This is a genomic window from Natrarchaeobius versutus (assembly GCF_041205745.1).
Lineage (GTDB): Archaea > Halobacteriota > Halobacteria > Halobacteriales > Natrialbaceae > Natrarchaeobius > Natrarchaeobius versutus.
The window spans coordinates 1-230,686 of the sequence record NZ_JBGFCC010000008.1 but is presented as its reverse complement, the minus strand read 5'-3'; the positions used below and the strand labels follow the sequence as shown (position 1 = coordinate 230,686).

The window sequence follows — 230,686 nt, the reverse complement described above, 5'->3', positions numbered from 1 at the left end:
CGTCGCCGTCGACGCCATCCACCCGAACGTTCGTCACGAAGTGGCGGGTTCGCGTCGGCGGATCCTCCGACCAGGCAAACTCCGACTGAAACCGATCGACTCGTGCTTCGAGCGTGCTCCGATCCTCACGGTAGTTGTACCCCTCTACGCTGAATTCCGAGCGGTCCGAGCCACGGTCGCGCGTGACCCGTAGTGGCATGTCGTATCTGACGTCCTCGGTCAGCAAGTCGAGCCACTCCTCGAGTTCTTTCGCATCGAGCAGTTCGGCCTCGAGGTTGTAAAACGACACGCACTCGTAGTGTCGCTCGAGTTCCGATCGCTGTGTCATTTGATCGCTCATGGGTCTCGATTAGATGTGATCTCGTGGGTAGCGCATCCCGACTTCTTCGCCGTTCATTGCTTTCTGCCAGTTGCCGTGGAACGTCCGACACGTTCCCTCTTCGAGGTTGTCGTCCCAGGCGGTGCCGGGACCCTCCCAGTCGTCGTCGATCTCGGCTTTGCCGATGCCGGGCATCCCCATCTGGTAGTTCATCCGGACGTCCTGCTTGTCGGCGAACACCGTCCCGGCGGCCTCGGCGATACCGTCCCAGACGGCGAAGTCGTCCTGCTCGAAGTTACCCGACGGGCTGAACGTCCCGAGAGCGACGTCGTAAGCTCGCTTCTTGTACTCCTCGGAGGCTTCGGCCGGGACCAACACCCAGCTCCAGGCCTCCATTTCGCCGGGGCCGACCGGTTGCCACTGCCGAAGGCTGAAGAAGCCGTCGAGGGGCTTGTCCGGATCGTTCGTCGCAGCGAGGTGGATAAACGAGAGGTTCGGGAAGATGGTTCCCGTCGCCGCTCCGCATGCGGCGGCGACCTCGTACTGTTCGTCGCTCAGGTTCTCGTCGGTGACGTACTCATCGGGGTAGCCGAAGAAGATCTCCTCTTCGGGCTCGAGCAACCGCAGGCTCGTCGAGCCGGAGTCGGCGTGGGTCACGTGGCGCTGGGTTTCCTGGCCGGCGGTCCCCGAGATGTCTTCGTCGCCAAAGCCGACTTCGAACACCGAGCGGTGAGCGACGCCGGTGTGGTAGCTGTCGGCCGAGAAGTTGTCGGCTCCCGACTTCCAGTCGCTGTCGGCACGCCAGCGGTGTGGTTCGCCGATGACTTCCATCCCGCCTTTCGCGATGTCGAGGTGGACGTCGAGATACCACTTGAAATCGCCGAGATACTCCTCGATGGAGGGACCCTCGGCGGCGATCGAAGCGAAGACGAGCCCCTTGTAGTTTTCGACGCGGGGGGCTTCGTGGAGTCCCCACTCGTCGGGATCGAGACCCTCGAAAGCCTGATCGCGGAGGGGAATACCGGCGAGATCGCCGGTGTTTTTGAACGTCCAGCCGTGATACGGACACCGGAAGTGGGAGCTGTTCCCTTGTTCGGCCTTGCAGAGTTGACTACCGTGGTGGGTGCAGCTGTCGAACAGGACCCGAATCTGATCGTCTTCACCCCGAATGAAGATGAAAGGGTCCTTGCCGATGTAGCGTTTGGCGTAGTCGCCCGGCTCGGGGACTTCGGTTTCGTGACCGATGAAGACCCAACACTGCCCGAAGATGCGGTGTAGTTCCGTCTCGAAAATCTCGTCGTCGTTGTACACGGTCATCGGCAGTCGCCCGTCTTCGAGTGCCTCGCGATGATTTTCGAGAATGTGCTCAACCCGGGATGAGGGGGCGGCCCCACCCGTCATGGCTGTCGACCTCTCCACGTCACCGTGTGGACAGGAGTCTTCCTCTGTTGCCATAGGTTCACGTATGCGACTCAATGCTCTTAGTTATTTACCTTCGCTCGATCGTTCGCGTTCTCGTGGCCGTCATATGGCGGGTATCGGCTGAATCGAATCGTACGTAAACAGCGTCGGACCGATCTCGAGCGGGCGCTGGATCCGACCAAACATTCAATTGATCCCTCGGAGAACACGCAGGGGATGACAAACGACGTCGACGACGCTCGAGAACACATCCAATCGGATCCCCTCTGTGGAACGCTCGATATCGACTTCACCACCATCGAACCGGGCTACGCCGAGACGACGCTTACCGTCACCGAAGACGTGGTGAATCTCAACGGAAAGCTCCACGGGGCGGTTATTTTCGCGCTCGCAGACGCTGCTGCAGGTGCCGCAACACAGGCGGATGGACAGACGACCGTCGGAATCGAGACGAACACGTCCTTTCTGTCCGCCGCCGAACCCGGCGATACGTTGATTGCGACCGCAGAGATCACCCACCAGAGTTCGCAACTGAACGGAACGCGAGCAGTCGTCGAGAAAGCGGACGGAACACAGATCGCGATGTTCCGGGCGCGAGGCTATCGGATCGAGTGAGGGAGATTGCCGTCCAGCGGGTTCCGGGATGGTGTCGCACTCGAGGTTACTCGAGTGATCGAAGTTCACTCTTCAAAACGCTTCCACCGCTGGAGTTCCGTGGAATCTCCGGGACGACCGCAATTTCCCGTGGGCGCTTGTAATCCGCGAGCGAACTATTCCGACAGTAGTCGACGATCGTCTCTCGATCGACCGAATCGCCGTTTGCGGGAACGATGTACGCCTTGGGCGTCTGACCCCACTCGTCGCTTTCGACCCCGAGAACCGCGACGTCGTCGACCGCCTCGTGTTCGAGCACGATGTTTTCGATTTCAGATGGGTAGATATTCTCGCCACCGCTGATGATCATGCCGTCTTTTCTCCCCTTGACCCAGATGTAGCCGTTTTCGTCTCTCGCCGCGAGATCGCCGGTGAAGTACCAGCCGTCGATGAGCGATTGTTCCGTCTTCGCCGGCAGATTCAGGTACTTGTTCATCACCGAGACGCCTTTGCAGATGAGTTCCCCCGTCGACCCCGGGGGCATCGTCGCGTCTGGATCCGGTTTCCCATCCGGCTCGACGATTCGAATACGTTGATAGCTCATGCCGGTCCCACAGGAGTTCGGATACTCGTCGCTTTTTTCGGGAGGGAGGATCGAAACCGGCGGACCGATCTCCGTCGCGCCGTAAATGACCGAGTGACGATCACAGAGGTGCGATCGACAGCGCTCGAGTACCCCTTCGGTCATCGGCGCGCCGGAGTACCACCAAAATCGGAGCGATGAGAGGTCGTACTCTTCGATATTATCGACTTTCGTCAGACGATCGTACTGGGCGGGAACCCCGCCAAGCACCGTCGCATCCCACTCGTCGACCGCCTCGAGCGTCGCCTCCGGATCGAACTGATCGAAGATGATCGTCGGAATACCGAACTGGAGGTACGGAACGAATCCGGAGTACAGCGGACCGCTGTGATACAGCGGGAGGGGTAAGACGTTGACGTCGGAGTGTCGAAGACCCAACTCGCTGATCACGTTCATATTGATCATCACTCGATCCGAGTGCGTGTGGATCACGCCCTTCGGGTTTCCAGTGCTTCCCGACGTGTAGAAGTAGCCGTCGATCGTTTCGCCGTCGACCGGGAGCCCGGGCTTCTGCGTGGACCCGTGTACCAGTTCCTCGTGGGAGACGTATTCCGATTCGCCGAACGTATAGAGTGGAGCGTCGTAGGATGCGAGTACCTCCTCTGCCCGTTTGCGCTTTTCGAGGAGTGACGAGTCCGCGAGAAGACACGAAGGGGAGGCGTCCTCGAGGACGTACTCCACGTCGGATGCGTCCAACCTGATGTTGATCGGCATGGCGATCGCACCGAGTTTCTGTGCTGCGAAGAACGTCTCGACGAACTCGATCGAGTTCTGCGCGTAGATACTGACCACGTCGCCCGTCCCGATGCCGATATCGAGTAACCCGTTTGCAATCTGATTACTCTCGGCGTTCAGTTCCTCGAAGGTCCGTGTTTGGGTCTCGTCGTCCGACCGATAGGCAACTGCGAGACGATCACCGAAACGGTCGGCCGCTTGGCCGACCATGCTTCCAATATCCATACGAGCCATATACTATACCGAGAGAATAAATATATTGGTCACTAGGTTATACTATTCAAACCCATTTGATACTGCCGAACGGCCCTATTTTGGACACCCAGACTCGAGAGCGGGCAGGGCTACTGCTGGCAGTCGAAAGGAAAACAGGAGACGATGACTCCGGGAGCGGTAGCTCTAACACGGTGTAGACGAGTGAGAAGGGCATGCAACTCGATGAGTGTACCGTCATCGACCTCACACAGCTGTTGCCCGGCGCTTACGCGACGCAGTTGTTCGCCGACCTCGGAGCGACGGTCCTGAAAGTCGAACCGCCGGCTGGCGATCCGCTCCGTTCGGTTCCGCTCGTCCAGCCCGAAGACGGCGTCTTCGATGGGCTCTCTCGAGGAAAGCGAAGTGTCGTCCTGGATCTGAAAAGCGAGGAAGGAAAGCGGGCGTTATACGATCTCGTCGCCGATGCCGACGTCGTGATCGAGGGGTTCCGTCCCGGCGTCGCGTCGCGTCTCGGTGCCGACGAGGAGACGCTTCGGTCGATCGCTCCGGATCTCGTCTACTGTTCGCTCTCCGGGTTCGGACAGTCCGGACCGTACAGGGATCGGCCGGGCCACGACCTCACGTTCGCCGGACTGAGCGGACTGGTCGACCTCTCACGCCGGTCGACCGATGAGCGGCCGACGCCGCCACCGTTCAGCGTCTCGGATATTGGCGGTGGGCTGTTCGCCGCGTTTTCGATCGTTACCGCGTTGCTCTCTCGGGAACGAACCGGCGACGGATCGTACATCGACGTCAGCATGCTCGACGTCCTCATCTCCTTTAGCCAGTCGTACGCACCGTCCGCACTCGCGGGTAACGATCCGCGCCCACCCGAACCGTTTACCGGGATGTATCCCTGTTACGACGTTTACGAAACTGCAGACGGCCAGTACGTGACGCTTGCGGCGGTCGAACCGCAGTTCTGGGACCGGTTTTGTGAACTCGTCGATCGGCCCGATCTTCGCGAGAAACACTGTTCGCCCGATCCGGCGGTTCGAGATGCACTCCGGGAGACACTCGCCGACATCTTCGCCACGCGGAGCCAGTCGGCGTGGCTCGACGCCGCCGACGAAGAGACGACCATCGCTCCCGTCAACAGCCTCGAGGAAGCCCTCGAAAGCCCCCACGCTCGCGAACGAGAGCTGGTCGTCGACGGCCGGATCGGATTTCCCGCACGGACGGATCCCCCGGTCGAACCCGCGACCGATGGCCCGCCAGCACTCGGCGAACACACTCGAGAGGTGCTCGTGGCGGCAGGATACAGCGAGGCCGAAATCGACGCGCTCGTCGACGCCCGCTGAGTTCGGTCGTGTGATCTTCCCTCGGTGTGATCTGCCCTCGATTTGCGTAACGCTCGGCACATATCTCGGGGGCGACCCACGACGGCGCCCCGACGCTTCTCGAGAGGCCCCGTCGCGGAAAAACATGGCGACCGGATCGTCGTCTCCGCGCGTTTCTTAGAACGCGGGTATTACTTCGTCGACGAACTTCTCCATCTGCTCGAACTGGTCCTCGCCACCGAATCGAATAATGAACTCGTCACAGCCGCTCTCGTGAAACTCTTCGATCCACTCGATGAGGTCGTTGGCGTCACCGCTTGGTCCCCACTCGGCTGGATCTTTGCCCTTGTAGAGCTGTGGATAGTACGTCTGGATGTACTCGTCCATCTTCTCGTCGGCGGCGTCGGTATCGTCGTCGATCGTCATCGTCACCTGGAACGTCGTGTGGACGTCGTCAGGATCGTGACCGTTGGCTTCCGCGTAGTCGACGATACTCTGCCACTGTCGTTCGTACTCTTCCGGTGCGTCGGAGAGACCGGCCGCCATCCAGCCGTCACCGAGTTCGACGATTCGTCTGGCCGCGCGGTTGATGACGTCGTCGGATCCCGAATCGTGGTGTGCCGGATTGCTCACGACGAGGATCGGTGGCTGTTCCTGGACGGGTTCCAGATCACGGATCTCCGGGCCGCGTCGGAAGTCGACATCGTCGAACTGGTAGATGTCTCCCTCGTAGTTGAGTTCTCCCTCACGCCAGAACTGCTTGAAGATCTCGAGTTGTTCCTCGAGCATCTTCGCACGCTTGCGGTAGTCGAGGCCGAGGACGTCGTACTGTTCTTTACAGCCCGGCGTCGGCGGACCCATACAGGCGCCGAGTTCCATCCGTCCGTCGGAGATCATCTCGAGACTGTTCCAGGCTTGCAGGAACTGAACCGGATGCCGGAGCGGGGTGATCATACACCCCGTTCCGAGTTTGACGTCGTCCGTGCGAGCCGCGAGATTGCCGAGAAGACTGATCGGCTCGAGGCGCGGTCTGTCGAGGAGGCTGTCGCCGACCCAGACCGAGTCGAAGCCGTGTTCACCTGCCGCTTCGCCGAGGTCGAGCATACGTTCGACCGTATAGCTCTCGACCAGAAGTGGTTCGCGATTGTTGATGTTGATACCAAACTCTACCATCGTCGACTGAAACTTTGGAGAACAGCGGATTAATAGTTTCCATTATTTATTGATAGTTCCGTCGGCTGGAGAACGGCTCCGACATCGAGAGTACTGGCCCGTGTCTGGCGGTCACACACGTCAGCTGGCCCGTCGAAGTCGAACGAGTTTAGTCCGTGGGTGCGAACGAATGGACAATGACGCTCTACGAATCCGTCCGCCCGCTCCTGTTCGCGTTGCCGGCCGAGACGGCGCACAATCTCGGCAAGCGAGCGATGGCGTCGGCACAGACGTCGGCGGCACTCAGACGAGCGATCCGCTACCAGTACCGCTATCGCCACCCCATGCTCGAGGTCGAGCGGTTCGGGCTGACCTTTCAGTCGCCGGTCGGCGTGGCTGCCGGCTTCGACAAGAACGGCGAGGTGATGCACTGCCTGTCCGATCTCGGCTTCGGATTCGCCGAGGTGGGGACCGTCACGCCGTATCCACAACCGGGAAACGAACGGCCCAGGCTGTTCCGGCTTCCCGACGACGAGGCCATGATCAATCGGCTGGCGTTCAACAGCCAGGGCGCGGGTCGGGTCGCAGACCGGCTCGCAACGAGCGGAACCCCGAGGGTTCCGGTCGCGATCAACATCGGCAAGATGAACAGCTCGGACGAGCGCGAGGCCATCGAGGACTACCGCCGCGTACTCGGTCGCTTCTCCCAGCACGCTGACTACTTCGTCCTCAACGTCTCCTGTCCGAACACGCCAGAAGAGTACGACGAGCAAAGCCCCGAACACCTCCGTGAGGTGTTTTCGACGCTCGAGGCCGAAAACGAAGCGGAGAAGCCGCTGTTGGTGAAAGTCGGGCCCGATTCGACTCGAGACGGTCTCGTCGACCTCGTCGACATCGTCGAGGAGTTCGCGATCGACGGCATCGTCGCGACGAACACGACGACCGACCACGACGCCTTGACCGACACCCACCGCAACGAGTGGGGCGGCGTCAGCGGCGAGCCACTCGAGTCCGCGGCGACGGAAACCGTCGCGACGATCGCGGAGTTGACGGATCTCCCGATCGTCGGCGTCGGGGGCGTCGACGACGCCGAGGGCGCCTACCGAAAGATTCGGGCCGGCGCGTCGCTCGTGCAGGTATATACCGGATTCGTCTACCGCGGTCCGTCCCTCGCCCGCGAGATCAATCGCGGGCTCGTGGAGTTGCTCCGCCGGGACGGCTTCGACTCGCTCGAGGACGCGATCGGCACAGACCTCGAGTAGACTACGGGTTCACCGAATCTCGAGTAAACCGCGGATTCACCTGGCCCCGTCCAATTACGGGGTCGCTATCGCCGGGCGCGTACGAGCAGTTTGAGATTCGAAAACGAGACCAGTTCTCCGTCCTCGTAAGTGATGTCGAACAGATCCGCCGCTCCCGCCGGCGGATCGGCAAACGCCTCACGCAACTTCGCTCGGTTCTCAGCCGGCGTCTCGAGTTGGCGAACCCAGTCTGGGTAATCGATCTCTTTCGAGAGCAACAAGCGCTCTTCGACGTCGAATCCGGCCTCGGTCAGCCACCGTCGCCACTCGGATTCGGTGTGAGAGCGGACGTGCGTCGGGTCCCGAAGCCGTTCGACTCTGTTGAGAAACGAATCCAGCTCCGACTCCGCGGGAGCGACGTTGTCTTCCAGCGCGAAGATGCCGCCCTCGGCAGTCACGCGGGCGACTTCGTCGACGAACGCTTCCGGATCGGGAAAGTGGTGGGCGGCGATTCGACAGGCGACGGCGTCGAAACGCTCGTCAGCAAACGGAAGCCGTTCGGCGTCGGCGACGACGCCCGTGAGGGAAAATTCGGTCGTCGCCGTCTCGATCATTCTCGGCGCCGCGTCGGTGGCGATGACCTCCTCGACACCGTGGTCAGCGATGGCGCTGGCGGTGTGGCCGGCACCGGTTGCGACGTCGAGTGCACGGTTTGCCTCGCTACACCACGAGGCGAGTTGGGCCAGGTCGTCGCCGGCCCGGTGGACGTTGCTTTCCAGATATTCGGACGCGCTCTCGTCGAACGCCGCTGCGGCCTCGCGTTTTTGGGACGTCTCGTCGGTCATGGGCCAGTATTACTCTCCGCCGACATAGGTGTTATCCCGTCGCACACGGGCGGAGCGAAGCGGGGCGGTGGATCGAAACCGGTCGATGGAACGAAAACGGACGGTGAATCGAAACGGGTCGACAGATCGAAACCGATCGGTGGATCGAAACCTGACGGACGATCCGCCGGAAGCGTGGTGAGTCCGTCGATATTATTATCTCTGCGAAACAATAGCGGGACGATGGGACAACAGCACGTCCCCGCGAGTCTGTTTCGCGGTGGAACGAGCAAGGGCGTATACATTCGACGGAGTGAGTTGCCGGCCGACAGGGATCGGTGGGAAGACCTCCTGTTACAGACGTTCGGCAGCCCCGATCCGAAACAGATCGACGGCGTCGGCGGCTCGCACTCGACTGCGAGCAAGGCGATGATCATTGCGCCGGGTGACGACGATATCGACGCCGAGTACCTCTTCGGACAGGTGGGCATCGAGAAGCCGGTCGTCGACTGGGGTGGGAACTGTGGCAACCTCTCCTTTGCGATCGGCCCGTTCGCCATAGAGCACGGTATCGCCACCGCGGAACCCGCCCCGGACGGTCGAGCGACACTCCGCCTCCGTAACGAGAACACCGGAACGGTCGTCGAACAGACGCTTCCGGTCGACGAGGACGGCAAGCCCCGCTACGACGGTGAGTTTTCCGTCAACGGCGTTCCCGGGACCGGCGGACGAATCCGCTCGCGGTTTCTCGAGCCCGGTGGCTCCGTTACCGACGCCGTCTTCCCGACGGGAAGCCGGATCGACACCCTCGACGTCACCGGCGTCGGCGAGCTCGAGGTCTCGCTCGTCGACGTCTCGAACCCGTGCGTGTTCGCCCGCGCGTCTGACCTGTCGCTGACTGCGGCCGAAGCGCCCGGGACGATCGACGGCGACGAGGCCGTCCTCGAACGCCTCGAGCGAGTTCGAAGCGCGGCCTGCGAGCGCCTCGGATTCGTCGACGACGCCGCCGATGCGACCGCGGAGAGTCCCGGAATTCCGAAGATGGCGATCGTCGGCGAGCCCCGATCGTACGAGACGGTCGGCGGGGAGACGGTCGAGACGGACGAGTACGACCTGCTCGCCCGAATCATGTCGATGCAAAAGGCCCACCACGCCTACGCCGTTACCGGAGCGATGTGTACCGCGGCGGCCGGCGTCTTCGAGGGGACGATTCCCAACGAGTTCTGTCAGGGGTCGGCCGACGGAGAGGTTACGATTGCCCATCCGAAGGGAACGATGTGGGTCGGCGTCGAGCGTGATGGAACGGCCGTCGAGGCCGTCTCCGTCGATCGAACCGCCAGGGAGTTGATGCACGGGGACCTCTACTACCTCGAACGATGAGCGTCGACCCATCGCAGTTCGAAGGGCGGACGTTCGACGGCGGTTCCACGACGCTCGAGCCCTGGCTCGCGTATCTCTGGACAGATGCGACCGCGGACTCGACTGCGGTGTCGGCCGCCGAGACCGGCTGGAACGCCCCGCCCAGTATCGCCGTCGCGATCGCCCGCGAAGCGGCGGTGTCCTCGACGATCGAGGAGACGCTTCGGGGAGACGATTGGAGCGACCTCTCGGTCTTTCTCGGCGGACATCGGTTCTCGTTCGCTCGCCCGATACGCGTCGGCGAGACGTACGAAGCACAGGCGACGGTAACCGACGTCACGCACGTCTCCCGCGATCGGGGCTCGTTTCACGTCGTCACCGTCACGTACGACGTGACGACCGACGACGGAGAGCCGGCATACGACCTCGAGACGGACCTCATCGTCCGCGGGGATGACGGCGGCGAGGACCAATCGGGCGGCGATGGAGGGGACCAATCGAGTGGCGAGGGAGAGAACCAATCGAGTGGCGAGGGAGAGAACCAATCGAGTGGCGAGGGAGAGAACCAATCGAGTGGCGAGGGAGAGAACCAATCGGGCGACGAAAACTCGAGGCGCCCAGCCGACGACGACGCTGAATCCCGACCCACACAGACGGTACCGACGGATCGAGACGGGCTCTCGGTCGGCGACACGATCGCACGTCGAGAGATCGACGTCGATCCATCGGGCATGCAACTGCTCTCGGCGGTTCTTCGCGATCCAAATCCGATTCACTTCGACCCAGCCTACGCGGAGACGCGTGGCCATTCGGGTCGCGTAAACCAGGGGCCGATCAACGCGGAGTACCTGGCACAGACCGCCCTCGAGATCGGCGAGTCGCCGGCGGACCTCCGAACGCTCGACGTTCGGTACGAGTCGTTCGTCCACGAGACTGACACCGTCACCACGACGGCGACGCTTGCGGGCATCGACCACGAGGCGTCGACGGTGGAACTCGAGCTGACGGCGTGGACCGCCGACGGGACGATCGCAGTAACGGGAGCGGCCGTCGTCGCCCCCCGCTTGGACCGACTCGACTCCGTCGCCGATCGATCCGGTTCCGGAGACGATCTCGGACGCTGAGAACGATTGGCGACCGGTTCCGATCGATGCCACCGACGGCCCGGGCTCTCGGGCGGACCCAAATTATTATAGCCTTCGTTTCTCCACTAGGAGTGTATGGGAAGTCAGCGATTGGAGTACGAAGACGTAGAGGGTATTTTCTCGATCATGCCGACGCCGGCGACCGACGACGCCAGTGATCCAGCGGCCGAGTATACGCTCGATCGCGAGGAAGCAGAGCGCGGCGCCCGGCAACTCGCCGACGACGGCGTAGACGCCATCATGATCAACGGAACGTTCGGTGAAGCCGCAACGCTCACCGAAGAGGAGTGGAAGGATTTCACCCGCATCGCCGTCGAGGCCGTCGACGGGGACGTACCGGTGATCGCCGGTCCGACCACGCTGAACACCCGATCGACGATCCGGCGGATGAAGTACGCACGCGACGTCGGCGCGGACGGCGTCTTGCTCGGGCGTCCGATGTGGCTCGAGCTCTCGCCGGAGGCGACCGTCGAGTTTCATCGCCACGTCGCGGAGGCGGTGCCGGAACTCGGGATCATCGTCTATCACAACCCACCAGCGTTCAAGAATCGGTTGACGCCGAAACTCTGGGAGGAGCTCGCAGAGATTCCACAGGTCGTCGGTGCGAAATACGGCGCGGTCGACGCAGGGTGGCGCGACGCCGTCAGCTCCATCGGGGACTCGGTTCAGCTGATGCCGATCGAGCGAAAGTGGTATCTCGCGAACGAGCTCGCACCCGAGCGTGCGAACGCCGCCTGGTCGGGGAGCGCCTCGTGTGATCCCTTGCCGGCGCTCAGACTTCGAGACGCGATCGACGAGGGAGACGACGAGACCGCGCGGGAACTGAACTACCGTATCAACAAAACGAACGAGAAGTTCTACCCGCAGGTCGGTCCGGAAGCAGTCTACCCGGAAACGATGAACGTCCGTCACGACGACCTCTATGGGTTGTACACGATCCCGCTTCAGAAGGCTCGGATCGGGGGTGCGGGATACATCGACCCCGGGCCCGTTCGACCACCGTATCACGTTGCACCCGACGAACTCGTCGAAATGGCCCGCGAATCCGGCCGCGAGTGGCGCCAACTCGCGTCTGATCTCCGCGACGGCGACAACTGAACTCATCCAGCGAATCGAACAGCGACTGTAGAGGGGCGGCCGGTTTCGAGCACCGATCTGGTGTCTAACGTACCCCGTTGTCGTTTGTGACCGCTCACTATCGACCCACCACATCGAGTTGGTCGCCACTCGTACTCGAGTGGACAGCGGAACCGACTTCCGACGACGATACTTGGAGGTACTACCCTCGACGGTGATCTCGCTACGACAGCTGTCAACAAACGTTAGAAAAGACTACTTTCATCTCGTCCGAACCGCTATATCGTCGATGAACGCATCTAGTCGTCCTCGTATTCGACTGTCCGTCGATCACGTTACTCCCTACGGACCGACCTCCGTGTCCAATCATCGACGGACCCGACCGAGCGGGATAGGTGACGACAGATTCCACCGAGATAACTCGCGACGCAAGGCGCTCGACGATGTCTGATGGAACGACCGTCAGTGACGTGGTCGACGATCTCTCGACGGGGCCGTTTCACCGACGATTGCTACTCATCACCGGGTGTGCGTTGTGTTTTACGGCCGTCGAAATCCTCTCGATTTCGTTCGTCCTGCCGGTCCTGATAGACAGTTGGTCGCTCTCGGGTCTCGCGGCCGGATTACTCGGAAGTAGTGCATTAGTCGGCATCATGTTTGGCAGCTGGTTCGGTGGCTGGTACGCCGATCGAGTCGGGCGCGTCTCCGGCCTCCAGTGGGCCGTCCTCTGTTACTCGCTGTTTGCGGGGTTGACTGCGCTTTCACTCGGGTTCTACTCGCTGTTCGTGTTTCGGCTCTTGACCGGGTTTGGCGTCGGGTGGGCGACGACCATCACCGTCTCCTATCTCAGTGAACACCTTCCGACGCGCAACCGGGGTCGATACATCGTCTATTTCGAAGTGTTCTGGCCGATCGGAACGATCCTGGCGGTCGTTCTCGCGTGGCTCTGTCTCGACGTTCTCGCCACCGACGGGACGATTCTCGGCGTCGCTTCCTGGCGATTCGTCTTCGTCGGCGCCTCGCTCCCGGCGTTTCTCGTTCTGGTTATTCGGCGACTCGAGGAGACGCCGTACTATCTCGCCTCGAGCGATCGCCTCGACGATGCGAACGAACGAATCCGGGACATCGCGGGCGAAAACGGCGGCTCTCCGTCTGCGATTACTGCGACGCGATCCGACCGTGGTGACAGCGCGAGTTTTGCCCGACTGTTCTCACCTGGATTGCGTCGACGCACGATTCTCGCGTCGCTCTCGTGGTTCGGCATCAACTTCGGATTCTACGGCATCTTCATCTGGCTTCCGGATACACTCGAGGCGGCAAACGTCGGCGGTGATCTGTACGGCCAACTGTTTCTGGTCGCTATTGCACAACTGCCCGGAATACTCAGCGCCGCGTATCTGATCGACAGGATCGGCCGCACGTACACGATCGGTGGCTACCTACTGTTGGCGGGTGTGTTTACGTTCACCTTCGCCGCCGAACTGGCCGGCTGGTCGATCGTGGGACTCGATGCCGTTCATCCGCTGTTGAGCCTCTTTTTCGCCAGTTTCTTCCTGATCGGTGCGTGGGGACCGATGCTCGCGTACACCGCAGAACTGTTTCCGACCGAGGTTCGCGCGACGGGATTCGGATTCGCAAGCGGTATCGGCAAGATCGCGTCGATCAGCGGTCCGATCGTGGCTGGTCTGCTCGTCACGTGGGGGTATTTCGTCGCGTTGGCCCCCTTCGCCATCGGCATGGCCGCCGGTGCGATCCTCATCCTCGCGATGGGAACGGAGACGAAAGACGTTTCACTGCGATAATTCGCTTCTCACGCTGTCGTCGACAGTACCAGGTCGGCCGAATCCGGGGACGATGGGGGCCATCGCAAGTCACGACACACCTGATCGCAGTATCGGAGTCACGGCTCTCACACACGCTGTTCGTTTCGAGCCACGTTCTGCTCGTGCGATCGGTGTGTGTGACTGCTTGATGCGATCGGTGTGTAACTGCTCGAGTTGCTCCGATAGCGAAAGACGAACGAACAGCCTCTGAGCGATTGTACGTCACCAGTTAGTTCAAGATCTTCGACGAATAATGTGTGGGTATGTATCGTGTTCTCATTCCAGTCGATCCCGACGTGGACCGAGCGAACGTGGCGGCGGACGCGGTCCGTTCACTCCCCCGTACCGCCGACGACGTCGAAGCAATCGTCTTGAGCGTCTTTGCAGAACGTAACGTACAGGATTTAGACGGCGGTCGTCTCGAGTCCGAGGAGCTGTTCGAAAAGACGGAGCCACCGGAGAGTCTCGAAGCGACGGCATCGTATCTCAGCGAGAACGGTGTGACCGTTTCGACGCGCCGTGAACACGGTGATCCAGCAGCGACTATTTTGGCGGTTGCAGACGACGCCGACGCCGACGCAGTCGTTATGAGCGGCAGAAAGCGGTCGCCGGTCGGAAAGGCTCTCTTCGGAAGCGTAACACAAAACGTGGCGTTGAACAGCCCGGTTCCAGTCGTTATCGCCGGCTCGGAGTAACCCGACTCACACAGTTCGCCGTATCGTCTCATACGAATTCCTGTCCCGATGTCCCGGCGGTGAGTCGAACCGTGTGAGACGAGTCTCGGTGGAGGAGTGCAGCGAGTCCACCGTTGCAACCGCCGCCAGGGTCGCGGGTGCGCCGAAACTGACTAACAGTAAACCGTCTCACTGCACGAAGAAGGGAGTGTTGAGTTTGTCTTTGGAAATGAACAAAGTGTTGAATTCATCACGTCTAGGCGGTCAACGTACCGAACGGCGACTTCCGAACACGCGAGATACCGTACCACGAATTCGTCTTCGAACGGCTCTTTGCGACATCGTTTGCCAACCGTGGTCGGGTTTCGTGACCGTGCGATATCCGAGCCGATCCCTCGATCGGTGGTTGGCGACCGGTTCAGTCGCCTTCGCTCGGTTGTGGCGTCAGTCGTCTTTCGGACGCCATGTTTCGGAACTGACGGAATCCGCCGATCACGAGCAGACCGAAACCGACGGCGTTCACCGTCGGACTCGGGGCGATCAACAGGACGGACGCACCGACGAGCACGATTCGTTCAGTTCGCGAGAGATCCGTGTAGACGTGGCCAACGATTGCCCCAGCGAGGGCAGTGAGGGCGACGATCGTCGTCAGGACGGACAACGCGATCGCATCGCTCGAGCCAATCAGTAGCAGATTTTCGTCGAAGACGAACGCGAATGGAAGCAAGAACGCGGCGAGCGAGAGCCGCCACGCCCAGAAGCCGCTTTTGAGTGGATCGCTCTCGGCGATCGTCGAGGCCGCATACGCGGCAATACAAACCGGCGGGGTAACCATCGCCATCAGTCCGAAGTAGAAGATGAACAGGTGGGCGGTTAGTTCGGGGACCCCAATATCGACGAGTCCGGGCGCCACGAGGACTGCGAGGAGGATGTACACGGTGACCGTGTCAGTTGCCATCCCGAACATGATGCTCAGAAGCATTACGACGACGAGGGCGACCATCAGGTGGATCGATGCGAGATCCATGACGACCGAGGAGATCGCGAGTCCGACACCGGTCATCCCAATGACGCCCAGAATGATCCCGATACAGGTTGCGGCGACGACGATCGGTGCGGCACGTTTCGCGGTCAGTTCGATCGCGTCGACGAACGGGTTCGATGCGAGATCGTGTGATTCTTGCCGAGGATCGTACAGTCGTGCCTCGCGGACGAGTGCCGTCACGACGAGGAGGATCGCGATACCGTAGATTACTGATCGGCGGACGCTGATGCCATCGTACAGCAAGTACACGAGGGCGACGACCGGGATGAAATAGTACAGTCGCCGGAGTACCGACCGTCGGTTTGGAATCGCGTCGTCGGGCAGACCGACCTGTCCGGATTTGACGCTCTGAAAGTGGACCACGAGGTAGATACAGAGGAACATCAACACGCCCGGAATGAGCGCTCTCGTGATGATGGTCACGTAATCGATACCCGTGATGTCCATCATGATGAACACGGCCGCGCCCATGACCGGTGGAAGCAACTGTCCGCCGGTACTCGCAGCACTTTCGACGCCGGCCGCGAAATCGCGGTCGTATCCCTGGTCTTTCATCGTCGGGATCGTAAATGCGCCCGTCGTCAGCGCGTTTGCAACTGCGCTACCGGAGATCATCCCCATCGAACCACTCGCGAATACCGAGAGCTTCGCCGGGCCGCCAGTCACCTTTCCAAACAGGACCTTCGCGAGATCCAAAAACATCTTTCCACCGCCCGAAACCTCCAGTAACGCGCCGAACAGAACGAACAGGAACACGTAGTCGAACATCACGGCAAGCGGGAACGAGAACAAACCCCTCGTGCTGACGTACATCTGTACGATTAGCTGATTGGTCGAGTATCCTGGATGGCTGAATATTCCCGGAAACATCGGGCCGAGATAGACGTAGGTGAGGAATCCGGCCGCGAACAACGGAATCGTCCAACCGATCGTCCGTCGCGTCGCTTCCATGACGACGAACATCGCGAGGAAGCCGAGTGGTATTTCGAACGTCTGTACCCTCCCCGCTTGTTCGATAATCTGGTGTGAGTTGAGTATCAGGTAGCCGTACACGACCACCGACCCGACAATCATCGCGACGTCGAACCAGTTACAGAGTCGCACCTGTCGCTCACTTAGCTCCCGTTCGATCGTCTCCCGAAGCGGGAATCGAAGGAACAGGTAGACGAGCGTCAGCAGGAGAAACGTCCCCAGCCGTTGGAACGTGCTGAACTGAAGCGTCAAAGCGACGTAGACGGTGAACGCCGCAATCAAAACTGCCAACAGCTTCTGCGTTCGCGTCGTGTCGTCGTCGATTGGAATCGTCGCTTCCTCCTCGGCTGCTGTACTCATAACGATTAGAGTACGCCCTCGTCTTCGAAGAACTCGATTGCGGCGTCGTGATACGGGACACCAAAGTCGTAATGGGCGAACTCGAGCCCGAACTCCTCGGAGTTGACGTTACTATCCTGAATCGGCCCCGGATTGCTCGTAACCACGCGACACAGCTCGTAGACCACCTCGTCGTCCATATCCGGGGTCGTCATCCAGTACCCGTGGGTTCCCATCGCAGTCGTGGTGTCCTCGTAATTCTCGAGCATATCCGGGGTGACATCCGCCGCAACAGTCCACGGGAACACCTCCTGCAACCCAGTCATCGCCTCCTCGTCGAACTCGAGGAGTTCGAGTTCGTCACCATCGGTTGCAAACGCGTTGATCGCGTCCGAACCGTGGAAGACGAACCACGCATCGACGTCACCGTCGCGGAGCGCACGTCCACCCTCTCCGTAGCTCAGATAGACGTCGTCGGTCTCGAGACCGTACTCTTCCATCAGCGACTCGTGTTGTCCGGTCGTTCCACCACCTTCCGGACCGGGGGTGACGGACCGACCGTCGAGGTCCCAGATGGATTCGATGTCCGAATCGGCCTGGACTACGTAGTACTGTGGGACGAGTTCGGCGCGCATGATGCAACGAACGTCGATTTCGTTCCCGTCGAACGGCCCGAGTCCGTTGTAGGCTAAGTGCCCGATCTGGTCGACGGACGTTCCGATATCGATTTCGTCGTCGTCGAGCGCTCGCATGTTCGCGACCGATCCGTCCGACGAACTAACCGTGGCGTTGAGCGCTGGATCCTCAGAGTGCTCGGGGAGTAGTTCGACCAATGGGGCGGACATGTTGTAGTGAGATGCACCCTCCGCGGCCGTATCGACCTGAAGGTGGACGGTATCGTCGTCGCCGCCGAGACAACCGGCGATAAGACCGGCTCCGATGACACTCCCACTCGAGAGAATATTGCGTCTGCTGACTGGTGGCATACGTCCCACAGTAATCCTCATCCAACTTAAATCTGGCGGAAAATTTAATATCGTAGGAAGGTTCCCACAATAATATTTTGTGTAATACGCGGTAGATAACTGGCCGAATCGGTTCGGTGCGACGATAACGAGATGGCGGTCAACGGCCTTCGCTACGACCACCGACTGCTGTCGACTCTACCGATGGTGTACAAACGAAAAAACGAGAACGAAAACTCAGTCGAGCGCCGGAGGTTCGGCCTCGCCTTCGTAGGGTTCTTCCGTGTAATGCTCGAGCCACGCATCGCCCGAGAGGAATCGATCCGGGACGTCGTCCTCGGAGGCGCCCGCTGTGAGAGAGAGCCAGCCGTCACCCTCCTCAGTTCGCCAGGCGTAACTCGGCTTACCCAGCGCGATGTAGATCGTGCTGTTTTCCGGCTCGTCGCCGTCGAGTTCGAAGATCGCCGCCGAAAGCGACGTTTCGTCCGTGTAGTCGTTCTCCTGATAGCGACAGATGGACTCGAGGCCTGGTCCGTTTGCGTGGTCCATCGACAGATCACGCATCGTCTCGGCAGTCACGTCGCCGTTTTCGGCCTCGAGGACCTCCATCACTCGCTCGTGACGCGAGTAACTCGAGGGGATCTCCTCACGCGAACGCGCCAGGTCGGAGAGCACTTCGAACTTGTTCGCGCGACCGATGACGTCGTCTTCGACCCACTCGCTCGCGAGATGGGTAAACTCGCCTTCGAGGATTATCGCCTTCTCGGCGTCGGCGATCGGGACATTACCCGGCGAGGACATCGGATCCGAGAACAGCATCGGCGTGATGTGCTTTGCAACTTCCTCCGCCGTGTCGCCATGGAGCAGTCCTTCGCGCATGTACGCGCCACGGGAAGCGGCTGCCCAGTCTTTCGAATCTTTGCCCTCCTCGTCGAAGGTGACCGTCCGGGAGATGTTCGACCCGATGGCGACGCCCTGATCGTTCATCCCCATCTTGACCGCCGTCGAACCCGCGGCCGTGACGCCGATAACTTTGTTCTTGTCGTCGGGGTCTTCGACGCTGACGACGTTGATCTGGTTGTGCTGGTGGTAATCTTCGCCCTCGAACTCGTCGGCACCCTTCTTGTCGCTTTGCTTGAAGAAGATCGTCTCGCCGGTTGCCGATGCGGTACCGGCGGCGATGGCCGTCGTACAACCATCGGTGACGAGCGTCTCCTCGAAGAGGTTGAACGCGAGCAGGTCGCGCTGAGAAACACCCGCCGCGTCGGCCATCCCACGAATCGTCGATCGCGTCGACTCCGTAAGACGCTCTCGGTTAGCGCGTGCTTCCTCGTGTACCGTCTCGCGGGCGAGTCCACGGTCGGCGACTGCCTTCCAGAAGCCCTCGAGATTGTGCTCGATAGCCTCTCGGAGACGTGCCCCCGTCTCTCGGCCGCGTTCGTATGCGTCTTCGCTCATTAGTTTCCGTAATCGTTGTCGATTTCGTCGACGTCGACCTGGGTACCGTAGCCGGATTCGCCGACGACTTCGCCGTCCTCGTAGACGACGTTGCCTCTGACGATCGTCGTCTCGACGCTCGCACTGAACGTTTCACCCTCGAACGGCGTCACCGTGTTCTTCGAGTGAAGCGAGTGACGATCCTCCAGTGTCCACTCGTTTTCGAGGTCGAAGATGGTGAAGTCGGCGTCGGTACCGACCTGGAGCGATCCCTTCTCGGGATACATGCCCCAGATCTTCGCTGGCTGGGTCGAGTGCATGTCGATCCACTGCTCGAGACTCATGCGGTCTTCGTTGACGAACGAGAGCATAGCCGGGACTTCGGTCTCGAGACCGACGAAGCCGGAGATGACCTCCCAGGTGTTCTTGAACGGGTCGTCCATCCCCTTCTCTTCGTCCGTGTGAGGTGAGTGGTCCGTCGCGATACAGTCGATGCCGTCGCCGTGAACCTGCTCCCAGAGGCGATCTTGCTCTTCCTGATCGCGGATGGGTGGCTGGATGCGAGCGACGTTTCCTTTCTCTCGCATAACGTCCTCGGTGAACCACAGGTAGTGGGGCATCGTCTCGGCGGTTACGTCGACGCCGCGGTCTTTCCCATCGGCGACGAGTTCCGCACCCGAGCCACACGAGAGGTGGAACATGTGGATCTTCGCGCCGGTTTCCTCCGCAAAGAGGATCGTTCGGCTGATCGCCTCTCGTTCCGTAATCGGGGGGCGCGACCACGTGTGGTAGATCGGGTCGTCTTTCCCTTCCTCCTGGAACTTCTCGGCTAAGTGCGAGAGGATCTCGTCGTTTTCTTCGTGGAAACCGAGTCGGCGGTTGGTCTCCGCGACCTGCTCCATCGCCTCGAGGAGTTCGCCGTCGTTCGGTGGGGGGATCGCACCGATCGTGGTGCCGAGGAACACCTTGTAGCCGACGACGCCCGTTTCGGCGAGGTCGTGGACCTGATCGTAGTTGTCGGATGTGATGACCGCGTAGAACTGGAAATCGACGAGCGCGTTCTCGTCACCGAGGTCCGCTTTCGTTCGAATGTGTTCGGGCTGGTCGATAACCGGATCCGTATTGGGCATGCCCATGACGGTGGTCACACCGCCAGCCGCGGCGGCTCGAGTAGCCGTCTTCCAGTCTTCTTTGTACTCGAGACCGGGCGTGCGGTTGTGAATGTGGCAGTCGATAACGCCGGGTGCGAGGTAGTTCCCGTCTGCCTCGACCACCTCATCGGCGTCTGGTAGGTTTTCGCTCGATCCGACCGCAACGATCTTCCCGTCGTCAACCGCGACCCCAGCGTTCGGGCCTACTTGCCCTTCAGGGGTTACGATTGTACAGTCTCTGACCACGAGGTCTACTGACATACATCCGAATACAATACCCGCTTCAATAATATACCTTGTGACTTCTGGAGTCGGGAACGACGGCTGGGACCGTACTCCTTGGCCACCGCGGCGGACGGTATAGGTAAGTAATTTGATTGTTATCCAAATAACGCCCTGAGTCCATTATTTCTATTGAAATTGTAGTAATATAAAAAACCACCAATTGTCTCCCCTTCACTCAACTCGGGATTTGCCTTGCATGTGCGACAACCGTTCACGTGATTATCGAGAGAAATAACACGATTAATTGCTAAAGAGCGGTTTGGACGCCGAATCGGAAACCCTCGAGATCGGGTTACGTCTGTCGGTTTTCGTCCCTCAGGGGCGACGAATACGGCTCGTCGTCTCTCACAAAAGAGAGCCGTCATCGGTTTTGAAACGACAGATTGACGTTGGGATTCGCGTCGGTCGACGGATCACTTCACACAAAATCGGTCGTGACCGGTCAGCAGATTTTTGCTGGTCGACAATAATGAATCGGTGATGACGGAGACGCTCTCGTTCAGCACGACGCCGTTTTACAACACAAGGCAGTTTTACTACGCCCTAGAGACCGGGGAAGTGACGCCGACGCTCGGTACCGTCCGGGTCGAGCACAATCACTCCCCGATGAAAGACCAACTCTTGCTTGCGGGCGAACTCGACGCGACGACGATGTCGATGGGAAAATACGTCACGTCGAAGCTCGTCAGCCACACTGACGTCGTCCCCACCGACCCCCTCGCGGTCGCCGCGGGATTGACGTATCGGCGTGGAAACGGCATGTTCGTCCGCACCGAATCCGGGATCGAAGACCCACAGGACCTGATCGGCACGCGCGTCGGAATCCACGATCGCTCGCTGGCGATGACGTACCACAAGGGGATTCTCGAGGACCGATTCGAGGTCGGTCCCGACGACGTCGAGTGGGTCGTCGATACACACCAGGGGCTGGCAGAACGCATGGAAACGGGCGACCTCGATGCCGTCGAGCGAATAAACGACTGGTACTGGGGTCTCGAAGCGGATCCACACTACGATCTGCTGTACGATATGGGCGCCGAGTGGGCCGAACTCACCGGCTACCGACCGTTGGTCCACCTCGTTTGTGTCGACCGGTCGGTGTACGACGCCCACACTGACCGGATCGAGGCGTTCGTCGACGCGCTCGGACGCTCGCGTGCGTACCGAAACGAAAACTACGAAACCGTCCTCGACGCGTTTCTCGAGGAGGCCGACACCGGCGAGTGGGATGGCGAGCAGACGGTGGACGCGCTCCGACAGGTCACCGACGGCGTCGACTGTCCGTTCGTTCTCGAGGCCGACCAGCGAGAGAACGTCCGCGACTGGATGACGTACGCCGACCGCTACGGCGTGTTCGAACGGCCACCGATCGACGACGAGCGATTGTTTCCGTAACTCGCTGGGCCACCGACTCGGCGGAGTGTTCGTCAGTCACAACGGCTATATAAGAGGCGCCAGACATATACTCGTATAGCATGTTCGAGTACGATCTAGAGACGTTGTCTGGAAAACACGTCTCCCTCGAGATAGAGGACCGAATGTACATCGACGGCGAGTTCGTCTCCAGCGAAGAGACCTTCGAGAACGAGTGCCCATCCACAGGAGACGTTCTCGCCGACGTTCCGATCGCGACCGAAGATCAGGTCGACGAGGCCGTCAAGGCGGCCGACCGAGCCAGCCAGGAGTGGCGGGAACTCGACGTGTTCGAACGCCGCGAACGCGTCGAAGCCTTCGCGGATTTCCTGCTCGAACATCAGGACGAACTGACGAAGATCGACGTCGCAGACAACGGGAGCAGTATCTCCCGGATGAAATTCGATACGGAAAAGGGCGCCCAAAACCTCACGTACAACGCCGGACTGGCGACCGAACTCAAGGGAGAGACGATTCCGACCGGGCCGAACAACCACAACTTCACCCAGCGTGAACCCTACGGCGTCGTCGCCGGCATTATTCCGTTCAACCACCCGACGATGTTCGTGGCCGAAAAGATCGCGCCCGCGATCGTCGCCGGCAACGGCATCGTCGTCAAACCGTCCGAGTTTACGCCGCTTTCGGCGCTGTACATCGGAAAGATCGTCGACGAGTGTGACCTGTTCCCGGACGGGCTGATCAACGTCATCACCGGGTTCGGCGAAACGGGCGCGAATCTCGTCGAACACGAAGACGTCAGGCTCGTTTCGATGGTCGGTAGCCCCGCAACCGGAAAGAAGATCATGCAAGGTGCCTCGAAGAACCTCTCGCCCGTCTTACTCGAGTTGGGCGGGAAGAATCCGTTCATCGTCTATCCCGACGCCGACATGAACCGCGTGCTCGACGGACTCCAGGGTGCGATGGCGTTGCCCTGGCAAGGCCAGTCCTGTGGTAGCGGGACCCGACTGCTCGTCCACGAAGATGCCTACGACGACGTCGTCCCGCCGCTTCTCGATCGACTCGAATCGGTGACGATCGGCGACCCCTTCGACGAGTCGAATACGATGGGATCGGTCGTCTCCCAGCCGCAGTTCGAGAAAGTTTGCAAGTATATCGACATCGCCAAAGAGGAAGGTGCGGACGTGCTGTTCGGCGGCGAGACCGTCGACGAGTACGATCGTGGATACTTCCTCGAGCCGACCGTCTTCGAAGTCGAGCCGGATATGACGATCGCTCACGAGGAGACGTTCGGTCCGGTGCTCTCGGTGATGACCTGGAGCGAGTACGACGAGATGATCGAAATCGCCAACAGCACCGAGTACGGCCTGACCGCGAGCGTCTGGACGAACGACCTCAACACGGCCCACCAAGCCGCAGACGACATCGAATCGGGGTACATCTGGATCAACCAGCACGGCCGCCACTACATCGGCGCGCCGTTTGGCGGGTACAAACAGAGCGGTATCGGGAACAAGGAGGATATCTCGGAACTGCTCGATCACACCCGCGTGAAAAACATCAATATCGAGTTCAGCGACGACCTGACTCTCGCCGGCGGCAACTGAGCCGGTTTACTGTCAGTCAGTTCCGGCGCACCCGCAACCAGGGGTGGTTGCAACGGTGGACTCGCTGCACTCCTCCACCGAGACTCGTCTCACACGGTTCGACTCACCGCCGGGACATCGGGACAGGAATCCGTATGAACCGAACCGCAGTAACAGTTTTTCGCTTCGACCACAGACGGGTCGTGAGTTTGCAGACGTCGACATCACACTATTGTCGATTGCCATTCTCCGTCGTCGGACACCCGATCGTCAGACTGATCGACGATCAGTGTCGAAATCGGTGCCGTCGATGTTTTACTGGAGAGAACGACAGGCAGATCGTTTGTTGGAGAAAACGACAGACAGATCGTGATCGACTCGCGTTCACGAGTCGATTCGACGCTCCTCGAGACAGTTCGTTCCTACGGCGTGAGCTGTTTCGGGTTGACGGAATCGTACTCGAGATCCGACTGGGCGAGTACGGCCTCGTTGTCGGGGAGCAAAGCGGTGATCAAAAGCGGGGACTCGTCGGTAAAGTACTCGAGCAGTCCCGTCGCTCGTTCCGCGTCGAACGCGCCGAGCGTGTCGATGACGAGGATGGGGACGGCGTCGGCGACGTCGTAGGCGATGTAACCGGCAAGCGCAAGCACGAGCCCGACCATCTCACGCTCGCTCTCCGAGAGGTTGTGGATGGTATCCTGGCGGGTGACGCCGTCTTCTTCCCGAGCGACGATCAGATCGAAATTGCCGTCCAACCAGACGCGTTCGATCGCTTCGTACTCGAGCAACTCGATCAACTCGTCCATCGCCTCGTTGAACTGGGTCTGGAGACGTTGCTCGAGGTTTTCGATACGCTCGGTGAGCGTGTGGATCTCGTCTCGGAGCGACTCGATGCGTTCACGATTCCGTTCTCGTTCCTCACGATCGGCTTCGAGGTCGTCTATCGTCGACTCGAGGCGTTCGATATCCGTCTGGACCGAGTGTAACTCGACGCGGGTCGACTCGATCTCGTCGGTCAAATCGCTCGTTTCGTTCTCTTGTTCTGCTTCCTTTCTGGTGAGTTGCTCCTCGGTGGATTCGATCTCCGCTTCGAGCGCTTCGATCTGTTCGCGATTGGTCTCGAGGGAATCTCGCCTGTCTTCGAGCTGTTCTTCGAGGGATCGTTTCTTCGACTCGAGGGTTTCGACCCGGCGTCGAGCCTCGTCGACGGCGTCGATCTGCTCGTTGATTTCCCGGAGGCGGGGCTCGTACTCGGCGCGGCGTTCTTTGTCCGCCTCGATGAGTTCGGTGAGATCCGCGACCGTCTCGTCGAACTCCTCGGCCGTCGCCTCGTTGCCACACGCCCAGCACGTAATCGTATCACCGGTTAGCCCGTGTTGTTGGCCGAGAACACCGGTGTACGCCGAAGACTGCATCTCCCGGTTTGCGGTCAACACCGATTGGAGGATGTCGAGGCGATTGGTGATCTCGTCGAGGTCGTCTCTGATCGAGGCCTTCTCAGACTCGAGTGACTCGGCGTCGTACTCCGAGACGGTCTCTCGGGCCTCCTCGAGTTCGGCTTCGATGTCGGCGATCTGGTCGGCGAGCCGATCGATCGCGTCCTCGTAGTTTTCGATTTGCGTTCGGTAGTCCTCCCGTCTGGTGACGAGCTGAGATCGGGTTTCCTGAAGCTCTTCGAACTCCTCGTCGTCGGTGATCTCCCGCTGTTTGTCCCGCAGGTCGTCGAGCGCCGCCTCGAGTTCGACGGCGGTCTCGCGTTTTGTCTCGAGCTCCCGTTTTCGGGCGGCGATTTGCTCCTCGACGTTTGCCTGGGATTCGATCTCCGTTGCCAGTTCGTTTTTCTCGACGATCTTCCGTTCGCGTTCGGCCTCGAGTGCGTCGATATCCATCGGGCCTTTGAGGACGTCTTCGAAGTTCTCGTCGTTTCTCACCGCCGAGCGGACGGTGCTGAACTCGAACAGGCAGGCGAACTGTTCGAACAACTCGATGTCCTCTGGGTCGTCGATCCAGCCTTCGCCGTCGATTTCGAGGCCGTGGCCCGTCTGTGTCGCCGTTCGAACGACCGTTTCCCCGTCCAAAGAGAGTTCGACTCGCGCCGTCTCCGCGTCGTTTTTGATCGGGACCGTCGATCGACCGAGGCCGAACGCGACCGCCTCGAGAAACGACGTCTTGTTCGAGGAGTTCGGTCCGGTGACGACGTTGAGTTCGTCGGTGAGTGTACAGTCGACCGAGTCGATTCCGCCGACGTTCTCGATAGAGAGCGTGAGTTCACTCATTGGTGTACCTCCATGGACGCACAGTCACAGAGTTCGCCGCGCGAGATCGCCCGCCGGAGGGGAACGCGTGTCTGACAGGATTCACATTCGAGTTCGACGTCGACGTGGACGGTCGTCTCCTCGCCGCCACGGATCTTTCCCTTTCGCTCGAGTGAATTGACGGCCGAGACGATCTTCTCTCTGGCGTGATTGCGAGCGATCTCGATTGCCTCGCGCTCCCACTCGCTCTCGTCCTGTTTTTCGTACTCCGCTCCGAGGCACTCGAGGAGATGGGTCCGAAGGACGCCGTAGGAGACGAAATCGTTCTGTAACCGCTCGACGTCGATCCCCTCTCGCTCGAGCATCGACGCGACCTCGCTGCTCGTCGTTCCCCCCTCCTGGAGCCGATCGTACTTCGATTCGGCCTCGTCACCGAGCGTCGACAGTCCGACCTTGTCCATCTCTCGGCGGAGGAGAGTGACGTTCAACCACCGGGCGAGCTGTCTGTATCCCTTTCGTTGGGAACCGTCGCCGCGCCATTCCTCGAGCAACCGTTCGTCGTAGTGGTCGAGATCGTGATCTGCAAGAACTCGACAAACTTTACAGCCGTATTCAGTATCCATATCCGACCCTATAACCCCGCGAAACAAAAGTGTAACCGTTTGTATTTGCTAAAACAAAGAACGTATCGGTGTTGGGAAAGCGACCGATGACCACGGTTTGTCCAGTTCCCGCTGTCGTTACGTCGAGATCGAATCCGGTCAGTTGTACTCACTCGTCGAGACAGTACAGACCGATCGCGGTTTCTCCGTGAGACTGTTGCGTAAACGGTGCGATGGGACCGTGAGGACAGCTCGCCGATACTCGCGTGAAATACGACCGACCGCGATCGAAACGAAGAGAACGCATCCGACGGTGCCCGACTCGAAAGGGAAACTGTGCGGTTACTGTGCGAGGTAGTTTTCGATCGTCGTCATCCGGTCCGTCTCGATCATGTACTCCACGTTCGAGACAGTCTCGAGGGTTCGGACAGTATCGATCAGGGCGTCAGCGTCCCGGTTCGAGGAAACGGTTGCGACGGCGTACAGGTCGAACGAACCGATACCACGACAGTTCATCCAGAATCCCATATCCGCCAACGCCTCGAACGTCTCTCCCTTTGCACCCTCGCTATCTTCGGCCGAAATGAACAACCGGATGACTTCCCACCCGTGCTGTTTCGGGGCCGTCAACAGGAGGATCGACGTCGTTTCGAACAGTTTGGAGACGCGGTATCGAATCCCTTCGCCGCTCATTTCGAACCCCTCTTCCTCGAGTTGCTCGGCGATATCCGAGTACGGGGTCCGTGGGTTCTGAACCAGAATGCGCAGAATAGTGCGGTCGATTTCGTCCAACCCGTCGAGTTCCTGTGGCATGATCATATGTACATATGCACACGAAATAAATCCTCGCGTTTTGAATATCCACATCGGACCGGTTATCACAGAAACGGGCCCGGCAAAATCGGTACCAGCGAAACACGATCCTGCTTTGGGTGCACCGGAAAATCGGGACGGCAATTCCGACGACCGGACGGCTCCCCACAGGAAGCGAGACGTGTTGGAGAGACCGTCGGAGACGAAACGTGTTGGAGAGACCACCGGAGGAGTTCGAACTTACAACGAAAACCGAAGAGATATCGCCGACGCCTACGCCTCGGAATCTCCGGCTGATTACGTCACTCCTGAAACGTGTCTCCGACGGCTGAAATCGAAAAACCGTGGGAATTTATTACACATGCCAGGACATATACCACCAATGCCAAAGCGAATAGGCTTCGATGTCGGTGGAACATTCACCGATTTCGTATTGAAAGACGACCAAACCGGCGAACTCGACGTGTACAAGTATCCGACGACCGTCGACGACCCGTCCGAGGGGGTACTAACGGGCCTCGAGGAATTTCTCGCGAAAGCGGACTCGGAGATCGACGACGTCGAACAGCTCATCCACGCCACGACGCTCGCGACGAATACCGTTCTCGAGCGTGACGGTGCGGATACGGCGTTGTTGACGACGGAAGGATTTCGGGACGTCCCGATTCTGGGCCGACAGAAACGCTACGATCTGTACGATCTCTTTATCGAGAAGCCCGACCCGATCGTCGATCGGGAGAACATCTACGAAGTCGAGGAGCGACTTCACCCCCGAGAGGGCGTGGTGACGCCACTCGACGAGGCCGAACTCGCGTCGCTGGCCGAGGATCTCGAAGAGGAGTACGAGTCGGTCGCGGTCAGCTTTCTTCACTCCTACGAGGACGACAGACACGAGCGTGCGGCGGCGGAAGTCATCGAGGACGCCGCGCCGGAGCTGTACACCACGCGGGCGTCGGGAATTTCGAAGCAATACCGCGAGTACGAACGGACGAACACCGCGGTGGTCGACGCCTACGTCAAACCCACCGTCCAGCAGTACCTGAGCAAGATCGAAGACGATCTCGACGGGCAGGGGTACGACGGCTCGTTCTTCATGATGAAATCGAGCGGCGGGGTCGCGACGCCGAAGATGATCCAGCAGTCGCCGGTTCAGATCATCGAGTCGGGACCGGTCGCCGGTGCGCTCAACGCGGCCCACATCGGCGAACACGTCGGCCACGAGAACGTCTTTTCGTTCGACATGGGTGGGACGACGGCGAAGATCTGCTTTATTATCGACGGCCAACCCAAGCGAACGGACGTCTTCGAGGTCGACGAAGCCGAGATGAAAGAGGGCAGTGGCCTTCCGATCAACCTGACCGTCATCGACATGATCGAGATCAGCGCCGGTGGCGGCTCGATCGCCGCGGCAAGTGACACCGGCCGGATCACCGTCGGCCCGGAAAGCTCCGGTGCGGAGCCGGGACCGATCTGTTACGGTCGTGGCGGCACCCAGCCGACCGTCACCGATGCCGACCTCGCGCTTGGCTACCTCAACCCGGAGTACTTCCTCGGCGGGCGGATGGAGATCGACGTCGACGACGCGCTCGCCGGGATCGATCGGGACATCGCGGAACCGCTCGGAATGGATACGTACGACGCGGCGTGGGGTGTCAAGGAGATCGTCGACAACGCGATGACGCGAGCGAGCCAGATTCACGCCTCCGAACGTGGGATCGACCCCCGCGAGTTCGGCATGATCGCCTTCGGCGGCGCCGGTCCGTCCCACGCGGCGTTCATCGCACACGAACTCAACGTTCCGAAAGTGATCGTGCCGCCGGGTGCAGGCGTCGCGAGCGCGGGCGGCCTGCTCGTCGCCGACATCGAGTTCCACCTCGATCAGACGTACATCACCGAACTCACGCCCGACGGCCTCGAGCACGTCAACGAAATCTACGACGACCTCGAGGCCCGCGGCCGTGAACTCGTCAAGGAAGCGGGTGGCGACGATACCCGGATCGAAGTCGAGCGCGAAGCCGACATGAAGTACGTCGGCCAGGCACACGAACTCGGCGTCGAACTTCCGTCCGGGGCGCTTGGCTCCGGTGATATCGAGACGATCGAACAGCGGTTCCACGACACCTACGAGCGGACGTACGGCTACAGCGACGAAGGCGAGGATATCGAGGGGATCACGTGGAAAATTACGGTTCGGAGCCCGACCGAGTCGATGTCCCTCGAGACGGCCGAGAGCGGGTCGGCTCGTGCGAGCGACGCCAGGAAGGGAACGCGAGAGGCGTACTTCAAGAGCGCTGGCGGCTTCACCGAAGCCGCGATTTACGACCGGGAGAAACTCTCCCCCGGCGCCGAACTCACCGGCCCCGCAGTCATCGAAGAGGTCAACTCGACGACCGTCGTTCCACCGGGTGACGTCCTGACCGTCGACGAGTACGGCAATCTCGTCGTCGAAATCAACGAGGTAAGCGACCATGAGTGAGACAGATACGGACGCAGAGATCAGTATCGACGCCGACGAACTCGATCCGATCACGTTTACGGTCATCTGGGATCGACTCGTCGCGATGTGCAACGAGATGGGGAAGGTCCTCCAGCGAACCGGGAAGAGCGAGGCCGTCTCGCTCGGTCAGGACTTCTCGACCGGCCTGTTCGACCGCGAAGGACGGATGGTCGCACAGGGCAACTTCAGCCCCGGTCACCTCGGATCGATGCCGTACGCGGTCCAGCACGTGCGAGAACGGTACGACTACGACGACCTCGAGCCAGGCGACGGAATCCTGTTGAACGACTCCTACATGGGGTCGGGCCACTTGCCCGATATGTTCCTCGTGACCCCGGTGTTCGTCGACGACCGGATCGAGGGGTTCTCGGTGACGATCGCCCACCACATCGACGTCGGCGGAATGGCACCGGGATCGCAGGCGGTCGAGGCGACCGAGATCTATCAGGAGGGACTCAGGCTGTTCCCGACGAAGGTGATCTCGGAGGGCGAACTCGAGCGATGGTTCGTCGACCTCATCGAGGCGAACGTCAGAATCCCGGACAAAGTGATCGGCGATCTGAAGGCCCAGCAAAACGCCAACCATCACGGCGCGACCCTGTTCCGGGAGATCATCGAGGAGTACGACCGCGAGACGATCTACACGTGTATCGACGAGATCATCGAGCAATCGGAACGGCGCGTCCGAGAGGACCTCCGGGAGATGCCCGACGGCGAGTACACCTTCGAGGACGTCATGGACAACGTTCGCGTCGACAGCGGACCGGTCGACCTCGAGGTGACGATCGAAATCGCCGGCGACGAGTTGATCTTCGACTACGAGGGGACCGACCCGGCGACACAGAGTGCGATCAACAGCTACATCAACTACACCCGGGCGTACTCCGCGTTCGTGCTCAAAGCGATCACCGAGAAGTACCTCCCACAGAACGAGGGGATCATGCGACCGATGACCGTCCGCGCGCCGGAAGGGTCGTTCCTCAACCCGGAACCGCCGACGGCGGCGAACGCTCGGCCGATCATCAATCAACGAATCGTCGAACTCAATCTCGGTGCGGTCGCCAAGGCGGTGCCCGACAAAGTGATCGCGGCGAGCAGTCACTTCGGCAATCCCAACTTCAGCGGAGCGGATCCCGAAACCGGCGAGCAGTTCATCCTCTATGACTTCATGATCGGGGGCGTCGGTGCCTCCGCTCGCAAGGACGGCGAGGAGGGCATCTGTTCGTCGTTCAACGTCACCAACATCCCCGTCGAACTCCACGAAACGCGGTATCCCGTCGTCATCGACCGCCTCGAACTCATCCCCGACTCGGGCGGCGCCGGTAGACACCGCGGCGGGCTGGGCCTCAGGAAGGACTTCACGTTGTTCGCCGAAAACGTCTCGTTTACCAACCTGTTGGAACGGACCGAGTCCCAGCCGTGGGGACTCGAGGGCGGCGAAGGCGGTGACAGCGGACAAACGGTCCTCAACCCCGACGACGAAGCCGAGGAACTCCATCCCAAGGGTCAGTTCGAACTCGAGTACGGCGACACCGTCAGCTTCCAGCTCTCGGGCGGCGGCGGCTACGGCGATCCGCTCGAGCGCGACCCCGAAGCGGTTCGAGAAGACGTCCTAAAGGAGTATATTACGCCCGAGGAGGCCTACGACGTCTACGGCGTCGTCTTCCACGACGACGCGGACGAACCGCGCGTCGACGAGGCGGCAACCGAGTCCCGTCGAAACGAATTAGCCGCCTGACGCCGTCGGGACACCCTTCATTACGGACAGTCGGTACTCGTTTTCGTCGAAATGCGGCCTCCAGTACGGTCGGAAAACAGGTGACACACACCGTTGTTACCGTCGGGACTCCTCGCTTAACGGCTCGCGCTGAGAATATGTGTTCGTAGCGAAAGTCGAGTCGTCGGCTTACTCGAGGCTGAGTCCCGAATCGACGGGCAAGACCGCACCGGTCGTCGTCGACGCCAGATCGGAACAAAGGAACAGACACGCGTTTGCGATTTCCTGTGGCGTCGTCAACTGTTCGTAGGGTTGTTGCTCGAGGAGGTCCTCGATTGCCTCCTCCGAGAGCGCGTCGGGATCCCTGATGAATCCCGGTGAGACGACGTTCGCGCGGACGCCGACCGGCCCGAGTTCCCGTGCGGCTTCCTCGACGAGCGCGATCAGGGCCTGTTTGCTCGCGTCGTAGGCGGCGAGATTGGTACTTCGCATGATACCGTCACACGCCGAGACCGCGACCAAGGCACCGCGGCCCTGCGCTTCGAACTTCGGGGTCGCCGCCTTGATCGTGTTGAACGCTCCCGTCACGTTCACGTCGAGGTGGCGCTGCCAGTCGTCGACGTCGGTATCCGCGATCGAACTCCGGGCGATGACGCCGACGGTGTAGACCAGACCGTCGATCGGCCCGATCGCGTCGAAGGCCTCGTCGATAACCGCCGCGGTTTCTTCCGGGTCGGTTACGTCACACGACCAGGCCTCGTGGCCGTCACCCTCGAGTTCCTCGAGTACGCTCTCGGCCTCCTCGGACGCGCTGTTGTACGTGAATCCGACTGTGCCACCGGCGTCGGCGACGGTGTGAGCGAGCGCTCGACCGGAGTCGGACGTACCGGAGAGGACGAGTACCGTTTGTTCGCTAAACATGACATAAATGTAAACCTCGCGTACGCACATCAAGCTGAGGGATGCGGATCGTACGTCCGTTATTTTGGAGACGAAGACGACGATCCATTCGATTTACGTATGTGGGATTCTAACGTGTGACTGTTCATGCACACTGTAGCGGTAATCGGTGGAAGCAACGGCGGGTATGCCGCCGCCGCGGACTTCGCCGAACAAGGACACGCGGTCCAGTGGTACGTTCGTTCTCCGGACAATCACGCGGCTGTACTCGAATCGGAGTCGGTCACGCTCGCAGTCTCGCCTCGCTACGAGGGGACGAGACGAACGGCGGGCGAACGGACGACCGTCTCGCTCTCGACCGTCACGACAGATCTCGCCGAGGCAGTCTCGGGTGCGGACGCGGTCGTCGTCCCGCTCCCGACGACGGCACAGCAAGGGCTCTTCGCGGACCTCGTGCCGACCCTCGAGGACGACCAGGTCGTGTTGCTCTGTCCCGGGAACTTCGGTTCGTCTCTTCTCCGACAGTCGATCGACGAACTCGAAGAGCCACCCGAGAACGTCACCGTCGCCGAAACGCCGACGCTCCCGTACGTAACGCGTCGCTCCGACGATGCCGAGTCGACGATCAACCTCGACGCGGTCGCACTTCCCATCGGCGCGTATCCGGGTGAAGAGACCGATCGCGCACTGACAGTCGCCGAACAGCTCTACGAGTCGGCTATCCCAGCCGAAAACGCACTCGACAGCGCGTTGAACAACAGCAATTCGTGTGTCAACGCCGTTCCGACGGTACTCAACGCGGGCGCGATCGAAAACGACGAGATCCAATCGTTCAACATCCACCGCCACGGGATCGGCGACGGCGTCTACAACGCCTTGATGGCACTCGACGAGGAGCGTGTACGGATCCGAGAGGAATTGGGCTACGACGAACCCCACTTCACGCAGGACGAGTACTATCGTCCGGAGGAGGCCGACGGCGGACACTTCTACGGGAGAAACGCCCGCAAGGCGCTGATGAGTGCCGATACCTTCAGCGAAGACCCGCCGTCGCTCGACGACCGATACGTTCACGAAGACATCAGCATCGCGACGGTGTTGTTGGCCTCGGTCGGCGGGTTCCTCGACGTCGAGACGCCGACGATCGACAGCATCGTCACCATCGCGCAAGCCCTGATGAACGAGGAGTACAGCGAGACCGGACGAACACTCGAGCAACTCGGCCTCGCCGATCTCTCGCAGGCGGAGTTCGAGCAGGTACTCGCCGAGGGGGGGATGCCATGACGGACTCGGCGCCGCCGATCGTCGTCGTGGGTCCGGGTCGGATGGGTATCGGCATCGCCCAAGTGTTCGCTACGGATGGGCGAGCCGTTCGTATCGTCGACGTGAAAGAGCGTACGGAGTCGGAGTTCGAGGAGAAAGTCGAGTCGGTCTCCGAGACGATCCGATCGAACCTCGAGTTTCTTGGCGCTCGAGGCCATTTCGATGGCGATGCAAGCGACGTGCTCGAACGAATCACCGTCACGCGCGAGGCGACGGCTTCCCTCGAGACGGCAGAGTGGGTGTTCGAGGCCCTTCCTGAAGACCCCGAAATCAAACGCGAGTTCCTCGACTCCTCGGCCGACGCAATCGGCGATGCGGTCGTCGCGACCACGACCTCTTCGATCAGTGTCGACGAACTGGCGGACGCGGCCCCGGCCCCCGAGCGACTGCTCATCACCCACTGGCTCAACCCCGCCTTCATCGTCCCGCTGGTCGAAGTTGCACACAACGAGCGAACCGACGACGACGCGGTCGACCGGACGGTCGACCTCCTCGAGGCCGTCGGGAAGGAGCCGGTCACCTGTTCGGACAGTCCCGGGTTTCTCGGCTCGCGCATTCAGGCGGCCGCGATGAACGAAGCGGTCCGAGCCTACGAGGACGGCGTGGCCTCGCCCGAAGAGATCGACCGCGCGCTTCGGACGGGAGTCGGTTTCCGGATGGCCGCGATCGGATTGATCGAGTTCATCGATCTCGGCGGTGTCGACATTCTCTACTACGTCAACGAGTACCTCGAGGACGAACTCGGGGAACGATTCGAGAACCCGGACAGCGTCGTCGAGAAGATGGACGCGAACGACCTCGGACCGAAGACCGGTGCCGGCTACTACGACTACGACGGGGACGTCGACGCCGGGGAACTGAAAACCGAAACCTACAGCCGAATGCTCGAACTCGTGGAGGCACTCGACGATGAGTGACGTCGACGTCGTCGGAATCGATCGCGTTCTCATCGCGACGAACGGCCTCGAGGCGAGCACGCGCCAGTTCACGGAGTTGCTCGGAGTGGAGTTCGGGGCGACGATCGACCCGCCGACGAAGCCGGTTGCAAACCGGACGAGTCGGATCGGCGTCGAGTTCGTCTCCGGCGAGGACGGCTCGGGTATCGAGCGGTTTCTCGAACGAAACGGGCCGGGACTGTACGCGTTGTCCCTCGAGGTTTCCGACGTCTCAGCCGCACGCGAGGCGCTCGCGGCGGACGGCGTCGAACCCGTCGACGAGGTCGATCTCGATGGATTCCACGAAGTGTTCTATCATCCATCCTCCTTCGAGGACGTGATGCTCATCCTCACGGAGTACGATCAACCACACCCGGCCGAGTCGGCCGCCGCCGAGTCGGGATGGACCCGCGACGGGAACGACTGATACGGTCTGCTGTAACGATTTACCGGTGCAACCGCGACCCGGGTGATGGTTGCGCCGGAACTGACTGACAGCAAACCGTCTGAGGCCGTCATATCCTCGAGGCCGTCTCGTCTCCGATAAGGCCGGCGATCTCCCTCATCTCCCTCGGGCTGGCTCACGAGTGGCTCTGGGCAGAGATCACGTCCATTTCGAAGAGAGTGACTCGAGGGGAGTCGTTCGGCGACGGCGACTCGAGGAAAGCGATTCGGAAGATGGCGACTCGAGAAAAACGTCCGATGGGCGGCCTACAGGGTTATCGACGCGTCGACGACCGACAGACCGTCCTCGTAACAGAAGACCGGATTGAGGTCGAGTTCCGAAATTCGTGGGTTCTCGGCGACCAGCTCGGAGACGTCTACGAGCAAGTCGACGAGCGCGTCCTGGTCGACGGTGGGGTTGTCCCTCGCACCCTCGAGAATCGCCGTACCGTCGATCTCCTCGATCATCCGCCGGGCGTCGCGTTCGGTCAGTGGCACGCCGCCGAACGTGACGTCCTCTAAGACTTCGACGAAGATGCCGCCGAGCCCGAACATGACGACCGGTCCGACCTCCTCGTCCTGAATGGCCCCGACGATTACTTCGACGCCCTCCTCGAGCATCGGCGAGACCAACACGCCGTCGATCGTCGCCTCGGTGTCGTAGGCCTCGGCGTTGGCCACCAGTTCCTCGTAGGTGTCGCGGACGTCCGATTCACCGGAGACGCCGAGGGCGACGCCGCCGGCTTCGGTTTTGTGCTGGATCTGCGGGGAGACGATCTTCATCGCGAGTTCCTCGTCGAACCGATCGGCGGCGTCGACGGCCTCCTCGGCGGAGGAGACCAGTTCGTAGGGGGCGACGGGAATGTCGTACTCTTCCAGTACACCTTTCGCCTCGTGTTCGGCGAGGACGGTGGCGTCCGTCGCTTCCTCAAGCGCCTCGAGACCGTCCGCATCCGACCCGGCGTCGAAATCGCTCCGTTCGTCTGCCGACGCGACGGCCTCGCTGTACGCCGCCAGCGCCTGGAACGCGAGCGATGCGTCCCTGAACGAGTCGTAGACGGGAACGTTTCCGTCGCGACAGATCGCCAGCGCGTCCGACTCCTCGGGCGTGAACGTACTCTTGACGACGACCGGCTTGTCGTACTCCGAGGGCAACTCGGTGATCCGGCGGGCCGACTCGATCTGGGCCTGGGCGGAGGCGTCGTCCATCGGGAGTTCGATCCCGGTTCCGCCGACGCCGTAGCCGCCGTACCCACCACAGATCATCAGCCCGTCGATGTTCGGATCGGCGAGGAGAATTTCCGCCGCATCACCGTGTAGCGACGCCGTGTCCCCGGTCACCATCGTGTCGATCGGGTTCTCGAGGTTCGGAGAGTAGGGGAACAACTCGGCGAGTTCCTCCTGGGTCTCCTCGGTCAACTCGGGGACGTTCAGGCCGTGTTCGACGAGGGAGTCGGCCGTGATCGTCGCGACCCCGCCCGCCTCGGTTATAATCGCGATATTCCGCCCGGAAAGCGTCGGTGCATCGGTCAGAGCCTGGTAGACCGGAACGACGTCGTCGAAGCTCTCGACGGTGACGATGCCGGCCTGTGCGTAGACGTCCGCCACCACGTCGGCGTCTCCGGCCAGCGAGGCCGTGTGTGACTCCGCGGATGACTTTCCGGCGCCGGTACGTCCGCCTTTCAGGAGGATGAGCGGTTTCTCCTGGGTGAACCGTTTTGCTTCTTCCAGGAACGCACGCCCCTGGGACATTCCCTCGACGTAGAGGACGAGTGCCTCGGTCGAGTCGTCGGCCGCGAAGTACGGCAACAACTGGTGGAACTTCAGATCGGCTTCGTTCCCGATCGAGACGAAGTGGCTGAGGCCGGTGTTGTGTGCCGCATTCGTCGCCACGCCCAGATTCATCCCGAGGTTTCCGCTCTGGGAGATCACCGAGAGGCCACCCTCTCCGTAGCTCGCATCGATTCCCAGACAGATGTCACTCGGGACGTTCACCATCCCCATGACGTTCGGCCCGAGGAAGCGAATCCCGTGTTCGTCGGCGATCTCGACGAGTTCCTGTTCGGTATCCTCGTTGCCCACCTCGCTGAACCCGGCCGAGAAAATCACCGCACCCGCGGCGTCGGCCTCGCCGGCGTCCTCGAGAACCGTCGGGACGGCACCGGCGGGCGTGACGACGTAGACGAGGTCGACGCGGTCGGGAATCGACGACACCGACGGGTGAACCTCCCTCCCGAGTATCTCCCCCTCGTAGGAGGGATTGACCGGGTACACTTCCCCCTCGTACTCGGATTCCACCAGGCGTTTGGTCGCGATGTACCCTCGTTTGTTTTCGTCGGCTGAGGCGCCGGCGATGGCGATCGACTGGGGATCGAGCAGACGCTCGACCCGCTGTGCTGAATACTCGCGTTCGTCCATACGCTCTCAATTCACCCAGTTCGTTAATATAGATTGTGAATAGCACACAGCACAGGCACTTAGGAACCCAGACGGGGACGCCTGCTACCTCGACCGTTCGGTTCGATCACAGTCGTAAGCAGGTCGGCCGGGACGAGGGCCGATCACAGTCGTAGGCGGGGAAGCCGGGACGGGCAAACAGTCGGCCATCCGGGAACAAACCGGAAATCTTTATCACCAGCGACGAAAACGAATACGTGATTGAGAAGTAGACACATGCCACCAGGAAACACACAGTTTGGCTTGATCCCGATCGACTGGGAGTCGGAACCGGTTCCTAACCTCGGACAGTACGACAGTTACGAAGAGGCGCGTGCGAACTTCGAGTGGGAGATTCCGGACACGTTCAATATCGCGACCGACGTCGTCACCCGCCACGCGGAAAAACGCGGCCGGGTCGCCCTGTTTCAGCGAATCGAAGACGAGGGGGAACGGACGTACACGTTCTGGCAACTCGAGCGCGAATCCAACCGACTGGCCAACGCTCTCGAGGCACGCGGAATCGGACAGGGAGACAGGATCGCTATCGTCGGGGCACGAAGCGACCGGGTGATGCTCGCACACCTCGCGGCCTGGAAACTGGGCGCGGTGAGCGTCCCACTTTCGACACTGTACGGCGCGGATGCACTCGAGTTTCGGCTCGACGACTGTGACGCGAGCGCGGTCTTCGTCGATCGGGGCCTCTCGGAGACGCTTTCGGATGCACTGGAGTCGATCGATACCGTCGAGTGCGTCGTCGAAATGGGAGGAACGACGTCACAGTTCGACGAGGTCGAGGCGATCGGCTTCGAGGAGTTGGACGACGCACCGAGTTTCGAAGCCGTCGAGACCGCGGCCGACGATCCCGCGCTCATCCTGTATACGAGCGGGACGACCGGCAGGCCGAAAGGCGTCGTCCAGGAACACCAGTCGCTTCTTGGCTGGTTGCCGAGTTTCCAGATGTGTTTCGAGCTCCCCTGGCACGACAGCGACCCGCTTTTGTACGCGACGCCGGACCTCGCGTGGATCGGCGGGATCAACCTCGTACTCGGTTCCTGGCACTATGGGTTCCCTGCGTTTCGCTACGACTCCCGGTCCAGGTTCGACCCCGAAACGGTCTTCGAGAACATCGACCGCTACGGTCCGACCCGTGCGGTGTTGGTTCCGGGGATGCTCAAGCCGATGTCGAAACTCGACGCCTCGCAGTACGACCTCGACTCGTTGCAGGTCGTCATGTCCGGCTCCGAACCGGTCTCCGAACAGCTCTACGAGTATGTCACGGAGACGTTGGGTGCGAACCTAAACGAGATGTACGGCCAAACCGAGGCCATGCATCTCGTGACGTCGTGTTCGCAGTGGGTCGATGCCGATCCGGGAAGTCTCGGCTACCCCGCACCCGGACACGACGTCCGCGTCATCGACGAAGACGGAACCGAGTGCGATCCCGGCGAAACGGGGATCATCGGCCTGAGAGGGCCCGATCCGGCGATGCTTCTCGAGCTATGGAACGACGACGAGGCCACCCAGCGGAAGTTCGTCGCCGACGACGAGTGGATGAACACCGACGACCTGGGATACTACGACGAGGACGGACAGCTCTGGTTCAAATCGCGAGCCGACGACCTCATCATCACCAACGGCTACCGAGTCGGGCCGGCGGAAGTCGAGGACTCGATCCGTGAACTCGAGCAGGTTCGGGAGGTCGGAATTATCGGCGTCGAAGACGAAAACCGCGGCGAGATAATCAAGGCGTTCATCGAACCAGCCGAGGGGGCAACCCCCGACGAACAGCTCAAAGAACAGGTTCGATCACACGTCAAGAACAACCTCGCGAAGTACGAGTATCCGCGAGAGATCGCGTTCATCGACCACGTGCCGACCACGGTCACCGGTAAGATCCAACGATCAAAGCTCGAGGAACGCGAGCGTGAGGGTGCGGCCTGAGACAGTCTGATTTGACGTCCTTCGACCGACCGCCGGGCCCCGACTGTTGTGACCGTGACCAACTCGCGGTCGCTCGAGCGGGGAAATAATAAAATACCCCTGGTGCAATTACAACCGCGATGGAGATTACAGCAATAGAAACGCACGTACTGCAGGGCGACGTCGAATCGACGTCGATTCCGTCGATCGGGGCGGTCGAGGTCGGCTCGGTTCTCGTCGAAGTACACACGGACGAAGACGTCACCGGCTACGGCGAGTCGTTTCACAGACAACGCGTCGAGGACAACGTCGTGCTCGCGCGCGAGATCGAATCGCTCGAGCAGTACCTCGTCGGGACGAACCCGCTCGAAATTAGCGAACGATGGTCCGAACTCTACGTCCACGTGAAGCGATCCGGCGCGTACAAAGCGCTCTCCGCGATCGACGAAGCGCTGTGGGATATTACCGGCAAAGAGGCCGGGCTCCCGGTCTACCAGCTTCTCGGCGGCAACCACGGCGATCTCAGCGCGTACGCAACGTTCCCGATCCAGAAGGAGGCGGACGAACTGGTCGAGGACGCCCACTGGCTCGCTGAGAAGGGCTTCGAGTCGCTCAAGATAACGGCGGGGCTGGGCGTCGAACGGGATCGAGAGCGGATCGAGACGATCGCCTCGAATCTTCCGGACGGGTTTCGGCTCGCGATCGATGCGAACACCTCCTACGACTTCACCGACGCCGTTCGACTCGCCAACTCGGTCGAAGAACACGAACTCGTCTGGTTCGAGGAGCCGATCGCGCACACCGATACAGACGGCTACGCCGAGTTCCGAAAGCAGGCGTCGGTTCCGCTGGCGGGATTTCAGACCCACACACCTCACTACTCGGCCGTCGACATGCTCCAGGCCGGAGCGCTCGACATCTACCAGCCGTCACTCGACAACGTCGGGGGCATCACGGCGGCACATCGCGTCGCCGTACTCGCAGAGGCGTTCAACAAGCGGATCGTCCCACACGCGTTCGGACCCGCGGTCAACTACACAGCGAGCTTGCATCTCGCCGCGGCCAGTTCCGCGTGCTCACTCATCGAGTTCTGCGTGTTGAGCGACGATATCGACGACCCTGGAGAGTTTATCGCGAGCCCGTTCGTCGCGAATCAGGACGAACTGTCCGTCGCCGACGGCGGCGACATTTCCCCGCCCGACCGACCCGGCCTCGGTATCGAACTCGACAGGGACGTCCTCGAAGAGTACCGAATTGAGCACTGAGACGATAACCGTCCGGTCCGTCGATATCCGCCTCGAGTGAGCGCCCGTTCGACTCGCCAACCACGAAGTCGAGGTGGATCGGTTGGCCGTTGCGTGTGACTCGTTGGCAATATAACGAAAGGTTTATTTAGGTGTTACTCATCGTCTCTGGTGTCCATGTGGGAAGTTAGCAATATCCGCAACGGTAGTCGCACGGTTACTCGTCGCCAGGCGTTATCGATAGCTGGCGGCGGGGCAGTGGTCGGATTGGCCGGCTGTGTGGGTGATCTCGGGTCCGGCGATGAAGACGCCGAATTCCCGTCCAACGCGATCCGGGCGCTCATCGCGTTCGGAGAGGGGGGTGGGACCGACATCTACGCCAGGCAGGTCTGGGGACAGGTGTCGGCACAACGAGACGTTTCCTTCGAATTCGACAACGTTCCCGGTGCCGGTGGAATGACCGGGGCGAGCGAATTCGCCGCCTCGGATCCGGACGGCTACACGATCGCACCGTTCAACGCACCCGGCGACATCATTCCCGCGTTGATCCAGGACGTCGACTTCGACTTCGAGGAGTTCAGAGGCGTCGCCGCATACGCCGAAGAGGAGTTCGTCATCGTCGGCAACCCGGACGAAGCGATCGACGACTTCGACGAGATGGTCGACCGCTACGCGGACGGAGAGTTCGAGGCCTTCGGTGGGATGCAACCGGGAACTCAGTTCAACATCATTGCAACGATCCTTAGAGACAACGCGGATTACGACGTGCAGTGGGAGAACTACATCCCCTACGACGGCTCCGGTGAGGTCGGCCAGGCGGTCGCCAGCGGCGAAATTCCGAACGGCATCGTCACCGTCTCGACCGCAGAAGACATGTCAGAGCAGGTCGACGTCGTCGCCGGTCTGGTCGACCACCAACTCTCTGCGTTCCCCGACGTGTCCAGCCTCACCGATCTGGGCTACCCGGATCTTGGCTACCTGGGCGGGATGGTCAGAGCGACCTACGCACCGCCGGAGACGCCCGACGAACACATCGAGTGGCTCGAGGACGCCGCCGAAGAGGCGATCGAAAGCGACGAACTTCAAGGATGGGCCGACGAAGGTGGTCTCCACCTCGAGTTTATGGGCGGTTCGGAGTTCGTCGACGATCTCACTGCGGAGTCGATTGGGAACATTCGCGACGAGATCGACCTCGACGAGTTCAGGGAGTGAGAGCGACCAGCGTCGACTCTCTTCCAGTCATCAACAATCTTCACACCAGTTCACACAAATCCAATGAGTACCGACAAATCCGGAATTTCGCGAGCCGATCTGACGTCCGAGCACGTGATGCTCGCCGCTATACTCGCGATCGCCTCGTACATGCTGATCGGGTCGTACGACTTCTCCGATAGCGCAGCGTTGTTCCCGCGTTTCACTGCGACGATCACGATCGTCGGCGTGGCCTTGCTGTTGACCAGGGAGTACCTGCCGAGCCCGCTTTACGAATACGTCGCCGAGTCGACCGACGTGCTAAGCGACTACGGCGAGGAAGCCGAGGACGACGATACACAGGGGACGTCCGTAAACACCCCCAGTGAGAGACCGATCGGGGCCACGACGTTTACCGTCGTATCGCTCATCGCGTACGTCGCCGGTGCGTACGTCGTCGGACTCCTCTGGGTGACGCCGCTTTTCGTCCTCGGATACACGACGTGGTTTCGCCTGTCCTGGCCCGTCCGGATCGCGCTGTCAGCCACCGCGTTCGCCATCGTCTACGCGTTCATGGCGATCCTGAACGTCGACCTCCACGAGGGATTCGTGGTGACAGTATTCTAACCCATGATCGATAGTCTCTTCCACGCGATCGATCTCGTCTTCTCGTGGCCGGCGATATTCTGGCTCGCGGTGGGGATGCTGTTTGGCATATTCGTCGGCGCACTACCGGGTGTCGGTCCGAACCTGGGGATGGCGGTCGTGCTTCCGTTGACGGTTCCCCTCGACGGAATCACTGCAATTATCCTCCTGATCAGTATCTACAGCGGCGCGATGTACGGCGGGAGCATCGCCGCGATACTCATTAACACGCCCGGAAACGCGGCCGCCGCGGCGACGACGTTCGACGGCTACCCGATGACCCGCCTCGGCCAAGCACGAAAGGCACTGGCCGTCTCGGCGACTGCATCGTCACTCGGCGGCATGTTGACGATCGTAACGATCATCCTGCTCTCGCCACTGCTGATCGAGTTCGTCCTCATGTTCGGATCGCCCGAGTACTTCCTCATCGCCATGTTCGGCCTCGTGTTGATCACGGTGGTTACCCGCGGATCGATGGTCAAGGGGATCACGGCCGGCGCGTTCGGACTGTTGCTTACGTCCGTCGGCATTCCCGTGATGACCTTCGAACAGCGGTACACGTTCGGCATCCTGGAGCTTCAGGACGGGATTTCGTTCGTCGTCGCCCTCATCGGCGTCTTCGCGATCGGCGAGATGATGCGCCTGGCGGCCGAACAAGGCGGTATCGTCAAAGAGGACGTCGAACTCAGCGGGAGTATCGCCTCCGGTTTCTGGGAAGTCATCAAAAATCCCGTTTCGACGATCAGATCGGCATTTATCGGGCTCGGGATCGGAGCCGTCCCCGGTTCCGGTGCATCGGTCTCGAACTTCATCTCCTACGGCGAGGCGGTCAGAAGCGACAGCGACGATAGCTACGGCGAAGGCAACCCCAAAGGCGTCATCGCCTCCGAAGCCGCAAACAACGGCACCGTCGCGGGCTCGCTCATCCCGACGCTCTCGTTCGGGATTCCGGGCAGTGGTGCCACGGCGATTTTGCTCGGTGGGCTCTTGATGCACGGCATTCGCCCCAGTCCGGAACTGTTCGGCGCTGATCTGTACATCACGTACGCGACGTTCATCGCGCTGGTCGTCGGAAACGTCTTCATCTTCCTGTTCGGACTCATCATCGTCACCCGGACGGGACACTGGTTCACCCGGATCAACACCGACTACATCATCCCGCTCGTCATCTGTCTCGCGGTGACCGGTTCGTTCGCGATTCGGAACAACTGGCTCGACCTCGCGTTCGTCGTCGCGTTCGGTGTCCTCGGCTACTACATGGTCAAGCACAATTACTCGATCATCGCGTTCGTCCTGGGTATCGTGCTCGGACCGATCGCCGAGGAGAATCTGTACCGTACGATCGAACTCGGCGGATTTCCGGTTTTCCTCGAGCGCCCGCTGTCGATACTCCTGCTTGCGCTCACCGTGCTCGTCCTGGTCGGTCCGCTGATCAAGAACCAACTCGAGGCCAGACGGAACGCGGCCTGATGCGAACGGCCTGGAGTCCCCCACTTACACAGTACAACGATGGTACGCAAACCCCTCGACGACGTCACCGTTATCGACGTCTCGTCGTACGTCAGTGCATCGTTCGGAACGATGATTCTCGCGAATCTCGGCGCCGAAGTGATCAAGGTCGAACAGCCAGGCGACGGTGATCCAGCCCGATCGGCCGGTCCCCCGTTCATCGACGGTGAATCGCCGTATTTCATGTCGGTGAACTACGGGAAGCGAAGCATCGAACTGGATCTAAAAAGTGACGACGGCCTCTCGATCCTTCGCGAGCTCGTCGCCGACGCCGACGCCTTCGTCGAGAACTTCCGCCCTGGAACGGCCGAACGGCTCGGAATCGACTACGAGTCGCTCACCGACGTCAACGAGAGCCTCCTCTATTGCTCCGTGTCGGCGTTCGGCGAGGACGGCCCGTGGACGGACCGGCCGGGGTACGACCTCCTCATCCAGGGGATGTCGGGGCTCATGTCCGTAACCGGTGAACCCGACCGGCCGCCGGTGAAAGCCGGCGTCCCGGTCTCCGACCTCGTCACCGGAAGCTGGGTCGCACAGGGCGTTCTCGCCGCGCTCTACGAACGCGAACGATCCGGCGAGGGCGAGCGAATCGAACTCGCGATGTACGACGCGATCCTCCCGTATCTCACCAAGCACGCGGGAGCCGTCTTTGCCGGCGAATCCCCCGAGCGAATGGGTTCTCGAGATCCCGTCATCGCTCCCTACCAGGTCTTCGAGGCCGCTGACGGCTATCTCGCCGTCGGAATCGGCAGCCAAAAGCTCTGGACCGAGTTCTGTGTGGCGATCGATCGCGCCGACCTGGCGACGGACGATCGTTTCGAAACGAACCCGGACCGCGTCGACCACATGGACGAACTCGAAGCCGAACTCGAAGCGACGTTCCGGGAACGCCCGGTCGAGGAGTGGGTCTCGCTTCTGGCAGACGAACACGGCCTCCCGGTGGGCCCCATCAACGACGTCGCCGACGCACTCGAGAACGAACACGTCGAAGCGCGCGGGCTGTTGACCGAGGTCGACCATCCCACCGCAGACGACGTCCCGGTCGTCGAACACCCGCTCCGGTTCGGCCGACTCCAGAGCGGCTTCGACGATCACGCGCCCGTCCTCGGCGAGGACACCAGAGACCTGCTCACCGACCACGGCTACGACGACGACGAGATCGAATCGCTCGCCGCCGATCGCGTGATCGGCTCCATCGACACCCCCGCCGACCGAAATCCGGGTGAAGAGTCGTGAGCGACCTCGGTCCGTACCGCTCGCTCTCGGTCGACGTCGACGACGGCGTCGCGACGGTGACGATCGACCGCCCGGACGTCCTGAACGCCCTCGACACCGCCGCCGTGTGCGACCTCGACCGCGCGTTCGACGAACTGACGTTGTGCTCCGATATCGACGCGATCGTTCTGACCGGAGCCGGCGACCGAGCCTTCTCGAGCGGTGCGGACGTCTCCGAGTACGAAACCGCGGACGAACGCTATCACCGTGCCCGGAGCCGCCAGAGCTACGAGATGGTGAAGAAGGCGCGATCGATCCGTCCGCCGACGATCGCCCGGATCGACGGCTACTGTCTGGGCGGCGGGCTGACGCTCGCGATGTACTGTGATCTTCGAATCGCGTCGAAGACGGCCGAGTTCGGCGTTCCCACGATCCAGATCGGCCAGATCCCCGGCGGCGGAGTGACGTACCGTCTGGTCGAACTCGTCGGTGAAGCCGGAGCGAAGGAGATCGTCCTCCTCGGCGACCGGATCGGCGCTGATCGTGCACGGGAGCTAGGACTCGTCAATCGCGTCGTGCCCGCCGAGGAACTCGACGAAACCGTCGGAGCCGTGACCGCGGCAATCCAGAACGCCGTGGACGGCGCCGCCGCATCGGCCAAGGCGAGTATCAACGAGGTGGCCGACGAGACGGATCGTGCCGTTGCGTTCGCCGAGGAAACGGACCGGTGGCTGACACAGTACGGGGAAGGTGTGCCGTCGGAACCGGCGGAAGGCGACGACGTGTCGGACGGGCGTTAACAGATCCACGTATCGTGTAGCCGGTGGGAGTCGGTCTGACCGATGGCGCGACACCTGTTTTTATGGTTACCCGAGACACAGACCAGGTATGACGGAACCGATCGATGTATCCGGGCTGATAGATATACACGTCCACTGTGGTCCGTCCCCGTTCGATCGACGAACCGACGGATATCAGTGTGCACGCGAGGCCGCGGAGGCGGGAATGGATGCCGTCGTTCTGAAAGAACACCACCTCCCGACTGCCTACGGCGTCCCGTATATCGACCGCTTGCTCGAGCGCGACGGGCTCGACACCGACGTGGTCGGAAGCGTCGTCCTCAACTACTGCAACGGTGGATTCAATCCGTTCGCCGTCGAGTCGGCGATCGCCTACGGCGCCGGCGTCGTCTGGGCGCCGACGATCGACGCTCGCCACCACGCCGAACAGACTGGCTCACTCGGCGCATTCCTCGGCGTCGACGCCGGCGCCGAGTACGAGAACCGAGAGGGAATCTCGGCGCTGGACGGCGGCGAACTGACCGACGACGTCCGACTGTGCCTCGACAAGGTGATCGACCACGACGTGGTCTTCTGTCTCGGGCACCTCTCGTACGAAGAGACGATCGCGATCGTCGACTACCTCGCCGAGGCGGGTCACGATCGGGTCGTCGTCGACCACCCCAACTACGGCGTCACCGATCTTTCGCTCGACCAACAGCGTACCCTCGCCGATCGGGGCGCTTACCTGAACTTTCCGTTTATGGGACTCAGTCCGAAGTACAACTGGATTTCGAGCGAGGACCTCTACGAAAACATCCGCGAGATCGGCGTCGATCGGTGTCTCCTCTCGAGCGACGTCGGCCAGCAGGTCAACCCCAGTTCGCCCGAGAGCTTGCGGATTCTCGGCGAAACGTTGCGATCCGAGGGACTCTCCACATCGGAGTTCCGGACGATGGCCGGCGAGACACCACGCTCGATCCTGTTCGAGTGAAAAGCAGGTGGTTCGCTGATACGGGTTACTATATGAGACGATCCGCTGGACGTTACTTCCGGTCCAACAAGTGTCCGGCTGGCAGTTACGCCGGGAGATCGGTACACCAACGCACGAGACGAGCGGGTACAAGAACGCACGAGACGAACGGGTCGTCGACGCGCCGCCCGTCCCCGTCACTGGGAGCGGAACTCCGACCGTCGGGCTCGGTGCAAGGTTTTTTAATGTGGTGATGCGTTTGTTAGCTCAAGGCATAGAGTATGACAGACGCGAAGTACCCAGTAGCGGAGGTATACCATGGAATTTGACGGCGAGTTTACGCTCGAGGGCGTAACGAGCGAAGAAGTATGGCTTGCACTGTCCGATCCGATCATGATCAAGAACGCACTCCCCGGCTGTAAGTTCCTCACCGAGATCGAGGGAGAACCCGACTTCGACGAACTCGAAGCCGAGGCGACCGACGACGATCCGCCGACGCTTCCCGAGGCCGACCCGGAAGACGTGGCCGATCGAGCGTTCGTCGAGGGTGGACGGTACGCGACGTTGGTCCAGATGAACGTCGGCGGCGTCAATCCACGCTTCGAGACGGTCGTCTCGATCGACAGTCGCGAGTTCCCGCGGATGGAGGCGTCTGCGACGGGGAGTGCATCGGACAGCTCCTTCGAGATGGATTCCGGGATGGAGCTCGTCGAGACGGACGAGGGCGTGACCGTCGAGTGGTGGGCTGAAACCGACGTATTCGGCCGTGTCGCCCAGATGGGACAACGAGTGATCTCGCCGGTTGCAAAACGCGTCATCAACCGGTTTTTCAACCAGATCGAAAGCAACCTCTCGGACGTCAGTGACGACTCGTCCGGACTTCGCGACAGGATCAAAGGGTTGTTGTGAGTGGCGCCGACACGAGACCGTAGATAATCCGGCGACCAACACCTGATCAACACGCATGACAAAACACGATATAGAAATCACAGTTAACGGTACAGAACACGAAATGACAGTCGACTCACGGACGCTACTGGTTCACGCCCTTCGAGACGAACTCGGCTACACCGGTCCGAACGTCGGCTGTGAAAGCAGTATGTGCGGTGCCTGTACGATTCATCTCGACGGGGAAGCCGTCAAATCCTGTACCGTTCTCGCAGTACAGGCCGACGACTCGCAGGTCACGACGGTCGAAGACTTCGCCGACCGGGACTCGCTTCATCCGATCCAGGAGAGTTTCTCGGAAGAACACGGCCTCCAGTGTGGATACTGTACGCCGGGGATGATCATGACGACATCGGAACTGCTCGAGCGAAACCCCGATCCGAACGAAGCGGAGATTCGCGAGGCGCTCGAGGGGAACCTCTGTCGGTGTACCGGATACCAGAACATCGTCAAAGCCGTCGAGTCGGCCGCCGAAAAGATGCGGACGACGGCGACCGCCGAGGGTGACGACTGATGTACCCGTCCGAATTCGACTATCACCGGGTCGAACGCGTCGACGACGCGCTCGACCTGCTGGTTGACGACCCGGACGCGAAGATCCTCTCCGGCGGACACAGCCTCATCCCGATGATGAAATCGGGGCTCGCAAACCCCGGCACGCTCGTCGACATCGGCGAGATCGAGGAGTTAGACGGCATCGAGTGGGACGACGACGCCGTCTCGGTCGGAGCCCTGACCACCTACGCGACGATCGCCGACGACGACGAACTGTGGGACGAACTGCCGGTTCTCGCGGAGGCCGCACACGAAGTGGGCGATATCCAGGTCCGAAATCGCGGGACGATCGGCGGAAACGTTGCACACGGCGATCCCGCTTCGGACCTGCCGGCGGCCGTCCTCGCCGCCGACGCGACGGTCGTCGTCCAAGGAGTCGATGGGAAGCGACGGATCGACGTCGACGACTTCTTCCTCGGGATGTACGCGACGGAACTCGGCGAGGACGAAATCCTGACCGGCCTCGAGTTCCCCCGACGGGAGAGCGACGCCGCCGGTGCGTACGTCAAGAAACCGAGCCCGTCGTCCGGCTACGCGCTGGTCGGCGTCGCGGTTTCACTCGAAGTCGACGGCGGGCGGATCGACTCCGCCCGCGTCGCCGCAAACGGCATCATGGACCACGCCGTTCGGCTCGAGCCGGTCGAGGAGCGTCTCGTCGGCGAAACCGTCGAGGAGGTCTCCTTCGAGGACGCGGCGCAGGTCGCAGACGACGACCTCGAGGAGTTCATGATGATGGACGACATTCAGGCCTCCGCCGAGTTCCGCAGACAGCTTCTGAAAGTCTACACCGAAGAAGCGCTGAACGACGCGGCGGATCGACTCGACGCCTCGCTCCCGACCGCCTGAACGCCGGTCGAGTCTCTCCCGCCACGTCGCGTTGACGGTCGATTTCTGTCCGTCCCGTTGATAATCGAACTCCCGTCCGGAGCGAGTCGGGACTCGAGTACGCGGTTTGACGATCGATCCCTCGAGAGCGACTGACGACCTCGGTTACCGGTGACATTACAAGCACGTAGTGCTAATGACGAGTAGTGACACGACACAGTTCGCCGGACGATCTCCGGTCGATGCCCCGCGGCATGGTGGTGTACGGTGAGTGACGACGGCTCCGCCACACCCGGCGAGGCGGATCGTACCGCCGGCGTCGCTCTCTCGGACGTCACCGAACGAGAGCTTCGGACCGTGTTCGACGAGATGTCCTACGTCGCCAACGACGACCTCCTCACGACGGTGTTACTCGGGCTCCGTCTCGGAAAACCGCTGCTCATCGAGGGCGAGCCCGGCGCAGGAAAGACGGAGCTGGCGAAGGTCCTCGCCCACGGCTTCGACACCGAGCTGATACGGCTCCAGTGTTACGAGGGATTAGCCGCCGAGAACGCACTGTACGAGTGGAACTACACGAAACAGCTCCTCGCCGTTCAGTCGGGCGACCGCGGCGTCGATGGCGACGGCTCCGTGTTCTCCGAGGACTACCTGCTCGAGCGCCCCCTCTTGCGCGCGCTCAGGTCGGACGACGAGACCCCGCAGGTGCTCCTCATCGACGAGGTCGATCGCGCAGACGAGGAGTTCGAGGCGTTGTTGCTCGAGATGCTGTCCGACTTCCAGTTATCGATTCCGGAGCTCGGAACCGTGACGGCCTCGGTTCCACCGGTCGTCGTCATCACGTCCAACCGGACGCGTGGATTGAGCGACGCGTTAAAGCGGCGCTGTCTCTACGTTCACGTCCAGCCGCCATCGTTCGACAAAGAGCGCGTGATCCTCCGGCGAAAGGTTCCGGAACTCGACGAAGCCACGGCCTCGGCGGTGTGTGCCGTCACCCAGGAGCTTCGGGAACACCCGCTTCTCAAACAGCCGGGCGTCGCCGAAACGCTCGACTGGGCACGAGCGCTGGTCGACCTCGAGGTCGACGCGGACGACGAGATAACCGCCGATCGGATCCGCTCGACGGCCGGATTCCTCCTCAAGGAGATCGAAGACGTCGAGCGGATCGACGAACTGGCAGACGACCTCACGGCGGCCGCCCGAGACGCCCGCAACTCGGCGGAGACCGACACTGATCAGAAGCGATGACCACCCAATCAGACGACGACCGAACAGCCATCCCGACGGACGAACGTGTTCGAGTTCGCCTGGTGGAATTCACGCGAGCACTACGGGCGGCCGACGTCGACGTGCCGGCGACGGGAAGTCTCGAGGCGGCGCGGGTACTCGCGGAGGTCGGCGTCGTCGACCGAACGCGGACCAGGGCGGCGCTACGTTCGGCCCTGGTCACCGATCCGACGGAGATCAACACGTTCGATCGGCTGTTCGCGACGTTCTGGCGCGCTCTGATAGCAGAAATCGAGGACGACAGCGGCATCGACTCCGTCCGAGCGGACGAACAGCCTGAACTCCTCGACCTGCCCGAAGCCGATCCGACGCCATCGCCAGAGGCGACCGAAGCAGACGCGGAGATGGCCGACGCCGGTTCGATGCTGGCTGTCGACGCCGAGTCCGACGACTCGGCCCTGACCGATGATCGAGAGACCGTCGCCGGATACAGCAAGCAGGGCGAATCGTCGAAAATTACCCCTCGAGGCGGCCTCCCAGACGAAGCCGAACTCGCCGATCCCGTCCGTCACATCAGCGACGCGCTGGCACGGTTGACCGATCGCGGCTACACGTCGACAGCCGACCCGTCGCGGATCGACGTCCGTCGTGCGTTACGAGAGAGCCACCAGACCGGTGGCGTGATCGTTTCGACGCCGATGGAGGGCCCAAAGCGGACGGCCAGCCGGCTGTTGTTTCTCGTCGACGTGAGCAAATCGGTCCTGGACGTGATCGAACGCGACTTTCTCGTTCGATCCCTCTCGCGCTTTCAGACGGAGAGCCGATCGATACGGACCTTCTTCTTCGATACCTCGGTCCAGGAAGTGACCGATGCGATCGATGCACGCTCGAGTGCTGACGCGTACGAGACGCTCGAGCAACTCGAGGCGACGTGGGGTGGTGGAACACGGATCGGTGGCGCACTGACCGAGATCAAAGAGCGATATCCGACGGCCGTCGACCGACGAACCGCCGTGGTGATCGTCAGCGACGGCCTCGAGACGGGCGAGACGAGCGAACTCGAAGCGGGAATGAACTGGCTCTCGCGTCGGGGTCGGATCGTCCTCTGGTGGAACCCGCTGGCGACGACGCCGACGTACGAACCGACCTGCCAGGGCATGGAAACCGCACTCCCGTTCGTCGACGGGTTGTTCGGGTTCGCAGGCGAGGACGACCTCCACGAGATCGCGTCTCAACTCGAGCGCTACGACGGGAGACAGCCGCTTGGATACGAACGGTCGACCGGTCCGTGACCGGCGACTGCGGATCTCGGCGAGGACCGAACGTCACCCCGGAGTCACGCGATCTCGGGCGTTAATTGTCCCGCCGGATCCGGCTAGATAATTTGCATAGTTATTTATCCCGTGAGAGGCTTGCTAGAAGACGACAGAGAGCCTATTACAAATGAGCGGAGACACAACTAGCGGCCGAATTGGAGAGCGCGTCACTCGAACAGAAGACGCCGAGTTCGTCACTGGGCAGGCAGAGTATACGGACGACATTCCCGTCGCGAATGCGGCCCACGCATCCGTCTTACGAAGCCAGCACGCACACGCGAAGGTTCACGATATCGATACCAGCGCCGCCGAGGAGTTAGACGGCGTCATTGCCGTCTACACGGCGGAGGATATGGAAGCGGCCGAGACGTCGGCTCCGCGAAAGATTCCGTCGATGTCGACGGATTACATCCAGGTCGAGCCGAAGCTATTCCGACCGGTCATCGCGTCCGACCGCGTCCGCTATCAGGGCGAACCGCTCGCGATTGCGCTGGCGGAGGATCGGTACACGGCGAACGACGCCGTCAGCCAAATCGAAGTCGATTACGAACGACTCGACTCGGTCACCGATCCCGAAGCCGCGATCGAAGACGATGCACCGGCGCTTTTCGAGGATTATCCCGACAACGTCGCCTACGACTGGGAGTTCGGCGACAGCGAGGAGATCGACGAGGTATTCGAGGACGCCGAGTACGTCGCGAGCGCGTCCGTCGACGAACAGCGACTCATTCCGGATCCACTCGAGCCGCGGGCGGCGATCGCCGACTACGACTCGGCGTCGAACGAGATCAGCATCCAGATGAGCACGCAGACGCCCCACTCGGATCGCCACGCGATCGCGGGTATTCTCCGCCATCCCGAGAACAAGATCCACGTCCAGGTTCCACGCGTCGGCGGCGGATTCGGGGCAAAAATCCACAACTACGACGTCGAGTCGCTCGTTCCGTGGTGTGCTCGTGAACTCGAGCGTCCGGTCAGGTGGCAGGCCACCCGAAGCGAGATCCACCAGACGTCCTCACACGGTCGCGGGCTGAACCTCGAAGGCGAGGCGGCGTTCGACGAGGATGGCAACCTCCTCGGCGTTCGTCTCGACGGTCTCACCGATCTCGGCGGGTACGTCTCCTCGCACGTCCACATGCTGACGACGGTGCTCTGCATCGAGGTGATCAACGGCCAGTACGAACTGCCAAACCTCTACGCCCGGATTCGAGGCGCGCTGACCAACGCGACCTGTCTCGACTCCTACCGAGGCGTCCACGAGGTCGCCGCGATCACGTTCATCGAACGACTGATGCGCCAGTCCGCAACGGAGATCGGGATCGATCCGGCCGAGTTGCGCCGACGGAACCAGATCCCGGCGGACGCGTTCCCCTACGAGACGGTCACCGGAACCGTCTACGACAGCGGCAACTACCAGCAGGCCCTCGACGAAGCGCTGGATGCGATCGACTACGACGAGTTGCGCGAGCGTCAGGCGGAGCTCCGCGAGGACGGACGCTACCTCGGCGTCGGACTCTCCGCGTACACCCACGTCAGTGGCGTCGGCCCAGCGGACGTCTGTAAGGAGTACGGAATCTTCAAGACCCACTGGGAGAGCGGACGCATCACCGTCCATCAATCCGGGACCGTCACCGCGTACTGCGGAACGATGGACTTCGGGATGGGCCACCAGACCTCCTACGCCCAGATCGTCGCCGACAAGCTCGGTATCCCGATCGAAGACGTCGAAATCATCGAGGGCGACACCAGACACCTCAACGACGGCGTCGGGACGCACGCGAGCCGCTCGCTCGTCGTCGGGGGCTCGGCGCTCGCCGAGAGTGCTGACGACGTGATCGAGAAGGGACGCTCGATCGTCGCCCACCAGCTCGAAGCACCCGAAGCGGACATCGAGTTCGAGGACGGTGAGTTCTGGGTCAAAGGTGCCCCCGAACGCTCGATGACGATCCAGGAGGTCGGATCGCAGGCACACCGCGCGTGGGACGTTCCGGGCGAACCCGGACTCGAGGCGACGACGTACTACCTGCCAGAACAGATGGCGATCACCTCCGGCGTTCACGCCGCAATCGTAGAAGTCGACCCCGAAACCGGCGAGGTCGAGTTCGAGCGGTACGTATCCGTCGACGACGCCGGAAACCGCGTCAACCCACAGATCGTCGAGGGGCAACTCCACGGCGGCATCGCCCAGGGAATCAGCCAGGCGCTGTACGAGGACGTCGTCTACGACGACAACGGGAACATGGTCACAAGCACGCTACAGGACTACGCGATGCCCAAATCGTTCCACGTTCCGGAAGTCGAGACGATCGAGGTTTCGACCCCGGCACCCGACAACCCGCTGGGCGCGAAGGGTGTCGGAGAAACCGGACCGATCGCCGCCAACGCCGCCGTCCTCAACGCCGTCGTCGACGCACTCGAGCCACTCGGCTTCGATGGAAACGAGATCGACACGCCGCTGACGCCCGAAAAGATCTGGAAGGAAGTCAACGATCAGATCTAACGAACGACGATACCGATTCCGCTCGTTTTCCGCGTTCGAGGACCGTTCGACCGTCGCATCGTACCGTGAGCCAGCGCCTCGAGACTGTCGGTCCAACCGCGAGCTGTTTTCGAGACCAATGGGCGATCGACACCCACTGCGAGGACAGCGGTGAGTCGCTACAACAACCGCCGAGGCGGGTTCCACTCGCCGACGATCCCGTCACTCGAGAACGGAGTAGGGGACGACCGAGACGGGCGCCCCTTTCTCGAGCGGTGATTCCGTGAGGACGACGCCATCTGCGTTGCTCGCACGGGTGCTCGAAGAGAGAACGCTCGGATCGAACTGTCGGTCGTAGACCGAAAGCGGCGAGTCCGCGTAGCCGAGGCCGGTGGCCTCGTAGCCGTCGTCGCTCTCCTCGAGCAGGACGGGAATCACGTACTCGAATCCGTCGGGACCCAACTCGACGTCGTGAGTCATCGTCGCGTCGACTGTCGGATGCGGAGTCTCGCCCGTGAAAAACGGACGCATGACGAACGTCGAAATCGTGTGTGCGCCGATTGGCTTACCCGGGATCGCGAACGCGACGGCGTCGCGATCGGGAAGAGTCGCCATCGCGATTGGTTTGCCAGGGCGGATGCGGACGCGGTGAAACGAGACCGTTCCGAGCGAGTCGAGCGCGCGGATAACGTGGTCTTTGTGTCCGACGCTCGTCCCGCCGGTCGTCACCACGACGTCGTACTCGCGGGCGAGGCGGTCGATGGCGGCCTCGACGCGATCGTAGTCGTCGGGGACGCTTCCCTCGTACGTCGCCGTGTGCCCCCACGAGCGCACCAGCCCCGCGAGCATGTCCGAATCGAGGTCGGCTATCCGCCCTTCGTGAATCTCCGTGCCGGTCGCGAGCAGTCCCGTCGAGAACCGCTCGTAGACGGGGACCGTCTCACGGCCCAGGTCACCGAGCAGTATCGCGTCTTTGGGCGACAGCCGTTCACCCCGTTCGAACAACGTTTCCCCGGCCGAGAGATTGCTCCCCCGCTCGTAGGTGTACGTTCCTGGCTCGAGGGGCTCACCCCGAAGCAGACCGTCCTCGATCGATGACTCCTCGCGTTTGAGCACGGCGTTAGCCTCCGGTGGAAGCGGTGCACCGGTCGCGATCGCCACCGCCTCGCCGACCTCGATAGACGGCGGTTCGTCCTCCGGAAACACCTCCTCGTCGGTCAGACGAAGGGGGTAATCCTCAGTCGCGTCGAAGGCGTAGCCATCCATCGTCGCGCGGTCGTGTTCGGGGACGTCGTGCTCGGCGACGATCGGTTCCGCGAGCGTTCGGCCACCGATGTCGTCGAGCGAAACCGACTCCGTCTCGAGTGACGAGAGGGCGTCAGATCGCCGATTCAGAACTCGGTTCGTCGCCTCCCCCCGCCAACACATCTCCTCATGTCCGTGATCCATGACTGTGTGTTCGTCGAACAGTCAGTTGAATCATGCGGTGTTCCAGACGTGGATTGTTTCGACAGTTCGTCCTCCGAAACGTTCCGTTCGAGATTTCGAGGTCAGCGGTGTCGCCAGAGAGCGTCCGCGGGACTGCGAGCACTCGTGATCTGTTCGGCGACAGTTCCCAACGTATCGCTTCAATTTTACGTGATGTGAGAAAACATGTGTTCGTAATAACGCAGACCGGGTTCAATAGTTGGACACCTCGTCAACTCGCGTCAACCCCCTCAAGTCGGAGCGAACACGGGAGACACAGCGGGCACGAGCGGTCGAGGCATTCGTGGTGTCGTCGTCTTCGAGTCCGGCGCTTTATACCGCAATCCGACCAGCTCGGTACTCGCCGATAGGCCCGACGGGTGAACGACCGCAAGGCGACGATCATCGCGTGTGCATCCAGTTGCGGACCCGACGGCACGAAACTCCCCCTCGACACCGCTTCGCGCGATACGGTCACGGCCGCGATCAGCGGAGCGTGAGCCGCGTCGGGGTCAAGCCCCGAGGCACTCGCCTTGCTTATCTGTAGATTTTCCCGAGGTCGCGAGAACGATCGATCCGGGAATCGCACCAACCGATGTCCATACAGGACAGGACCATCAGGGACGAACGCCATCACGCGAAAGAGTCACGCGAGTCCGAAGGCGACCTGCAACACGAGGGAGTTCAGTCGAAACCGGGTCGAAACGGCCTCGAACACCGCGGTGTACGTCGACGCCGGGACTCGTTCTTCGGATCACCGTTCGTTCCGTCCGACTTCCAGTAACGTCTCGAGAAAGCGCCACTCATATAACGCACCTTATATTTCAAATATCCGTGTGGTTCGGGGTAATGTCTGTCAGCTGTTGACGCCGATTAGTCGGACAGATAAGTGGTCAAACGGTACTCGCACAGGTCACTCCTCGAGGACGAAATTCCACTCAACTTGCCCCAGAGTCGGCGGAGAGACGACCAGAACGCACACCATTGGCCAATAGGTACCTATTGCAACTGGGGCAGACCGTATTCGTGCCGAAACTGGCGAGCAGTGGTCGAAACCAGTTGGTTCATCGAGGTATCGTCAGCGCGGGCCCACTCGAGAGCGAAACGGTCCGCAGAGAACACGACCAACCCGTTTCACTCGAACGGAACGAGTAAACGAGATCGGTGCTCCAATTCAGTGGCTACGATAGGCCCGGTAAGGGCGAACTCAGACGGCCCGGCTATCATCGGATTGCGACGGTCCCACGGCGCCTGACCGGGACGGCCGAACCGCCGACTCACACCGGTGCCGGATCAGTCGCTCGAGGCGCTCTCCTCGAGTCCCGCCTCGTCTCCCGAACGCGCGTCCTCGACGATCGGATCGCTGTCCCAGTAGGCGTGGTTGGGCCCGTATTCTCGAAAACACGCCGTCGTGTGCTCCCCATCGATAGCCGCGGGATCGTCGACCGACGGTTTCCGGGAACGGCAGGTTTCTCTCGCCTCCGGACAACGGGTGTGAAACCGACACCCGGAGGGAGGATCGACCGGATCGGGAATGTCTATCCCGCGAACGGGTGGGCTCGTGCGCTGTTCTTCCGAATCGAGCTCCTCGGTCGACCACTTCAACACTTTCGTGTAGGGGTGGCGTGGCTCGCGGATCACCTCCCCGACGGGACCCATCTCGATGATCTCGCCGAGATACATGACGCCGATCCGCCCGCCCACACTCCCCGCGAAATAGCGGGCGTTCGAGAGGTTGTGTGAGATGAACAGATACGACGTATCGAACCACTCCTGAAGCTCGAGCATCAGGTCCATCATCTCGACGCGCAACGAGACGTCGAGCGCCGAGACCGCCTCGTCGGCGAGGACGACGTCGGGGTTCATCAGAAGCGTTCGAACGAGGGCGACCCGTTGTTGCTCGCCGCCGGAGAGCTGATGTGGATAGCGATCCGCGTAATCCTCGGGCGGTCTCATTCCGACGTACTCGAGCATACCGAGGATCCGGGCCGTCCGGTCGTCGGCGTCCATCCCGGGTTTCCACAGCTTCAGCGGCGCCTCGAGGCTCTTGTGGACGGGCCGGTTTGGGTTCAACGAACTGCCCGGGTCCTGGTGAATCATCTGGAGCGATCGGCGGATCTCCTCGTACTCGATATCGGCGCTCTCACCGTCTCGAACGTCCCAGATATCGGCACCTCGATACGTAATCGAACCGCCGGTCGGTCGCTGTGCACCGATCGCGGCCTTTCCGAGCGTCGTCTTGCCACAGCCGCTTTCGCCGACGAGTGCGACGACGTCGTTCTTGTAGATCTCGAGGTCGACGCCGTCGACCGCACGCACCGTCTCCGGGTCCGTGAACAGGTTCCGCCAGCCACGCTTCTCCTGTTCGAAGTGCACCTCGACGTCCGAGAGGGAGAGTACCGGTAACTCGGATTGTTCCCCGTCGCGAACGGCCCGGTCGGCGGCGTCGTACTCCCGATCGAACTCGAGGGGGATCGCCCCGAGGGCATCCTGCCAGTGAACGCAGGCGGCGACGGCGTCCTCGCCGGTCTCGAAAAGAGACGGATCCGTCGTTCGACACCGGTCGTCGGCCAACGGACAGCGCGGGTGGTAGGAACAGCCCTGTGGGACGTCGACCGGATCCGGCGCCGACCCCTCGATCGGCGTCATCTCCGAAAGCGGGGTGTTCAGGTTCGGGACCGCCTTCAGCAACGACCGCGTGTAGGGGTGGACGGGGCGCTCGACGATCCGATCAGCGTCGGCGATTTCGACGAACTGGAAGGCGTACAACACCGCGAGTCGGTCGGAAAGGCCGGTCACCAGCGGCAGATCGTGGGTGATAAACACGACCGTCAGGTCGTACTTCTCCGAGAGGGTCTCGAGCAGGTCGAGGATCGACCGCTGCATCAGCAGGTCGAGGGCGGCCGTCGGCTCGTCCATCACGAGGACGTTCGGCTCGAGGACGAGTGAGAGCGCGATGAGCGTCCGCTGTTTCATGCCGCCGGAGAGTTCGTGGGGATACGAGTCGAGCACCCGTTCGGGCTCCATGTGGAGGTCGGCGATGAGTTCACGAGCGTGAGACATCGTCTTCTCGACGTGGCGGGCGTGGGCTTCGATCGTCTCCAGGAAGTGTTCGCGGACGGTGATGACGGGGTTGAACGAACTCTGGGCCCCCTGAAACACCATCGATATCTCCTCCCACCGGAAACGGCGAAGTGACTCGGTATCCAGCTCGAGTACGTCGATCGGATCGCCGTCGTTCGGGTAGTACGTGATCTCGCCGTCGACCGTCCCCGGCTCGACGACGGCATCCAGAAGAGCCGACGCGAACATCGACTTCCCGCTTCCGCTCTCGCCGACGACGCCGAGAACTTCCTGGCGGGCGACGTCGATCGACGCGTTGTCGAGCACTCGAGACTCACCGCGGTCCATCTCGAACGTGACCGACACGTCCCGCGCGGAGATGATCGGATCGTCGACCTCGATCGAGGTGTCGTGCGTGCGGTCTCGCTCGGCACTCATGGTTCCCCCTCGTGGGCTGTCGTGGCATCGTCGAACGTCCCAGGAGAGCGCCCCCCGGAAGAGCGACGATTCCCGTCCGAGCGCGGTCGCTGTCCGGTACCGACGCGTCCGTTCATGGTATTCGTTATCTCGTACCATTTCGCTCGTCTTAATGGTTGCGATGGTGAAAGGTCGACAGCGTCGGGCCAGGGGGATGGACCCGCCACAGTGATGCAAACGATAAAGTCACGGCTGGTCGTACGACCGGGTACGAATCCATGGCACGCGAAGACGGGCGGCAACCGCGATCGTTCCGAACCGAACTCGAGGCCGTGGTCCGTGACAACCTGCCGGTGATCCACCTGTTGATGATCGTCTGTACGGTCTTGCTCGCGCTATCGGTTTTTTCGCTGGCGTTCATCGATCGTGAATCGGCGTCGTTCGTCGTCCTCCAGTTCAACTTCGTGATGCTGACGGCGTTTCTGGTCGTTCTTGGCGGACTCTCCTACCGATACTCGCGGTAAGCGCCGGAAGAGGGGCAGACAGCGAAGCGACGAATCAGTGCGGTCTCGAGGGGAATTACTCCCGCTTTCGAGCCCTGACTCGAGGGTTGAACAGGCGATCCATCCCCTGTGAGAGCATGATCAGGCCGTAGGAGATGACGACGATCACGACCGTGGGGACGACGACCCAGTGGATCGTCGAGGTGCTGGTGAGCGCGCCGTTTCCGACGGCCATGTCGAGGATCACGCCCCAGTTCAACGCCGTGAAGGGAAGCAATCCGAGGAAGTAGAGACCGACGGCGCTGAAGATGACCGACCGACCGGCCATCATGAAGTTGATCAGCACGTACGGCATGACGTTCGGGACGATGTCCGCTTTGATGATCCGCCAGGTCGGTGTACCCATCAGCCGCGACGCCTCGACGTAGTTGTCGTCACGAAGCGAGAGAACCTCTGCCCGGATCGTCCGGGCGAGACCTGCCCAGGTGTTGATGGTGAGCAACACGCCGATCACCACCGGATTCGTCGGGCCGACCGTCGCGACGATGACGATGATCAACGGAAGCCCGGGGATCGTCAGCATGATGTCCGTAATGAGCGTGAGGACGTCGTCGACGAACCCGCCTTTGTAGCCGGCGACCGTCCCAACAATCGTCGCGACCGCCGTCGCGAACACCGCACCCGAGGCGATCATCAATAACATCGGTGGCGTCGCATGGACGATCATCGCGAAGAGGTCGTGTCCCATCGCGTCAGTCCCGAGCGGGTACTCGAGCGACTGAAACGGCCCCAGTAACCGCGGCCCGTCGGTCGTCGGCTCCGGCACCAGCCAGACGCCGACGGTCCCCATGAGGACGTACGCGATCATGATCGCCAATCCGATGATCGTCTTCCGGTCCTCGAGGAGGATTCGTGCCGGGACGTACACCCGCCGCTCGAGCGACCGGGCGATGTCGGAGCCCTCCGAGCGCGACATCTCGGAGACGCGCTCGAAAGGGTGGTCCGCGGGCGGTTGGTCAGTACGTTTCATCGGATTCACCTCCGGCGGTGATCCGGGGATCGAGCTTTCCGTAGGTTAGATCCGCGACGAGCAGGCCGAAGACGACGGCGAGCGTGAGTACGAGGAACGTTCCCATCATCAGCGGGTAATCGTTGGCCTGGACGGCGTCGACCATGTAGTAGCCGATGCCCTGGTAGGTGAACACCTCCTCTAAGATCACGGAGCCGCCGATGACGAATCCGATGGCGATCAGGAACCCGGTATACAGCGGGAGGATCGCGTTCCGCCCGATGTAGGTGAACGCGATCCGCCTGTCGGAGAGCCCTCGGAGCCGGGCGACTCGAATGTAGTCTTTCCCGAGGACGCTGATGCTGTTGCCTCGCATGGAGAGCGCCCAGCCGCCGGCTTCCGTGAGTACCATCGAGAGCACGGGTAGCGTCGCGTGGAGTACGACGCCCCTGACGAACGGATAGTTCAACCCCGGATCGGTCCGCGGGTTCATGTGACCGCCCGTCGGAAAGATACTCCACTGATAGGCGAACGCGAACAGGAGCAGGAATCCGAGCAGGTAAAACGGCGTCGAGTTGAGGACCGTCCCGAGCGTCGACGCGACGAAGTCGAATCGGGTTCCCTCGTAGTACGCCATCGCCGCCCCGAGGGTGATCCCGATGGCGAAGGTGAGGATCAGCGAGATACCCATGATGAATATCGTCCACGGGAGCGCCTGTGCGATGATCTCGATCACCGGCTCGTTCCGGATGATCGACTCGCCGAGGTCGCCCTGTAACACGGCGGCGACGTAATCGAGGTACTGTCGCCACACCGGCTCGTCCGGCTGGACGTTGGTGTAGCGCTCCATCATCCGGTTCAACCGTTCGGGATCGATGCTTCCACCCTCCTGGGAGATGATCTGTGCCTGGATGTGCTGGGCCGGCCCACCCGGCATGAGATGACCCAGTCCGAAACTGAGCGTGATTACGCCCCACACGGTGAGTGCCGCCTTCAGCAGTCGTTTGGTCAGCCAGTTCACCATGGGATCACGCGGGAGTGTCTCTCGAGGACATGTCTTACTCTCTGACGCCGACGAGCCCGTAGGCGGTTAGTTTTTCGTGGTTTCGCTCGACGCCCCAGATCGGTTCGGTGCGGTCCGGAAGCTCCCAGTCGTCGGTCCAGTAGGTTACGCCCATGTTCTCGCTGACCAGCGGAACGACGGGGACGGCCTGGTTGAACACCCACGAGAGTTCGACGAGCGTCTCGGTCAGTTCCTCGCCCGTCAGTTCGGGAACGCGCTGGGTCATCTCCTGGACGTGTACCGACTCGAGGCCGCCGTCGGGGTCGCCGACGGGCATCGGGACCTCGAGTTCCTCGGGAGTGTTCCAGTGGCTCCAGTCGCTGAAGACCTCCTGGAACGCCGGGTACGGGTGTCCGTCTCCCCACGTCGCGAACGCGGCTTCCATTCCGGGGGCGTCGCCCCAGATCATGTCGACGTACGCCGACTCCTGGACGACCTCGAACTCGACTTCGATCCCGAACGATTCGAGTGCGGACGTCGTCAGCTGTCCGAGTTCCGAGTAGCCGTCCCACTCAGTCGTATCGATCGGAACGACGACCGGCTCGCCGTCGTCGTCGACCCACTCGTCGTCCTCGCGTTCGTAGCCCGCCTCACGCATGAGTTCCGCGGCACGGTCCGTATCCCGCTCGTAGAGATCGAACTCCTCAAGGCGGTCCCCGAGGATGTCTTCGGCCTGTTCGGTCGTGATGAGATTCGTCGCCGCGTACTCCGGGACGCCGTACAGAAGCGGATTCGACCCGTCCGAGACCTCCGCCGCATCCAGAACGTACGCGATCGCGCGCCGAACGTTTCGATCCGTGTACGGACCGTCGCCCTCGAAGTTGAATCCGAGCCCGACCCCGAACTCCCCTTGCTTGATCGCCATATTGAGATCGTCGTCCATCTCGTCTATCATTTCGGGGGTGAGAATGGGCCCGAGATCCGTCTCGCCCGACAGTACCTCCTGGGTATCCGCCCCCGCTCCGCCGAGCCCGACCGTTTTCGTCTCGAGTTCGTCGAAATCGATCGGGTCCCAGAACCCCTCGTTGGGCTCGAGGATGATCGTCTCTCGCGTGACCCGATCGACGCTGTACGGACCCGCAAGCGCGAGATCGCCGGGCGTCCAGGAGAACTCCATCAACTCGAGGAGGATGTCGTCTTCTTCCTCTTCCGTCGTCGCTTCCTCGAGCGCCTCGAGCGTCTCGGCGAAGACTGTCCGTTCGCCGTCGATCTCCGGCGGCGCGTTCACCGTCATTCCGGGGAGAAAGAACGTGTGTGCGAACAGCTCCTCGTCGTACTCCTGGTCGAACTCGAGGATCACGGTCTTCTCGTCGTCGGCATACACTTGCTCGATGAAATCCCAGTTATCGGAGCCGTCGTAGCCGTCGAGCCGGAGACGCGTCACGAGGTCGTCGGCGGTCACTTCGTCGCCGGAGTCCCACTGCCAGTCCTCGCGGAGCGTGATAGACATCTCGTCACCGGCGTGATCCCACTCGGCCGCGCTCCCCGGGCGGAACTCACCGTAGGTGACGTGCTCGTCCTCCTGACTTCCCTCGTAGAAGGTCGCCTCCGTCGAGTACAACGCGAGCGCCGGAAAGAACCGCCAGATCGCACCGCCGGTCGAGTCTCCGGCGTAGGGGTTGAGTTCCGCTTCGTCCATCCAGTGATGATCGCCGTCGACGAGGACTCGCCCGTCGCCGCCGCCGGAGTCACCAGTACAGCCGGCGGCGAGGGCGGCCGTACCGGCGGCCGTCGTCTGCATTAGTCTGCGTCGAGAGATCGAACGGTACCGAGAGCTACTCCTACCAGCCTTTTCGGCCATGGGTACCGTTCGCATTATCAACCAATAAAAATTGTGGAAGATCAATGATAACAGATCGTCGACGCCAGGAGTCCGTCGCTCGCGACCACAACCAAACGGATGCGTATTCGACGACAGTGGTGATATGATACGACTCGAGCGCGTCGCTTACAGTTTCATAGAGGGAAACGATTTCTGCCCGACGACACTCCCACCTGCCGAGAAATGTTACACAGTGTTGAACAGATTCGGATTACATACGTATGGGTGTAAACCACTGTATCGTATCGGCCGGAGATTACCGTCCGAACCCCCGAGTACGGTCGAATGCGGTTGAAAGAGTGTTCAACAATGTGGAAAATTCGTTGGGTGCCGGGAAACTCCGATAACGAAGCCTACAGGTCTGTGAACGCCGTCTTCCTCCCACGAGATGGTCACAGCGAATTCGATCACGCGATGTGAGTCGCCGACATCGATCGGTACAGTCACGACGGATAAGTTTCATATGTCGAAACGCTACCGGACGATCGCCGCACTGAAACGGTTCTCGACGACAACTCACTCGAGGACCGCCGAACAACGGGAGATGGACGAACGGACCGTACTCCGTCACTACAAATCGTCTCGAGCGATCTCACGGAGGAGAGCGGTAGACCTATTACCAATGAGCGATCTGGATACGCCATGTCGATCGGAGTGTGTTACTTCCCGGAACACTGGCCGCGGGAGCGATGGGAAACCGACGTCGAACAGATGGCCGATGCAGGCCTCGAGTACGTTCGGATGGGCGAGTTTTCCTGGTCGCGGCTGGAACCTGCACGCGGCGAGTTCGATTTCGAGTGGCTCGAGACGGTCCTCGAGTACGTCGGCGACCGTGGAATGCAGGCGGTGTTGTGTACGCCGACGGCGACGCCGCCGCGGTGGCTCGTCGACGACCATCCGGACATCCTCCAGGAGAATCGGGACGGAACGACGCGTCACTTCGGCGGACGTCGTCACTACTGTTTTAACTCGCAGGCGTACGCCCTCGAGACGGACAGGATCGTCACGCGACTGGCGGAGCGGTTCGCCGATCATCCCGTCGTCGCCGGCTGGCAAACCGACAACGAGTACGGCTGTCACGACACGATCCGGTGTTACTGTGAGGACTGTTCGGACGCCTTCAGCGAGTGGCTCCGCGAGCGCTATGACGACGTCGAGGCGCTCAACGAGGCGTGGGGGACCCACTTCTGGAGCCAGCGGTACAACGACTTCGAACAGATCCAGCCACCCCGGTCGGCACCGGGGAATCACAACCCCTCGTTGCGCCTCGACTACTACCGGTTCGCAAGCGACAGCGTCGTCGCCTACAACGAACGGCAGGTGGAGATCCTTCGGGAAGCCAACGACGACTGGTTCGTGACCCACAACTTCATGAGCCACTTCGGACACCTCGACGCCTACGACGTCTGTGAGAGCCTCGATTTCGCCGCGTGGGATTCGTACCCGACCGGCCACACCCAACATCACGCGCGAGACGAACTATCGACCGACGACCTGCTCGCCGGCAATCCCGACGTCGTCGGCTTCGATCACGACCTGTATCGATCGGCCGCCGACGGGCCGTTCTGGGTGATGGAACAACAGCCCGGCGACATCAACTGGCCGCCGTACTCGCCGCTTCCGGCCGACGGGGCGATGCGGCTGTGGGCCCACCACGCCGTCGCCCACGGCGCCGACTCGGTCGTCTACTTCCGCTGGCGACGGTGCCGACAGGGACACGAACAGTACCACTCCGGGTTGCGTTCGGCCGACGGCAGTCCCGACGACGGATACGCCGACGCGGCCGACGCCGCCGCCGACCTCGAGGGACTCCCCGAACCGACGTCCGTCGACGCGCCGGTGGCGCTTCTCCACGAGTACGACAACCTGTGGGCACTGAACGTCCAGTCACACGCCCCCGAGTTCGACTACTGGGAGCACCTCGAGACGTACTACCGGGCGCTCCGGGCACGCGGCGTCGCCGTGGATATCGTTCCACCGACGCGCGATCTCGATGCCTACGCGGCCGTCGTCGCACCGACGCTCCACCTCGTCGACGACGAGATCGCGGCTCACCTGCACGAATACGTCGAAACCGGCGGTCAGCTCCTTTTGACCATGCGATCGGGCGTCAAGGACCGCTCGAGCAAACTGCTGAACGAGGCCCCGCCGGGCCCGCTTGCGGAGCTGGTCGGTGCGACCGTCGAACACCACGAGGCGCCCCACCCGACGATGGATCGAACGCTCGAGTACGACGGCAAAGGTTTCGACTCGCGGATCTGGAACGAACGACTGAGCCCGGAGACGGCGACCGTGACCGGCACTTACCGGGGCGGAACGACGGCCGGTATACCCGCCCTGACGACCAACGCGGTCGGTGACGGCCAGGTTCGTTACTGCGGCGTCTGGCCCGAGGAGTCGCTGGCGGACGCCCTGGTGACCGACGTGCTGGCAGACGCCGGCGTCCCCGTGACGCCGGAGCCGTTGCCGACGAACGTTCGCATCGTCGAACGCGACGGCTACTCCTGGGTGTTGAACTTCACCAGCAGAGACCGAAGACTCTCGGTTCCGAACGAGGCGGCCGTGCTTCTCGGAACCGACCCGATCCCAGCGTACGACCTCGCGGTCGTCGAGGCGCCGATGACGGAGATCGACGTCTCGTAGTGAATCGACCGGTGGACGTGCTCGAGGGCGACCCGGTTCGATCACCGGCCGATCACTCGCGAATCCGGTGGCAGTTCGCCGTCGAACAGAACTCGAGACGCCGATTTCGCACGTTCAAAGCTGAACACGCATAGATTATTTCTAACTATTTCTATATACAATTAATAGATATACTTTTCAATGTATTGGTGGATGGTGGAGGTGGTGTAATGACCAATGGGTAGCCAGATGCGGAGAACCTTACTCGCGAGTATCGGAGCGGGAACGACCCTGGGCCTAATAGGCGGGGTCGGACACGGATCGTCGACGGTGACCGACGGCGGGGAAATCAGTGACGAGCCAGCCGCGTTCGACGACGAGGTCGAGGCCATCCTCGACCGGCTCACCGTCGAGGAGAAAGTCTCGTTGCTCCACCAGTATCAGCCGCCGATCGATCGGGCGGGACTCGACTCGTTTCGAACCGGAACGGAGGCGCTTCACGGCGTCTCCTGGCTCGGCGAGGCGACCGTGTTCCCACAGGCGATCGGCCTGGCGAGCACGTGGGATCCAGAACTCGTCGAGCGCGTCGGCGACGCCGTCGGCGACGAGGTTCGAGGCAAGCACAACGCGACCGACGGCGGCGTCGGACTCAACGTCTGGTCCCCGACGGTCGACCAGCTTCGCGATCCCCGCTGGGGTCGCAACGAGGAGGGCTACTCCGAGGATCCGCTGTTGAACGGCGAGATCGCGACCGCGTACACCGACGGATTGGCCGGTGACCACCCGGAGTACCTCAAGACGGCGCCGATTCTCAAACACTACATCGGCTACAACAACGAGACCGAGCGGACGACGACGAACGCGGAGATGCCGCCGCGGCTTCTTCGCGACTACTACCTCCCGTTTTTCCGACCGCCGATCGAGTCCGGGACCGCCGTCGGCGTGATGGCCTCCTACAACCTCGTCAACGGACGGCCGATGACCGCCTCGCCGCTTCTGGACGATCCGGTCCGGGAGTGGGCTCCAGACGAAAACGCGATCATGAACGTCAGCGACGCCTGGGCCCCGGTGAACCTGACCGGCGAACAGGAGTACTACGACTCCGACGAACGCGCCCGCGCGGCGGCCGTGCTTGCGGGTCTCGACAGCTTCACCGAGTTCGGCGCCGACAGCTCGACCACCGTCGACGCACTGTTGGGTGCACTCGAGGAGGGCTATCTGTCCGAGGACGACGTCGATCGGGCGGCCGGACACGTCCTGACCGTACGATCGTTGCTCGGGGACTTCCTCGAGCCGTCGGACGATCCCTACGCCGACCTCACCGAGGAGGTCATCGGCCACCCGGATCATCGTGAGCTCGCACGCGAGGCGGCTCGCGACGGAACCGTCCTCCTGAAAAACGACGGGACGCTCCCGCTGTCGACGTCGGACGACGTCGCCGTGATCGGACCGGTCTCAGACAGGGTGTTCGAGGACTGGTACAGCGGCGCGCTCCCGTACGGGGTCAGCCTGCGCGAGGGGATTCGCGACCGGCTCGGATCCGACCAGGTCGACCCCGCCGTCGGCGCCGACCGGATCGCGCTCAAAGAGCGATCCTCGGGCGAGTACGTCTCGGCGGGCGTCGGCAAGGGTGGCGGCCCGCTGGGACTGCAGTCGACGGATGCGCCGAGCGTCCAGCTGTTCGAGGCCGTTCAGTGGACCGACGACGTCTGGACGCTCCGGGCGACGGCGAACGAACGGTACGTAACGGTCGACGACGGGGAACTCGTCAACGGCGCCGACGATCCGGCCGGTTGGGAGGTCGTCGAGGAGGCCTTCGAGTTCGTCGACATCGGCGATTCCGTCGTTTTGCGACATCCGAGCACCGACAGCTACGTCGCGGTCGAGGACGGCGCGCTTCACGCAAGCGCCGACGACGAGTCCGAGGCCGCCCGGTTCGATCTCGAGGTCCGAACCGACGGCATCGAGGAGGCGGTCAAGGCCGCACGCGACGCCGATGTCGCCGTCGTGATGGTCGGAACGCATCCACTGATCGGCGGGCGGGAAACGCAAGACCGGGATACCCTCGCGCTTCCACCGGCCCAGCGGGAACTCGTCGAGCGCGTCGGCGACGCCCAGTCCGACACCGCCGTCGTCCTCAAGAGCAGTTACCCGGTCCACCTCGATGGGTCCGAGAGCCGCGTTCCGTCGATCCTCTGGACCAGCCACGCCGGCCAGGAGACCGGCCACGCCCTGGCGGACGTGTTGCTCGGCGACGTCTCACCCGGCGGCCGGCTGACCCAGACCTGGCCGCGTTCGACGGACGCCCTCCCCGACATCACGGAGTACAACATCGCGGAGACCGGCACGACCTACCGCTACGGACAGGACGACGTCCGCTACGCGTTCGGGCACGGCCTCTCCTACAGCAGTTTCGAGTACCGCCAGCTGGAACTCGAGCCCAACGGACAGCTCACGTCCGGCGAAACGGCTACCATCAGCGTCCAAATCACGAATACGGGTTCGATGGCCGCCGACGAAGTCGTCCAGGTTTACACCGAACAACACGACTCACGGACCCGCCAGCCCGAACGGGTGCTGCGCGGTTTCGAGCGGGTCCACCTCGAGCCGGGCGAGAGCGCGACCGTCGAGATTCCGATCGAGTACGACGCGTTCTCGTTCTGGGACGTGACCAGACAGAAACGTGTCGTCGAGTCCGCGACCCACGCGGTGTCCGTCGGTTCCGCGTCCGACGACGATCGCCTCCAGGGATCGATCCAGGTCGACGGCGAGAAGATTCCGCCTCGCGATCTCTCCGCGGAGACGCGAGCCGTCGACGCCGACGACTGGTCGTGGGCCGAGATCGAACTGCTCGATCGCTCTCGATCCGAGGGAACCGTCGTCGGGATGGCCGACGGCTCGTGGCTCTCCTTCGCCGACGTCGACCTGCACGAGGGGCCGACCGAGGCGACCGTCTCGGTCGCTCGGGCGGAGGAAGAATCGATCACGCTGGAACTGCGCCGTGACTCGCCGTCCGGCCCGCTTCTGGGTCAGACGGACGTCGGCCCGACCGGCGGGATCTACGAGTACGACGGTCACACGATGAGCCTGGACGGGGCGAACGGAAACAACCGCGATCTGTACGTCGTCGCCCGCGGCGGCGACGTTCGTCTCCACACGATCCGGGTCGAACCGGCCGAAACTGACGGGGCATCCGACACGGCGTCGTCGGACGCGTGAGAGCGGGCAGATCTGAGAGCCACGCCGTCGTCCGGTCGCCGGAGAGTCGTCGAGTGTGACGGCCCCACCGTCGCCACCTCGAGCGGCGTCGGCGTCCAAGCCTGAGCGGCGACCGACGTCTCGGCCCGAACGCCGCGCTCCCGAGGGTAACAGTAAAGGGATCGGGACACTCACGTTTCGATATGCAGTTCGAGCAGCTTCGATCGGAAGCCGACGGTCCGTGCGTTCGGACCGACGAAGGGGTTCTCAAACTACAGGTTATCGACGACGCAGTCGTTCGCGCCGCCGTCGGCGACGAACCGATCACCGAGCCGTCGACGGACAGCCCGATGATCGTCGACCAGTCCCCGGAAGCCGACTGGTCCGTCGAGGAAACCGCGACCACGGTCACTCTCGAGACTGAGACACTCCGGGTCGACCTCGAGAAAGAGACCTGCGCGCTCACGTGGCTCGACGCCGACGGCGAACGTCTCTTCGGTGAACCCCCGGAAGGCGGTAAGGAGCTCCGACCGGTCGACGTCGCCGACCTCGCCGGAGAGAACGCCGCGACACCCCACGAGAGCCTCGATCGAGAGGCCTACGAGACGAAACTCTCACTCGAGTTTTCCGACGACGAGGCGATCTACGGCCTGGGTCAACACGACGACGGCATCGCGAACTACCGCGGCCACGACCAGCACCTCTACCAGCACAACACGAAGGTGGCGATGCCCGCGTTCGTCTCGACGCGCGGGTACGGCCTGCTGTTCGACAGTTACTCGTTGTCGACGTTCCACGACGACCGCCACGGGACGTACTTCTGGTCGGAGTGTGTCGACGAACTCGATTTCTACGTCGTCTACGGGCCGGAGTTCGACGACGTCGTCGCCGGCTTTCGCCAGCTCACCGGCGACGCGGCGATGCTCCCGAAGTGGTCTTACGGCTACGTCCAGTCCAAAGAACGGTACGAGACCCAGGAAGAACTGCTCGAGGTCGTCGACGAGTACCGCAAGCGGGAGATTCCACTCGACTGTATCGTCCAGGACTGGCAGTACTGGCCGAACTCGACCGACGAGGACCCCGACTTCGCCGAGTGGGGCGGCCCCGGTGGTGACTGGGGACGATGGGGACAGAAATCGTTCGAACCCGAGCAGTTCCCGGATCCCGACGCGTTGACCGAGGAACTCCACGAGCGAGGCGTCAAGCTGATGATCTCGATCTGGCCGAACATGATCACCGGAGAGAACTACGAGGAGATGGCCGACGCGGGCTACCTGCTCGACGACCACGACCTCTCGGCGCCGGATAACGAGGTCAACTACTACGACGTCTTCGATCCCGACGCCCGCGAGTTGTACTGGAAGCAAGCCGACGATGGGCTGTTCTCCCACGGCGTCGACGCCTGGTGGGCCGACTCGACTGAACCCTACAACCCCGACTGGGGACTCGAGAAGCCGCTCGAACCCGAAACGCGCCTCGAGTTAATCACGAGCGAGTACAAACACGTTCTCGATCCGGCCTACATCAACGCGTACTCACTCTACCAGGCGAAAGGGATCTACGAGGGACAGCGGAAATCGACCGAGGACAAGCGAGTGCTCAACCTCACGCGAAGCGGCTATCCGGGCCAACAGCGCTACGGCGCGATCACCTGGTCGGGCGACATCGAGGCGACCTGGGACCGACTCGAGAAACAGATCGCCGACGGCCTCCAGTTCACCGCGACCGGCAATCCGAAGTGGACACTCGACATCGGCGCCTTCTTCGTCGCGGACAACGCAGACGCGGAGTTCTACGCCAACGGCGATTTCGACGCGGGTTACGAGGATCTCGGCTATCGGGAACTCTATACCCGCTGGTTCCAGTTCGGCACATTCCTCCCGCTGTTTCGCTCACACGGGACGAACACGCCCCGCGAGATGTGGCGATTTGGCGAACCCGGTGACCGGATCTACGACACGATCGTGACATTCGACGAACTTCGCTACCGGCTGTTGCCGTACATCTACTCGCTGGCCGGCTGGGAAACCCACGACGAGTACACGATGTTCAGACACCTCGCGTTCGAGTTCCGCGAGGACGAACGGACACACGACGTCACCGACCAGTTCATGTGCGGCCCCTCCCTGCTGGTCTGTCCGGTCACCGAGCCGATGTACTACGGCCCCGACTCGACGACGCTCGAGGGACGAGCGAAAGCCCGGGAGGTCTACCTCCCCGACGGGACGGTGTGGTACGACTTCTGGACCGGCGAGCGCTACGACGGCGGGCAGACGATCCTCGCCGACGCGCCCATCGAGAAGATGCCGCTGTTTGTCCGCGCGGGGAGTATCATCCCGATGGGGCCGGTCGTCAACCACACCGGCGAACGACCCGACGCCCCCTGGGAACTGCGCGTCTACCCGGGCCGCGACGGATCTTTCGAGATCTACGAGGACGCCGGCGACAGCTACGAGTACGAGGACGGCGCCTACGCGATCACCCGCCTCGAGTGGGACGACGCGGCGAGCACGCTCACGATCGACGAGCGCGACGGATCGTTCCCCGAACTGGTCGATCGCCGGGAGATGCGGATTACCGTCGTCGACCAGTCTCGAGGAGGCGGCGTCGAGGAAGGTGAGCCACAGACGACCGTAACCTACGACGGGTCCAAAACGAGCGTCTCGGTCGATCGATAACACGCACGCGACAGACATTCGAGCCGGAGCCGGGACCCGCACGGACCCTCCATCACGACGGGGCCGCGGTGAACGTACGGCGAACCGTGAGTTCAGCGGTAATGGCCAGGATAGCCCTCTCAGGAGTACGTGATATTGAGTTCGATCACGTTCGTCGCCTGCTCGAGACGTGCCGGAAGCTCCGTCTCGAGGCGCTCATCCCGGATTCGCGTCGTCGGCCCGGAGATCGAAATCGCGCCGAGAACGCGACCCGTCTCGCTACAGATCGGGGCCGCCGCACAGCGCAGTCCCTCGAGCCGTTCTTCCCTATCGAAGGCGATGCCGCGATCGCGTATCCCCTCGAGTTCGGCGTAGAGTTCCTCGCGGTCGGTGATCGTTCCCTCGGTCACCTTCGGGAGCCCGTGTTGATCGACGATCGTCTCGACGCGTTCGTTCGGGAGGGTAGCGAGGATCGTCTTGCCGAGTGCCGTACAGTGAAGCGAGACGCGCGTCCCGACGTGGGCATCGACCTGGACCGCATCCTCGCCCGCGACGCGGTAGATGTACGTCCCCCGGCCGTGCTCCTCGACGAGAAGGTTCACCAGTTCACCCTCCTCCTCGGCGATCTTGTCCAGTTCCGGCCGCGCGATTTCGTACAACTCCCGTCGACTCCGTGCGTAGGCACCGAGTTCTAGGAACCGAATGCCGACGTGGAACGTCGTTCCCTCCGTGACGACGTACTCCTCCTCCTCGAGCGTGCTCAGGTAGTTGTGGACGTTGCTCTTTGGCAACTCGAGATACTCCGCGAGTTCGGTTACACCAGCACCGTCGAGTTCCCTGATGGCCTCGACGATTCGAAACGTCGTTTTCGTCGATTTGATTGGGTTGTTCGCTTTGGGTGACATGATTTTCAATTATTCTTCAACATACAAAAATCCTTGATTTAGTGGCTCGTTCCGGAATATTACCGATGGACCGATGCGACCAACTCACGGGAGTCAGGAGACCACAACCGACACCTCGTGGGTCGTCGACCGTCCGTCGTTGTCGGTCGCGATCAGTCCGACGGTGTAGGTACCGGGTTCGTCGTAGCTGTGCTGGGTCCACCAGCCACTCGCCGTCGCGCCGTCGCCGAACTCCCACTCGAGGGAGACGATCCAGCGGTCGTCGCCGGAGGTGTCCTCGACCTGGAACGTGATCCACTCGCCGACCGACGCGGACGTCGTACTCGGTGACTGTTCGGCGACGAGATCATCGGGGTCGTCACCGTTCTCGCCGTTACCGTTCTCGCCGTTACCGTTCTCGTCGTCTTCGCCGGCTGCCTCCGCGAGCCACGTCTTGACGAACCCGCCGTGCTGTTCGGGACCGTCTTTCAGCTCCCAGGGTTCGTTGCCCTCCGCCTCCGGGGAGTCGAACATCGCCGGGCCCCACGAGTCGTCGAAACACCAGGCGATCCAGCCCATGTTCCCGTACGATTCGACCCACTCGCGGAACGGGTCGCCCCAGCCGGAGTTCGTCCCCTGATAGTGATCGCCGGTGGTGGGATCCCAGCCGAACTCGGTGCAGACGACGGGAACGTCCTCGGCCGGTTCGCCGTACTCGTGGTCGAACTCCTCGGGCTGGCCGTTGTCCGGGTAGATGTGCGAGGCGTAGATCAGGTTTTCGCCCTCGAAGGGATGTTCCGGGGCGAACTGCGTCTCGGACGTCCACGACGGCGAGCCGACAATCACCGGCGTGTCGGGCGCGTGGTCCTGGACCAGGTCGACCCACGGCTGGGCGGCGTCGCGCCAGAGCAGCCACGACTCCTCGCGCGTGTCGACGTTCTCGCCGTACTCGCCCCACGTCGTCGGGTACGTCGGCTCGTTGAACAGTTCGTAGACCACGTGATCGTCGTCCGCGAACTCGGGGGCGACGACCTCCCAAACGTCCTCCATCACGTCGTCGATCGGCTCGAGTTCGTCCTCCGGATCGGCGTCCTCGTTGTAGTCGTCGGTCGCGGCCTGGGTGTACGGCCGGATAATGTGGAAGTCGACCATCGCGTAGATGCCACGCTCACCGAGCAGGTCGACGGCCGGGCGCACTACCTCCTCGACGAACGGCTCCGGGCCGCCGAACTCCCCGATGGAGTGGGTGGTGAGGGGAAGTCGAACACAGTTCGGGTGCCACCCTCGATCCGGGTCAGTCGCCCACTCGAGCACCTCGGTCGCGCTCTTCGGGTGGTACAGTTCGTAGAAACCGGGGTCGGCGGGCGCCACGCCGCGGAGCCTGACGGGGTCGCCGTCGACGGTCTCGATCCATCGCCCGTCCGTGCGCAACCGCGGCAGGGACGATCCGTCGTCGGCGGACGCCGACGGGACACCGAACGCAAGCGCTGTCGCCCCCGCACCCGCCGTCGCGAGAAACGTTCGTCGTCGCAGTCGATCCGACACCAGACCATGTCGCTGGCTATCGCGAACCATGCAGTTATAGAAATATCCTACGGTAATAAATAATTTCCGCTCGAGCGACGGGTCGACTCGCCGGTCGTAGACACGAACGAGCCCATGACATATTGGAAACGGGGTTTCGTTCCCCCACGACGTCACCGGGGCGTCGACCCCACGTTCGAGATCGAATCGGACACCAGGTTTCCGGTGGATACGCGACGTACATCCGCTCGAGAGACGCTCGATCGGCGTTTCGTATCTCACATCGCATCGTCCGTTCCCGGACGAACGACGTGTGAACTCCCCGTACCGTAAGCCACCACGGATTCGCGAGGGCGAGTGCGAAACGGCGCAACGATTATTGGGTGGCCGCGCCAGTCCGAACTATGGAAACCGAGCGCGAACAGGACACGCTCCGGTACGACGAGCCGGCGACCGAGTGGCTCGAGGCCCTCCCGATCGGCAACGGGCGACTCGGAGCGATGGTCTACGGTGGGCTCGAGTGCGAGCGAATCCAGTGTAACGAGGAGACGCTGTGGGCCGGCGGCCACGAAGACGAGGTCGTTCCGGACGCATCCGAGCACCTAGAGGAGATCCGCCGGCTGTGTTTCGAAGGCGAGTACGAGGCGGCCGAGCGACTGTGCGACGAACATCTTCGCGGCGATCCGCCGGGGATCCGTCCGTATCTCCCGTTTTGTGACATCGTGATCGAACAGCCAGGTCACGGGGAGGCGACGAACTACCGTCGCGAACTCGACCTCGTGGACGGGATCTATCGGGTCTCCTACGAGGTCGACGGGACGACGTTCGAACGGGAGTACTTCGCGTCGGCACCGGATGACGTCCTCGCGGTTCGCCTGAGGTGTGACGAACCGAGCGAAATCGACGCGACCGTCCGCCTCGAGCGCGAGCGCGGTGCGCGCGTCGGCGTCGACGAGTCCGGTCGACTCCTCCTCCGGGGGCAGGTGATCGACCTGCCGAACACGGCGGACGTCTACCAGGGCTCGGGCGGCTGGGGGCTCCGGTTCGAGGGGCGGGCGGCCGTCCGGGCGGAGGGCGGAACCGTCGAGCCGAACGTCGACGACGAGTGGGGCCAGTCGCCGGACGGACTCGTCGTCGAGGACGCCGACGCGGTGACGATACTGTTCGCCGCCGCCACGGACTTCGACCGGGCGCGAGAACGCAGAGACGCGAGTGCTTCGGCAGACGAATCCACGGTCGTCGGCGACGCCGTCGCAACCGACGAGGCACCCGTCTCGCCGACAGCCACGGTCCTCGAGACGCTGTCGAACGCCTCGGCGTCCGCTTACGAACGGCTCAGGGAGCACCACATCGCGGATCACCGCGCGCTCTTCGAGCGCGTGCGTCTGGACCTCGGCGATCCGGTCGACGCGCCGGTCGACGACCGACTCGCGGCGGTCCGCGACGGCGCGTCCGACCCGCACCTCGTCCAGTTGTACTTCCAGTACGGACGCTACCTCCTGATAGGGAGTTCACGACCCGGAACGTTACCCGCGACCCTCCAGGGAATCTGGAACGAGGAGTACGTCCCGCCCTGGCACTGCTGTTATACGCTCGACGTCAACCTCGAGATGAACTACTGGCACGCCGAGGTGACGAACCTCCCGGAGTGTGCCCAACCGCTGGTGACGTTCGTCGATTCGATGCGCGAGTCGGGGCGTCGAACCGCCCGCGAGTACTACGATTGCGACGGCTTCACCGCCCACGTCGACACCGACATCTGGCGAACGACGGTCCAGACCGTCGACGCCCGGTGGGGACACTGGCCGATGGCACCAGCCTGGCTCTGTCACAACCTCTGGGAGCACTACGCGTTCTCCGGCGACGAGGCGGTCCTCGAGACGATCTATCCGATCCTACGCGAGGCGGCTACCTTCCTGCTCGACTTTCTCGTCGAACACCCCGAGTACGGCTGGCTCGTCACCGCACCCTCGGCGTCCCCCGAAAACCGGTTTCGGACGCCCGACGGCCAGGAGGCGACCGTCTGTGTCGGGCCGACGATGGACGTCCAGCTCGTCACCGATCTCTTTAGACACTGCATCGAAGCCGCCGAGATCCTGGACGTCGACGACGCGTTCGCGAGCGACCTCACGGACGCACTCGAGCGGCTGCCGCCGATGCAGATCGGCGACCGCGGGCAGTTACAGGAGTGGCTCGAGGACTACGAGGAAGTCGATCCCGGCCATCGCCACCTCTCGCACCTGTTCGGATTCTACCCGGGAGACCAGCTCACGCCCCGCGGGACGCCCGAACTCGCCGATGCGGTTCGAACGTCGATCGAACGGCGACTCCCACACGGCGGCGGCCACACCGGCTGGAGCTGCGCCTGGCTCGTCGCCCTGTTCGCCCGGCTCGAGGACGGCGGACGGGCTCACGAGCACGTCCGAAAACTGCTCTTCGATTCGACGTACGACAACATGCTGGACGCGCATCCGCCGTTCCAGATCGACGGCAACTTCGGCGGAACGGCGGGGATCGCCGAGATGCTCCTGGGGAGTCACGCCGGCGAACTTCGGCTCCTGCCGGCGCTTCCCGACGCCTGGGAAACGGGACGCGTAGAGGGACTGCGGGCCCGTGGCGGATTCGAGGTCGACCTCGCGTGGTCCGACGGCACGCTCGAGGCGGCGACCGTCTACGCGACCCGCAACGAACCGGTCCGCATCCGGACGTTCGACGCGCGGATCGGCGGCGTGGAGACGAGTACGGGGACAGACGTCGCACTCGAGCGTCCAGCGGAGAACGTCGTTCGCTTCTCGAGCGAGCCGGAGACCGAGTACCGACTCGTGCTCGAACGGAGCTGATCGGTTCGATCGGCGTGACCGATTCGATCGACGAGTGCGCCGTTACTCGGCCCAGTAGGCGTCGCCGGGAGCGGTTTCGAAGACGGCACGGGAGAGGACGTCGACGGCCTTTTCGAGTCCCTCCCGGCCGCTGGTCAGCGAGTCCTCGTGTTCGATCGAGAGGGTGCCGTCGTAGCCGACCATCCGCAGGGTGGAGACGACGTCCTTCCAGTGGTCCTCGCCGTGGCCGTAGCCGATCGAGCGAAACAGCCACGACCGGTCGGACTCCTCGGTGTACGGCGTAGTGTCGAGGACGCCCTTGACGCGGGCGTTAGCGTCGTAGACCTTCGTATCTTTGGCGTGGAAGTGATGAATCGCGTCGGCGTCGCCGAGGACGCGGATCGCCTCCGTGGCGTCGATACCCTGCCAGTAGAGGTGCGACGGATCGAGGTTCGCACCGATGCGCTCGCCGGTTTCCTCGCGAAGCCTGAGCATCCCCTCGGGCTCGTAGACGAGCATGTTGGGGTGCAACTCGATACCGACGTTCACGTCGTGTTCGTCGGCGTGGTCGGCAATTTCGGACCAGTAGTCGATCGCGACCTCCCACTGGTACTCGAGGGCCTCGAGGTGTTCACTCGGCCAGGGTGCCGTGATCCAGTTGGGCGTCTCGTCGTTCGGACTCCCGCCCGGGAGGCCCGAAAAGCAGGTGATCGCGTCGACGCCGAGCTGGCCCGCGAGTTCGATCGCGTCTCGCAGTTGCCGATCGTCCTCGGCGGCGCGTTCGTCGTTCGGATGGATCGGGTTGTTGTGCGTCGACAGGGCGCTGATCTCCATCTCGTGGCGATCGGTCAACGCGAGCAGTTTCGCCTGTGCGCTCTCGTCGTCGAGGTAGGTCTCGGTGTCGACGTGCCCGTCACCGACGAAGCCACCGCAGGCCAGTTCGACGGCGTCGACGCCGATACCGTCCAGATACTCGATCGATTCCTCGAGGGGCCGGTCGTGAAGTACCGCTGTGAGTACGCCAACGTTCATGTGCAGTAAATAGTGTGTGAAGAACCCACATAAATGTATGCGATAAGATCGATCGAGTTGTCGTATCACGTCTGCGATTGCTCCGCAAGAATAAAGGTCGATCCCGGTGACGGAGCTACTATGGGTAAGGTACGGATAGATACTGTCAGAAAACAATATTCCGACGTCGTCGCGGTGGACGACCTGAGCGTCGAGATCGAAAACGGCGAGTTCGTCACGCTCGTCGGCCCCTCCGGCTGTGGAAAGTCGACCACCCTCGAGATGATCTCGGGGTTGACGACGCCGACGGAGGGTGAGATTCACATCGCGGGGTCGGACGTCACCGACGCCGCACCCAAAGACAGAGACATCGCGATGGTGTTTCAGAACATCGCCCTGTTTCCCCACCTCGACGTCTTCGACAACATCAGTTACGGGCTCCAGATCCGTGGCCACGATCGCACAGTTATCGAGGAAAAAGTCCAGGAGGCCGTCGAAATCCTCCAGCTCGAGGGAATGCTCGATCGGATGCCGAGCGAACTGTCGGGCGGACAGCGCCAGCGAGTCGGGATCGGCCGCGCCCTCGTTCGCGATCCGTCGGTGTTTCTGATGGACGAACCGCTCGCGAACCTGGACGCGAAACTCCGTGTTCACATGCGCACGGAGATCCAGCGCATCCAGCGCGAACTCGACGTGACGACGATCTACGTCACGCACGATCAGGAGGAGGCGATGACGATGAGCGATCGGATCGCCATCATGAACGACGGCGAGTTACAACAGATCGCCCCGCCGCTTACGTGTTACAACCGACCCGCCAACGTCTTCGTCGCCAGCTTCATCGGCAGCCCCTCGATGAACCGATTCCCCGGGTCGGTCGACGATCAGTCGATCGCCTGTCCGACGCTTCCGCCTCCCATCGACGTCTCCGGCGTCTCGAGCGTCTCGAGCGGCGACCCGGTCACGGTCGGTATCCGCCCCGAGGACGTCTACCTGGCCGACGGGGACGACCAGCTCGCGTACCCCTCGCGACGAATCGAGGCGACGGTCGACGTCATCGAGCCACTGGGCGACGAGTTACTCGTCTACATGCTCTTCGAAGACGGCGACGGAAGCGTCCAGATGAGCGAGGAGGGTGCCAGCGAGACGTCCGAACAGCTACTGATGAAAGCCGACCCCGACGTGAGCCTGACGGAGGGAGACCGCGTCGCCGTCACGTTCGATCGGTCTGCCCTCCACGTCTTCGACGGGGCGGGCGAGGCAGTGGCCCACGGCGTCGAGACGACGGCCGACGACTCCACACCCTCGCCGGCGACGGCAAAGGACTGAACATGGTCGCACGGACCGTATCGACCGCCCTCGAACGGGTCCGCAACGACGAGTACACCGGCTCCCGGCGGTGCTCGAAGTGTACGGTCGCGAACGCCGGATTGCTACTCGCCGCCGTCGCGCTCGTCGCCGCAATCGCGCCGGTGCTCGCGCCAATCCTCGCGGCGATCGGAGCGATACAGCTCTGGCTCCGCGGCTATCTGATTCCGTATACGCCACAACTCGTCCAGTGGTCGTTCGCCGCGGAACGGACGCCGGACGAGCCCCGATCGGACTCGGACCTCCGCGCGCTCGAGGACCGCGATGGACGTGCCGAGACGCTGGTCGACGACCTGATCGCCGAGGACGTCCTGCTCGAGGCCGGTGGCGGATTAGAGCTATCGGACGACTTCGAAGCCGACCTCCGATCGCGAATCGAGGAGAACACGCGGCGATCGCCGGATGAGCTGGCATCACGCCTCCGAACGACGTTCGACAACGTCGACGACGCGTGGGTCGAACGACGGGACGATCGCGAGCGGACGTGGCTCGTCGCATCGGCCGGGGACGGTTCGCTCTCGGCGGAGACGTGGATTCGAAAACCGCTCGTCATCGTCGACCTCGCGATCGTGGAGACGCTGACCACACCCGGACGTCCGTTCGACGTGGCCGACGCCATCGCGGTCGCTCCGGCGATTCGGACGCTGTTCGATCGGTGTCCGATCTGTGACGCGACGCTCATGGAGACGACGGCAGGCTCGTGTTGTGGCGGGCCGCGAACCGCCTACAGCCCACCCGATCTCGTGTCGTACTGCCCGTCGTGTTCGGTCGCGGTGGCCGAGCGTCACGCGTAGTCGGGACGAGACAACGCCGCCACCTCGAAAAACTGCCTCGTTACCACGTGTCCACGGCGTCTCTCGATCGATACCAACCGACACGACGCTGCGAGCGGAGTCGGAATCGAATACCCCTCGAGTCGGAGGTGAGCCGCTACTCTTTGACCGCACCCTGTGTGAGCCCGCTCACGATCTTCTCCTGGGCGATCAACACGACGACGGCCATCGGGATCACGCCGACGATGCTCGCGGCGGCCATCAGGTGATACGAGACCTCGAACTGACCCTGATAGCGGAAGATGCCGTGGACGATCGGTGCGCCACTGCCGGGTTGGCCGTCGAACATCAGATACGAGAAGAAGAACTCGTTGTAGACGATGATAAATCCGAGGACGGCCGACGTGGCGACGGCCGGCGCCGAGACGGGCATGATCACCCGGAACAGTGCGCCGATTCGCGTCGATCCTTCGACCCGCGCGGCGTCCTCGAGTCCGTCGGGGATCTGGCTGTAGAACGTCGCCAGCAGGAACACGATCAGGGGCATCAGGAACGCGCTCATCGGGAAGATGACGCCGCCGGGCGAGTTGAAGACCGCCGGTGGGGTGATCCCGAGAACGCTGATGTTTTCGGTGAACAGGAGGAACAACGGCAGGAAGAACGCGACCGCCGGGAAGTACGAAACGATCAGGATGCCGAAGAAGACGGGCACTCGTCCCGGAAACTCCATACGGCCGAACACGTACCCGGCCAGACTCCCGATGAAGACCACGACGACGGTCGTGATCGTCGCGATGACGATGCTGTTGAACATGTAGATGTGAAACGGCACCTCCTGGAAGACCTCGACGAAGACGCCGGGGTTGAACCCGTCGGGAAAGAGGTAGATGTTCGACAGGTTCTCCTGGGGGGTGAGTGCGAGGACGAAGAGCCAGTAGAACGGGAACAACGCCATCAGCAGGAAGAACGCGATGCCGACGGCCATGAGGACCCGGTAGACGTCGTTGGGATTGTAGATCGACCAGGTCACCAGATCCGCGTATCGCTCTTTGACGGCCATCTCACACCGCCCCCCGTCCGACTCGTCTCATCACGAGGAGGTATCCGAGCAACAACACGCCGATGATCGACGCCGTGATGAACGCGATCGACGCCGCCGACGCGTACCGACCCGCGTTGAACGTCTCGATAACCAGACACGAAAGCGACGGCACCGTCGAACAGTGAGTGACCGTCTCGATGGTGCCGTAGACGTGCAACGCGGCGATCGTTCTGAACAACAACGCCACGAGCAACGCGGGGAGGACGAGCGGAAACGTGATCGTCTTGAACCGCTGCCACCGGCTGGCTCCGGCGACTTCGCCGACTTTGTAGAGGTCGCGATTGATGCTCTGTAACCCGGCGAGGATCAGAAGCGCCATGAACGCGGACTGCTTCCAGATGTCGGCGAAGATGACGATGATCAACGAATCCACGGAGCTCGCCAACGGGGTCGACGAGAACACGCCGAGTCCCTGCATCAGCTCCACGCCGGGACCGATACCGGGCTGGAAGAAGAGATAGAAGATCATCCCCTGGATGACGATCGGAACGGTCCACGGGAAAATAAAGCCCATCCGGACCCAGCGTCGACCGCGAAACGACTGGTCCAGGATGAGCGCCATCGCGAATCCGAGAATCGTCTCGAGGACGACCGCGACGATCGTGAAGATCAACGTCACGGTGAGTGCGCTCGTAAAGATCTGGTCGGTCGAAAACAGCGGCCGTGGGAGACGCGCGTCGTACTCCCCAGTCAGAATGCCGACGTAGTTCTCGAGACCGACGAATGCGCCCGTCCAGTCGGCGGTGTACAGGTCGTCGGCGTGCAAGGACATGTAAAACGTATGCCCCAGCGGCCAGAACGCCATGGCGAACAGGACGATTCCCATGGGAGCGAGCAACAGGTACGCAAACTGCGTCTCGCTGAGGTTCTCCACTCTGTCACCGATCCCGTTGGTGAACCGGTTGGTTACCGGGTAGAGCACCAGACTGGTTGTATTCCTGGCCATGATCTCCAGGGATTACTCCTGGCCCTCCGCTTCCAGTGACGCCAGGGTCTCCCGCAGCTCGTCCATCGCCGGCCCGGGATCGAGGTCGCCGGCGAGAACGTCGCTGACCTGTTGTTCGATTCGATTCGACTGCTCCGGCCAGAGAACCGTCACGGGACGGGGCATCGCGTGTTCGCCCGCGTACTGGAGCGTCTCGACGTATCGGCCCATGACCTCCGTCTCGGCGGCCTCCTCGGAGTTGACGATCTCCGGTTTCGGCGGGATGTAGCCGACGAGTTCGAACAGATCCAGCATGAACTCCTCGGTCGCCATCGCCTCGAGAAACGACAGACACGCGTCGAGGTACTCGGTGTTCGGGTTGACCGCGTAGTGCCAACCGCCGAGTGCGGCGGTCGAGCCGCCGGTCCCGTCGTACGTCGCCTCGTCCTCGGGAACGCCGTACGGAAGCGGCATGACCCCCATATCTTCCCCGTGGACGTCGTCCGCGCCGTTGATCGCGATCGAATACGGCCAGTTGCGGTGGGCGACCGCGTCGCCGTCGGTAAACGGTGCCCGCGACGGCTCGACGTCCCACTGGACGACGGCGTCCGGCGAAATCCCCTCGATGGCGTCCATGGCAAACTCGTCGTCCTCGCCGCGGATGAGCGTCCGTCCCATCCGCAAGGCGTCGATCACCGGCTCCTCGTCGACGGTAACGGGACGGTCGCCGACCGGGCCGTAGAGATTGTCGGGGCCGCCGAAGTACGCGCCGCCCCAGGACGTGATCATCTCGTTGAAAACACAACAGGAGAGCTGTTCCGACGGAGGGGCCTGCCACGTGTATCCGTACTCGACGTCGTCGTGAGACTCGAGCGTGTCGGCGACGACCGCCGAGAACTCCGCCCAGGAGAGCGGGTTCGTCGCCCACTCCTCGCCGTCGGGATCGTAGCCCGCGTCCTCGACGAGATCTTTCCGGTACTGGATCGTCGGAAAGTCCGGATAGAGCGGGACCGCGTACAGTTCGCCGGTTTCCGGATGGACCGCCGACTCGACGCTCATCTCGAAGTACTCCTCGTGGATTTCGGAGACGAGTTCGCCCGGGAGTTCCTCCTCGAGGTTGACCAGCTGATCGCGGACGATCAGCGGGATCGTCCAGCCGCTGTCGGCGATGAGAAGATCCGGCGTCGATCGACCGGCAGCCAGCCAGGAGCGATACTCGGCCTCCATGTCGTCGGTGACCTCGCCGACTTCGACGAGGTGGGGAAAGACGTCCTCTGACAATCCGTTTTCCCACAACATTTCACGGACCGCGTCCGATTCGTCCGCGATATCGGAGTTCGTCGTGACCTGCAGTTCGATCTCGGCGTCGACGTCGGTCTCTTCGGTCAACTCTTCGTCGGCCCCGTTTCCATTTTCCTCGCCGCCGATACACCCGGCCAAACCGGAAGCCGCGCCGGTAGCACCGACGGATTTGACAAACATTCGTCTATTCACCGCATTGCGTGACATACTATCGCACCATCAAAACGTTACCGCTGCGACAGTAATAAAGATTCGTGCGAGATTCAGTAGTGAACTATTCCACACTGAGACGGAACGTTACCGAGGTCCGAGACGGTCCGACCGATTCGATCGAAACGCCGGCCTATTCGATCGAAACGGACCGCCGAGCGTCCTCGAGCAGTTCCTGAACGGCGACGGGTTCGCCGGTGGTACTGCTCTCGATAGCCGCCTCGACGAGTGCCATCGAGTGAAGGTTATCCTGTACGTTCGTCGCCATCGGCTCGCCGCCGTCGAGCCACTCGACGAACCGCTCGACGAGCCACGTGTTCGCCCACTTCTCACCCTCCAGTAACGGGATCGATTCGCCCCGACGCCCGTCGACGCCTTCGCCGAGTTGGGGCTCAACACTGGGATCGTACGCGTATCGCTCGAGTTCGCGTCCGTCGAGAACGAGCGTCGAATCCCGACACTCGGCACGGACGTACTCGTGTCCCCAGCCGTTGAGTGCCGCGGCGTTAGTTTTCGCACCCTCGTAGACGGCTCTGGTTCCGTTTTCGAAGGTTAGATTGACCAGCGCCTGGGCATCACCGGCGTACTCGCCCCACTCGGGTAGCCACGTCTGTGCGTACAGCGTCTCGCAGGGTGCACCGGCCAGGTCCGCGAGGATGTCGAGGTGGTGAACGCCGCCTTCGATCATGAGCGTGTCCTCGATATCGTGACGGAACGCACCCCAACTTCCGTACGATCGACAGTTACACGTAAAACGCAACATCAGATAGTCGAGCGGCCCGTGCTCGTTCGACTCGAGTTCCCGCCGGAGCGTCGTCTTGTCCCGGTCGAACCGGTGGCTCATCGTCACGCCCATCTTCGCTCCGGCGCGTTCGACCTTCTCGGCGATTCGAACCGACGCCTCGAGCGAGTCGGCGATCGGCTTCTCGGAGAGGATGTGCAGGTCGTACTCGAGGGCCCGATCGACGACCTGCTCGTGGACGTTCGGCGGGACGACGATCGTACAGAAATCCGCATCGTGGTCGGCGAAGGCCTCCTCGACGTCGGTATAACACTGGCTATCGGTCAATCCGAGGCCGCCTTTCGCGTTTTCCAGCATCGCCTCGTCGACGTCGACCGCAGCGACGACGTCGATCAGATCGTCCTCGACGTTCGGTGGCAGGTACTGGGTACACCAGCGCTCGCCCTGGCCACCCGTTCCGACTTGAATTACGTCGTACACCATTCGGTATCATGAAACGGAAGTGAACCAAGTGTCAAAAGTGTTCCCCTACCAGCCGGATCGGTCACACCCTCGTGGGATCGAACGACGGACAGGGATCGAAGCGAGTGCGTCAGGGCGTTCGTTCCGGGCGATTGGCTCCGACAGCCATTCTCTATAGAATTTAATTTGTTCTACATACTCATCACTTGTTCTCTATCGCAGAAAAAAGACGTTCATCAGTCAATAGGCTATTTCGCTCCACATGTGGTAGAAACCTATTACAAGGAAAGAGAGAACGAAACCAGGGAATAACTGATCGAGAGTTGAATGTGGTTCGACTGAGAATGGTTCTTACAAAGTCAACGGTGTTCTCTAACAAAAATTTTGGAGGAAAGATGCTATCGACGCCCCGCAATACGGCGACGATACGAGGAGAGAACGTGCAAATTGACGCAATGGGTCCCCTCGAACGTCAGTTACGGCTCCGAAGCCTCGGCCGAACGGACCCGAATATTTATTTGGAAACGAGGCCGACAGTAGAATCATGAAAGCATTACGAGCAACACCCCGCCTGCGGCAAGACGGCTCGCGTCCAAAGAATCGGGCCGACGGTGCCACCAATGTCTGAACGACCGAACGACGAGGATGCCGACGACGCCGAGCCGATACTCCCAGGCGTCGAAGACGCACTCGACGGCGACGAGCCGGACGTCGAGTACGACCTCGAGGACCTGGGCAACGTCAAAGAGGAGTGGGAGGGAGTGACGATCTACCTCCCCTCGGATCTCCACAACGCGCTCAATCTCTCCTACCGAGAGTTGAGCTACGAATCCGCCCGAACCACGGCCTACGACCTCCAGAAACTGCAGGATTTCTACCCGCTTCTCGTCGCGGTCGGGTTGAACAACCTCAACCAGTCCGATACCGACGATCTGCTCTCGATGCTCGAGTACTTACAGGAGGAGTACGGCTAACCCACCGACGGTCAATTCGGGAAACTAGTATTACTAGCAATCCTCTCTGCACCGATCGATCCGGAACGGCGTAAACGACCCCCGAGCGCCGCGTCAGAGCAGTTCCGACGGAGACGCGGATCGATCCTGGGGAGTGAAACGTCTGTGGTCCCCCGAAGAGGGCAGATCAATTTACAACCATACATCCGTAATCCCGAGTTGGGGCAGATGGGGTAAACCGTCACTACGAGGCGAATGTCGGCGCAAGGCCACCAGGAAATCACCGCTGAAACTCGAGCGCAGGCGGTGTCGATTCGAGATTAGTAATACTAACAATGTACAAGTCGGTAACTCGAGTAATACTTTCCAGACTCTCCTGGCGGGTACGTTCACGACGGGCGACCGCGGCTGACGAAAAGAGACAGGACGTCTCGAATCATGGCGCATTCCCGCGGTTTTGGAACTCTACCGACGGTCGTATCACACGGCCTCGAGCCGAGTGACGCCGATTCGCGTCCGTCGAATGTCGAGATGCGAACGATAGTTTTTTATAATATTAGTTCGTCGCTCGTCGTGTCGCAAAGCCATGAGAGAAGACAACTCAGTATCTCGGAGACGGTACGTTCAGCTTGCCGGATCGGCCGGCGCGCTGGCACTCGCAGGGTGTGCCGAGGACGAAGATCCGGACGACATCGACACGGGGAACGGAGCTGACGACGCCGACGACGCGGGTGGGTCGGACGCCGACGGCGACCTCGAGATCGTCCACTGGTGGACCGCTGGAGGGGAAGAACAGGCACTGAACGCCTTGCTCGACGGGTTCGAGGAGGCGTATCCCGAACACAGCGTCGAGAACAATCCGGCACCCGGCGGTGCCGGTGCGGCGATCGATGCGGCGATCCAGACGCGCGTGATCGACCAGGATCCGCCGAGTACGTTCCAGATCTGGCCCGGCGAGGCGGTTCGACCGTATCTCGAGGCCGACGCGCTGGAATCGATCGGCGACGTCTGGGAGGACGAGGACGCGTACGTCGACGGCGTCATCGACGCCGCCGCGCCGGATGGCGACCTCGTCGTGGCGCCGATCAACATCCACCGATTGAACAACCTCTTTTACAACGTCGAGGTCGTCGAGGACGCCGGCGTCGATCCGGCTGACGCCGAAAACCCCGAGGATCTTCTCGACCTGCTCGAGGCGGCAGACGACGCCGGCTACGTCGGACTCGCCCAGCAGACACAGGAACCGTGGGGAATCCTCCAGTTCTGGGAGATGGTGTTCCTCGGACAGTACGGGGCCGACACGTACGAGCAGTTCCTCGCGGGCGACGCCGCATCGCTCGAGAGCGAGATCGCCGACTCGCTCGAACTGGTCGAACAAATAAGCGAGTACCACAACGAGGACGCCGGGACGGTCGCCTGGGACGAAGCCAACGCCGACGTCATCACCGGCGACGCCGCGTTCCACCACAACGGCGACTGGGCCGCCGGCGAGTACCAGGGTGCCGATGGGTTCGAATACGGCGAGGACTGGGACTACATCGCCTTCCCCGGAACCGAGGACGCCTACACGATGGTGATGGACGGCTTCGTCTACCCGGCGAACAACCCGACGCCCGAGGCCACCGAAGCGTTCGTCAGCTACTGTACGACGCTCGACGCCCAGGAACGGTTCAACCCGCACAAGGGGTCGATTCCGCCGCGGACCGACGCCGCGACGGACGGCTTCCCGCCGTTCTTACAGGATCAGATGGCCGACTTCGAAGCGTCCAACGAACAGACGGTTACCATCTCCCACGGGAGCGGCCTCGAGCCGGCTCAGGCCGACCAGGTGCAGGAAGCGTTCGCCGTCTTCACCGACAACTGGGACGTCGACGAGACGACCCAGGAACTGATCGGTATCTTCTAACTCCCTCTCTTCCATGGGTTTCGATATCGATCGACTTCGTTCCCGCACAGGGCGTCGTGACAGCGACGAGCGAAGCGAGCAATCACGGACTGGCGGCCAAAGCGAGGAGCCACGGACCGACGGCCCGAGCGGGAAACTACGGACCGACGGGGGGAGCGACGTGACGACACGCGGCAGGCTCTCCAGACTCAAACACAGCGATGCGGTCCAAGCGTTGCCGTTCTGGCTCCCGCCGGCGCTGTTGATGGGGTGGTTCGTCTACGGCGCGGTCGGCTGGAACCTCCTCATCTCGCTGACCGACTGGAGCGGTCTCAGCCAGCCGGATTACACGAATCTCTCGCTCGAGATGTACGCACAGATGCCGGACGATCCGTCGTTCTGGGCGGCGTTTCGGAACACGATCGTCCTGTTGATCGCGTTTACCGTCGTCTCGCTGGCGATCGGGCTCGTGCTCGCGATCTTGATCGACCGGAACATCCGCTTCGAGAACACGTTCCGGACGATCTATCTGTTGCCGATGGCGCTGTCGTTCGTCGTGACGGCGATTTTCTGGTCGTGGATGTACAACCCGAGTACGGGGACGATCAACGTCGTCCTGGGTGCGATCGGGCTGGATTTCCTCGCGATGGACTGGATCGGCGATCCGCGGACGAGGCTGGCGGCGATCATCTTCGCGCTCACGTGGCAGTTCAGCGGATACGCGATGGTCGTCTACCTCGCCGGCTTGCGGGCGATTCCCGACTCGCATTACGAGGCGGCGACAGTCGACGGTGCGAGCTCGCTTCGGATGTACTGGCGCGTGATCGTCCCACAGTTGAGCGCGTCGACGACCTCCGCGGCGGTCGTGTTGATGGTGTTCGCGCTGAAGGCGTTCGACTTCATCTTCATCATGTTCGGGGACAATCCCGGCCGATCGGCCGACATCCTGGCCGTCATGATGTTCCGCGTCGCCTTCTCGCGAACCCAGTGGGCCTACGGGGCTGCGGTGGCGACCGTCCTCTTCCTGATGGCGCTGTCGGTCGTCGCCCCCTACCTGTACATGCAATACAAACGAGGTGATCTCTGATGACGACGCAGACGCACGAACCGACAGCCGAACCGACGGACACCACCGCCATCGGACCGGCGCCGACCGGAGGTGATCGATAGATGGCGACCGCGGACGAAACCGGACGATCGCTCGGTGACCGGATCGCCGAGCACCGAACGGAACTCGACACCCAGCGCGTCGTGCTGTACGGCGTTCTCGTCGGGCTCGTTGGGTTCTATCTCTCGCCGCTGTGGGCCGGGCTGACGACGGCGTTTAAGTCCCAGGCCGGCTTCATCAACACGTCGCCACTCGAGCCGCCGACGCCGGAGTGGTTCACCCTCGAGCCGTGGGAGCTCGCGTTCGCGACGCTTCAGGGCGGGCTAGTCAACAGCGCGATGTTCGTCGTTCCGGCGACAGTGCTGTCGGCGCTGTTCGGCAGTTTCGCCGCCTACGGATTGACGAAGCTGTCCTGGCGCGGCCAGGTCGGTATCCTCGTGATCTTCCTCGCGGGGGTGTTCTTGCCGTATCAGTCGGTGCTCGTCCCGTTGCGACAGTTCTGGTCGATGGTCGACCTCGCCGGATTGCTCGCGTTCGCGCCGTTCCTTGCGAACCGGGCGGACCTGATCGAGCTGACGATCACCCACACCGCCTACGGGATTCCGATCTGTACGATCCTCTTTCGGTCGTACTACAAGACGTTAGACGACGAGATGATCGAGGCGGCGAAAATCGACGGCGCGAACGCGTTCGGCATCTACAAGCGAATCGTCCTCCCGCTGTCGCTCCCGATGTTCGCGGTGACGCTGATCTACCAGTTCACGCAGGTCTGGAACGACCTGCTGTTCGCGCTGGTGTTGGTCACCTCGCGGTCGAACTACGTCGTCACCCAGTCGCTGAACGAACTTCAGGGGTCGATGGCACAGGAGTACAACATTCAGATGGCGGGAGCGTTCATCGCCGCTTTGCCGACGATCATCATCTACGTCATCTTCGGCAGGCAGTTCGCGAAAGGAATCAGCGGTGCATCGTAATGGAACACAGACAACCTACCCCTTCGAAATCGCTGACACTGAGGATACACGTATGGCAGAACTCACGCTCGGAAACGTAACGAAACGCTTCGACGACGTCGTCGCGGTCGACGACGTCTCGATCGAGATCGACGACGGCGAGTTTCTCGTCCTCGTCGGCCCCTCGGGGTGTGGCAAGTCGACCACGCTGCGGATGATCGCCGGCCTCGAGACGATCTCGGATGGCCAAATCGCGATCGACAGCGAGGTCGTCAACGACGCGCCGGCCCAACAACGGGACATCGCGATGGTGTTTCAAAGCTACGCGCTGTACCCCCACATGACCGTCCGCGAGAACATGCGCTTCGGTCTCGAGGAGTCGACGACCCTCCAGAAAGCGGAGATGGACAGCCGGGTCGAGGAGACCGCCAAGATCCTCGAGATCGACGACCTCCTCGAGCGCAAGCCGGGGGAGCTATCGGGCGGCCAACAACAGCGCGTCGCACTCGGACGGGCGATCGTCCGCGATCCGGCCGTCTTCCTGATGGACGAGCCGCTGTCGAACCTCGATGCCAAACTCCGCTCGGGCATGCGGACTGAACTCCAACGCCTCCAGGAGGAACTCGGCGTGACGACCGTCTACGTCACCCACGACCAGACCGAGGCGATGACGATGAGCGATCGGATCGCCATCCTCAACGACGGCGAACTCCAGCAGGTCGCCACCCCACTCGAGTGCTATCACCGCCCGAAGAACCGCTTCGTCGCCGGCTTTATCGGCGAGCCGTCGATGAACTTCTTCGACGTTACCCTCGAGGACGACCGACTGGTGGGCACCGACGTCGAATTCGAGTATCCGCTCTCATCGTCGATCCGGTCGGAACTGGCCGGTCGTGAGGACCTCGTCCTCGGCATTCGACCCGAGGACGTCGAACTCCTCGACGCCAGGGAGACGGCGTACGACTTCCCTGCCGTCGTCGACGTCGTCGAGCCGATGGGCAACGAAAACAACCTTCTGGTTCGGTTCCCGGACACGGATACCGAGTCGACGTTCAACGTGATCGTCGACGGGATGCGCCACGTGGAGGCCGGAAAGCGGTACGTGATCCGCATCCCGGAATCGGCGATCCACATCTTCGATCGCGAAACCGGCGTGGCGTTGCACAACCGCGAAATCGAGGAGGAAGCGGAGTTGCTCGCGTCCCGCGTCTGACCCGAACGTCCCCTTCGAGGACGTTCTGTCGGCGAATTCTGCGTTGTGTCGGGCGTATTCTGTGCTGTGTCGAACCGTCTCGAGCAGTACCGACCGACGCTCTCAGCATCCAACGCCACGCCGGCGCTTTCGCTCGAAAGTGGTGGTTGGGCAACCGATTAGTCGGAAAAGACATGATTCATTTGTCATATGTGGTTGGTACAGGCACTCCGCCACCACAAATCGACTGTTCGCGTACAAATCGAAGGAACTGACACCACGTCTTCCCATCGAGTAACCGTCTTCTCTCTCGATCGGGGAAAGCACCTTCTCGAGCGAATTTAGCGCCTATTTCGACGTATTGGGTGATTGAATTTGTGCGGTATCTCTCGATCTGATCGACACACATGTCCATAATGATAGCAGTGTTCGAATCGGAGTGTTTGACTGTTCTGAGCGCCGGATCGAACCGTCACAGAACTCGAAAGACGCGTGGCGTTAAGGATTCTCGAACGGGGCGACAGCGTCGTCGGGTTCGTCGGTCTCGAACCGATCGAGCGCCGTCGAGAGTCGGTTTGCTCGCTCGGCGAGTTCCGACATCGATCCCGTCACTTCGGTAAGCGCGCTCGTCTGCTCCTCGGTCGCGGCCGCAACCGTGTCGGCCCCGGTCGCCGTCTCCTGGCTGATCGTCGCAATCTCGCTCACCCGCGAGACGACCTCGTGGGTGGACTCCATCTGTTGTTCGGTCGCAGTAGAGATCCCCTGGACGCCGCCACTGGTTTCTTCGGCGTACTCGGCGATGTCCTCTAGGGCGTCGGCCGCCAGTTCGACGCGACGAGCCGTCACGTCGATCTCGTCGCTCGTCTGCTCGACCGCGCTCACCGATCGCTGGGTCTGTTCGCGGATCTGCTCGAGGTGGGTTTCGACCTCCGCGGCGGCGTCTTTGGCGCTTCCCGAGAGCTCTTTGACCTCCTCGGCAACGGCCGCGAAGTCCTCGCTGTCACCACTCGACGGCCGGACCGCCTCGAGGTTCGTGTTCAGCGCAAGCATGTTCGTCCGGTCGGCGATCACCTGGATTCGGTCGATCAGCGTATCGATCTTCGCGACCTCCTGCTCGAGTTGGCCGATCTCCTCGACCGCTCGCTCCGATTCGACTTCGATCGACGCCATCCCGGAGATCGCATCACGGGCGGCCTCGCGACCCTCGTCGCCAGTCACTGCGGTCTCCTTGGCGAGCTCTGCGACCTCGTTCGACGACTCGGTGATCTCTCTCGTCGTTCGCGAGAGTTCGGAGAGTTCCTCGGTGACGTCCTGTAACGACTCGTTCTGTCTGGCGGCGCCGTCGGAGATTCGCTGGACGGAGTCGGCGACGTTCTCCGATGCCTCGCGGACCGTCCCGCTCGAGCCGGAGACCTGCTCGCTCGCGGCCGCGACCTCACCGGCGAAGTAGTTCAGCCGCGCGATCGTCTCCTCGAGTTGCTCGAGCATCCCGTTGAACTCCGTCGCGACCTCCCGCATCGGTTCGGTGTCCGTCGCGTCGGGATCCATCCGCACCGTGAGGTCGCCCTCCGCGGCCGCCTGCATCACGGCCGCATAGCGGTTTGCCGCACGCGTGAGGTCTTCGTTCATGTGCTGAGTGTGACGTCGCTCGCGTTCGGCTTCCTCCCGGGCGCGTCGTGTCTCGTCGATCCGATCACGAAGCGAACGGCGCATGTTGTCGAACGCGACGTACAGCTGGCCGATCTCGTCGACCCGATCCGTCTCGAGGTCGACGTCGAGGTCGCCCGCTTCCATGCGGGAGGCCCTGTGGCTCAGTCTGTTGATCGACCGCGCCGTGTTCCGGCCGACAACCGCCCCCATCGCCGTGATCAGAAGCACCAGTCCGGCGGTAGCCGTAAAGCCGAGCCACTGAACGGTGGTGACAAAGCCGTAGGCGTCGGCAGTCGGTTCGTGGACGAGCACGGTCCAGTCAGTTCCCTCGACGGGCGCGTAGCCGACGACGTGTTCCTCCGCGGGGAATCCGTAGGCCACGAGGGCATCCGACGTCTCCGCCGACGCTATCGTCCGGGAACCGGGTCCGGCCGGATCGTCGAACCCGTCGTCGCTATCGTAGGTCAACCCGAAGTGGGCCAGATCCTCGCCGTACCCGTCGTCGCCGAACACCAGGCGCTGTTCACCGTCGAGGACGAGCGTCGTCGATCGATCGTCACCGTGCGTGTTGAACTGCTCCGTGTACTGCTCGAGTTCGACGGTGTAGACGACGCCGATCGCACCGTCGCCAGTGGTCTGGGCGTAGGTGACGACCGGTTGCCGATCGTCCTCCTCGAGCAGGTACGGACTCGACCGGTAGACGGAGAACGGATCGATCTGCTCGAGCAGTCCCTCGGAGTCGGGAACCGAGAGCTCCTCGACGGAATCGCCGGTGAGCGTCCGGTCCGTACTGGCGATGATCTCGCCGTCGGCAGTGTCGACGATGTGGATCGCGTTCGCCCGATCGGGATGTTGAGTGTACTGGCGAAGCTCCGTCGTCGTGAGCCCTCGAAGCTCGGGGCTCCGGATGAGCGTCTCGACCCGTTGTTCGTTGCTCTCGGACCACGCCTGGAGGTTCTTGGCCTCTTGTTCGGCGAGGGTCGCGTACTCCTCGTCGGCGTTGTCCTGGACGTGTGCCCGGATCTCCTCGGTGGCGAAAAATCCGATCATTCCGACGGATGCACCGATCAACAGGAGTACGATCCCGAACTTCAACGCGTAGCTCCTCCGGATGACCGAGGGCACGTTTCGACGAAGCCTGTCCAGCATCGTACGGATACAGGGAAAACATCGACATTAGCGTTTTGTATACTGCGTCGCGTTCGCTCGCTCGACTCGTCGCGGCGGCCACTACGCCAAGCGATGGTGAGAGCGAGTGTAAAGTTGTAGTCACAGCGCCCCTAACGGACGATATCGAGCAGACGGGCGGCCGTCGCCTCGACGTCCCAGGATTCGAGAAAGGAGGCGAACGCCTCCTCGAACTGATTTTTCGTCGCAGGGTGGACCGCGGAGCCGTGAGTGATCGTCGGTGGCTGAGCCGTCGAGGCGTCGAAGTCATCGATCTGGTCGCGGAGGAACTCGGGGAACTCCTCTGCAGGGACGTCCGTCCGCGGCGGGATAGAGCCCTTGGGCGGATTGAACCGACGCTGTGCGTCGACGGAGCCACAGTACTCGAGGAACTTCTCGGTCAACTCCGGAGAGGGATTCGGCTCCGGCATCACGAACGCGTCGAGCACCATCGTATACACCCCCTCCGTCCCGGGATACGCGACGTGATCCCACTCCGCCCCGTAGACGAGACCCGCGGAACTGTAGTGGCCGGCCGCCCAATCACCCTGATGAGTAAACGCCGCGTCGCCGGCGATTACCTGTGCGTTCGCCTCGTCCCAGGCGATCGAACTCGCATCCGGGCTGACGTGCTCGCGGGAGCGTTCGATCAGCGAGAGCGAGTCGGCGACGGCCCCTCCCAGTCCATCCACGTCGCCCTCGAGAAACGACTGGAACGCCCCAACTCCGTGCTGGCCGAGGAAGACGGTCTCCCAGAGTTGGACCGTCGGCCAGGCGTCCTGTGTCTGGTGGGCGAGGGGGGTGTACCCGGCGTCGGCGACCGCGTCGAACGCCTCGAGCAACGTCTCGGGGTCGTCGATCGCTTCCGGGTCGACGCCGCTTTCTGCGACGATGTCGACGTTGAAAAAGAGGTTGTTCAGCCGGTGAATGTTGATCGGCACCGCGACGTACGCCCCGTCGCGGCGCGAGAGTTCTTGGACGCTATCGATGTACCCCTCGCGCATCTCTTCGGACCAGAGCTCCCCGAGGTCCGCGAGCACGTCCGAGTCGGTGAACGGACGAAGCGACTCACCCGGCCAGATCTGGAACGACGACGGCGGCGAGTCGTCGATGAGCCGCGACTGGACCGCGGCGTTGAGCGCCGACCCGGCGCCACCTGGCGCGGGATTCTCCTCGATCACGGCGTCGTCGTGCGCCTCGAGAAACCCATCGAGGAGCGCCTCGAGGGCGTCCTCCTCGCCGCCGGCCGTCCACCAATGGACGAGTTCGAGTTCGGCTTCCTCGGTCGGATCAGTCTCGTCGACCTCGTCGCTCGAGCGATCGGACGACGTACAGCCTGCGAGACCGACCGTCACCCCGCCGAGTGTCCCGGCCCGTCGGAGTACCGACCGCCGGGACGCGCTCGATCCCTCGATAGTTCCCCGACCCATCGTACACCGGTCAATAGTGCTATCCGTGTATATCCTTTTCTACCGATGGCGGTGACGGCACGGGGTGGCCGCAGTACCGATCGTGGCGACGGTGAGTGGCGACCACAGCCCTCGGACACGAGCCTCGGTCGAACACGACCATTCCATGCGGGTGCCACGCCGTTCGACGACGATGACGACCGAACTCGGAGACGTCGGCCCTCGACTCGAGGGCGACCAATTACAAGTAACAGTATTTCGATGATATCATTAAATAATATTAAATTCGTCATTTGATAAGTGCCGAGAGAGCGGAACACTGCCACGGCTACACTGAAACGATATCCCGTACGAGACCGTCGGGTCACGGTGGTTAGTGTCCGTCAAAACGCGTCCAAAGCGTGAAGATAACGGAGTTCCGCGGACGCCCAACTCTCGTCGCTCGAGGGCAACTTAGCCAGAATGACCGGACTGTACCCAGGATCTTCAGAGACACTTATCAGTAATCTATATATAGGCCACATTTATTATGATCGGAAGGGGTATCTGTCCCTTTCGCTGAATGAGGCGCTAAGCCCCCTTCTTCAGCGAGCACCGACCGACCGGGGGACGCGAGCAAGGAGGAGATACAGCTAACGAAGCACTTGTACAGCCCATCGACGAGGTTCGTCCCGCGTACCAACTGATCACTACGACTGCGTGGTCTCTGAGCTCTTCGGCGGATTCGGTGGCGTCCCGGGGAAGGTGATGCGTCGCCCGATCAAGTTCAGTGGTAGGCTTATCAATCGTCGCTTGGTGCACCCCTCGAGACACCGGTCCAATCGACCATGCGATCGATCGCGACGAGGTCGAGACCCTCGAGTTCGTCGTCCATCGCGACTGTGTACTCGTCGTAGCTGACCGGGACGACGACGGCCTGGGACATCAACATCTCCTGTGCCTGGCCGTATAGCGTCGATTTTCGACCGGCGTCACGAGTCTGATACCCCTCCTCGATCAGGTCATCTACCTCGCCGCCGAGATTGTACAAGCCCGTCCCCTCGGCCTCGTACAGTTGAACGTTGTTCTGTCCCTCCGAGTGGAACGTATCGTACATCCGGAAGTCGGCCGCGACGCTGTGCGAGCCGAGTTGGACGAGAAACAGGTGGCTCTCGCCAGCGTACATCGCGTCCCAGAACGAACTCTCCTCTATGACCTCGATCGAGGTTTCGACGCCGATCTCCGAGAACGCGCCCTGTAGTGTCTCGGCGACGGCTCGACCGTCGACCAGCGTATCGTACGTCGCTAACGTGAGTTCTTCTCCGTCGTACGCAGAGGACGAGATGAGCGATTTTGCCCGCTCGAGGTCGCGGTCGTACCGCGGGAGGGACTCGAAAGCCGCCCACTCGATCGTGGGAGCAAACGGTCCACGGGCGGGCGAACCGACCCCCTCGAGAACCGAGTCGACGATTCGTTCCTGTGAAACCGCGTAGTTGAGCGCCCGCCGAACGTCCGGATCGTCCATGGGCTCCCTGTAGAGATTGATCCCGGCGAACGTCGTCTCGGTGCCGGGTATCGTTCGAACCGTGATCCCGTCGGTCGCTTCCAGGGACTCGAGCTGGGATCGAGGGGGTTCGAACGCGACGTCGATCTCCCCCGACTCGAGCGAGAGAGCACGCGTACTGTCGTCTTCGATGGCACGAAACGTGAGCCGGTCGAACTCGGGGGTCTGGCCCCAGTAGTCGTCGAACGGTACCGTCTCGAGACGCTGACCACGCTCGTGCTCCTCGATACGGAGTGGTCCCGTCGCGACGACATCCTCACCCTCCCCCGAGTCAGGGTGCTGGATGGCGACCATATTGTGTGCGATCGTTCCGGGAAACGTCGGGAACGGTTCGGTGTTCGTGAACTCCACCGTGTGCTCGTCGATCGCCTCGACGTTCTCCGGGCGAAGGTGAAGCCAGCCCTCGACGTAGCTCCCTTCCGTTTCGAAGAGGTGTTCGAACGACCAGACGACGTCGGAGGCGGTCAGTCGATCGCCGTTGTGACAGACGACGTCCTCGCGCAACGAGAACACCCAGGTCGTCTCGTCGACCGGTTCCCACTCCGTCGCCAACCACGGACGAGGCGTCATCTCGTCGGTCGTCCAGACCAACGGCTCGAATACTCGCGTGTAGTATGGAACGACTCCGCCGTACGCAGTATCCCACGCACCCCCGGTCGGATCGCTCGGAAAGGAAGCGACGAGATCTTCGCCTGATTCGTCTGGCTGACTACCGAGACAACCGCAGACGGTTCCAACGCCGGAGGCAAGGCCGGCCGCAACCAGTTCACGTCTCGAAAGTGAGATCGACATTGGCTAATAAATCACCACCATCTCGTAATATATCTTGTTAATTTGTACACCACGATTGTTAAGCCAGCAGTCGGCGACGCTGGCCGTCGAGGGTACGGAGCGATCACGCGACGGAGCTGGGCGCTCGAGTAGCCGCTGCGGTGATAATCCTGTTCTGGCATCGCCACCGGGAGTTCATCGTCGACCTCGTAAAATTACCCACGCTCGAGCAAACTCGTGGTTCGTCGACAGCGTCTCGACGGCGGTCTCGTACTCGACCGATCGGCCGCGGCCAGTCCGTCGAGGCGGGCCTCAGCGTGAGTCTGCAGGCACTCGTAACGCTCGAGGATCCACTCGGGAAGCGACGAGCGTGATAGTCGCGCCGAGGGTCGCCTCGACGACGGCCGAGAGCGCGGTCTGAACGACATCGTTCCCGCGAACCGTCGCGAAGACCTCCGGCGAACGCTGGGCGCTCGCGATACGTCGACGAACTCGCGGACGACGTAAACCGGCTCGGCGTCAGGTGGTTCGAAAGTCCAGGGGCCTTTCATCATCGAGCGAAACCTTTGGTTTCGCGGAGCTCGCGGAACGACGTTCTGCTCAGTCACGGAATATCTTCGATCTTCCGAACGACGCCGAGGCTTCCCATCGTTCAGTCGGACACTCCCACGATACCATCGGCCTGATAGCCTCGAGCGAGTGGGGGACGGCGAGACCGAGCAGATCGAGGAGCCAATCGGGGAAGAGGGAGATCGCGTCGATATCCCCGAACTGTTCGATTAGGCGTTGTCTCCCTCGTTTCCGTCGGTCAGCGTCACCTCGTCGTCTTCGCCATCACCGAGTTCGTCGTCTTCGCCATCACCGAGTTCGTCGTCTTCGCCATCGTCGTCTTCTCCATCACCGAGTTCGTCGTCTTCGCCATCGTCGTCTTCGCCATCGTCGTCGAACCCGTTGCCACCCGCTTCGTCGTCTTCGCCATCATCGTCTTCCATCTCGTCGTCGAATTCGTTGCCACCTGCTTCGTCGTCTTCCATCTCGTCGTCCATTCCAGTGTCGTCGGGGTCGTCCTGGTCGTCCGCACAACCTGCTATCGCCGCAATCATACCGACACCGAGCGCTTTCGTGAATCGACGTCTGTTGAGGGTTGGTGCTTTCATAGCGTGCGTTCGACCCGATGGTGAATTGATAAATAAGGCTGAGACTCCGTTTCTACGATTCGTTTGGCTTAAGACGAGTTGTGATTCTTGCAGTGGAGGCAATCGAACGGTTAGCTGTATGACAGTCCGTCCCAGTTACGTAACTGTCTACCACTTTCCGCCTATACCCCGGTTAATCCATCATCACTGTCAACAACACTCCTCGGCTTCGACGGCCGACCTTCGAACGACCTGCGTTCCCACCGATAATCGAGGCCATCGTCGTCGATTGCGGCCCGTGTGACACCAGCCGTTGCCGAGACGGCGTGTCGGGGGTTAACACCAGTATAAGCAAATCCGATGGTGGTTTCGTCCTGGGTATGCAAACCGTCATTCTCGCGGCGGGACAGGGGACGAGAATGCGTCCGCTCACCGAAACGATGCCGAAACCGATGCTTCCGGTCGGCGACCGACCGCTGGTCGAACACACCGTTCGAGCCGCAGTCGACGCCGGAACCGACGAAATTATCCTGGTCGTCGGGTACGAAGGAGACGTCGTCCGCGAACACTTCGGTGGCTCGTACGCGGGCGTTCCGATCCAGTACGCAGAACAACCCGAACGAACCGGAACGGCGAGCGCACTCCGTGTCGCGAGCGAGTACGTCGACGACCAGTTCGCGGTCGTAAACGGCGACGTCGTCTACGAGCGGGAGTCGCTCGTCGACCTGTTCCGTTCCGGGCCGAGTATCGGCTCGACGCGCGTCCAGGAGCCGTCGAACTACGGAATCCTCGAGGTCGGGGATGGAGCGGTGACCAAGATCGTCGAGAAACCTGCCGATCCGCCGGGGAACCTCGCGAACGCCGGCGTGTACGTCCTCCCTCGTCGGGCGCTCGAGCACCTCGACGTTCCGAAGAGCGAGCGCGGCGAGTACGAACTCACCGACGTCCTCTCGCGGGTGATCGAGGACGGCCACGTGAGACACGTCGAACTCGAGGGCTGGCTCGACGTCGGTCGACCGTGGGAACTCCTCGAGGCGAACGGACAGCACCTGCGAGAGATCGAGTCCAACGTGTTCGGCGAGGTCAGCCCCGACGCGAAACTCGAGGGGCGGATCGTCGTCGAGGAGGGTGCGACGGTTCGATCGGGCGTCGTCCTCGACGGACCGGCGCTGATTCGATCGGGTGCGACCGTCGGGCCCAACGCCTACGTCCGTGGCCCGACGGTCGTCGGCAAGGACGCGTCGGTCGGTCACGGCGTCGAGATCAAAAACAGCGTCCTGTTGGCCGGAGCCAGCGTCAACCACCTCTCGTACGTCGGCGACAGCGTCCTCGGCCGCAACGTGAACCTCGGGGCCGGAACGACGGTCGCGAACCTCCGACACGACGACGAGCCCGTGCAGATGACCGTCAACGGTGACCGCGTCTCGACCGGCCGCCGGAAGTTCGGCGTCGTCCTCGGCGACGGCGTCAGGACGGGCATCGACACGAGCCTCAACGCCGGCGTAACGCTCTCACCAGGGGCGACTACCGAACCGGGTGACGTCGTCACTCGAGACCGATGACGTGCAGATACCGAGCGACGCGGTCGACGACATCGACTGCGACGAGAGATCGCTTCACTCGACGCGCTCGGCGCCGAGACTATCGAGCCCGAACCCCTCGGGCGGGCGATCGACGTTCGTCCAGTCGATTTACGATCGAACCCACCGGGTTTAACGGGTCGATAATGAAGTCGTTCAGGTCCCACGCGAGAGGTAGACAATCGTACCGAGCGACCCCGCTGTCGGCGTTCGGCCGGCAACGGTCGAACGGATTCGCTGACTACGAACGAGGCTTACCGAACCGATGACCAAGACGAACCGTCGAGACGATACTGTATCGCCTACGAGTACCGCGGCCGACGCGAGCCTGGAGACCCTGCTCGTCGGAATCGACGCGGGATGTCTACCGGTTTTCGAACGACTGTTCGAAGCCGACCGTATTCCGACGATCGAACGGCTCTGCACCGAGGGAGTGGTCGCACCGCTCGAGTCCCAGATCCCACCGTGGACGCCGAGCGCCTGGCCGTCGATCTACACCGGCGTCAATCCCGGCAAACACGGTGCAATCGGCTTCGTCGGCTACGACGGCTACGACTGGCACGTGACGAGCAACGACGACGTCCATGAACACCCGCTGTGGACGCTACTCGACCGGCAGGGCCACTCGAGCGTCGTCGTCAACGCGCCGGTCACGCACCCGCCCGACGAGTTCGACGGTGCGGTGATTCCGGGCTTTCTCGGCCCCGAAGATCCGCCCTGTCACCCCGACGGGCTCCTGGACGACGTCCGCGACGCGATCGGCGAGTACCGCGTCTATCCGAACTACACGCGCGACGACGATTCGTTGTCCGACGACGCGAAGCTCAAGGAGTACCGAAACCTGATTCGAATGCGCGGCGCGGCCTTTCGCTACCTCGTCGACGAGTTCGATCCCGACTTCGGGTTCGTCCAGTTCCAGAAGACCGACACCGTCTTCCACGAGTTCGACGGCGACGAGGACTCGGTCGATCGCGTCTACGAGGCCACCGACGAACAGATCGCCCAGCTACTCGAGGTGTGCGATCCCGACCGCGTGTTCCTCGTCAGCGACCACGGGATGGGCACCTACGACGGCTACGAGTTCCGGATCAACGAGTACCTCAACGACGAGGGCTACCTCGAGACGACCACGGGCGGGAAGGGGATGCCCTCCTGGACGCCGATGCGCAGACGCCTCCGCGAGGGCGAAGAGTGTGATACCTGGGAGCCCGGCGTAGCGGCCCGCACGGCCTCGATCGCGGCACGATTCGGCGTGACCGCCACTCGCCTTCGGCGGGCTCTCGAGCGGGTCGGACTCGCCGACGTTGTGATCGAACACGCGCCTGGCGGCGTCTCGCGGACGGCGAACGAACAGGTTGATTTCGCCGGGTCGAAGGCGTACGTCCGCGCTCGAACAGAACTCGGCGTCCGGATCAACCTCGCAGACCGGGATCCGGCGGGCGTCGTTCCGTCCGACGAGTACGAACAGCTCCGCGAGGAACTGATCCGAACGCTCCAGACCGTCGAAACACCCGAGGGGAAGCCGTTCTTCGAGACGGTCGCGCCGCGTGAACAGTACTTCCACGGGGAGTACGACGAGGAAACGGTCGACATCGTCACGATCCCCGCGGAGTTCGAACACATGGTTACCGAGGAAATCGGCCATCGGAGCGATGGCTATTTCGACGCGGCCGAGCCCTGGAATCACAAACTCGAGGGAATCTTCGCGGCGACAGGCGAGGGGATCGACGACACACTTTCGATCGATCGCGCACACATTTTCGACGTTGCGCCTACGGTCATGGCGTCGATGGGGGCCCCATACAGCGATCGGATGGACGGAAACGTCCTGGGGATCGTCGATTCCGTCGAACCGACTACCTATCCGCCGTACGACGGCGAGGATGACGAGCGGTCAACACCGGACGAAGACGTGACCGACCGACTGGCGGACCTCGGGTACATGAATTGATACGGATTACTGTCCGCCGTCTTCGGCGCGACCGTGACCGCCTTGCGGTCACCCGGTATCCCACAGTATTCCGTACGAAACGGTCTTACGCGGCGTATAAGTATGGACTCGTGGCACAGACTCCGCAAACACCGACACTTCGATGGGATTTATCGCAGAAGTCCGCCTCGCCCACGACGAGCTGGTGCTGGTACCGACGATGAAACGCCAACCGGACGTGGCGTTGCGACACGAGTACGAGACAGTGTGTGACGGAAACCGCGTCCAGTTCGTTTCCGCGTTCGGCGACCCGGACGGCCGCCTCGAGGAGACGATGCGCGACGATCCGACCGTCTCGGATCCGACGCGAGTCGTTGCCTTCGGCCAGCGGGAGATCTACCGGTTCACAGTCGAGACTGGTCTCGAGGTCGTTCCCGGGCGGTGTGTCGAGTACGGGCTGTTCGTCTTCGCCGTCACGAGCGACAGGAGCGGCTGGACCGTCCGGGTCCATCTCCCGGATCGCGACGCGCTGACCGCGATCAGGCGCTGGTATCGGGATCGCGATGTTTCGTTTCGCGTGATGCAACTGTGTGAGTCCGCCGCCCCCGACGACGGCACCTACTTCCTGACCGACAACCAACGCGAGATCCTTCTACTGGCCTACGAGGGCGGCTACTTCGACGTGCCGCGGGGGACCACACAAGACGACCTCGCCGAACATCTCGACGTCACCGATTCGGCGGTCTCCCAGCAACTGCGCCGAGCCATCTCGAGGCTAATCGCCGCCACGCTCGAGAAAGACCGGACCGTCGACACTGTCGCGTGACTGTGTTCACGACCCCGTCTTCGATTTAGAACCGACTCGCGCGTGTGGTCGCCACGGAAGTAGGGTTTATACGGGTGTTAAACGCCGATATCGGGCTTGGAAGACGATATTCGATCGGCTCGAGTCGAACGGTTGCCCGTCGTGAAATCGTTTCGTCGATCGAACGGGTCGGAAATTTCGAATTATCGGGTCGGAACTCGAACTTAAAAGCTTGCTATCCGAACCCCTAGTTACTGGGTCCCTTCATCGTTTCAAAACAAGTGACTATCAATGACGGAACGAAGCGGTATGCGCGATTTCTACCGGAAGAGTGAGCCAAAAGCGGGGGAGCGTTCGATCGAGACCGATTCCGTATCCGAGTCGTCTGGGCAGTCTCGACGGACGGTTCTGCGAGGTGTTGTGGTCGCGGGTGCGACGGTGATCGGAGCCACAGCTGCGGCGAGTACGCCTGTGGCCGCGTTCCACGAGGACTACGAGAACGTCGTCGACGTCACCGAGGCCGGCGCGGACGATACGGGCGAGGAGTCGATCACGCCGGTGCTCGAGGATCTTCGGGCCGACAATACGGCGTTTTACTTCCCGGAGGGGCGCTACTACATGGACTCGCAGTTTCGGTACACCGGCTTCGAGAACATCGGATTCTTCGGTCACGATGCGACGCTCGTGCCCGCGAACTACCACGACTTCGACGGGCCGCAGTTCCGGCTGTTTCGGCTTGGCGTCGACTACAATCCCGGCCGCGAGCTTCGATTCGAGGGGTTCGACGTCGATCAGACGGCCCCCGACACGGGGATTCGCGTGATCGAGGCGACTATCTCGCGGGACCTGCAGGTACGCGACGTCACGATCGAGGGCGAACACGACAGCGGCACGTGGGGCCCCGGCATGGTCGCCGTCAGCGATCCGGACGGACAGGGCGTCGTCGAACGCTTCCGGGCCCCCGACGGCGGTCGCCACGCCGACGAGACGCCAAACGCCGGCAACGTGTGGCGCGGCCCGATCGGCATCGAGGCGAACACGAACGTCGGCCGCCTCGAGTTCAGCGACTGCGAACTCGGCGGCTTTCCGGACAACGGGCTGTACGCGGTCAACGACGAGGGGACGGTCGTCGTCGACGGCGGTCGCTTCGCGAACAGCAACGGTGCGAACGTTCGTCTCGGCGGCGAAGGAAGCGAGATCAGGGACGCGACGATCGAGGTCGATCGAACGCGGTCGTACGACAACAGCCAGCGCGGTATCCGCCTCGAGAACGGTGACGACCTCCGCGTTACGGGAGTCGACGTCACGATTACGTCGCCCCAACCCACTAGCCACGCAATCGCGGTGATGAACACGTGCCAGCGGTCGCGGATCGAGGATGCCTCGATCGAACTGCGTGGCGAAGACGTCAACCACGGCATCGTCGTCTCGCCCGAGGCCGGGTATTCCCACGTCGTCGACTGCGAGATCGTCCACGAGACGGCGGGCGGCTACCCACTCTGGATCCGGGAGACCGACAAGCAGGACCGCGTCCTCGTCGAACTCACCGATATCTCGGGCGAGGCCGGCGTCACCGGGGCAGGCTTCCGGGACGGTATCCGCTGTGGTCGGGACGACTGTCGGTTCAGTCACGTGACCGTCGACCAGCCAGGACGCGACGGTGCCGACCGTAACGGACTCGTCGTCACGGGCGACGACGTTACGATCTATAGAGGCGAGTTTCGCGCGAGTCAGTATCCCTACGTCGACCAGGGGAACGGGAATCACCTCCGGAACTCCGAAGCCGAATCCGACGCCGACGGACTCGAGGGCGTCCGCCTCTATCCCGGAATCGAGGGCCCGGCGTTCCGGGTCAACCGCATCGTCAACGGTATCGACGATCTCGGTGCCAGCGACGTCCTGACGTGGCGAAACACCTACGAGTAGCGAGAAACCGGTTTGGCTGCAAAACGGTCATCATGCGAGCGCGTCGGTAGCCGCGATTGCCTCGCGGAACGTCACCACCTCGAGGTCGCGCTCCTCGACCCACTCGAGGGTTTCTCGGATGCGTTCCGTGGTGACCTCCTCTTTGAAGGTGTGTGCTCCCAGAATACCCAGCGCTTCCTCCTCGGCGATCCGGTCGAGTTCCGCTTGCACCTCCTCGCGGGTGGTGAACTCGACGAAGTAGTCGCGGTTGGTCTCGAACGGGTCGAACGTCGCGGGGTCGTTGCTCATCGATCCCGGGTAGACGTTCGAGATACCGTCGTAGTACTCGCGCGCGATGTCGATCGTCCGCTCGTCGACGACGTCGTACGGCGCTAACAGGGTGTCGACCTCGAAGCCGAGCGCCTCGAGTTCTCGTTTCGACTCGCCGAGGAACTCGCGCATGACGTCCTCCGGGTAGCGTTCGACGGTCTCGCCGGCGGCGAACGACGTTTCGAGTGGCTCGTCGAACTCGAGGTAACCCCCGACGTCGTCGGTGTCAGAGCCGACGACGGTTCGGCGCACGCGTTCGTCGCCGTCCGTGATCTCGACGTCGTAGCCGTGGTGGAAGCCGTGATTGCGCTGCTCGGGGTAGATCCGGGTATCCTCGGGCGCGGCATCCTCGACGAGTTCGAACGCGCCGAGAGCGGTGTGGGCGGTCGTGTGCGAGGAGATTTCCCAGCCGGTGTCCGCGAGTTCCTCGAGGTGGTCGACGGCCATCCAGTCGGTGCCGTTGAAGTCCTCGCGGCCGATCCACTCGGTGACGATCCCCACAGTCGCGGGTGCGTCGAACTCCTGGTGGATCGGAAACGCCTGTTCGTAGTCCTCGATCGGGCCGTCGTCGTAGACGAAGACGACGGCGCCGCCGTCGATGTCCGGGGCGGATTCGGCCTCATCGTCCTCGTCGTCTCCGTCCTCCGAACCGCTCGCGCCCTCATTGGCGTCAGTCTCGGTCTCGCTACCAGATGCCGAATCGTCCTCGTCGCCGACCGACTCGTTCCCGCCGGTCGGATCGCTCTCGTTCCCGTCGCTGTCGGTAAACCGGCCGACACAGCCGGCCGTCAGTCCGATCACGCCCGTGCCAGCCGTCCCGAGGAGGCGACGGCGTGTCGATTCCTGGTCCATCGTTCGCATCGATCTGACACTCGAGCGCCCATACTTATCGCACAGTTAACGGCCGCCGAACGGTCGTCTGCGTGCCGACCTACGATTTCGCTCGAACTCGACGCCGGACGAGTCGGCGAGCATGACCGCCGGCAACGCTCGAGCCGGTCGGTTTCGCCCTCGGGGTACGAAACTGACTCCTCCTCGCGGTACGGAACCAGCTCTCCCTCGAGACCCAGAACTGACAGCCGTTTCGGCCGCAATCGCGGCCATCGCGGCGTTTAAGACGGGTATAATAAGGTCCCGTCGGCGACACCGCCTCGATACTGTGGTCAGCGTTTCCGCTATCGATCGACTGGACGGCGATGGGATCCGTCGGCCGTCGAATCCTTGGGGTAGATTGCGACCGTGCCCATGAACAGGAGCATCACGAGCGGCGTCTTCTCGGTCGTCAGCGCGAAGGTCGTCGTGTTGATCGTGACCGCCGTCTCGACGCCGCTTTTGTACCGGTTCCTCGGCGCGTCGGCCTACGGCGATTACGCGGTCTTGCTGTCGGTGTTCGCCATCTACATGATCTTCGTCAGCTCCGGCATCACCGACGGCGTCCGGAAGTACCTCGCCGAGGATCGCTCCGTCGTCAACTGGCAGGAGCACGTCGTCGGCTTCTACCTGCGGCTGGCGATCGGGCTCGCGGCCGTCGGAACGCTCGTCATGGTCGCCGGCGTCGAGTTCGGCGTCGTCGGGCTCGCATTCGGCGAGGAACGGACGGTGTACTTCTACGTCCTCGCGATCCTCGTGATCACGGCCCAGTTTCGCGACTACGGCCGGAAGACGCTCATGGGCTTTGGCCTCGAGCGCTATTCGGAGCCGCTGAAAGTCCTCGACAGGCTCGTCTTCGTCGTCGTCGCGATCCCGTTAGTGTACGTCGGCTTCGGCGTGGTCGGTGCGCTGGCCGGCCACATCGTCGCGAGCGCGCTCGTCGGGCTCGTCGGACTGGTGGTCGTTCACAGTCGGGTCTCGTTGACGGCCGTGTTCTCGCGGCCGACCGACCGGTTCCCGCGAACGCGGATGCTCACGTTCAACTCGATGAGCATCGTTCTCGTCTTCCTGTTGATGTCACTGTACCACGTCGACATCCTGATGCTCCAGCAGTTCCGTGAAAGTTCGGACGTGGGCAACTACCGGGCCGCCCTCCAACTCGCCGAGTTCCTCTGGTTCGTCCCGCTGGCGCTCCAGACGGTGTTCGTCCACTCGACCTCGGAGCTGTGGTCCCGGAATCGAACTCGGAAGATTACCGAATTGGCCTCACGAACGACGCGGTACACGTTCCTCCTGACCGCCGTCATGGCGATCGGTCTCGCGGCGCTCGCAGACGTCGCCGTTCCGATCTACTTCGGTGCGGAAGCCGAGCCGGCGATCGAACCGCTCCTGTTGTTGCTCCCTGGCGCGCTCGGGTTCGCGCTGGCTAGGCCAATCCTCGCCGTCTCGCAGGGGAACGGAACGCTCCGGTATCCGGTCGCCGCGACTGGTGTCGCAGCAGGGGTCAACGTCGCCCTCAACGCCGCGCTGATCCCGCAATACGGTATGCACGGCGCGGCGATCGCGACCAGCATCGGCTACGGCTCGATGTTCGTCCTCCACTGCTGGAGCGCGCGTCTGGTCGGCTTCGACCCGCTCGCGGACGCGCGCCTCGCTCGGACAGGGCTGACGACCATCCTCGCTGGCGTCCCCATCGTCGCGCTCGCGGCGGCGATTGCGAACCCGTGGCTCGCGCTGGTCGTCGTCCCGCCGGTCGGCTTCGCGGTCTTCCTCGGGTTCGCGCTGCTCGTCGGCGCGCTGGACCCCGCAGAGCCCTTCGAGATACTGGCCGCATTCCCAGATCCCGTCGGATCGACGGCGGCTGACCTGCAGGCCCGACTCGAGGCTCTCGAAGAGAGCTCCCCGCGAAGCTGGCTCCAGACGCTGCTGTTCGGTACCGGTCTCTCCCTGCTGGTCTCGGGACTGACCGTGGGGGTGCTAGGGGTCGACGTTCCGGTCGTGGTGCCCTGACGAGTGACCGGGACTGACGTATAGCGGCCCGTCTCAGTACGTCTGTGGCGGCCGCTCGAGAATTTCGAAGATTTCGCGGGCCCGGTACTCGCGATTGCGTTCCTTGCCCGTCGTCTCCTCGAGGAGGTCCGCTTCCTCGAGTCGTTCGAGCGCGCGATAGGCGGTCGGTGCAGTGACGTCGAGGAGGTCTTGAACGACGGCGGCTGTGAGATACGGCTGTTCGAAGAGTTTGCACGCGAGTCGTGCGTACGTTGCGGTGTCGTCCCCGTATTCGGCTTCGTACTCCTGCTGCAGCGTATATAGTTCCCGTGCACGCACCAGCGACTCTTCTGCCTGGCGGCGGATCCCCGTCACGACAAATTCGATCCACGCTTCCCACTCGCCGTCCGTCCGAACGGCGTTCAGGCGGTCGACGTACGTCGCCTTGTACCGGTTGAAGTACTCGCTGAGGGAGAGGGTCGGTCCCTCGAGATACTCCTGCTCGTACAACTGGAGCGTGATGAGGAGTCGACCGAGCCGTCCGTTGCCGTCCCCGTGCGGGTGAATCGTCTCGAACTGGTAGTGAACGAGTGCGATATCGACGAGCGGGTGGTAGCTGCCGCCGGTCCGAACGTACGTCAGCAACGCGTCCATCAGTCCGTCGACGGCACTCGGAACGGGCGGAACGAACGTTCCGAGATGATTCGGGACCGTCTTGAACGAGCCGATGGTATCCGTCTCGCGCCGATCGTCCGGCACGTTGGTGAGCAACGTCTCGTGAAGGTGATGGAGCAAATCGATCGAGATACCGTCGCCGCGATCGAGTGCCTCGATGCCGTTCTCGAGCGCCCGCTCGTAGTTGAGCACTTCTTGCACGTCCTTCGTCTCGGCGACTGCCGTCGCCGAGTCCGCTGTGGACTCGTCCTCGACCAGCGACGCGGTCTCGAAACTGTAGAGCGCGTTGTAGTCGATATCCGCTCCCTCGATCTCGGACGACTCCATCGCCTCCTTTCGGAGCAGCGACGTGTACAGTACAGGTGCGAAATCGGTCGTCGAGCTGAATCCCCGCAACCGTCCGAGCCAGAACGTCGCCTCCGAGAGCGTCTCGTACAAGTTCGCCTCGAGTTGTAACTCGCGATCCGGCGGCAGCGGGTCCGGGCTGTAGTACGGCCGGCGGTCGTACGGGACGAGGCGACCGGGCGCATCGTCGGATAATTGTTGTCGCACTGTTCGTAACTACAGTCGTATTGACGGCCGGTTTAGTTAAATTTGTCCATTAGAATATAACTATGGCTACGATCAGACCGACACTATTCACGTATCTTACGGAAGTCGAAACTACCGCACCTGCCGCTCGAGGTGTTCGCTCTGGCCCATGTCGAACACCATCGCGAACAGGAGGAAGGCAACACCGGCGACGACCGACAGCAGGATGCTCGAGTTCGAGACCCCTGCACCGATGGCCGCGAGTCCCGCCAATAGCGTCAGCCCGGCCGCGACGACGCCGGCCGTGGCCAACCCTGCACCCACGACGTAAAACAGCGCCAGGGGGTGAAAATCGAGCACGAGATACTTCGTCTTGAGCCGCCACAGGAAGTTTCCCAAGAGCATGGTCGACACCTTCGGCACGTACTCCGTGTACCGAATGCTCGACTCCTCCTCGCCGTAGACCGCAGGCATCGCCACGTCCGCGACCGTCATTTCTTCGACGTTCAGCTTCACGAGCAGGTCGTTGCAGTAGCCGTAGTACTCGTAGAGCCCCTCGACGTCGATCGCCTCGAGCGCGTCGTTGGAGATGGCCGTGTACCCGTTCTGGGGGTCCATGGTCTTCCAGTATCCCGAGGCGATCTTCGTCAGGAACGTCAAAATCGCGTTGCCGACGAACCGAAAGCGGGGCATCGCCGCGCGGTACTCCGCCGAGAGGAGCCGATTTCCCTTCGCGTAGTCCGCCTCACCCGCTGCGATCGGATCGAGCAGCCGTGGCATCTGCGAACAGTCCATCTGGCCGTCGGCGTCGACTGTGACCGTCGCGTCGACCCCCTCCTCGAGCGCGGCGAGGTAGCCGGTCTTGATCGCGCCGCCGGCGCCGCGGTTCTCTCGGTGTCGGATGGGGACGACGCGGCCGACCGGGTCGTGGACTGCCGCCCGGCCGGCGAGGACGGAGGCGCCTCCATCGGCGACGAGCGGTCCAGCGCCCTCGCGGCTGGGACCGTGATCGGAATCGGAATCGTAACTGCGACCCTCCTCACCGCTCGAAGTGCGACCCGCATCCTCGCGAGCGGCCGCGAGGATCTCGTCCCAGGTGCCGTCCGTCGAGCAGTCGTCGATCGCGTAGACCCGATCGACGTAGTCGGGCACCTCGCGGATCACGTCGCCGACGAACCCCACCTCGTTGTAGGCGGGCAACACGACGGCGACGCTCGCACCACGGTACATCTCAACTCCCACCTCGGCTACGGTCCGCCAACAGCTCCGACGCAGTGACGACCTCGAGATCGCGCTCCTCGACGTACTCGAGTAGGTCGACGAACGCGTCCTCGGCCATCCCGTCGCCGCCGATATCCTCGAAGTGGAGGACGGCGAGTTGCCCGTCCGCGGCGGCGTGGTCGACGTACGTCCGCGTCGTCTCGCCGGCGGCGGCGGCGAAAAATCCCACGTTGTGTGGATCCGTCAACGGAAGGGCGTTCGGCGCGCCGCCGTACCGAAACGCCAGTTCGTGGTGGTCCCTGACGAGGTCGATCGTGTTCGGACCGAGCCGGTTCCGGGGCGTGACGAAGTGGGCCGTGCCGTCCGCGAAGCCGCGGCTCTCGAGGAAGGCGTTCGTTCGTTCGATGGCCCCCTCCTGGCGCTCGGGTGTGAACTCGGGGAGCGACTGCGTGCCGGTCCGCGGCCGAGCCGCCACGTCCCAGCCGGCGTCGGTTAGCTCACCGAGTTGGTCGACCGAGAGGCGGCCCCCCTCGCCGACGGCGTCGGGGATAACCGCCTCGACGCCAGTAAAGCCGTACGACTCGAGGTGCTCGAAAGCGACGTCGTAGTGGCTCTCGAGGGTGGCATCGAACAGCAACAACACCGCCCCGGTTCCCGCCCGGTCGACCGCTCGAAGGTCGTCGAACCGACAATCGATCGGTCCCGTGTGATCGCCGCGGCGGCGGGCCGTAAGACGGATTTCGCGTACGTCCGCGAGGTCGGGGTGGCCGGCGACGCGTCCGGTTCCGAAATCGACGCGCACCCACCGATCCGTCGGCCCGACGAGCGTCCGATCCATCGCGTGGACGTTACTCGAGTTCGGGGCAAACAACTCGAGCGTGAGGTGCAGTTGCTCGCGGCCGGTGAACGAGACCGCCAGCGAGAGGTTCGTCTCCGTCAGATCCAGTCCGTCGGGGAGCGTCCGATAGACGGCCGCGTACTCGGTGTCGGCGTCCGCAGTGAGGCGAGCCGACTGCGACCCCGCGTAGGTATCGTCCGTCGCGGCCTCGAGGTCCCCGGCGTCGATCATCGACACCCAGCCGCCGAGGTCCTCGAACGAGTCGATCGTCTCGCCGGGGAGATCGAGCGTCGCCTCGGTTTCGCTCGAGTCGTCGCTGCCGTCAGTAGCACCCGGATCCAATGTTGGTGGTGGGGACTCCTGGTCGTCGGCCACGTGGCGCCACTCGGGGACGCCCGAGAGACAGCCCGCGAGGCCGAGCGTTCCGACCGCTGCAGCCGAGGTGACGAACGATCGTCGGTTTCGATACGTCATCTATCTCGACGACGAACCGTCCGACCTTTCTTATAGAGCCGTTAGTGGAACGTCGGCTTTCGACACCGGTCGAGGCCGATACCGACTGTATCTGGTCGCTTGGATCGTCCGCGGTCGTTTCGCAGACCTCAACACACGTGACGACAATCGGGCCACATAGCGACAGGATCTGCCCTCACAGCGACACCAATGGGCCACACAGCGACGGGGACCAGGGAGGGGAGTCGAGCCTATCGTAGCCACTGAAGGTAATTGCACACCTGATCGCCAGACGAAAAGCGCGGTTCTCACTCACTTCGCTCGTTCCGAACCGCGGAATAGCGAGCGGGGAACGCAGTGACCCGTGAGCTCGGCGATCAGTGTGGACATCGTTTCGGTTGGTACGATATTTAGCCACGTGATAATAATCCCCCACGGTCGACAACCACCGGGAAATGCCTCGAGTCAGCGTCGTGATTCCGACGTACGACAGAGCAGAGACGCTTCCGCGTGCCATCGACAGCGCGCTCGCACAGACGGTCGACGACCTCGAGGTAATCGTGGTCGACGACGGCTCGACGGACGAAACCCGCTCGATTCTCACCACCTACGCGAATGCTGATTCGCGCGTTCGACCGGTGATCCACGGGAGCAACTGTGGGGCGAACGTCGCCCGGAACACGGGGATCAGATACGCCCGCGGCGAGTACGTCGCGTTCCTCGATTCGGACGACGAGTGGCATCCAGCGAAACTCGAGCGACAGCTCGCCGTCCTCGAGGCGCGGCCGGACGAGTGGGTCGGCGTCTACTGCGACGCGACGTTCGATCTTTCGGGCGTGACCGGGGCGCTCCAACGCGCCGCGGCGTCCGTCCTCGGCCGTGCGGACGACGAACCCGTCAGGGAGGGGGGCGAGGAACTGATCGGGGCGATCCTCGCGGACGACGTCCAGCCCGGTGCGGGCTCGACGCTCCTCGTCGAAACGGCCGTCGCCCGGAAGGCGAACGGCTTCGACGAGACGCTCGGGCGGTTTCAGGATCCGGAGTTCTGTCTGCGCGTACTCGAGTGCGGAAAACTCGCCCACGTCGACGAGGACCTCGTTCGCCGGGAGCCGACCGGCCACCCGCCGGCGGCCGCGATCGAACGCGCCAGCGAGCAGTACCTCTCGACGTACGAAGATGCGGTCGAGCGCTTCGAGGCGGCAGGCTACGAGATTCGCGCGAGCCACCGGCTCATCCTCGGGAAACGATACCTGAGTGAAGGACGCTTTCTGCGGGCCACCCGACACCTTCGGGAGTCCTCCGCATCCATACGCCACGTTCCCGGACTCTGCTGGACCGCCGGGGCCGGCGTTCGGCGTCGACCGGTTCCCACTGCCGCAACGCTCGCCGTTCTCGTCGGCACGGCGATCGTGAGTTGGATCGCGCTCTCGAGCCGTTCCGGTCGCGTTCAGTCGGACGAAACCGCGTAGCCGCTCGAGTCGAGTCCGGCCGTTGGGGCGTCTCTTCGTTTCGCCGCCCGGTTCCGCACGTGCAACGGTCTTGTTCGAACGATAACTATGCCCGAGCGTCCGACAGCGACGTCCGTGAACGTCCGACAGCTCTATCACGCGGCCAGAGGTGTCCAGGGACTGGCGGTGACCGAGCGCGAGTCCTCCGTCTCGAGACCGTTTCGGCGACGGCTCTGGCTCTGGCGTCGCGGGTTTCTGACCCGATCCGACGCGCTCTACGATCTCGACGAATCGACCGCGGACACCTACGTCAACGACTACCAGCGATTCGTCCGATCGAAACGAATCAACGGGACGTGGTCCGTCGCGTTGTCGAACAAACTCCTCTTTCACCGAGTGATGCAACCGTTCGACGCCGAGCGGATGGCGGTCTACGGGATGCTTCGCGATGGGACGTACCACCCAGTCGACGACCGAAACGACGAGCCTGCCGAGCCGGCGACCAAACTCCACGAGCTGGCCGACGGCGGTCCGTCTCTCGCGGTCGCGTCCGGAGCCGAGCGAGACCGAGCCGAAGAGACGCGAGGAGGACGAGCGTCGCGAGACGGGCAGGGAGCGTCCGAGACGCGAAACGCCGCTCAGCGAGTCGTCGAACGTCTCGAGGAGGATGAGTGGCTGGTCCTCAAGTGGGTCCGCGGGGGTGGCGGGAACAACGTCCTGCTGTGTCGACGAACCGAGGACGGCTACCTGGTCAACGGCGATCGGTACGCCGACGCCGAGTTCCGATCGATGGTTTCGAATCTCGACGAATACATCGTCTGCGAGTACGTCGAGCAGGGCCCGTTCGCGGCCGAGTTGTACCCGGAGACGCCGAACACCGTCCGGATCGTCACAATGTACGACGAGACGGCCGGCGAGCCGTTCGTCGCGGCGGCGATCCACCGAATGGGGACGGGCGACTCGGGCCCGCTCGACAACTTCTCGCAGGGCGGGCTCTCCGCACAGATCGATCGCGAGACGGGCCAGCTCAGCGCCGGCGCGAAACTGCCAGTCGACGGTGAGGTCGGGTGGTACGCCCGCCATCCCGACACCGGGACGCCGATTGCGGACGCCCAGATCCCCGGCTGGCGACGGATTCGCGAGCGCGTCCTCGAGATCGCGGACGGCTGTTCGTTCGTCCCCTACGTCGGCTGGGACGTCGTCGTCACCGACGACGAGGGCTCGTTCACCGTCCTCGAGGCAAACAGCTATCCGGGGCTGAAGTCGATTCAGGTCCACGGCCCGTTACTGACCGACGACAGAGTTCGTCGGTTTTACGAGCGCTACGGCGTCTGCTAGCCGAGCGCTGACCGACCTCGTCACCGTCGATCGAGCCAAAACCACAGGAGGGACAGTTGGTCGACGGGTGTCGACCGTTCTCGAGTGAGAAACGCTTCGTTCCAGTAGTGAAAGAGAAGACAACCGATTATTATCGCGACGATAGTAAATAGGTCTTCGTCCGGATCCGAGATCGCATGCAGCGTGAGAAGCTTTCACGACGAACGGTACTGGCCGCCGCAACCGGTTGTGCGGTTGCGGGCACGGGCGTAGCGACGGTCGGCGGCGCCCTCGACGACGATGGAATCGACGCCGAAACAGCCGAGGACGCGCTTTCCCGAGATTCGTTTTCGATCAGAGCGGGAACGGACCAGGAGACGACAGTGTACGTGACGACGGCGCCGATCGACGGTCCGACCGCCGTGGTCGTCGGGGGCATCCACGGCAACGAAGTCGCCGGCTACGAGGCCGCGAGGGAGATCGCTGACTGGCGGATCGACGCCGGGACGTGCGTTACGATTCCCGAAGCCAACGCGATCGCCGTCGAACAGGGCACTCGAAGCGGCGACGACTGGACCGACCTCAACCGTCAGTTTCCGGAGGGTGAACCGCCCCGGACCGCTCTCGCGGAGGCGATCTGGGACGTGATCGTCGAGTACGACGCCGACGTCGTCGTCGACCTCCACGAGTCGACGGGGATCTACGCGGGCGATCCCGTCGACGGCGTCGGGCAAGCGATCTTCCACTCCGGCGGTTCGAACGCCGTCGAAACCGCCCGGGCGTCCGCCGAGTACGCCACGGAAAACTACGTGGACGACCCCGGACTCGCGTTCGAGACCGGCCCGTTCTCCGGTCCGAACACCGAACCGAGCGGACTGCTCGTTCACAAGGCGGCTCGAGACCTCGACGCCGACGCCTACCTCGTCGAGACGCTCTCGAGCGGCGTCGACCTCGAGACTCGCATCCGGTGGCACCTGGCGATCACGGAAGGGCTCCTCGACGACGCGCTGTTCGAGGACGAACCCGACAACGGACACGATCCCGACGTCGACGAGGACGCCGAAGAGAAGGACGAGGCGAGCGAGGAGGCGCCGGACGACGGTAACGGTGCAGACGACGCGAACGACGACAGCGACGACGGCGACGAGGATGCACCGATCGCCGAGATCAGACCCGAACCCGAAACCGGCGCCGAGCTGACGCTCGAGCCGGGCCAGACCGTCACGCTCGACGCCACGTGCTCGAGGCCTCGAGCGGGCGACCTCGTCGACTTCGAGTGGGACGTCGGCGGGACTGGCGAGTTCGACGAGGCGGGCGAAACGTTCGACGTGACGGCCGGTGACAACGGCAGAGAGACAGTCACGTTGCGGGTGGCCGACGACGCCGGCCGAACCGGTACCGCGTCTATCACGCTCTCGACGGACTAACCGGCAGTCGGTCGCAGCGACACGCGTTTCCCCGTCACATTCACGACTCTGATTTTCGCTATCTCTCCCGCGACCGGACGAAAACGCGATAATCTTCGTGGGCGAAAGTGCGCGATTTAGTCCATATCTTCGAGCAGTGAGCGGGCCCGCCGGACGTAGCTGCTTGCGTTCCAACTGCGAGCATCACCGATCTCGTCGAGAAGTTCGCGTGCGTCGTGTGCCGAGAGCTGTCCGGTCTGGACGAAGACCGAAAGCAACGTCGGCGTCGTAACGAGCCGGGTGTTGGCCAGCGGTGCGTGAATCAGACCGAGGTGATTGAATTCGTCACAGAGAAAGAGGGCGGCCTCGCGTTCGTTGGCAAGCGTGACTGCAGCGTTTTCCCCGTCGTCGAGGGGGAACTCCGTATCGAGCGACGCCGACTGGGTGGTGAACGAATCGGTTCGATCGAGAACGGTAGTAGCGGCGCGACCGTGGACGTCATCGTACGCGGCGATTTCCTCGAGTTCCCGTCTGACTGCCTCCGGAACGATGACGTCGTAACCGTCCAGACAGCGTGCAAGCGGATCCGGTTCGCTGTCGGCGACGCTACCGAGACTAACGAGTGCGGAGGCGTCTGCGACGAGCGTTGTCATCTATAACTCCGCGACCTCGTCGACGAAGTCCCCCTCCAGTTGTTGTTTCAATACCCGAAGGTTGGCCGCTTTTTCGGCGCCGACGAGGGCCTTGAGTTGGTCGAACGTAATTTCGTCGTCGTAGTAGGCGGCTGCGATCTCCTGTATCAGCGTATCGTTCTGGGTCGCATCCTGAAGATACTCGCGAACCGCCGTCACGAGGATATCAGTTCGGTCTTCACCGAGGACGTCCGCGAGCGCATCGGCCCGGTCGACGAGGCGGTGGGGCGCTCTGAACTGAACTCGCTTTTTGTCGGAACTCATTATGTGTACATTGTGAGCCACACTATTTAGCCGTTTTCGTGTGTACACTGTGAGCCACAGAGCCCAGTTGTTACGATAGCAATAGAGAAAATGCCGTCAGGCTCGGTGGAACAGGGTGATCAGTAGTGCGGTGCCGTGTGCAGTTCCCAGAGGTCGTCGAAGGTGATGACCTCGATGTCGGCACCGTCGATGTGCTCGAGCAGCGCCTCGTAGTCGTCTTCGGGCATCGTGTTGTCTTCGTCGAACGCGTGAAAGTTCAGGATGGTACACTGGTTGTGCTCGGCGGCGAGGTCGACGCAGCGCTCGGCGATGTCGTAGTCGTGGGCGATCGTCCGCGGGAGGACCAGCGGATCGAAGCCGTAGACGCCCGTCGTGTTGACGTTACCGGCCTGGTTGAACCCGCCGCAGTAGTGGTAGTCGGTCGTGTACTCGAGACTGGTCTCGTCGAAGCTGTTGTGCGGGAAGACGATATAGTTCGCGCCCTCGAAACCGTTCTGGACGAACCAGCGTTTGTCCCGACGAAGCCGGGTATCGATGGCCTCCTCGTCCTCGTACTCGTGGATCGGCTCGTGGGTGCCGTGGACGACGATCTGGTCGCCTTCCTCCTGTCGTTCCAGAAGCTCCGAGACCGACATGATTCCGTCGCGACCCTGTTCGGTCCACCGGGGGACCGGCGCCTGTACCGTTCGGAAGCCGTACTCGTCGTGAAGCGGCGACGCCCGCTCGTAGTAGTCGGTGAAGCCGTCGTCCCAGACCAGCATGACGTACCCCTGGTCGGGCTTCTCGTGGGTCCGCAGGTCGTCGATCCAGACCTCCGCTCGGTCCATCGTGTGGAGGACGTGCACCTCGAGTCGGTCGAGGTGATCCATCGCGGGTTCGTACTCGTCCTCCTCGAAGACGCCGGGGCTCGCCCGGAACCAGCCGACGTCGGGCGCGCGGTAGGTGATCTCCCGAAGCGAGTACACCCGCGCGCTTCCGAACTGGTCGACGACCCGCAGGTTGATCGTGATGTTCTGGGGCGTCGTCGTCCGAACGGCGAACGACAGGTCCGTCTCCGCCAGGTCCTCGCCCTCGAGGCTTCGCTGGACGACGATGGTTTCCTCGCCGTCGGACTCGAGGTGGAGACTCTGTTCGCCGTCGAAGACGACGTCCTGGTCGGCTTCCCCCGACCCCTGGACGACGTCCCACTGCTCGATGTCGGCGAAGTCGTCTAGCGAGTCTCCGGGCTGGCGGTACTGCTCGCGACTGTCGTACTCGGTCTCGAGTTCCGGGACGCCGTCGACGGGCGCCGCGGGTCTCGCGTCGGATTCGGGATCGGTGTCCGTCGTCGTTTCGTTCCCGTTACCGCCGTCGGTCACGGCGTCGACGCGACCCGAAACCGAGTCGAGTCGATCCGTACAGCCCGCCACTCCGGCGAGCCCGGCCGTACTCGACACCGCGAGGAACCGTCGACGCGTCGAACGTTGCTGTGACATCGGTGGACGGGTGCTACCGACGACGGCCTCATTATTATAGAGGCGATAGGAACCGTGTTTGCCGTCTCGTTCCGCCGTCGAATCCGTCTGATACGCCCGGTTTGTGGCTTAACGATGCCATAGTTATTGAGCAGACTGAAGACGCTGTGATAGTGTAGCGTGTACGAACACGGTCCGGTCGACTGCGATCGGTGACCGACCGGGTCGGGCGCGTTCGTACGCTCTCCGTTCGTGAGGGTAAAACGATGAACAGGGAACTCTTCGGCGTATTCGGTGATCGCGAGCAGTTCGAACGGTTCAGATCGATCGACGAGTTCGACGCGGTGTGTACCGGGTCGGGACTCACGGTCGGGATCAGGGATCCCGACCTCGGAACCCAGGGGTGGAGCGCCCAGTACAGCGGCGACGACGGCCAATGTGTCGTCTGGGGGGAAGCGTACGTCCCCGACGACGAAGACGAGTCGAACGCGGCGCGCTGGCTAGTCAGGCGATACGATGCCGACGGCCAGGACGCGCTTCGAGCGCTCAACGGCTCGTATCTGGCCGTCCTCGAGTGTGAGGAGGGCAACGAAGCGTTCGTCGCGACGGATCCGGTTCGGTCGCGGGAGTGTTTCTACACCGACGCTCCGGGGATTCGGGTCTTCGGCACCGACGCCATCACCGTCGGAGAAACGATCCCGGACCCGATTCCCGACCGAGACGGTATCCTCGAGTACCTTCACCTGGGAGTGATCCTGGGGGAGAAGACGGCAGTCGAGGAGCTCCATCGACTGCCGATCGACAGCCGACTCACGCCGGCGGCGGTCGAGTCGTTCGACCGGTTCGTCTACCGAACCGAGACGTTCGACTACGTCGGCGAACTGGCGGATCGCCTCGAGCGAGCGCTCCGGCGACGGGCGGCGCTTCCCGGCCGGAAAGGGGTGCTCCTCTCTGCTGGGTTCGACTCGCGAATCGTTCTCTCGCAGATCGACGGAATCGAGCACAGCTACACCGTCGGCTCGCCCGACGCTCAGGAGGTGGTCGGCGCGAAACGCCTCGCGGCGCAGTACGACGCGGATCACACCGCGTTTCCGCCGGACGAACGGTATCTCCGGCCCGAAGAGTCGAAAATTCGGTCCTCACAGGGGATCAAGGAGTCGTTGCACGTCCACCACGCCGGCTACACCGACGGAATCGACGTCGAGACGATCTACCACGGCCTCCTCTGTGACACGTTCTTCCGCGGCCACTTCACCGCACGAGAGACCGTCGACGTGCTCGGAAAACGCATCCCGACCGGTCGCCTCGATCCAGATCCTGACCCCGTAGAAAACCTCCTCGAGAAGTTCGGGTACGACCGCGAAGCGAGCCTCGAGTTAGCCGAGCGAACGTCGTTCGACGTCGAGCCGGAATCGTTCGTCAGGCGGGCCATCGCCGACGCGCTCGAGGCCGAACGGACCCGAGCCAACGGCGTACAGAACGCGGCAACCTGCTGTGGAATCACGAACCAGCCGTCGATCCCGTTTCACAACCACCTGGCGGATCGCTTCGTCACGTCGTTTCTTGCGACGGATCGCGACCTGATCGACTGGCACCTCCGGACGCCGCCGGAACACCGGACCACGGAGACGTTCCTCCGGGCATGTGAGCGGATCGACGCCGACGTGCTCCGACACCGGCCGCCGGATCGTCCCCACGATACTGCGATCCTCAACGAAGTCGAAGGATTCGTCCGCCGGAAGACGCCGCTTCTCACAGCGTTCGAATCGGCATGGCCGGGTCGCGAGACCCTGTTCGACCGTTACGACTTCGATCGGCGCTTGCTCTCCGATCTCGAGCACATTCAGGGACTGCCGGCCCGGCACAAACTTCGAATTATCGACGTCCGCGGCTGGTTCGACGCGTGGACCGATGCTGAGGCGAACCTTCACCGCTGGCTCCGGCCGCGCGTGAGGACGACCGGATGAGGGCCACACCAAGCCGGCAAACGATAATCGTCTGATAACCGGTTCCATGGCGGTGAATCGTCGACGAGGCGACCACTAAGTCGATTTATTTCGTTCGAGCGGGCTAAACTGTGAAAATGGTTATATACCAAGCAGAGGTAGCGCGTAATATGCGTCTGACGCCGTCTTGGTTACGCTCTTCGTCGGGCACTTCTTCGAAGGAGTGTCCCGAAGATGGCGAGACTACATCAGACCCAGCGGTGACGATCTATCACGATCCGAGAGACCCCGTCGACGAAACCGATACAGGCGCTCGTTCCGACGAGTTCGTCCCTGAGACCGACGCCGCGCTCCGGTCAGCCCTCGAGGACGTCCAGCTACCGGCGACCGTCGACGAGGTCACCGATCAGTTGATCGAACCGGCACAGCCGCCCATCGATACGTGGGCTGACGTTCACGAACAGCTCCATCGGACGAGGCTTCCGTCGCTCGACGATGCCGGCCATATCGAGTTCGACGAGTTCCGGGGGATCGTCGAACGGACGGACCCGCGAGCGGACGAGGGCAGGCCGTTCTCTCCGGCCGTCGTCGGGACCGTTTCGGTCGTCGTTTTACTCGTGTTGCTTGCACTCATTTCTGTGTCGATTGTAACCGCATTCACCGTGACGGTGATTACGACGACGGTCGTCATCTGGCTCGTTCCGAGTTTCGTGTGAGACACAAATCGAGTACCGTATCGAACGATGGCTCAATTGAGCGCTCGAGTTACCGTCAGTATCGTGAAAAGAAACAGGACCAGCGCGCTGAGGCCGATCCCTGAGAGAAGCGACATAAATGGCAGTTCGATAACTGCGCCGAACAGCACCGCATAACAGAGTGCAGTCGCGACGATGTAGTAGTCGTTCCAGTTCGTCTCGTCGTCGGATTCGCTCGTCGACTCGTCCGTCGGTTCGACCTCGAGATACACGTCGACCTGATCGGCGAGCGGTTTTCGTTCGACGATGCCACGATCCTGTTGATAGCCGATCACGCCAGCCTTGTCGAGTTTCGTGAGGTGAGATTGATAGAGGGGAATGTAGACGCGCTGGCGCTGTTTCGACGTGAGTTCTTCGACAGTCGTATCGTGTTCCCACGCCGCGACCTGTTCCGCGACGTCGCGCATACGTACCGGTCCCTCGGTCCCCCGAAGGTACCGAAGCACGAGCCGCCGTCGCTCGTTTTGTAGTAGATGAAAGAGTTCGTCCTTCGGAACCGTGGACTCGTCCCCGGAACACTCGTTCGCCGCATCCGGCCCCTCGCTATACTGTTCTTCCGATCTGATACATTTCGATGCCATTGCGTCGATCACCCCTAACCAGAGGTGGGTAATAAAGCATAGAAACCGTGTATTCCGAGACGATTCAATTTAGCAGATTTTATCGAAGTCGTGAATTATTTTTCTTCATTTTTATACGCCTCTGAATTGGGTTTAGAAGTTTTATACCTCACTATTTCGAAAATGTGCCCCAGATTTATTTCATCGGATAACACAGAAATATATGGTTGGACCATCATTCTGATTTTCCGTCTGTTCCAGATAATAGGACAGTTCAAAACAGTCAGATCGTACGTAAGCAGATTCTGTATCGAGGTGGTGATATGTAGGCGTCAGACGGTCGTCGTACGACTCCCCTCGAGCGGCGCTTACCGGAGCGATAATAAACCAGTCCCGGTCCCACTCTCCGACGAAATGAGCGACACCAACTGGTGGTTCTTCGATCTGGCGCTCGTCATCGCCGCCGCTGGCAGCCTGGCGTTCGGGATTGTTTCAGGAGTAAGTGGTACGGTACGAATAATAGTCGCGATACCGCTCATCTGCTTCCTTCCGGGATATGCACTCGTCTCGGCGCTCTTCCCGGACGAGCCGAACGACGGCTATCAGTCGTTCGACGAGGGGAAAACCGGCCTCGGAAATCCGCTTCTCGCCAGCGGTGGACTCGAGTCGATCGAGCGAACGGTTCTGTCAATCGTCTTCAGCGTTGCACTCGTCCCGGCGAGCACCCTCTTTGCGTCCGTATCCCCCCGGGGTGTGGCCGCCGAATCGGTACTCTTCGGGGTTGCGATACTGACAGTGGTTCTCGCACTCGTCGCGGTCGTTACTCGGTACCGATGTTCACCCGACCGGCGCTACACCCCCTCGATTCGATCCGCGGTACCGTTTTTCACGTCACGGTCGACACTCTACGATCGGTCCGACGAACGCCCGTACAACGTCGCGATCGTCGTCGGATTGGCGCTCGTGGTCGCCACCACCGGGTTCGCCGTCGCCAATCCGCCACAGCACGACGGCTTCACGGAGTTCGAGGTAGAAACCGAGGCCGTCGACGGCGAGCTGGAGACGGTCTACGAGTCAGCCTACGAGGACGGAGAATCGCGGGAACTCGAGGCGACGATCACGAACCGCGAACACGAGGAGGTGACGTACACGACCGTCGTCTTGCTCGAGGACGTACGCTACGGCGACCGCGAGAGCGACGTCACCGTCCACGAACGAGACGAACTAGATAGACAAACGGCGACGGTCGGTGACGGCGAGAGACACCAGCAGACGCTCGACGTCACGCCGACGCTGACAGAGGAGCAACTGCGTCTGACGCTGCTTCTCTACGACGACGAACCGCCGGACGAACCCACAGCCGAGAACGCCTATCGCGTCGTCTCCCTTCCGATGGAGGGATCGTAATGTGGCCGTGGGAACACCTGGCCGTCGCGTACCTCCTGTATTCGCTGATGGCCCACAGTGTCCTTGGCCGTTCGCCGACGGCCGCCGAGACGATCGCCGTCGCCGTCGGCTCACAGCTTCCCGATCTGATCGACAAACCACTCGCCTGGACGTTCGGGATCACGGAGACCGGCTACGCGGTCGGCCACTCGATATTCGTCGCACCGATCGTCTGTTTGGCGGTTTTCGCGGTGTCGGTTCGCTACGATCGAGACCCCGTCGCGGCTGCGTTCTCGTTTGCGTATCTGTCCCACCTCGTGACCGACGTCCTCAATCCGATTCGGATGGGCCGGGACCCGGAGCTACGCGTCGTCCTCTGGCCGGTTGCATCGCCGCCAGCGGGCGATCACGGCGGTTTTCTCGATCACTTCGCCCTCTACCTCGTCCGTCACGTGAACCACATCCTCAGCGGCGGCCTATCGGCGGAAGTCGTCTTCCAGCTGGGTATCGGACTGGCCGTCGTCGGGCTCTGGCTCGCCGACGGTGCACCGGTCGCCAGCGACTGCTGGCGTCTCGTTCGGTCCCGCCTCGAGTGACCCGAATCGACCGGTGTGCAAGATCTATCGGATCGTCACTGCCACAGCTGTCGACTCGCAGATACCGGCCGATCCTTGATCGGATCAGTGACCTCGCAAGAAGACGGACGGAGACGCGGAACGGTTTCGCCGCGTTTCCGCGACCGGTCCGGCGATCGACACCGGGCGAGCGGACAGGTGCGCCCCCAGACACCGCGAGGACGTGGCGGACCACGGACGTGTGACTGACTGTCGATCCCGCGTCGAGACGTGGACCGGAAACCCGGTGTCGAATCCAGCGACCGAACTGATAGACCGGAAACCCGGTGTCCGAGGTCGAGTCGTCGACCGGATTCACGTCCAAAACCTTCCGCCGAATACTGTCGATTCGTCGCCGAACCTCGACAGCGCTCGCTCGAGCCTTGGTGATCAGCTTCGGTAGAAGGGATATCGTGACCGCGTCCAGGACGTGGCGACGACCTCGACTCGCTCGAGACGGCGACGACGGCGACACCGAGAGCCGTCGGTGCACCGATCACCCGGTCGCCGGGGACGGGGTACACACCGTGACGTCCCCGTTCGTGTAGACCGTCGCCTGATCCGGCCGGCAGAGCCGATCCCGGGAGATTTGCTCGATGCGACCGTCACCGTTCTCGTCGGCGAAGTAGACCGCATCGGACGACTGGGTGGACCGATACACCGTATAGTCGTGCGCCGCGACCCCGTCGTCGGGAACCGTCGCGGTCGACGTCGACGGATACGCTCCGGTCCGCGTAAGCACCGTCTGGTACGGGTGGTCCGTGTAGAGACGTTGATCGGGTCGGATCTCACTTCCGCTCGGCGATCCAGTGAGTTCGGCGATCGCTTCGGCCGCGGCGAGTTCCGATTCGTCGTACGCGAGCCGTTCGTGCTGACCCGAAAAGACCGGGTCGTCGACGTTGCTCTCGGCGGCGAAGATCATCGCCCCCGGATAGACGAGGACGAACAGCAACAGCACCGAGACGACGAGTGCGGGATTCAGTTTCCCGCTGACCGTCCGCACGCCGATCGCCCCGAGGATTGCCATCGGCGCGTAGAGGAACGCGAACCAGCGCGTCGGGATGAAGTTGTGAATGCCGAACATCGGGAACCCGAGGACGAACACGAGCATGAACGCCGACGCGAGCAACAGGGTGAACACCGACTGCTCCGCGCGGTGGCGGTGGACGACGTACAGACAGCCGACGAACGTCGCGCCCAGCAGGAACAGGAAGCCGAGGACGTCGACGTACGGAACGACTTGCTCGAGCAACGTTGGATCGGCCGCCGTCGCGGCGTCGGCCTCGTCCCCCGTGGAGCCGCTCGCGATGTTGAGGAAGCCGGCGCTCTCCTCGAGCGTCTGGGTGAAGAAACTCAGGACGGTCGCCAGAAACGAGTCCTGACGGTACGGCGTCAGCGACCAGACGAAGATCGTCAGTCCGAAGTTGAAGACGACGAGTCCGACGAGGTTGACCGGTTTCTTCGCCCGGAAGACGCTCGTATCGAGTCGCGTGAGTCCGAACGGACCGACCACGAACACGAGCTGGGCGACAAAGGCCGCCAGCAACAACACGAGCATGATGAACGTCGATACCTGGTGGGTGAGGACGACGGCGATACTCAACAGGAGCAACAACGAGAAATCCCGGATGGTGTACTCGATGCGCATCACGCGGATCAGCGCGTACAGCATCGCGAGGAAGAAGACCAGCCCCAGACTCGTCGGAATGAGGTGGATCCCCCACATCGAGACGTGGCTGGCGACGGCGTAGAACGCCGTCGCGAGCGTTGCCCACCGGGCAGAGACGAGCAGGTTCGTGGTCGCGTAGATCAACAGGACCGAAAGCGGCATCACGATCCCCGCGGAGAGGTAGATCGCGAGTCGAATCGGGACGTCGTACACCAGCGCCGACGCCGCGACCAGCAGGTGATAGAACGGCGCGGCGTAGTGTTTGTCGTCGGCAATGGCGCCGAGTGACTGTTCGGTTAGAATCGCGCGCGTGAGCTCCGCGTGGGTCCAGATGTCGATTCCGACGTACCCCGGCGTCGCGTACAGCGCCGTAAACCGGAAGACGAACGCGAACAGGACGATCTGGAGGAGCAACAGACCCGGGTTGAGATCGCGGTCGCTCGCGAAGAGGATCTGGCCGATCAGGAGCGTTCCGACGACGCTCGCCGCCCCGAAAAACAGCGGCGTCCGCCCCTCCTGGACGACCACGAGTGCCACGAGCGCCGCGAGGCCGACCAACACGACGCTCGGCAACGCCATCGTTACCCTCGAGGAGAGCGTCGGGAGCGTCCGCGCGTCGTCCTCCTGGTACAGCGACACGAGGTACAACGCGCACGCGGTACCCAGAACGATCGGGACCGTGTTGAGGTAGACCTGCGAGGCGAACAGCCGAAGCGGAAGCAGCGCCAGCGCGATGGCGAGTCCGCAGATCGCCGCGACCGTATCGAGCCGAAGCGGACGCAGGTCCGCCACCTTGCTATAGACCACGGTTCACCTCCGTCCGCCGATCTGTGTCACGATCCCGATCGTGATTCCGTTCACTGCCAGCACGGCGGGCCAGAACGTTCCGATAGACGGCGAGGAGACGGTCTCCCAGCGCGTCGACTCCCAGGCCGTCGATCGCTTCGCGCCCGTTCGCCCGACGCCCGCTCGCGACGATCCGATCGAGCCCGTCGACCAGGTCAGCGTCCTCGTCGCTGACGACGCATCCCTCGACTCCTTCGAGCGTCTCGCGGACGAAGCCGACGTCCGTCGAGACCACCGGGAGATTGCACGCCGCGGCTTCCTTGACGACCATCGGGCCGCTCTCGCGGCTCGAGGTGACCAGCAGGACGTCGCTGGCGTTCATGTAGTAGGGAATCTCGTCGTGATCGACGCCGGAGACCGACCGCAACTCGAGGTCGACGTCGGTCCGCTCGACGAGGCGCCGCGCTCGAGGGTAATCCTTCACTGCACGGGTTCGATCGTACGGAAACAGCGCGACCGGGCGGTCGGTCTCCCAGCCGACGCGTTCGCGAGCCTCCTCGCGCGGAATCGGCCGGAACAGGTCGGTGTCGACGCCGAACGGAATCAGTTCGTGGCCGGACTCGAGTTCGCGGGACATGGCCGGACTCGGCACGATTGCGGCGTCCGATCGACGCGCGCAGAGCCGGCTCATCGACCGGAGCCAGCCGCGGTCGCTCATCAGGTCCGTCCCCCACAGAGTCGTGACGACCGGCCGCGTCGGCAGCGCGAGCGCGAACGGCGCCACGAGTCCGTAGTTGGCGTGGACTAGGTCGTACTCGTCCGATCGAATCTCCGAGAGGAGCGTCGGATAGTAGCGCAAGTAGTCCGTCGGCGAGCGCGGCGAGTCGCCACCGTGGTCGCCGGGGACGGCGACGACCGTGCAGTCGACGCCGCGGTCCTCGAGCGCGGCGACCTGCTGGTCGAAAAACGGTCGCGGCGACGTAACCAGCTGTAACACCCGCATCGACATTGTCACCGGTACGATCACCCCGTGTTGGTCGCCGGCGTCGATTCGGTCGCCCCGTGCGCCCGCGCGATCGATTCGATGCGCCGAACGACGACGTTCGTCACGTCGATCCGCTCGTCCAGCAATCGCTCGCGTCGCTGCACCCACTCGTCGTCGGAGCGGTCGACGATCGAGACGGCTCGCTCGAGCCCGCGAACGTGGCGGTCCTCGCCGTCGTGTTCGAACAGCAGTCCGTACTCCTCGTCGAGTTCTCGCGTGTAGCCAAGCGAGAGTGGGTTCACGTAGACCGCTGGCGTGCCGAGGACGGCGGCTTCTGCCGCAGTCGTCGCGCCCTCGCTCAGGACGACGTCGGCGTAGGCGAGCAGATCGTGTATCCGATCCGGTGGCGTCGAGAACTGGTAGTCCTCGAGGGCGGTCGGGGGCTCACCTTCGGCGGAGAGCAACACCGCCAGCCCGGCGTCCTCGAGTCGGTCGACGACCTCGTTCGGGTCGTCGAAGCCGCCGTGACCGACGTCGTGGGAGGCCTCCCAGCTGCTGAGTCGCACGACGGCGAACGGATCGTCGGGTGCGAGACCGGCCGACTCGAGGACGGCCGGATCGGGCTCGAACCGGTCGGGGTGGAGGTAGGCGAGTTCGTGATAGCCCGGATACGTCACCTGCTTCGCGCCGATCTCCTCGCGGTAGCACGCGGGGGTGCAGATCACGTCCGCGAACGGGTAGCCGAGGCGCTGGATGAGCGTCGCGTGCTCGGTGTCGTAGAAGACGACACTCTTCGTTCGCAACACCGAGGAAACGTGGGCGGCGGCGACGCCGCCGATCGCCGCGATCACGTCCGGATCGATCCGACGCGCACGCCGCAACAGGCGCGTCTCGTAGGTGGCCTGGACCGCCGCCAACGAAACCAGCGAACCCGGCTCGCCGGCCAGCACCTCGTGGTCGACGTCGTAGGCCTCGAGGAGATCGATCGCCACGTCGTTCTCGCGAGCGAAGACGGAGACCTCGTGGCCGCGGTCTCGCAACTCCACGATCGGATATCGAAAGAAGTGGACGTGTCCGGGGTGCTGGATCGTTATCATCACACGCATCGGCTCACAGCCTCCGATAGACGAACCCCGCCTCGACGGCCGCCCCCTCGTCCAGAGCGCCGGTCACGTCGACCAGGGCAGGTCGATCCTCGAGTTCGGTGGCGACCGCCTCGAGATCCAGTCGTTCGAACTCCGCGTGCGGCGTCGCCAGCACGATTGCGTCGACGCCCTCGAACGAGAGCGACTCGCGAACGTCGAGGTCGAATGCCTCCCCCACCGCGTCGTCGTCCGCGAACGGGTCGAATCCGCAGACGTCGATGTCGTACTCGGCGAGTGCCTCGACGACGTCCGAGACCTTCGAGCTTCGGATGTCCCCGACGCCGGGTTTGTACGCGAGTCCGAGCACCAGCACGCGACTGTCCCGGAGCGTCTTGTGGCAGTCGTTCAACGCCTTGATCGTCAGCTCCGCGACGTGTCCGGGGACGGATTCGTTGACTTTCCGTCCCGTACGCACGAGTTCCGGTTCGTATCCGTCCCGGGCCGAACGGTGTGCGAGGAAGTACGGGTCGACCGGGATGCAGTGGCCGCCCACCAGACCCGGGCTGTATTCGTGAAAGTTCCACTTCGTACCCGCGGCCTCGAGCACCGCGTTCGCGTCGACGCCCATCCGCTCGAACGCCATCGAGAGCTCGTTGACGAATGCGATGTTGAGGTCCCGCTGAGCGTTCTCGACGACCTTGCTGGCCTCGGCGACCTCGATCGACGGGGCACGGTGAACGCCCGCGTCGACGACCGACTCGTACAGCGTCGCCACGTCCTCGAGTACCGTCTCGCTCTGGGCGCTGACGACCTTGACGACGTCGGCGAGACCGTGTTCGGGATCGCCCGGCGTCGCCCGCTCCGGCGAGTAGCCGACGAAGAAATCCTCGCCCGCGGTCAGCCCGGAGCCCGCCTCGAGCGCCGGCACGAGGACGTCGCGGGTCGTCCCAGGAGAGACGGTCGACTCGAGGATGACGGTCGTTCCGGGATCGATCCGCGAGCCGACGGTTCGGCCGGCCGCCTCGACGGAACTGAGATCCGGCTGATCGTCGTCGTCGATCGGCGTCGGGACGGTGATGACGACGTAATCGGCCGCGCCGATCTCGGCCGCGTCGGTCGTATACGAGATGTCGTCGTCGCGTACCGCCTCGTTGGAGAGGTCACCGCTCGTATCGACGCCCGCGCGCAGGCGGTCGACGGTTTCACCGTCGACGTCGTACCCGATGACGCGGTAGTTCGACTGTGCGAACCCGACCGCCAGCGGCAATCCAACGTAGCCAAGCCCGACGACGCAGATCGTCGCGTCCCGCGTCGCCGGCGTCGCGGCGTTCGAGGTGTGTTCGAGCGTCGTGGCGCCGTTCGTCGACTCTCGTCCGTTCTGGTCGCGCTCTCCGTCGTCCGCTCGCTTCTCCGTATCGGTTAGTGTCGTGGTCATAGGTCAAACGTTGCCTCGTCGCGTGACCGCCACACGATCGTGTGCGACGGTGGTCGTCCATCGGTACGCCCACAACCGCGGGGCGTGCCTCGAGTAGCGCCCACTCGGCGGGATCGGTTTACTATAGCGCCGATAAACCGTTGCAACAGCGGCATCGAACGGGATTTCGGCGGCCGAGAGTCGTTCGGGACGGATTCGAAGGAGAACAGCGGATCGACCGCCCGGGCGTTTATACAGGTGTTAAGCGGACCTGTAGCGCTCTATAATGAAGGTGGTGTGGGGGCTCGTCTCAGATGCAGTCGGCGCGCCATCGACCCCACCGGCCACACGCCGACTGCAACAGGACTGCGACAACCCATGACACCCAACGTCTCGATCGGAGCCCGGATCGCACTCGCGCCGAGTTCGATCGACGCGCGATACGACGCGATTCGGACGACCCACAGCCTGTACGACGCACACACGGTCGCGACGAGACTCAACGATCGACTCAGTGGACCGTTGTCTTGGATGCGACCGTTCGAGGTGTCGTCGTTCTGGGAACAGGCCTTGCTCGTGGTTCTGTTTGTCCTGATCAGCGGACTCGTCGCTCTCCGCCTCGCAGAGGCGGCAACGAAGCGCGACCTCGACCACTCGGTCCGCTCGCTGATCCGGGGAACGGACGGCAACTCGAACGAGGGATACCAGTCAGAGAACACACGCGACCACCATAGAGGTGATCGACACGGACGCCGCACGTCCAATCGCCGGGGATACAAACGGTACCTCTCGCCCGAGACGCCGCCGGAACTCCTGAGTGACGAGGGCAAGGTCGTCAGACTGTTGGTTTCGACCAACGGTCGAATCCGTCAGCACGAGATCACGGACGAAACCGGCTGGTCGAAGTCGAAAGTCAGCCGGCTTTGTTCACAGATGCACGATGACGGAGTGATCGAGAAGCGATCGGTTGGTCGGGAGAACATCATCGCACTGTCCGAAACCGAGCCGAACGAAACCGACGGTGGCGACGAGACGAGTCAGTCGGACGACGTCGAGAACCCGCTTCCGTAGGCACGCCTCACGTCGGAACCACCATCCAACATCAACCCCTACCCGTTCGCGGCCGATCGGACCACCACCAACCCCACTTCTTCGACAGTTCTCACCCACCCCCAGTGGACTCTTCATTCCGATGTACTCCCGTAGTGAGCCTCGGTCACCTCAGTGATCGAACGACGCGGCGACGAGAGCGTTCGGCTCGAGCAACCGGACGGCGCCTCGAGCGCCGGAGGTTCGTGATCCGAATTCGCCGAGAGATCGCCCAGTCGCGTGACGACGGCAAGTTTCGGGCAATCACGATCGTACGACACCGTGGTGGTGTGAAGGCGACGTGCGCCCGATTCGAGCCGATCGGCACCCAGATTTGCGCGAGATGAAACCGTCTTCGGCGATGGATACCGGCCGGCTTAGTCGTCGTATAGTAATGGACGCTGTCGGCGTCGGCGACGGTAGCGATCCGCCCGTGTCGGGGCGAACGATTGGCACGGGCAGGTGACAGCAATGACACGACACAGAACGGCACTACGGGCACCGGTTTCGAACCGAGTCGATACGATCACCGCGGGCGCCTCCCGAGCGGAGGTGATCGCCTGATGTGCGGGATCATCGCGCGTATCGGTCGCGGCGACGCGACGGAGACGCTGCTATCGGGACTCGAGAACCTCGAGTACCGGGGCTACGACTCGGCGGGGATCGCCGTGCAGAACGGCTCGGGGGTAAAGGTCCACAAGACCACCGGCGAGGTCGACGACCTCAAGTCGACGCTCGACGCTCGACCGAGCGGGAACATCGGGATCGGTCATACCCGGTGGAGTACGCATGGACCGCCAACCGACGAGAACGCGCACCCACACACGGACACGGCAGGCGACGTCGCCGTCGTCCACAACGGGGTCATCGACAACTACGACGCGCTCAGAGCGGAGCTCCGGGAACGGGGCCACGAGTTCGAGAGCGACACCGATACCGAGGTCATCCCACATCTCATCGACGAGTACCGACAGGAGAGCGAGGACACCGAACTGGCCGTCCGAAAGGCCATCGACACGCTCGAGGGGAGCTACGCCATCGCCGCGATCGTCGACGGCGAGGAGCGCGTCTACGCGGCCCGGAAGGGGTCGCCGCTCGTGCTCGGGCTAGACGAGGAGGAGTGGTTTCTCGCCAGTGACGTGCCGGCCTTCCTCGATCACACCGACGAGGTGATCTACCTCGAGGACGGCGACCTCGTCGTCTTAGAGCCCGACGCCTACCGGATCACGAATGTCGCGGGCGAGCCGGTCGAACGGTCGGTCGACACCGTCGACTGGGACCCCGAAGACGCTGGCAAGGGGGAGTACGACCACTACATGCAAAAGGAGATCCACTGCCAGCCGACCGCACTCTCGAACACCATCGAAGGCCGCGTCGAGGACGGGACGGTCGCGTTCGACGACCTCGAATCGGGCTCGTTCGCGGACGTCGACTGCGTTCAGTTCGTCGCCTGTGGCACGTCCTTCCACGCGTCGATGTACGGTGCACAGCTGTTGCGAGCGGCCGCCGTCCCGACGGAAGTCATTCGCGCAAGCGAGTACGAGGCGGCCGCGGGGCCGGTCGACGAGGCCACGCTCGTCGTCGCGGTCACCCAGAGTGGCGAGACCGCCGACACGCTGGACGCGGTCCGCACGGCGGCCGGCCGCGGCGCGCGGACGCTCGCGATGACGAACGTCGTCGGCTCGACCGCCGCCCGCGAGGCAGACGACGCCATCTACATCCGGGCCGGCCCGGAAGTCGGCGTCGCCGCGACGAAGACCTACTCCTCGCAGGCGGTTACGCTCGCGTTGCTGACCCACCGGCTCGCCGAAGACGTTCCGGATGCGACTCCGGCGGACGACGCCGAGGCGATGCTCGAGGCGCTCGAGGATCTCCCCCGACACGTCGAGACCGTCCTCGAGACCAGCCAGGCGAGGGCGCTCGCGTGGGAGGTCATGGACAACCAGTCGTACTTCTTCATCGGGAACGGCTTCGGCCACTCGGTGGCGCTCGAGGGCGCACTGAAGTTCAAGGAGATCACCTACGAGCACGCCGAAGGGTTCGCCTCGGGCGAACTCAAGCACGGTCCTCTTGCGCTCGTGACCGAGGAGTCGCCAATCTTTGCGGTCTACACCGGCGGCGACGACGAGAAGACGAAGACGAACGCGATCGAAGCCCAGTCTCGCGGTGCGCCGATCGTCGCCGTCGGCCCCGACGACCACCCGCTGGTCGACGTCGCCGACGCACACCTGTGTGTCCCCGAGACCCACCCCGTATGGGCGGGCCTGCTCGCAAACGTCCAGTTGCAACTCGTGTCGTACTACGCCGCGAAACTCCTCGACAGACCGATCGACAAGCCGCGCAACCTCGCGAAGAGCGTCACGGTCGAGTGACACTCGAGCGTGAAGTACCTCGGGGACAAGCCCCGAGGCTTCGCCGTTTTGACCGCACGCCCCAAAACGGGTTGTGCGGTCGCAGGCGGATTTAATTCCCCTCGACCTCCTGTGTTCACAGTTAGTTGAAATTAACACCCGAACACTCGATGCGTCCGTGAGGGTCGGCGGCTCCACCCCGCCCGACAACACCCGTCTCACCACGCCAAAGACGCGGATTTTGAGAGGTGTCGCATTCCATCAGCCAAACGACCGTTTCATACTGAGGTCTTCAATATCCTTCGCGGTCGTTATCCGTCAATACGAGATGATGTTTGATAAGTCTTCATGTCGGCTTCACCCTCGGGGTCAAGCCCCGAGGCACTCGCCTCGGATCTCTGTAGACTGTCGATTTGTCACACACACCGGTTGCCGGTCGCCCGTCCGTGTCGTCCGACCGTCTGTCGCTCTGCAGTCGCCGTCCCCGCGTGCTCGGTACTTTTGTGATCGGCAGCGAGTCGACAGCGTCGTGAACTCCGTCGAACCATCCGCAGGATACATACCTCGAGGTCGTCGTCCTCTCGACGGTCAAGTTGAACGCCGCCTCGTCTCCGCCAAAGCGCCGAAGCGGTGACCGAGGACGGCTACTCCGCCCGGCCATCCGAACCACAGTCCGGGGTACCGGCCCACTCGGTCGGGATCGAACTCGTCACTCGAGTTCGTGCGTCCGAAAGACCTGGATGAAACGGCGAGCGAGAAACGCCAGTGTGGACAGGGTGGCGTGAGCACCTACCTCGGCGTTCACTCCGAGGCTTGTCGATGGATGGGCGGCCGATCACGGTACCTGCGACGGTGTCTAGCTGTGGACTACTCCCGTGACAGCCGTCCCGAAGAGCGGTTATGAGAAAGCAAGAAAATCAGCGACGGGCGAATCAGTCACACCGCGATTCGCACCGGCGAAGCAGCGCTATAGTAGCCACTGAACGTCATTGTACACCCGCTCACGATAGCCGGCCCGGAGACCAGACAGAACGGACCGGTCTCCGGGCGCTGTCTGTGAGCGGTGTGTGAATCGTTTCAGTTGTTACTATAGTCGGCCTCTGTGAGCACGACAATGATCTCCTCGTCGTCGCCGTCGATCTCGACGTCGCGTTCGGCATCTTCGTAGCCGTCGGCAGAGGCAGTGACCTCGTACTCACCGTCCTCGAGGTCTAACGCCGCTTCACCCTCGTCGTCCGTCTCCATCTCGTTGTCGTCGCCGAAAAGCCCCGACTCCGAGACTTCGACGGTTGCGTCGTCGATCGGATCGCCACCCCCATCGAGGACGAACGTCGTGAGCGTGTGTCGGTCATCACCGCTCTCGTCGTCACCATCCTCGTCGCCACCGTTCTCGTCGTCATCGTTCTCGTCGTCACCGTTCTCGTCGCCACCATCCTCGTCGCCACCGTTCTCGTCGTCACCGTTCTCGTCGTCACCGTTCTCGTCGTCACCGTTCTCGTCGCCACCATCCTCGTCGCCACCGTCCTCGAGCGACAGTACGAGTTCCTCGTCGCCACCGTCGATCTCGACGTCGTGCTCGGCGTCTTCGTAGTCTTCCGCGGTGACGGTGACCTCGTACTCGCCGTCCTCGAGGCCGAACACTGCTTCGCCACCCTCGTCCGTCTCGTCGCTCCACAAGGCACCATCCGTCGTCTCGACGGTGACAGTTGCGTCCGCGAGCGGGTCGCCGTCCATGTCGTCGACTGCAACGGTCAGTGCGTGCGTATCGTTGGCATCGTCATCCTCGCTCCCGTCGTCGGTGTCGTCTTCCTCACCGCCTTCGTCGGTACCGTCTTCCTCGTCGCTCCCGTCGTCAGTACCGTCTTCCTCGTCGCCTTCGTCGGTATCATCTTCCTCGTCGCTCTCGTCGTCAGTACCGTCTTCCTCTTCGCTCCCGTCGTTAGTACCGTCTTCCTCACCGGCTTCGTCGGCATCATCTTCCTCGCCGCCTTCGTCGGTGTCCTCGTCGTCAGTCTCACCCTGGCCCGACTCCGGCGGGTCGTTCCCCTCGTCGCCGAAGGAGCCGACAGCGTCGCTGACGGACGCACCGCTCGCACCAAGAGCCAGTCCGGCGACGAGCAGTCCGACCCCGGCGACGATCAGAAAGACCTGCACGCTGGTCTGGATCGATCGCGTCCTCGAGTTCTCTGTGCGGGCATTACGGCTCATGTGAATATCGGATTCGATGGGGGACTACCCGTCGTGATCGGCGTTCGCACCCGGTTCGATCGGGATCGCAACTGCCGTCCACTGGTGCACATCTGGCGGTCGCTGGGTCCGTCTGTTCACGGCGTCACTCACCGTTTCGAAGACGCCGTCCGTTCTGTCGCCGCGGACTCCCCGTGGAAGGTGCATTAGGGGAATCGTTTTCCGTAGCGACGGATTACTATACGGTTGTTAAATCCGTTCTGAGGACCCAATACGGAAGATCGGCGGGGTGCTTACTCGCGTCTCGAGATCGGTTCCGTGAGCGAACGATCGGTTCGTCTAGCTCCGAGGCAATGACTGACCAGTGAAGGGACGAAGAGACGTCTCAGCCGCGGTCGCAAACCCGTTCGAATGGTCCGTCAACCGGCCCGGGTCGACCGCGAACGAACCCGTTCGAACAGGAGTTCAACATCCTTCACCGAACGTTCCGTCGAGCGCCATCGAGTGGTCGTCGTAGTACGCGTAGAGATTCTTCGGTGCGACGTACCGGCCGCCGTAGTGACCGACGGGTCCATTCGTATCGATTACGTTGTCCTCGAGGTCGACGGTGAATCGGAAGTTTCGCCGATCGTAGACGCGCTCGCCGTCGAGCCAGTACTGGACAATACCGTCGTCGTTTGCCGTCCCGTTCGACACCGTATTCACGCAGACGTAGTACTCGAACTCGTACCACCGGCCGGGAACGATATCGACCTCCTGGACCGTGTACTCCCCACCATCGACGAGGTAATCGTGGTCCTGTGCTCCGTCCACGTGATACGTGAGCGAGAGGAGGGTGTACGGGCCACCAGGATCTGTCCCCTCGGTACTGACGTAGAGTCGATTACTCCACCCGTTCATCCCGTCGGGGACGTCTCCGCCGGCGCTCCCTTCGCCCAGCGCCATCGCACAGTTCCAGAGCCGGCAGTTCGACGGGTCGCGGCCGGGCATCTCCCAGCCGGTGTCGAGCGCGAACCGAACGCGAGCGTTGAGTTCCAACAGCCCATCCTCGAACTCGTAGTGGGTACTCACGCCCCAGTGTTCGTCCCGGGCGATCGCAACCTGGAGGGCCGTATCGCCGCTTGCGGTCGGATTCGAGACGAGCGAGGCGTTTCCGGGGTCGCCACTCGAGTGCCAGTACGCGTCCCGCCAGTCCTCGAGTGCGTCGTAGTCCAGATCGACGACGTCGGTCGGTCTGTTGCAGCCGCCTCCCGCCTCGTTCGCACTGCCGACGTGCGATCCGACGACTCCGAGAAGCCCGGTGGCACCCGCAATGGTGCCGAGTCGAAGCGTTCGACGACGACTCACCGTGTCGATCGGTCGTCCATCGTCGCCGTGTGTTCGATCGTGTCCGTCGTCGCCGCGTGTACGGTCGCCCGTGGACCGATCAGGGTACGTATCCGTCATGCGATTTCGGCTCCCCCGTCTCGGCATAAGAGTATTCGACCCCTGGACGGGCGTAGCAGGCGTATTCGATCGCAGGCCGATTGCTCTGAATTCGTTCACCCTCGGTAGTTCTGCCTTGTCGAATCGTTCGCGATACACAACAGTTGTACCATCCACAATCGTCCTGCGTACGCGTTCGTTCGAGAATAATAGCCACTGAAAGTCATTACACACCTGATTGCCAGACGGAAGCGCGGTTCGGAGCGAGCGCGGTTCGGAGCGAACGAAGTGAGCGAGAACCGCGGGAAAGCGAACGGGGAGGAACGACCCGTGAGCCAAGAAGTGAGCGAGAACCGCGGGAAAGCGAACGGGGAGGAACGACCCGTGAGCCAAGAAGTGAGCGAGAACCGCGTCAATGCGAACGGGGAGGGACGACCCGTGAGCGAACGAAGTCGTTCGAACGACCAGCGGTCGTTCGTGATGACGAAAATCTTCGATTTTCGAACCATGAGCGAGAACCGCAGGAAAGCGAACGGGGAACGAACGTGACCCGTGAGCTGTGCGATCAGTCTGTGAATCGGTGCAGTTGTTACTATACCACGTGTGGCCTACGTGTCGACGACCCGCGCTAAAATCGTCAGCGAGCGTACCGACGGATTCACGTTCGAAAAGCCTTCGACGAACCCAAGGGGGCTAATCACACCTCGATTCAGTTGTTTCGACGGCAGTCCTGCTCCGGCATCGTCACCCGGAGTTCGTCGTCGACCTCGTAGAAGTACCCGCGCTCGAGCAGTCTGGAGAGTGCGTACTCCGCGTCCTCACGCTCGAGCATCAACTCGCGATTCGCGGAGAGCGAATCCACGGCGGTATCGTACTCGATCGCCCGACCGGAAGCGACGGTATCGGCTCGCTCGTCGGTGTCGGTTCGCAAGTGCTCGTAACACTCGAGGATCCACTCGGGAAGCGGCGGACGTGGTCCATCGAGTCCAGACATTTCGATTCCTGGTACCGGCTTCAATATCGAATTGGTTAAGTGTATTCCCCGATGCACCCAGTTCAGTCCAGTTATCGCTCCGCGATGGCACCATCCACAGCCGATCGAACGCGCTCGGCGCTCAGAGCGGACAGCGGGACGAGGACGCCGTCGGTTTCGTCGACGATGACCGACGTGAGGCCAGCGTGGGACTCCTCGCCTGCGCCGACGACGACGACCGACTCCGCGGATTCGGCGAGTCGGCCCGCGACCTCACGAGTCGTCTCCGTCGGACTGCCGTCAGCGACCGTGGCCCGACCGTCGGTGACGAGGACGACGACAGCCGCGTCCGTCTCCGCGCGTTCGACGACCGTCCGTGCCGTCTCGAGGCCGGCGGGAAGTGGCGTTCGGTCGCCGGAAGGCAGGTCCTTCAGGTGCCGTGCAGCGAGTCCCACGCTCTTGGTCGGCGGGAGCAAGACGTGGGCGTCCTCGCCCGCGAAGGCCACGAACGCGATCCGGTCGCGTCGCTCGTAGCTGTCGCGCAGGAGTTCGAGGACAACGCCTTTTGCCGCACGCATTGCCGGTCGCATCGAGGCGCTCGCGTCGACGGCGAAGACGATCGTGGTCGAGGCCTCGCCGGCCCGGACGGACTGCCGGAGGTCCTGACGTTCGACCCGCGACCCGCCTCGAGCGGCGGCCGCGCGAACGGACGCCGCGGCGTCGATCGGGCCGTCGTTGGCTGGCTCCGTCCGAACGCGCGCACCGCGGTTATCGGCGTCGGGAGCCGCACTTGCGCGACCGCAACCGGCGGCCGCCGACTCATTGGCGTCGACGGTCGGAGACTCGAGATCGGGCGCCACTGCTTCGCCGGCGTCCGCGACCTCTCCGCGTCGCTGACCCGGGACGAGCGGACGGGCGTTCTCGTCGTCCGCGAGGTCGTCGCCGCCACGATCGTTATCGTCGGTTTCGTCGGATTCGGGACCGCTCGAGTCGCTCCCGCCGAAATCCTGCCCGCCACCGGCTTCGGTCGGCGTCGGCTCGTTTTCGGCACGTTCGTCTCCGTTCTCGGGTCGACGCTCGGGGCCGGTGTCGTCCGATTCGTCGGCGGATCGATCGGCCGATCCACTCGAGTCGTCACCGTCGGAGTCGGCGTCGCGATGGGGGCCGTCGCGTTCGTCGCCGGAATCGGGTCCAGATTCGCCGTCGTCAGCCGCCGCGTTCTCCCCTGTGTCGCCGTCGCCGTTTCCCTCGCTCCCGCCGGAGGCGTCCTCGTCGAACCGGTCCTCGAGCAGTTCGTCGAGGTCGGGTTCGTCTTCGAACGGCGTGGCCCGCAGGCGATGTGGGAGCGCGTAGCTCGCCGCCTCGCGGACGTCGGGTTCGATCACCGTCGTCCGGCCCTCGAGTGCGGCGATGGTCATCGCCGTCCTGGCGATCGCGACGTCGCCACGGTGGCCGTCGACGCCGGCCTCGAGACAGAGGTCGGCGATTTCGCGTTTGAACTCGGTCGGGAGGTCGACCGAGGGGAGGCGGTCGCGGGCCGCGAGGAGTGTCTCGCGGAGTCGGTCGGCGTCGGCGGCGTACTCGGTGTGCGGATCGGTTCCGTTGTGTTCGCAGTCGCGTGCGAGTGCGCGATCGATCACCTCGACGCGGTCGTCGACGTCGCGACAGCCCACGGCGGTCGCCTGGATGGCAAACCGGTCACGCAACTGGGGGCGGAGGTCGCCCTCCTCGGGGTTCATGGTGCCGATCAGGGTGAACTGGGCGGGATGAGAAACGCTGACGCCGTCGCGTTCGACGGTGTTGACGCCGCCTGCGGCCGCGTCGAGAATCACGTCGACGAGGTGGTCCTCGAGCAGGTTCACCTCGTCGACGTAGAGGATGCCGCGGTGAGCGCGTGCGAGCAATCCGGGGTCGAACTCGGCCTCGCCCGAGAGGGCGTCCGCGACCGAGAGCGTGCCGACGAGGCGGTCTCGAGTCGCCCCGAGGGGGAGAGTCACGAGCGGGACGGAGCGGGTTTCGACCGGCAGGTCTGTACGGGCGCGTTCGCGACAGGACGCACACTGGGCCGCGGGATCGTCCGGGTCACAGCCGTAAGGGCAGTCCGCGACGACCCGCTGTTCGGGCAAGAGGTCGACCAGCCCCCGGACGGCGGTCGACTTCGCGGTTCCCTTCTCGCCGGCGATCAGCGCGCCGTCGAGGTCGGCGTTCGCGGCGACGCACAACAGGACGCGTTTTAGCTCGTCTTGCCCGACGATCGCGGGGAAAGGCAGTGACGACAGATTTTTGTCTCCAGGCTCTGCAACCATGCTTGAGCTAATACAAAGCGAGTTTAAAAAATCGATGACACGGATCGGCATCTACACCGCGACGGAGAACGAACTCGGCTCGATCGGGGAGGCCGGCGAGCGCCTGCCCGAGGTCGAACTGGTCGTCCGCTCGGAGAGCGATCTGGACGACGAGTCGGCCATCGAGGAGTTCGTCGAGGAACTGCGCGACGCCGACGCAGCGATTTTCTGGCTGCACGGCGCCGAAGAGAGCATGCCGGGCTACGAGTACGCTACCGGCACACTCGAGGACGCGAGCGTGCCGCTGATCGTCAACTCGACCGGCGACGCCTTCGCCGTCGAGGATACGACGGTCGCGGCAGATCACCGCGATCTGGTCTCCGAGTACCTGGAGAAGGGCGGAACGATCAACGTCGAGAACTGCTGTCGGTTCCTCGCGGCGGAGTACGCGGGGCAAGACCTGGCGTACGACGGCCCCGCGAGCCTGCCGACGGAAGGGGTCTACCACCCCGACTATCCGGCGATCGGGTACGAGGAACTGCTCGAGACTCACGACGCCGAGAAGCCGACGATCGCGATCTGGTTCTACGAATCCCACTGGACCCACGAGAACACCCGGTACGTCGACGCGCAGGTTCGCGCACTCGAGGAACAGGGGGCAAACGCTCTCCCGATCTTCTGTAATCCGGCGACCGACACGGAAGAACAAGAGGACGCTGAGTGGGTAACCGACAACTGGCTCGTCGACGACGATGGAGAGCCCGTCGTGGACGCCGTCCTCTCCTCGTTCATGTTCTCACTCTCGATGGACGAGCGCGGTCGATCGGCAAGCGGGGAGGGAGAGTCGGCCGAAGACGTCTTCCTCGACCGTCTCGGCGTGCCGGTGATCCAGACGATCACGACGATGCGCTCCCGGTCGCGCTACGAGGCCAGCGACACGGGCGTGATGGGCTTCGAACTCGCCCTTTCGGTGGCGCTGCCGGAGTTCGACGGCAACGTCATCACACACCCCGTTTCCGGTAAAGAGCGGACGAACGACGACGCCGGCATCGGCACCGCGCCGAAACACCACTTCCCGATCGAAGATCGGATCGACCACGCCACCCGACTGGCGGTCAACTGGGCGGAGCTTCGCCACACCCCTAACGAGGAAAAGAAGGTGGCCGTCGTCCTCCACAACTACCCGCCGAGCGACGACGGCATCGGCACCGCGTTCGGCCTCGACTCCCCCGAGTCGACCGTGAACCTGCTCTCCGAACTCGAGACCCGAAGCTACGATCTCGGCGACGAACTGCCGGACAGCGGGCAGTCACTCGTCGAGAAACTAACCGCACAACTGACCCTCGAGGACCGCTGGGTCGCTCCCGAGGACGTCCGAGATCTCTCGGTCGACGTCGTTTCGACGGCGCAATACGAGGACTGGTTTTCGGCGGCCGACGAACGGTTCCAGGAGAATATCGTCGGGGAGTGGGGTGAGGTTCCGGATCGGCCGTTTGCGATCCCCGGAACCCGATTCGGCAACGTGCTCGTCACCGTCCAGCCCCCGCGCGGGTTCGGGATGGACCCCTCGAAAGTCTACCACGACTCCGACCTCCAGCCGCCCCACGACTACTACGCGTTCTACGGCTGGCTCCGGAACGCGTTCGAGGCCGACGCCGTCGTCCACCTGGGTACCCACGGAAGCCTCGAGTGGCTCCCCGGCAAGACGGTCGGTCTCAACGGGGCAAGCGCGCCCGACCAACTGGTCGACGACATTCCGAACGTCTACCCCTACATCGTCAACAACCCCGGCGAAGGTACACAGGCCAAACGTCGGTCGTACGCCGCGATCGTCGATTACCTCACGCCGGTCATGCGTAATGCTGGCACGTACGACGAGCTGTCCGAACTCGAGGAGCTCGCGAATCAGTACCGCGAAGCAGGGATGGAAGACGCCCGCGCGGACGACGGTGAGGGACTCGAGGCGCTCGTTCGAGAGAAAGTCGACGACCTCGATCTGGCGGTCGAGTTGGGAATCGCCGGCGAAATTAGCGAGAAAGCGGACGTTCGCGGACCCGACGAAGCCGGCTCGACGCTCGCCGACGGTGAGGTAGACGGTGAGCACCTGACGATCGACGACCTCGTCGAACGCATCCACGAGTACCTCACGGACGTGAAAACGACCCAGATCCGGCTGGGCCTTCACACGATGTCCGAGCCGCCGGAAGGCGAGCGTCTCGTCGAATATCTGGTCGCGCTCACTCGTCTCGAGAACCCCGGCGCGCCGAGCCTTCGCGAGAGCGTCGCGGGCGCACTCGGCGTCGACTACGAGAAGATGTTGCACGCACCCGGCGAGTACGACGAGGCGCTGGGGATGACCTACGCTCAGGCCGCCGACGTCGTCCACGAGACGAGCGTCGACCTCGTGGAGACGCTCGCCGAACACGAGTTCGACGTTCCCGAGTCGGAACGAGAGATGCGGTCCGACGACGTCTCGTCCGAGCAGCGCGAGGACGAGGCTCGTCAGACGAAGTCTGACGGTGAGGTGAACATGAACCTGCTCGTCGTCGACCTCGAGACGATCGGCGACGGGCGAGCGAAGTCGGGAGCCCACGACGATCTCCGCGACGCCCTCGCCTACATCTGCGAGGAGGCGAAACCGCGCGTGCAGGGAGCCGAAGACGAGATCCCAAGAACCGCAGAGGCCCTCTCGGGCGAGTACGTCCCGCCCGGTGGCTCCGGTGCACCCACGCGCGGCGGCGTCGACCTGTTGCCGACAGCGCGCAACTTCTACACGCTCGATCCGCGGAAGGTTCCCGCCAAATCCGCCTGGCAAGTCGGACGCGAGGTCGCAGAGGGTGTCCTCGAGCGCCATCAGTCGGAACACGACGAGTATCCCGAGGAGATCGGCGTCGTCGCCTGGGGAACGCCCACAGTTCGGACACGCGGTGAGACGATCGCCCAGGTGCTCGCCACGATGGGCGTCGAGCCGCAGTGGACCGACGCCGGCCGGATCGACGACGTCGAACCGATTCCGCTCGAGGAACTCGGTCGACCCCGGATCGACGTCACCACGCGCGTCTCCGGGCTCTTCCGTGATGCGTTCCCGGCCGCGGCCGGGGTTATCCACGACGCCGTGGATGCGGTCGTCGACCTCGAGGAACCCCACGAGATGAACTACGTCAAGAAACACGTCGAGGAGGAAGCCGAACAGTTACAGGAGACGGAGGGCCTCGACGAGAGTGATGCTCGAAAGGCGGCGCTGAACCGCGTCTTCACGACCAAGCCCGGCGGCTACGGTGCGGGGACGAACAAAGCCGTCGACGAGGGCAACTGGGACGACCGCTCGGACCTTGCCAGCGTCTACGTCCAGTGGGGCGGCTACGCCATGGGCTCGAGGGGCCGCGTTTCCGAGGCCCACGACGCGTTCGAACGGCGCCTCTCGAGCGTCGATGTCACCGTCAAGATCGAGGACACGATGGAACAAGACGAGTTCGACTCCTCGGACTGGTACGCCTTCCACGGCGGCTTCATCTCCGCCGTGAGCGAGATTTCGGGCGCGGAACCCGCCTCCTACGTCGGCGACTCCTCGGACCCGGACAACGTGGACGTCTACACCAACGAGGAAAAGGTCCGCAAGGCGATGCGCGCCCGCGTGCTGAATCCGGACTGGCTCGAGTCGATGGAAGAACACGGCTACAAGGGCGCCGGCGACCTCTCGACGACGGTCGACGTGACGCTGGGGTGGGACGCCACGACTGGCGTCGTAAGCGATACGCTCTGGGCGGACGTCGCCGAGAAGTTCGCCTTCGACGACGACCGACGAGCGTGGATGCGCGAGGTGAACCCCTGGGCGCTCGAGTCGATCACCGACACCTTACTCGAGGCGATCGATCGCGACCTCTGGGATGCCGACGAGGCCACGATCGACCGGCTTCGCGACCTGAATCTCGAGGTCGAGGGCGACCTCGAAGCGCGGACGACCAACGACGCCGTCGGCACGGGGGTGTCGACCGATGACTGACGCGGGTCGCGGTACAACCGAATCAGTTCGCCCAAGAGACGATGGTCGCGGCCCGGAGAGTGATCGGCGATGAGCGATAGCGACGGAGCAATCGAGGAGGAGTACGCCGACCTCGGCGCAACGACGACCGAAGCGATGGAGATCGCCGAGACGAGCATGGACATCGTCCGCCAGTTCGTCCCCGACGAGACGCTGGCCGACCGCGTTCGCCAGAAGTCGGTCCACTCGATGGGCGACATCGAGTTCCAGCACCTCCTCGAGTTCACCGGCCGGGACGATATCGGCAACGATGAGGATGCACCCATTCGGGCAGGCGCACGTGCCGTCCTCGAGTCCGCCGACATCGTCACGGACATCACGATGGCCAAAGCGGGCGTCACGAGCAGGGGCCACGACTGCGAGCGACGCAAGGCGATCGGACACGGAAGCGAACTCGCGAAAGAGACGGGGATGACCCGGACCGCCGCATCGGTGCTCGAACTCGACAAGCGAGGCGTCTACGACGGGGCTATCGCGGTGGTCGGCAACGCGCCGACGGCCGCGTTCGCGCTCGCAGACTGCATCGAAAACGGGACCAGACCCGCCGCCATCGTCGCCACGCCGGTCGGCTTCGTCAAGGCCTCCGAAAGTCGGGAACGGATTCGCGAGGTGAGCGACGAGTACGGCGTCCCGGCGATCACGAACGTCGGCCGCCGAGGCGGAAGTGGCCTCGCCGCGGCACTGACGAACGAACTGATCCACGTCGCAAGCGACGTCCGCGCCGGCGACCTCGAGTTGGATCTCGCGGCCGAGGTTCGAGCCACCCAGGGAACGGAAGAGGATGGGAACGTGGATCGATGAGTCGATAGCGGTCGGCGGTCGATCCGAAAAACGCTCCCATGTCGACGCGGATGTTCTGAAACGACACTACCGGAGAGTAGTACCAACTGTGCGGAAAACGGCGCCTGAAGAACCTGGAAAACTGTGCTGGAAATCTCGGTCCGATAGGTGGGTTTTTCAAACGGTGGGTTATCCTACCGGCGTGAAATTCCCCGATTGATCGTCGTCCATATCCTCCAAGACGAATTGAACAAATCGTCGTTCAGCTTCGCGTAGGTGCCGATTGAAGGTCTGGCGAGTAATGCCCATTCGCTCCGCGATATCCTCGCCGGTACTCTTTCGCGGTTGGTCGAAATAGCCCGCATAATACGCTAACTGTATCGCAGTCCACTGGCGATCGGATAACGTCTCTTTGAGGAGTGTCCGCGATAGATACGGTGTGACTAGCAGTCGTCGTGAGACGAGTTCGAGATCGGGGTAGACATCGGTAATAGCTTCGATTACCGTATCGCTATCGACTGTGGCTGGGAACTCTCCAATAATACGAAGAGTCCCGTCCACCAACGTTCCGCCCGTCAGGCGCCCATCGTGGTTTGTGACTGCTGCGAGTAACGAATCGGCGGTGCTGTGAATTTCTACCCGATGCACTCCACCTACGGAACTGAGAACGTGCGTATCGATAGCTGCCGGCTGACTTTCGATGATTTCTAGGTACGACTGCAGACTGATGCCAGAAATAGACCAGTATTGGAGATGCGTTCCGTCTTTCAGACTCACTGGCTCCTCGATACTAACGTTGACTTCGGAACCGCCTCGTTCGATATACGGCTGTGCCATCCGTTCCGATCGAAATTCCAATCGAAGCGTCTGGCTGGAACTGACAGCAGAGATGGCCTCCCCGCCGACGGTGGCTTGATGAGGGTGATCGGGGTCCGTGGCGAGCCACCAGATTCGCACTTGATTTCCGACTTTTTTTGTATTCAAATGGGCGGAGTCAGCCAAGGCAGATAACCGATCGTAGGTGGTTCGCCTGGAACAGTCCAACGCGTCCGAAACTTCTCGAGTCGATAATGCTTCGTGTGGGTCTGACAGATCCCTGAAAACAGACAAAACGTCCTCGTCAGTGATCCGCCTGGATTCAGTCATGTGTGATGGAGTTGCCTAGTCATCGTGAAGAACTCGAGTATGGCACCGACTGAGATTGGCTTTTCGAACCATCGTTGCTCGAGTGAGTTCCGACTAGTGAGAGGGAGAAACCAGTGTCAGACCACTCTTTTGGAATCGATTTTGCGGTGCTGTATTCAGTCACGTACGGAATTGTTTGTGTGTGCTTTGACAAAAACGTGGTTATTCAACCGTTTGTGATTCGGACAACCGTCACAAGAATCTCCGATCCAGTGACTTGCAAACGAACGGAAATCACTCCAGTAGCCACTATAAGTAAATGGACGTCTGGTCGCACGACGGGAGCGCGGTTCGGAGCGTGCGCGGTTCGGAGCGTGCGCGGTTCGGAGCGAACGAAGTGAGCGAGAACCGCGGGAAAGCGAACGGGGAGGAACGACCCGTGAGCCAAGAAGCGAGCGAGAACCGCGTCAATGCGAACGGGGAACGAACGTGACCCGTGAGCGAACGAAGTCGTTCGAACGACCGCTGGTCGTTCGTGATGACGAAAATCTTCGATTTTCGAACCATGAGTGAGAACCGCGACGGCGAACGGGAAGGGACGACCTTCGAGTCGTGCGATCAACGAACGAATCGTATCAGTTGTTGTATCTGGGCGATTTTGACGCCCTCGAGGAAGTCCCCGACGAGAGGAGGAGTGTGCGGGCTCGCGACGGTCGAAAACGTAGAACCCGATTCCGTATAGCGGCCCACCGGAGCCAGCTAATTTCACAATGCCGGAACGAATCTATAGGACTAGTCACGTCGACTATTTATCATCCACAGACCGCTACGTAATTCAGCGTGACAGTTTGCAGATCAGAACTTGTGGGGGGGAGAGACTTTCATGGGAAAAATTATCGATAGGGGAGAGACCGCGCTCCACTCGATCTTGGATCTTCGGGCCACTAGTTGCTGGCATTTCCAGTCCCCGAAGGGGTTCAAGAGCGGGGAGAACGGCGCGGTTCGGACGGGGGAACAGAACTCACGATGGTGGAACCGACGGAGGTTAGTCAGCACACAGGGGAGGGAGATGGGGGCCGTTCTCGATGGATAACACGTCGGCCGTCGAGCGGGCCCGGGTGATCCTTCTTAGCGTGATACTGGTGTTTTCAGTGTTCGGGATGGCCCCGATTGCCGGAACGGCCGCTGCGGAACCCACTGTGCCGACGATCGAAGACGTCAGTGTAACCTACGCCAGCGGACAGGCCGTGACGATCTCGGTGACGTCCGACGAGGAACTCGACTCGATTGCGGTGGATGTCACCGATAGTCGAGACGACCACGTGCTGACACTCACCGAAGGCGATTTCGGCGAGCCCGATGGCACCCACGTCTACACGACGACCGTCGATCTCGAGCAAGACGGCGAGTTCATCGCAACGCTCGAGGAAGCTTCGAACGAGGCGGGCAACGGTGCGGATGGCGAGAGCGACACGGTCACCATCGCGCCAGTGCTTTCTGCGAGTGAGGGCGACGCGACCTTCGGCGAGCCCGAAGACTCCGTCGTCGTCGACGAGGATCTGGCGATTACCGGCTACGATGACGACATCGCGGGCGTCAACGTGATTATCGCCGACGGGTTCGTCGCCAGCGAGGATGCACTCGAGTTCGACGACTCGGTCGTCGCCGACCACGGCCTCGAGGGGGAGTACGACGCCGACACCGGTATCTTGATCTTTACCGGGACAGCCTCCACCGATGCGTACGAGGACGTGTTGCAAACGGTGAGCTATACCAACAGTAACGAACGCCCGGCCACGGCCGATCGGGAGATCGTCTTTACGATCGGCGAGGATCGCCTCTACAATCCGGCGACCGGACACTACTACGAGTTCGTCGATGAGGGACTCTCGTGGGACGAGGCCGAAGAAGCGGCTGAAAGCCGAACGCACTACGGACTACAGGGCTATCTCGCGACGATTACGAGCGAACCGGAAAACGTCTTCATCGAAGAACGAGTCGACGGTGCCGGATGGATCGGCGCGTCGGACGCCGCCGAAGAGAGCATCTGGCGATGGGTGACCGGGCCGGAAGGACTCGAAGACGACGGCGACGGACGGCATTTCTTCACGCAGACGGCCGCCGCCGATACCTCTCCGAATCTCGAGGACGTATACAACGGGAACACACCAGGAGGTGGTGAAGCGGTCGACGACGAGTACGACAACTTCTACTATCCCGACAACGAGCCAAACGACTGGGAAGGCGAGGATTACGTCCACATCTGCGTCGATTACGACGTGAGCTACTGCGGCGATGGGTACTGGAACGACTATGCCAACGACGCGGACGTCGACGGCTACGTCGCCGAGTACGGCGGAATGCCGGGTGATCCAGATCTCGATTTAACCGGCATCAGATCGGTCCAAGTCGACGTCACGCCCGAGATTACGTCGTTCGAGGCGACGAACCCGGACGAGCGCGACATTGACGTCTCCTTCGAGTCCGACTTCGAACTCGACGAAATCGATGTCGAGATCCAGTCTTCCGATGGTGAGGTCGTCGAGACGCTCGACGAAGGTGACTTTGAAGAAGTCGCCAGTGGTGATGTGTACACTTACGCCGCGACGACGACGGTTTCCGAAGACGACCAGTATACGGCCACTCTCGAGACGGCGAAATACGACGATGGAAACGACGGTGCGAGCGGCCAGACTGACACCGTGAGCATCGGGAACGTTCTCGAGGAGCTAACGGCATCGCTCGAGGACTCCGAATTGGCCGACGGACAGACGACGACGGTAACTGCCGAAGCCGAGTGGACCAACGGCTCGACGGTAGACGTTACCGACGACGCCACGTTCACCGAAGACGATTCGGACGTTCTGACCGTCGACGATGACGGGACGATTACGGCCGAAAGCGACGGAACCACGAACATTCAGGTCGAGTACGAAGGCGAAACGGTCAGCGTCCCGGTGACGGTTACCCCGCCAGCGGTCGTCGAAGATGGCCTCAGTGCGACTGTCGAAGACGACACCCTGCCGGAAGGTGAAGGGACCACACTCACCGCTGAAGCTGAGTATACGAACGGCTCGACGGTGGACGTTACCGACGACGCGACGCTCGCCTCGAGCGATGACAGCGTTGTGACTGTTGACAGCGACGGGACTGTGGCAGCCGAAGGCGTCGGCGAGACCGAGATTACCGTGGAGTACGAGGGCGAAGAGACCAGTATCCCCATTGAGGTTACTGAGGCCGAAGTCGTTGCAGATGGTCTTAGCGCAACCGTAGAGGAGAACTTGCTCCCAGCGGGCGACGAGACGACACTCACCGCAGAAGCCGAGTTGACTACCGGTTCGACGGTAGACGTCACCGACGACGCAACCCTCTCCCCTGTCGAGACAGGCGTTGCAACCGTCGATGACGATGGGACCATAACTGCAGAAGGTGAAGGGACCACAGACATTCTGGTCGAGTACGAAGACGAATCTACCAGCGTCTCTATCGAGGTCACTGAGCCGGAGGTCGTCGAAGACGGCCTCAGCGCCACCCTCGAGGACGACTCGCTCCCAGCGGGCGACGAGACGACACTCACCGCCGAAGCCGAGTTGACCGACGGTTCGACGGTGGATGTCACCGACGACGCGATGCTTACCTCGAACGACGAGACCGTTGTGACCGTCGACAGCGACGGGACTGTAACAGCCGAAGGTGTCGGTGAGACCGATATTACTGTAGACTACGAGGGTGAAGGAACCAGTGTCCCAATCGAGGTTACTGAGCCAGAGGTCGTTGCAGACGGTCTCAGCGCGACTCTCGAGAAGGATCCAATTCCAGTAGGAGATACCACTACACTCACCGCTGAGGCTGAACTGAGTAACGGTTCGACGGTGGATGTTACCGACGACTCGACGCTCACTTCAGACGATACAGACGTTGTAACCGTCGATGACGATGGGACCATAATTGCAGAAGGTGAAGGGACCACAGACATTCAGGTCGAGTACGAAGACGAAACGATCAGTGTCGCTGTAGAAGTCACTGAAGCACAGGTCGTCGACGGCAGTCTCAGCGCCACTATCGAGGACGACCCGCTCCCGACGGGTGAAGAAACAACGCTCACCGCAGAGGCTGAATTGACCACCGGTGAGGAGATCGATGTCACCGAGACTTCGACGCTCAGCTCCGACAATGAGAGTGTCGTGACCGTCGGAAGCGATGGGACCGTGACAGCCAAAGGTGTTGGCGAGACAGAGCTTACCGTAGAACACGACGGTCAAGAAACCAGTGTCCCTATCGAGGTCACTGAGCCGGAGGTCGTCGAAGACGGCCTCAGCGCAACCCTCGAGGACGATCCGATTCCAGCGGGCAACGAGACCATCCTTACCGCCGAAGCAGAACTAACCGATGGAGCGGAGATCGACGTTACCAACGACGCGATGCTTACCTCGAACGACGAGACTGTTGTGACCGTCGACGGCGACGGGACTGTGACAGCTGAAGGTGTCGGCGAGACCGAGATTATCGTGGAGTACGAAGATCAAGAAACCAATGTCTCTGTTGAGGTTACTGAGGCCGAAGTCGTTGCAGACGGTCTTAGCGCGACTCTCGAGGATGACTCGATTCCAGCGGGCGAGGAGACGACACTCACCGCTGAAGCGGAACTAACCGATGGCGAGGAGATCGACGTCACCGACGACGCGACGCTCACCTCGGACGATACGGAGGTTGCAACCGTCGAGGACGACGGCACGGTCACGGCCGAAGGAGAAGGTGACGTAGACATTCAGGTCGAGTACGAAGACGAAACGGCCACTGTCTCCGTCGAAGTTACCGAACCCGAGATCATCGACGGCGGCCTCGACGCGACCGTCGAGGACGATCCGCTCCCAGCAGGTGACGAGACGACTCTCATCGCCGAAGCGGAACTGACTGACGGCTCGGCGGTGGATGTCACCGACGACGCCGCGATCACTTCGGATAATGAGAGCGTCGTAACCGTCGAGGACGATGGAACGATCACGGCCGAAAGTGAAGGAACCGCGACCATCGAGGTCGAGTACGACGGTGAAACAACGAGCGTAATCGTCGACGTCGACGCGCCTGAGGTCGTCGAAGACGGCCTCAGCGCCACCCTCGAGGACGAACCGATTCCAGCGGGCAACGAGACGACACTCACCGCCGAAGCCGAGTTGACTAACGGCTCGACGGTGGACGTTACCGACGACGCGACGCTTACCTCGAACGATGAGAGCGTTGTAACCATCGAAGACGACGGAACTGTAACGGCCGAAGGCGTCGGCGAGACCGAGATTACCGCAAACTACGGTGGTGAAGAGACCACCGTCTCTGTCGAGGTCACCGAACCAGCGGTCGTCGAAGGTAGTCTCAGCGCAACCCTCGAGGACGACTCCCTCCCAACGGGTGAAGAGACGACGCTCACCGCCGAAGCCGAATATACTGACGACTCGACGGTCGATGTTACCGATGAAGCGGAGTTCACTTCGAACGATGAGGATGTTGTGACCATCGAAGCTGACGGAACGATCACGGCAGAAGGTGAAGGGTCCACAGACATTCAGGTCGAGTACGAAGACGAAACGACCACCGTCTCAGTAGTGGTTACTGAGCCCGAAATCGTTGCTGGCGGCCTCAGCGCCACCCTCGAGGACGACCCGATTCCAGTGGGTGACGAGACGACACTTACTACCGAAGCGGAACTAACCGATGGCGAGGAGATCGAGATCACCGACGACGCGACGCTCACCTCGAGCGATGAGAGCGTTGTGATCGTCGAGGACGACGGCACGATCACGGCCGAAGGCGAAGGGACTGCGACCATCGAGGTCGAGTACGAAGGCGAACAGACCAGTGTAACTGTCGACGTTACTGGACCTGAAGTCGGTGAGTTGCTGATCGATATCGACGCAGACGAGAGCACGCTCGACGTCGATGACGGTGAGGACATCGAGGTCGTGTTCGACCTCGAGAACACCGGCGAAACGGAGCTAACAAACGACGTGGAGGCGATAGTCGACAGCAACGTTCAGATAGGAGCAGAGTTCGTCGTTGCTGGTGGCACAACCGAGCAAGTGTCTCTAACCTTCCCATCAGATCCCGAGTTCGACGGCGAGACTGTCCAAGTAGCGACTGACGATGATGAAGACACGGCGGCCCTGCGTGTCGCCGAATCCGGTGCGTTCACGGTCGAGAACTTCGAGGCAACGAACACCCACGATCGTACCGTCGAGGTTACCTTCGACAGCGACGAGGAACTTTCGTCCATCCGTGTCGACGTGGACGGGCCGGACTCACAGACCCTCGATGAAAGCGACTTCAGTGAGAGCCAGAGCGACGACACCTGGAGCTATCAGGCGACGATGACTGTCGACGAGGAGGGGAACTACACCGTAACGGTAGAAACGGCCGAGGATGCTGTCGGCGATGACGGCGCAAACGGCCAAACTGATACCGTTACGGTCGGCACAGACGATGGCGATACTGTCACACCGAAGATTCCAGCCGAGTCGTTCACCGCGAACGAAACCGGCGACCAGAACGTCACGGTGCGCTTCGATAGTACCGAGACATTAGAGAATATCAGCGTCGAGCTTAGCGGACCGGAAAATGCCACACTGACTGAAGACGACTTCACCGAAGAGAACGGCACCTACACCGCCACGTACAATGGTACCAGTACCGGCACCTACACTGCGTCGCTCGAGACAGCCGAAGACGCCGACGGTAATGACGGTGCAAATGGCCAAGAAGATAGCGTCGAAATCGCTATCGATGACGATGGCGGGGACGATCACGATAGTGGCGGTAGTGGCGGCAGTGGTGGCAGTGGCGGCAGTGGCGGCAGTGGTGGCAGTGGCGGCAGTGGCGGCAGTGGTGGCAGTGGTGGTAGTGGTGGTAGTGGCGGCAGTGGTGGAAGTAGCGGCGACAGCGAAGACGATGATACCGCCCCACCGGAGATTCCAACCGACTCGTTCACCGCGATCGAGACGGGCGACCAGAACGTCACGGTACGCTTCGAGAGCACCGAGACCGTAGAAAAGATCAGCGTCGAGCTAAGTGGACCGGAAAATGCCACGCTGACCGAAGACGACTTCACCGAAGAAAACGGCACCTACACCGCCACGTACAATGGTTCCAGTACCGGCGCCTACACTGCGACACTCGAGACAGCCGAAGACGCCGACGGTAATGACGGTGCAAGCGGCCAGGAAGCTGGTGTTAAAATATCCATAGGGAGCGGCGACGGAGACGGTGACGATGCTGATACCGGTGCCGTCAGTGATGGCGAGGACCATGACGATACCGAGGCTGGAGATAGCGATACTGACGGAGACAGTGACGAGGCTGATACCAGTGATAGCGATAGTGGCGGAGACGACGGCGACGTTTCGGTTATCGATTCGGTGATCGACGACCCCGAACTCAGCGAAGGCGAATCGGCGACGGTGACGGTCACCCTCGAGAACGGAGAGAACAGCCCAGCGGAGTACACGGTTGATCTCGTCGCCGACGGTGAGACCGTTGGGACGGAAACCGTGACCATCGACGCTGAATCGTCGATGGAAACCACGATCCAGTTCGAGCCGCCGACTGCCGGCGAGTACACCCTCGAGACCGATGGCGAAACGGTGGGCACACTCACCGTTACCGACGGCGACGCAGACGAAGACTGTGAACTGGGTGGAGTCGACTGTGGCTCCGTCATCGTCTGCTGGTACTGGTGGTTCCTCGCGGCCGCCACCGGCATCGCGCTCGTCGTCTATCACGTCTGGCGACGAGGGATGGTGGGGCACCTCCTCGGGAAGAGTGCCAACGGCAACCGAAACAACGCCGGAGGTGACGACGATGAGTGAAAATCCAGATTCCCTCTCGAACGGTGTTCGGTGGGGGAGTAGACTCGGTGCAGTCGGTCTGACGATCGCCGCTGTGGCCGTGATAGTATCGTCTGCCGGCCTCGAGTTGGCTGGCCAGCTATACTGGGTCGGAATTGTACTCTCGATCGGGGGCGTTGCCTGGGCAGCAGTTCGTGGCGCACAACACTCGAGTGGCTGGTACGGAGGCGGTGTGATCTCGGCACTTGTGGGCGTGATCGTGGTTGGCTACGGCATCGAAAACGAGGTCATGTTGGCGACGATAGTCGGTGTCCTCGCAGTCGCCGGCGGTGTTGGTGCGGTGGTCGTTGCCACCCGACGTCTAGCGTAGCCACTGACGTCATTGCAGACCTGATCGCCAGATCGATCGGCGCTCAGTGTGGAAATCGTTGCAGTCGTTACCATAGTAGTCGTTGGCAATCGACGAAGAATCCGTAGACGCACTCGATCTCCAGGAAGGGACGCATATCGGCTGGTGGAATTCCTCGCGGCCCACAACAATCAAAAAACCCCGCGACCAACTACTGATAGTGGGGGGCTGAGTTACGACGGGCCGTCTCATACGGTTTGCTGTAACGATTTTTCAGTGCGACCGCGACCCGTCCTGGGTCGCACCGGAAATGACTGACAGCAGACCGTCTCAGTCAGCGCGGAACGTCACCGACCATCACGTACTGTTCGTAGTTCGGTTCCTGGCCCCAGAACACGGCGTCCATCAGCGGGTCGTGCTCGACGTTCTCGAGTCCCGCGTCGGTGAGAAACGCCGCCAACTCCTCGGGCGGACGGCCGTCGTACAGCGGAAGGTCGTCGTGGATCTCCTCGTATCCCTCGAACGGTTCCGGAAAGTCCCAGTGACCCTCGACGAGCAGGATGCGCCCACCGGGTTCGACGACCCGCCGCCACTCGCGGACCGCTGTCTCGGGGTTCGGGAGCGTCCAGATGAGGTGACGACCCGTCAGCAACTCGTAGGAGTCGTCTGGCTCGTCGAGCGACTCCGCGTCACCGGTACGGAACTCGAGGGAATGATCTACCGCTCGAGCCTTCTCCCGGGCCTGCTCGAGCATCTCGGTCGAGACGTCGACGCCGGTGACGTCGTGGCCGACCTGTGCGAGCAACAGGGAGATGACGCCCGTCCCACAGCCGACATCGAGGGTTCGCTGTGGCGGGTCACCGGTCCACTCGCGGAGCACGGAGAGCCACGCCTCGCGTTGCTCGTCGCCGTGAATGCCGTGTTGGCTGTCGTCGTCGAAGGAGTCGGCGCGTCCGTCCCAGTACTCCTCGACGCGTGCTTTGACCTCCTCGGCGGATCGATCGGATCGAGTCACGAACGCACACCTCGGCTTCGGTTTGGCGGTCGTGGCGCGGCCTTGGCCGAGCCGCGACGAGTCGGCCGATTCGACGATTCTCCTCCGAACGACGGGCGTCTCGAGTCACTAGCGTACACGATCAGTACTTCACACTCACGTCCGGGATAAACACGTACTCAAAGAGGTAATATATGACTGTTCGGGATTATTAACACAGAGAAGAGACCACCTTACACAGGAGGATTCGATAAGAACGAAACTGACTGTTGTTAGATATGGAACCGTCGGAAACGTCTGGTCAGCGCCGTTGGCACCGGTGACAATCGTCGTGTTCCATCGATGCACTCCCGCTCGAGCAACTTCTCCACGGCCTCACCGTCGCCGAGATCCAGTTTAGTGTCTTTGGACACTCGAGGAGAGTTCAGAATGATCACTGTGGATTTCGTCGGCGTGAGTAAATTCGGTGTGTTCCCGCTCGAGAACGCAGAACCCAGACGACTGAAAAGAATAGGGGTAATAGCCACCTATTGTAACTAACCCACGAGTGCTGGCGGATGGGCGGGGCGAATCGGTGTACCGACTCCGCGACGATCACGGCCCACGTTCGCAACCTATATTGTTCTACTCCCAACGAAATTGTTTTAGTAGTGGCGGCAGTTGCCACGGCTGATGCCACCTAACGCGCTGCCACACGACGCGAAGGCCGGACCGACGAAGTCGGAGGTCCGGGCCATTGTCGGCTCGAAGCTCGCACTCGAGTCCGACGACCACTTCGCGGAGGTCGGCTCCTGTACGGGAGCCGTCACCATCGACGCGGCCCAACGGGCCGGTCGAGTCACCGCCCTCGAGCGAAAGCCGGAACGCCTCGAGACGACCGAACGGAATCTCGCCGCGAACGAGGAGTCGATACGGGCGACGGTCGACCTCCGCAACGCGGAGGCGCCGGATGGACTACCCGTGGACGCCGACGCGCTGTTCGTCGGCGGGAGCCGCAACTTCGAGGCGGTGCTCGACCACGCCGTCGAGACCGAAATCGACCGTATCGTGATGAACGTCTCGCGTCTCGAGGTCGCCGGGCGGGCGACGGCGGCGTTTCGCGAGCGCGACATACTCGAGGAGGTCCTCCAGGTCCAGGTCAGTCGCGGCTACGAACTCGCCGGCGCGACGAGTTTCGACTCGGAGAACCCCGTCTACGTGCTGGTCGGGAGCGCAACGCCGGAGTCGGGCGGGGAGAGACAGCCGGCCACCGACGGCGGTCGGTCGGATCCGATCGCCGACGGCGGCGAACGCGATGGTTCGGACCTCGAGCGCGCCGAAGGCTGTGAGAGCGGCGACTGCGGAGGGCACCAACGATGACCGACCGGGATGGCGATCCTCAGGACGCGATCGACGCACAGGGCGAGCGCCGCCGCGACGGACTCGACGACCGGGTCTTCGAGCGAAGCGCCGGCGACGACGGCGAGGGAATCCCCTTCGTCGGTGCCGGTCCCGGCGATCCGCGCCTGCTGACCGTCGCCGGGAAGGACCTGCTCGAGGCGGCCGACCTCGTCGTCCACGCCGGCTCGCTCGTCAACAGCGAACTGCTCGAGGCCTACTGCGCCCACGCGGAACTCGTCAACTCCGTCGGAAAGGACCTCGAGGAACTGATCCCGCTGATGCGGGACGCCTACGAGGACGGGCGAACCGTCGTCCGCCTACACAGCGGCGACCCGGCTATCTACGGGGCCGCCCTCGAGCAGATGGACGCCCTCGAGAGCGAAGGGGTGCCGACGTACGTCGTTCCGGGCGTCACGTCGGCGTTTGCGGCCAGTGCAACCCTGCGAACGCAGTTGACGTTGAACGAGGTCGCAAACCACGTCGCGTTTACCCGCCCGCAGGGAAAGACGCTGAGCGCGGACGAAGACCACATCTCGGAATTCGTCGGGATGGGCGACGTGACGACCTGCATCTACCTCGGAACCCACGCCGTCCGGGAGACGATGGATCGACTGCTCGAGGACGACCACGACCCGGAGACGCCGGTCGCCGTGATCTATCACGCCTCCTGGCCGGACGAGGACGTGATCGTCGGGACGATCGGCGATATCGCCGACCGGGTGGAGGAGGCGGGCTACCGGGCGTCCGCGCTGGTCGTCGTCGGCGACGTCGTGACGGGTGCGGGCTACGAGCGGTCGTACCTCTACGGGGACTGGGCGAGTGGAAACGCGCCCGACTGACCGAAAGAGCACCCGATTGACCCAGACGTTCGCCGGAGACGACTGTTCGATTCACAGACGTCTGGCGGCCGGCCACACCGAGGTTTGCGACCGGCCACGACGGCGATCCGTACACTGGGCGTCGATCCAACTGATGTGGACCGATAGACCCGTCACCGGTGACCAACGGCTCATCGATCACGTCGGGGGAGACCGATAGCAGCGAACGTAGAGAGTTTTCATCTGATCACGAGCAATAGTATTATCGTTGAGAGTGATAACTATTTGTAATAGTAGGATATATATGATGTCAGCGAGAATGGTCACTACATCTACTCAACTATTTAAATGAAGGGGTCGAGTGATCGAAGCGGATCTGTCGAACGGGCTGTATCGGATGGGGAACGGACGGGTCAACGGACTTGCGATGAGTGTGAGGCACCACTGCAGATGGTTGAAGGCGAGACCGTCTGTTCGGAGTGTGGACTCGTCGTCGACGTCGACGAGATCGACCGCGGACCGGAGTGGCGCCAGTTCGATACCGCGGAGACCAACCGGCGCACCGGCGCGCCGCGGGACAGGGCGCGCCACGACAGGGGGCTATCGACCCGGATCGGGTACGGCCCACACGCGGATGCCAGCGGCCCACGAGCGCGTCAACTGGTTCGAATGCGGCGGCTACACAACCGCGCGCGGTTTTCCTCGAAGACCGAACGCAACAAGGCCTACGGATTTACGGAGATTCGACGGATCGTCGCGGCGATGTCGTTGTCGACGAGCGTTCGCGAACAGGCGTGTTCGCTGTTCGAGTCTGCCCAATCCGAGGGACTGTTAAGCGGACGCTCGATCGAGGGGTTCGCCGCCGGGTCGGTGTACGCGGTCTGTCGCGTGCAGTCGGTCGCCCGAACGATCGAGGAGGTCGTCGGCGTCGCACACGCAGACCGAGAGGAACTGTTGGTCGCGTACGACGCGCTCAACCAGCATCTCGGCCTCCCGGTCGGCCCCATCTCGCCGCTCGAGTATCTCCCGCGGTACGCGAGCGAACTCGAGCTCGAGGCCGACGTCGAAATGCGCGCCCGAGAGTACGCGACGACGTTCGTCGAGTCGAACCAGCTCGGGGGGAAGAACCCGAGCGGCGTCGCCGCCAGCTGTCTCTACATGGCCGCCTACGACCTGGGCGTCGACGTGACCCAGACCGCCGCCGCGGACGTCGCAGACGTCTCCCGGATGACGATCCGATCGAGAATCACCGAACTCAAACCGCTTCGATCCGCCGTCCACGACTGAGACGGTCTGCTGTCAGTCATTTCCGGTGCGACCGCGACCCGTCCTGCGGTCGCACCGGGAAATCGTTACAGCAAACCGTACGAGACGGATTTGGTTGGGGCGTTGTCGGTCGATCGCCCACCGTTGTGCGATCGACCGGAAATCAATCAGAACGGGTCGTACGAACGGAGCCGGCGGGCCGAGACCGTGAATCGCCTCGGGGTCAAACCCCAGAGCATTCTCCTAGACCGCTTGTAAACCTACAGACAGTCGCGGCCTCGTCGGCAAATCGGGACACCAGCCACCCGTCGAGGAAATGCGTAGCGATTCAGCTGATATTCTCGACACGCCCGAGAAACGTGCTCCCCGTTCCTGTCTAAGTTCAAAAGGGAAGACGGGCACAATACGTGATATGATCGCAATCGCAGGATCGAAAGGGGGGTGTGGCAAATCCACGGTGACGCTCGGACTCGCCGAAGCGTTCGCCAGATCCGATACGCCGGCGCTCGCCATCGATGCTGACCGACAGCTACCGAATCTCCACGTCGTAACCGAACTCGAGCGCGAGCCGACGCTCGCGAGCGTCGACGAGAACACCGACGTTCGCGAGATTGCACAACAACATCCCCGCGAGCCGAACGTCGGCGTCGTCCCCGCACCGAAGTCCTCGGAGGCGTTCGAGTTCGACCGCGTCAGCGAGTTCCTCTCGACCGACGGGATTCAGGTGCTGATCGACTGCCCGTCCGGTGCGGGACCCAGCGTCGTCGATCCGATTCGACAGGCCGAGGGCCTCATCGTCGTCGCCTCCGGGACCGTACGAAGCCTCGAGGCCGCCGAAACGACCGTCGAGATGGCCCGTCGACTCGGCGTTCCGATTTACGGTGCCGTGTTGAACAAGTGCGACGAGATCCCGGATCAGGCGGCCCGCTGGGACGGGGTCCCGATCCTGGGGTGTATCCCCCAGCGGACGACGCCGCTGGTCAACGACGACGTCGCCGCGGCGTTCGACGACGTCGTCGATCGACTCGCCTCACAGTCTCCGACCGACCGCGCGCCGCCGGAGTATGCGGACGGACGGCTCCCGACCGGAGTCGACGCCGTCGACCGTCAGCTTGGCGGCGGCGTCGAACCCGGATCGATCGTCGCGGTCGTCGCCGACCCCGCGAGCCACGGGGAGCACCTCCTCCACCGGGCAACGGGCGTTCGCGGGACGCTGTATCTCTCGACCGAGCGAGGACGCGCGACCGTCCGCCGTGCACTCGAGTCGAGTGCCGCGGCGGCCGGAACGCCGACGGTTCGACAGGTGTCCGGCGAGAGCGCGTTCGAGGAGGCGACCTCGCTGATCGGAAAGCTCCCGCACGCGGCCAACTTGATCGTCGATCCGGTCGACCCCTTCGAGCGACGAGATCGGGCCGCGTACGTCTCGTTTCTCGACACCCTCGACGAGCGGATGGCCGAGACCGAAAGCGTCGCCATCCTCCACTGTCTCGAGGAGACGCCGAACCGATCCGCGACGCTCCACGCCGCCGACGCCGTGTTCGAACTCGAGACCGTCGCGCCGGGGGCCGGAACCGACGTCGAACACTACCTATCGGTGCCGAAGTATCGCCCGGATCCGTCGGTGACCGGAACGATCGAACTCGCACTCGAGGACGGACGGACGGTCGCACCGATCGAGTCGCCACCGGGGACGGACCGGGAGTGAACCGATGGTCGATCTCCCATACGAAACCGTACTCGGCGTCTCGTTCGGGCTCCTCGTCGGGTTCGTCCCCGCCCTCGCGGTGGGATCGATCGCCGCCGTAGTCGGACTCGGGCGCGACCGACCGGTTCCGATCGCGGCCGGCGTCGTGACGGTTCCGATCGCGATTGCGGCGGTCGTCCTCCTCGGAGCGCTGGGTTCGGGGTCGGTACTCGCCCAGAGCTACCGCGTGGCGATGGTCGCGCTCGTCTCGGGAGTGCTCGGCGTCGTCGCGACGAGCCAGGGCAACCGTATCGCGACCGAACTACCGCGCGATCGGGCGTTTCCGATCGTTCGCGGTCCGGCGCTGTCGGCCGACGCGATCGACGCCGTCGACGCCATCGGCCAGGTGACGATCCGCTCGACCGGCGCAATCCGCGAGTTCGACGGATACCCGCCGCTGTCGCCCACCCTTCGGACCGTCCTCGAGGAGGGTGCCTGGCGATTGCCGGCCGACCTCCAGTTGAGCGAACTCGAGCGACGCCTCGAGCAACGCCTTCAAACCGAACACGGGCTCGCACTGGTCGAGGTCTCGATCGACGGGCGCGGGCGTGCGACGATCGCCGCCGCGCCGCCGGCGAAGGGGGTCGCGACGACGCTCGGCGACGGCGTCCGTGCGGTGACGGTGACCGGCCTGCTTCCGACGGGGATCGAACCCGGCGACACCGTCGTCGTCGGAAACGACGAAACGGCCGTCGACGGCGAGGTGCTCGCGGTCGGCGCCGACCCGACCAGCGAACGCGAACACGATCTCGAGGACGGGCGAGAGATGGCGACGGCCGCCGACGGACGGCATCCCGCGGATGCCGGCACCGACGGCGGGTGGCGACGACTGACCGTTGCGGTCGAGACGACCGCCGCCGGCGACCTCCTCCAGGAGCGAGCGTACCGGATCGCGGTGCGCCCGAGCGGGGACAACCACGAGTTCGAGGCCGCGACGCTTCTCGAGGCGGCCGGTCAGCCGGTGACCGCCTTCGAACCCGGAGACGACGAGACACTCGAGGCCGCCGAGACCCTCGGCGTGCGAACGGGCGATCGGTGGCAATTCGCCGTCGACGATGCCGTTTCCGGGGACGTCGATCGGGCGTTCGTCACAGCGCCACCGCGAGCGACCCGGGAGGTGGCCAGCGATGACTGAGCCGACGGTCGCGGTCGAACTGGGGCGAGACGCCGCGGTCGGAGTCGTCGGCATGGCACTGCTCGCCGCGGTCGTCGGCCTGCTCGCGACGTCGGGGTATCGCTGGGCCTCGACGCGGTCGCCGCCGGCCGGAGCGAGCGTCGTCGCCGGTCTCGCCGCGGTTTCGGCGTACCTCTGGTTCAGCGCTTTCGGAACGGGCGAGATCCTCCCGAACGTCCCGCTCGAGCACCAGCTCACCGCGGGCTACCTGCTCGCGACGACGCTCGTCGCGTCCGTGGGGGCGACGGCCGGCAGTCGACTCGGCGACCGGATCGCCTGCCAACTACTCGACATCGCTCGAATCGACGCGAGCGGCGAGGCGGCGGCCGCGGTCCGTGCCGCCAGACTCGCCGTCGACGTCGAGTTGCCGGAGACCGTCGAAAGCGCGGAGGGCTACCGGCCCGTGGGAGCGGCGATAGAACGGGACCTCGCCCGTGAAACGGTTCGACTCCCACACGGGTTGGAGCCGGATCGGCGCCGCGAGCGGATCGAGCGCCACCTCGAGCGCGAGTACGGCGTCGGATACGCGTCGGTCGAACTGGCGGACGACGGCACCGTCGACCGCGTTCGCGTCGGCGGTCGGTCGTCCGGACTGGGGTCGATGCTCCCGCCGGAGACCGTCGCCGTCGCGATCCGGGCCGACCCGTCGCCGAACGCGAGCCTCGGCGATCCCGTCGAGATCTGGTCGACCGACGGCCAGCGTCGGTTGATCGCGACCGGGACGCTTCGGACGGCGAACGGATCGATCGCGACCGTGATCGTCGACGCGAATCTGGCGGACGACCTCTCGAGTGACGAACGGTATCGACTAGTCACCCGACCGGACGATCCGACCGACGGCTACGAGTTCGCCTCGACGCTCCGAACGGTCGACGAAACCGTCACGACGGTCCGCGTCGACGCCGACTCCCCGCTCGCGGGCGAGTTCGTGGGCTGGCTTCCCGGGCGCGTCCTCGTCGTCGACCGCGACGGCGAGTTGCTGTCGCTTCCGGCCGACAACGAAACGCTCGAGGTCGGCGACGAACTCTGGGTGCTCTCCTCGCCCGCCGAGTTGGGGTCGTTCGACCCCACCGAGGTCGACGGATCCGAGGCGGCGATGTAGAATTTTAAACCAAAAGCGGCGCATAGAGTCGGTATGGTCACGGTCGAAACGAACGCAAACCGAGTGAACGGGGTGACGACGGTCCGGGTCGTCCTCGCGAACACGCACTCGACGCCACAGACCGTCCGGCTCCGGAGCTGTCTCGAGGGCCCGGTCTGGCCGCCGCGTACAAACGGCGTTCCCGATCCGCGCTGGGACGAGAATCGATGGGAGTCGACGATCCGACCCGGTCGGCGTCGCGGCGTCGGATTCGCGACGCCGGCCCCGCCGACCGATCCACTCGTCGAGGTGGTCTCGAGCGAGCGCCACGACGCGGACGAGCCGGTACAGTCGCCGGAGACGGTGCTCGCCGACCTCGAGGACTGGTGTCCGACGAGCGACGTGTTAGAGCGCGAACTATGATCGTCGCCGTCGCCGGCGGAAAAGGCGGTGTCGGCAAGTCGACGACCTCCTGGAACCTGGGTCGGGAACTCGATGCGGTCGTCGTCGACGCCGATCTGACGACGGCCGACCTCCCGCCGGGCACCGGTCCCGACCTCCACGACGTCCTCGCCGGTCGGGTCGAGCCAGTCGATGCGGTCGAAGACGTCGGACCGGTAACGATCCTACCGTGTGGCAGAACGCTTTCCGGGGCTCGAGCGTCGAACGTCGAGAACCTGCCGTCGGTCGTCGAGCGCATCGAGCGAGAGTGGGGGCGAGTCGTCGTCGACTGCCCGGCCGGGTTGGCTCGCGACGTGGGGATCGAACTCCAGAGCGCCGACCTCGCGGTGCTGGTGACGAGGCCGACGCGGGCCGCGATGGTCGACGCGTTTCGAACCGACGAACTCGCCGAGAAGCTCCGGACGCCGGTCGCGTCGTTGGTGTTGAACATGGCGGAGAGCGAGCGCCACGAGGAGATCGCCGACCGCGCCGGCCGAGAACTCGGCGTCGAGGTGACGATCGTCGACCACCAACAGGCCGTCGCCGACGCCCAGGCTCGCTGGGTCCCCGTTCGCGATCACGCCCCCGACGCCCAGGCCGTCGACGCCTACAGTTCGGTCGCCGACCGGCTCGAGCGAGCCGCGGACAGGCTCGTCGGTCGATTCGAAACGGAGTAAAGAACTGCGGCAGTGACCAAACGAGCAGCGCGAAAACGACCGTTCCATCGAGACGGCCCGTCGGGACCACCTCGAGGAATCGTGGGATCAACTGACGACGGTCAGTTCATTGTTAGGTTGGCTGTTCTCCCAGTTCGAGTCGTTCGGCGGATCAATATCGAACTCAATCCGGGCGTGATCGGCGTCCGGCGGAACCTCGACTTCGTCCTCGAAGTCGAACGTCGCAATGCCATCGTCGTTAGTTTGGCTCACCATGGCACCGTCCATTCGGGCACTGCTTCCCGTCGCGATGACGGTCGCATCGGGGACGTCGTTATCGTCCTCGTCGGCCACCCGAAGTTGGAAGCTCGACGGAGCATCCGATCCGTCCTCGATGTAATCGTGGCTAACGAACTCGACGTCCACTTCGGAGTTGGTTTCGAACGTATCGATCGTACCGAGGATCTGTAACATGATTCCGAGGGAAACGACCCCGATGATCAACGCGATCACGAGTCTGATCGGCAATCCCTCGATCGCACGATCGTCGTCGGTGAACGAACGTGTTACGTCCGTACCGATCGACATCGTCTTCGGGTTGCGCTTCGAGTCCATACCCGAGTTGGCCCCCACCCTAATTTAAAGTTTTACAGCACCAGCGTGCAACTTACTACGTTTCGTTAAACTTCAAATAGGATGACGAGTGAACCACAGGTATGAGTTTCGTCATCGGTCGCGGCTCCGACGCCGAGACGACGCAGGCGGGTCACCTCGGGCGGTATCGTGCCCTCGACGGAAGCGAGGGCGCGAACCTGTACGTCGACCTCGACGGGCCACACGCCATGTTGATCGTCGGAAAACGCGGCTACGGAAAGTCGTTCACGCTCGGCGTCGTCGCCGAGGAACTGGCGCGTGCACCCGGCGTCGCGCCCGTCGTCGTCGATCCGATGGGCGTCTTCTCGACGCTCGCCGAACCGGCCGACGGCGAATCGGTCCCCGTCGAAGTCGTCGACCGACCGGCGGTCGGGGCGAACGTGCTCGATCCCCGGTCGTGGTGTTCGCTTCTCGGGCTCTCGCCCGAAAGCGGCGCCGGCGGACTCGTCTGGCAGGCCGCCCAGGAGGCCGACACTCTCGAGGCGATATCCCGACGGGTCGAGGAGACCGACGCGCCGACGACCGACAAGCGCGCGGCGACGAACCACCTCGCGCTGGCGGAATCGTGGGGGGTGTTCGACCCCGATGGGCTCGACGCCGCCGATCTCGCCAGCACGGCGGCGACGGTCGTCGACGTTTCCGGGCTCGACGCGGCGCCGATGAACGCCGTCTGTCGCGCCATCGGGGAAGCGCTCTACCGGGCCCGCGTCGACGAGACGATCGATCGACTCCCGTGGCTGATGATCGACGAGGCACACACCTTCTTCGACGGCGTCGCCGAGGCGGCGCTTCACACCATCCTCACTCGCGGCCGTGCCCCGGGCGTCAGCCTCGTCCTTGCGACCCAGCGCCCCAGCGCCGTCACGGACACCGCCATCTCCCAGTCCGACGTGTTGATCTCCCACCGCCTGACCGCCGAGGCCGACCTCGAGGCGCTCGAGGCCGCCCAGCCGACGTACATGAACGAGTCACTCGGCGAACGGCTCCCGACCGAACCGGGACAGGTGGTCGTCATCGACGACGCGACGGAGACGATTCACGCGGCACAGATACGGTTCCGGGACACCCCCCACGGCGGCGGGAGTCCAAGCGCACTCGAAGTCGCCGGTGTGGAGGAGGCGTCGGCCGACGACTGAGGCGGTTTCCTGTCAGTCAGTTCCGGCGCACCCGCGACCCGGGCGGCGGTTGCAACGGTGGACTCGCTGCACTCCTCCACCGAGACTCGTCTCACACGGTTCGACTCACCGCCGGGACATCGGGACAGCAATCCGTATGAGACGGTCTGCGATGACTGATTGCCGATCGACTCGCCGACAGTTGTGCGATCGAACAGGTACGACTCATAACAGTCCGTACGAGACGACCACCTGTCGAAATTTAAGTGTGAACGCGGCACAACGACGGTATGACCGACACCGACCGACTCGAGCAGCGTCTGTCCGCCGTCGAGCGGGTCGTCGTCGACGGCGACATCGACCTCGACGAGTTGGCGGAAGTGACCGCGCTCGCCGAGACGGTCTCCGAACTCGAAACGCGCGTCGAAGAACACGAGCGACGCCTCGCCGACCTCGAGGGAGCCGTACAGTCGATCGAAGGCTACGTCGGCAACGTGGAGTCGATCAACGACGACGTCGAACGCCAGTCGGCCACGGCGGTCGCCACGGTCGACCGACTCGAGCGACGCGTCGAGGCGCTCGAGGTCGAACTCGACGACGTGGCGGGTGGGCTCCTCGAGGACGATGCGGAACGTGAGGACGACGAGCGATCCGGTAGCGCGGACGAACAGAACGGGTCGAACGACGAAGGCGGCGCGGCCTTCCAGTTCGGGAGCGCCGACGGAGTGACCCGGCCAAAGCCGGAGCAGTCGGTCGCGAACGTCCTCGACGAGGAATCGCAGTCGTACGTCGACGACGGTGCCGATCGGCCGGTCTCGGCGGCGAATCAGTCCGTCGTCGACTCGGCGGTCGACGGCGACGGAGGAGCCGAGGAACGGACCGACGGAGACGGGGACGAATCGGAGTCGGAACTGTCCATCTTCGACGACGAGTCCTCACGGAGCGGCGATGGAACGTCGACCGACGCCGAGTCGTCGTCGGACGACGGCGACGGACTGTTCGGTTCCATCCGGTCGCGACTGGGATGATTCGGTACGTGCTCGCGGCCCTGTTGACGGTCGCGTTGCTCGGTCTGGCGGGGATGGCTCTCGATCAGGCGTCGCCCGCGAACTCCGAGCGGGAGCTACAGACGGCGATTTCGGACATCGAGGCGGCGGCGGACGAACTCCAGACGAACGAGCAGGTCTCCCCGGCGGACCACCCGAACCCACAGCGGGTCGTCGAGTTCACGATACCAGCACCGTCGCTGACGACGGAAGGCGTCGCACACTTCGAGATCGAACCGGTCGACGGCGCGGATGCGAGCATCGCCCGATACACGCTCGACGACGGAACGACCAACGAGGAGGTCGTCGATCGACGAATCGTCTACCACGATCGCACCGCAAACCGGACGACGGAACTCGGAGAGACTGGAATCCAGGAGCTCCGACTCGTGTTGTTACCCGACGAACACGGAGATCCGGTCGTCGTCGCCGAACCCCCGTGAATCGCCCCAGGAGTCGAGCGGTTCGAGACGCCGTAGGCACCCCGGTATCGCGGAAGCTCGTCGGTCCACTCGACGGGAGTCATCGATCACAATCATCGCCCAACCGGGTGTATAATTTTAAATCGAAAGGCGGGACAGATCGGGTATGTCATCGGACGAGGCCGGGGGGACGGTTCGAACACTGCTCTCCGAGATCGGCCTCGAGGGGTTGCTCGGAGGCGAGTCGAGTCACGGCCAGTGTGACTGTGAACTCGAGTTCGACGATCGAACCCTGCTCGTCGACGCGTCGGCGTGTAGCGGCGACCTCGTCCAGTCGCCGGACTGTCGCCAGTCGGTCGTCGAACGGCTGGCCGACCGCGAAGCGGAGGCGATCGTCGTTCACTCGGACGGGTTAAAACACCGGTACGACCGAGACGAGACCGCGTTCCTGGGCGCGGCCGGTCGATTCGTCGAACTGCTTGGCGAGCGCGACGAGGTGCTCGCACGGGAGATCGCCAGAGACCCGATCGGCGCCTCGGCGGGCCTCGAGACGCGGGTCGACGCGGTCGGAGACGTCGCGATCGAATCCGGTCTCCTGAACGAAGTCACCGGCGTCGACGACTACGCGGCGGTGTTCTCGCCGCGGGTCGGGTTGGAAGTGGCCTACTACTACGTCGAACGATCGATCGACGGAATCGCCCGCCTCGAGGACGTTCGAGAACTCGAGACGGGGAGTACGGCGCGGATCTACGAGCGCGAGGAGCAGTTGCCGCTTTACGTCCTCGACATTCTCGACCTCTCGCTTTCGCCGGCCGAGCGCGAACTCGTCGTCGACGGCTACGAAGCGATCGCCGAGGGGTGGGTCGAAGGCGATCGGGCGCCGTCGCGGGCGATCGAGTTCGTCTCCGACGAGCCGGTCGAGCCGACGCTGACGTCGGTTCTCGAGAAGCACACCGAGGGGTACGGGATTCTGGAGGACCTCTTCGCCGATCCGGAGGTGACGGACGTCTACGTGACCTCACCGGTGACCGCGAATCCGCTCCGGGTCGAACTCGACGGGGTCGCGATGGAGACCAACGTTCACCTCACGGAGACCGGTGCGAAGGCACTCGCCTCGCGGGTCAGACGGACCAGCGGGCGGGCGTTCTCGCGGGCCAAACCGACGATCGACGCGACGGCGATGCTGGCGAACGGTCGAGGGCTTCGGATCGCGGGCGTCACGGATCCGGTCGCCGACGGCATCGGCTTCGCCTTCCGCGAACACTCGGACGACCGGTTCACCCTGCCCGGACTCGTCGCCAACGGGACGATGTCTCCCGCGGTCGCAGGCTTTCTCTCGACGGCGATCGAACGCAACGCGGCCACGTTGATCGCCGGAACCCGCGGATCCGGGAAGACGACGCTTCTCGGGACGTTACTCTACGAGGTGACCCCGGACACCCGGACGGTCGTCATCGAGGACACGCCGGAGCTTCCGTCCAGCCCGTTACAGGCCGTCGGCCGAGACGTGCAGGCGCTCCGTACCGGGACGGGCGACGGACCGGAGATTTCGCCGGCGGACGCGTTGCGGACGGCGTTGCGACTCGGCGACGGGGCGCTCGTCGTCGGCGAAATTCGCGGCGAGGAGGCGCGGGTCCTCTACGAGGCGATGCGCGTCGGCGCGAACGCGAACGCGGTGTTGGGGACGATCCACGGCGACGGCGCGACCGAAGTCTACGAGCGCGTCGTTTCCGACCTCAAGGTGGAACCGTCGTCGTTCGGGGCGACGGATCTGGTCGTCACGGTGGAAGCCTATCGAACGCCGAGCGGACGGAGTCGCCGCGTCGCCCGGATCGAGGAGGTCTGTGGTCACGGCGACGAAATCTGGTTCGAATCGCTGTACGAACTCGACGGAACGGAGGCGGTGGCGACCGGTCGGATCGACCGCGGGGAGAGCCGGTTCGTCAACGCGATGGCCGGCCCGACCGAGGAGTACGCCGACGTGCGAGCGGCGATCGCCGACCGGGCGGAGTTGATGGAGACCCTGGCGGAGGACGGCCGCGTCACGCCGGAAGAGGTCGCCACGGCGTACACCGGGAGGTCACAGGCGTGACAATCCAGGCGGCGGCCGTCCACGGACTCGCCGGACTTTACCCCTACGACGTCGACGCGAGCGACGAACTCGTCGACTCGGTTCGGTTTATCGACGCATCCTACGACGCCGAAACGGTCGTCAGAGCCGGTTACGGGGCCGGAGGAATCGGCGCGCTGGTCCCGGTTCCGTTATTGTTCTTCGACATCCCGGTCCTCTTTATCGCCGTGTTCGTCCTCACCGCCGCGGTCGGATCGATTCACGCCGTCCACTCCCTTCCCCACCTGATCGCGGCGTTTCGCCGAACGGAAGCGCTCGGCGACACGCCCAACCTCATCGGTCGTGCCGTGTTGCGCATGCAGATCCAGCCGTCCCTCGAGAACGCGATCCGATTCGCCTCCGAAACCGGAGACGGTCCCCTCTCGAAGAGCCTCGAGGCGCACTTCAACCGGTCGAAGGGGACGCCCCACGCCGGATTACTCTCGTTCGCAGAGGAGTGGGCGGAGCACTTTCCCGCGCTCAGACGGTCGTCGACGCTCCTGGCGACGGCACAGGATGCTCCGGAGGGGGAACGTGGCCGAACGCTCGATCGCGCGCTGATCGCGATTCTCGATGGAACGCGGACCCAGATGGCCGAGTTCACCGCGTCGATCCGTGCGCCGACGACGATGCTGTTCGCGTTCGGCATCCTGCTTCCGCTTGCGCTGATCGCGCTCGTTCCCGCCGCGCCGATGGCTGGGGTCGGCCTCAACATCTGGATGTTCGTCCTGTTCTACAACGTCGTCTTACCGGCGGGACTGATCGGAGCGTCGCTGTGGCTTCTGGTCCGGCGTCCGGTCGCGTTCCCGCCGCCGACGATCGATCGAGACCACCCCGAACTCCCGGATCGACTCTGGCTTCGAACGCTGTGGGGCGTCGGTACCGCGGCGGTCCTCTACGTACTGATCACGGCGGTCGGGCCGGCCTATCTCGCCGAGGTCGTCGCGGTCGGCGCCGGTGTCGGCGCCGCGCTACTCGCCGTCTACGGGCCGGTCCTCACGCTCCGAAACTACGTTCGAGACGTCGAAGCGCACCTGACCGACGCGCTCTACATCGTCGGGCGACAGGTGGCAGAAGGCGAGTCCGTCGAGTCCGCGATCGACCTCGCCGCGGATCGTGTCCCCGCGGAGACGGGCGAAGTCTTTGAACACGCCGCCGGGGTACAGCGACGACTCCACACGAGCGTCGAGGAGGCGTTTCTCGGCCCCTACGGCGCACTGCGGGACGTCCCGAGCCAGCGTGCACACAGTATGGCCGCACTGCTCGCCATCGCCGGCGACGAGGGGAAGCCGGCGGGGCGAGCGATCGTCTCGATGGCCGACCACCTAGAAGAACTCGAGGAGGTCGAAGCCGAGACGAAGCGAGAACTCGTGCAGGTGACGAGCACGCTCGACAACACGGCCGCGTACTTCGGTCCCATGGTCGGCGGTGCGACGGTCGGCATGGCGGGAATGCTCACCGCGGAGGACTTCACCGCGATCGACGGCATGGCCGATGCGGCAACGCTTCCGATCGAGCAACTCGGGGTCGTCGTCGCCGTCTACTTGATCTTGCTCGCGTGTATCATGACGCCGCTTTCGTACGCGCTTCGGTACGGAATGGATCGAACGCTGTTTGGCTACCACATCGGTCGGACGCTGGTCTCGTCGATGGTACTGTTCGTACTCACCGTCGCGCTGATCGATATCGTCCTCGTCCAGCCGATGTGATCGCCGACAGACGCCGCGTTCGGCCCTCGAGTCGACAGGATGTTATCTTGCATTACAGCGATAATTCAACCGCCAATGTTTAAATACCAACGCGGCACAAGGTCGGTATGGACTTCGAGGCCCCGGTGGACGCCTGGTACGTCTTTCTCGCGACGGCGATCATCAGCGTCGCGCTGGCGGGCCTCGTACTGGGAGTCTCGACGGCGCCGCCGCCGGACGCCCAGCAGGCGGCGAACACGATCGAGGGGGCGACGGGAAGCGAGTACGCCTCGAGTGCGACGTACGGACACGACGCCGACGTGGTGACGATCGATCACACCACGATCACGATGGAAAGCGACCACGGGACCTCCCACGCGAGTTTCTCCTACGGCGTCGTCGTTCCGGTAAACGGCAACGAGCGACTCGAGAACCTCACGTACGGCACGTCGTTCGAAGACGAATACGCGGACGAGATCGCCGATCCGGACACGCACGCCCTCGAGACGTTCGAAAACGACGTCGAGGACGCGTTCGCCGACAACACGGGTCGGGAGATCCTCGCCGAGGGCGAACTGACCGCCCGGAAGGTCGCCGTCGACACCGGCGTGGACGAACTCGAACCGCTGACGGAGTCCGCGGAAGTCGAAGTGACGGAGACGGACTCGTTACCCGGCGAGCCGAGAATCACCGGAGATAATATCCGCGAAGTCGAGTTCCGCTACGACGGGCTGGAAGACAGAGAAGTCGAGTTCCACATCGAGGGTGATTACGCCGGTAGCGGTTTACCCGGCAGCAGCGATTTCGACGAAAGTGACTCGAAGACGTTCGGGGATGGGTCTGGTGAAATCCCGCTCGAGGTCCGGTCCGGCACGATTCATAGGCCGGCATCAGAACCCGTCGAGTTCACGGTCGAGTTCGAGGGCGACGGCGAGTTGCCAGCGGAGACGTGGGAGTACGACGACCTCGAACTCGAGGGCCACGAACACTGGGACAACGAGATCGAGCGGGAGTTCGACCTCGATCACGACGATTCGGTGATCGAACGTTCAGACGGAGGAAACTACCATGTCACGTTGGTCATCGTCTAGAGCGCAGACCGAGCCGATCGCCGCGATCTTCGCGGTCGGACTGTTCGTCGTCGGTATCGGACTCTTCGCGGTGTTCTTTCAGGGGCTGTTTCCCGCCAGTAGCGACGCCGTCACGGCCGACCGGACGATCGACCGGATCTGGCAGGACGTCGAGGACGACGGCGTGTTTCACGCCCACGACAACGGCGACGACATCGACGATCTGGTGGCCGGCGACTCGCTCCCGGCAGACGGGACCGTCTACGTCGAGGTGATCGCCGTCGACGGCCACGAAGAGCGGGCGGTCGCCGAGGCCGGGTTCCCGAAAGGATATCCCCGAGAGACGAGCAACGCCGACGTTCGCGAACTCGAGTCCTACGTCGAGGAAGACGGCATCCCTGACGACGCGAGCGTCGCGACGCAGTCGATTCCGGTGGCCGTCGAGAACGAGGCGGACGTCCGGTCCGGAACGCTTCGGGTGTCAGTATGGTGAGTCGCGACCGGGCGATCTCGACCGTGATGGACGTCTCGCTCGCGCTGTTGATCATCAGCGCGAGCGTGTTGATGATCGGGATCTACCTCCACACCGACGTCGGATCGGTCGACGGCGACCGCGCCGATCGAGCCTACCAGACGGTGACGGGGTCGACGGCGACGATCACTTACGACCTACGGGTCGCGAACGAATCCGGCGTCGCGGCGGTCGACGAGACCGACCAGTTCGACATTCCCGAGGGGTACGAACCCGACGAGACGCCCGACGCGTACCGGATTACGAGATACGGGTCCGGAAGCGCCCTCCTGGTCGAAGCGGCGATCGTGAACGTCGAGTACGACGGCACGCAACCGTTTGCCTACAGCTACGAGGTCGAGGAGTCGGTCGACGCCGCCATCCAGGGACAGCTCATCGGCGCCGACGACTCGATCTACGCCGTCGCGACGTGGGAGCCCTACGAGGAGAGCTCGATCAGCGGAACCGCGACCAGCGGGACCGCTCCGCCGCCGTCGGACGACGTCTCGAGTACGAGCGCAACGGTCTCGACGAAAATGGCCGGAGCCGACCACGGCGAGATCGCTACCGCGTACCACAACGCGCAGCGCTCGAGCGGCGACGGCCTCGAGTCCGCCGCGGAAGCGCTCGCGGCGATGATCGTCGACGCGATGTTCCCCGTCGCCGAGACCCAGTACACCCTGGAGTCGACGCTCACCGAGAACGCGGTGACGACGTACGACTACCGGAAGCTCGCGCTGGCGATCGGCGGGGAGAGTTTGCGCGACGAGGTCAACGACGAGATCACCGGCGCGGACGCGAACGCCGAGGATGCGAACGACCTGCTCGCCGAAGCGCTGGCGGAGACGGTCGCCGAGGACATGGAGGATCACGAAATCTCCGACGATCTCGAGCAAACGTACGACGATCTTCGTCCCAGCCCGCGCGAAGACGAGTTCGTGACCGAAGCCGAACCGCACCTCGAAGAGTACGTGTCGATCGAAACCGCGGACCTGACGGTCCAGGCAACCGAATAATGACCAGACGAAACCGACGACCCCGAACCGTATCGATCGCCGACGACGACAGAGCCCGCATCCCGTTTGCTATGATCGCAGTCCTGTTGCTCGTCGCGAGCGTCGGCGTCATCGGGGCGCTCGAGCAACGTTCCGATCCGGTCGTCGACCGAAACGTCGACCTGATCATGGACCGGAGCACGACCGCGGCCCAGTCGGAGCTCCGGACGGCCGCCGTCGACGCGAGTCACGCCGCGGTGAGCGCACCGCTCGAGAACGTCAGCGACGACAACGGCGTCGACGCGATCAACCCGAGCGACTCCGACAGCTTCGAGAACTACCTCAAACTGCTCATCTACCTCGAGGCGTCGGATCGGTTGCCTGCGGCCGGACAGACGGTCGGTCCAGAAGCCGAAACGACGGTCTCGATGCCGAAGGTGACCGCGGACGGTTCCGGAGACGACGAGATCACGCCCGACGAGGCGATCGACAGAGTGGACCTGGTGATCGGCGACGATCCCGATACGGATCTCGAGCCCGGGCTACTCGAGGTGACGATCGAAGACGTCGAGATCGACGCCGACGTCGAGGGAACGGCGACGCCGACGGAGACCCGACCGATCTCGGTGACGGTCGGTTCGCCGGTAATGCAACTCCACGACCGAACTGAGGAGTACGAGAGTCAGCTCAGCGAGGATTTCCTCGACGGTGGCGTCGACAGCGAGCTCTCGGGGCTCGGCCAACACTCCGCGGCCAGGCTGTACCTCCTCGCGTATTTCAAAGCAGGTTGGGATCGGTTCCAGCAAACGAGGGGGCCCGACAGCCACGATTTCGATCGGGTGCTCGAGCCAGAACACACGGAGGTCATGATGAACGACGCGATCTTCGACGTCCAACACGACGTTTTCGGGACCCGTGATCCGTACGCCGATCGCACCATGCGACCGGGCTACATCTGCATGGCGTACCAAATTATCGATCAAATGGAACGGACGGGAGGGTCCGGTGGGAGCGGCGGTAGCGGTGGCAGCAGCGGAAGCGGGGGGAGCAGCAGTAGTGGTGGCTCCGACGTAGTCTCCGAGGAAGATGCGGGGCTCGATGGTGGCGAAGTCGAGGTCGAAGGCGGGGATCGAGACGGTGAGTCGATCGACATCGAGGAGCAACTCTGTGACGGCGGTGAGGTTCAGGAGTGGCTATTCGGCGATCCGGCCAGTGGCGATCTGCCGGACGTACCGGAGCCATCGGAACTACTCCGGAGCGGGATCGACGAGATGGAGGTCATGGACGAAGAAGAGAACGTTCCGTTCGCCGAATCCGGCGAAGTCTCCTACACCTACTACGAGACGACCGCACTACTCGACGAATCGGAAGTCTACGTGGACCAAGCCGAACTGTTCGTCGAACAGACCGGCGAGATCGTCGACAACGCCGACGACGAGTACCAGGACGAGGTCAACGAGTCGATCGAAGGTGAGGCAGATCCGCCAGACGTCAACGACGACAAAAATAGGACCATCGGAACCATGACAAGAGATCTCTACGATCTCGACGTCGACAGGGACATAGACGCGGACTCGAGTGGGAGTTTTCCGAACCCGGAGAAACCTCACGACAACTATTCGGAAGACGAAACGACAGTCGATATTTCGGACGTCGACATCGTCCGTACGAACCACATTCCACACCCTGAACCGGACGGAGACACGATTCACGAGATCGAAGTCGTCGCCGACGTCGAACTCGATGGGGAAACAGATTGGGTTCACGACGAACCCGATATGGCGGCCGAGTACGGTGAACAGGCGGAGGACACCACTTCGGACGACGGAGAGTTGCGAGTCGTAACCGACGTCGAAATCGAATCGACGTACGACTTCTTCGAGGAAGGACTCTACTACGAAGATGAGTTCGAGATCGACCAGAATCCGACCATCGAGTACGACTACCGAACGCACGAACTAGACGACGTCGAAGACGACCGCGTCGAGGTCGGAAGCGGCACGAACTTCCATTGGGCGTTTCGCACCGCTCCGGTCGACGCGACGGCCGCCGAGTCCTACGAAACGATCGAATCTGACCTCAGGGATGACGTCGAAAGTATCGGTGGGGAAGTCGATAGCAGAAGCGACGTCGAAGACGAGTTCGAAACTGCAGTCGAGTCCGACTCGTTCGACGAGGACTACGAACTGGTGGAACTCGACCCCCAGGCGGAGGATCTAATCCAGGATCTCGAGAGCGAACTCGAAGACACCCACGGCGAGTTTTACGAGTGGGCCCAGGAGGAAGACAACGCGTACACCGTCGACCGAACCGACCTACTGGATTCCGACGAGGAACCGATCACCGGCGCCATCGATCACATTCAGGCGGAAGAGGACGACTTCGTTTATGCGAATCTCTCGGACGGTGCGTCGGACGGGGAGTTCGAGACGCCGGGAGAGTACCTGACAGCACAGGTCCGGAAGGCGTACTTCGACCGTCTCTATTTCTACATCGAGAAGATCGGCGAACAGTACGAAGACCAGGTCGAGGATCTCGAGGACGAGATCGACGAGATGGGCGGCGGCGCGACCGACGGTGCGGACGACATTCTCGGGTTCGCACAGGACACGGTGAACGCGGACGTCGACTACGATCCGGGGGAGATAGAGGGCTCACCCGTACTCGACGAGGCCCAATACGAGGTGTCCGGATCCCCGACGTACATGACCCACGAGAACGTCAGTCGGGATCAGGATCCGGCGATACGCCCCGAGGGTGCGACGGTCACCGACTTCGACACCGAGACGGAGCACGTTCCGATGACGATCCAGAGTGATAACCGAGCGCCGTGGCCGGGTGTCCCGATCACGCCCTATCCGCCGCAGTTCTGGTTCTTCCAGGTCAACACCTGGAACAGCACGGTCAAAGGGGAGTACGCTCGCTTCGAGGTCAGCGCCTCGGTCGGTAGTCCCGCGGACGCAGAGCGGTTGACCTACGTTCGCGAACACCGACCGGTCGACGTCGAACTCCACGACGGCTCGGAGGTGGAACTCGGAACGAATGAACCGATCACGTTCGAGAGTTCCACCGAAGTTATCGTCATCATGCCGGGTGGGGTCGTTCGAGGCAGTGGAATTCCTTCGGTCGCAGATACGTATCCAAGTCGTACCGGACAGACAGCGTGTTCTCCGACGTGGGACCACGTCGGCCCGGACTTCGATAGTGAGGAAGCCAACGAGACGATCGAAGACGAATGCGACTTCCCGGAACTCGACTGACGGTGACGTGCAATGGCGGATTCGACTCGATTCGATCGTCCCTTCTGGAGGGGTGATCGACGCGATCCTATCAAGAAATACTACCCCCGTTATAATTCAACCACAGTGGATAGATTAATATCGGGAGTTTTGGAACAAACTAACGAGAGATGGAAGAGAAGGCACCTCCCCGAAGAAACGTGACCCATCGTTACCCCCTCCCTGGAAACGGTCTCGGAACGGAGGCGAGTAGATGACAACAAACCGTATCGGACGACGATCGGCGCTGCAGGCGATCGGCGCCGGTCTCGTCGTCGCAGGAACAGCCCCGGCGACCGGTTCCGCAGGGAACGAAACCGCGACGGGCCCAACCGTCTACACTTCGACGTACTCGGGAAATCTCATCGCAGTCGACGCACTGTCGGGTGAGAAACGCTGGGAGCAAAGCGGGCCTGGATCGCCACGCACCTCACCAATTGTCGTCGATGGAACACTTTACGTCGGCTCCGGCCGCGAGCAACTCTATGCCCTCGACGCGGCGACCGGTGAAGAGATATGGCGGTTCGACGACCCCTCAGATCGAGTGAGCTCCTCGCCGACCGTCGTCGACGGCACCGTCTACGTCGGTGCGAACGACACCGACCTGTATGCTATCGATGCGGCAACTGGCGAGGAGAAATGGACGTTCGAGAGGCCGACAGCACGCGTGGATTCGTCGCCAACCGTCGTCGATGGAACGGTTTACGTCGGCTCACAAGACTTCTCGATCAATGCGATAGACGCGGAAACGGGTGAGGAGGAGTGGTCGTTCTTCGGCGCCGACGACTGGGTCGAATCGTCGCCGGCAGTCTACGGCGACACCGTCTACGCCGCTGCCCACAGTGACGGACTGTACGCGGTCGACCGAGAAACTGGAGAGGAGGTGTGGACGGTGACGGATTCGATCGAAGGCTCCTCGTCGCCAGTGATAGTCGACGACACGCTCTACATCCACGGCGACGGGCTATACGCGCTGAATCCGGAGACAGGCGACGAACAGTGGTCGTACACCGAACCCTCGAGCGGATCGCTGGTTTCGCCGACGGTGGCCGACGGACTCGTCTTCACCGGCGGCGACGGGTTGTACGCAGTGGACGCGGAAACGGGTGAGGCGCGGTGGGAACTCACCGATATCGCCCCCGGGGATACGTCACCGACGGTCTACGACGGGGTGGTGTACACGGGAGTCGGCGGATCGGATCAGACGATGTACGGCATCAACGCCGGTTCTGGCGACGTCGAATGGGAACTCGAGACCGACTTCGATCGGTATTCGAGGGGGTCGCCGACAGTCGTCACGGATCCAGAAGACGGCGACAGCGTCGACTCCCGCGTGCTCTTGGGGACGTTCAACCACCACGAGACGACGACCACGTCGATGGACGACCTCCCGAGCGTTAGCGGGACACCGTCGGGAGACGATTCGGGGCTGTTCTCCGGATCGGACGACCAACCGAGCGGGTCGGTAGCAGACGGCGGTGAGGGCGACGATGACGACGGCGTTCCGGGCTTTGGCATCCCAGCCGCGGTCACCGGTCTGGGGGCGTCGGCGTACCTCCTGAAACGACGTCTCCAGAACGGCGAGCGAGACGACTGATACGGATTACTGTGCCGATTTACCGGCGGTGAGTCGAACCGTGTGAGACGAGTCTCGGTGGAGGAGTACAGCGACTCCACCGTTGCAACCGCGACCCGGGCGGCGGTTGCGCCGGAACTGACTGACAGGAAACCGTATGAAACGGCACCGATCCCGAAACGGCGACAATCGACGAAGACGTCGAAGACGCGACCGTCCTCGAACACCACGCGTCGACTGTCGTCCCGCCAGAGCGGAGACACCGCTGACGGATCGACGAGACGGGACACGAATAGTCGTGACATCCCCATCCGCCGCTTGTTCTTTCCACTCCGTGTGAGCGTTCCCTCGAGCGCGAATCGAGTGACGAGGGTACCGACGTGACGAGGCTGTCCCGCTCGAGACGGATGGCCCACCGTCGAGACGGTTTCCCCGCAAGAACTAAACCTATATTGCACATGAGAAACGTAGCTTGTATTAGTGATGGCGAACATTGTCTCGGCCGTGAGCGTTCGATCGAAACTGAACCGACACGGAGGAAGCCGATGAGCTCCGGAGCGGACGACGACGGCAGCCACTGTTCGACGCCGGATTCGGACGGTGAGATCGCCGAGGAGATCGCGATCGTCTCCTTCGAGCGAAAGATGGAGACAGCCGAGGAGATCGCCGCGGAACTCGCGGATCGCTACGAGACGATCGACATCCTCGAGTACCACGGTGACGTCTTCGAGGAGTTCTGGGGCGAGTACGACTGTTTCGTCGGTCTGATGGCGTCGGGCATCGCGATGCGCAAGACGGCCCACCTGTTGGACGACAAGTGGGACGATCCCGCGATCTGCGTCGTCGACGAGGAACTGACGTGGGCGATCCCGATCACCGGCGGCCACCACGGGGCAAATCAGGTCGCACAGGACTTAGCGACCATGGGCGCCGTGCCGGCGATGACGACCGCGAGCGAGGCCGCGGGCAAGCAGGGCGTCGAGTCCCGCGCGAAGGCGATGGACGCCCACGTCGTCAACGGCGACTCGACGGTCAAGACGAACCTCGCCGTCCTCGACGACAACCTGGGTCCGGTCGCCCGGATCGACGGCCCGCGGGCGGTGCTGGTCGGCGACGACGTGACGGTCCTCAAGCGCAACACGGACAACGGCGTCGTCATCGGCACCGGCAGCGTCTCCGGCGCCGACGCGGAGGCGTTTCTCGCCGCGTGGGCGAAGGCCCTCGCACAAACGGAGTACGAGTTCGCCGACGTGGAGTTCATCGCCACTGCGACGCGCAAAGAAGACGAGGAGGGCCTGCTCGCGGCGGCCCGAGAGCGCGATCTGGGCGTCGTCACCTTCGACAAGGAGACGCTACTCGACCACGAGGGGCCGACGCCCTCGAAGTCGAAGGAACTGATCGGCTGGCCCGGCGTCTCCGAGGCGTCGGCGATCGCCGGTAGCCGCGAGGGTGAACTCGTCCTCGAGAAACTGAGTTACGAGAACGAGGTCACGGTGGCGATCAGCCGATGAGTTCCGACGCGTCGGAAACGGAGACTGCGGCCGAGACTGAGGGCGAAGCGGACCTGGGACCGGTCGGCGACGAGACGACCGACGGAACGTCGGACGGAACGCCCGACGATCACGGCACCCTCTCCGTCGTCGGCATCGGCCCCGGCCTCCCGGATCAGATGACCGCGAAGGCCAAGCGAGTGATCGAGTCCGCCGACGTGGTGATCGCCTCGAGTCTCTACCAAGCGTTCCTCCGAGAGGACGGGACGCTCCCGTCCGAGGACGCGGTCGACGACGATGGAGTCGCGACTCGAGACGACGGGTTCGAACAGGAGATCGTGCGATCGACGATGGGCAGACAGATCGAACTCACCCGCGCGGCGTTCGATCACGTCCGCGAGGGAAAAGACGTCGCCCACGTCTCGGGCGGCGACCCATCCGTCTACGGCAAGTCCGATCTCGTCTTCGCGATGGCCGAAGAGGACGACGCAACGGACGTCCCGATCGAGATCGTTCCCGGTATAACGGCGGCACTGGGCGGCGCGGCCAACGTCGGCGCGCCGCTGTGTAACGACTTCTGTACCGTCTCGCTGTCGGATAAGTGGCGGGGCTGGGAGGAGATCGAGGAGAAGTTGCGGGCGGCGGCGGTCTCGGAGTTCGTGATCGTCCTCTACAACTGCTGGCGCAACTACGAGCGGGCGCTCGAGATCGTCCGCGAGGAACGTACCGACGACGCCCTCGTGGCGATCGTTAACGACGCCGGACGGGGCGACGCCGGCCGAAACGGCGAAAGCGAGTTCATTACCACCCTCGGCGAGGCCGAAGACCACGACGACAAGGTCTCGGGGATGGGAACCTCGCTGATCATCGGCACCCACGAGACCACGACCTGGCGAAACGACGACCGAGCGTACCTCGTCACTCCCCGGGGCGGGCGTGACGTCGACGACTTCTGAGTTCCACCATGAGTACGGATTCCAACGCTGACACCGACGCTGACGACGAATCGACTTCCAACTGCGGCTCCTCGGCGAACCGCGGCTCCTCGAGTGCCGCCAACTGCGGCGGCGCCTCGGATCCGAACGACGACGCGAACGAGTCGAGTTCGAAGTGTGGCGCCTCGAGTTCCAGTTCGTCTCCGTCCTCGAGCACATGCGGTGCCTCGAGTGCGAGCAAGAGCGAGTCCGTCGACGAGAAAGTCGGCGCGACGGCCGACGAGTTCGAGGCCGATCCCGGTCAACTGATCGCGGTCGGTCTCGGCCCCGGCCACCCCGAGGGGATGACCGACCGCGCGAAGACGGCCCTGCTCGAGGCCGAGCACATCGTCGGCTACACGACCTACATCGACCTCATCCCCGACGAGATCACCGAATCGGCCGACGAACTGTACGACACGCCGATGTGCGGCGAAGTGTCGCGCACCGAGGAGGCGATCGACCGCACGCTCGCGGGCAACGACGTCGCGATCGTCGGCAGCGGCGATCCGAACGTCTACGCCCTCGCCGGCCTGGCGCTCGAGATTCTCGAGTCGAAGGGGGCAACGGCGTCGATGGTCGACTTCGAGGTCGTTCCCGGCGTCCCGGCCGCCCAATCGTGTGGCGCCCGCCTCGGCGCGCCGCTCGTCAACGACACCGTCTCGATCTCGCTGTCGGATCACCTCGTACCGATGCCCGAGATCGAATCGCGGCTCCACGCCGCGGCGAAGGAGAGCTTCACGATCGCGATCTACAACCCGTGGAGTCGCAAGCGCCGCGACAATTTCGAAAAGTGTTGTGAGATCCTGCTGGCCCACCGCGATCCCGACACGCCCGTCGGAATCGTCCACGGCGCCGGTCGGGAGGACGAACGCGTGTTGCTCACCGAACTCTCGGAACTCGAGGCGCTGGGCGAGGACGAAATCGTCGACATGACGACGACGATCATCGTCGGCAACGAGGAGACGTACGTCTGGGACGACCGGATGGTGACGCCGCGGGGCTACGAGACGAAGTACGACTACTGAACGCCACTCGAGATCACCAATGTCACAGTACGAAATCACGGTCGAAAAGGACGCCTGCGACGGCATCTTCGCCTGTCTCACCCGCGACCCACGCTTCGTCGAGGGGGCGGACGGATTGGCGACGATCGATCCCGACGCCGATCCGATATACGACTGCGACGGCGAGGTCGTCGACACCACCGAGCGGGTCGTCGCGACCTTCGACGACGACCGGATCGACGAGGCCAGGCAGGCCGCGGCGGCATGCCCGACGGACGCAATCGCGGTCAGGGAGGTAGACGAATGAGTCCCAACGACGGCGACCGATCGAACGGTCGGGAGCCACTCCTGAGCGTCCAGCCGCCCGCAGACGTGCTCGCCGGCCATCCGACGACGGCGTACTTCTGGGGCCACGTCGCCGCGAGCGGGACCGTTTCCGACGAGAGCCTCGAGGTCGTGACGAGCGACGAACGATCCGCCGAGACGCTTTTGGCGATCGCCGGCGGCGACGTCGCACGCGAGACGACGACGCGGGAGTACGCCCACGATACGTCGATCACGAGAACGGCCGAGGAGTACACGCTGACCCTCGACGGCGACCGCGAGGCCGAAGGGGGCCTGTTTGGTCGATCGACGACCGCCGGACTGCCGGTCGACGGCCGCGGAAACTACCGGTTCGGGGCGTTCTCGAGTCACGACAGAGAACTCCTTCGAGGCCTGCTCGAGGGCTGTGGAACGGTCTGTTTCAAATCGTCGCAGGGAACGGTCGGAATCTCGTTCGTCCACGACGACGACGAACTGCTTTCGACCGTTCGGAACCTGCTCGCGGGCTGTCCGGTCGAGACACCCCTCGGTGACCTCGCGGAGACGTCCTCGAGCGGTTACTGGTTCGGCGTCAACGACGACGCCGCGCCCGCCCTCGGGCGCTGGCTCTACGAAAACTGCGAGGAGACCGGGCTCTACGCCCCCAGCCGCCGGCGAAAGCTCGAGCGCAGCCTCGAGCAGGCGGAGGCGATCGAGTAATCCGCGCTGGGGCGCGCCACGCGCGCCGCCGGAGCGGGAGAGTGCGAGAGGGAGAGAGGAGTGAGGGAGAGCGCGAGAGGGAGAGAGGAGTGAGGGAGAGCGCGAGAGGGAGAGAGGAGTGAGGGAGAGCGCGAGAGGGAGAGAGGAGTGAGGGAGAGCGCGAGAGGGAGAGAGGAGTGAGGGAGAGAACACGAATACCCAAACGAACACGACCCATGCACCATACGATCGACGACGAATCCGCATTCGACGACGAGGCCGTCCTGCTGGTCGGTCACGGCTCGCGTCGAGAGCGCTCGAACGAACAGGTTCGCGAGTTAGCCGCCGGCCTGGAGAACCGCCTCGAAATCCCGGTCGACGCGGCGTTTATCGAACTGGCTGAGCCGTCGATCGAGGCGGCGTTCGAGGGGCTTTCGGGCGTCGTCGATCGAGTGACTGTCGTCCACTGCTCGCTGTTCGCCGCGAGCCACGTCAAAAACGACGTGCCGCTGGCGATCGAGCGAGCGCGGGCGGACCACGACCTCGAGATCGACGCCGGGGCACACCTCGGAATCCACCCTGCGATCCTCGAGATCCTCGACGAGCGGGCGGCGGCCGTCGAGCGGGCGATCGGGGTGGACCGCGACGACGAGGACGTCGCCGTCGTCTGCTGTGCACGCGGCTCGAGCGATCCGGACGCCAACGGCGACGTCCACAAGCTCGCTCGGCTGTTCTACGAGGGGCGGTCGTTCTCGCGCGTCGAGGCGTCGTTCGTCGGCGTCACCGAACCGACGCTCGAGGAGAGTCTCCACGGACTCGCCAAACACCGACCGGACGCCGTGGTCGTCCTGCCGTACATGCTCGGCGACGGCGTTCTCACCCGACGCGTCCGGGACTGGACCGACGAGTTCGACGCCGACTACCCCTACGTGGAGGCGGCCGCGGGCGATCCGCTCGGGACCGACGAGCGATTACTCGAGGTCTTCGCGGACCGCTGGCAAGAGGCGCGGTCGGGAAGCGTCGAGATGTCCTGTGACACCTGTAAGTACAAGGTCGACCTGCACGGCTACGAGGACGATCTCGGCGGAGCACGCGCCATGGTGCGGGCGCTTGCCCACCGGGCGAGCCACGCCGACCGCGAGGACGTCGACGACGAGCCACACGCTCACGACGGCGTTGATCGACACGTCGCCGTCTGTACGAATCGAACCTGTACCGAGATGGGATCGTCGACGGTCCTCGAGCGGCTGCGACAAGCCGTCCGGGACGCAGACGGTTGTGACGTCCGAATCACGCGCTCGTCCTGTCTCGGCCGTTGTGGGGACGGACCGATGGTCGCCGTCTACCCCGACGGGATCTGGTACGGCGGCGTCGAGAGCGCGGACGCCGAACGGATCGTTTCGTCCCACCTCGAGCGGGACCGCATCGTAAGCGACATCGTCGACCGGACGCTCTGAGTCCGGTTTGGATCCATGAGCTGTTACGAAATCGAAGCACTGAAACTCGGACTGATGAACGTCCTCGGTGGCGGGGACGGACACGCCCGCGAACACGCGGAGAAAGAACTGGAAGGGCATCTCGAGGGGCCGATCGGCGCCCTCGCGGCCGCCGAAACCTTGGCCGACGTCGAGAACCATCTCGACGCGGCGCTGGTCGACCTCGAGGAGGACGTCGCGACGATGGACGCGGACGATCCGGAGTACGACTACACCCGCGGGCGGTTGCTAGCCGTCCGCGACGCGGAGCGGGCCGTCCGGCGCCTCTCCGTCCAGGGAGAGAGCGTCGTCGACGGCCTCGGCGACGCCCACGACCTGCTCCACGAGACGTTTCCGGAGGAGTGAGGATGGCGGAATCCAGCTTCGACGGCCGGCGCGTCTCTCTCGGCGAGATCGACAGCGCCCGGAGCCGACACATGTGGACGCGCTCGAGCGTCCACCTCACCGACGACCTCGTCGTCGTCGGACGGTGGAACGGGACGGTTTCGGCCTACGATCGCGACTCCCTCACGGAGCGGTGGGCCCTCGACCACCCCGGAAGTGCGACCGGGCTCGACGCGGTTGGGGATCTTCTCGTCGTCGCCGGACGAGGAGAGAGTGGGACGGTCGCGGCCTACGATCTCGAGTCGGGCGAGCGACGATGGAGCTACGAGACCGCGGCCGACGTGGGCGAACCCGAACGCGATGACCGCTTCGCGCGTCCATACGTCGTCTCCCTCGCGACCGACGCGGACCGCGAAGTCGTCTACGCCGCCGCCAGACGGTACGAACGGAACGGGCAGGATCGACGCTGGCACAGTACGGTCTACGCACTCGAGTTCGATGGACGGGTTCGCTGGCGGTACGAAACCGACGCGTCGCCGATCGCACTCGCACTCGACGACGCCGGCAACCGTCTCGCAGTGGGTTTCAACCGCTGTCTGGGCGACCACGACATCGGACTCGTCGTTCTCGAGTCCGAAACCGGCGAGCCCCGCTGGCAGTGGGATCCCGGAACTGACGGGGATCGGCGGGTCGGCGACGTGGCGTTCGACGGCGACCGCCTCGGCGTCGCGAGCCACGGCGACAAGCGCGGCTACCTGCTCGGTCCAGGAGGCGAAAAACGCTGGCAGGTCGACCTCGCGGTCGAGACCGAAATCGGAGAGGAGACGCTGTACGCGTACCCGAATCACGTCCACGCGAGCGACGGTGACGTCGCGTTCGTGACCGGAAACACGTACGCACTCGAGAGCCGCGAGACCGGGAGTCGCCATCCGAACGAACACCGTATCGCCTGCTTCGATCGCGGCGGAAACCAGCGGTGGAACGAATCCGTCCGCGGGTTCGTACACGGCCTCTCTGCCGACGAAGGGACCATCGTCGCCCCCTGTGCACAGAACTTCCGGGTTCGCGATCCGGCAACCCACGCCGTCCGGCAGTTCGATCTCGAGACAGGTGATACCGCGACGTGGCGGCTCGACGGAATCGCGACCGCGGCGGCCGTCGACGGCGCGACGGTGGCGGCGATCGAAGAACCAGTCGCGTATCACGACGACGAGTGCGTCCGCGGCGAGTACGCGCTCGTGATCGGATCGGTCACGTGACTCCGGGTGAGTGCTCGAGGGAGGTAAACGCCTGAAGGGTGTCGAGATTGTCGATCCAGATCTCGTGACCACCATCGGGTCGACGGAAATTGTGCAGACAGAGCAGATCGTACGAGAGGACGGGACGGCGGCCCAGCCAGCGTGACGACCGATACAGTGGCCGGGCGAGCGACGCCGGCGGCCGATCGACCGGATCGCGTTCGGTCTCGTGGACGAACGCGCTGGCCAGAAACGCGGTGATTCTGCAAACGCGTATCGTCTCCCGACGGCTCAGTTGGTCGAACAGTCCCTTCGGCGGCGACGTGAGGTCCTCGTCGATCGATTCGATCGTTCCGCCCTCGAGTCGAGATGGGAGCGCATTCCCAAGCGCATCGAAGCCGCCGAGATACGATCCGATCTCGCTCGAGTGACCGTCCACCTCGAAGCGCTCGAGGGGGTCTCTCCTCGGAAGGTAGCCGCGAGTGGCGGTGATGGGGCTCGTTTCGATCTCCGTCACGGTGTCCTGATTCGTGTCATTCCGAACTCCTGTCGGAAGTTCCGAACTTGGTGGCTATCAAACTGATACCACCATGCGAGGGTCTTCGAAGATCGGATCGAGAATCCACCCGGCGATTGGGAATCGTCCGATCGGTATCCCAGGGTGAAAAGCGACGTATACGCCCTAATGGCAGATTTATTTATTGAAAAGTGAAGTGTTATATATAGCGCAGGTACCGAGCGAATCGGAAAGTCAAATCGCAGATATCCGTATCGGGGGTTTGTGAGTGAAAATGATTGTTCATATAGCGATTCATACGTGCAGTAATATCCTTCTAAGTAAGCTATTTCTAAATGATATTGCAGAGTGTCCCCCTCTGGGCACCAATATCTGGATGTATCCATACTTCGAGGACCACCACAAGATTTTATTACATGAAAAACATAATATGGGAGCCCTCAGATTATAGACAATAAGCCACCATCGCGGCGGGGCACGCACGGGAGAGAATGACAACGGATCCTCGAGTCACTCGCGCACAAGTTTTACTACCGTACACTAGTAATCCGCACATCGTTCGGCAGAACTGGTTCAACGGTATTGAACGTCCTTCGAACGTGGATCCTTCCATCATATAGGTTGTTGTTGAATTCTCAAATGCAGAGGAGAAACGTAGTTTCGTCCCATAATGATGGAAACCGGTTCAAAACCGGTGGACGAGGAAAGACGACGAGTAGAGAGAGAGAGTGAAGATTACCGACGGGTCGTACTCCGAATGAGAACTACGGCTGCGAACGGGGAAAGGCGACCCGTGAGTCGCAACGTGAGCGAGAACCGCGGCGTGTACACGTTTAAGGTCCAACAACTGGCTACCGCCGTATCACCGGAGTCGAAAGAAACACACGCTCGAGGGGTTACAGAACGATACTCTTGGTTCGCATCAACTCGTGGATCGAGGTATCGATCCCCTCTCGACCGATGCCGGAATCGCCGTTTCCGCCGAACGGGACGTCGCCGAGGCCATGACTCGGCGCGCCGTTGATCCGAACGCACCCGGCGTCGAGACGGTCCGCCACCTCGAGAGCCCGTTCGTACGTTTGGGTGAACACGGCGGCGTCGAGTGCCAGTTCCGAGGCGTTCGCTCGAGCGATCGCTTCCGTACTGTCGTCGAACCTCGTGACGGCGGCGACGGGGCCGAACTGTTCTTCGGAGAGAATCCGGGCATCCTGGGGGACGTCCGCTAGAAGCGTCGGCTGGAAAAACAACGAGTCCAGTTCCGAGGGGGCGTGATCCGGCGCGATACGAGAACCGCCTCGGACGAGAGATGCGCCCCTCGAGACGGCGTCGTCGACGAGTGTCGCGACCCGGTCGGCGTGCGTCTCGCTGATCAGCGGGCCGACTGCGGTGTCTTCGTCGAACAGCGGACCCACCTCCCACGTCTCCATCTCTCGATCGAGTCGGACAACCAGTTCGTCGTGGACAGCGTCGGCGACCAGGATTCGAGAGACCGCCGAACACCGCTGTCCCGCGTACTTGAGGGCCCCGCCAGCACAGGTCTGTGCGACCGACTGGACGTCGGCATCCTCGAAGACGAGCGCCGGTGCGTTGCCGCCGAGTTCCATGTGGAGCGTCACGATGGCGCTCTCTCGAGCGATGTGGCGGCCGACCTCGGACGATCCGGTCATCGCGATGGCGTTGATCCGGGAGTCACCGGCTAAAACGTCGCCGATCGCGCTTCCGGACCCGGGGACGTAATTGAACGCCCCGTCGGGAACGCCGTCGACACCGTCGACGATCTCGGTGAGCACAGCAGTGGAAACGGGAGCAACGCTTGCAGGCTTGAGGACGACGCTGTTTCCGGCGGCGAGTGCGGGGGCGACCTGGAGTGCCGCGGTCGCTAAGGGATAGTTGTACGGCGTGATGCACAGTACCGTTCCGATCGGTTCGGGCTTGACGATCGACTGCCAACCCTCGTGTCCGTCCGTAAATCCCTCGCGAAACTCTCCCTTGCTCGCGATCAGTCGCGCCTCGTCGGCCGCTCTCCGAAATCGCTCGACGGTGCTCTCGACTTCGCTTCGCGCGGATGCAATCGGCTTTCCGGCTTCACGGACGATGATTTTCGCGAGTTCGGCTCGGCGTTCGGCGACCGCCTCAGCGATCGACTCACACCACCTCGCGCGCTCGACGACAGACGTTCGAGACATCGTCGGTTCGGCGTCGGTCGCCGCGGCGAGTGCGCCTCGAGCGACAGCAGGGCTCGCCGCCGAAACGTCCGCGAGCGTTTTCCCGTCGGTTAGATCCGAAACCGAGAACGTTCCGTCGGTTTCGATCCAGTTTCCACCGACGTAGACGTCGATCTGGTGGTCAATTTGGTGTGTCGTCATACAGTATCGTTTCGTGGTCGAAGTATCCGAGCGAGCGCACAACGAGCGCTCGCAAGCGATTACCGGATCTGGCGATCCATCCGATCCAGTACGAACGGGGAAGGCAGATCCGTGAGCGATACGTGGCGCTGTGGCGATTACTGTGCAGTCGTCCCCCCGTCGATGTTCACGACCGTTCCGTGGATCTTCGCACCCTTCTCGGAGGCTAGAAACGTCGCCAGGTTCGCGATGTCCTCGGGGTCGTTCAGCTTTCCGATCGGAATCACGTCCTTGCGTCGGTCGACCCACTCGGGATCGTTCTTGCGGACCTCTTCGTTCATCGCGGTCTTGGTCGTCCCCGGGGCGATCGCGTTAATATTGACCTTCTCGTCGCCGTATTCGACGGCCAGCTGACGGGTGAGCTGGTTGACTCCACCTTTGCTAGCACAGTATACCGGAAGATCAGACACCGCTCGTTCGGCGGCTTCCGAGGAGATGTTGAGCAACGTCCCCTCGCGCTCGGAGAGCACCGGAAGACTGGCTTTCGCCAACCGCATCGGCCCGACCAGGTTGACGTCGACGACGACCTCCATCGCCTCCTCGTCGGTGTCTTCGATTCGTCCCCTCGTCATCGCACCCGCGCTGTTGAACACCGTGTCGATTCCGCCGAATTCGTCGACAGTCGCGTCGACCGCCGCCTGGACCGACGCCATATCTCGAAGGTCGATGTCGACGAACGACGCGTCACCACCCGCTGCGGCGATAACCTCGTGAGTCGGATCGCCGTCGGACTTTGGCTCTTCCTGTATATCTGCGATCATGACTCGAGCGCCCTCGTCCGCGAACGTCCGGGCGACCGTCCGGCCGATACCCGAAGCACCGCCGACGACGAGCACATCCTGCGCTGTCAATGGTGTCGACATACCACAGTGGAGCGGTTCTTAGGATAAAAAAGTATTGGTCGCGGACACATTCTCCAGCGCCGCCGACGAATCGAACGCTCACCAGCCACCGAGGACGATAGCTTTATTTGGAGACGGACGGATGACAGAACATGGGAGAATCCATAGACGGCAAGACAGCCATAGTGACCGGCTCGAGTTCTGGAATCGGGAAGGCAGTAGCGAAACGGCTCGCCGACGACGGCGCGAACGTCGTCGTCAACTCTCGATCCCGCGACCGAGCGGAAGCCGCCGCCGAGGAGATCAGTGGTGACGGTCGAACCGCCGTTCCGATCGAAGCAGACGTCACCGAGCACGACGACGTCCAGTCGCTACTCGAGCGGACGACGGACGAGTTCGAACGCGTCGACATCCTGGTCAACAACGCCGGAATGACAACGATCGACGACGCCGAGACGTTCGATCCGGAGGAGTGGAAACGCGTGATCGACGTCAATCTCAACGGAACGTTCTACTGTTCGCAGGCGGCCGGATCTCGGATGATAGAGCAGGGAGACGGCGGCCAGATCATCAACGTCTCGAGTCTGCTGAGCAAACAGGGTCTCTCCAAGCGGACACCGTACGCCGCCGCGAAGGGAGGTATCAACAGCCTCACTCGGTGTCTCGCGGTCGAGTGGGCCGACGAAGGTATTCACGTCAACGCGCTCGCACCGGGATTCATCAAGACGGACATCACCGAGCAAACCCAGGAGTCGGCTGGCTACACCGACGACGATATTCGGGACCGGACGCCGCTCGGACGGTACGGAACGTTAGCGGAGATGGCGAACTGCGTCTCGTTTCTCGCGGCCGGCGATCACTTCGTCACCGGCGAAGTGCTCCAGGCCGACGGCGGGTGGTTGGCGAACTCCTGGGGGCCGACGCCGTAAGGACGTCCGACGAATCCAACACCGACCGAGTGGATCACTAATTTCACGTAAACCGATCCGACTCTGACAGACGCTCGTTTTCGAAGCCACTACACCCAGGTTGACGACGCTCGAGGGGAAAGCAACGGTCGGCCCTCCGCAAGTCCGTGTTCGTTCGAACAGTATACGCAGTCGAAACGTCGAATCCGATCGCGCTACGAAGAGAGATCGTACCGTTCGTCGTGGAGAATACACCGTGCTCGCTGATTGTCAGCGACGTCGTACATTCGTGGCTCCCCTTCGCGACACTCCGCTGACGCCTCTGGACACCGCGGCGCGAACCGGCATCCGGTGGGAAGATCGACCGGATCCGGGACTTCACCCGAGAGTTCGATTCGATCCCGTTCGACGTCGGGATTGATTATCGGCGTCGAGGAGACGAGCGCCTGCGTGTAGGGATGTTGTGGATCGTTGATCACCTGCGTCGACGGACCGGTCTCGACGAATCGGCCGAGATACATGATTCCGATCCGGTCACAGACGTGTTTCAGCAAGGAGAGGTCGTGACTGATGTACATAAACGAGATCCCCTTCTCCGTCCGGAGATCGTCTAGTAGCCGGAGGATGCTCGCACGAATGCTCACGTCGAGCATACTCACTGGTTCGTCACAGACGACGAACGATGGATCGGAGACGATTGCTCGCGCGATTCCGACGCGCTGGCGCTCGCCGCCGCTCAGTTCCGACGTGTACTCGTCCATGTAGTTCTCCGGCGGGCGGAGTCCGACCTCGGCGAGCGTCTCACGAACCACCGCACGGCGTTCGCCTTTCGGACCGATATCGTGGATGTCGAGGGGCTCCCGAACCCACTGGACGACCGTAAATCGTGGGTTTAACGACTGGTACGGATCCTGCTGGATGATCTGAACGTCGCTCCGGAGCGCGTTTATCTCGCCTTTGTCCATCTCGGTGACGTCCCGACCGTCGATCGTAATCTCTCCGTCCGTGGGTTCCTCGAGTTGCAGGATAGTCTCGGCAAGTGTCGTCTTCCCACACCCACTCTCGCCAGCGATTCCGAACGCCTCGCCCTCCGCGATATCGAACGAGACGCCGTCGACCGCTTTGACGGATTTGTCCTCGCCGAACCCGAACAGGTTCGAAAGCGCTCCGTCGTCGACCGGGAAATGCTTCTTGACGTCTCGTACTTCGACTTTCGTCTCAGTCATTTTTGACCTCCGTTTCGGTTTTTCTTTCGTCGGATTCCGTCGATTCGAGTTCGGTCCACGTCTCGTGTTTCTTCGCTTCCGACTGCAGGTACTCGACCTCGTCGGCTCGGTGACACTCGACACGGTGCCCGTCTCCGTACTCCGCCGGTTCGGGTGCGACCTCCCAGCACTCCTCCTCTGCGAACGGACACCGGGGAGCGAACTGGCACATCTCGTCGGGGTCGACCAACGTAGGTGGGGCCCCCGGAATCGAGATCAGATCCTGGGAGTCTTCGGTGATGTCAGGAAACGAGTTTCGGAGTCCAAGCGTGTAGGGGTGACGAGGTGACTTGATGATCGTCTCCGCGTCCGCGTACTCGACGATACGCCCACCGTACATCACCGCGATGTTGTCACATCGTTCGGAGACGACGGACATGTCGTGGGTGATGAGCAACATTGCGACGTTCATCTCGTCTTGGAGGTCCTGGATGACGTCGAGCAGTCGGTCCTGAATAACGACGTCGAGCGCCGTCGTCGGTTCGTCGGCCAGGATGACCTTCGGATCAAGTGCAAGCGCCAGCGCAACCATCGCCCGCTGGGCCATTCCACCGGAAAACTGGTGTGGATAGTCGTCGATCCGATCGCCGTCGATTCCGAGCTTTTCGAACAGCTCTTTCGCACGCTCACGTGCCTCCGCTTTGGAGGTGTCCGACTCGTGGGTCCGAACGACCTCGACGATCTGTTCGCCGACGGTGTAGACGGGATCGAACCCGTTCATCGCGTTCTGTGGAATCATCGAAATTTCGCTCCACCGGACCTCCCGTTTTAGCTCCTTGAGGCTGAGATCGGTCAGTTCCCTGTCGTCGAGTTCGACCGACCCACCGGCGATGTTGCAGTTACTCTCGAGAAGGCGAATAAGCGACTTCGCCGTGGTCGTCTTCCCACAGCCGCTCTCGCCCACGAGACCGAGCGTTTCGTTCTCCGCTAGGTCCACGCTCAGTCCGTTGACCGCGTGAACCTCGCCGTGTTCCGTTTCGTACCTAACTTCGAGGTCGGATATTTCGAGCATTGTTAGTTGTGTCGTAGGTCCGGGTTGGTAACCTTTTCTAGGCTTCGGCCGATGAAGAACACCGACATCACGAACAGCATGATGCTCACTCCAGGTGGAATAACCCACCACCAGGCGTACCGAATCGCGCCGTTGATGTACGCCTCGTAGAGGATGGTCCCCCAGGAGTACATGTCCGGATCACCGAAGCCGAGGAAGGCGATGCTGGCTTCGTAGATGACTGCCCACGCGACGCCGAACGTGAGGTACAACACGACGAGCGGGAGCACGTTCGGGAGGATGTGCCGGAACATGATCCGAAAGTCACTCGCACCCGCCGCCCTGGCCGACTGAACGTACGGCCGTTCTTTCTGTGTCAACACCTCGGATCTGATCACGCGGGCACTAGAACGCCACATCAGTAACGATATCACGATGATGATATTGTAGAGACTGGAACCGAAAATGAACACCAGCGCGATGACGAACGGGAGAAACGGCAGGCCGTACGCGATGTCGACGAGTCGCATCAGGATGTTATCGATCTTTCCGCCGTAATAGCCCGAAGCCAACGCGACGCTCGTCCCGACGACGGTCGCGATAACTGCCGCGGTGAGGCCAACGATGAGCGAAACTTGTGCACCCATCATCACCTGGGACATGACGTCACGGCCGAGGTGGGTCGTCCCGAACGGATGTTCCGCGGTCGGTTCCGCCAGACGCAACACGTCCCCGTCCTCACCGTGGTTGATCTCGCCCGGATCGTGAGGAACGATAAACGGAGCGAACAGCCCCGCGAAGATGAACACCGCGAGTACGATCACACCGAACTGTGCTAACCGCTCGCCCTCGAGAATCGAGCGCGACTTCGAGTAGGCGGTAGCGACGCTGTTCCGAGCGGATTCTGCGGCCGTCGTGATGGTTGACTGTCGAGTAGACATGTTACTCGTACCTCACTCGTGGGTCGAGAAACGCGTAGGCGATGTCAGCGACGAAGTTCATGAATATCACGACGCTCCCCATCAGGAAGAACGCCCCCTGGGCCATCGGGTAATCGTTGTGGTGGACCGATTCGACCATCTCCCGCCCCATTCCGGGCCAACTGAATACCGTCTCGATGACGAGCGATCCACCGACAGAGAGACCGGCGACGAGCGCAACGACCGTAACCATCGGCAGGATCGAGTTCCGTGCGGCGTGTTTGTAGAGAATCGTGTAGTTAGAGAGACCTTCAGCTTTCTTGATTTCGATGTAATCCGTGTTGAGAACGCTTATCATACTGCTTCGCATCAGGAGAATGGGCTGGGCCATGTAGTATATCGCACCAGTAAGAACTGGTAACACGAGGTGGTAGACGAAACTTCTGTTGACGTAGCGGTCGAAGAACGACGTCGGTGCCTCGGCACCGATTTCCCTGATCCCGCCCCACGGGAACCAGCCGAGTTGGAAAACGAAAACCGAGAGCAACACGATTCCGATCCAGAACTCGGGCGACGATCGCGCGATCAGCGCCATGACCATCCCGTACTTTTCCTTGGCCGTTCCACGGAGCCAGCCGATGTACGCGCCAAATGCGATACCGAACGTGTACGCGAGCGTCATCGCACCCGCCATGAGGAAGATCGTATTCCAGAATTTCGTCGTCAGAACCTCCCAGACGGGTGCATTGTACCGATACGACGTCCCCAGATCGCCCGAGAGCAACATTCGAAGATAATCGACGTACTGAACGTAAAGCGGGTCCGTGAGGCCGTATCGTTCGAGAGTTGCCTGACGTTCTGCCTGTGACATTCCCTCCGGAATGTAAAGCGTCGTCGGATCGCCTGGCGTGACTCGAAATATAAAAAATAAGATAGTTATGAATGCCCAATACGTAAGGAGTAGGTATGCCACCCTTCGAATGATGAATTTCCTCATACAGGTCAATGGTAGCGTGTAACACCATATAATATTTTTGGATGAATAATTAGCGAGGTCATCCAGTCGAATTGGCACTCACGAACGCGAGTGAACGAATTATACGACACTACAACCACCGACCCACGAGGGAGGCCTGTCTCGATCTCGAGTCGACGAGATAGCCGACCAAGCCACGTTGACAGTCAATTTCGAACGTGTCGGTTACGACCACCGCTGGGATCGCTCACCGTCATCGATGCTCGTCGCTGATCGGGGACGTGGCTCCGAGAACACCTTACCGGGGGAACTGAACGCCGAAGTCGTCACCTAACTCCCGAAGGGCCTCCACGACGCCGTCCGGAACGGGTATGCCGTCCGAACTTCGCGTTTCCTTGCGCTTCGTCTCGATTTCGCCGGGTAGCATCAGTTCGTCAGCGCCGTCTCGTGGTTCCATTCCCTTGATGTCGGAGATGATCGTATCGACGTCCTTCTTGAACGCCGCTGTATCACGGAACGCCGAGATGTCGATCGCCGCGACGAAATGACCGAGATCCATGGGTCGGTCGTACTCGTCGTACAGCGGATTAACGGTCGGGCTCGGTCCTGAACCGGAGAGAACGCCGGCCAAGATGTCGACGACGAGAGCGAGGCCGTATCCCTTCGGTCCACCCAGCGGGCGGAGGGCGTTGACATCGTGTGGATCGGTGGTCGGGATCCCGTCGTCGTCTACGCCCCAGTGATCGGGAATCGACGCATCGGTCTCTTTTGCCACGTGATCGATCTTCCCCATCGCCACGACACTCGTCGCCATATCGAGCGTGATCGGATACGGTCGGTTCGTCGGTATCGCAAACGAGATCGGATTCGTACCGAAGTACGGTTTCGTCCCATTGAACGGAACGACATCGGGTCCAACGTTCGTCATCGCGATTCCGATACAGTCGTGTTCCGCCGCGAGTTCGGTATAGAACGCGGCCGTCCCGAAGTGATTGCTGTTTCGAACCACGCCACCAGCCATCCCCATCTCAGCCGCGCGTTCGACGGCAGTCTGCATCGCAGTCTGTCCCGCAGTCTGTCCGGGCCCGCCGTCGGCATCGACAGAAAATGTCCCTCGAGACGGGCCAGACTCGATCGTCGTCTCCGGATCCGGGTTGAACCCACCCTCGAGGAACTTGTTCACGTACGCGGTGAGACGCGCGACGCCGTGAGAGTCGACGCCGCGAAGATTAGCCCGTACCAACGCCTCTGCAACGGTCGCGGCGTGTGGTTCCGTTACGCCTGCCTCAGTAAGAACGTCGTGTGCAAACGTTTCTAACGCTCGATAATCAATCCTACTGACATTTTTCTGACCAGCCATTATTACACTTCCGTCGATACATTACGTGGTGACCATTATAAATATGGCCCTCATTTCGATAGGGGATCTGTTCGAGAAAAAGAAAATTCCACAACGGCCGCCGTCGCGGTGTGAAAGTACCAGAGGTGGCCTCCCGTGGCCGAACAAGGGTATGAAATCGTGTGGCAGGTGTAGTTCGCACGTCGGTCTACCCTGGGACGAGACAACACAGAATCACAGAAAGCCACAGGTCGATCGAACGAACCAGTTCAGTAGTCCGGTGGGTAGTGAAGGCGCATATCGTCGTCCCACTGGAACCCGACATCGTCCAACATCTGCATCGTGACGTCGGTATCCGACTCGAACTCGTCGACGTCGTTCCAGTACCACTCGTCGAACCCGGGCGAGAGGGGGTTATGGATAACCTGTCCAGTCCCGCCGTAGATGGTGCCGATGATCGTCTCCTGGGGAACCGCGTGTGCGACGGCCTGACGAACGTCGACATCGTCGAACGGAGGCTCACGGAGATTGTACCCCATGTGGTGGATCGACATCATCAACGAACTCTCGAGTGCAGTCTCGTCTTCCTGCTCGAAGCGCTCCAGATCGTCGACCGGCAGTTCCCAACTCATCATGTCGACTGCGTCGTCTTCGTACGCACGGATGCCGGCGCGGACGTCCGAGACGACCGCTCGAGTGAGTCGATCGACGTTCGGCGGTTGGAAGTGATCCTCGTAGGCGCTGAGTTGAATCTGCTCGGCGAAATCGGCGCTCTCGACCTGGAACGGGCCGCTTCCGATCGCCTCCGCATTTTGCCAGTCGATCGGCGTTTCCGCCTCGACATCGTCGGGAACGTCCTCCCAGATGTGCTGTGGAATAATGAAGACGCGACCGAGTGCGTTCGTGAGAAACGGCGCGTTCGGCTCTTCGAGGTTGAACACGAGGTCCAGATCGGTCTCCACGTCGATGCTCTCGATCGGTTCCGCGCGGGTCTCTTTCGTCGGGGAATGTTCGGCACCGTACTCGAAGGAAAATTGCACGTCTTCGGCGGTGACCGGCTCACCGTCGTGGAACGTCATTCCCTCACGAAGCGAGACGTCGATCGTCGTGTCGTCGATCGTCTCGACGTCCGAAGCGGCCCACGGCTCCGGTTCGAGGTCGGGGGAGACGCGGACGAGTCGGTCGTAAACCAGACGGAGCATCTCACGGTCCCCACGAGCAGTTTGATCCAGCGGGTTCAACGCGTTGATGTCCTCCGCCATCGTGGTTCGAAGGTGAGCGTCATCCCCGATGGGTTCGATGTTCAGGTAGTTCCAGAAGGAGCCGAGACCCTGTTCGATGATCGGAACCGGATTCTGGAACCGCTCCTGGTTGTATGGCATAATTCGCTCTTGGACCAGCAACGGAACGATCGGCATGTCCTCACGAAGATGCTCCTGAATTTCGTGAAGGATTTCTGTCCGCCGATCGGGGTCCATTTCACTGGCTTGCTCGTCGATCAGTTCGTCGACTTCGTCGTTCTCGTAGGCGTACAGATTCGAATCGCCGGGACCGATGTTACTCGAGTGGAAGAACCCCCTGAAAATCGCCTCCGCCGGTTCGAAGCCGTCGCCCGCACGGCGGACCTGAATGTCCCACGGGTACGGTGGCTCGGCTCTCGCCTCAAGGTACTCGACCGTCGGCTGTGCGTCGTACTCCACCTCGAACCCGACCTCCTCGAGATTGTCGGCGAACAGCTGTCCGTACTCGTAACGAGCCGGCGCATCGCCCTGTGCGATACTCAACAGCGTGATCTCCTCGACGGGAGCGCCGTCGGGATCGGAGACGACGTCGACGTCGGCATCCGCTCCGTTGTCACCTGTGCACCCAGCCAGACTCAGGCCGACAGCCGCTGCAGTACCGGTTTTCAGCGTGTGTCGCCTGGTATAACTTGACATGGCAATCGTCACGTTACCTCTGACACTATATATAGATTTCGGAGTTCATGATTTATTTGAGTGATTGTGAGATGTGGGGTACACTCAGTCGTCGAATTTGGGATCATCAAGCGTTCACTGGACGGGGTACTCCCATTCGTAATGGAGAAAGGGACCATCCAATTTAGTTGAACGAGCCTTTCCAGAACGTGTAGTGTTACCAAGTATCAACCACAGAACGGAATCGGTGATTTCTGGAGAAAGAGACCGTGAGACAGCCGGTACGTATCGGGCGAGAATTTGTCATTACAGCCGTACACGTGTAAACACGATGGCTCCAACGATATCGAATGGGGGTCACTGGCACAGCATCGACCATCCAAACCTGACGAGCGTTACGATACCCACTCGAGCCGTGGGAGTTCGGCGATCGTCAGTGAAACAATATCGAGCGTAACCAACCCGATTCGACGCGCACCCGGTCGATCCCAAAATACAATATTCTATTATTTATATTTGGAACCCACAACATTTGCCCAGACAATAAATCACCGAAACACGTTGTACAATTGGAGAACGAAATAACTACGAGAATGAACAACGATCAATCGAGATCGTCTCACCGCGCACAGTCCGTAACAAACGCAATTCGCGGAAACGTAACGAGAAAGTCATTAGTATCGCACGATGGCCGAGGTAGAACGTCGATGAGATTGAGTGGCGATGCGACCAACGGTATGCGGGGAATTCGTTCAACAGTTTTGAACAGGTGGGTGGGACGACCGGTCGGTCCGAAAGCCCTCAGTGACACAAACCAAAATTTCATAGGCGGTACACAGCTCTAGGCACACATGGGAATCACCAGGACGAACCTCCTCGCACTTTCGTTGCTCACGATCCTGTTGGCAGTTTCCGTTTGGTTTGGAAACGTTGACGAAGAGCTCGGGCTGACGCAAATGGGACTTTTCGTCGTTGCCGCGGCCATCGTCGTCGTTCCCATAGCGATCGTTATCCTCGTAGACCGCGTATCGAGTGACGATCACTAAGGGGACCGAAGCAGTTCGTTGACGGAACGATGTGATGGAATACTGTCGTACGCGCGGACGAGGGTCGAATATCTGGCGGGTTTTGTGGACGGCGATCGCTGTCAGTGGTTGACGAGCTACCGAAATGCAGTGTACACTCGATCGCACGGACTGTGTAATCGGTGGGCAGACAGTTTCGACCGGACTGGTGAAACGAACTCCCTCGAGAGCCAGCAAACTGAGACGAGCACGACGGCGAGCGATCGAAATATCGTCTGAACTTGGATCATGACCTGCCAATCTCCCGAACATGAAATGTTATCGATATTCCCGAGTGAGAGCGACACAAGTGAGTGGACAGGATAGCGTAGTCGACTCGCACCGTTGTTGTCCCTCTCGAGATCTCAGCGGCCCAGATCGGCACCCAGCAGTATCCATCGACAGCGAACTGCAAACGCGGTAGATTCAGTGGATTCGATCACTGCCAGTGAGCCGCCCGAAATTGACCGGACGACGGTGCCAGAAGCGAGACCGGTCACGTCTCCACGACTCGAGCGAGACGATCACACGGTACGTGGTCCTCGCCTGTGCCATCCACTCCATATCACCCCTCTTTCCGCGGTTCTCACTCGCTTCACTCGCTCCAAACCGCGCTCTCCCCGTGCCGTTATTACGTAGTAGGTGCGGAGAGTACCGTGGGTGATTCGTCACCAATCGTCGCGTCGACGCCACAGCGTTGATTGGACTCCGAGCGAAACCGTTAACTGGATGAGTAATATAGTTGATTGGATTCGATAGCTACATGATTTGAGAGGTATCTACGAAATCGAATTCGAGTCAGGTCGTCCATCGATCAGGACGAAAGCGGAACCGAAAACCAGCACATCTCACACGAGGTCAGAGATCGGAATGCGAACCATCGAGTTCAAAGATCAGTCGAGGGGTCACGGAAACGCTTGGCGACTATCGAGCCAACAGCAGGAGAGCAATCTACTTGTGAGTTTAGCTCCGATACGGAGTATGGCGATACTCGCTGCGATCGACGGTAAAGAACGATCCGAACGCGTCGCGACGGTCGCGTACGACCTCGCGGCCACGTACGACGACACGCTAATCCCACTTCACGTCGTTCCGACCGAGGACTACGATGCACACAAGGAGTCACTCGAAAATACCGACGAGTTTCGTGACTTTCCCATCGATCAAGAAGCGGCGAGTGCAAAGCGATTCGCACGGGAGTACGTCCTCGAGACGATCGACGACGTTGGGGAAGTTACACTGGAACCCCGAGGGCGCGTCGGAGATATTCCGACGGAGATACTGGACGAAGTCGAGTCGGTCGATCCCCGATATCTGGTGATCAGCGGGCGACGCCGCTCACCGACTGGAAAAGCCGTGTTCGGAAGCACGACACAGAAGATCCTGTTGAACGCCGACTGTCCGGTCGTCACGAATCTGGACGACTAGTACTCCGCCAAGCGTCGACTGCAGGGTCGAATCCGTCGCCGCAGGCCGGTTCGAGCCTGCAGTTCAGGCTTGCCAAAGCACTAGTGGCGGTCCAAACCTAAACCGATGGGCGAAATCGTGTGGGAGGTATCGGTTTCACCCATTAGTCGACATCTGAAACAAGAGGTCGTTCCCCCCTCTCGAGTGACGCGAAAGATATTAGACAGCTACCGGCGAACTGAACCTATGTCACTTACTGTCACGTCCGCGGAGTATCGGGTTGTCGAACCCGAGATGCGGATGCCGTTTCACTTTGGTAACGTCGCCATGACGGAGTGCCCACACGTCTTGCTCCGGCTCACGGTAGAGTTCGAAGACGGGACGGAACAGGGGACGTCGATGGGAGGATTGCTCCCGATGTGGTTCTACAAGGATCCGGAGATGGCGCTGACGGAGGGGTTCGCGGACATGGCCGAGGTGTTTCTCACTGCGGGAGCGTTCGCCGAAGCGATCGACCCTGCCCCGACCGCCTTCGCGTTCTGGACGGAGCTGTGGGCGAGACAGAAGCGATGGGCGTCCGAGACTGACTACCCGCCACTGCTCTGGGGATACGGCGTCAGTATGGTCGAACAGGCGCTGATCGATGCCGTCTGTCGATACGAAGGAACGACCGTCGGCGAGGCGGTTCGCGAGAACCGTTTCGGAATCGACCTCGGCTCGATCTACGACGAACTGGCGGGAGCCGAACCGGGTGAGTTCCTCCCCGACGAGCCGAACCGGGCGGTCGCGATTCGCCACACCGTCGGCCAGAGTGACCCGCTCACCGACGACGACATCGCGTCCGCGGACCGCCTCGAGGACGGGCTCCCGGAGTCGCTGTCGGCGTACGTTCGCGAAGACGGCCTCACGCGCTTTAAAATCAAGCTCTGTGCCGACGTGGAGACGGACGCCGACCGACTCGCGAGCATCGGCGAACTGCTCGAGTCCCAGGACGTAGACGAGTACGCGTTCACGGTCGACGCGAACGAAGGCTACGAGTCAGCGGCGGCGTTCAAACGCCAGTGGACGACGCTTTCGGACGATCCCGACTGCCGGTCGTTCCTCGAGAACCTGTTGTACGTCGAACAACCCCTCGCCAGAGACGACGCCTTCACCGACGAAACGCGAGCGGTGTTTGGCGACTGGGAGGAAAAACCGCCGATCATCATCGACGAGTCGGACGGCCTGCTCGACAGCGCCGGAACGGCTCTCGAGTACGGCTACGACGGGACGAGTCACAAAAACTGCAAGGGCGTGTTCAAGGGAATCGCGAACGCCTGTCTGATCGAACACCGAAACCGGACGGAACCGGACGAAACGTACGTTCTGAGCGCCGAGGATCTGACGACGATCGGTCCGATCGAACTCCTCCAGGATCTCGCCGTGGTCGCGACGATCGGCGCCGACCACGTCGAACGCAACGGCCACCACTACTTCCGCGGATTGAGCGAGTTCCCCGCCGAGATACAGGAGACGGTACTCGACGATCATGGAGATCTGTATCGGCGCCATCCCGACGGGTTCGCGACGCTCGCCGTCGAGGACGGTCGAATCGACGTCGGGAGCGTAGTCGACGCGCCGTTCGGGGTTGTCCCCGAGTTCGGGACGGACCGGTTTCGACCCCTCACGGACTGGGTCGACGACCTCGAGGCGCGGTAGGCGGGACGGATCGACGCGACGGTGGGGAGCGGGCCAGGTCGATGCGACGGTGGGGAGCGGGCCAGGTCGATGCGACGGTGGGGAGCGGGCCAGGTCGACGCGACGGTGGGGAGCGGGCCAGGTCGATGCGACGGTGGGGAGCGGGCTGGATCGGCGCGGCCCGACCAGTATCGAACGCGCCGGGCTGTCGCGTTGATCGGCGCGTCGTTATCAATCGAACAGACGCTCCGCGGTCGTCGACAGCACCGCTTCCTGCTCGTCCTCGGTGAAGACGGCCTCGAGGTCGGCACGCGTCGAGTGGATGTCGGCTTCGTGGAACGGGTAGTCGGTCCCGAATACGAACTGCTCCGGGCCGACCGTCTCGATCGCCGCCTCCATCGCAGGTCGGTGAAACGAGATAGCGTCGTAGTAGAACCGCTCGACGTACTCCTCGATCGGACGCTGTGGGCCGGTGTTCGCCTCCTGGGTCGTATCACGTGCGCGTTCGAGACGTCCGACGAGGTGGTGTAACGCACCACCCATGTGTGAGAGGATGACGTCGAACTCGTGGTCGTCGAAGAACCCGTCGTAGATCAATCGCGTGATCTGGAACGTGGTTTCGGTCGGGAAGATCACGAGCGGGTTGAGAAACGACTCGTCGTCGTTCAGCGTGTCGCTGAGCCGATTACCGTGGGGATGGACGAACGCAGGCAATCCGAGTTCGTCCAGCCTGTCGAACACCGGTTCGAGTTCGGGTATCGAGAGCTTCGTTCCGTTGATCGAAGTCGGCAGGGCGATTCCTCGGAGGTCCAGTTCGGTCGCGATCCGGTCGAGTTCGGCCAGCGCTTCCTCCGGTTCACGGAGCGGAAGCATTCCGAGCCCGATAAATCGATCCGGATACCGCGACTGGACGTCCGCGTACCCGTCGTTGATCGCCCTGATTAGCTGTGTCGTTTGCTCATCCGAGAACGATTCGTCGAGCGGGTTCGGCGTCGAGACGGAGACGGCCGTCCGTTCGATGCCGTGATCGTCCATCCATTCGAGTCTGACCGCCATGTCGGTGAACCCGTCGGACAGCGGAATCCTGTTCCCGCCGGCGACGCCGGACGTTCCGGATCGTTGGTGGACGGCAAACAGTTGCTCGCCGTCGGACTCGAGTCCGACCGGCGTCTCCCACTCGAGGAGCAACTCGACGAACGGCTCCGGAAGGAAATGGTTGTGAATGTCGTACGTCACGGACTGCTGTTTACAGTACGTCGTCAAAAGTATTTGGGATGTGTTAGCGTATTTCCTCGTCGCAGTAACGACGGTCACAGCCGGTCGTTCCGATCGGCCTATCACACGGTCTCTCGTCCGTCAGTTCCGGTGTGATCGCGGGGCGGGCGCAGTCGTACCCGTGAATCGGTACAGCGTTCCGTCTCAGCTATCGACCCACCGGAGGAGTGGAAGAGACCGCCACGGGACGACCACGGTCAGGAATAGGTGACGTTCAACTCGAACTCGTTGATGATGCTCAACAGTTGCTCCGGGATCTCCTCTTCGAAGCGCTCGCCGGCCATCCGGTGGGTCGGGCCGGCGACGCTCAGGCCACCCAGAACGTCTCCGTCGGGAGAGACCACCGGTGCGCCGACGCTCGACAGTCCTGCGGTGTGCTCGCCGATAGAGAACGCGACGCGTTGGTCCTTGATCGTCTCGAGTTCGGCGAGGAGATCCTCCCTGCTCGTGATGGTCTCGTTCGTCTTTGGCGGCAGACCGCGCTCGTCGAGGATGTCGTGGATTCGCTCCTCGGGAAGGTGTGCGAGCAACGCCTTCCCCGCCGACGTGTGGTGGAGATACGAGTGTTTCCCGACGTGAGCGCTCGAGCTGACGCCCTGTTCACCCTGAAGGCGGTAGAGGAAGACTCCCCACCCGTTTTCCTCGACGACGAACGAAACGAGTTCGTTCGTCTCGATCGCGAGTCGGAACACGGTCTGTTTCATTCGTCGGTACACCTCGAACTGGTTTCGGACGTTGATACCGATATCGAGAAACCTGAACCCGAGACGGTACTGCCTGTCCGCTTTGATCACGTAGCCGTGTTTCTCGAGCGTACTCAGATGGCGGTGGACGGTGCTTTTCGAGACGTCCGCCTCGTTCGCCAGTTCCGTGATCCCGACCGTTCCCCGCCGTTGAATGGTCTGGATGAGCACGAGCAGTGTTTCGGTCGATTTGATCGTGTTTCCGTCTTCGTCCCCGGGCATACGTACCATTTATAGCTGACCGATGAAATAAGTTCCGTAAGATGGAACGTCGTCGACACGGGTCGAAATCTCGATCAGCGCGGATACCCTCCGAGGGGCTCACTCGAGGGAGATTTCGACCGCATTCAGTTCGTGGGCCCGGTTCGCCCCATTTGTTCCACGTTACGGAACACACCCCAGCATTGTGGCTGATTAATCGAGATAGATACGGGCGACGAGTGGATCAGCGAAGACGACGAACCGGACGGGCATGCTCAACGGGTAGCAACCGATAGAAACGGGCTCTCGAGCCTTTGACACGGGTAAGCGATCGATACGATCTACTCGAGTGGACCGAACGGTTCACCTCGAGGAGGAGTTCGGGCAATCAAGGGGGACGATCCGCCCACTGTTTTACAACAGTATGGCAGTAAATTGCCGTTCGATCGGTTCCGGAACCATCGAGCATCAGGTAATGGCTCCCAAAATTCCACATCACGGAACGAAATGTGGGGAGGAGCAGTCCCAACCGAGTGTAGATATCCGATCAGTGAAACCAAATTCGACGCGAAAGAAATCGACCGACTGGTGACGGGGAATGCTAGCTACTGTCAGTGCAGGCAGGATGCGTTCGCACGTAAGCCGGGAAACCGTCACACCAGATCGTCTCGAGTCATTCGAAACACCATCCACGCGCTCGTTCGAATATCACGCGAACTGTTCACACATTTGAATTCCGCACGACGGAACAAAAGAGGCGAGCGAGAACGACACCGGAGCTGTTTCCGGCCGTCCACGTCGCCCCGCTCTGGGGCGAGGACGTAATCCACGACGCGCCCGCGACTTGCACCAATCGAGAACGAACGACCGTATCGACGCTCACGGAGGAAAGATATATTATACGCAGTCATCATATCGATACGTGAATGAGAATGGGTAACTACGTGCTCTGGGCACTTCTCGCCTGTATCGCCTACTCGTTCGTCCCGCCGCTCGTACGGGTCGGAACGCGGGAAATCCCCAGCAACGTCGCCGCATTCATCTCGAATTTCGTACTGATCGTGATCATCTTCGCCGTTCTGGTCTACAACAGCGAAAGCCTCGCTCCCCACGTGACGGCCAACGGAGCGATCTATCTCTACCTCGCCGGAGCCTGTCTCGGTGTCGGAATCCTCTCGTACTACCGGGCGCTCGAACTCGGCCCAGTGAGCATCGTCGTTCCGATCTTCGCCATGTTCATCGTCGGTGGATCGGTCATCGGGTTCGTCCTTCTCGACGAACCGGTCACGGCTCGCAAGATCGTCGGCGTCGTCCTCGGCGTCGTCGCCATCTATCTCATCTCGGTGTAGAGCCCCGGTTCTCGGTGCTCGAGCGACGTCGTGGGCCTGACCAGTATTATTTTGTAGGAGGGGTTTCAATGATTACGGGTACGACCGATGCAAGAGATAGGTATCATCATGAACGGCGTAACGGGCCGAATGGGAACCAACCAGCACCTCATTCGCTCGATCGTCGCGCTTCGAGAGGAAGGCGGCGTCGAACTACCGAGCGGGGAGCGGGTCGTCCCCGACCCGGTACTCGTCGGCCGAAACGAACGAAAGCTGGAGCGACTCGCCGACGAGCACGATATCGATCGGATCGCAGTCGACCCGGACCTAGAAGAGTGTCTGGACGGCAACGACGAGATCTACTTCGACTCTCAGATCACGTCTCGCCGGCCCGAAGCCGTCACGAAAGCCATCGAGGCCGAAAAAGACGTCTACTGTGAGAAGCCGCTGGCGACGGATCTGGAGACGGCGATGGACGTTGCCCGGACCGCCGAGCGTGCCGGCGTCAAACACGGAGTCGTCCAGGACAAACTCTGGCTCCCCGGTCTCATGAAACTCGACCGGCTCATCGAGCAGGACTTTTTCGGCGAGATCCTCTCGGTGGAGATCGACTTCGGTTACTGGGTGTTCACCGGACACGTCCAGCCGGCCCAGCGACCATCCTGGAACTACCGCAAGGAAGACGGTGGCGGAATCATCGACGACATGTTCGCCCACTGGAGTTACGTGTTGGAGAACCTCTTCGGCCGCGTCGAGTCCGTCTACTGCCTGGGCCAGACGCACATTCCCGAGCGGATCGACGAAGACGGGAACGCCTACGAAGCGACGGCGGACGACGCGGCGTACGCGATCATGGAGCTCGAAAACGACATCGTCGCTCAGCTCAACTCCTCGTGGACGGTTCGGGTGAAACGAGACGACCTGCTTCGAATCCAGGTCGACGGAACCGACGGTAGTGCCGTCGCCGGTCTTCGCGAGTGCGAGACCCAACACCACTCTAACACCCCCAAACCGGTGTGGAACCCCGATCAACCGACGGAACACGACTACCACGACGACTGGGAGACGGTGCCGAACAACCGAGAGTTCGACAACGCGTTCAAACAGCAGTGGGAGCACTTCATCCGCCACGTCGTCGCCGACGAGCCGTTCCCGTGGGACTTCCTCGAGGGCGCCAAAGGCGTCCAGTTGTCCGAACTCAGCCACCAGTCCTGGACGGAGCGAGAGCACGTACCCGTTCCCGAACTGTCGATCTGAGCCGGGTGCCACGTCGAGCCGATAGCCAAGGTGCCGTCGTGAGTCGCCACCTGCCCAATCGTGTGGCCACGTGAGTGAGACCATCCGTTCTCCGACGGCGTCGTCGAAGGCAATCAGGCGGGCGGTAGCGGACGCGACCATACCGAGGATTACAGGGTACTATTTTGACAAAAGATTCATTATGGTCTGTGATAACTAGTGCCACGTAATGGCATCTGGTGACAAAGCGGAGCCGATCCAAGAGCTGGATAGGGTGCTACCCAGCGGTATCGACAGACGAAAGTTTCTCCAATCGACGGCGGCGGCCGTCGCGGCGATAGGGGCCGCCGGTTGTACGGACGATGCGGACGGAACCGACGGGACGGGGGAGACGGACGGAACGGATACGGCGGATGGAACGGACGAAAACGGTGGTGTCGGGCAGATAACGTGGCGACAGCCGTGGGTGGTCGAACCGACCTGGGCGTTCGCATACGTTGCAGAGGACGACGGCTACTGGGACGACATGGATTTCGATCCACCCGAGGTGCAGTCGGGTGACGGATCCCCAGATACGGCCAGGCGCGTCGGAACCAACGAGAACACGGTCGGAACGGCCGAGATCACGAGCGTTATCGGCGGCTGGGCCGGCGGCCAGGAGAGTCTGGTCTTCGGTGCGACGAAACAATGGAGCCTGCTCGCATTGATGTGGCCAAGCGACGGCGACGTCGAAGACCAGACTGACCTCGAGGGCCACCACGTGCTTCTTTCATCCCCGTTCGCGGAGGATACGTGGCCGATTATTCCTGCCGCGTTCGACCTCGACCCCGACGAGATCAGCACCGAGTTCGCAGACGAAGACATCGCGCCCGCGCTTGCGGGCGGCGCCGACGCGGTGTACGGATCGATCGACACGGTCCTCTCGCTCGAGCGAGGTCTCGAGGGAGAGGGACGCGAAGGCGAGATGGAGATGTATCCCGTCAACAACCATTACGACATCATCGGGAATCCGTTGCTCGTCAGCAGAGAGTGGTACGAATCCCACGACGACGCAGACGACGTCCTCGCCGGCGTGTTAGAGGGGTACTCCGAGGCGGTCAAGTGGGTCAGTCTGAACCCCGACGAGGCGATCGATATGCTCGAAGAACGCGAACCGGAGGTTGGTGCACAGGAACGGGACGAACTCGAAGACCAGATGGTCTGGGGAATTACGCTGACGACCGGTGGTGGCGCACACGAAGAGGGTCTCGGATACCTCGACGACGAAGCGATGGCGGCATCGATCGACGTGCTCGCGGACGCCGCGACCGACAGTCCGGAAGACGTCCCGGACCCGGACGACGTCATCCTCACCGAACCGACCGAGAACGCCGATCTCGCGACGTTCGACGACGACGAGTGGGCGGAGGTCGAAGAGTACATCAGCCACCGGCTGCAGGTCTTCGAAGGAGAATAACGGGCTCGAGCCCTCCGTCCTCGACGTTCGTCGGCATCGTGGTGAAAAGAGATATCCGCGAGATGACCCGATCTCCGGTGGACCGACTCGAGAGAGACACAGCCGTCGACGGCTAACCAATCGAACGCGGGCTGGACGAACTACCCGGTAATTTATTATCGTAGCACAGATAACGTTCGTGCAAAGCGTACTCATACCATGGAAACTAATCAAAATCGAAGTCGAGATCCGGCCGAACGCGAGCCCACTCACGCCGTCTCCTACGAGGGCGTCTCGAAGCAGTTCGGCGACGGGGACGAAACGGTCGTCGCGCTCGAGGATATCGATCTCGACATCAATTCTCAGGAGTTCGTCTCGATCGTCGGCCCGTCCGGCTGTGGGAAGTCGACGCTTCTCAACATCGTCGCAGGATTGCACGAACCGACAACCGGTTCGGTCGAGTTCGCCGGGACGGACATCACCGAGACCGATCTAACGGGAGAGATCGGATTTATCTTTCAGAGTCCGGTCTTACTCGACTGGCGAACGGTCGAAAAGAACGTCCTGCTCCCAGCAGAGATCATGCTGAAAAACGGTGACATCGGCGAAGATATGGACTACTACCGTGAGCGAACCGAGGAACTCATTTCGCTCGTCGGGCTGGATGGGTTCGGGGACTCGTACCCGCGAGAACTGTCGGGTGGGATGCAACAGCGAGTCTCGATCTGCCAGTCGCTCGTCTACAATCCGAGCATTCTCCTCATGGACGAGCCATTCGGCGCACTCGACGCGCTCACGAAGGACAAACTCAACATCGAACTGCTCGATATCTGGCGGCGAACCGAGAAGACGATCCTGTTCGTCACACACGACTTAGACGAGGCAGTGTTCCTCTCCGATCGCGTCGTCGTGTTGAGCGAACGACCCGGACGGATCCAGGACGTCATCGACGTCGATCTCGAACGGCCGCGAAACGAGGAGACCAAACAGACGGAGCAGTACCACGAACTCGTCAACGACGTCTACCAGTACTTCCGATGACCATGATGGGCACCCTGAACGAAAAACGAGATCAGCTACTCCTTCCGATCGTCGGAATCGTCGGAATGCTCGCCCTCTGGGAGGGCGTGACCAGCGGTCTGGGAGTGGTCAGCGAGATCGTCCTTCCCGCACCGACGACGGTCCTCGCCGAGTTTAGCGACACCAGCGATCTGATCATCCAAAGCACGGAGACGACCCTCTTCGCCGGCGTCGTCGGATTCCTCATCGTCGTCGTCTTCGCACCGCTCTGTGCGATCGCACTCACGCTCAACGACCGGGTCGAAAAGGCGTTCATGCCCCTCGTAGTCGGCGTCAACTCGATCCCTCGAGTGACGGTTATCCCGCTTCTCGTCTTCTACTTCGGAGACGACATCGGTACCGGCTACATCATCGCCGCGTGGGTCGCCTTCTTCCCGATGTTTCTCAACGCGTTCGAAGGGTTCAGCCGACTCAACGAGGACCATCGAAGTCTACTCTCGATGTACAACGCGTCCGTCTGGCAGGAGTACCGGTACGTCCGGCTACCCAACGGCCTCCCGCGCGTGTTCGACGGGATGAAAATCGCCTTCACGCTGGCGATGATCGGCGCGGTCGTCGGCGAGTTCATCATGCGCGAGGGCGGCCTCGGCCACCTGGCGATGATCGGGATGCGAACCGCGAACACGGGCCTCGTCTTCGCGAGCGTCTTCGTCATCGGGATCATCTCGACCGTCTCGATCTTCCTGTTGTACCTCCTGCAGGATCGGCTCGTGTTTTGGGAGGAGACCAACTTCTTCACCACGGAGTAATCAAATGAGTCAACAAACCACCTACCGAAACCGAGCGCAGGAGTCGACGCTGGTCGCGATGGCAGTCGGATGGCTCGAGCGAAACGTCGGCGCGATCGCGATCGTCGCCGTACTCGCCCTCGTCTGGGAAGCCTACGCCGAACTCGTCGTACAGAATCACGCCTATCTCCCGAGTGCGACGTTCACAGTCGAACAGACGCTCGAGAACGCGGATATGGTGCTGACGGGAATGTGGGTGACGTTCACCGCGATACTGATCGGGTTCACGCTCGCCGTCGCCGTCGGCATCCTCGTCGGAATCGTCATCGCCGAGTCCTGGGTGATTCGGGATCTCTCGATGCCGATGCTGATCTTCGCGTACTCGATTCCCCACGCGATCCTCGCGCCGATGTTCCTCATTTGGTTCGGCACGGGCGTTCGCGGCGTCGGCATCTTCGCCGCCTGGCTCGCGTTTTTCCCGACGTTCGTGAACACGCTGACGGGAATCAGCACGATCGATCCCGACATGAAAAAGCTTGGAGACATCGTCGGCGCGACGAGCTGGCAACAGCTCAGGTACATCAAGTTCTGGAACGCACTGCCGGACATCATCAGCGGCGTCAAAATCTCCATTCAGATGACCATCGTCGGCGTCATCATCGCCGAGTTCCTCGTCGGCGGTGACGGGCTCGGCTTCCTGATTATCCGCTCGACCCAGCGGGCTCAGCTCGGCTTGACGTTCGGGACGCTGATCATCATCGCGCTGTTCGCCGTCGTCCTGTTCAAGGCAGTTGGCTACGCAACCGACAAAATAAACCCCCACCAGGGGTAGGCATCTCTCGTTTCTCCCTCGTACGCCTCGAGTTGTGTTCGAGCGAAAACGGTCGAATTCGAGGCCGAATCGACGAGCACGGATAGTAGCCACTGCAGGTCTTGCACACCTGATCGCCAGACGAAAAGCGCGGTTCGGAGCGAGCGCGGTTCGGAGCGTGCGCGGTTCGGAGCGAACGGAGTGAGCGAGAACCGCGGGAATGCGAGCGGGGAGGAACGACCCGTGAGTGAACGAAGTCGTTCGAACGACCAGCGGTCGTTCGTGATGACGAAAATCTTTGATTTTCGAACCATGAGCGAGAACCGCGGGAAAGCGAACGGGGAACGAACGTGACCCGTGAGCCAAGAAACGAGCGAGAACCGCGGAACGGCGAACGGGGAACGAATGTGACCCGTGAGCGAACGAAGTCGTTCGAACGACCAGCGGTCGTTCCTGATGACGAACATCTTCGATTTTCGAACCATGAGTGAGAACCGCGGAACGGCGAACGGGGAACCCAGTGACCCGTGAGCTCGGCCATCAGTGTGTACGTCGTTTCAGTCGTTACTATAGCAGACTCGAGTCCGAGACAGTCGGAGCCGACGGGAGCGACTGACCGACAGCAAAAAGAGCGCGCCGTCTACGCGACGTCCGCCCAACCGCCCTGTTCGGCCGACTCGTAGGCGGCATCGAGGACGCGGAGCAACTGGACGACGTCGTCGGCCGTCGCGGGCACGTCACCGGTCTCGACGCCGTCGAAGTACGCCTCGAAGTAGTCCTGGACGTAGTCGCCCCACTGCGGGAACCGATCGTACGTGAACTCGTACTCGATGGTTCGGCGAGGCGCACCCGACCAGTCGTCGTGTTCGGACGTCAACTCGAGTGCGACCGTCGGCTCGTGCTGGAGCGAGTCGTGGTGGACCCCCGTCTGGGCCTGGGCCTTCTCGCCGTAGATGCCGAGGTGAGTGTCCTTGCCGCGGTCGCTCAGGTAGTAGCCGGTGTGGTACGTCCCCAAGGTTCCGCTTTCGGTTTCGAACTGAACGACCGCACCGGCGTCGACGTCACAGGAGTCGGCATCGTGGAACCGGGCGTTGACGCTCGCGATCGGATCGTCGAGTACCCACGGCATCATGTCGACCCAGTGGGGGCCGATCCACTGCAAGGCGCCGCCACGGCTCGTCTCGCGGTCGTAGATGTAGTGATCCGTGTTGCGGTAGGACAACTGGCTGGCGTTGAACCGCCCCTCGACCGTCCACACGTCGCCGAAGAAACCGTCCTGAATCCGCTCGCGCAACTCCATCGTGATTGGGTTCTTCCGGTAGAACGTCGACGGTGAGACCGTTACGCCGCGGTCGTTTGCCTTCCGTGCGACGTCCTCGAGATCCGCCGCGGTTCGACCGATCGGTTTCTCACTGATGACGTGGACGCCGTGGTCGACCGCCGCGTCGACGATTTCCGGCGTTTCGTCGTTCCGGTAGGTGATCCAGACGACGTCGATATCCGCCTCGGCGACGAGACGCTGGGGGTCTTCGTACACCGTTGCGTCCCGAACGAGCGTCGCAACGTCTTCACCCTCCGTGGTGATCTCGTCGGGCCGGTCGTCCATCGCGGCGAGGTTCGCGACGTCGACCTCGCGGCCTGGTTCACAGACGGCGGCGATCTCGATGTCGAGAGCGCTGGCGATTGCGAAGTACGGATCGCGGTGATGATGATCGATGCCGATGTAGCCGACACTAGTAGGCATGGAAGGTAATGTATGACGAATGTATTTAAATTATCGGGTCGGAAGCCACGTGCACGAACGAGTTTGTACCGAGTGGCCGCGGCGAGAGACACACGAGGAGAGACGCCAGGACCGATGAAGCAGTCGGCGACCGACCGCACACGGGTCAACGCGTCGCGTTCCGAGTTCGTATCGTCGTCATCGATCGGCGGGCAGTCAGTACCTGCCAAGAAGTCATCGAAAATAGACAGGATTCAAAAGTAGACAAATTTTGTATCGTTCAGGCGATGGAAATGGGCCATTCGGAATGATCTCCGGGGTTGGAACCGTGAATTGGAACAAAATTGGTGCAAAAGCGCCGATAAAACCAAAAATTTGAGTGAGAATGGCTGGTTGACTAATAATGGTTGTACTGAAGTTCGATAACGTTCGCGGTTTGTTTGACGGCATCGACGAGCTCCGTTTTGATCCCGTCCTCGCCGGTAATTCGCTTTTTTGGCCCGGATATGGAGACGGAGTGGATCGTCCCATCGTCACTTTTGTCCTGGATGGGGACCGCGATCGCGACGACGCCATCTCGTCGTTCCTCTCGCTCCACCGAGTATCCATTTTCTCTCACAGTTTCGAGCTCCGAGTGGAGCGTGTCGGGGTCGGTTATCGTCGTTGGCGTTCGCGAAGGAAGCCCGTGTCTATCGATGATTTCGTCGACCCGTTCGGGCGGAAGGTGGGCGAGAATTGCCTTTCCGAGCGCCGTCCAATGCATGTTCGTGTGCTCCCCGGTCGGCGTGTTGTCGTAGATCGCGTCCGGCACCTCCGATTTGTAGACGAGAACGCGCCGACCGCGTTCTTCGACGCCCAAATTACCGACCTCGCCGGTGTCGTTTGCGAGTTTGTCGACGTGAGTCTTCGCAGACCGATACAGTTTCAACCGGTTTCGAGCCTTGCCTCCGTGTTTCAAAAATCGTAAGCTGAGTCGATAGGTGCCGTCGTCGTTTATCGCATACCCCTCGGACTCGAGGCTCTTGAGGTAGACGTGTGCCGTACTCTTTGGCATGTCCAACCGATCCGCGACTTCCGAAACCCCGACCGACTCCGACTCCTCGAGCACGTCGACGACATCGAATACGGTCTCGACTGCACCGATCCGCCCGTTGGAATTCGTCTCACCCATGGGCGGCAGTACGGTATTCTCCCTTGTAAAAATATCCAATAATATTGGACAGGAGATCATATAGTATCCTTGAAATTTTGGGGAAGAGAACTGCGATGTTCGGGTCAACCTACTGTAACGATGTACTGTCAGTGATCAGAGCAATTGAAAGAGTAAAGCGTGGTGTTTTCAAAGTGTTCTATGCCGGAAAGCACACGTCTTCCTACAGCAGCCACTGAGCGTCGACATACCTCCGATTGGGCGACGTGGGTGGGACCGGTGTGCAAATCATTTCAGCGGTTACGATACGGATCGGCCAGTTCAATCTGGATTTTGTGGGGCGAGAGCCAACATCACGGCCGTTGATGATGTGCAGTACCCATTCTCATACAGGGTTGTAACACTTTCAGATACTGTTTGTGTTCTATGAATGTTTGGTGTTAAACGGGTACTCTCGATCGTTCATATCATCGGCCACATGACAGACTCACAGCGCAAGTCCTATCGATGTTCGAACCACATTACGGACGGCAAAACAGTATTCTGATCCAGGAATGAACGTGGCAGCCGTACCTCGCTTTCGAGCCAAGCTCGAGCGATTCATCCCATACAATTCCGATTAGTGAGAAGATCGATACAACATCCATTATATATTCTGGCAAAACAGTTTCGGTTCCAGATGTGAACGGTGCGGGGATTAGAACAACACCAAACAAATAGATCAAGGAGAAGATACCAAACAGCCACACATTCAAATATTTTTAAGAACTCGGACACGGATACCGCCGATCAGCGGCGTAAATCATTCGTGTTCGCGTAGTGTGCCCGAATACGACGGATAACTAATACAATAATCATATAATGGGGCAGGCCTATGTCTGAGTATGCCTGAGACACAGAGCGATCTGTCCCTTCCGTACAACGGGAAATTATTCATCGACGGAGAATTCATCGAGAGCGAGGGTGGCAATCGGTTCGACGTCGAGGATCCAGCGTCTCGAGACGTCATCGGATCGGTTGCTGACGGGACCGCTGAAGACATCGATATCGCTGTCGATGCGGCTCGAGATGCGTACGAAACCTGCTGGCGCCAGCTCAGTGCGCGCGACCGCGGCGAGTACCTGTTTGCGGTTGCAGACGCGATCGAAGACGAATTCGAGGAGTTCGTCGAGTTAGAAACGCTGGAGAACGGGAAACCACTCGAACAATCCCGATCGGACGTTCGAGAGGCAGCGAAGACGTTCCGCTACTACGGCGGTGGCGCTGATAAATACCACGGCGACACTATTCCGGAAAAACGGGATCTGTTCGATTATACGGTTCAGGAGCCCTACGGCGTCGTCGGAAGTATCATTCCGTGGAACTGGCCGCCGATGCACACGGCCGACTTCACGGCGGCCCCGATCGCGTGTGGAAACACGGTCGTGTTAAAGCCGGCACCGGAAGCGCCCTTGTCGTCGCTGAAGATGGCAGAGATTTGGCAACGCGTGCTTCCGGATGGAGTCGTAAACGTAGTGACCGGCAGTACTGAACCGGGCGTTCGCCTCAGCAGGCACGACGGAGTGAACAAGATTGGGTTTACCGGACACACGGAGACCGGGACGAAAATAATGGAATCGGCAGCACAGACCATCACAAGCGTGATGTTGGAACTCGGTGGGAAGAACCCGAATATCGTCCTGCCGGATGCTCCACTCGATGACGCGGTCGCGGGGACGGTCGCAGGCCTGTTGACGAATACGGGGCAAGCATGTGCTGGTTGTGAGCGTCTCTTGCTCCACGAAGATATCGCCGACGAGTTCTTGGACGCGTTCATCGATCATATCTCGGCTCTCACGATCGGTCCGGGAATTGACTCCGAGACGGATATCGGACCGTTAGCAAACGCGAAACAATACGAGAAGGTTACCGACTATATCTCCCTTGGAAAGTCAGAGGGTGCAACCGTGTTGTACGAAGGTGAGGTTCCAGAAGAACTCGGAGACGGCTTCTATGTACCACCGGTCGTGTTCGGCGATGTCGACGGTGAGATGCGTATCGTCAACGAAGAGGTGTTCGGACCGGTGATCGTGGTCCGAAAATACTCGTCGGTGCGAGACGCGATCGAGATCGCGAACGACACCGAATACGGATTGACTGGTGCTGTGTGGACCCGAGACGCCCGCGTCGGAAATCGACTGGCCCGGAGAATCGACGCTGGAATCGTTTACATCAACAACTACGACAACGGAACGTTTCTGGGAGCCCCGTTCGGTGGCTTCGGACGCTCGGGCATGGGAAAGAAATTGGCGTTCGAAGAGACGATGCAGGAGTTCACGCGGACGAAAACCGTCAGGACGCGGGTCGCGTCGGAGGACCTCGACGAACTCGACGACTACTACTAATTTATCTCAGTCCCGTTCCAGCAGGATCCGCCGTGAATTCTCTCCGAGTATGCCATCCAGTGCAGGACCATCGACGAGCGATTCTATCGATCCGATCAGATCGTCCATTTCGGTGGGCGTTCGTGGTTCGTATGGGTAGTCGCTCCCGAAGTGAATATTCTCCGGCGACACCCTCTTCAGCGTTTCACGGAGTGGAGCCCCGTGACCAAAAAAGCCGCTCGTATCGACGTGAACGTTCTCCCGGACGCGCCCCGCAAATTCGTCGAACTCCACGGAACGATCGTACGCTGGCCACCGATCAGCATCGAGTTGTAATCGAATCCGTCCGTACATGCTCGCGACATTTCCACCCAGGTGGTGATAGACGAGCGAGACGTTGGGATACGACTCGAGGAGGTCGTGTTGAACGACTTTACAAATGCTCTCGGCTAACGCGACTTCTCGACCGAAAATAGCGTTCAGTCGGTAGGAATCGTCGAGAACACCGGCGGACAACGAGTCGTCAAGTTTGGGATGAACCAAAATCGGTGCACCGAATCGGTCTGCCCGTTCGAGCACTGGTTCGTACGACCGATCGGTCAGTGCGGTCTCGAGCGGAGATACCTCGATTGCCCCGCCGTTACATCCGTCGGATATTGCCCGTTCGAACTCTTCTGCTGCGATCTCACCGCCAGCGGCGATCGGAATAGCCGCGAGACAGTAGAACTCGTCGTACGCACCAGCTACTTCACTGAGAGACTCGTTCGCTTGTCTCGTACGGTCAACATCGTCCGATCCCATGTAGTACGGCTGTGAGAGCACCATTCGATCTAGCCGGCTTGCCTCGATGTACGTCTGAAGGGTTTCCGGATCGGTGAGACGTGATCCGATTTGCTTTGCGGTCGGGTTATCCGTGACGGTGGATGGATGGCAGCCGTGCGGGTAGAGATGTCCCCCGAAATCAACGATCATCGATACAACGTCTACTCTGAGTTACTATAGCATTTGTGCTTAGTCGTACAGGAGAGATTATTGACTGCTGGAGTAACCGAAACGCAAATGAACGCGTTCCCAGTCGAGTTCTCGTTTGTTAATATTCCCAAATAACATCCGACAGTTCAGTAATTCCCAACTGTAGTGGACGTACATGCGGGAAATAATCCATTCGACCCAGTTCTGTCCATAGTAGTAAGATTTCCGATGCGTCCGACATGAGTGGATAAAGATAAGTGGTGCAGGGACTAGAGATGACGATATATGAAGCCAAAAACGAACTCGGTAGGCACTATCGAACTGACGTTCGAGATCATCGAGATCGTAAAGGAACGGGGTGAGGCCGGGGTTGCCGAAATCGCGAAGGTACTGGACCAGCCGAAAAGCACCGTCCACAGCCACTTGAGCACCCTCGAACAAAACGAGTACCTCGTCGCCGAGAACGGGTCGTACCAACTGGGGCTTCGATTTCTCGATCTCGGAGAGATCACGCGAAAGCGAAAGAAAATCTATCGGGAAGGAAAGGACGAGGTAGAAAAACTAGCTGAAAATACTGGTGAGCTCGCGTCGATACTCGTCGAAGAACACGGGAGAGGCGTCTTCCTGTGTCGACCAAAGGGGGAAAACGCCGTCCAACTCGATAGCTACGACGGCTATCGGATTCACCTCCACACAACGGCGGCGGGAAAGCCAATTCTCGCCCACAAATCGAAAGCTGAGATCCAGCGGATCATCGACTATCACGGACTACCGCGACGAACGGAAAACACGATCGTCGACACCGACGAACTCTTCGAACACCTAACGGAAGTTCGAGAGCAAGGCATCGCCTTCGACGACGAAGAACGCCTTCGAGGACTTCGATGCGTCGGTGCACCCATCAGAAACGGTGAAGACGAGGTCGTCGGTACCGTGAGTTTAGCCGGGCCGACGAGTCGGCTCCAAGGAGACGTGTTTCACGAGGAGTATCCAGATCTCGTCCAGCAAGCCGCTAACGTCATAGAGCTCGGAATCACTCACGGTTGAGCCTGTTCGACACCAGTAACTCGGTTCCACCGGACTGGCAGTTGGAACGTCCAGTGAGTGGCGCCACAAATCATAGAATTGTTGTCGTGGAAATACCCAGCGTCCGACTAGGCTGAACGCTCGATTCGGTGGAGGGGCTCGTACTCGAATCGAGTCCGGTGTGACCGCTCCAGTGCGAAACGCACGCGCTTACCTTTACAACCGTACTATCGTAACACATTTCGCGAATGGCGGATATTCGGGGGTTCAAAACGTTCACTATCGGACACATCGAGTTGCGCGTTCACCATCATCGGATGTAAATTAATACTGATATGTATGATTCTGTGGTTTTGTGGCTGAAGACGACATCCCTTGACGATGTCTGTACAACCAGCTCATCTTCGGTATAATCCACAATCTCGTCCCGCCGCATCAAGAGTCCTGATGGAGTATCCCCGAACGCATCGACACCTATTCTCGTCAAAGGAGCGATCGAACTGTCCCGACGGACCGAGTTCCGTCTCGCGCGAGTTACCGATTCTCACTCACCAATCGGCCGTTTCGTCCGACCACTCGAGCAAATGCGCCCGGAGAGTGCTGAACAGCGTGTTCATGACGAGTCCGAGTATGACAGCGGCGATTACCGCGCTGAGAACCTCTGACGTCCGGAAGAAGCGAAGCGATCGGATCAACAGCTGGCCGAGCCCTCCCGCCGAGGTGAGCATCTCCGAAATGAGGGTGACGATGATCGACGAAAACAACGCGATGTTCAGGCCGTTGAATATCGAGGGAAGAGACGCTGGCATGACGACGTTCCACGTCGACCGAAGTCGCGACATCCCCATCGACCGCGCCGACCAGATGAGTTCCCGTTCAACACTCCTCGCGCCTTCATACGTCGCAATTATGACGGGGAAGACCGCAGAAGTTGCAGCCAAGAGGACGATACCCCTAGTGCCAAATCCGAACCAGAGTAAGAACACGGGGACGAAAATGACCTTCGGCATCGGAAAGAGGATCGAAACGATCGGATCGAAGAACCACTCGACTGGCCTGTATCTGCTCATTGCGAGTCCGATCGAGATGCCGACGACAGTGGCGATTCCCAGCGCAAGGAGAGCACGGTAGGTCGTAAGCGCAGCTGCATTGACCAGTTCGCCCGATCTGACGAGCGAGACGAACGTTTCGGCGACCTCGTACGTGTGGGGTAACGCTTGGCGAGGAACGAGATCGAGTTGTCTGATCAACTCCCAAACGAGTAACAACCCGACGATCGGTTTGAAGTACTGCATCCTGGTGCGCAATTCAACGCGCCGGAACTGTCGGCGCACCCGGCCGAGCGGCCCAGAGGCTTCGGTCTGTGTACTCATATTCCACCGACGTCCTCCGTACTCCAGCGGACTAGATATCTCGACGTCAGTAGGAACGTACGATCGATCGTCCCGACGATCACGGCGATCCAGAAGGCGGTAGCGAACACCTGTGGATACTGACCGAGCGCGCCGTATTCCATGATGAGAAAGCCCATTCCGGTCTGTGCCATGATCATTTCCGAGGAGATGACCGTAACGAACGAGAAGATTATGCCGATCCGAACCCCGGTGAGGATCATCGGAAGTGCGGCGGGAAAGATGATTTTGTAAACCTCCTCTCGTCCATTCAGACCCATCGCTCGTCCAGACCAGACGAGTTCTCTATCGACGCTCTTTGCGCCGTTGTACGAACTGATAAGCATCGGGAGTATCCCGCTGACGAACCCGAGGACGATACGCGACAGGTGACCCATTCCAAGCCAGAAGATCACGAGCGGGATTAGCGGCGATTTCGGAGAGGGATACGTGAGGCTGATAACCGGCTCCATATTTCGCCGAACGAAATCGCTTCGTACCATCCCGACTCCGACTGGAATCGCAACGCAAAACGCGAGGAATGCAGCACTCAATCCTCTGAAGATCGTGTGCGAAGCGAAAAAGTGGACCTCCGACGACGTGCCAAGCGTGATGATCGCCGAAAGGGTCTCGGTGAACGACGGGAGAATACGCGGGTTGACGATCGTTCCCGACGCCCACTCCCACACCACGAGACAGATCGCGATCGGACCAACTTTGTTGAACGTCTCTCGGAGAATCCATTTCCCGCGCGAATTGAGTCGATCGGTGACGACTCGTGTCGAATCTGTCGTGTAATTTGCCAATATCATCTCTGTGTGTCTCAGCCACTCCGTGGCCAGTGGTGTACTATAAGATAGTAGTCGGATCTAATAAACTGTTCGATTCGCCCACCCCCTCGAGCAATAGCAGTACCATTTCAAATTCGAACACGCAGGAACAGAGGTCCCGACTCACCGTCACCCACTGTGCTGGAGGAGGCGAATACACGTAGTGGAGGTCAACGGTTCGACCACGACACCGCTCGTCTGTTCCGGATCGTTCTCCGGTCGTTCGAGACTGCTACGTGAGTTTCGACGGGATCATAGGGATTCCCCATCGAAGATCACCTCGGTGATGTCGACACTCCCTGCCCGACGAACGACGCTCGCCACCGGGTCCCGAGTACCCCGAAGTTTCCGATCCGTGTCGAGAACCACTAACCGAGCTCTCTTCCCTTCCTCGATACTCCCGATATCGTCCCGCCCTAGTAGTCGTGCACCGTTCACCGTCGCCATTCTGAGGACGTCAGTATCCGTAACGTCGTACAGTTTGCTCGTAAATTCCATCTCCCGCCACATCGACGCCGAGTTCAACATGACGTTGTCAGTTCCCAACGCGACGGACGTCGTATCCACGAGTTCTTCGACCGGCGGTATTCCGGTATCCGTCGTGAGGTTCGAACGAGGACAGACGACCACAGGAATCTCCTCGTCCGCAAGCGTTCGGAGATCTCGAGGGCGAGCGTGAACCATGTGAACGAGAAAATCAGGACGCAAGGCGAGTGCGTCGTCGATATCGTTCGCGTTCCGCTCGCCCGCATGAATTCCGAACGGTTTCTCGGCCTCGTTCGCGGCGGCCCGGGCGGGTTCGAAATCCCGATACCCGACGACGCTCGCGCCGTACCCGTCAGCGACCGGGAGGACGGTCGTCTCTCCTCTGCCAAGGACGAACGACTCGATTGCCACAGGCTCGGTCGCAGTCCGTAAGGCTTCGACCCCCGAAACGCCGTTTTCCCGGAAGTCGGCGAACAGACCAGTCCCACTTCGCGCCATGTACTCGGCGGTGTTTCGCATCGCCCGTGCGAGTTCGTCCCGCGTCGCGTCCGCGAGAATTCTGTGTTTCAAGCCATCTGGTGGCTCGACAACTTCTTTTACCGAGAGGCCGCGACCGGCTTCCTTGGCGATCGAATCAGCGATGTGGGTGTGAGCGTTTACGAACGCAGGGTGGACGATATCGGTTGAGTCGACCGACTCCTCCCGTACCGCTTCGATCCTCCCATCGTTTACGATGACCGTTCCTTCGATCGGTTCCATCTGGTCGCCGTACAAAATCGTTCCGCTGATCTCCATCGTTTGACTCTCGGTGATCGAAGACATAAATTCATCGGCGGTCGCCACCCTGCGTACACAGTCATTCCGGATGAATCGCTCGTCTACCAACAGGTCCGAACCTGTGATGTTCGATCAATCATCACACGGTGGCTGGATCTGCACTACTGATTGCTGGTATCCGGGAACTCGAGGTCGTCCTCGGTAACTCTGACGTCGACGAGCGCGGCTCGCTCTTCCTCTCGAACGATTCGAAGCCCCTCTTCGAGCGCTCCCTCGATCTCGTCAGGTTCGTCGACGGTGAGACCGAACGCGTCCCACGCTTGGACCTGCGTAGTGTAGTCCGGCGTCGGGGATATTCTTACTTCCTGTGGCGGCTCCTCGCCATAGTAGTTCGTATACGCGGGTTTCATCACCTGATACGCACGGTTGTTGAAGAGTACGACCAGTATCGGAAGGCCGTGTTCCTGGGCGGCGCCGAACGCAGCAGACACGGGCGAGTAGTTGAACGTCCCGTCGCCGAGGAGGGCAACGACGGGACGGTCCGGTTCGGCAAGCTTTGCGCCGAGAGAGACACCTAGCCCACCGCCCAACCCTCCTGCATTCATCTTCTCCGCCGAGAGAAACGTCCGATCGCCGCGGTCGGTGAGGAGATTGCTCACGATGGCTGCGTGCGAGAGCGTCTCGTTGACGACGATTGCATCCGACGGAACGATCGTATCGATTCGGTCAACCAACCAGAACGGATTGATCGGCTTCTCGTTGCTCGTCTCCCGCGCTTTCTGAGTCCATACGTCGGCACAGGAACGACGATGGTCGCCCTTGTAGCCACCCTCGGTACGTGCCCCGGCCTCGAGTGCGTCCAACAACATCGGGAGAACCGCTTTCGGCGACCCCGGCGCGAGTACGTCAGCGGGATAGTTCCAGTAGAGGTCCTTTTGTTGTGGCGGATCCTCGACGATCATCAGTATCTCCGCATCCGGTTTTGCTTCCTGGGGCGGATACCACGGCCGGATCGAATTGAGGACCAACACCGTGTCGACCGCTTCGGGCAGCACCTCGTTGGTGGGGTTGTGACCGCCGGTATGGGAATTTCCCAGATACAGCGGGTGATCCATCGGGAACGCGTAATTCCACTTCCGACACTCGAACACCGACGCATCCAGACGCTCCGCCAGGTCGACGAGCATCGGTCTCACCTCTTCTATCGCTCGTGCATGGGAGGCGAGTCGTCCGACGACGATCGCTGGGTTATCCGCTGCGTCGAGTCGAGACGTGATCTCCGCCAGCGTGGAGTTCTCCGGCGCGACGGGGGCGACCGGTTCGTGTGTTAGGACGTCCATTTGGTCTCGTGGTTCGTAGCTGAGTTCCCGTGCGATGTTCAGGTAGACGGGACCGGCTGGAGCCGTCTGTGCGATCCGGAATGCTCGAGCGATGTACTGGCCGATATTTTCGTTATTTTCCGGTGAGATACCCCACTTCGTGTACCGATTGAAGTTGTTCTCGTGTCCGCCGGGATGGGCGAAATCGAGGTAGTGCGTTCCGGGCGTGCCTCCCCGAAGTTCGTTCTCGTGGGTGGTCAGGTGTGATGAGAGAATAATGACCGGGAGCGATCCATGGTGAGCACCCCAGATGCTCATCGCTGCTTTGAGTGGGCCAACAGTGACGTGTAGCTTGACGATCTGTGGCCGTCCCGTCATCGCGGCGTACCCTTTGGCCATGTCGACAGCGAGTTCCTCGTGTCGACAGTTGATGTACGAAATCCGCTCCTCGTCCGAATCGGCGTTAGCAATGTAGTGCCAATACGGTGCGTCGTCGGACCCGGGAGATCCGAACATGTAGTCGACGCCGTTCAACTGAAACGCTTTCAGGTATCCCTCCGCGGCTTCGTCAATTGACACTGTCTGGCGTACCATACACCAACAAGTGACCAATCCATATTAAATATGTATGGGTCCAACCAGTGAAATCGTTTCAACGACTACGACAGCAATAACGAGAGTCAGCGGCGTCTCGTTTCACCGAGAGGCCAATTCGGTTCGGTGATGGCCTCGAGGAGGAAAACGAGAACGAACGTCGCGGATCGAACCGAACAGAACGGGTACAACCGGCCGCTACGTGGTAATCTCCGCTCTCGAGATCTCCTCCCGCACGGCGCTTCGGGCGTGTGCTGAAATGGCACTGAACTCTTCGCTCGCGAGTATCTCCTGGCGGGACTGGTCGCGGTCGAGATCGACATCGATCGTCTCCTTTTTCGTACCGGGATGAGCCGACATGACAGCGATTGTATCCGAGAGGTAAACCGCCTCGTCGATACTGTGGGTTACGAATACGACGGTTTTTCGGGTTCGTTTGCAGATCTCGATCAACTCCTCCTGGAGGATTTCTCGAGTCTGTGCGTCGAGCGATCCGAACGGCTCGTCCATCAACAGGATGTCCGGATCGTATGCGAGGGTTCGGGCAGTGGCAACACGTTGTTTCATTCCACCCGACAGTTCCTTTGGATACTTATCTTCGAACCCCTCGAGACCGACCTGTTTGATGTGTTGACGTGCGATTTCCTCACTGTTGTTCTTCTCCGTCGCATTATCGACACCGAACTTGACGTTCCCGAGCACCGTCTTCCAGGGATACAGCGCGTACTCCTGAAAGATGATCCCACGGTCCGGCCCGGGCCCCTCGATCGGTTCGCCCGCCGTGGAGACTGTTCCCTCCGTCGGCGTGATGAACCCGGCGATAATGTACAACAGGGTACTCTTCCCACAGCCGCTCGGTCCGAGCAACGAGACGAACTGTTCGTCGGGAATCTCGAGCGAGAAGTCGTCGACAGCTTTGACGACGTCGTTCCCGTCCGTGTTGTATATATGTGTGAGATCGTTGATTGAAATGTTACTCATGTTCACCTCTCTATCAGAAAGAACCCAGCGACGGTGACTCCTGTGCCTCCTCCGGAAGGTAGGAGTTATCGATCACCGAACCGACGTCGGGAGCGTCGTCGATGAATCCGATGTCGGCCATGGCGTCGACTGGGTCTTGAACCCACTCGGGCTCCATCGCCATGCCGTCGTGACCCCCATAAATCTCCCACTCCTCCGGGCTCTCGATCTGTAAGCGAACGGCTTCCTCGGGGACGTCGGCCGCCTCGAGGTAGACGTCGACTTTCTCTTCGTCACTCGCCTCGTTGTGCCACCACTGGTGACCCGCCCACAGATCTTCCAGCATCATCTCGATTACTGCCTCGTTTTCCTCGAGGTAGTCGTTTCGGACGGTGTAGAAAATCTGTGCGTGATTCTGAATCGAATGGGAGTTGTCGAAGATCACCCGCAGTTCGTCCCTGTTGGGTAAGTAGAAGTCCTGAAGGAACGTTCCGACGTCGACTCGCTCTTCTTCTACTGCAGCCATCATCGCCCCAAACCCGATCTCACGCATCTCCACGTCCTCTTCTGGCTCCAGACCCTCCTGGAGAAGCGACAATCGAGCCGAGATATCCACGGCAGAACCGAACGTGTTGACTGCGAGTTCCCTCCCCTCGAGGTCCTGAATCGTTTCGACGTCCGAGTCCGTCAACGCACAATACGTGTCTTTGGCACCCCATCCCTGCGTGATGAGTTTCAACGGTGCGATGATCGTAAATCCGCTCGGGATTCGATCCTGTAACATCGCGTTCGCAGCGGACGAATACGCGAGCTGGCCGGTCATCGCTTCTCCCGCCCCCATTGCTTCGACGACGAGCGCCGACCCGTCGGCAGGAACGAACTCGACATCGTACTCCTCACCGAGATTCGGCAAGCGCTCGACCATACTGTCCGACGAGAAAAATCGCTGGAATCGATCGCCGGCCACCGACCCTGGAATACTCGAGTACGTCAGCGTTGGAACGTCGTCCGTCGTATCGTCAGTGGTGTCTGTGGTATCGGTGGTGCCGGTGGTACCGCCGGTATCGTCTTCATCGCTCGTACACCCTGCAACCCCGATCGTTCCTGCGGCACCGATCGTCGTAAGCAATCGTCGTCGGCTAGTGCTTCTCAGCCCATTGTCTGTGTTTGACATAGTTGCGATCCAGTTAGTCCACTCCTGGGAGAAGATATAAACATTGTGTCCAGGGCAAAATTACCCCAAGCATGTATAACGTCACGCGGCCACGGCGTTCGATTGTCGAGTTTTCCCGTCTCACTCCGCAGAAATCGTCGCTATCGGTGAATCGATAGGAGCCTTCGAACGGTATTGCACTTCCGTCGATTGCCCCGAATTGCGAGATCGACAAGTGGCAGTCTCTCCGCCAGCCTCGAATAGACCGTACTACCGCGATTGTTGTGATATCCACTCCGGTTGAGGGGACACGAACTGAATGAACACGGAGTTAAGTTCAACTCCGTACTGAGAGGAACAATTCAAAATATTAATATCACCCCTTTGTGTGGGTAGCGTATGTCCGATCTGCTTATCGATAACGTCCGGGTTATCACCATGGCCCAAGACGAGACCTGTCCGAACTACATCGAGGACGGTGCTATTCTCATCGAGGGTGATTCGATCGTCACAGTTGCTGACCGAGCGTCCGTTACAGGGGACGTCGATCGCGTGGTCGATGGGGACAGAAACCTCGCGCTTCCTGGGATGCTCAACGGACACAACCACTTCGAGCAATCGTTCATGAAAGCGAGTGTTCGCCTCTACGAGGGAACGACCGCCGAGTGGATCCAAAACTACAAAATTCCGCTCACGAACGAGATGACGAGGGAAGATTACTATCTCAGCCACATGCTGACGTGCATCGATCTGATACGCAGTGGCGTGACGTGTAGCGTAAATCACGTCTGTCAGCAACATCCGGACAAGCTGCGAGAGTTCGGCCTCGAAGAAGGAATGCGTGCAATTCGCAAAGCAGGGATTCGGAGTGTGGTACCGATCGGGCTCGCCGGAAAGAACGAGCCCGACGACTTCGTCGTTCCAGCTGATGTGTACGAATCCTTCCTTCGAGATACGATGGAGAAGTGGCACGAATCCGCCGATGGCCGGATACGGGTCTGGCCGGGTCCGACGGGGTTTTACTCCGCCACGGAACCGATGTGGGAGACAGCGAAGGCAATTTCGGAGGAGTGGGAGACGGGAATTCACACCCACATTGCGACGTTTGAAGACGGCGATATTCAACGGGCTACCGAACGGGACCTGTTAGGGCCGAACTTCGTCGGTGCACACTGTGTGTGGTTGAGCGAACGCGACGTCGTCGAGATGGCCGATGGCGAGATGAAAGTCGTTCACAACCCGACCTACAAACTCGGTTACTCGGTCGACAGCACCGTCGAGGAGTTCGGTGACGGGATCGCACCAATTGCAGACATGGCGGACCACGGATGCACTGTCGGGCTCGGTCAGGACGGGTGTATGGGAGATACCCAAGACATGTTCAAAGAGATGCGCGCACTCGGGTTGACCCAACAGTACAGATATCGGGACAAAGCGCTCTTCCCGCCGACGAAACTCCTGGAAATGGCCACGATCGATTGCGCGAAGACGATGTTGTGGGACGACGAAATTGGCTCCCTCGAACCCGGCAAGAAAGCCGACGTCGTCCTCTTGGATCTCTCCGAGTCGAAGTTCACGCCGCTCCAAAACCTCCCGGCGAACGTCGTGTATCAGGCGAACGCAGAGAACGTGTCGACCGTTTTCATCGACGGCCAGGTTGTGCTCGACGATCGCACAGTGACGACCGTCGACGAGGGAAAACTTCTCGGACGCGCACAAGACGCTGCCGAAGCACTCTTCGAGCGGGCCGGTCTCGACGACCTCGTCGACAAGGGATTCGATCCCTGGAATTCCTCCTGCCGGCACACGTCTCCATAGAGATCACACGTCTCGCCCGGCGACAATCGCTTTCACGATCAGTTCTCGAACAGTCACCGTCTCGTCGTTCGATTCATCCGTACTCGAGAGGAAGCGCCCGCCATTTCATCTGTCCTGCCTCGGTCTGAGGGCAAAATAACCGTCTCAACGTTTGTATAGACCTGTCATGATACCCGATTAGCGATCGGGCTACCACCCAGAAGGCGTTGATCACCGTGTTGAGCACTTCGTTAGACGGTATTCGCCAGCCACAATTACAGACATACGGTCGTAAATATATTTGATCCATAAGGAGGTCATTATATACCAGTCGAATGTAGCATTGTGGTGCTCAGTATCCGACCCATCCACACATACTATCATTTTTGAACACTGTATATAGTATCGAGTGTTTTGGCATAGTTGTTCCCGATAGGTGCAGAAAACAGATCACTGGCCCAGAGACGGTACTCACTGGATCTCCTCGCCGTAGACGAGGCCAGGGTCCAACCCGCTTACGAACGATTCTGGCTGTTTGCAACAGTCGGTCCTGAAACGAACGAAACCCCCAATTCACGCCAATACCGTGTTGGAACCGGTATTCAGGCGTTTTCTCTACGTTTTTCGGACTCTTTCTCGAGCACCCTATCGAAATATACACCGGTAAAAGTGCCGAATTTCTCGTCGGTTCCACTGACTGGAGACAAGCAATACTTCACTGACGCGGCGACGAATATCGGTACGAACGTCACAGCCAGCACGACAGCATCAGTAGTATATGCAAAGGGATCAAACGTCGGATCTAATAGGAAATGGATATTTTTCCACGCGGCCCCAGAAATGGTCAAAACGTGGTTACAGAGTTATACATACCGGTGGAACCAGCCAATCGAAACGATGCCGTTCGATACAGCCGGTGAACGTGGCTCGTCTTCGGTCATTAATAGCCAATATCATTGTAGTGATTTGGATAAAGACCGCCCTGACTCCGCTCCAAACCCCTAATGCCGGCATAGCGAAGCGGGACTGTAACCATTGACGTCGGTCCGACGCTGGCCGAGTTGGTGCTGACGGTCGGTGCGCCGGTCCTCGTGATCCTGTACGTGTTGGAAGGGCTGTTGGTCGGAAAACTATAGTAGCCACTGAACGTCATTGCACACCTGATCGCCAGACGGACCGGCGATCAATGTATAAATCGTTTCAGTTGTTACTATATCAGCGCTTGGCAACACGAACTACATGGCCATCCGTGTAGCAGCCGCAACCGGCCTCCTCGAGGCTGTCCGGTTCCTTCCCGACGTGGAGCAACTACTGGCGGGATAGCTGGAAGGAGTCTCGAGCCGAACGCGTACTCGAACGATCTACTTGACTCTGTCTGTCACAGCGACCCAGTCCTCGAGTTGGCTCGCGAGGGTTTCGGAGACTTCCGTGAGGTAGACTGTTCCCCACGTCGCGACGATGAGTGCTCCGAGTGTATTGAACATCATGTCGACGATCGTATCGTCGATACCGTGTTGTGCCAGAATGGGCTCCATCCCCAGTGCGAGTGCGCCCTGATCGACGAAGAACTCCAGAATCTCCCAGATGACGCCCATCGCGAGCACGAACACAAGTGTGAACGCGAACATCGCCCACCGTGGGAGGTGAATCGCCGGATCGTGAAGGTGGACCGCCCGAATCGCGGCGTATCCGGCGGCGGCGACGACCGTGGCCGAGAGCATGTGCGTGAGGTGGTCGTAGGGGGCGATTGCGTCGTACAGGCCTGCGGTTCCGAGCGCGTGTAAGAAGACGGCGCTTGCCACCCACAACGCGAGCCCTGGCTCGATTGCGATCTGATAATCCCGTTCCAGCACGGCCGGGATGAACGTAATGGCAAGCGCGAGTGCGGCGTTGGTTGCAACGGGGACCTGGAGCGTCAGTATTCCATAGATCAGGATGCCAACGAGTACGATCTGCATGAACCGAACCAGTTGGATCTGCCACCTCACTGAGAGTCCCAGCCGGTCGCTAAGGACGACTCCCTCGACGTCTTCGACGTCTGTCGCGTTCGACCTCGATATCGGTGGGACAGCCATCGGGGAGTCGGATCGCGAGGCGATCACTCGAAAGTACACATAGAAGATTCCGCCAGCGAGGACGCCGGCGATCGTCACGTAGATGAGTTCGATCATCACCGCCGCGTTGATCGCATTCTGCGTCCGGCCATCGAGCAGAAACGCCGTTCCGAACAGCACGTCCGACGACCAGCGGATGATGTTCAAGAGGCCGCCCATGGCGAGTGCGAACAACACGGTGAGCGTAACGGCGAACCACGGGACGAGACGAAGTGCGGTGAATCGGTGGAGTTCGACTGCGAGTAACAATCCGAGCGTTGCGACCGCCAGACTCGACGCCAATGCCGTCGTCAATGGCTGTGGAACGAACGCCTCCCACAGGATCGGGAGACAGATCAACCCGACGAAATACCACGGCGGCATAACTCTCGGGTCGCGGAATGTAATCGCTGGCGTGACGATAACCGCGATCGCGACGACGCCGAGCAATACTGGCTCGTACCGGTCGAAGATTCCACCTCCAACCAGACAAATTACCAAAATAGAGACGAGGAGCCACGAGAGAACCGTATTTCGTGACGATCTGTCGAATAACACGGCCAAGGGATCCCCAGTATTCATTAGCTACGTGAATCACGCCAGTCGGTGCCTAATAGGATTCGGGTTTCGATTCGTCGGTTCCGTGCGTGCTTCGAGCACCGTCTCCGGAACGGTCATCCGCACAGCACTCGAGACCGAACGCAGGAATATCGGTATCCGAACCGATCGAACAGCGTCAGTGTGACGGATCGAATTCACACCGCGTTCGACTCGTCGAATGTCCTCCTCGGATCGGCCGCAGGAACGATCGGCCGTCGGTCACTGACCGTCGTCGTCGCCAGTAATCGGACGGACTTTGTGGCTTTGTTGAATCGCTGTAAGGCGGTGGATTTCACTGTTTGACGGCACGTTTGATGTTGTAGACGACACACATCAG

168 protein-coding genes (1 of these 168 cut by a window edge) are annotated in these 230,686 nt (G+C 61.9%); 98 read left to right on the top strand and 70 right to left on the bottom strand.

Going from position 1 to position 230,686, the window contains the following annotated elements:
• Both AB7C87_RS17990 and AB7C87_RS17985 read right to left on the bottom strand, forming a co-directional pair.
• Positions 1 to 340, bottom strand: partial view of an aromatic-ring-hydroxylating dioxygenase subunit beta gene (locus AB7C87_RS17990; RefSeq protein ID WP_369730885.1) — the 5' portion only. Its footprint begins 185 nt before the window's first position; the window shows 340 of its 525 coding nt (coding positions 1-340); the start codon lies at positions 338 to 340; the stop codon falls past the left edge of the window.
• A 9-nt stretch (positions 341 to 349) separates the two neighbouring features.
• Positions 350 to 1,774, bottom strand: a complete 1,425-nt coding sequence (locus AB7C87_RS17985; protein WP_369730884.1) for an aromatic ring-hydroxylating oxygenase subunit alpha — start codon at positions 1,772 to 1,774, stop codon at positions 350 to 352.
• Between the two features lie 183 nt (positions 1,775 to 1,957).
• Between AB7C87_RS17985 and AB7C87_RS17980 the strand changes: the two genes are divergently transcribed.
• Positions 1,958 to 2,356 carry a PaaI family thioesterase gene (locus tag AB7C87_RS17980; protein ID WP_369730883.1) on the top strand — a complete coding sequence of 133 codons (399 nt, stop codon included), beginning with the start codon at positions 1,958 to 1,960 and terminating at the stop codon, positions 2,354 to 2,356.
• A gap of 46 nt (positions 2,357 to 2,402) precedes the next feature.
• Here AB7C87_RS17980 and AB7C87_RS17975 read toward each other — a convergent pair whose 3' ends face one another.
• Positions 2,403 to 3,938 carry a class I adenylate-forming enzyme family protein gene (locus AB7C87_RS17975; protein WP_369730882.1) on the bottom strand — a complete coding sequence of 512 codons (1,536 nt, stop codon included), beginning with the start codon at positions 3,936 to 3,938 and terminating at the stop codon, positions 2,403 to 2,405.
• Between the two features lie 203 nt (positions 3,939 to 4,141).
• On the opposite strand from AB7C87_RS17975, the gene AB7C87_RS17970 reads away from it, so the two are divergent.
• On the top strand, positions 4,142 to 5,269 hold the full coding sequence (locus AB7C87_RS17970; protein ID WP_369730881.1) for a CaiB/BaiF CoA transferase family protein: 1,128 nt from the start codon (positions 4,142 to 4,144) through the stop codon (positions 5,267 to 5,269).
• 156 nt (positions 5,270 to 5,425) lie between these two features.
• Here AB7C87_RS17970 and AB7C87_RS17965 read toward each other — a convergent pair whose 3' ends face one another.
• Positions 5,426 to 6,421 (bottom strand): LLM class flavin-dependent oxidoreductase, encoded by a 996-nt coding sequence (locus AB7C87_RS17965; protein ID WP_369730880.1) that lies wholly within the window; start codon positions 6,419 to 6,421, stop codon positions 5,426 to 5,428.
• A gap of 176 nt (positions 6,422 to 6,597) precedes the next feature.
• Between AB7C87_RS17965 and AB7C87_RS17960 the strand changes: the two genes are divergently transcribed.
• The gene (locus tag AB7C87_RS17960; RefSeq protein WP_369730879.1) at positions 6,598 to 7,662 is read left to right on the top strand and encodes a quinone-dependent dihydroorotate dehydrogenase; all 1,065 of its coding nucleotides are present in this window, start codon (positions 6,598 to 6,600) and stop codon (positions 7,660 to 7,662) included.
• A 65-nt stretch (positions 7,663 to 7,727) separates the two neighbouring features.
• On the opposite strand, the gene AB7C87_RS17955 is transcribed toward AB7C87_RS17960, so the two are convergent.
• The gene (locus AB7C87_RS17955; protein WP_369730878.1) at positions 7,728 to 8,486 is read right to left on the bottom strand and encodes a class I SAM-dependent methyltransferase; all 759 of its coding nucleotides are present in this window, start codon (positions 8,484 to 8,486) and stop codon (positions 7,728 to 7,730) included.
• Between the two features lie 222 nt (positions 8,487 to 8,708).
• Between AB7C87_RS17955 and AB7C87_RS17950 the strand changes: the two genes are divergently transcribed.
• The 5 genes from AB7C87_RS17950 to AB7C87_RS17930 all read left to right on the top strand — a co-directional run bounded on the left by AB7C87_RS17950 (position 8,709) and on the right by AB7C87_RS17930 (position 14,564).
• Complete coding sequence (locus AB7C87_RS17950; protein ID WP_369730877.1) at positions 8,709 to 9,845, top strand: 2-methylaconitate cis-trans isomerase PrpF family protein; 1,137 nt, start codon at positions 8,709 to 8,711, stop codon at positions 9,843 to 9,845.
• Positions 9,842 to 10,948 carry an FAS1-like dehydratase domain-containing protein gene (locus AB7C87_RS17945; protein WP_369730876.1) on the top strand — a complete coding sequence of 369 codons (1,107 nt, stop codon included), beginning with the start codon at positions 9,842 to 9,844 and terminating at the stop codon, positions 10,946 to 10,948. Before AB7C87_RS17950 ends, AB7C87_RS17945 begins: the two co-directional genes overlap by 4 nt.
• Positions 10,949 to 11,044: 96 nt before the next feature.
• Complete coding sequence (locus tag AB7C87_RS17940; RefSeq protein ID WP_369730875.1) at positions 11,045 to 12,067, top strand: dihydrodipicolinate synthase family protein; 1,023 nt, start codon at positions 11,045 to 11,047, stop codon at positions 12,065 to 12,067.
• Between the two features lie 422 nt (positions 12,068 to 12,489).
• A complete protein-coding gene (locus tag AB7C87_RS17935; protein ID WP_369730874.1) occupies positions 12,490 to 13,848 on the top strand; it encodes an MFS transporter in 1,359 nt (452 codons plus the stop codon).
• Between the two features lie 284 nt (positions 13,849 to 14,132).
• Complete coding sequence (locus tag AB7C87_RS17930) at positions 14,133 to 14,564, top strand: universal stress protein (protein ID WP_369730873.1); 432 nt, start codon at positions 14,133 to 14,135, stop codon at positions 14,562 to 14,564.
• Between the two features lie 397 nt (positions 14,565 to 14,961).
• Here AB7C87_RS17930 and AB7C87_RS17925 read toward each other — a convergent pair whose 3' ends face one another.
• The 4 genes from AB7C87_RS17925 to allB form a co-directional block, all read right to left on the bottom strand.
• On the bottom strand, positions 14,962 to 16,920 hold the full coding sequence (locus tag AB7C87_RS17925; protein WP_369730872.1) for a TRAP transporter permease: 1,959 nt from the start codon (positions 16,918 to 16,920) through the stop codon (positions 14,962 to 14,964).
• A 5-nt stretch (positions 16,921 to 16,925) separates the two neighbouring features.
• A complete protein-coding gene (locus AB7C87_RS17920) occupies positions 16,926 to 17,885 on the bottom strand; it encodes a TAXI family TRAP transporter solute-binding subunit (RefSeq protein WP_369730871.1) in 960 nt (319 codons plus the stop codon).
• Positions 17,886 to 18,101: 216 nt separating this feature from the next.
• Complete coding sequence (locus tag AB7C87_RS17915) at positions 18,102 to 19,322, bottom strand: C45 family autoproteolytic acyltransferase/hydrolase (protein WP_369730870.1); 1,221 nt, start codon at positions 19,320 to 19,322, stop codon at positions 18,102 to 18,104.
• A complete protein-coding gene (allB, locus tag AB7C87_RS17910; protein WP_369730869.1) occupies positions 19,322 to 20,713 on the bottom strand; it encodes an allantoinase AllB in 1,392 nt (463 codons plus the stop codon). The genes AB7C87_RS17915 and allB overlap by 1 nt, the downstream gene beginning before the upstream one ends.
• A gap of 504 nt (positions 20,714 to 21,217) precedes the next feature.
• On the opposite strand from allB, the gene AB7C87_RS17905 reads away from it, so the two are divergent.
• Entirely contained in the window at positions 21,218 to 22,132 is a 915-nt protein-coding gene (locus tag AB7C87_RS17905) for an ABC transporter substrate-binding protein (protein WP_369730868.1), read from the top strand.
• Positions 22,133 to 22,212: 80 nt separating this feature from the next.
• Positions 22,213 to 23,715 carry an aldehyde dehydrogenase family protein gene (locus AB7C87_RS17900; RefSeq protein WP_369730867.1) on the top strand — a complete coding sequence of 501 codons (1,503 nt, stop codon included), beginning with the start codon at positions 22,213 to 22,215 and terminating at the stop codon, positions 23,713 to 23,715.
• A 401-nt stretch (positions 23,716 to 24,116) separates the two neighbouring features.
• Here the strand turns inward: AB7C87_RS17900 and AB7C87_RS17895 are convergent, their stop codons facing one another.
• The 3 genes from AB7C87_RS17895 to AB7C87_RS17885 form a co-directional block, all read right to left on the bottom strand.
• The gene (locus tag AB7C87_RS17895; protein WP_369730866.1) at positions 24,117 to 25,970 is read right to left on the bottom strand and encodes an archaea-specific SMC-related protein; all 1,854 of its coding nucleotides are present in this window, start codon (positions 25,968 to 25,970) and stop codon (positions 24,117 to 24,119) included.
• A complete protein-coding gene (gene rdfA / locus AB7C87_RS17890; RefSeq protein WP_369730865.1) occupies positions 25,967 to 26,572 on the bottom strand; it encodes a rod-determining factor RdfA in 606 nt (201 codons plus the stop codon). The genes AB7C87_RS17895 and rdfA overlap by 4 nt, the downstream gene beginning before the upstream one ends.
• 321 nt (positions 26,573 to 26,893) lie before the next feature.
• A complete protein-coding gene (locus tag AB7C87_RS17885) occupies positions 26,894 to 27,364 on the bottom strand; it encodes an Lrp/AsnC family transcriptional regulator (protein WP_369730864.1) in 471 nt (156 codons plus the stop codon).
• A gap of 382 nt (positions 27,365 to 27,746) precedes the next feature.
• Between AB7C87_RS17885 and AB7C87_RS17880 the strand changes: the two genes are divergently transcribed.
• Together AB7C87_RS17880 and AB7C87_RS17875 are read left to right on the top strand one after the other, a co-directional pair.
• A complete protein-coding gene (locus AB7C87_RS17880; protein WP_369730863.1) occupies positions 27,747 to 29,840 on the top strand; it encodes a hydantoinase/oxoprolinase family protein in 2,094 nt (697 codons plus the stop codon).
• Positions 29,833 to 31,599: a hydantoinase B/oxoprolinase family protein gene (locus AB7C87_RS17875; protein ID WP_369730862.1), complete on the top strand. Its 1,767-nt coding sequence runs from the start codon at positions 29,833 to 29,835 to the stop codon at positions 31,597 to 31,599. Before AB7C87_RS17880 ends, AB7C87_RS17875 begins: the two co-directional genes overlap by 8 nt.
• 168 nt (positions 31,600 to 31,767) lie before the next feature.
• Here the strand turns inward: AB7C87_RS17875 and AB7C87_RS17870 are convergent, their stop codons facing one another.
• Positions 31,768 to 32,499: an SDR family NAD(P)-dependent oxidoreductase gene (locus tag AB7C87_RS17870; RefSeq protein ID WP_369730861.1), complete on the bottom strand. Its 732-nt coding sequence runs from the start codon at positions 32,497 to 32,499 to the stop codon at positions 31,768 to 31,770.
• Between the two features lie 126 nt (positions 32,500 to 32,625).
• Between AB7C87_RS17870 and AB7C87_RS17865 the strand changes: the two genes are divergently transcribed.
• The 3 genes from AB7C87_RS17865 to AB7C87_RS17855 are packed head-to-tail and all read left to right on the top strand — an operon-like array spanning position 32,626 to position 35,163.
• Entirely contained in the window at positions 32,626 to 33,762 is a 1,137-nt protein-coding gene (locus AB7C87_RS17865; protein WP_369730860.1) for an NAD/NADP octopine/nopaline dehydrogenase family protein, read from the top strand.
• Positions 33,759 to 34,718, top strand: coding sequence for a 3-hydroxyacyl-CoA dehydrogenase NAD-binding domain-containing protein (locus AB7C87_RS17860; RefSeq protein WP_369730859.1), 960 nt, complete (start codon positions 33,759 to 33,761; stop codon positions 34,716 to 34,718). Before AB7C87_RS17865 ends, AB7C87_RS17860 begins: the two co-directional genes overlap by 4 nt.
• Positions 34,711 to 35,163 carry a VOC family protein gene (locus AB7C87_RS17855; RefSeq protein ID WP_369730858.1) on the top strand — a complete coding sequence of 151 codons (453 nt, stop codon included), beginning with the start codon at positions 34,711 to 34,713 and terminating at the stop codon, positions 35,161 to 35,163. Before AB7C87_RS17860 ends, AB7C87_RS17855 begins: the two co-directional genes overlap by 8 nt.
• Before the next feature lie 284 nt (positions 35,164 to 35,447).
• Here the strand turns inward: AB7C87_RS17855 and AB7C87_RS17850 are convergent, their stop codons facing one another.
• A complete protein-coding gene (locus AB7C87_RS17850) occupies positions 35,448 to 37,598 on the bottom strand; it encodes an acetate--CoA ligase family protein (RefSeq protein WP_369730857.1) in 2,151 nt (716 codons plus the stop codon).
• A 255-nt stretch (positions 37,599 to 37,853) separates the two neighbouring features.
• On the opposite strand from AB7C87_RS17850, the gene AB7C87_RS17845 reads away from it, so the two are divergent.
• The 14 genes from AB7C87_RS17845 (at position 37,854) to AB7C87_RS17780 (ending at position 54,463) form a co-directional block, all read left to right on the top strand.
• A complete protein-coding gene (locus AB7C87_RS17845; RefSeq protein ID WP_369730856.1) occupies positions 37,854 to 39,560 on the top strand; it encodes an acetate--CoA ligase in 1,707 nt (568 codons plus the stop codon).
• Positions 39,561 to 39,679: 119 nt separating this feature from the next.
• On the top strand, positions 39,680 to 40,804 hold the full coding sequence (locus AB7C87_RS17840; protein WP_369730855.1) for a mandelate racemase/muconate lactonizing enzyme family protein: 1,125 nt from the start codon (positions 39,680 to 39,682) through the stop codon (positions 40,802 to 40,804).
• Between the two features lie 258 nt (positions 40,805 to 41,062).
• Complete coding sequence (locus tag AB7C87_RS17835) at positions 41,063 to 41,995, top strand: Bug family tripartite tricarboxylate transporter substrate binding protein (RefSeq protein ID WP_369730854.1); 933 nt, start codon at positions 41,063 to 41,065, stop codon at positions 41,993 to 41,995.
• 63 nt (positions 41,996 to 42,058) lie between these two features.
• Entirely contained in the window at positions 42,059 to 42,601 is a 543-nt protein-coding gene (locus AB7C87_RS17830; protein ID WP_369730853.1) for a tripartite tricarboxylate transporter TctB family protein, read from the top strand.
• 3 nt (positions 42,602 to 42,604) lie between these two features.
• Entirely contained in the window at positions 42,605 to 44,089 is a 1,485-nt protein-coding gene (locus AB7C87_RS17825; RefSeq protein WP_369730852.1) for a tripartite tricarboxylate transporter permease, read from the top strand.
• 39 nt (positions 44,090 to 44,128) lie between these two features.
• Positions 44,129 to 45,364, top strand: a complete 1,236-nt coding sequence (locus AB7C87_RS17820; protein WP_369730851.1) for a CaiB/BaiF CoA transferase family protein — start codon at positions 44,129 to 44,131, stop codon at positions 45,362 to 45,364.
• Positions 45,361 to 46,143: an enoyl-CoA hydratase/isomerase family protein gene (locus AB7C87_RS17815; RefSeq protein WP_369730850.1), complete on the top strand. Its 783-nt coding sequence runs from the start codon at positions 45,361 to 45,363 to the stop codon at positions 46,141 to 46,143. Before AB7C87_RS17820 ends, AB7C87_RS17815 begins: the two co-directional genes overlap by 4 nt.
• Positions 46,144 to 46,231: 88 nt before the next feature.
• Complete coding sequence (locus tag AB7C87_RS17810; RefSeq protein ID WP_369730849.1) at positions 46,232 to 47,116, top strand: DUF6282 family protein; 885 nt, start codon at positions 46,232 to 46,234, stop codon at positions 47,114 to 47,116.
• 297 nt (positions 47,117 to 47,413) lie between these two features.
• Positions 47,414 to 48,004 carry an SRPBCC family protein gene (locus AB7C87_RS17805; protein WP_369730848.1) on the top strand — a complete coding sequence of 197 codons (591 nt, stop codon included), beginning with the start codon at positions 47,414 to 47,416 and terminating at the stop codon, positions 48,002 to 48,004.
• Positions 48,005 to 48,059: 55 nt separating this feature from the next.
• Positions 48,060 to 48,557, top strand: a complete 498-nt coding sequence (locus AB7C87_RS17800) for a (2Fe-2S)-binding protein (RefSeq protein ID WP_369730847.1) — start codon at positions 48,060 to 48,062, stop codon at positions 48,555 to 48,557.
• The gene (locus tag AB7C87_RS17795) at positions 48,557 to 49,444 is read left to right on the top strand and encodes an FAD binding domain-containing protein (RefSeq protein ID WP_369730846.1); all 888 of its coding nucleotides are present in this window, start codon (positions 48,557 to 48,559) and stop codon (positions 49,442 to 49,444) included. The genes AB7C87_RS17800 and AB7C87_RS17795 overlap by 1 nt, the downstream gene beginning before the upstream one ends.
• 348 nt (positions 49,445 to 49,792) lie before the next feature.
• Positions 49,793 to 50,668 carry an AAA family ATPase gene (locus tag AB7C87_RS17790; RefSeq protein ID WP_369730965.1) on the top strand — a complete coding sequence of 292 codons (876 nt, stop codon included), beginning with the start codon at positions 49,793 to 49,795 and terminating at the stop codon, positions 50,666 to 50,668.
• A gap of 62 nt (positions 50,669 to 50,730) precedes the next feature.
• Entirely contained in the window at positions 50,731 to 51,939 is a 1,209-nt protein-coding gene (locus AB7C87_RS17785; protein ID WP_369730845.1) for a VWA domain-containing protein, read from the top strand.
• 151 nt (positions 51,940 to 52,090) lie between these two features.
• Positions 52,091 to 54,463 carry a xanthine dehydrogenase family protein molybdopterin-binding subunit gene (locus AB7C87_RS17780; RefSeq protein WP_369730844.1) on the top strand — a complete coding sequence of 791 codons (2,373 nt, stop codon included), beginning with the start codon at positions 52,091 to 52,093 and terminating at the stop codon, positions 54,461 to 54,463.
• Positions 54,464 to 54,664: 201 nt separating this feature from the next.
• Here AB7C87_RS17780 and AB7C87_RS17775 read toward each other — a convergent pair whose 3' ends face one another.
• Positions 54,665 to 55,891, bottom strand: a complete 1,227-nt coding sequence (locus AB7C87_RS17775) for a molybdopterin molybdotransferase MoeA (protein WP_369730843.1) — start codon at positions 55,889 to 55,891, stop codon at positions 54,665 to 54,667.
• 1,311 nt (positions 55,892 to 57,202) lie between these two features.
• Positions 57,203 to 59,410 (bottom strand): ABC transporter ATP-binding protein, encoded by a 2,208-nt coding sequence (locus AB7C87_RS17770; protein ID WP_369730842.1) that lies wholly within the window; start codon positions 59,408 to 59,410, stop codon positions 57,203 to 57,205.
• Between the two features lie 257 nt (positions 59,411 to 59,667).
• Here AB7C87_RS17770 and AB7C87_RS17765 point away from each other — a divergent pair, with 257 nt between their 5' ends.
• Entirely contained in the window at positions 59,668 to 59,913 is a 246-nt protein-coding gene (locus AB7C87_RS17765) for a hypothetical protein (RefSeq protein ID WP_369730841.1), read from the top strand.
• 55 nt (positions 59,914 to 59,968) lie between these two features.
• Here the strand turns inward: AB7C87_RS17765 and AB7C87_RS17760 are convergent, their stop codons facing one another.
• The 3 genes from AB7C87_RS17760 to AB7C87_RS17750 are packed head-to-tail and all read right to left on the bottom strand — an operon-like array spanning position 59,969 to position 63,705.
• Positions 59,969 to 60,922 carry an ABC transporter permease gene (locus tag AB7C87_RS17760; protein ID WP_369730840.1) on the bottom strand — a complete coding sequence of 318 codons (954 nt, stop codon included), beginning with the start codon at positions 60,920 to 60,922 and terminating at the stop codon, positions 59,969 to 59,971.
• Positions 60,909 to 61,925: an ABC transporter permease gene (locus AB7C87_RS17755; RefSeq protein ID WP_369730839.1), complete on the bottom strand. Its 1,017-nt coding sequence runs from the start codon at positions 61,923 to 61,925 to the stop codon at positions 60,909 to 60,911. The genes AB7C87_RS17760 and AB7C87_RS17755 overlap by 14 nt, the downstream gene beginning before the upstream one ends.
• Before the next feature lie 34 nt (positions 61,926 to 61,959).
• A complete protein-coding gene (locus tag AB7C87_RS17750; protein WP_369730838.1) occupies positions 61,960 to 63,705 on the bottom strand; it encodes an ABC transporter substrate-binding protein in 1,746 nt (581 codons plus the stop codon).
• Positions 63,706 to 64,428: 723 nt separating this feature from the next.
• Here AB7C87_RS17750 and AB7C87_RS17745 point away from each other — a divergent pair.
• From AB7C87_RS17745 to AB7C87_RS17735, 3 genes are all read left to right on the top strand, one after another.
• The gene (locus AB7C87_RS17745; RefSeq protein ID WP_369730837.1) at positions 64,429 to 66,429 is read left to right on the top strand and encodes a beta-galactosidase; all 2,001 of its coding nucleotides are present in this window, start codon (positions 64,429 to 64,431) and stop codon (positions 66,427 to 66,429) included.
• A gap of 216 nt (positions 66,430 to 66,645) precedes the next feature.
• Positions 66,646 to 69,627 (top strand): glycoside hydrolase family 3 C-terminal domain-containing protein, encoded by a 2,982-nt coding sequence (locus AB7C87_RS17740; RefSeq protein ID WP_369730836.1) that lies wholly within the window; start codon positions 66,646 to 66,648, stop codon positions 69,625 to 69,627.
• 182 nt (positions 69,628 to 69,809) lie between these two features.
• Complete coding sequence (locus AB7C87_RS17735; RefSeq protein ID WP_369730835.1) at positions 69,810 to 72,284, top strand: glycoside hydrolase family 31 protein; 2,475 nt, start codon at positions 69,810 to 69,812, stop codon at positions 72,282 to 72,284.
• A 119-nt stretch (positions 72,285 to 72,403) separates the two neighbouring features.
• Here AB7C87_RS17735 and AB7C87_RS17730 read toward each other — a convergent pair whose 3' ends face one another.
• Positions 72,404 to 73,168: an IclR family transcriptional regulator gene (locus AB7C87_RS17730; RefSeq protein WP_369730834.1), complete on the bottom strand. Its 765-nt coding sequence runs from the start codon at positions 73,166 to 73,168 to the stop codon at positions 72,404 to 72,406.
• A gap of 93 nt (positions 73,169 to 73,261) precedes the next feature.
• Positions 73,262 to 74,722, bottom strand: coding sequence for a cellulase family glycosylhydrolase (locus tag AB7C87_RS17725; protein WP_369730833.1), 1,461 nt, complete (start codon positions 74,720 to 74,722; stop codon positions 73,262 to 73,264).
• A 353-nt stretch (positions 74,723 to 75,075) separates the two neighbouring features.
• Between AB7C87_RS17725 and AB7C87_RS17720 the strand changes: the two genes are divergently transcribed.
• Positions 75,076 to 77,511 carry a glycoside hydrolase family 95 protein gene (locus tag AB7C87_RS17720; RefSeq protein ID WP_369730832.1) on the top strand — a complete coding sequence of 812 codons (2,436 nt, stop codon included), beginning with the start codon at positions 75,076 to 75,078 and terminating at the stop codon, positions 77,509 to 77,511.
• 42 nt (positions 77,512 to 77,553) lie between these two features.
• Here AB7C87_RS17720 and AB7C87_RS17715 read toward each other — a convergent pair whose 3' ends face one another.
• Positions 77,554 to 78,522 carry a sugar phosphate isomerase/epimerase family protein gene (locus AB7C87_RS17715; protein ID WP_369730831.1) on the bottom strand — a complete coding sequence of 323 codons (969 nt, stop codon included), beginning with the start codon at positions 78,520 to 78,522 and terminating at the stop codon, positions 77,554 to 77,556.
• Between the two features lie 120 nt (positions 78,523 to 78,642).
• Between AB7C87_RS17715 and AB7C87_RS17710 the strand changes: the two genes are divergently transcribed.
• Positions 78,643 to 79,830, top strand: coding sequence for an ABC transporter ATP-binding protein (locus tag AB7C87_RS17710; RefSeq protein WP_369730830.1), 1,188 nt, complete (start codon positions 78,643 to 78,645; stop codon positions 79,828 to 79,830).
• Between the two features lie 2 nt (positions 79,831 to 79,832).
• Positions 79,833 to 80,663 carry a DUF8054 domain-containing protein gene (locus AB7C87_RS17705; protein WP_369730829.1) on the top strand — a complete coding sequence of 277 codons (831 nt, stop codon included), beginning with the start codon at positions 79,833 to 79,835 and terminating at the stop codon, positions 80,661 to 80,663.
• A gap of 136 nt (positions 80,664 to 80,799) precedes the next feature.
• Here AB7C87_RS17705 and AB7C87_RS17700 read toward each other — a convergent pair whose 3' ends face one another.
• The 4 genes from AB7C87_RS17700 to AB7C87_RS17685 form a co-directional block, all read right to left on the bottom strand.
• The gene (locus tag AB7C87_RS17700; RefSeq protein ID WP_369730828.1) at positions 80,800 to 81,702 is read right to left on the bottom strand and encodes a carbohydrate ABC transporter permease; all 903 of its coding nucleotides are present in this window, start codon (positions 81,700 to 81,702) and stop codon (positions 80,800 to 80,802) included.
• A 1-nt stretch (position 81,703) separates the two neighbouring features.
• Positions 81,704 to 82,690 carry a carbohydrate ABC transporter permease gene (locus AB7C87_RS17695; protein ID WP_369730827.1) on the bottom strand — a complete coding sequence of 329 codons (987 nt, stop codon included), beginning with the start codon at positions 82,688 to 82,690 and terminating at the stop codon, positions 81,704 to 81,706.
• Positions 82,691 to 82,702: 12 nt separating this feature from the next.
• On the bottom strand, positions 82,703 to 84,151 hold the full coding sequence (locus AB7C87_RS17690; protein ID WP_369730826.1) for an extracellular solute-binding protein: 1,449 nt from the start codon (positions 84,149 to 84,151) through the stop codon (positions 82,703 to 82,705).
• Between the two features lie 163 nt (positions 84,152 to 84,314).
• Positions 84,315 to 85,406 (bottom strand): Gfo/Idh/MocA family protein, encoded by a 1,092-nt coding sequence (locus AB7C87_RS17685; protein ID WP_369730825.1) that lies wholly within the window; start codon positions 85,404 to 85,406, stop codon positions 84,315 to 84,317.
• A gap of 599 nt (positions 85,407 to 86,005) precedes the next feature.
• Between AB7C87_RS17685 and AB7C87_RS17680 the strand changes: the two genes are divergently transcribed.
• From AB7C87_RS17680 to AB7C87_RS17660, 5 genes are all read left to right on the top strand, one after another.
• Positions 86,006 to 86,359, top strand: a complete 354-nt coding sequence (locus tag AB7C87_RS17680; protein ID WP_369730824.1) for a DUF8160 family protein — start codon at positions 86,006 to 86,008, stop codon at positions 86,357 to 86,359.
• Positions 86,360 to 86,924: 565 nt separating this feature from the next.
• Entirely contained in the window at positions 86,925 to 88,244 is a 1,320-nt protein-coding gene (locus tag AB7C87_RS17675) for an ABC transporter substrate-binding protein (protein ID WP_369730823.1), read from the top strand.
• 13 nt (positions 88,245 to 88,257) lie between these two features.
• Complete coding sequence (locus AB7C87_RS17670) at positions 88,258 to 89,310, top strand: carbohydrate ABC transporter permease (protein WP_369730822.1); 1,053 nt, start codon at positions 88,258 to 88,260, stop codon at positions 89,308 to 89,310.
• 83 nt (positions 89,311 to 89,393) lie between these two features.
• Positions 89,394 to 90,305, top strand: a complete 912-nt coding sequence (locus AB7C87_RS17665; RefSeq protein ID WP_369730821.1) for a carbohydrate ABC transporter permease — start codon at positions 89,394 to 89,396, stop codon at positions 90,303 to 90,305.
• A 52-nt stretch (positions 90,306 to 90,357) separates the two neighbouring features.
• A complete protein-coding gene (locus tag AB7C87_RS17660) occupies positions 90,358 to 91,497 on the top strand; it encodes an ABC transporter ATP-binding protein (RefSeq protein WP_369730820.1) in 1,140 nt (379 codons plus the stop codon).
• Positions 91,498 to 91,974: 477 nt separating this feature from the next.
• Here AB7C87_RS17660 and AB7C87_RS17655 read toward each other — a convergent pair whose 3' ends face one another.
• The 4 genes from AB7C87_RS17655 to AB7C87_RS17640 all read right to left on the bottom strand — a co-directional run bounded on the left by AB7C87_RS17655 (position 91,975) and on the right by AB7C87_RS17640 (position 99,119).
• Positions 91,975 to 94,275 carry a methyl-accepting chemotaxis protein gene (locus AB7C87_RS17655; RefSeq protein WP_369730819.1) on the bottom strand — a complete coding sequence of 767 codons (2,301 nt, stop codon included), beginning with the start codon at positions 94,273 to 94,275 and terminating at the stop codon, positions 91,975 to 91,977.
• A 131-nt stretch (positions 94,276 to 94,406) separates the two neighbouring features.
• Positions 94,407 to 95,723, bottom strand: coding sequence for an ABC transporter substrate-binding protein (locus AB7C87_RS17650; RefSeq protein ID WP_369730818.1), 1,317 nt, complete (start codon positions 95,721 to 95,723; stop codon positions 94,407 to 94,409).
• Positions 95,724 to 96,483: 760 nt separating this feature from the next.
• A complete protein-coding gene (locus tag AB7C87_RS17645) occupies positions 96,484 to 98,037 on the bottom strand; it encodes an ABC transporter substrate-binding protein (RefSeq protein ID WP_369730817.1) in 1,554 nt (517 codons plus the stop codon).
• Between the two features lie 758 nt (positions 98,038 to 98,795).
• Complete coding sequence (locus tag AB7C87_RS17640; RefSeq protein WP_369730816.1) at positions 98,796 to 99,119, bottom strand: hypothetical protein; 324 nt, start codon at positions 99,117 to 99,119, stop codon at positions 98,796 to 98,798.
• A 413-nt stretch (positions 99,120 to 99,532) separates the two neighbouring features.
• On the opposite strand from AB7C87_RS17640, the gene glmU reads away from it, so the two are divergent.
• From glmU to AB7C87_RS17620, 4 genes are all read left to right on the top strand, one after another.
• Positions 99,533 to 100,714 carry a bifunctional sugar-1-phosphate nucleotidylyltransferase/acetyltransferase gene (gene glmU / locus AB7C87_RS17635; protein WP_369730815.1) on the top strand — a complete coding sequence of 394 codons (1,182 nt, stop codon included), beginning with the start codon at positions 99,533 to 99,535 and terminating at the stop codon, positions 100,712 to 100,714.
• A gap of 283 nt (positions 100,715 to 100,997) precedes the next feature.
• Positions 100,998 to 102,683 carry an alkaline phosphatase family protein gene (locus AB7C87_RS17630; protein ID WP_369730814.1) on the top strand — a complete coding sequence of 562 codons (1,686 nt, stop codon included), beginning with the start codon at positions 100,998 to 101,000 and terminating at the stop codon, positions 102,681 to 102,683.
• A 142-nt stretch (positions 102,684 to 102,825) separates the two neighbouring features.
• A complete protein-coding gene (locus AB7C87_RS17625; protein WP_369730813.1) occupies positions 102,826 to 103,488 on the top strand; it encodes a helix-turn-helix domain-containing protein in 663 nt (220 codons plus the stop codon).
• Positions 103,489 to 103,758: 270 nt separating this feature from the next.
• A complete protein-coding gene (locus tag AB7C87_RS17620; RefSeq protein ID WP_369730812.1) occupies positions 103,759 to 105,393 on the top strand; it encodes a right-handed parallel beta-helix repeat-containing protein in 1,635 nt (544 codons plus the stop codon).
• 30 nt (positions 105,394 to 105,423) lie between these two features.
• Here the strand turns inward: AB7C87_RS17620 and AB7C87_RS17615 are convergent, their stop codons facing one another.
• Positions 105,424 to 106,554, bottom strand: a complete 1,131-nt coding sequence (locus tag AB7C87_RS17615; RefSeq protein WP_369730811.1) for a polysaccharide deacetylase family protein — start codon at positions 106,552 to 106,554, stop codon at positions 105,424 to 105,426.
• A gap of 393 nt (positions 106,555 to 106,947) precedes the next feature.
• Between AB7C87_RS17615 and AB7C87_RS17610 the strand changes: the two genes are divergently transcribed.
• The gene (locus AB7C87_RS17610; protein ID WP_369730810.1) at positions 106,948 to 108,582 is read left to right on the top strand and encodes an oligosaccharide flippase family protein; all 1,635 of its coding nucleotides are present in this window, start codon (positions 106,948 to 106,950) and stop codon (positions 108,580 to 108,582) included.
• Positions 108,583 to 108,615: 33 nt separating this feature from the next.
• Here AB7C87_RS17610 and AB7C87_RS17605 read toward each other — a convergent pair whose 3' ends face one another.
• The 3 genes from AB7C87_RS17605 to AB7C87_RS17595 all read right to left on the bottom strand — a co-directional run bounded on the left by AB7C87_RS17605 (position 108,616) and on the right by AB7C87_RS17595 (position 112,300).
• Positions 108,616 to 109,788: a Fic family protein gene (locus tag AB7C87_RS17605; RefSeq protein ID WP_369730809.1), complete on the bottom strand. Its 1,173-nt coding sequence runs from the start codon at positions 109,786 to 109,788 to the stop codon at positions 108,616 to 108,618.
• Between the two features lie 111 nt (positions 109,789 to 109,899).
• Positions 109,900 to 110,997 carry a glycosyltransferase family 2 protein gene (locus AB7C87_RS17600; protein WP_369730808.1) on the bottom strand — a complete coding sequence of 366 codons (1,098 nt, stop codon included), beginning with the start codon at positions 110,995 to 110,997 and terminating at the stop codon, positions 109,900 to 109,902.
• 1 nt (position 110,998) lies between these two features.
• Entirely contained in the window at positions 110,999 to 112,300 is a 1,302-nt protein-coding gene (locus AB7C87_RS17595) for a polysaccharide deacetylase family protein (protein ID WP_369730807.1), read from the bottom strand.
• Positions 112,301 to 112,734: 434 nt separating this feature from the next.
• Here AB7C87_RS17595 and AB7C87_RS17590 point away from each other — a divergent pair, with 434 nt between their 5' ends.
• From AB7C87_RS17590 to AB7C87_RS17580, 3 genes are all read left to right on the top strand, one after another.
• Complete coding sequence (locus AB7C87_RS17590) at positions 112,735 to 113,748, top strand: glycosyltransferase (protein WP_369730806.1); 1,014 nt, start codon at positions 112,735 to 112,737, stop codon at positions 113,746 to 113,748.
• Positions 113,749 to 113,862: 114 nt separating this feature from the next.
• Positions 113,863 to 115,065, top strand: coding sequence for a sugar-transfer associated ATP-grasp domain-containing protein (locus AB7C87_RS17585; RefSeq protein WP_369730805.1), 1,203 nt, complete (start codon positions 113,863 to 113,865; stop codon positions 115,063 to 115,065).
• 176 nt (positions 115,066 to 115,241) lie between these two features.
• Positions 115,242 to 116,471, top strand: a complete 1,230-nt coding sequence (locus AB7C87_RS17580) for a PKD domain-containing protein (protein ID WP_369730804.1) — start codon at positions 115,242 to 115,244, stop codon at positions 116,469 to 116,471.
• Between the two features lie 116 nt (positions 116,472 to 116,587).
• Here AB7C87_RS17580 and AB7C87_RS17575 read toward each other — a convergent pair whose 3' ends face one another.
• From AB7C87_RS17575 to AB7C87_RS17565, 3 genes are all read right to left on the bottom strand, one after another.
• Positions 116,588 to 117,103, bottom strand: a complete 516-nt coding sequence (locus AB7C87_RS17575; RefSeq protein ID WP_369730803.1) for a PIN domain-containing protein — start codon at positions 117,101 to 117,103, stop codon at positions 116,588 to 116,590.
• Positions 117,104 to 117,406, bottom strand: a complete 303-nt coding sequence (locus tag AB7C87_RS17570) for a hypothetical protein (RefSeq protein ID WP_369730802.1) — start codon at positions 117,404 to 117,406, stop codon at positions 117,104 to 117,106.
• Between the two features lie 119 nt (positions 117,407 to 117,525).
• Positions 117,526 to 118,881: a polysaccharide deacetylase family protein gene (locus AB7C87_RS17565; RefSeq protein ID WP_369730801.1), complete on the bottom strand. Its 1,356-nt coding sequence runs from the start codon at positions 118,879 to 118,881 to the stop codon at positions 117,526 to 117,528.
• Between the two features lie 245 nt (positions 118,882 to 119,126).
• Between AB7C87_RS17565 and AB7C87_RS17560 the strand changes: the two genes are divergently transcribed.
• Both AB7C87_RS17560 and AB7C87_RS17555 read left to right on the top strand, forming a co-directional pair.
• Positions 119,127 to 120,827, top strand: a complete 1,701-nt coding sequence (locus AB7C87_RS17560; RefSeq protein ID WP_369730800.1) for an asparagine synthase-related protein — start codon at positions 119,127 to 119,129, stop codon at positions 120,825 to 120,827.
• A 239-nt stretch (positions 120,828 to 121,066) separates the two neighbouring features.
• Positions 121,067 to 121,522 (top strand): hypothetical protein, encoded by a 456-nt coding sequence (locus tag AB7C87_RS17555; protein WP_369730799.1) that lies wholly within the window; start codon positions 121,067 to 121,069, stop codon positions 121,520 to 121,522.
• Between the two features lie 32 nt (positions 121,523 to 121,554).
• Here the strand turns inward: AB7C87_RS17555 and AB7C87_RS17550 are convergent, their stop codons facing one another.
• A complete protein-coding gene (locus tag AB7C87_RS17550; RefSeq protein WP_369730798.1) occupies positions 121,555 to 122,142 on the bottom strand; it encodes a DUF7344 domain-containing protein in 588 nt (195 codons plus the stop codon).
• Positions 122,143 to 122,535: 393 nt separating this feature from the next.
• On the opposite strand from AB7C87_RS17550, the gene AB7C87_RS17545 reads away from it, so the two are divergent.
• Positions 122,536 to 123,528 (top strand): DUF1616 domain-containing protein, encoded by a 993-nt coding sequence (locus AB7C87_RS17545; protein ID WP_369730797.1) that lies wholly within the window; start codon positions 122,536 to 122,538, stop codon positions 123,526 to 123,528.
• Positions 123,528 to 124,103, top strand: coding sequence for a metal-dependent hydrolase (locus AB7C87_RS17540; protein ID WP_369730796.1), 576 nt, complete (start codon positions 123,528 to 123,530; stop codon positions 124,101 to 124,103). The genes AB7C87_RS17545 and AB7C87_RS17540 overlap by 1 nt, the downstream gene beginning before the upstream one ends.
• Positions 124,104 to 124,617: 514 nt before the next feature.
• Here AB7C87_RS17540 and AB7C87_RS17535 read toward each other — a convergent pair.
• The 4 genes from AB7C87_RS17535 to AB7C87_RS17520 are packed head-to-tail and all read right to left on the bottom strand — an operon-like array spanning position 124,618 to position 130,081.
• Entirely contained in the window at positions 124,618 to 126,597 is a 1,980-nt protein-coding gene (locus AB7C87_RS17535) for a hypothetical protein (RefSeq protein WP_369730795.1), read from the bottom strand.
• Positions 126,587 to 127,579, bottom strand: a complete 993-nt coding sequence (locus AB7C87_RS17530) for a glycosyltransferase (RefSeq protein ID WP_369730794.1) — start codon at positions 127,577 to 127,579, stop codon at positions 126,587 to 126,589. The genes AB7C87_RS17535 and AB7C87_RS17530 overlap by 11 nt, the downstream gene beginning before the upstream one ends.
• Before the next feature lie 20 nt (positions 127,580 to 127,599).
• Positions 127,600 to 128,667 (bottom strand): DUF354 domain-containing protein, encoded by a 1,068-nt coding sequence (locus tag AB7C87_RS17525; protein ID WP_369730793.1) that lies wholly within the window; start codon positions 128,665 to 128,667, stop codon positions 127,600 to 127,602.
• A gap of 4 nt (positions 128,668 to 128,671) precedes the next feature.
• Entirely contained in the window at positions 128,672 to 130,081 is a 1,410-nt protein-coding gene (locus tag AB7C87_RS17520) for a nucleotide sugar dehydrogenase (RefSeq protein WP_369730792.1), read from the bottom strand.
• Positions 130,082 to 130,438: 357 nt separating this feature from the next.
• Here AB7C87_RS17520 and AB7C87_RS17515 point away from each other — a divergent pair, with 357 nt between their 5' ends.
• Both AB7C87_RS17515 and glmS read left to right on the top strand, forming a co-directional pair.
• Positions 130,439 to 131,131 carry a helix-turn-helix transcriptional regulator gene (locus AB7C87_RS17515; RefSeq protein WP_369730791.1) on the top strand — a complete coding sequence of 231 codons (693 nt, stop codon included), beginning with the start codon at positions 130,439 to 130,441 and terminating at the stop codon, positions 131,129 to 131,131.
• Positions 131,132 to 131,712: 581 nt separating this feature from the next.
• Entirely contained in the window at positions 131,713 to 133,521 is a 1,809-nt protein-coding gene (glmS, locus tag AB7C87_RS17510; protein WP_369730790.1) for a glutamine--fructose-6-phosphate transaminase (isomerizing), read from the top strand.
• A gap of 1,056 nt (positions 133,522 to 134,577) precedes the next feature.
• Here the strand turns inward: glmS and AB7C87_RS17505 are convergent.
• The 4 genes from AB7C87_RS17505 to AB7C87_RS17490 form a co-directional block, all read right to left on the bottom strand.
• The gene (locus AB7C87_RS17505; protein WP_369730789.1) at positions 134,578 to 135,708 is read right to left on the bottom strand and encodes a carboxypeptidase regulatory-like domain-containing protein; all 1,131 of its coding nucleotides are present in this window, start codon (positions 135,706 to 135,708) and stop codon (positions 134,578 to 134,580) included.
• Between the two features lie 444 nt (positions 135,709 to 136,152).
• A complete protein-coding gene (locus AB7C87_RS17500) occupies positions 136,153 to 137,133 on the bottom strand; it encodes a hypothetical protein (protein WP_369730788.1) in 981 nt (326 codons plus the stop codon).
• A gap of 688 nt (positions 137,134 to 137,821) precedes the next feature.
• The gene (locus AB7C87_RS17495) at positions 137,822 to 138,106 is read right to left on the bottom strand and encodes a hypothetical protein (protein ID WP_369730787.1); all 285 of its coding nucleotides are present in this window, start codon (positions 138,104 to 138,106) and stop codon (positions 137,822 to 137,824) included.
• Between the two features lie 71 nt (positions 138,107 to 138,177).
• On the bottom strand, positions 138,178 to 140,391 hold the full coding sequence (locus AB7C87_RS17490) for a VWA domain-containing protein (RefSeq protein WP_369730786.1): 2,214 nt from the start codon (positions 140,389 to 140,391) through the stop codon (positions 138,178 to 138,180).
• 34 nt (positions 140,392 to 140,425) lie between these two features.
• Between AB7C87_RS17490 and cobN the strand changes: the two genes are divergently transcribed.
• Both cobN and AB7C87_RS17480 read left to right on the top strand, forming a co-directional pair.
• Positions 140,426 to 144,373: a cobaltochelatase subunit CobN gene (gene cobN / locus AB7C87_RS17485; protein WP_369730785.1), complete on the top strand. Its 3,948-nt coding sequence runs from the start codon at positions 140,426 to 140,428 to the stop codon at positions 144,371 to 144,373.
• 69 nt (positions 144,374 to 144,442) lie between these two features.
• A complete protein-coding gene (locus AB7C87_RS17480) occupies positions 144,443 to 145,213 on the top strand; it encodes a precorrin-8X methylmutase (RefSeq protein ID WP_369730784.1) in 771 nt (256 codons plus the stop codon).
• Between the two features lie 168 nt (positions 145,214 to 145,381).
• On the opposite strand, the gene AB7C87_RS17475 is transcribed toward AB7C87_RS17480, so the two are convergent.
• On the bottom strand, positions 145,382 to 146,338 hold the full coding sequence (locus AB7C87_RS17475) for a helix-turn-helix domain-containing protein (RefSeq protein WP_369730783.1): 957 nt from the start codon (positions 146,336 to 146,338) through the stop codon (positions 145,382 to 145,384).
• Positions 146,339 to 146,636: 298 nt separating this feature from the next.
• Here AB7C87_RS17475 and AB7C87_RS17470 point away from each other — a divergent pair, with 298 nt between their 5' ends.
• From AB7C87_RS17470 to AB7C87_RS17460, 3 genes are all read left to right on the top strand, one after another.
• Entirely contained in the window at positions 146,637 to 146,810 is a 174-nt protein-coding gene (locus AB7C87_RS17470; protein WP_369730782.1) for a hypothetical protein, read from the top strand.
• A 592-nt stretch (positions 146,811 to 147,402) separates the two neighbouring features.
• Positions 147,403 to 154,173 carry a hypothetical protein gene (locus AB7C87_RS17465; protein WP_369730781.1) on the top strand — a complete coding sequence of 2,257 codons (6,771 nt, stop codon included), beginning with the start codon at positions 147,403 to 147,405 and terminating at the stop codon, positions 154,171 to 154,173.
• Positions 154,166 to 154,522: a hypothetical protein gene (locus AB7C87_RS17460; protein ID WP_369730780.1), complete on the top strand. Its 357-nt coding sequence runs from the start codon at positions 154,166 to 154,168 to the stop codon at positions 154,520 to 154,522. The genes AB7C87_RS17465 and AB7C87_RS17460 overlap by 8 nt, the downstream gene beginning before the upstream one ends.
• A gap of 313 nt (positions 154,523 to 154,835) precedes the next feature.
• Here AB7C87_RS17460 and AB7C87_RS17455 read toward each other — a convergent pair whose 3' ends face one another.
• On the bottom strand, positions 154,836 to 155,516 hold the full coding sequence (locus tag AB7C87_RS17455; RefSeq protein WP_369730779.1) for a class I SAM-dependent methyltransferase: 681 nt from the start codon (positions 155,514 to 155,516) through the stop codon (positions 154,836 to 154,838).
• A 651-nt stretch (positions 155,517 to 156,167) separates the two neighbouring features.
• Here AB7C87_RS17455 and cbiT point away from each other — a divergent pair.
• The 8 genes from cbiT (at position 156,168) to AB7C87_RS17415 (ending at position 164,076) form a co-directional block, all read left to right on the top strand.
• Positions 156,168 to 156,854: a precorrin-6Y C5,15-methyltransferase (decarboxylating) subunit CbiT gene (gene cbiT / locus AB7C87_RS17450; protein ID WP_369730778.1), complete on the top strand. Its 687-nt coding sequence runs from the start codon at positions 156,168 to 156,170 to the stop codon at positions 156,852 to 156,854.
• Complete coding sequence (locus tag AB7C87_RS17445; RefSeq protein ID WP_369730777.1) at positions 156,851 to 157,714, top strand: cobalt-precorrin-4/precorrin-4 C(11)-methyltransferase; 864 nt, start codon at positions 156,851 to 156,853, stop codon at positions 157,712 to 157,714. The genes cbiT and AB7C87_RS17445 overlap by 4 nt, the downstream gene beginning before the upstream one ends.
• A 429-nt stretch (positions 157,715 to 158,143) precedes the next feature.
• On the top strand, positions 158,144 to 158,980 hold the full coding sequence (locus tag AB7C87_RS17440; protein WP_369730776.1) for a transcription initiation factor IIB: 837 nt from the start codon (positions 158,144 to 158,146) through the stop codon (positions 158,978 to 158,980).
• Positions 158,981 to 159,371: 391 nt separating this feature from the next.
• Positions 159,372 to 160,664 carry a DUF7125 family protein gene (locus AB7C87_RS17435; RefSeq protein ID WP_369730775.1) on the top strand — a complete coding sequence of 431 codons (1,293 nt, stop codon included), beginning with the start codon at positions 159,372 to 159,374 and terminating at the stop codon, positions 160,662 to 160,664.
• Between the two features lie 4 nt (positions 160,665 to 160,668).
• Positions 160,669 to 161,838 (top strand): DUF8167 domain-containing protein, encoded by a 1,170-nt coding sequence (locus tag AB7C87_RS17430; RefSeq protein WP_369730774.1) that lies wholly within the window; start codon positions 160,669 to 160,671, stop codon positions 161,836 to 161,838.
• Positions 161,831 to 162,979, top strand: a complete 1,149-nt coding sequence (locus AB7C87_RS17425) for a TrkA C-terminal domain-containing protein (protein ID WP_369730773.1) — start codon at positions 161,831 to 161,833, stop codon at positions 162,977 to 162,979. The genes AB7C87_RS17430 and AB7C87_RS17425 overlap by 8 nt, the downstream gene beginning before the upstream one ends.
• Before the next feature lie 33 nt (positions 162,980 to 163,012).
• Entirely contained in the window at positions 163,013 to 163,381 is a 369-nt protein-coding gene (locus tag AB7C87_RS17420; protein WP_369730772.1) for a DUF7857 domain-containing protein, read from the top strand.
• On the top strand, positions 163,378 to 164,076 hold the full coding sequence (locus AB7C87_RS17415) for a MinD/ParA family ATP-binding protein (protein WP_369730771.1): 699 nt from the start codon (positions 163,378 to 163,380) through the stop codon (positions 164,074 to 164,076). The genes AB7C87_RS17420 and AB7C87_RS17415 overlap by 4 nt, the downstream gene beginning before the upstream one ends.
• Before the next feature lie 87 nt (positions 164,077 to 164,163).
• Here AB7C87_RS17415 and AB7C87_RS17410 read toward each other — a convergent pair whose 3' ends face one another.
• Complete coding sequence (locus AB7C87_RS17410) at positions 164,164 to 164,670, bottom strand: DUF7382 domain-containing protein (RefSeq protein ID WP_369730770.1); 507 nt, start codon at positions 164,668 to 164,670, stop codon at positions 164,164 to 164,166.
• A gap of 101 nt (positions 164,671 to 164,771) precedes the next feature.
• On the opposite strand from AB7C87_RS17410, the gene AB7C87_RS17405 reads away from it, so the two are divergent.
• From AB7C87_RS17405 to AB7C87_RS17320, 18 genes are all read left to right on the top strand, one after another.
• Positions 164,772 to 165,845, top strand: coding sequence for an ATP-binding protein (locus tag AB7C87_RS17405; RefSeq protein WP_369730769.1), 1,074 nt, complete (start codon positions 164,772 to 164,774; stop codon positions 165,843 to 165,845).
• A gap of 269 nt (positions 165,846 to 166,114) precedes the next feature.
• Positions 166,115 to 166,852, top strand: a complete 738-nt coding sequence (locus tag AB7C87_RS17400) for a DUF7310 family coiled-coil domain-containing protein (protein ID WP_369730768.1) — start codon at positions 166,115 to 166,117, stop codon at positions 166,850 to 166,852.
• The gene (locus tag AB7C87_RS17395) at positions 166,849 to 167,313 is read left to right on the top strand and encodes a DUF7311 family protein (RefSeq protein ID WP_369730767.1); all 465 of its coding nucleotides are present in this window, start codon (positions 166,849 to 166,851) and stop codon (positions 167,311 to 167,313) included. Before AB7C87_RS17400 ends, AB7C87_RS17395 begins: the two co-directional genes overlap by 4 nt.
• A 145-nt stretch (positions 167,314 to 167,458) precedes the next feature.
• Positions 167,459 to 169,384 (top strand): ATPase, T2SS/T4P/T4SS family, encoded by a 1,926-nt coding sequence (locus AB7C87_RS17390; RefSeq protein WP_369730766.1) that lies wholly within the window; start codon positions 167,459 to 167,461, stop codon positions 169,382 to 169,384.
• Positions 169,381 to 171,111 (top strand): secretion system protein, encoded by a 1,731-nt coding sequence (locus AB7C87_RS17385; protein ID WP_369730765.1) that lies wholly within the window; start codon positions 169,381 to 169,383, stop codon positions 171,109 to 171,111. The genes AB7C87_RS17390 and AB7C87_RS17385 overlap by 4 nt, the downstream gene beginning before the upstream one ends.
• Before the next feature lie 107 nt (positions 171,112 to 171,218).
• The gene (locus tag AB7C87_RS17380) at positions 171,219 to 172,181 is read left to right on the top strand and encodes a DUF7283 family protein (RefSeq protein WP_369730764.1); all 963 of its coding nucleotides are present in this window, start codon (positions 171,219 to 171,221) and stop codon (positions 172,179 to 172,181) included.
• Complete coding sequence (locus AB7C87_RS17375; protein ID WP_369730763.1) at positions 172,159 to 172,653, top strand: DUF7285 family protein; 495 nt, start codon at positions 172,159 to 172,161, stop codon at positions 172,651 to 172,653. The genes AB7C87_RS17380 and AB7C87_RS17375 overlap by 23 nt, the downstream gene beginning before the upstream one ends.
• Positions 172,647 to 173,687, top strand: coding sequence for a DUF7284 family protein (locus tag AB7C87_RS17370; RefSeq protein WP_369730762.1), 1,041 nt, complete (start codon positions 172,647 to 172,649; stop codon positions 173,685 to 173,687). Before AB7C87_RS17375 ends, AB7C87_RS17370 begins: the two co-directional genes overlap by 7 nt.
• Positions 173,687 to 176,926, top strand: a complete 3,240-nt coding sequence (locus AB7C87_RS17365) for a DUF7286 family protein (RefSeq protein ID WP_369730761.1) — start codon at positions 173,687 to 173,689, stop codon at positions 176,924 to 176,926. The genes AB7C87_RS17370 and AB7C87_RS17365 overlap by 1 nt, the downstream gene beginning before the upstream one ends.
• A 232-nt stretch (positions 176,927 to 177,158) precedes the next feature.
• On the top strand, positions 177,159 to 178,541 hold the full coding sequence (locus tag AB7C87_RS17360) for an outer membrane protein assembly factor BamB family protein (RefSeq protein ID WP_369730760.1): 1,383 nt from the start codon (positions 177,159 to 177,161) through the stop codon (positions 178,539 to 178,541).
• Between the two features lie 524 nt (positions 178,542 to 179,065).
• A complete protein-coding gene (gene cbiG / locus AB7C87_RS17355; protein WP_369730759.1) occupies positions 179,066 to 180,031 on the top strand; it encodes a cobalt-precorrin 5A hydrolase in 966 nt (321 codons plus the stop codon).
• Positions 180,028 to 180,966, top strand: a complete 939-nt coding sequence (locus tag AB7C87_RS17350; protein ID WP_369730758.1) for a precorrin-3B C(17)-methyltransferase — start codon at positions 180,028 to 180,030, stop codon at positions 180,964 to 180,966. Before cbiG ends, AB7C87_RS17350 begins: the two co-directional genes overlap by 4 nt.
• Before the next feature lie 8 nt (positions 180,967 to 180,974).
• Positions 180,975 to 182,012 carry a precorrin-3B C(17)-methyltransferase gene (gene cobJ / locus AB7C87_RS17345; protein WP_369730757.1) on the top strand — a complete coding sequence of 346 codons (1,038 nt, stop codon included), beginning with the start codon at positions 180,975 to 180,977 and terminating at the stop codon, positions 182,010 to 182,012.
• Positions 182,013 to 182,031: 19 nt separating this feature from the next.
• The gene (locus AB7C87_RS17340; RefSeq protein ID WP_369730756.1) at positions 182,032 to 182,298 is read left to right on the top strand and encodes a ferredoxin; all 267 of its coding nucleotides are present in this window, start codon (positions 182,032 to 182,034) and stop codon (positions 182,296 to 182,298) included.
• Positions 182,295 to 183,014 (top strand): cobalamin biosynthesis protein, encoded by a 720-nt coding sequence (locus AB7C87_RS17335; RefSeq protein WP_369730755.1) that lies wholly within the window; start codon positions 182,295 to 182,297, stop codon positions 183,012 to 183,014. Before AB7C87_RS17340 ends, AB7C87_RS17335 begins: the two co-directional genes overlap by 4 nt.
• A gap of 215 nt (positions 183,015 to 183,229) precedes the next feature.
• Positions 183,230 to 184,450 carry a CbiX/SirB N-terminal domain-containing protein gene (locus AB7C87_RS17330; protein WP_369730754.1) on the top strand — a complete coding sequence of 407 codons (1,221 nt, stop codon included), beginning with the start codon at positions 183,230 to 183,232 and terminating at the stop codon, positions 184,448 to 184,450.
• 15 nt (positions 184,451 to 184,465) lie between these two features.
• Complete coding sequence (locus AB7C87_RS17325; protein ID WP_369730753.1) at positions 184,466 to 184,834, top strand: DUF3209 family protein; 369 nt, start codon at positions 184,466 to 184,468, stop codon at positions 184,832 to 184,834.
• A 2-nt stretch (positions 184,835 to 184,836) separates the two neighbouring features.
• Positions 184,837 to 186,072 (top strand): outer membrane protein assembly factor BamB family protein, encoded by a 1,236-nt coding sequence (locus AB7C87_RS17320; protein WP_369730752.1) that lies wholly within the window; start codon positions 184,837 to 184,839, stop codon positions 186,070 to 186,072.
• Here the strand turns inward: AB7C87_RS17320 and AB7C87_RS17315 are convergent.
• From AB7C87_RS17315 to AB7C87_RS17305, 3 genes are all read right to left on the bottom strand, one after another.
• Positions 186,065 to 186,568, bottom strand: a complete 504-nt coding sequence (locus AB7C87_RS17315) for a PrnB family protein (RefSeq protein ID WP_369730751.1) — start codon at positions 186,566 to 186,568, stop codon at positions 186,065 to 186,067. The two genes, AB7C87_RS17320 and AB7C87_RS17315, sit on opposite strands and share 8 nt — an antisense overlap.
• A gap of 896 nt (positions 186,569 to 187,464) precedes the next feature.
• Entirely contained in the window at positions 187,465 to 188,934 is a 1,470-nt protein-coding gene (locus AB7C87_RS17310) for an aldehyde dehydrogenase family protein (protein ID WP_369730750.1), read from the bottom strand.
• 137 nt (positions 188,935 to 189,071) lie between these two features.
• The gene (locus tag AB7C87_RS17305; protein ID WP_369730749.1) at positions 189,072 to 189,836 is read right to left on the bottom strand and encodes an SDR family NAD(P)-dependent oxidoreductase; all 765 of its coding nucleotides are present in this window, start codon (positions 189,834 to 189,836) and stop codon (positions 189,072 to 189,074) included.
• Positions 189,837 to 189,967: 131 nt separating this feature from the next.
• On the opposite strand from AB7C87_RS17305, the gene AB7C87_RS17300 reads away from it, so the two are divergent.
• Complete coding sequence (locus AB7C87_RS17300) at positions 189,968 to 190,744, top strand: SDR family NAD(P)-dependent oxidoreductase (RefSeq protein ID WP_369730748.1); 777 nt, start codon at positions 189,968 to 189,970, stop codon at positions 190,742 to 190,744.
• Between the two features lie 194 nt (positions 190,745 to 190,938).
• Here the strand turns inward: AB7C87_RS17300 and AB7C87_RS17295 are convergent, their stop codons facing one another.
• The 6 genes from AB7C87_RS17295 to AB7C87_RS17270 form a co-directional block, all read right to left on the bottom strand.
• Positions 190,939 to 191,949, bottom strand: a complete 1,011-nt coding sequence (locus AB7C87_RS17295) for an ABC transporter ATP-binding protein (RefSeq protein ID WP_369730747.1) — start codon at positions 191,947 to 191,949, stop codon at positions 190,939 to 190,941.
• The gene (locus tag AB7C87_RS17290) at positions 191,942 to 193,000 is read right to left on the bottom strand and encodes an ABC transporter ATP-binding protein (protein WP_369730746.1); all 1,059 of its coding nucleotides are present in this window, start codon (positions 192,998 to 193,000) and stop codon (positions 191,942 to 191,944) included. Before AB7C87_RS17290 ends, AB7C87_RS17295 begins: the two co-directional genes overlap by 8 nt.
• Before the next feature lie 2 nt (positions 193,001 to 193,002).
• Positions 193,003 to 193,920: an ABC transporter permease gene (locus tag AB7C87_RS17285; RefSeq protein WP_369730745.1), complete on the bottom strand. Its 918-nt coding sequence runs from the start codon at positions 193,918 to 193,920 to the stop codon at positions 193,003 to 193,005.
• Position 193,921: 1 nt separating this feature from the next.
• Entirely contained in the window at positions 193,922 to 194,896 is a 975-nt protein-coding gene (locus tag AB7C87_RS17280; protein ID WP_369730964.1) for an ABC transporter permease, read from the bottom strand.
• Between the two features lie 277 nt (positions 194,897 to 195,173).
• Positions 195,174 to 196,235, bottom strand: coding sequence for an Ldh family oxidoreductase (locus tag AB7C87_RS17275; RefSeq protein WP_369730744.1), 1,062 nt, complete (start codon positions 196,233 to 196,235; stop codon positions 195,174 to 195,176).
• A 248-nt stretch (positions 196,236 to 196,483) separates the two neighbouring features.
• On the bottom strand, positions 196,484 to 198,151 hold the full coding sequence (locus AB7C87_RS17270; RefSeq protein ID WP_369730743.1) for an ABC transporter substrate-binding protein: 1,668 nt from the start codon (positions 198,149 to 198,151) through the stop codon (positions 196,484 to 196,486).
• A 2,024-nt stretch (positions 198,152 to 200,175) separates the two neighbouring features.
• Between AB7C87_RS17270 and AB7C87_RS17265 the strand changes: the two genes are divergently transcribed.
• Both AB7C87_RS17265 and AB7C87_RS17260 read left to right on the top strand, forming a co-directional pair.
• A complete protein-coding gene (locus AB7C87_RS17265; RefSeq protein WP_369730742.1) occupies positions 200,176 to 200,622 on the top strand; it encodes a universal stress protein in 447 nt (148 codons plus the stop codon).
• Positions 200,623 to 200,847: 225 nt separating this feature from the next.
• Positions 200,848 to 202,299: a hypothetical protein gene (locus AB7C87_RS17260; protein ID WP_369730741.1), complete on the top strand. Its 1,452-nt coding sequence runs from the start codon at positions 200,848 to 200,850 to the stop codon at positions 202,297 to 202,299.
• A gap of 210 nt (positions 202,300 to 202,509) precedes the next feature.
• Here AB7C87_RS17260 and AB7C87_RS17255 read toward each other — a convergent pair whose 3' ends face one another.
• Together AB7C87_RS17255 and AB7C87_RS17250 are read right to left on the bottom strand one after the other, a co-directional pair.
• Positions 202,510 to 203,514, bottom strand: coding sequence for an amidohydrolase family protein (locus AB7C87_RS17255; protein WP_369730740.1), 1,005 nt, complete (start codon positions 203,512 to 203,514; stop codon positions 202,510 to 202,512).
• Between the two features lie 236 nt (positions 203,515 to 203,750).
• Positions 203,751 to 204,518 (bottom strand): IclR family transcriptional regulator, encoded by a 768-nt coding sequence (locus AB7C87_RS17250; RefSeq protein WP_369730739.1) that lies wholly within the window; start codon positions 204,516 to 204,518, stop codon positions 203,751 to 203,753.
• Positions 204,519 to 205,429: 911 nt separating this feature from the next.
• On the opposite strand from AB7C87_RS17250, the gene AB7C87_RS17245 reads away from it, so the two are divergent.
• The 6 genes from AB7C87_RS17245 to AB7C87_RS17220 all read left to right on the top strand — a co-directional run bounded on the left by AB7C87_RS17245 (position 205,430) and on the right by AB7C87_RS17220 (position 211,136).
• On the top strand, positions 205,430 to 205,846 hold the full coding sequence (locus AB7C87_RS17245; protein WP_369730738.1) for an EamA family transporter: 417 nt from the start codon (positions 205,430 to 205,432) through the stop codon (positions 205,844 to 205,846).
• 87 nt (positions 205,847 to 205,933) lie between these two features.
• Entirely contained in the window at positions 205,934 to 207,082 is a 1,149-nt protein-coding gene (locus tag AB7C87_RS17240; RefSeq protein ID WP_369730737.1) for a Gfo/Idh/MocA family protein, read from the top strand.
• Between the two features lie 208 nt (positions 207,083 to 207,290).
• The gene (locus tag AB7C87_RS17235) at positions 207,291 to 208,517 is read left to right on the top strand and encodes an ABC transporter substrate-binding protein (protein WP_369730736.1); all 1,227 of its coding nucleotides are present in this window, start codon (positions 207,291 to 207,293) and stop codon (positions 208,515 to 208,517) included.
• A gap of 198 nt (positions 208,518 to 208,715) precedes the next feature.
• On the top strand, positions 208,716 to 209,537 hold the full coding sequence (locus tag AB7C87_RS17230; protein ID WP_369730735.1) for an ABC transporter ATP-binding protein: 822 nt from the start codon (positions 208,716 to 208,718) through the stop codon (positions 209,535 to 209,537).
• Entirely contained in the window at positions 209,534 to 210,325 is a 792-nt protein-coding gene (locus AB7C87_RS17225; protein WP_369730734.1) for an ABC transporter permease, read from the top strand. The genes AB7C87_RS17230 and AB7C87_RS17225 overlap by 4 nt, the downstream gene beginning before the upstream one ends.
• A gap of 4 nt (positions 210,326 to 210,329) precedes the next feature.
• Positions 210,330 to 211,136 carry an ABC transporter permease gene (locus AB7C87_RS17220; protein ID WP_369730733.1) on the top strand — a complete coding sequence of 269 codons (807 nt, stop codon included), beginning with the start codon at positions 210,330 to 210,332 and terminating at the stop codon, positions 211,134 to 211,136.
• A 619-nt stretch (positions 211,137 to 211,755) separates the two neighbouring features.
• On the opposite strand, the gene AB7C87_RS17215 is transcribed toward AB7C87_RS17220, so the two are convergent.
• Together AB7C87_RS17215 and AB7C87_RS17210 are read right to left on the bottom strand one after the other, a co-directional pair.
• A complete protein-coding gene (locus AB7C87_RS17215; protein WP_369730732.1) occupies positions 211,756 to 212,859 on the bottom strand; it encodes a Gfo/Idh/MocA family protein in 1,104 nt (367 codons plus the stop codon).
• 376 nt (positions 212,860 to 213,235) lie between these two features.
• Positions 213,236 to 214,009 carry an IclR family transcriptional regulator gene (locus AB7C87_RS17210; RefSeq protein ID WP_369730731.1) on the bottom strand — a complete coding sequence of 258 codons (774 nt, stop codon included), beginning with the start codon at positions 214,007 to 214,009 and terminating at the stop codon, positions 213,236 to 213,238.
• 863 nt (positions 214,010 to 214,872) lie between these two features.
• Between AB7C87_RS17210 and AB7C87_RS17205 the strand changes: the two genes are divergently transcribed.
• Complete coding sequence (locus AB7C87_RS17205) at positions 214,873 to 216,372, top strand: aldehyde dehydrogenase family protein (protein ID WP_369730730.1); 1,500 nt, start codon at positions 214,873 to 214,875, stop codon at positions 216,370 to 216,372.
• 6 nt (positions 216,373 to 216,378) lie between these two features.
• Here AB7C87_RS17205 and AB7C87_RS17200 read toward each other — a convergent pair whose 3' ends face one another.
• Entirely contained in the window at positions 216,379 to 217,152 is a 774-nt protein-coding gene (locus AB7C87_RS17200) for an amidohydrolase family protein (RefSeq protein WP_369730963.1), read from the bottom strand.
• Between the two features lie 456 nt (positions 217,153 to 217,608).
• On the opposite strand from AB7C87_RS17200, the gene AB7C87_RS17195 reads away from it, so the two are divergent.
• Entirely contained in the window at positions 217,609 to 218,370 is a 762-nt protein-coding gene (locus AB7C87_RS17195) for an IclR family transcriptional regulator (RefSeq protein ID WP_369730729.1), read from the top strand.
• A 527-nt stretch (positions 218,371 to 218,897) separates the two neighbouring features.
• On the opposite strand, the gene AB7C87_RS17190 is transcribed toward AB7C87_RS17195, so the two are convergent.
• From AB7C87_RS17190 to AB7C87_RS17165, 6 genes are all read right to left on the bottom strand, one after another.
• Positions 218,898 to 219,722 carry an ABC transporter permease gene (locus tag AB7C87_RS17190; RefSeq protein ID WP_369730728.1) on the bottom strand — a complete coding sequence of 275 codons (825 nt, stop codon included), beginning with the start codon at positions 219,720 to 219,722 and terminating at the stop codon, positions 218,898 to 218,900.
• A complete protein-coding gene (locus tag AB7C87_RS17185; RefSeq protein WP_369730727.1) occupies positions 219,719 to 220,429 on the bottom strand; it encodes an ABC transporter permease in 711 nt (236 codons plus the stop codon). Before AB7C87_RS17185 ends, AB7C87_RS17190 begins: the two co-directional genes overlap by 4 nt.
• Positions 220,430 to 220,822: 393 nt before the next feature.
• The gene (locus AB7C87_RS17180) at positions 220,823 to 221,851 is read right to left on the bottom strand and encodes an amidohydrolase family protein (protein ID WP_369730726.1); all 1,029 of its coding nucleotides are present in this window, start codon (positions 221,849 to 221,851) and stop codon (positions 220,823 to 220,825) included.
• Positions 221,852 to 221,994: 143 nt separating this feature from the next.
• Positions 221,995 to 223,746 (bottom strand): thiamine pyrophosphate-dependent enzyme, encoded by a 1,752-nt coding sequence (locus AB7C87_RS17175; RefSeq protein WP_369730725.1) that lies wholly within the window; start codon positions 223,744 to 223,746, stop codon positions 221,995 to 221,997.
• A gap of 198 nt (positions 223,747 to 223,944) precedes the next feature.
• Entirely contained in the window at positions 223,945 to 224,727 is a 783-nt protein-coding gene (locus tag AB7C87_RS17170) for an ABC transporter ATP-binding protein (protein ID WP_369730724.1), read from the bottom strand.
• A 13-nt stretch (positions 224,728 to 224,740) separates the two neighbouring features.
• The gene (locus AB7C87_RS17165; RefSeq protein ID WP_369730723.1) at positions 224,741 to 225,835 is read right to left on the bottom strand and encodes an ABC transporter substrate-binding protein; all 1,095 of its coding nucleotides are present in this window, start codon (positions 225,833 to 225,835) and stop codon (positions 224,741 to 224,743) included.
• A 423-nt stretch (positions 225,836 to 226,258) separates the two neighbouring features.
• On the opposite strand from AB7C87_RS17165, the gene AB7C87_RS17160 reads away from it, so the two are divergent.
• Positions 226,259 to 227,677: an amidohydrolase family protein gene (locus AB7C87_RS17160; protein WP_369730722.1), complete on the top strand. Its 1,419-nt coding sequence runs from the start codon at positions 226,259 to 226,261 to the stop codon at positions 227,675 to 227,677.
• Between the two features lie 1,340 nt (positions 227,678 to 229,017).
• Here AB7C87_RS17160 and AB7C87_RS17155 read toward each other — a convergent pair.
• Entirely contained in the window at positions 229,018 to 230,331 is a 1,314-nt protein-coding gene (locus AB7C87_RS17155) for a DUF2238 domain-containing protein (protein ID WP_502260635.1), read from the bottom strand.
• Between the last annotated feature and the right edge of the window lie 355 nt (positions 230,332 to 230,686).

Excerpts from the sequence above, each read along its gene's own strand:
- AB7C87_RS17560 (WP_369730800.1), top strand. The coding sequence starts at position 119,127 with ATGAACAGGGAACTCTTCGGCGTATTCGGTGATCGCGAGCAGTTCGAA.
- allB (WP_369730869.1), bottom strand. The coding sequence starts at position 20,713 with ATGTCAGTAGACCTCGTGGTCAGAGACTGTACAATCGTAACCCCTGAA.
- AB7C87_RS17810 (WP_369730849.1), top strand. The coding sequence starts at position 46,232 with ATGACGGAACCGATCGATGTATCCGGGCTGATAGATATACACGTCCAC.
- AB7C87_RS17780 (WP_369730844.1), top strand. The coding sequence starts at position 52,091 with ATGAGCGGAGACACAACTAGCGGCCGAATTGGAGAGCGCGTCACTCGA.
- AB7C87_RS17760 (WP_369730840.1), bottom strand. The coding sequence starts at position 60,922 with ATGAAACGTACTGACCAACCGCCCGCGGACCACCCTTTCGAGCGCGTC.
- AB7C87_RS17680 (WP_369730824.1), top strand. The coding sequence starts at position 86,006 with ATGTCTGAACGACCGAACGACGAGGATGCCGACGACGCCGAGCCGATA.
- AB7C87_RS17970 (WP_369730881.1), top strand. The coding sequence starts at position 4,142 with ATGCAACTCGATGAGTGTACCGTCATCGACCTCACACAGCTGTTGCCC.
- cobN (WP_369730785.1), top strand. The coding sequence starts at position 140,426 with ATGACACGGATCGGCATCTACACCGCGACGGAGAACGAACTCGGCTCG.
- AB7C87_RS17900 (WP_369730867.1), top strand. The coding sequence starts at position 22,213 with ATGTTCGAGTACGATCTAGAGACGTTGTCTGGAAAACACGTCTCCCTC.
- AB7C87_RS17595 (WP_369730807.1), bottom strand. The coding sequence starts at position 112,300 with ATGACGTATCGAAACCGACGATCGTTCGTCACCTCGGCTGCAGCGGTC.
- AB7C87_RS17750 (WP_369730838.1), bottom strand. The coding sequence starts at position 63,705 with ATGCAGACGACGGCCGCCGGTACGGCCGCCCTCGCCGCCGGCTGTACT.
- AB7C87_RS17480 (WP_369730784.1), top strand. The coding sequence starts at position 144,443 with ATGAGCGATAGCGACGGAGCAATCGAGGAGGAGTACGCCGACCTCGGC.
- AB7C87_RS17155 (WP_502260635.1), bottom strand. The coding sequence starts at position 230,331 with ATGAATACTGGGGATCCCTTGGCCGTGTTATTCGACAGATCGTCACGA.
- AB7C87_RS17400 (WP_369730768.1), top strand. The coding sequence starts at position 166,115 with ATGACCGACACCGACCGACTCGAGCAGCGTCTGTCCGCCGTCGAGCGG.
- AB7C87_RS17720 (WP_369730832.1), top strand. The coding sequence starts at position 75,076 with ATGGAAACCGAGCGCGAACAGGACACGCTCCGGTACGACGAGCCGGCG.
- AB7C87_RS17840 (WP_369730855.1), top strand. The coding sequence starts at position 39,680 with ATGGAGATTACAGCAATAGAAACGCACGTACTGCAGGGCGACGTCGAA.
- AB7C87_RS17865 (WP_369730860.1), top strand. The coding sequence starts at position 32,626 with ATGCACACTGTAGCGGTAATCGGTGGAAGCAACGGCGGGTATGCCGCC.
- AB7C87_RS17870 (WP_369730861.1), bottom strand. The coding sequence starts at position 32,499 with ATGTTTAGCGAACAAACGGTACTCGTCCTCTCCGGTACGTCCGACTCC.
- AB7C87_RS17300 (WP_369730748.1), top strand. The coding sequence starts at position 189,968 with ATGGGAGAATCCATAGACGGCAAGACAGCCATAGTGACCGGCTCGAGT.
- AB7C87_RS17375 (WP_369730763.1), top strand. The coding sequence starts at position 172,159 with ATGTCACGTTGGTCATCGTCTAGAGCGCAGACCGAGCCGATCGCCGCG.
- AB7C87_RS17430 (WP_369730774.1), top strand. The coding sequence starts at position 160,669 with ATGGTCGATCTCCCATACGAAACCGTACTCGGCGTCTCGTTCGGGCTC.
- AB7C87_RS17230 (WP_369730735.1), top strand. The coding sequence starts at position 208,716 with ATGGAAACTAATCAAAATCGAAGTCGAGATCCGGCCGAACGCGAGCCC.
- AB7C87_RS17525 (WP_369730793.1), bottom strand. The coding sequence starts at position 128,667 with ATGCGTGTGATGATAACGATCCAGCACCCCGGACACGTCCACTTCTTT.
- AB7C87_RS17250 (WP_369730739.1), bottom strand. The coding sequence starts at position 204,518 with ATGCCCGGGGACGAAGACGGAAACACGATCAAATCGACCGAAACACTG.
- AB7C87_RS17425 (WP_369730773.1), top strand. The coding sequence starts at position 161,831 with ATGACTGAGCCGACGGTCGCGGTCGAACTGGGGCGAGACGCCGCGGTC.
- AB7C87_RS17960 (WP_369730879.1), top strand. The coding sequence starts at position 6,598 with ATGACGCTCTACGAATCCGTCCGCCCGCTCCTGTTCGCGTTGCCGGCC.
- AB7C87_RS17945 (WP_369730876.1), top strand. The coding sequence starts at position 9,842 with ATGAGCGTCGACCCATCGCAGTTCGAAGGGCGGACGTTCGACGGCGGT.
- AB7C87_RS17920 (WP_369730871.1), bottom strand. The coding sequence starts at position 17,885 with ATGCCACCAGTCAGCAGACGCAATATTCTCTCGAGTGGGAGTGTCATC.
- AB7C87_RS17925 (WP_369730872.1), bottom strand. The coding sequence starts at position 16,920 with ATGAGTACAGCAGCCGAGGAGGAAGCGACGATTCCAATCGACGACGAC.
- AB7C87_RS17500 (WP_369730788.1), bottom strand. The coding sequence starts at position 137,133 with ATGACGGATACGTACCCTGATCGGTCCACGGGCGACCGTACACGCGGC.
- AB7C87_RS17380 (WP_369730764.1), top strand. The coding sequence starts at position 171,219 with ATGGACTTCGAGGCCCCGGTGGACGCCTGGTACGTCTTTCTCGCGACG.
- AB7C87_RS17735 (WP_369730835.1), top strand. The coding sequence starts at position 69,810 with ATGCAGTTCGAGCAGCTTCGATCGGAAGCCGACGGTCCGTGCGTTCGG.
- AB7C87_RS17540 (WP_369730796.1), top strand. The coding sequence starts at position 123,528 with ATGTGGCCGTGGGAACACCTGGCCGTCGCGTACCTCCTGTATTCGCTG.
- AB7C87_RS17670 (WP_369730822.1), top strand. The coding sequence starts at position 88,258 with ATGGGTTTCGATATCGATCGACTTCGTTCCCGCACAGGGCGTCGTGAC.
- AB7C87_RS17575 (WP_369730803.1), bottom strand. The coding sequence starts at position 117,103 with ATGACAACGCTCGTCGCAGACGCCTCCGCACTCGTTAGTCTCGGTAGC.
- AB7C87_RS17650 (WP_369730818.1), bottom strand. The coding sequence starts at position 95,723 with ATGGGTCGGGGAACTATCGAGGGATCGAGCGCGTCCCGGCGGTCGGTA.
- AB7C87_RS17700 (WP_369730828.1), bottom strand. The coding sequence starts at position 81,702 with ATGGCCGTCAAAGAGCGATACGCGGATCTGGTGACCTGGTCGATCTAC.
- AB7C87_RS17530 (WP_369730794.1), bottom strand. The coding sequence starts at position 127,579 with ATGCGGGTGTTACAGCTGGTTACGTCGCCGCGACCGTTTTTCGACCAG.
- AB7C87_RS17915 (WP_369730870.1), bottom strand. The coding sequence starts at position 19,322 with ATGAGCGAAGACGCATACGAACGCGGCCGAGAGACGGGGGCACGTCTC.
- AB7C87_RS17975 (WP_369730882.1), bottom strand. The coding sequence starts at position 3,938 with ATGGATATTGGAAGCATGGTCGGCCAAGCGGCCGACCGTTTCGGTGAT.
- AB7C87_RS17285 (WP_369730745.1), bottom strand. The coding sequence starts at position 193,920 with ATGTCTACTCGACAGTCAACCATCACGACGGCCGCAGAATCCGCTCGG.
- AB7C87_RS17660 (WP_369730820.1), top strand. The coding sequence starts at position 90,358 with ATGGCAGAACTCACGCTCGGAAACGTAACGAAACGCTTCGACGACGTC.
- AB7C87_RS17415 (WP_369730771.1), top strand. The coding sequence starts at position 163,378 with ATGATCGTCGCCGTCGCCGGCGGAAAAGGCGGTGTCGGCAAGTCGACG.
- AB7C87_RS17600 (WP_369730808.1), bottom strand. The coding sequence starts at position 110,997 with ATGTACCGTGGTGCGAGCGTCGCCGTCGTGTTGCCCGCCTACAACGAG.
- AB7C87_RS17825 (WP_369730852.1), top strand. The coding sequence starts at position 42,605 with ATGATCGATAGTCTCTTCCACGCGATCGATCTCGTCTTCTCGTGGCCG.
- AB7C87_RS17755 (WP_369730839.1), bottom strand. The coding sequence starts at position 61,925 with ATGGTGAACTGGCTGACCAAACGACTGCTGAAGGCGGCACTCACCGTG.
- AB7C87_RS17475 (WP_369730783.1), bottom strand. The coding sequence starts at position 146,338 with ATGACTGAATCCAGGCGGATCACTGACGAGGACGTTTTGTCTGTTTTC.
- AB7C87_RS17490 (WP_369730786.1), bottom strand. The coding sequence starts at position 140,391 with ATGGTTGCAGAGCCTGGAGACAAAAATCTGTCGTCACTGCCTTTCCCC.
- AB7C87_RS17295 (WP_369730747.1), bottom strand. The coding sequence starts at position 191,949 with ATGACTGAGACGAAAGTCGAAGTACGAGACGTCAAGAAGCATTTCCCG.
- AB7C87_RS17855 (WP_369730858.1), top strand. The coding sequence starts at position 34,711 with ATGAGTGACGTCGACGTCGTCGGAATCGATCGCGTTCTCATCGCGACG.
- AB7C87_RS17420 (WP_369730772.1), top strand. The coding sequence starts at position 163,013 with ATGGTCACGGTCGAAACGAACGCAAACCGAGTGAACGGGGTGACGACG.
- AB7C87_RS17305 (WP_369730749.1), bottom strand. The coding sequence starts at position 189,836 with ATGTCGACACCATTGACAGCGCAGGATGTGCTCGTCGTCGGCGGTGCT.
- AB7C87_RS17655 (WP_369730819.1), bottom strand. The coding sequence starts at position 94,275 with ATGCTGGACAGGCTTCGTCGAAACGTGCCCTCGGTCATCCGGAGGAGC.
- AB7C87_RS17580 (WP_369730804.1), top strand. The coding sequence starts at position 115,242 with ATGCAGCGTGAGAAGCTTTCACGACGAACGGTACTGGCCGCCGCAACC.
- AB7C87_RS17845 (WP_369730856.1), top strand. The coding sequence starts at position 37,854 with ATGCCACCAGGAAACACACAGTTTGGCTTGATCCCGATCGACTGGGAG.
- AB7C87_RS17205 (WP_369730730.1), top strand. The coding sequence starts at position 214,873 with ATGCCTGAGACACAGAGCGATCTGTCCCTTCCGTACAACGGGAAATTA.
- AB7C87_RS17715 (WP_369730831.1), bottom strand. The coding sequence starts at position 78,522 with ATGAACGTTGGCGTACTCACAGCGGTACTTCACGACCGGCCCCTCGAG.
- AB7C87_RS17515 (WP_369730791.1), top strand. The coding sequence starts at position 130,439 with ATGACACCCAACGTCTCGATCGGAGCCCGGATCGCACTCGCGCCGAGT.
- AB7C87_RS17885 (WP_369730864.1), bottom strand. The coding sequence starts at position 27,364 with ATGCCACAGGAACTCGACGGGTTGGACGAAATCGACCGCACTATTCTG.
- AB7C87_RS17805 (WP_369730848.1), top strand. The coding sequence starts at position 47,414 with ATGGAATTTGACGGCGAGTTTACGCTCGAGGGCGTAACGAGCGAAGAA.
- AB7C87_RS17880 (WP_369730863.1), top strand. The coding sequence starts at position 27,747 with ATGCCAAAGCGAATAGGCTTCGATGTCGGTGGAACATTCACCGATTTC.
- AB7C87_RS17495 (WP_369730787.1), bottom strand. The coding sequence starts at position 138,106 with ATGTCTGGACTCGATGGACCACGTCCGCCGCTTCCCGAGTGGATCCTC.
- AB7C87_RS17395 (WP_369730767.1), top strand. The coding sequence starts at position 166,849 with ATGATTCGGTACGTGCTCGCGGCCCTGTTGACGGTCGCGTTGCTCGGT.
- AB7C87_RS17940 (WP_369730875.1), top strand. The coding sequence starts at position 11,045 with ATGGGAAGTCAGCGATTGGAGTACGAAGACGTAGAGGGTATTTTCTCG.
- AB7C87_RS17935 (WP_369730874.1), top strand. The coding sequence starts at position 12,490 with ATGTCTGATGGAACGACCGTCAGTGACGTGGTCGACGATCTCTCGACG.
- cbiT (WP_369730778.1), top strand. The coding sequence starts at position 156,168 with ATGCCACCTAACGCGCTGCCACACGACGCGAAGGCCGGACCGACGAAG.
- AB7C87_RS17275 (WP_369730744.1), bottom strand. The coding sequence starts at position 196,235 with ATGGCTGGTCAGAAAAATGTCAGTAGGATTGATTATCGAGCGTTAGAA.
- AB7C87_RS17860 (WP_369730859.1), top strand. The coding sequence starts at position 33,759 with ATGACGGACTCGGCGCCGCCGATCGTCGTCGTGGGTCCGGGTCGGATG.
- AB7C87_RS17545 (WP_369730797.1), top strand. The coding sequence starts at position 122,536 with ATGAGCGACACCAACTGGTGGTTCTTCGATCTGGCGCTCGTCATCGCC.
- AB7C87_RS17830 (WP_369730853.1), top strand. The coding sequence starts at position 42,059 with ATGAGTACCGACAAATCCGGAATTTCGCGAGCCGATCTGACGTCCGAG.
- AB7C87_RS17675 (WP_369730823.1), top strand. The coding sequence starts at position 86,925 with ATGAGAGAAGACAACTCAGTATCTCGGAGACGGTACGTTCAGCTTGCC.
- AB7C87_RS17365 (WP_369730761.1), top strand. The coding sequence starts at position 173,687 with ATGACCAGACGAAACCGACGACCCCGAACCGTATCGATCGCCGACGAC.
- AB7C87_RS17705 (WP_369730829.1), top strand. The coding sequence starts at position 79,833 with ATGGTCGCACGGACCGTATCGACCGCCCTCGAACGGGTCCGCAACGAC.
- AB7C87_RS17615 (WP_369730811.1), bottom strand. The coding sequence starts at position 106,554 with ATGGACCAGGAATCGACACGCCGTCGCCTCCTCGGGACGGCTGGCACG.
- AB7C87_RS17550 (WP_369730798.1), bottom strand. The coding sequence starts at position 122,142 with ATGGCATCGAAATGTATCAGATCGGAAGAACAGTATAGCGAGGGGCCG.
- AB7C87_RS17240 (WP_369730737.1), top strand. The coding sequence starts at position 205,934 with ATGCAAGAGATAGGTATCATCATGAACGGCGTAACGGGCCGAATGGGA.
- AB7C87_RS17690 (WP_369730826.1), bottom strand. The coding sequence starts at position 84,151 with ATGTTTGTCAAATCCGTCGGTGCTACCGGCGCGGCTTCCGGTTTGGCC.
- AB7C87_RS17895 (WP_369730866.1), bottom strand. The coding sequence starts at position 25,970 with ATGAGTGAACTCACGCTCTCTATCGAGAACGTCGGCGGAATCGACTCG.
- glmS (WP_369730790.1), top strand. The coding sequence starts at position 131,713 with ATGTGCGGGATCATCGCGCGTATCGGTCGCGGCGACGCGACGGAGACG.
- AB7C87_RS17465 (WP_369730781.1), top strand. The coding sequence starts at position 147,403 with ATGGATAACACGTCGGCCGTCGAGCGGGCCCGGGTGATCCTTCTTAGC.
- AB7C87_RS17520 (WP_369730792.1), bottom strand. The coding sequence starts at position 130,081 with ATGACCACGACACTAACCGATACGGAGAAGCGAGCGGACGACGGAGAG.
- AB7C87_RS17875 (WP_369730862.1), top strand. The coding sequence starts at position 29,833 with ATGAGTGAGACAGATACGGACGCAGAGATCAGTATCGACGCCGACGAA.
- AB7C87_RS17220 (WP_369730733.1), top strand. The coding sequence starts at position 210,330 with ATGAGTCAACAAACCACCTACCGAAACCGAGCGCAGGAGTCGACGCTG.
- AB7C87_RS17195 (WP_369730729.1), top strand. The coding sequence starts at position 217,609 with ATGAAGCCAAAAACGAACTCGGTAGGCACTATCGAACTGACGTTCGAG.
- AB7C87_RS17260 (WP_369730741.1), top strand. The coding sequence starts at position 200,848 with ATGTCACTTACTGTCACGTCCGCGGAGTATCGGGTTGTCGAACCCGAG.
- glmU (WP_369730815.1), top strand. The coding sequence starts at position 99,533 with ATGCAAACCGTCATTCTCGCGGCGGGACAGGGGACGAGAATGCGTCCG.
- AB7C87_RS17330 (WP_369730754.1), top strand. The coding sequence starts at position 183,230 with ATGCACCATACGATCGACGACGAATCCGCATTCGACGACGAGGCCGTC.
- AB7C87_RS17800 (WP_369730847.1), top strand. The coding sequence starts at position 48,060 with ATGACAAAACACGATATAGAAATCACAGTTAACGGTACAGAACACGAA.
- AB7C87_RS17200 (WP_369730963.1), bottom strand. The coding sequence starts at position 217,152 with ATGGGATCGGACGATGTTGACCGTACGAGACAAGCGAACGAGTCTCTC.
- AB7C87_RS17160 (WP_369730722.1), top strand. The coding sequence starts at position 226,259 with ATGTCCGATCTGCTTATCGATAACGTCCGGGTTATCACCATGGCCCAA.
- AB7C87_RS17850 (WP_369730857.1), bottom strand. The coding sequence starts at position 37,598 with ATGGACGAACGCGAGTATTCAGCACAGCGGGTCGAGCGTCTGCTCGAT.
- AB7C87_RS17340 (WP_369730756.1), top strand. The coding sequence starts at position 182,032 with ATGTCACAGTACGAAATCACGGTCGAAAAGGACGCCTGCGACGGCATC.
- AB7C87_RS17170 (WP_369730724.1), bottom strand. The coding sequence starts at position 224,727 with ATGAGTAACATTTCAATCAACGATCTCACACATATATACAACACGGAC.
- AB7C87_RS17215 (WP_369730732.1), bottom strand. The coding sequence starts at position 212,859 with ATGCCTACTAGTGTCGGCTACATCGGCATCGATCATCATCACCGCGAT.
- AB7C87_RS17225 (WP_369730734.1), top strand. The coding sequence starts at position 209,534 with ATGACCATGATGGGCACCCTGAACGAAAAACGAGATCAGCTACTCCTT.
- AB7C87_RS17370 (WP_369730762.1), top strand. The coding sequence starts at position 172,647 with ATGGTGAGTCGCGACCGGGCGATCTCGACCGTGATGGACGTCTCGCTC.
- cobJ (WP_369730757.1), top strand. The coding sequence starts at position 180,975 with ATGAGTACGGATTCCAACGCTGACACCGACGCTGACGACGAATCGACT.
- AB7C87_RS17685 (WP_369730825.1), bottom strand. The coding sequence starts at position 85,406 with ATGGTGTACGACGTAATTCAAGTCGGAACGGGTGGCCAGGGCGAGCGC.
- AB7C87_RS17440 (WP_369730776.1), top strand. The coding sequence starts at position 158,144 with ATGGTTGAAGGCGAGACCGTCTGTTCGGAGTGTGGACTCGTCGTCGAC.
- AB7C87_RS17360 (WP_369730760.1), top strand. The coding sequence starts at position 177,159 with ATGACAACAAACCGTATCGGACGACGATCGGCGCTGCAGGCGATCGGC.
- AB7C87_RS17930 (WP_369730873.1), top strand. The coding sequence starts at position 14,133 with ATGTATCGTGTTCTCATTCCAGTCGATCCCGACGTGGACCGAGCGAAC.
- AB7C87_RS17470 (WP_369730782.1), top strand. The coding sequence starts at position 146,637 with ATGGACGTCTGGTCGCACGACGGGAGCGCGGTTCGGAGCGTGCGCGGT.
- AB7C87_RS17175 (WP_369730725.1), bottom strand. The coding sequence starts at position 223,746 with ATGGTACGCCAGACAGTGTCAATTGACGAAGCCGCGGAGGGATACCTG.
- AB7C87_RS17770 (WP_369730842.1), bottom strand. The coding sequence starts at position 59,410 with ATGAGTGCCGAGCGAGACCGCACGCACGACACCTCGATCGAGGTCGAC.
- AB7C87_RS17765 (WP_369730841.1), top strand. The coding sequence starts at position 59,668 with ATGGCACGCGAAGACGGGCGGCAACCGCGATCGTTCCGAACCGAACTC.
- AB7C87_RS17505 (WP_369730789.1), bottom strand. The coding sequence starts at position 135,708 with ATGAGCCGTAATGCCCGCACAGAGAACTCGAGGACGCGATCGATCCAG.
- AB7C87_RS17410 (WP_369730770.1), bottom strand. The coding sequence starts at position 164,670 with ATGGACTCGAAGCGCAACCCGAAGACGATGTCGATCGGTACGGACGTA.
- AB7C87_RS17245 (WP_369730738.1), top strand. The coding sequence starts at position 205,430 with ATGGGTAACTACGTGCTCTGGGCACTTCTCGCCTGTATCGCCTACTCG.
- rdfA (WP_369730865.1), bottom strand. The coding sequence starts at position 26,572 with ATGGATACTGAATACGGCTGTAAAGTTTGTCGAGTTCTTGCAGATCAC.
- AB7C87_RS17630 (WP_369730814.1), top strand. The coding sequence starts at position 100,998 with ATGACCAAGACGAACCGTCGAGACGATACTGTATCGCCTACGAGTACC.
- AB7C87_RS17730 (WP_369730834.1), bottom strand. The coding sequence starts at position 73,168 with ATGTCACCCAAAGCGAACAACCCAATCAAATCGACGAAAACGACGTTT.
- AB7C87_RS17265 (WP_369730742.1), top strand. The coding sequence starts at position 200,176 with ATGGCGATACTCGCTGCGATCGACGGTAAAGAACGATCCGAACGCGTC.
- AB7C87_RS17985 (WP_369730884.1), bottom strand. The coding sequence starts at position 1,774 with ATGGCAACAGAGGAAGACTCCTGTCCACACGGTGACGTGGAGAGGTCG.
- AB7C87_RS17955 (WP_369730878.1), bottom strand. The coding sequence starts at position 8,486 with ATGACCGACGAGACGTCCCAAAAACGCGAGGCCGCAGCGGCGTTCGAC.
- AB7C87_RS17745 (WP_369730837.1), top strand. The coding sequence starts at position 64,429 with ATGTCGATCGGAGTGTGTTACTTCCCGGAACACTGGCCGCGGGAGCGA.
- AB7C87_RS17565 (WP_369730801.1), bottom strand. The coding sequence starts at position 118,881 with ATGTCACAGCAACGTTCGACGCGTCGACGGTTCCTCGCGGTGTCGAGT.
- AB7C87_RS17590 (WP_369730806.1), top strand. The coding sequence starts at position 112,735 with ATGCCTCGAGTCAGCGTCGTGATTCCGACGTACGACAGAGCAGAGACG.
- AB7C87_RS17190 (WP_369730728.1), bottom strand. The coding sequence starts at position 219,722 with ATGAGTACACAGACCGAAGCCTCTGGGCCGCTCGGCCGGGTGCGCCGA.
- AB7C87_RS17335 (WP_369730755.1), top strand. The coding sequence starts at position 182,295 with ATGAGTCCCAACGACGGCGACCGATCGAACGGTCGGGAGCCACTCCTG.
- AB7C87_RS17950 (WP_369730877.1), top strand. The coding sequence starts at position 8,709 with ATGGGACAACAGCACGTCCCCGCGAGTCTGTTTCGCGGTGGAACGAGC.
- AB7C87_RS17180 (WP_369730726.1), bottom strand. The coding sequence starts at position 221,851 with ATGGAGATCAGCGGAACGATTTTGTACGGCGACCAGATGGAACCGATC.
- AB7C87_RS17610 (WP_369730810.1), top strand. The coding sequence starts at position 106,948 with ATGAACAGGAGCATCACGAGCGGCGTCTTCTCGGTCGTCAGCGCGAAG.
- AB7C87_RS17460 (WP_369730780.1), top strand. The coding sequence starts at position 154,166 with ATGAGTGAAAATCCAGATTCCCTCTCGAACGGTGTTCGGTGGGGGAGT.
- AB7C87_RS17320 (WP_369730752.1), top strand. The coding sequence starts at position 184,837 with ATGGCGGAATCCAGCTTCGACGGCCGGCGCGTCTCTCTCGGCGAGATC.
- AB7C87_RS17290 (WP_369730746.1), bottom strand. The coding sequence starts at position 193,000 with ATGCTCGAAATATCCGACCTCGAAGTTAGGTACGAAACGGAACACGGC.
- AB7C87_RS17435 (WP_369730775.1), top strand. The coding sequence starts at position 159,372 with ATGATCGCAATCGCAGGATCGAAAGGGGGGTGTGGCAAATCCACGGTG.
- AB7C87_RS17620 (WP_369730812.1), top strand. The coding sequence starts at position 103,759 with ATGACGGAACGAAGCGGTATGCGCGATTTCTACCGGAAGAGTGAGCCA.
- AB7C87_RS17325 (WP_369730753.1), top strand. The coding sequence starts at position 184,466 with ATGAGCTGTTACGAAATCGAAGCACTGAAACTCGGACTGATGAACGTC.
- AB7C87_RS17280 (WP_369730964.1), bottom strand. The coding sequence starts at position 194,896 with ATGAGGAAATTCATCATTCGAAGGGTGGCATACCTACTCCTTACGTAT.
- AB7C87_RS17640 (WP_369730816.1), bottom strand. The coding sequence starts at position 99,119 with ATGATTGCGGCGATAGCAGGTTGTGCGGACGACCAGGACGACCCCGAC.
- AB7C87_RS17725 (WP_369730833.1), bottom strand. The coding sequence starts at position 74,722 with ATGGTTCGCGATAGCCAGCGACATGGTCTGGTGTCGGATCGACTGCGA.
- AB7C87_RS17445 (WP_369730777.1), top strand. The coding sequence starts at position 156,851 with ATGACCGACCGGGATGGCGATCCTCAGGACGCGATCGACGCACAGGGC.
- cbiG (WP_369730759.1), top strand. The coding sequence starts at position 179,066 with ATGAGCTCCGGAGCGGACGACGACGGCAGCCACTGTTCGACGCCGGAT.
- AB7C87_RS17740 (WP_369730836.1), top strand. The coding sequence starts at position 66,646 with ATGGGTAGCCAGATGCGGAGAACCTTACTCGCGAGTATCGGAGCGGGA.
- AB7C87_RS17820 (WP_369730851.1), top strand. The coding sequence starts at position 44,129 with ATGGTACGCAAACCCCTCGACGACGTCACCGTTATCGACGTCTCGTCG.
- AB7C87_RS17310 (WP_369730750.1), bottom strand. The coding sequence starts at position 188,934 with ATGACGACACACCAAATTGACCACCAGATCGACGTCTACGTCGGTGGA.
- AB7C87_RS17665 (WP_369730821.1), top strand. The coding sequence starts at position 89,394 with ATGGCGACCGCGGACGAAACCGGACGATCGCTCGGTGACCGGATCGCC.
- AB7C87_RS17695 (WP_369730827.1), bottom strand. The coding sequence starts at position 82,690 with ATGGCCAGGAATACAACCAGTCTGGTGCTCTACCCGGTAACCAACCGG.
- AB7C87_RS17795 (WP_369730846.1), top strand. The coding sequence starts at position 48,557 with ATGTACCCGTCCGAATTCGACTATCACCGGGTCGAACGCGTCGACGAC.
- AB7C87_RS17905 (WP_369730868.1), top strand. The coding sequence starts at position 21,218 with ATGACGGAGACGCTCTCGTTCAGCACGACGCCGTTTTACAACACAAGG.
- AB7C87_RS17570 (WP_369730802.1), bottom strand. The coding sequence starts at position 117,406 with ATGAGTTCCGACAAAAAGCGAGTTCAGTTCAGAGCGCCCCACCGCCTC.
- AB7C87_RS17645 (WP_369730817.1), bottom strand. The coding sequence starts at position 98,037 with ATGTCGATCTCACTTTCGAGACGTGAACTGGTTGCGGCCGGCCTTGCC.
- AB7C87_RS17270 (WP_369730743.1), bottom strand. The coding sequence starts at position 198,151 with ATGTCAAGTTATACCAGGCGACACACGCTGAAAACCGGTACTGCAGCG.
- AB7C87_RS17235 (WP_369730736.1), top strand. The coding sequence starts at position 207,291 with ATGGCATCTGGTGACAAAGCGGAGCCGATCCAAGAGCTGGATAGGGTG.
- AB7C87_RS17965 (WP_369730880.1), bottom strand. The coding sequence starts at position 6,421 with ATGGTAGAGTTTGGTATCAACATCAACAATCGCGAACCACTTCTGGTC.
- AB7C87_RS17210 (WP_369730731.1), bottom strand. The coding sequence starts at position 214,009 with ATGGGTGAGACGAATTCCAACGGGCGGATCGGTGCAGTCGAGACCGTA.
- AB7C87_RS17775 (WP_369730843.1), bottom strand. The coding sequence starts at position 55,891 with ATGGATCACGGACATGAGGAGATGTGTTGGCGGGGGGAGGCGACGAAC.
- AB7C87_RS17405 (WP_369730769.1), top strand. The coding sequence starts at position 164,772 with ATGAGTTTCGTCATCGGTCGCGGCTCCGACGCCGAGACGACGCAGGCG.
- AB7C87_RS17790 (WP_369730965.1), top strand. The coding sequence starts at position 49,793 with ATGTCCTACGTCGCCAACGACGACCTCCTCACGACGGTGTTACTCGGG.
- AB7C87_RS17350 (WP_369730758.1), top strand. The coding sequence starts at position 180,028 with ATGAGTTCCGACGCGTCGGAAACGGAGACTGCGGCCGAGACTGAGGGC.
- AB7C87_RS17980 (WP_369730883.1), top strand. The coding sequence starts at position 1,958 with ATGACAAACGACGTCGACGACGCTCGAGAACACATCCAATCGGATCCC.
- AB7C87_RS17710 (WP_369730830.1), top strand. The coding sequence starts at position 78,643 with ATGGGTAAGGTACGGATAGATACTGTCAGAAAACAATATTCCGACGTC.
- AB7C87_RS17390 (WP_369730766.1), top strand. The coding sequence starts at position 167,459 with ATGTCATCGGACGAGGCCGGGGGGACGGTTCGAACACTGCTCTCCGAG.
- AB7C87_RS17625 (WP_369730813.1), top strand. The coding sequence starts at position 102,826 with ATGGGATTTATCGCAGAAGTCCGCCTCGCCCACGACGAGCTGGTGCTG.